The 182,202-nt window shown below is 71.6% G+C and carries 178 protein-coding genes (1 of these 178 only partly in view); 82 read left to right on the forward strand and 96 right to left on the reverse strand.

Annotation, left to right across the window (positions count from 1 at the left end):
* On the reverse strand, positions 1-696 hold the 5' portion of the coding sequence (locus ACFY1H_RS39650) for an amidohydrolase family protein (RefSeq protein ID WP_386955273.1). Its footprint begins 558 nt before the window's first position; the window shows 696 of its 1,254 coding nt (coding positions 1-696); its start codon is at positions 694-696; its stop codon lies off the left edge, out of view.
* Positions 693-1,829: an aminotransferase class V-fold PLP-dependent enzyme gene (locus tag ACFY1H_RS39655; RefSeq protein ID WP_366581681.1), complete on the reverse strand. Its 1,137-nt coding sequence runs from the start codon at positions 1,827-1,829 to the stop codon at positions 693-695. Before ACFY1H_RS39655 ends, ACFY1H_RS39650 begins: the two co-directional genes overlap by 4 nt.
* 164 nt (positions 1,830-1,993) lie before the next feature.
* Between ACFY1H_RS39655 and ACFY1H_RS39660 the strand changes: the two genes are divergently transcribed.
* The 3 genes from ACFY1H_RS39660 (at position 1,994) to ACFY1H_RS39670 (ending at position 4,361) form a co-directional block, all read left to right on the forward strand.
* A complete protein-coding gene (locus ACFY1H_RS39660; protein ID WP_366581680.1) occupies positions 1,994-2,221 on the forward strand; it encodes a DUF3311 domain-containing protein in 228 nt (75 codons plus the stop codon).
* Positions 2,222-2,230: 9 nt separating this feature from the next.
* Positions 2,231-3,736, forward strand: a complete 1,506-nt coding sequence (locus ACFY1H_RS39665; RefSeq protein ID WP_366581679.1) for a sodium:solute symporter family protein — start codon at positions 2,231-2,233, stop codon at positions 3,734-3,736.
* An 88-nt stretch (positions 3,737-3,824) separates the two neighbouring features.
* On the forward strand, positions 3,825-4,361 hold the full coding sequence (locus ACFY1H_RS39670) for an XRE family transcriptional regulator (RefSeq protein ID WP_366581678.1): 537 nt from the start codon (positions 3,825-3,827) through the stop codon (positions 4,359-4,361).
* A 20-nt stretch (positions 4,362-4,381) separates the two neighbouring features.
* Here ACFY1H_RS39670 and ACFY1H_RS39675 read toward each other — a convergent pair whose 3' ends face one another.
* The 7 genes from ACFY1H_RS39675 to ACFY1H_RS39705 all read right to left on the reverse strand — a co-directional run bounded on the left by ACFY1H_RS39675 (position 4,382) and on the right by ACFY1H_RS39705 (position 14,792).
* The gene (locus ACFY1H_RS39675; protein ID WP_366581677.1) at positions 4,382-4,732 is read right to left on the reverse strand and encodes an extradiol dioxygenase; all 351 of its coding nucleotides are present in this window, start codon (positions 4,730-4,732) and stop codon (positions 4,382-4,384) included.
* A 34-nt stretch (positions 4,733-4,766) separates the two neighbouring features.
* The gene (gene sbnA, locus ACFY1H_RS39680; protein ID WP_366581676.1) at positions 4,767-5,753 is read right to left on the reverse strand and encodes a 2,3-diaminopropionate biosynthesis protein SbnA; all 987 of its coding nucleotides are present in this window, start codon (positions 5,751-5,753) and stop codon (positions 4,767-4,769) included.
* A 24-nt stretch (positions 5,754-5,777) separates the two neighbouring features.
* Positions 5,778-6,848: a 2,3-diaminopropionate biosynthesis protein SbnB gene (gene sbnB / locus ACFY1H_RS39685; protein ID WP_386955277.1), complete on the reverse strand. Its 1,071-nt coding sequence runs from the start codon at positions 6,846-6,848 to the stop codon at positions 5,778-5,780.
* Positions 6,845-7,849, reverse strand: a complete 1,005-nt coding sequence (locus ACFY1H_RS39690; RefSeq protein WP_366581674.1) for a TauD/TfdA family dioxygenase — start codon at positions 7,847-7,849, stop codon at positions 6,845-6,847. The genes sbnB and ACFY1H_RS39690 overlap by 4 nt, the downstream gene beginning before the upstream one ends.
* 22 nt (positions 7,850-7,871) lie before the next feature.
* Complete coding sequence (locus tag ACFY1H_RS39695; RefSeq protein ID WP_366581673.1) at positions 7,872-11,117, reverse strand: amino acid adenylation domain-containing protein; 3,246 nt, start codon at positions 11,115-11,117, stop codon at positions 7,872-7,874.
* Positions 11,118-11,131: 14 nt separating this feature from the next.
* On the reverse strand, positions 11,132-13,909 hold the full coding sequence (locus ACFY1H_RS39700; protein ID WP_386955503.1) for a Pls/PosA family non-ribosomal peptide synthetase: 2,778 nt from the start codon (positions 13,907-13,909) through the stop codon (positions 11,132-11,134).
* 508 nt (positions 13,910-14,417) lie between these two features.
* Positions 14,418-14,792, reverse strand: a complete 375-nt coding sequence (locus tag ACFY1H_RS39705; protein WP_386955279.1) for a hypothetical protein — start codon at positions 14,790-14,792, stop codon at positions 14,418-14,420.
* A 450-nt stretch (positions 14,793-15,242) separates the two neighbouring features.
* Here ACFY1H_RS39705 and ACFY1H_RS39710 point away from each other — a divergent pair, with 450 nt between their 5' ends.
* From ACFY1H_RS39710 to pqqE, 9 genes are all read left to right on the forward strand, one after another.
* Positions 15,243-16,637: a LytTR family transcriptional regulator DNA-binding domain-containing protein gene (locus ACFY1H_RS39710; RefSeq protein ID WP_386955281.1), complete on the forward strand. Its 1,395-nt coding sequence runs from the start codon at positions 15,243-15,245 to the stop codon at positions 16,635-16,637.
* A gap of 32 nt (positions 16,638-16,669) precedes the next feature.
* Positions 16,670-18,916, forward strand: coding sequence for a catalase/peroxidase HPI (katG, locus tag ACFY1H_RS39715; RefSeq protein ID WP_386955283.1), 2,247 nt, complete (start codon positions 16,670-16,672; stop codon positions 18,914-18,916).
* Positions 18,917-19,270: 354 nt separating this feature from the next.
* Positions 19,271-19,732: an MSMEG_3727 family PQQ-associated protein gene (locus tag ACFY1H_RS39720; protein ID WP_366581670.1), complete on the forward strand. Its 462-nt coding sequence runs from the start codon at positions 19,271-19,273 to the stop codon at positions 19,730-19,732.
* Between the two features lie 13 nt (positions 19,733-19,745).
* Positions 19,746-21,452 (forward strand): PQQ-dependent dehydrogenase, methanol/ethanol family, encoded by a 1,707-nt coding sequence (locus ACFY1H_RS39725; protein WP_366581669.1) that lies wholly within the window; start codon positions 19,746-19,748, stop codon positions 21,450-21,452.
* Positions 21,453-21,496: 44 nt separating this feature from the next.
* Entirely contained in the window at positions 21,497-21,592 is a 96-nt protein-coding gene (pqqA, locus tag ACFY1H_RS39730) for a pyrroloquinoline quinone precursor peptide PqqA (protein ID WP_220239625.1), read from the forward strand.
* A 72-nt stretch (positions 21,593-21,664) separates the two neighbouring features.
* Positions 21,665-22,549: a pyrroloquinoline quinone biosynthesis protein PqqB gene (pqqB, locus tag ACFY1H_RS39735; RefSeq protein WP_386955286.1), complete on the forward strand. Its 885-nt coding sequence runs from the start codon at positions 21,665-21,667 to the stop codon at positions 22,547-22,549.
* Positions 22,550-22,552: 3 nt separating this feature from the next.
* Positions 22,553-23,269 (forward strand): pyrroloquinoline-quinone synthase PqqC, encoded by a 717-nt coding sequence (gene pqqC, locus ACFY1H_RS39740; RefSeq protein ID WP_386955288.1) that lies wholly within the window; start codon positions 22,553-22,555, stop codon positions 23,267-23,269.
* Between the two features lie 5 nt (positions 23,270-23,274).
* Positions 23,275-23,568, forward strand: a complete 294-nt coding sequence (gene pqqD, locus ACFY1H_RS39745; protein WP_366581666.1) for a pyrroloquinoline quinone biosynthesis peptide chaperone PqqD — start codon at positions 23,275-23,277, stop codon at positions 23,566-23,568.
* Positions 23,561-24,655 carry a pyrroloquinoline quinone biosynthesis protein PqqE gene (gene pqqE / locus ACFY1H_RS39750; protein ID WP_386955291.1) on the forward strand — a complete coding sequence of 365 codons (1,095 nt, stop codon included), beginning with the start codon at positions 23,561-23,563 and terminating at the stop codon, positions 24,653-24,655. Before pqqD ends, pqqE begins: the two co-directional genes overlap by 8 nt.
* Before the next feature lie 3 nt (positions 24,656-24,658).
* On the opposite strand, the gene ACFY1H_RS39755 is transcribed toward pqqE, so the two are convergent.
* Positions 24,659-25,729, reverse strand: a complete 1,071-nt coding sequence (locus ACFY1H_RS39755; RefSeq protein WP_386955292.1) for a sodium:calcium antiporter — start codon at positions 25,727-25,729, stop codon at positions 24,659-24,661.
* Positions 25,730-25,970: 241 nt separating this feature from the next.
* Between ACFY1H_RS39755 and ACFY1H_RS39760 the strand changes: the two genes are divergently transcribed.
* Positions 25,971-26,726, forward strand: a complete 756-nt coding sequence (locus ACFY1H_RS39760; protein WP_386955294.1) for a hypothetical protein — start codon at positions 25,971-25,973, stop codon at positions 26,724-26,726.
* On the opposite strand, the gene ACFY1H_RS39765 is transcribed toward ACFY1H_RS39760, so the two are convergent.
* Positions 26,723-28,108, reverse strand: a complete 1,386-nt coding sequence (locus tag ACFY1H_RS39765) for a cytochrome P450 (protein WP_386955296.1) — start codon at positions 28,106-28,108, stop codon at positions 26,723-26,725. The two genes, ACFY1H_RS39760 and ACFY1H_RS39765, sit on opposite strands and share 4 nt — an antisense overlap.
* Positions 28,109-28,186: 78 nt before the next feature.
* Here ACFY1H_RS39765 and ACFY1H_RS39770 point away from each other — a divergent pair, with 78 nt between their 5' ends.
* The gene (locus tag ACFY1H_RS39770; protein ID WP_366581661.1) at positions 28,187-28,759 is read left to right on the forward strand and encodes a TetR/AcrR family transcriptional regulator; all 573 of its coding nucleotides are present in this window, start codon (positions 28,187-28,189) and stop codon (positions 28,757-28,759) included.
* Positions 28,760-28,893: 134 nt separating this feature from the next.
* Here ACFY1H_RS39770 and ACFY1H_RS39775 read toward each other — a convergent pair whose 3' ends face one another.
* Positions 28,894-29,130 (reverse strand): hypothetical protein, encoded by a 237-nt coding sequence (locus ACFY1H_RS39775; protein WP_386955298.1) that lies wholly within the window; start codon positions 29,128-29,130, stop codon positions 28,894-28,896.
* A gap of 33 nt (positions 29,131-29,163) precedes the next feature.
* Between ACFY1H_RS39775 and ACFY1H_RS39780 the strand changes: the two genes are divergently transcribed.
* The gene (locus ACFY1H_RS39780; RefSeq protein WP_386955300.1) at positions 29,164-29,340 is read left to right on the forward strand and encodes a hypothetical protein; all 177 of its coding nucleotides are present in this window, start codon (positions 29,164-29,166) and stop codon (positions 29,338-29,340) included.
* Positions 29,341-29,420: 80 nt separating this feature from the next.
* On the opposite strand, the gene ctaD is transcribed toward ACFY1H_RS39780, so the two are convergent.
* From ctaD to ACFY1H_RS39795, 3 genes are read right to left on the reverse strand one after another with little or no spacing between them, the layout of a single operon-like run.
* Positions 29,421-31,136, reverse strand: coding sequence for a cytochrome c oxidase subunit I (ctaD, locus tag ACFY1H_RS39785; RefSeq protein ID WP_386955302.1), 1,716 nt, complete (start codon positions 31,134-31,136; stop codon positions 29,421-29,423).
* Positions 31,133-31,798, reverse strand: a complete 666-nt coding sequence (gene hemQ / locus ACFY1H_RS39790; protein WP_386955304.1) for a hydrogen peroxide-dependent heme synthase — start codon at positions 31,796-31,798, stop codon at positions 31,133-31,135. Before hemQ ends, ctaD begins: the two co-directional genes overlap by 4 nt.
* Positions 31,795-31,935, reverse strand: coding sequence for a hypothetical protein (locus tag ACFY1H_RS39795; protein ID WP_386955306.1), 141 nt, complete (start codon positions 31,933-31,935; stop codon positions 31,795-31,797). Before ACFY1H_RS39795 ends, hemQ begins: the two co-directional genes overlap by 4 nt.
* Before the next feature lie 211 nt (positions 31,936-32,146).
* Here ACFY1H_RS39795 and ACFY1H_RS39800 point away from each other — a divergent pair, with 211 nt between their 5' ends.
* A complete protein-coding gene (locus tag ACFY1H_RS39800; RefSeq protein ID WP_386955307.1) occupies positions 32,147-32,437 on the forward strand; it encodes an amphi-Trp domain-containing protein in 291 nt (96 codons plus the stop codon).
* A 192-nt stretch (positions 32,438-32,629) separates the two neighbouring features.
* Positions 32,630-32,884, forward strand: a complete 255-nt coding sequence (locus ACFY1H_RS39805; RefSeq protein ID WP_366581655.1) for a hypothetical protein — start codon at positions 32,630-32,632, stop codon at positions 32,882-32,884.
* Positions 32,885-32,919: 35 nt separating this feature from the next.
* Here ACFY1H_RS39805 and ACFY1H_RS39810 read toward each other — a convergent pair whose 3' ends face one another.
* Positions 32,920-33,858: an amidohydrolase family protein gene (locus ACFY1H_RS39810; protein WP_366581654.1), complete on the reverse strand. Its 939-nt coding sequence runs from the start codon at positions 33,856-33,858 to the stop codon at positions 32,920-32,922.
* Between the two features lie 71 nt (positions 33,859-33,929).
* Between ACFY1H_RS39810 and ACFY1H_RS39815 the strand changes: the two genes are divergently transcribed.
* Positions 33,930-34,412 (forward strand): MarR family transcriptional regulator, encoded by a 483-nt coding sequence (locus ACFY1H_RS39815; protein WP_366581653.1) that lies wholly within the window; start codon positions 33,930-33,932, stop codon positions 34,410-34,412.
* A 40-nt stretch (positions 34,413-34,452) separates the two neighbouring features.
* Positions 34,453-35,157, forward strand: a complete 705-nt coding sequence (locus ACFY1H_RS39820) for a methyltransferase domain-containing protein (RefSeq protein ID WP_386955309.1) — start codon at positions 34,453-34,455, stop codon at positions 35,155-35,157.
* A gap of 1 nt (position 35,158) precedes the next feature.
* On the opposite strand, the gene ACFY1H_RS39825 is transcribed toward ACFY1H_RS39820, so the two are convergent.
* Positions 35,159-35,902 (reverse strand): ABC transporter ATP-binding protein, encoded by a 744-nt coding sequence (locus tag ACFY1H_RS39825; protein WP_386955311.1) that lies wholly within the window; start codon positions 35,900-35,902, stop codon positions 35,159-35,161.
* Between the two features lie 95 nt (positions 35,903-35,997).
* Between ACFY1H_RS39825 and ACFY1H_RS39830 the strand changes: the two genes are divergently transcribed.
* From ACFY1H_RS39830 to ACFY1H_RS39845, 4 genes are all read left to right on the forward strand, one after another.
* The gene (locus tag ACFY1H_RS39830; protein WP_386955313.1) at positions 35,998-36,648 is read left to right on the forward strand and encodes a TetR/AcrR family transcriptional regulator; all 651 of its coding nucleotides are present in this window, start codon (positions 35,998-36,000) and stop codon (positions 36,646-36,648) included.
* The gene (locus ACFY1H_RS39835; protein ID WP_386955315.1) at positions 36,641-37,648 is read left to right on the forward strand and encodes a nucleotide kinase domain-containing protein; all 1,008 of its coding nucleotides are present in this window, start codon (positions 36,641-36,643) and stop codon (positions 37,646-37,648) included. Before ACFY1H_RS39830 ends, ACFY1H_RS39835 begins: the two co-directional genes overlap by 8 nt.
* Positions 37,649-37,658: 10 nt before the next feature.
* Positions 37,659-38,186 carry a GNAT family N-acetyltransferase gene (locus ACFY1H_RS39840; RefSeq protein WP_366578654.1) on the forward strand — a complete coding sequence of 176 codons (528 nt, stop codon included), beginning with the start codon at positions 37,659-37,661 and terminating at the stop codon, positions 38,184-38,186.
* Positions 38,187-38,326: 140 nt separating this feature from the next.
* Complete coding sequence (locus ACFY1H_RS39845) at positions 38,327-39,160, forward strand: alpha/beta fold hydrolase (protein WP_386955317.1); 834 nt, start codon at positions 38,327-38,329, stop codon at positions 39,158-39,160.
* A gap of 2 nt (positions 39,161-39,162) precedes the next feature.
* Here the strand turns inward: ACFY1H_RS39845 and ACFY1H_RS39850 are convergent, their stop codons facing one another.
* The 3 genes from ACFY1H_RS39850 to ACFY1H_RS39860 all read right to left on the reverse strand — a co-directional run bounded on the left by ACFY1H_RS39850 (position 39,163) and on the right by ACFY1H_RS39860 (position 43,236).
* A complete protein-coding gene (locus ACFY1H_RS39850; RefSeq protein ID WP_366578650.1) occupies positions 39,163-39,621 on the reverse strand; it encodes a DUF417 family protein in 459 nt (152 codons plus the stop codon).
* On the reverse strand, positions 39,618-41,810 hold the full coding sequence (locus tag ACFY1H_RS39855; protein ID WP_366578648.1) for an alpha/beta fold hydrolase: 2,193 nt from the start codon (positions 41,808-41,810) through the stop codon (positions 39,618-39,620). Before ACFY1H_RS39855 ends, ACFY1H_RS39850 begins: the two co-directional genes overlap by 4 nt.
* Positions 41,811-42,282: 472 nt before the next feature.
* Positions 42,283-43,236, reverse strand: coding sequence for a GlxA family transcriptional regulator (locus tag ACFY1H_RS39860; RefSeq protein ID WP_386955320.1), 954 nt, complete (start codon positions 43,234-43,236; stop codon positions 42,283-42,285).
* A gap of 229 nt (positions 43,237-43,465) precedes the next feature.
* On the opposite strand from ACFY1H_RS39860, the gene ACFY1H_RS39865 reads away from it, so the two are divergent.
* The 5 genes from ACFY1H_RS39865 (at position 43,466) to ACFY1H_RS39885 (ending at position 47,602) form a co-directional block, all read left to right on the forward strand.
* The gene (locus ACFY1H_RS39865) at positions 43,466-44,200 is read left to right on the forward strand and encodes an alpha/beta fold hydrolase (protein WP_366578644.1); all 735 of its coding nucleotides are present in this window, start codon (positions 43,466-43,468) and stop codon (positions 44,198-44,200) included.
* A 117-nt stretch (positions 44,201-44,317) separates the two neighbouring features.
* Positions 44,318-44,956, forward strand: coding sequence for an HD domain-containing protein (locus ACFY1H_RS39870; protein ID WP_366578642.1), 639 nt, complete (start codon positions 44,318-44,320; stop codon positions 44,954-44,956).
* Positions 44,957-44,969: 13 nt separating this feature from the next.
* Positions 44,970-46,184, forward strand: coding sequence for an MFS transporter (locus ACFY1H_RS39875; protein ID WP_366578640.1), 1,215 nt, complete (start codon positions 44,970-44,972; stop codon positions 46,182-46,184).
* Positions 46,185-46,208: 24 nt separating this feature from the next.
* A complete protein-coding gene (locus ACFY1H_RS39880; protein WP_366578638.1) occupies positions 46,209-47,120 on the forward strand; it encodes an NADP-dependent oxidoreductase in 912 nt (303 codons plus the stop codon).
* Complete coding sequence (locus ACFY1H_RS39885) at positions 47,117-47,602, forward strand: cupin domain-containing protein (RefSeq protein ID WP_386955323.1); 486 nt, start codon at positions 47,117-47,119, stop codon at positions 47,600-47,602. Before ACFY1H_RS39880 ends, ACFY1H_RS39885 begins: the two co-directional genes overlap by 4 nt.
* Before the next feature lie 51 nt (positions 47,603-47,653).
* Here ACFY1H_RS39885 and ACFY1H_RS39890 read toward each other — a convergent pair whose 3' ends face one another.
* Positions 47,654-48,346 carry a TetR/AcrR family transcriptional regulator gene (locus tag ACFY1H_RS39890; RefSeq protein WP_366578634.1) on the reverse strand — a complete coding sequence of 231 codons (693 nt, stop codon included), beginning with the start codon at positions 48,344-48,346 and terminating at the stop codon, positions 47,654-47,656.
* Between the two features lie 121 nt (positions 48,347-48,467).
* Between ACFY1H_RS39890 and ACFY1H_RS39895 the strand changes: the two genes are divergently transcribed.
* Positions 48,468-49,835 carry an MFS transporter gene (locus ACFY1H_RS39895; protein ID WP_386955325.1) on the forward strand — a complete coding sequence of 456 codons (1,368 nt, stop codon included), beginning with the start codon at positions 48,468-48,470 and terminating at the stop codon, positions 49,833-49,835.
* Positions 49,836-49,838: 3 nt separating this feature from the next.
* Here ACFY1H_RS39895 and ACFY1H_RS39900 read toward each other — a convergent pair whose 3' ends face one another.
* On the reverse strand, positions 49,839-50,852 hold the full coding sequence (locus tag ACFY1H_RS39900) for a helix-turn-helix domain-containing protein (protein ID WP_386955327.1): 1,014 nt from the start codon (positions 50,850-50,852) through the stop codon (positions 49,839-49,841).
* A gap of 181 nt (positions 50,853-51,033) precedes the next feature.
* Between ACFY1H_RS39900 and ACFY1H_RS39905 the strand changes: the two genes are divergently transcribed.
* The 12 genes from ACFY1H_RS39905 (at position 51,034) to ACFY1H_RS39960 (ending at position 64,209) form a co-directional block, all read left to right on the forward strand.
* Complete coding sequence (locus ACFY1H_RS39905; protein ID WP_386955329.1) at positions 51,034-52,191, forward strand: LLM class flavin-dependent oxidoreductase; 1,158 nt, start codon at positions 51,034-51,036, stop codon at positions 52,189-52,191.
* A 162-nt stretch (positions 52,192-52,353) separates the two neighbouring features.
* Positions 52,354-53,322 carry a GNAT family N-acetyltransferase gene (locus tag ACFY1H_RS39910; RefSeq protein ID WP_386955331.1) on the forward strand — a complete coding sequence of 323 codons (969 nt, stop codon included), beginning with the start codon at positions 52,354-52,356 and terminating at the stop codon, positions 53,320-53,322.
* 91 nt (positions 53,323-53,413) lie between these two features.
* Entirely contained in the window at positions 53,414-53,959 is a 546-nt protein-coding gene (locus ACFY1H_RS39915) for a hypothetical protein (RefSeq protein ID WP_366578625.1), read from the forward strand.
* Between the two features lie 235 nt (positions 53,960-54,194).
* Positions 54,195-54,623, forward strand: coding sequence for an MmcQ/YjbR family DNA-binding protein (locus ACFY1H_RS39920; RefSeq protein ID WP_386955333.1), 429 nt, complete (start codon positions 54,195-54,197; stop codon positions 54,621-54,623).
* A gap of 123 nt (positions 54,624-54,746) precedes the next feature.
* Positions 54,747-55,766, forward strand: coding sequence for a LacI family DNA-binding transcriptional regulator (locus tag ACFY1H_RS39925; protein WP_386955335.1), 1,020 nt, complete (start codon positions 54,747-54,749; stop codon positions 55,764-55,766).
* 60 nt (positions 55,767-55,826) lie between these two features.
* Positions 55,827-57,500 carry a ribulokinase gene (gene araB, locus ACFY1H_RS39930; protein ID WP_386955505.1) on the forward strand — a complete coding sequence of 558 codons (1,674 nt, stop codon included), beginning with the start codon at positions 55,827-55,829 and terminating at the stop codon, positions 57,498-57,500.
* Between the two features lies 1 nt (position 57,501).
* Positions 57,502-58,179 carry an L-ribulose-5-phosphate 4-epimerase gene (locus ACFY1H_RS39935; RefSeq protein ID WP_366578621.1) on the forward strand — a complete coding sequence of 226 codons (678 nt, stop codon included), beginning with the start codon at positions 57,502-57,504 and terminating at the stop codon, positions 58,177-58,179.
* A gap of 30 nt (positions 58,180-58,209) precedes the next feature.
* The gene (araA, locus tag ACFY1H_RS39940) at positions 58,210-59,715 is read left to right on the forward strand and encodes an L-arabinose isomerase (protein WP_366578619.1); all 1,506 of its coding nucleotides are present in this window, start codon (positions 58,210-58,212) and stop codon (positions 59,713-59,715) included.
* Between the two features lie 14 nt (positions 59,716-59,729).
* A complete protein-coding gene (gene chvE, locus ACFY1H_RS39945) occupies positions 59,730-60,830 on the forward strand; it encodes a multiple monosaccharide ABC transporter substrate-binding protein (RefSeq protein ID WP_366578618.1) in 1,101 nt (366 codons plus the stop codon).
* On the forward strand, positions 60,827-62,347 hold the full coding sequence (mmsA, locus tag ACFY1H_RS39950) for a multiple monosaccharide ABC transporter ATP-binding protein (RefSeq protein ID WP_386955338.1): 1,521 nt from the start codon (positions 60,827-60,829) through the stop codon (positions 62,345-62,347). Before chvE ends, mmsA begins: the two co-directional genes overlap by 4 nt.
* On the forward strand, positions 62,344-63,567 hold the full coding sequence (gene mmsB / locus ACFY1H_RS39955) for a multiple monosaccharide ABC transporter permease (protein WP_366578614.1): 1,224 nt from the start codon (positions 62,344-62,346) through the stop codon (positions 63,565-63,567). Before mmsA ends, mmsB begins: the two co-directional genes overlap by 4 nt.
* A 168-nt stretch (positions 63,568-63,735) precedes the next feature.
* Complete coding sequence (locus tag ACFY1H_RS39960; protein ID WP_366578613.1) at positions 63,736-64,209, forward strand: hypothetical protein; 474 nt, start codon at positions 63,736-63,738, stop codon at positions 64,207-64,209.
* 6 nt (positions 64,210-64,215) lie between these two features.
* On the opposite strand, the gene ACFY1H_RS39965 is transcribed toward ACFY1H_RS39960, so the two are convergent.
* From ACFY1H_RS39965 to ACFY1H_RS39975, 3 genes are all read right to left on the reverse strand, one after another.
* Positions 64,216-65,904, reverse strand: coding sequence for a phospholipid carrier-dependent glycosyltransferase (locus ACFY1H_RS39965; protein WP_386955341.1), 1,689 nt, complete (start codon positions 65,902-65,904; stop codon positions 64,216-64,218).
* 95 nt (positions 65,905-65,999) lie between these two features.
* The gene (locus ACFY1H_RS39970; protein WP_386955343.1) at positions 66,000-66,530 is read right to left on the reverse strand and encodes a hypothetical protein; all 531 of its coding nucleotides are present in this window, start codon (positions 66,528-66,530) and stop codon (positions 66,000-66,002) included.
* Positions 66,531-66,635: 105 nt separating this feature from the next.
* The gene (locus ACFY1H_RS39975; protein WP_366578608.1) at positions 66,636-66,797 is read right to left on the reverse strand and encodes a hypothetical protein; all 162 of its coding nucleotides are present in this window, start codon (positions 66,795-66,797) and stop codon (positions 66,636-66,638) included.
* A gap of 285 nt (positions 66,798-67,082) precedes the next feature.
* On the opposite strand from ACFY1H_RS39975, the gene ACFY1H_RS39980 reads away from it, so the two are divergent.
* Positions 67,083-68,291 (forward strand): GNAT family N-acetyltransferase, encoded by a 1,209-nt coding sequence (locus tag ACFY1H_RS39980; RefSeq protein ID WP_386955506.1) that lies wholly within the window; start codon positions 67,083-67,085, stop codon positions 68,289-68,291.
* Positions 68,292-68,326: 35 nt separating this feature from the next.
* Here ACFY1H_RS39980 and ACFY1H_RS39985 read toward each other — a convergent pair whose 3' ends face one another.
* From ACFY1H_RS39985 to ACFY1H_RS39995, 3 genes are all read right to left on the reverse strand, one after another.
* Positions 68,327-68,509, reverse strand: coding sequence for a hypothetical protein (locus tag ACFY1H_RS39985; protein WP_386955345.1), 183 nt, complete (start codon positions 68,507-68,509; stop codon positions 68,327-68,329).
* A 44-nt stretch (positions 68,510-68,553) separates the two neighbouring features.
* Positions 68,554-68,736 carry a hypothetical protein gene (locus ACFY1H_RS39990; protein ID WP_366578604.1) on the reverse strand — a complete coding sequence of 61 codons (183 nt, stop codon included), beginning with the start codon at positions 68,734-68,736 and terminating at the stop codon, positions 68,554-68,556.
* Between the two features lie 99 nt (positions 68,737-68,835).
* Complete coding sequence (locus tag ACFY1H_RS39995; RefSeq protein ID WP_386955347.1) at positions 68,836-69,747, reverse strand: universal stress protein; 912 nt, start codon at positions 69,745-69,747, stop codon at positions 68,836-68,838.
* Positions 69,748-70,072: 325 nt separating this feature from the next.
* Between ACFY1H_RS39995 and ACFY1H_RS40000 the strand changes: the two genes are divergently transcribed.
* The 3 genes from ACFY1H_RS40000 to ACFY1H_RS40010 are packed head-to-tail and all read left to right on the forward strand — an operon-like array spanning position 70,073 to position 72,137.
* On the forward strand, positions 70,073-71,176 hold the full coding sequence (locus tag ACFY1H_RS40000) for a Rieske 2Fe-2S domain-containing protein (protein WP_386955349.1): 1,104 nt from the start codon (positions 70,073-70,075) through the stop codon (positions 71,174-71,176).
* A complete protein-coding gene (locus tag ACFY1H_RS40005) occupies positions 71,173-72,036 on the forward strand; it encodes a PDR/VanB family oxidoreductase (protein ID WP_386955351.1) in 864 nt (287 codons plus the stop codon). Before ACFY1H_RS40000 ends, ACFY1H_RS40005 begins: the two co-directional genes overlap by 4 nt.
* Positions 72,012-72,137, forward strand: coding sequence for a hypothetical protein (locus ACFY1H_RS40010; RefSeq protein WP_386955353.1), 126 nt, complete (start codon positions 72,012-72,014; stop codon positions 72,135-72,137). The genes ACFY1H_RS40005 and ACFY1H_RS40010 overlap by 25 nt, the downstream gene beginning before the upstream one ends.
* Positions 72,138-72,142: 5 nt before the next feature.
* On the opposite strand, the gene ACFY1H_RS40015 is transcribed toward ACFY1H_RS40010, so the two are convergent.
* Positions 72,143-73,243: a 12-oxophytodienoate reductase gene (locus ACFY1H_RS40015; RefSeq protein WP_386955355.1), complete on the reverse strand. Its 1,101-nt coding sequence runs from the start codon at positions 73,241-73,243 to the stop codon at positions 72,143-72,145.
* Between the two features lie 94 nt (positions 73,244-73,337).
* On the opposite strand from ACFY1H_RS40015, the gene ACFY1H_RS40020 reads away from it, so the two are divergent.
* Complete coding sequence (locus tag ACFY1H_RS40020) at positions 73,338-73,697, forward strand: MerR family transcriptional regulator (protein ID WP_366578597.1); 360 nt, start codon at positions 73,338-73,340, stop codon at positions 73,695-73,697.
* A gap of 10 nt (positions 73,698-73,707) precedes the next feature.
* On the opposite strand, the gene ACFY1H_RS40025 is transcribed toward ACFY1H_RS40020, so the two are convergent.
* From ACFY1H_RS40025 to ACFY1H_RS40035, 3 genes are all read right to left on the reverse strand, one after another.
* Positions 73,708-74,673, reverse strand: coding sequence for a hypothetical protein (locus ACFY1H_RS40025; protein WP_386955357.1), 966 nt, complete (start codon positions 74,671-74,673; stop codon positions 73,708-73,710).
* Between the two features lie 86 nt (positions 74,674-74,759).
* Positions 74,760-75,200 carry a hypothetical protein gene (locus ACFY1H_RS40030; RefSeq protein ID WP_386955359.1) on the reverse strand — a complete coding sequence of 147 codons (441 nt, stop codon included), beginning with the start codon at positions 75,198-75,200 and terminating at the stop codon, positions 74,760-74,762.
* Positions 75,201-75,271: 71 nt separating this feature from the next.
* Positions 75,272-75,592, reverse strand: a complete 321-nt coding sequence (locus ACFY1H_RS40035; RefSeq protein WP_386955361.1) for a hypothetical protein — start codon at positions 75,590-75,592, stop codon at positions 75,272-75,274.
* Between the two features lie 251 nt (positions 75,593-75,843).
* Between ACFY1H_RS40035 and ACFY1H_RS40040 the strand changes: the two genes are divergently transcribed.
* Positions 75,844-77,205: a hypothetical protein gene (locus ACFY1H_RS40040; RefSeq protein ID WP_386955363.1), complete on the forward strand. Its 1,362-nt coding sequence runs from the start codon at positions 75,844-75,846 to the stop codon at positions 77,203-77,205.
* 21 nt (positions 77,206-77,226) lie between these two features.
* Here the strand turns inward: ACFY1H_RS40040 and ACFY1H_RS40045 are convergent, their stop codons facing one another.
* The 3 genes from ACFY1H_RS40045 to ACFY1H_RS40055 all read right to left on the reverse strand — a co-directional run bounded on the left by ACFY1H_RS40045 (position 77,227) and on the right by ACFY1H_RS40055 (position 82,268).
* Positions 77,227-79,452, reverse strand: a complete 2,226-nt coding sequence (locus tag ACFY1H_RS40045) for a GH92 family glycosyl hydrolase (RefSeq protein WP_386955365.1) — start codon at positions 79,450-79,452, stop codon at positions 77,227-77,229.
* A 213-nt stretch (positions 79,453-79,665) separates the two neighbouring features.
* Positions 79,666-80,565 (reverse strand): LLM class flavin-dependent oxidoreductase, encoded by a 900-nt coding sequence (locus ACFY1H_RS40050; protein ID WP_386955367.1) that lies wholly within the window; start codon positions 80,563-80,565, stop codon positions 79,666-79,668.
* A 179-nt stretch (positions 80,566-80,744) separates the two neighbouring features.
* A complete protein-coding gene (locus tag ACFY1H_RS40055) occupies positions 80,745-82,268 on the reverse strand; it encodes an aldehyde dehydrogenase family protein (protein ID WP_386955368.1) in 1,524 nt (507 codons plus the stop codon).
* Between the two features lie 163 nt (positions 82,269-82,431).
* On the opposite strand from ACFY1H_RS40055, the gene ACFY1H_RS40060 reads away from it, so the two are divergent.
* A complete protein-coding gene (locus tag ACFY1H_RS40060; RefSeq protein ID WP_386955370.1) occupies positions 82,432-83,796 on the forward strand; it encodes an amidohydrolase family protein in 1,365 nt (454 codons plus the stop codon).
* An 80-nt stretch (positions 83,797-83,876) separates the two neighbouring features.
* On the opposite strand, the gene ACFY1H_RS40065 is transcribed toward ACFY1H_RS40060, so the two are convergent.
* Genes ACFY1H_RS40065 through ACFY1H_RS40080 form a run of 4 tightly spaced genes read right to left on the reverse strand, consistent with a single transcriptional unit; the run spans position 83,877 to position 88,539 of the window.
* On the reverse strand, positions 83,877-84,884 hold the full coding sequence (locus ACFY1H_RS40065; protein ID WP_386955372.1) for a LacI family DNA-binding transcriptional regulator: 1,008 nt from the start codon (positions 84,882-84,884) through the stop codon (positions 83,877-83,879).
* Positions 84,885-84,909: 25 nt separating this feature from the next.
* Entirely contained in the window at positions 84,910-86,343 is a 1,434-nt protein-coding gene (locus ACFY1H_RS40070) for an NAD-dependent succinate-semialdehyde dehydrogenase (RefSeq protein WP_386955374.1), read from the reverse strand.
* 11 nt (positions 86,344-86,354) lie between these two features.
* Positions 86,355-87,599: a M24 family metallopeptidase gene (locus ACFY1H_RS40075; protein ID WP_386955375.1), complete on the reverse strand. Its 1,245-nt coding sequence runs from the start codon at positions 87,597-87,599 to the stop codon at positions 86,355-86,357.
* Positions 87,592-88,539: an NAD(P)-dependent oxidoreductase gene (locus ACFY1H_RS40080; protein ID WP_386955377.1), complete on the reverse strand. Its 948-nt coding sequence runs from the start codon at positions 88,537-88,539 to the stop codon at positions 87,592-87,594. Before ACFY1H_RS40080 ends, ACFY1H_RS40075 begins: the two co-directional genes overlap by 8 nt.
* Before the next feature lie 159 nt (positions 88,540-88,698).
* On the opposite strand from ACFY1H_RS40080, the gene ACFY1H_RS40085 reads away from it, so the two are divergent.
* Positions 88,699-89,610 (forward strand): ABC transporter substrate-binding protein, encoded by a 912-nt coding sequence (locus tag ACFY1H_RS40085; RefSeq protein ID WP_366578573.1) that lies wholly within the window; start codon positions 88,699-88,701, stop codon positions 89,608-89,610.
* A gap of 181 nt (positions 89,611-89,791) precedes the next feature.
* Positions 89,792-91,048 (forward strand): MFS transporter, encoded by a 1,257-nt coding sequence (locus ACFY1H_RS40090; RefSeq protein WP_386955379.1) that lies wholly within the window; start codon positions 89,792-89,794, stop codon positions 91,046-91,048.
* A gap of 56 nt (positions 91,049-91,104) precedes the next feature.
* Here ACFY1H_RS40090 and ACFY1H_RS40095 read toward each other — a convergent pair whose 3' ends face one another.
* Genes ACFY1H_RS40095 through ACFY1H_RS40130 form a run of 8 tightly spaced genes read right to left on the reverse strand, consistent with a single transcriptional unit; the run spans position 91,105 to position 97,929 of the window.
* Entirely contained in the window at positions 91,105-91,716 is a 612-nt protein-coding gene (locus ACFY1H_RS40095) for a hypothetical protein (RefSeq protein ID WP_366578569.1), read from the reverse strand.
* Between the two features lie 28 nt (positions 91,717-91,744).
* Positions 91,745-92,653, reverse strand: coding sequence for an LLM class flavin-dependent oxidoreductase (locus ACFY1H_RS40100; RefSeq protein ID WP_386955380.1), 909 nt, complete (start codon positions 92,651-92,653; stop codon positions 91,745-91,747).
* Positions 92,650-93,549: an alpha/beta hydrolase fold domain-containing protein gene (locus ACFY1H_RS40105; RefSeq protein ID WP_386955382.1), complete on the reverse strand. Its 900-nt coding sequence runs from the start codon at positions 93,547-93,549 to the stop codon at positions 92,650-92,652. The genes ACFY1H_RS40100 and ACFY1H_RS40105 overlap by 4 nt, the downstream gene beginning before the upstream one ends.
* Positions 93,546-94,673: an NAD(P)-dependent alcohol dehydrogenase gene (locus ACFY1H_RS40110; RefSeq protein WP_366578564.1), complete on the reverse strand. Its 1,128-nt coding sequence runs from the start codon at positions 94,671-94,673 to the stop codon at positions 93,546-93,548. Before ACFY1H_RS40110 ends, ACFY1H_RS40105 begins: the two co-directional genes overlap by 4 nt.
* On the reverse strand, positions 94,673-95,221 hold the full coding sequence (locus ACFY1H_RS40115; RefSeq protein WP_366578562.1) for a YceI family protein: 549 nt from the start codon (positions 95,219-95,221) through the stop codon (positions 94,673-94,675). Before ACFY1H_RS40115 ends, ACFY1H_RS40110 begins: the two co-directional genes overlap by 1 nt.
* Positions 95,222-95,258: 37 nt before the next feature.
* Positions 95,259-96,191: a hypothetical protein gene (locus tag ACFY1H_RS40120; RefSeq protein ID WP_386955384.1), complete on the reverse strand. Its 933-nt coding sequence runs from the start codon at positions 96,189-96,191 to the stop codon at positions 95,259-95,261.
* A gap of 25 nt (positions 96,192-96,216) precedes the next feature.
* Positions 96,217-96,843, reverse strand: coding sequence for an isochorismatase family protein (locus ACFY1H_RS40125; protein WP_386955386.1), 627 nt, complete (start codon positions 96,841-96,843; stop codon positions 96,217-96,219).
* A 54-nt stretch (positions 96,844-96,897) separates the two neighbouring features.
* A complete protein-coding gene (locus tag ACFY1H_RS40130) occupies positions 96,898-97,929 on the reverse strand; it encodes a hypothetical protein (protein ID WP_386955388.1) in 1,032 nt (343 codons plus the stop codon).
* Positions 97,930-98,291: 362 nt separating this feature from the next.
* On the opposite strand from ACFY1H_RS40130, the gene ACFY1H_RS40135 reads away from it, so the two are divergent.
* Positions 98,292-98,465 carry a hypothetical protein gene (locus ACFY1H_RS40135; protein WP_386955390.1) on the forward strand — a complete coding sequence of 58 codons (174 nt, stop codon included), beginning with the start codon at positions 98,292-98,294 and terminating at the stop codon, positions 98,463-98,465.
* The gene (locus tag ACFY1H_RS40140; RefSeq protein WP_386955392.1) at positions 98,462-98,674 is read left to right on the forward strand and encodes a hypothetical protein; all 213 of its coding nucleotides are present in this window, start codon (positions 98,462-98,464) and stop codon (positions 98,672-98,674) included. The genes ACFY1H_RS40135 and ACFY1H_RS40140 overlap by 4 nt, the downstream gene beginning before the upstream one ends.
* Here ACFY1H_RS40140 and ACFY1H_RS40145 read toward each other — a convergent pair.
* The 3 genes from ACFY1H_RS40145 to ACFY1H_RS40155 all read right to left on the reverse strand — a co-directional run bounded on the left by ACFY1H_RS40145 (position 98,665) and on the right by ACFY1H_RS40155 (position 103,475).
* On the reverse strand, positions 98,665-99,189 hold the full coding sequence (locus tag ACFY1H_RS40145; RefSeq protein ID WP_386955393.1) for a hypothetical protein: 525 nt from the start codon (positions 99,187-99,189) through the stop codon (positions 98,665-98,667). The genes ACFY1H_RS40140 and ACFY1H_RS40145 overlap by 10 nt on opposite strands.
* A gap of 1,028 nt (positions 99,190-100,217) precedes the next feature.
* Positions 100,218-100,673: an SRPBCC family protein gene (locus tag ACFY1H_RS40150; protein ID WP_386955395.1), complete on the reverse strand. Its 456-nt coding sequence runs from the start codon at positions 100,671-100,673 to the stop codon at positions 100,218-100,220.
* A gap of 39 nt (positions 100,674-100,712) precedes the next feature.
* Positions 100,713-103,475 (reverse strand): AAA family ATPase, encoded by a 2,763-nt coding sequence (locus ACFY1H_RS40155; RefSeq protein WP_386955396.1) that lies wholly within the window; start codon positions 103,473-103,475, stop codon positions 100,713-100,715.
* A gap of 680 nt (positions 103,476-104,155) precedes the next feature.
* Between ACFY1H_RS40155 and ACFY1H_RS40160 the strand changes: the two genes are divergently transcribed.
* On the forward strand, positions 104,156-105,058 hold the full coding sequence (locus ACFY1H_RS40160; protein WP_386955398.1) for a cupin domain-containing protein: 903 nt from the start codon (positions 104,156-104,158) through the stop codon (positions 105,056-105,058).
* A 142-nt stretch (positions 105,059-105,200) separates the two neighbouring features.
* Positions 105,201-106,379: an alpha/beta hydrolase family protein gene (locus ACFY1H_RS40165; protein WP_386955399.1), complete on the forward strand. Its 1,179-nt coding sequence runs from the start codon at positions 105,201-105,203 to the stop codon at positions 106,377-106,379.
* A 45-nt stretch (positions 106,380-106,424) separates the two neighbouring features.
* On the opposite strand, the gene ACFY1H_RS40170 is transcribed toward ACFY1H_RS40165, so the two are convergent.
* The 7 genes from ACFY1H_RS40170 to ACFY1H_RS40200 are packed head-to-tail and all read right to left on the reverse strand — an operon-like array spanning position 106,425 to position 112,205.
* Positions 106,425-106,934: an ester cyclase gene (locus tag ACFY1H_RS40170; RefSeq protein WP_386955401.1), complete on the reverse strand. Its 510-nt coding sequence runs from the start codon at positions 106,932-106,934 to the stop codon at positions 106,425-106,427.
* A 22-nt stretch (positions 106,935-106,956) separates the two neighbouring features.
* Positions 106,957-107,502, reverse strand: a complete 546-nt coding sequence (locus ACFY1H_RS40175; protein WP_386955508.1) for a YceI family protein — start codon at positions 107,500-107,502, stop codon at positions 106,957-106,959.
* Between the two features lie 5 nt (positions 107,503-107,507).
* Positions 107,508-108,593 carry an LLM class flavin-dependent oxidoreductase gene (locus ACFY1H_RS40180; RefSeq protein WP_386955403.1) on the reverse strand — a complete coding sequence of 362 codons (1,086 nt, stop codon included), beginning with the start codon at positions 108,591-108,593 and terminating at the stop codon, positions 107,508-107,510.
* 38 nt (positions 108,594-108,631) lie between these two features.
* Complete coding sequence (locus ACFY1H_RS40185) at positions 108,632-109,462, reverse strand: ABC transporter ATP-binding protein (RefSeq protein WP_386955404.1); 831 nt, start codon at positions 109,460-109,462, stop codon at positions 108,632-108,634.
* Between the two features lie 28 nt (positions 109,463-109,490).
* On the reverse strand, positions 109,491-110,339 hold the full coding sequence (locus ACFY1H_RS40190) for an ABC transporter permease (RefSeq protein ID WP_386955406.1): 849 nt from the start codon (positions 110,337-110,339) through the stop codon (positions 109,491-109,493).
* The gene (locus tag ACFY1H_RS40195) at positions 110,336-111,154 is read right to left on the reverse strand and encodes an ABC transporter permease (RefSeq protein WP_386955408.1); all 819 of its coding nucleotides are present in this window, start codon (positions 111,152-111,154) and stop codon (positions 110,336-110,338) included. The genes ACFY1H_RS40190 and ACFY1H_RS40195 overlap by 4 nt, the downstream gene beginning before the upstream one ends.
* Positions 111,155-111,176: 22 nt before the next feature.
* Positions 111,177-112,205, reverse strand: coding sequence for an ABC transporter substrate-binding protein (locus ACFY1H_RS40200; protein WP_386955410.1), 1,029 nt, complete (start codon positions 112,203-112,205; stop codon positions 111,177-111,179).
* A 133-nt stretch (positions 112,206-112,338) separates the two neighbouring features.
* Between ACFY1H_RS40200 and ACFY1H_RS40205 the strand changes: the two genes are divergently transcribed.
* On the forward strand, positions 112,339-112,908 hold the full coding sequence (locus ACFY1H_RS40205; protein ID WP_386955412.1) for a flavin reductase family protein: 570 nt from the start codon (positions 112,339-112,341) through the stop codon (positions 112,906-112,908).
* A 2-nt stretch (positions 112,909-112,910) separates the two neighbouring features.
* On the opposite strand, the gene ACFY1H_RS40210 is transcribed toward ACFY1H_RS40205, so the two are convergent.
* Together ACFY1H_RS40210 and ACFY1H_RS40215 are read right to left on the reverse strand one after the other, a co-directional pair.
* Positions 112,911-113,666 carry a Crp/Fnr family transcriptional regulator gene (locus ACFY1H_RS40210; protein WP_386955414.1) on the reverse strand — a complete coding sequence of 252 codons (756 nt, stop codon included), beginning with the start codon at positions 113,664-113,666 and terminating at the stop codon, positions 112,911-112,913.
* A gap of 60 nt (positions 113,667-113,726) precedes the next feature.
* Complete coding sequence (locus ACFY1H_RS40215; protein WP_386955416.1) at positions 113,727-115,121, reverse strand: FAD-dependent oxidoreductase; 1,395 nt, start codon at positions 115,119-115,121, stop codon at positions 113,727-113,729.
* A 182-nt stretch (positions 115,122-115,303) separates the two neighbouring features.
* Here ACFY1H_RS40215 and ACFY1H_RS40220 point away from each other — a divergent pair, with 182 nt between their 5' ends.
* From ACFY1H_RS40220 to ACFY1H_RS40245, 6 genes are all read left to right on the forward strand, one after another.
* On the forward strand, positions 115,304-115,768 hold the full coding sequence (locus ACFY1H_RS40220; RefSeq protein ID WP_366578521.1) for a MarR family transcriptional regulator: 465 nt from the start codon (positions 115,304-115,306) through the stop codon (positions 115,766-115,768).
* Positions 115,769-116,391: 623 nt separating this feature from the next.
* Positions 116,392-118,245, forward strand: coding sequence for a ricin-type beta-trefoil lectin domain protein (locus ACFY1H_RS40225; RefSeq protein ID WP_386955417.1), 1,854 nt, complete (start codon positions 116,392-116,394; stop codon positions 118,243-118,245).
* Between the two features lie 219 nt (positions 118,246-118,464).
* Positions 118,465-118,953, forward strand: a complete 489-nt coding sequence (locus ACFY1H_RS40230) for a SigE family RNA polymerase sigma factor (protein ID WP_386955419.1) — start codon at positions 118,465-118,467, stop codon at positions 118,951-118,953.
* Entirely contained in the window at positions 118,950-119,381 is a 432-nt protein-coding gene (locus ACFY1H_RS40235) for a hypothetical protein (protein WP_386955421.1), read from the forward strand. The genes ACFY1H_RS40230 and ACFY1H_RS40235 overlap by 4 nt, the downstream gene beginning before the upstream one ends.
* Before the next feature lie 421 nt (positions 119,382-119,802).
* Entirely contained in the window at positions 119,803-120,978 is a 1,176-nt protein-coding gene (locus ACFY1H_RS40240) for a hypothetical protein (protein WP_386955423.1), read from the forward strand.
* Positions 120,979-121,169: 191 nt separating this feature from the next.
* Entirely contained in the window at positions 121,170-122,414 is a 1,245-nt protein-coding gene (locus tag ACFY1H_RS40245; protein ID WP_386955424.1) for a cytochrome P450, read from the forward strand.
* 3 nt (positions 122,415-122,417) lie between these two features.
* Here ACFY1H_RS40245 and ACFY1H_RS40250 read toward each other — a convergent pair whose 3' ends face one another.
* From ACFY1H_RS40250 to ACFY1H_RS40260, 3 genes are all read right to left on the reverse strand, one after another.
* Positions 122,418-124,073: an MDR family MFS transporter gene (locus ACFY1H_RS40250; protein ID WP_386955426.1), complete on the reverse strand. Its 1,656-nt coding sequence runs from the start codon at positions 124,071-124,073 to the stop codon at positions 122,418-122,420.
* A gap of 18 nt (positions 124,074-124,091) precedes the next feature.
* A complete protein-coding gene (locus tag ACFY1H_RS40255; RefSeq protein ID WP_386955428.1) occupies positions 124,092-125,099 on the reverse strand; it encodes an NADPH:quinone reductase in 1,008 nt (335 codons plus the stop codon).
* 417 nt (positions 125,100-125,516) lie between these two features.
* Positions 125,517-126,530 carry a sigma-70 family RNA polymerase sigma factor gene (locus ACFY1H_RS40260; protein ID WP_366578507.1) on the reverse strand — a complete coding sequence of 338 codons (1,014 nt, stop codon included), beginning with the start codon at positions 126,528-126,530 and terminating at the stop codon, positions 125,517-125,519.
* A 133-nt stretch (positions 126,531-126,663) separates the two neighbouring features.
* On the opposite strand from ACFY1H_RS40260, the gene ACFY1H_RS40265 reads away from it, so the two are divergent.
* Positions 126,664-127,230, forward strand: coding sequence for a dihydrofolate reductase family protein (locus ACFY1H_RS40265; protein ID WP_366578506.1), 567 nt, complete (start codon positions 126,664-126,666; stop codon positions 127,228-127,230).
* Between the two features lie 64 nt (positions 127,231-127,294).
* The gene (locus ACFY1H_RS40270; protein ID WP_366578504.1) at positions 127,295-127,657 is read left to right on the forward strand and encodes a VOC family protein; all 363 of its coding nucleotides are present in this window, start codon (positions 127,295-127,297) and stop codon (positions 127,655-127,657) included.
* 54 nt (positions 127,658-127,711) lie between these two features.
* On the opposite strand, the gene cynS is transcribed toward ACFY1H_RS40270, so the two are convergent.
* The gene (cynS, locus tag ACFY1H_RS40275) at positions 127,712-128,158 is read right to left on the reverse strand and encodes a cyanase (protein WP_366578502.1); all 447 of its coding nucleotides are present in this window, start codon (positions 128,156-128,158) and stop codon (positions 127,712-127,714) included.
* A 91-nt stretch (positions 128,159-128,249) separates the two neighbouring features.
* The gene (locus tag ACFY1H_RS40280; RefSeq protein WP_366578500.1) at positions 128,250-129,167 is read right to left on the reverse strand and encodes a LysR substrate-binding domain-containing protein; all 918 of its coding nucleotides are present in this window, start codon (positions 129,165-129,167) and stop codon (positions 128,250-128,252) included.
* 79 nt (positions 129,168-129,246) lie between these two features.
* Here ACFY1H_RS40280 and ACFY1H_RS40285 point away from each other — a divergent pair, with 79 nt between their 5' ends.
* Positions 129,247-130,089: an SDR family oxidoreductase gene (locus ACFY1H_RS40285; RefSeq protein WP_386955432.1), complete on the forward strand. Its 843-nt coding sequence runs from the start codon at positions 129,247-129,249 to the stop codon at positions 130,087-130,089.
* Positions 130,090-130,149: 60 nt separating this feature from the next.
* On the opposite strand, the gene ACFY1H_RS40290 is transcribed toward ACFY1H_RS40285, so the two are convergent.
* The 6 genes from ACFY1H_RS40290 to ACFY1H_RS40315 form a co-directional block, all read right to left on the reverse strand.
* Positions 130,150-130,608 (reverse strand): MFS transporter, encoded by a 459-nt coding sequence (locus tag ACFY1H_RS40290; protein ID WP_386955510.1) that lies wholly within the window; start codon positions 130,606-130,608, stop codon positions 130,150-130,152.
* The gene (locus tag ACFY1H_RS40295) at positions 130,527-131,510 is read right to left on the reverse strand and encodes an MFS transporter (protein ID WP_386955433.1); all 984 of its coding nucleotides are present in this window, start codon (positions 131,508-131,510) and stop codon (positions 130,527-130,529) included. The genes ACFY1H_RS40290 and ACFY1H_RS40295 overlap by 82 nt, the downstream gene beginning before the upstream one ends.
* Positions 131,511-131,561: 51 nt before the next feature.
* Positions 131,562-133,052, reverse strand: coding sequence for a carboxylesterase/lipase family protein (locus tag ACFY1H_RS40300; protein ID WP_386955435.1), 1,491 nt, complete (start codon positions 133,050-133,052; stop codon positions 131,562-131,564).
* A 91-nt stretch (positions 133,053-133,143) separates the two neighbouring features.
* Positions 133,144-133,593: an SRPBCC domain-containing protein gene (locus ACFY1H_RS40305; protein ID WP_386955437.1), complete on the reverse strand. Its 450-nt coding sequence runs from the start codon at positions 133,591-133,593 to the stop codon at positions 133,144-133,146.
* Positions 133,590-133,940 (reverse strand): metalloregulator ArsR/SmtB family transcription factor, encoded by a 351-nt coding sequence (locus ACFY1H_RS40310; RefSeq protein ID WP_366578493.1) that lies wholly within the window; start codon positions 133,938-133,940, stop codon positions 133,590-133,592. Before ACFY1H_RS40310 ends, ACFY1H_RS40305 begins: the two co-directional genes overlap by 4 nt.
* The gene (locus tag ACFY1H_RS40315; protein WP_386955439.1) at positions 133,937-134,389 is read right to left on the reverse strand and encodes an SRPBCC domain-containing protein; all 453 of its coding nucleotides are present in this window, start codon (positions 134,387-134,389) and stop codon (positions 133,937-133,939) included. Before ACFY1H_RS40315 ends, ACFY1H_RS40310 begins: the two co-directional genes overlap by 4 nt.
* 100 nt (positions 134,390-134,489) lie before the next feature.
* On the opposite strand from ACFY1H_RS40315, the gene ACFY1H_RS40320 reads away from it, so the two are divergent.
* The 10 genes from ACFY1H_RS40320 (at position 134,490) to ACFY1H_RS40365 (ending at position 146,380) form a co-directional block, all read left to right on the forward strand.
* Positions 134,490-135,707 carry a PP2C family protein-serine/threonine phosphatase gene (locus ACFY1H_RS40320; protein ID WP_386955441.1) on the forward strand — a complete coding sequence of 406 codons (1,218 nt, stop codon included), beginning with the start codon at positions 134,490-134,492 and terminating at the stop codon, positions 135,705-135,707.
* Positions 135,708-135,809: 102 nt separating this feature from the next.
* Positions 135,810-136,094 (forward strand): hypothetical protein, encoded by a 285-nt coding sequence (locus tag ACFY1H_RS40325; RefSeq protein ID WP_366578487.1) that lies wholly within the window; start codon positions 135,810-135,812, stop codon positions 136,092-136,094.
* A 141-nt stretch (positions 136,095-136,235) separates the two neighbouring features.
* A complete protein-coding gene (locus ACFY1H_RS40330; protein WP_366578485.1) occupies positions 136,236-136,949 on the forward strand; it encodes a flavodoxin family protein in 714 nt (237 codons plus the stop codon).
* Between the two features lie 10 nt (positions 136,950-136,959).
* Positions 136,960-138,702 (forward strand): thiamine pyrophosphate-dependent enzyme, encoded by a 1,743-nt coding sequence (locus tag ACFY1H_RS40335; protein WP_386955443.1) that lies wholly within the window; start codon positions 136,960-136,962, stop codon positions 138,700-138,702.
* Between the two features lie 348 nt (positions 138,703-139,050).
* On the forward strand, positions 139,051-140,841 hold the full coding sequence (locus ACFY1H_RS40340; protein ID WP_386955511.1) for a hypothetical protein: 1,791 nt from the start codon (positions 139,051-139,053) through the stop codon (positions 140,839-140,841).
* Between the two features lie 59 nt (positions 140,842-140,900).
* Positions 140,901-142,631 carry a hypothetical protein gene (locus tag ACFY1H_RS40345; protein ID WP_386955445.1) on the forward strand — a complete coding sequence of 577 codons (1,731 nt, stop codon included), beginning with the start codon at positions 140,901-140,903 and terminating at the stop codon, positions 142,629-142,631.
* A gap of 36 nt (positions 142,632-142,667) precedes the next feature.
* On the forward strand, positions 142,668-142,856 hold the full coding sequence (locus ACFY1H_RS40350; protein ID WP_386955447.1) for a hypothetical protein: 189 nt from the start codon (positions 142,668-142,670) through the stop codon (positions 142,854-142,856).
* Between the two features lie 442 nt (positions 142,857-143,298).
* On the forward strand, positions 143,299-143,538 hold the full coding sequence (locus ACFY1H_RS40355; RefSeq protein ID WP_386955448.1) for a hypothetical protein: 240 nt from the start codon (positions 143,299-143,301) through the stop codon (positions 143,536-143,538).
* 63 nt (positions 143,539-143,601) lie between these two features.
* Entirely contained in the window at positions 143,602-144,870 is a 1,269-nt protein-coding gene (locus ACFY1H_RS40360) for a YeeE/YedE family protein (protein WP_386955450.1), read from the forward strand.
* Between the two features lie 82 nt (positions 144,871-144,952).
* The gene (locus tag ACFY1H_RS40365; protein WP_386955451.1) at positions 144,953-146,380 is read left to right on the forward strand and encodes a UbiD family decarboxylase; all 1,428 of its coding nucleotides are present in this window, start codon (positions 144,953-144,955) and stop codon (positions 146,378-146,380) included.
* A gap of 299 nt (positions 146,381-146,679) precedes the next feature.
* Here ACFY1H_RS40365 and ACFY1H_RS40370 read toward each other — a convergent pair whose 3' ends face one another.
* The 14 genes from ACFY1H_RS40370 to ACFY1H_RS40435 all read right to left on the reverse strand — a co-directional run bounded on the left by ACFY1H_RS40370 (position 146,680) and on the right by ACFY1H_RS40435 (position 161,061).
* Positions 146,680-147,633, reverse strand: coding sequence for a hypothetical protein (locus ACFY1H_RS40370; protein ID WP_386955453.1), 954 nt, complete (start codon positions 147,631-147,633; stop codon positions 146,680-146,682).
* A 67-nt stretch (positions 147,634-147,700) separates the two neighbouring features.
* Positions 147,701-148,477 carry an IclR family transcriptional regulator gene (locus ACFY1H_RS40375; RefSeq protein WP_386955455.1) on the reverse strand — a complete coding sequence of 259 codons (777 nt, stop codon included), beginning with the start codon at positions 148,475-148,477 and terminating at the stop codon, positions 147,701-147,703.
* Positions 148,478-148,491: 14 nt separating this feature from the next.
* Positions 148,492-149,265, reverse strand: a complete 774-nt coding sequence (locus ACFY1H_RS40380; RefSeq protein WP_386955457.1) for an SRPBCC family protein — start codon at positions 149,263-149,265, stop codon at positions 148,492-148,494.
* Between the two features lie 9 nt (positions 149,266-149,274).
* Positions 149,275-150,762, reverse strand: a complete 1,488-nt coding sequence (locus tag ACFY1H_RS40385) for a CoA-acylating methylmalonate-semialdehyde dehydrogenase (protein ID WP_386955459.1) — start codon at positions 150,760-150,762, stop codon at positions 149,275-149,277.
* Positions 150,759-153,194, reverse strand: coding sequence for a xanthine dehydrogenase family protein molybdopterin-binding subunit (locus tag ACFY1H_RS40390; protein ID WP_386955461.1), 2,436 nt, complete (start codon positions 153,192-153,194; stop codon positions 150,759-150,761). The genes ACFY1H_RS40385 and ACFY1H_RS40390 overlap by 4 nt, the downstream gene beginning before the upstream one ends.
* Positions 153,191-153,697: a (2Fe-2S)-binding protein gene (locus ACFY1H_RS40395; protein ID WP_386955463.1), complete on the reverse strand. Its 507-nt coding sequence runs from the start codon at positions 153,695-153,697 to the stop codon at positions 153,191-153,193. The genes ACFY1H_RS40390 and ACFY1H_RS40395 overlap by 4 nt, the downstream gene beginning before the upstream one ends.
* Positions 153,690-154,583 carry an FAD binding domain-containing protein gene (locus ACFY1H_RS40400; protein WP_386955465.1) on the reverse strand — a complete coding sequence of 298 codons (894 nt, stop codon included), beginning with the start codon at positions 154,581-154,583 and terminating at the stop codon, positions 153,690-153,692. Before ACFY1H_RS40400 ends, ACFY1H_RS40395 begins: the two co-directional genes overlap by 8 nt.
* A 136-nt stretch (positions 154,584-154,719) precedes the next feature.
* Complete coding sequence (locus ACFY1H_RS40405; RefSeq protein ID WP_366578458.1) at positions 154,720-155,517, reverse strand: methyltransferase domain-containing protein; 798 nt, start codon at positions 155,515-155,517, stop codon at positions 154,720-154,722.
* Complete coding sequence (locus tag ACFY1H_RS40410) at positions 155,514-156,356, reverse strand: amidohydrolase family protein (RefSeq protein ID WP_386955513.1); 843 nt, start codon at positions 156,354-156,356, stop codon at positions 155,514-155,516. Before ACFY1H_RS40410 ends, ACFY1H_RS40405 begins: the two co-directional genes overlap by 4 nt.
* Complete coding sequence (locus ACFY1H_RS40415; protein WP_386955467.1) at positions 156,353-157,390, reverse strand: aldose 1-epimerase family protein; 1,038 nt, start codon at positions 157,388-157,390, stop codon at positions 156,353-156,355. The genes ACFY1H_RS40410 and ACFY1H_RS40415 overlap by 4 nt, the downstream gene beginning before the upstream one ends.
* Complete coding sequence (locus ACFY1H_RS40420) at positions 157,387-158,115, reverse strand: SDR family NAD(P)-dependent oxidoreductase (protein WP_386955469.1); 729 nt, start codon at positions 158,113-158,115, stop codon at positions 157,387-157,389. The genes ACFY1H_RS40415 and ACFY1H_RS40420 overlap by 4 nt, the downstream gene beginning before the upstream one ends.
* Positions 158,112-159,116, reverse strand: a complete 1,005-nt coding sequence (locus tag ACFY1H_RS40425; protein ID WP_386955471.1) for a hypothetical protein — start codon at positions 159,114-159,116, stop codon at positions 158,112-158,114. The genes ACFY1H_RS40420 and ACFY1H_RS40425 overlap by 4 nt, the downstream gene beginning before the upstream one ends.
* A complete protein-coding gene (locus ACFY1H_RS40430) occupies positions 159,113-160,300 on the reverse strand; it encodes a CaiB/BaiF CoA transferase family protein (RefSeq protein ID WP_386955473.1) in 1,188 nt (395 codons plus the stop codon). Before ACFY1H_RS40430 ends, ACFY1H_RS40425 begins: the two co-directional genes overlap by 4 nt.
* Before the next feature lie 2 nt (positions 160,301-160,302).
* Positions 160,303-161,061 carry an enoyl-CoA hydratase/isomerase family protein gene (locus ACFY1H_RS40435; RefSeq protein WP_386955475.1) on the reverse strand — a complete coding sequence of 253 codons (759 nt, stop codon included), beginning with the start codon at positions 161,059-161,061 and terminating at the stop codon, positions 160,303-160,305.
* 94 nt (positions 161,062-161,155) lie between these two features.
* On the opposite strand from ACFY1H_RS40435, the gene ACFY1H_RS40440 reads away from it, so the two are divergent.
* Complete coding sequence (locus ACFY1H_RS40440; protein WP_386955477.1) at positions 161,156-162,037, forward strand: fumarylacetoacetate hydrolase family protein; 882 nt, start codon at positions 161,156-161,158, stop codon at positions 162,035-162,037.
* 38 nt (positions 162,038-162,075) lie between these two features.
* On the opposite strand, the gene ACFY1H_RS40445 is transcribed toward ACFY1H_RS40440, so the two are convergent.
* From ACFY1H_RS40445 to ACFY1H_RS40470, 6 genes are read right to left on the reverse strand one after another with little or no spacing between them, the layout of a single operon-like run.
* A complete protein-coding gene (locus tag ACFY1H_RS40445; protein WP_386955478.1) occupies positions 162,076-163,962 on the reverse strand; it encodes a right-handed parallel beta-helix repeat-containing protein in 1,887 nt (628 codons plus the stop codon).
* Positions 163,963-164,006: 44 nt separating this feature from the next.
* Positions 164,007-164,792 carry a ribonuclease activity regulator RraA gene (locus tag ACFY1H_RS40450; RefSeq protein ID WP_366578442.1) on the reverse strand — a complete coding sequence of 262 codons (786 nt, stop codon included), beginning with the start codon at positions 164,790-164,792 and terminating at the stop codon, positions 164,007-164,009.
* An 11-nt stretch (positions 164,793-164,803) separates the two neighbouring features.
* On the reverse strand, positions 164,804-166,723 hold the full coding sequence (locus ACFY1H_RS40455; protein ID WP_386955480.1) for a hypothetical protein: 1,920 nt from the start codon (positions 166,721-166,723) through the stop codon (positions 164,804-164,806).
* Between the two features lie 23 nt (positions 166,724-166,746).
* On the reverse strand, positions 166,747-167,661 hold the full coding sequence (locus tag ACFY1H_RS40460; RefSeq protein WP_386955482.1) for a carbohydrate ABC transporter permease: 915 nt from the start codon (positions 167,659-167,661) through the stop codon (positions 166,747-166,749).
* A complete protein-coding gene (locus tag ACFY1H_RS40465; RefSeq protein ID WP_386955484.1) occupies positions 167,658-168,548 on the reverse strand; it encodes a carbohydrate ABC transporter permease in 891 nt (296 codons plus the stop codon). The genes ACFY1H_RS40460 and ACFY1H_RS40465 overlap by 4 nt, the downstream gene beginning before the upstream one ends.
* The gene (locus ACFY1H_RS40470; protein ID WP_366578435.1) at positions 168,545-169,813 is read right to left on the reverse strand and encodes an extracellular solute-binding protein; all 1,269 of its coding nucleotides are present in this window, start codon (positions 169,811-169,813) and stop codon (positions 168,545-168,547) included. Before ACFY1H_RS40470 ends, ACFY1H_RS40465 begins: the two co-directional genes overlap by 4 nt.
* Before the next feature lie 161 nt (positions 169,814-169,974).
* Here ACFY1H_RS40470 and ACFY1H_RS40475 point away from each other — a divergent pair, with 161 nt between their 5' ends.
* Positions 169,975-171,039, forward strand: coding sequence for an FCD domain-containing protein (locus ACFY1H_RS40475; RefSeq protein ID WP_366578433.1), 1,065 nt, complete (start codon positions 169,975-169,977; stop codon positions 171,037-171,039).
* Positions 171,040-171,052: 13 nt separating this feature from the next.
* Here the strand turns inward: ACFY1H_RS40475 and ACFY1H_RS40480 are convergent, their stop codons facing one another.
* Positions 171,053-173,500, reverse strand: coding sequence for a glycoside hydrolase family 95 protein (locus tag ACFY1H_RS40480; RefSeq protein WP_366578431.1), 2,448 nt, complete (start codon positions 173,498-173,500; stop codon positions 171,053-171,055).
* Positions 173,501-173,694: 194 nt separating this feature from the next.
* Here ACFY1H_RS40480 and ACFY1H_RS40485 point away from each other — a divergent pair, with 194 nt between their 5' ends.
* The 3 genes from ACFY1H_RS40485 (at position 173,695) to ACFY1H_RS40495 (ending at position 175,601) form a co-directional block, all read left to right on the forward strand.
* Complete coding sequence (locus ACFY1H_RS40485; protein WP_366578429.1) at positions 173,695-174,393, forward strand: FadR/GntR family transcriptional regulator; 699 nt, start codon at positions 173,695-173,697, stop codon at positions 174,391-174,393.
* A complete protein-coding gene (locus ACFY1H_RS40490; protein ID WP_366578427.1) occupies positions 174,390-175,295 on the forward strand; it encodes an aldo/keto reductase in 906 nt (301 codons plus the stop codon). Before ACFY1H_RS40485 ends, ACFY1H_RS40490 begins: the two co-directional genes overlap by 4 nt.
* Before the next feature lie 111 nt (positions 175,296-175,406).
* Entirely contained in the window at positions 175,407-175,601 is a 195-nt protein-coding gene (locus ACFY1H_RS40495; RefSeq protein WP_366578426.1) for a hypothetical protein, read from the forward strand.
* Between the two features lie 40 nt (positions 175,602-175,641).
* Here the strand turns inward: ACFY1H_RS40495 and ACFY1H_RS40500 are convergent, their stop codons facing one another.
* Positions 175,642-176,577 (reverse strand): LysR substrate-binding domain-containing protein, encoded by a 936-nt coding sequence (locus ACFY1H_RS40500; RefSeq protein WP_386955488.1) that lies wholly within the window; start codon positions 176,575-176,577, stop codon positions 175,642-175,644.
* Positions 176,578-176,661: 84 nt separating this feature from the next.
* Between ACFY1H_RS40500 and ACFY1H_RS40505 the strand changes: the two genes are divergently transcribed.
* The gene (locus ACFY1H_RS40505; protein ID WP_386955490.1) at positions 176,662-177,990 is read left to right on the forward strand and encodes an aspartate aminotransferase family protein; all 1,329 of its coding nucleotides are present in this window, start codon (positions 176,662-176,664) and stop codon (positions 177,988-177,990) included.
* A 44-nt stretch (positions 177,991-178,034) separates the two neighbouring features.
* On the opposite strand, the gene ACFY1H_RS40510 is transcribed toward ACFY1H_RS40505, so the two are convergent.
* Positions 178,035-179,081, reverse strand: coding sequence for a ferritin-like protein (locus ACFY1H_RS40510; protein ID WP_386955491.1), 1,047 nt, complete (start codon positions 179,079-179,081; stop codon positions 178,035-178,037).
* A gap of 203 nt (positions 179,082-179,284) precedes the next feature.
* Positions 179,285-179,722, reverse strand: a complete 438-nt coding sequence (locus ACFY1H_RS40515) for a hypothetical protein (RefSeq protein WP_386955493.1) — start codon at positions 179,720-179,722, stop codon at positions 179,285-179,287.
* Between the two features lie 188 nt (positions 179,723-179,910).
* Between ACFY1H_RS40515 and ACFY1H_RS40520 the strand changes: the two genes are divergently transcribed.
* The gene (locus tag ACFY1H_RS40520) at positions 179,911-180,402 is read left to right on the forward strand and encodes a GNAT family N-acetyltransferase (protein ID WP_386955495.1); all 492 of its coding nucleotides are present in this window, start codon (positions 179,911-179,913) and stop codon (positions 180,400-180,402) included.
* 26 nt (positions 180,403-180,428) lie between these two features.
* Here the strand turns inward: ACFY1H_RS40520 and ACFY1H_RS40525 are convergent, their stop codons facing one another.
* The gene (locus tag ACFY1H_RS40525) at positions 180,429-180,794 is read right to left on the reverse strand and encodes a cupin domain-containing protein (RefSeq protein WP_366578414.1); all 366 of its coding nucleotides are present in this window, start codon (positions 180,792-180,794) and stop codon (positions 180,429-180,431) included.
* A 21-nt stretch (positions 180,795-180,815) separates the two neighbouring features.
* Positions 180,816-181,706, reverse strand: coding sequence for an alpha/beta hydrolase (locus ACFY1H_RS40530; RefSeq protein WP_386955497.1), 891 nt, complete (start codon positions 181,704-181,706; stop codon positions 180,816-180,818).
* Positions 181,707-181,802: 96 nt separating this feature from the next.
* On the opposite strand from ACFY1H_RS40530, the gene ACFY1H_RS40535 reads away from it, so the two are divergent.
* Positions 181,803-182,186, forward strand: a complete 384-nt coding sequence (locus ACFY1H_RS40535) for a hypothetical protein (protein WP_386955499.1) — start codon at positions 181,803-181,805, stop codon at positions 182,184-182,186.
* Positions 182,187-182,202: the final 16 nt, after the last annotated feature.

Below are 182,202 nucleotides of genomic sequence, written 5' to 3' on the forward strand. Positions count from 1 at the left end.
GCAGTCGACGCCGGCCGTCACGGCGCGGTCGATGCCCTCCACGCCCAGGGCGTGGGTCGTCACCGGGAGGCCGAGCGCGTGGGCCTCGGTCACCAGCGCGGTGAGCTCCGCGGTGGTGTAGCGCGCTTCCGACGGGTGACTGCCCGGCGTCATGAACCCGCCGGTGGTCATGACCTTGATCAGGTCGACGCCGTCCTCGGCGTGGCGTTGCACCCGCATGCGCAGTTCGGCGACGCCGTCCGCGACGCCGCCCATGGACTCGGCGTGGCCACCGGTCACGGTGATCGGCGCGTTCGCGGCGAGGATCCGGGGTGCCGCCTCGGGCAGGGTCGGCAGGAGGTCGCGGATCTCGGTGCCGAGCGTGCCGGGCGCGCCGAGATCACGCGCGGTGGTGACGCCGGCGTCCAGCAACCGCCGGGCATTGGCGATCATACGGTGGCGCAAGGTTTCCTCGTCGTCCGGCCCGGCGAGGCTGACGGCGCCGGCGGCGGGTTCGAGGGCCAGGTGCACGTGGCAGTCGATCAGGCCCGGCATGAACGTCGTGTCGCCGAGGTCGGTGGTGTCGTCGGCCCGCGGCGCTGAAGCGCGCGGGCCGGCGTAGGTGATCAGGCCGTCCTCGACGCACACCGCCGCGTCCTCGATCAGCGGTGCCGCCGAGCCGGTCAGCAGGCGCGCGGCCGTGTAGCGCTCGCTCATGCCGACCGCCGGTACTCCGCCAGCGCCGCGCAGAACCTCTCGACGTCTTCGCTGGAGTTGTAGTAGTGGAACGCGGCCCGCAGGATCGACCCGCGCGGCGACGTGACGATCCGCCGCTCGGCGAGGAACCGGCCCAGCGCGTCGGGATCGGCGTCGACGACGGCGACCTGCGGCCCCGGCCGGGCGTCGGGCATCGGACGGCTGAGCACCTCGCCCGCGTCGGCCAGCCGCGCGGTGGCCTCCTCGACGAGGCTCGCCACGTGCCGCCAGCGGGTCACCGGGTCCACCTCGGCCAGCACCTGGAGCCCGGCCTGGGCCGCGTACACCGCGGGAATGCCCGGAGTGCCGGACTCGAAACGGCGCGCCGCGGCCGGGCCGTCGAGCGCCACCGGGTCGAAGCCGAACGGGTCGGTCCGGCCGAACCAGCCGGTCATCGTCGGCCGCTGCTCGTCCTCGACGCCGGCGCGGGCGTACAGCGCGGCGACGCCCGGCAGCCCGAGCAGGTACTTCAGCGTGCCGGTCACCAGGTAGTCGCAGTCGATCTCGGCGACGTCGACCGGCACGACACCCGTCGCCTGGTACGCGTCGACGAGCACCCGCGCGCCGACCTCGCGGGCCAGCTTGGCGATCTCGTTGACCGGCTGCAGCGATCCGTTGGTGTAGAGCGCCAACGGAACTGACACGAGCCGCGTCCGCTCGTCGATCTGCGCGCGGTAGGCCTCGACCACACCGAGCTCGCGCATCGCCGCGTCGTCGACCCAGCGCATCTGCCCTTCGCCCGGCCGGCCCGCGTGCAGCACCTGGCCGACGCTGGGGAACTCGGCCGACATCGACACGACGACGTCCTCGTCGGCGAACCGCAACGCGCCGACGGCCTGGTACGCGGCGTGCGAAGCCGAAGGCACCAAAGCGATCTCGTCCGCGCTCGCGCCGAGGAAGGCCGCGATCGACGCCCGCAGACGCTCCACTTCGGACATCCACGGTCCCCACGGCGCTCCCTGGTCGCGCAGCAGGTACGCGAACTCGGCCAGCGCGGCGGTCACCCGGGTGGCGATGGCGCCCTGGCTGCACGACGCGAGGTGCGTCGTGTCGACGAGACTGGGGAACTGCTCTCGGAACCGCTGCGGGTCCACGAGTCACCTCCGTGCACGCTGATGGTCTTGGTCAGTCACAGTGAACATGCGAAAGCCTGGCTGCGCAATACCCGGGATGCCGGTTGACGGAGCAGGGGCCATCACCCACACTGATGCGAATTCATCACAGCTGAACACCTCGCCGTGTCCCCTCAGGAGCGCCCATGTCCGAACCCAAGCACCCGGCCCGCCGCCGGTGGCACTGGTTACTGCTGCTGATCCCGTTCGTCTGGTGCATCGCCGCCATCCCGCTGGCCAACCGCGTCGGCTACCTGTTCGGCTCGATCCCCTTCCTGCTGGCGTGGATGACCCTCGGCGTCCTCGCCGGGTCCGCCGCCATCGGCGCCGTCTACGTCATCGATCGCCGCAACGGCGATCTGGACCGGTTCTAGGAGCGCGCGATGGCCCTGATCCTGGCGTTGGTGATCGCGGTCGGCTCGATCGCGTGGGGCACGGTCGCCGCGGCCCGCGGCCGGAAGATGAACCTGCAGGAGTGGTCGGTCGGGAGCCGGCGCTTCGGCACCTGGCTGTTCTGGTTCCTGATGGTCGGCGAGACGTTCACGACCTTCGCGCTGCTGGGCGCGTCCCAGAGCGTGTTCAGCAACGGCGCGCCCGGCTACTACGTGCTGGGCACCATGGTGCTCACCGCGGCCGTCGGCTACTGGGTGGTGCCGCGGATCTGGCGCGCGGGCAAGCAGCACGGCCTGGTCACCATGGGCGACTACTTCACGACCCGGTTCTCCGCGCCGTGGTTCGGCGGGCTGATCGCGGTGTTCGGCATCGTCTCGCTGCTGCTCTACGCACAGGTGCAGCTGACCGGCCTCAGCCTCATCCTGGGCAGCCTGTTCGGCGACAGCCTGCCGTCGCTGGCCTACGTCGTCGCCGGCGGCGTGCTCGTGGCCGCGTTCGTGCTCGTCGGCGGGATGCGCGGCGCGGCGTTCACCGCCGTGGTCAAGGACGTGCTGCTCATCGCCGTGCTGCTGGTGATCGCGGTCGGCGCGGCGAGCGCGGCCGGGGCGAGCGGGCCGCTCGGGGTGTTCGACACCCTCAAGGACACCCAGCCGCACGCGGCGACGCTGCCCGGTATCAAGGGCACCGCGGCGACGAACACGTGGTGGTGGATGAGCTTCCTGCTGATCACGCCGCTCGGCTCGTTCGCGCTGCCGCACATGTTCCAGGTGTCCTACACCGCCAAGGACGTGGCGACGATCCGGCGCAACCAGGTGATCCAGCCGCTGTACTCGCTGTTCTACGTGCTGATCGTGCTCATCGCGCTGGCCGCCGTGCTGGCCCTGCCGAACCTGCCCGACAAGCAGGCCAACGCGTCGCTGCTGATCTTCGTCCACGACAAGTTCCCGAGCTGGGTGATCGGGCTGCTCGGCGGCGCGGGGATTCTCGTCGCGCTGGTGCCGACCGCGGTGCTGGTGCTGACCGCCAGCAGCCTGTTCACGCGCAACGTGGTGGGCGGCGTCTCGAAGAAGCTGGCCGGTTCGCTCACGATCTCCCGGGCCGGCGTGGTGGTCTTCACCGCGATCGTGGTGCTGCTCGTGGCCCAGAGCAGTTCGAAGCTGCTGACCATCATGACCAACGTGTACAGCGCCGTCGGGCAGCTGGCTCCGGCGCTGTTCCTGTCCATGCTGTGGCGGCGCGTCACGGCCGTCGGGCTGGCCGCGGGGGCGGTGTGCGGCGGGCTGATCGTCGGCGTTCCGCAGCTGGGGGCGCTCTTCGCGCACACGGTGCCGCCGGGCACGGTCATCGGCCTGCCCGCCCTGGTGGTCAACGTCGTCGTCACGGTGCTGGTCAGCCTGGTCACGCGAGCGCCCGCCGCGGCGGCGGTCGACACCGGGACCGGCAGCAGTGCGCCGGCCGAGGACCGGCAGCCCGTCGGTGAGGCCGCGCTGCGTTGATGGCGGCTCCGGACACCTTCCGGCCCCGGGCGCGCGCCCGGGGCCGGACACACCGCGGCCCGGCCGGGCGACCGACGATAATGGCCGGATGACCATGACCCGGATCCGTGAGTTCCGCACCCTCCGGGGCCTGACCGTCCGCGAGCTGGCGGACCGGGCCTCGGTGTCCACCGGGCTGATCAGCCAGGTCGAACGCGGCGTCACCGACCCGAGCCTGGAGACCATGCGGCGGATCGCCGAGGTCCTCGAGGTGCCCCTGTTCAGTCTCTTCCAGGACGGCGAGCACGACACCGTCGCCGTCATCCGGCGCGAGAACCGCTACCGCATCTCCTCGCCGCACCACGCGATCACCTACACCCGCGTCTCCCCCGGCGGCGCCAAGCTCGAGGTGCTCGAAGGCCGGCTGGAGCCGGGCGCGGTCTCGGCGGACACCCTGCGCTCGCACCCGTCGGAGGAGTGCGTCGTCGTGCTCACCGGCCGCCTGACGGTCGAGGTCGGGGACCAGGTGCACGAACTGAAGACGGGCGACAGCTGCCACTTCGACTCGAACATCCCCCACCGCTTCCGCAATGACGGGCGGACGAGCGCCCGGTTCATGGTGAGTGTGACGCCGCCGAGCTACTGACGACGGGCTCGCGGCCGGGCCTAGAGGTCCGTGGCGCGCGGGTGGTGCGGTTCGTAGATCCCCACCTGACTGCCGCCCGGGAGCCGGAAGCCGCTCAACCGCCCCCACCGTTCTTCTTCGACCGGTGCGCACGCGACGCCGGCGGCGGCCAGGTCGGCCAGCGTCGCGTCCAGGTCGTCGCACATGAGGTACAGCTCGTGGGACGGCGGGCCGTCGGTGGGGTGGACGGCGAGCTCGGCGGGCGGGAGCTTGAAGATCAGCCAGCCACCGCCGGCGTCGACGTGGGGGAAGCCGAGGACGTCGCGGAGGAAGGCGCGGTCCGCGTCGGCGTCGTGGCTGGAGACGATCACGTGGGCTCCGCTGATGGGCATGCGGTCACTGTCGCACACCCCACCCCGCGAAGGCTCATTCCCGCAGGAAACCCGCGGTCACCTCGTCGTCGGCGAGCACGTCGTCGCCGTAGAGGTCCTGGAGCCAGTTCGTCTGGTAGATCGTGTCGAGGTAGCGCTCGCCGAGGTCCGGCGCGATGGCGACGGCCGTGAGCCCGTGCCCCTCGTGTTCGGGGAGCCAGCGCATGGCGCCGCTGACGACCGTGCCCGTGGAGCCGCCGAAGAGGAACCCCCTGCGGGCCAGGCGGTGGCAGCTGCGGATGGTGTCGGCCTCCTCGACGGCGATCACCTCGTCCACATAGGACTCGTCGAGCAGCGCCGGCCGGACGCTGGTGCCGAGGCCGGGGATCATCCGGCGGCCCGGCGCGCCCCCGAACGTCACGGAGCCGGCGCTGTCCACCGCGACGATGTGGACCGGCCGGGGCCACTCGCGGAAGAACCGCGCGCAGCCCATCAGCGTGCCCGTGGTGCCCGCGCCGACGAACAGCACGTCGAGTTTCGGGAACTGGCGGGCGATCTCCGGCGCGGTGGTCCGGTAGTGCGCCTTCCAGTTGCCCGGGTTGGCGTACTGGTTGAGCCACACGTACCGCTCGTCGGTGGCACACAGCTCCCGCACCAGCGCGAGCCGCGCCCCCAGGAAACCACCGTCGGCGGCGGGCTCCGCGATGATGTGCACGCGGCTGCCCAGCGCCTCCATCAGGCGCCGGCTGGCCAGGTTGCAGCGCGAGTCGGTGACGCAGAGGAACCGGTAGCCCTTGCTGGCGGCGACCATGCTGAGCGCCACGCCGAGGTTGCCCGACGACGACTCGACGAGGATCGAGTCCCGCGTCAGGAGTCCCTGCCACTCCGCGGCCTCGACCATCTCGGTCGCGGCCTTGAGCTTGATCGACCCGGCGAAGTTGAACCCCTCGCACTTGAGGAACAACGAGTGCCCGAAGATCGACTCGAGGTCGACGTAGAGCTCTTCCTCGTTGAAGTCCGTGGGATCGGATATCACGGTCACGATGACCCCCTCCCTGGTGGCTCGTCAGCCGTACCGGCGCAGTTCGTGGAAGAAATCCGGGATGACGGTCAGCTCGCCGGCCCGGACCACCTCGTCGTAGACGTACTTGCCCACCGCGAGGTCGAGGACCCCGAGCCCGAACGGCGAGAACACCACGGGCCGGTCGACCGGCACGGAGACGCGGCCGGCCAGCACGTCGTCCAGCGTGCCGTCGAGGAACTCGCGCCCGCCCGTGAGCTGCTCGGCCAGGTGCGGCGAAGTACCGGCCTTGAGGCAGTGCTCGACGTCGTCGACGAAGTTGGCCGTGCTCAGCAGGAGCTCCGGCGCGAGATCACGCAGGGAAACGTGCAGCACCACCGGATCGTGGTCGAACCACGACCGCTCGGACACGTGCGGCCGGCCCGCCACGGTGGCGAACACGACCAGGTCGCTCGCGCGGATCAGCGACTCCGCCGACTCGTGCACCGTGATCCGCCCGCCGGAACCCGACCGCTCGAGGTACCCGCGGAACCCCGCGCCGCTCTCGGCCGACAGGTCGTGCACACCGATCTCGGCGAACTCCCAGCCGGTCCCGGCCAGGAAGGTGTGCACGTAGCGCGCGATGAGCCCCGTCCCGACGAACCCGACCCGGGTCGGCCGCGGCCGCCCCCGGCTGAGCGCCTCCGCGGCGCACGCGGCCAGCGCGGCGGTCCGCGTGGCGCTGATGATGGAACTTTCCAGGCACGCGAACGGGTATCCGGTGTCGTGGTCGTTGAGGATCAGCACCGCGGATGCGCGCGGAATGCCGGAAGCGACGTTCTCGGGGAAGCTCGAGATCCACTTCAGACCGTCCACTCGCACCTGTCCGCCGATCGAGGCCGGCAGCGCGATGATCCGGGACGCCGGGCGGTCGGGGAAGCGCAGGAAGTACGACGGCGGGTTCACCGTGCCGCCCGAGCTGTGCAGCCGGTAGGTGGCCTCGACCAGGTCCACGATCTCTCGCTCGCGCCCCGCGAGCGTTTGCCGCACCTGGCCGCCGCCGATCACGGCGAACGGGGGCACCGCGGCCGGCCCGCCGGCTTCGGCGCGGGCCGGGGTGGGTCGGATCGCCGTCATCTCGCACCCGCTTCGGCACTCGGCCCGAGGTCGGCCAGCCGCACCGGCTCGGCCAGCCCCACGAGGACCTCGCGGGGACCCTCGAACGGCTCCCGGCTGTGCGCGGTCCGGATGTTGTCCACCAGCATCAGGTCCCCGGCCTGCCACGGCTCGCGCACGGTGTTGGCCTCGTAGACCTGGTTGAGCAGCGCCACCACGTCCTCGCCGATCGGGTCGCCGCCCCCGAAGCTCGTGTTGAACGGCAGCGCGTCGGCGCCGTAGACGTCGACCAGGTACTCGCGGATCTCGGGATCCATGGTCCACTCGTTGAGGAACGCGACCTGGTTGAACCAGCAGCGCCGGCCGGTGACCGGGTGGGGCACGATCGCGCTGCGCCGCTGCCGGGTCCGCAACCCGCCGTCGGGCTGCCATTCGAACTCGATCGCGTTGCCACGGCAGTAGTCCTCGACTTCCGCCCGGTCGTCGGTGCCGAACGACTCGGCGACGGTCGCGCCGATCTCGTCGTTGTAGCTGCGGGTGAGCAGCCAGCCTTCCTGCTCGAACCGGCGGACGAGGTCCGCGGGCAGCGCGTCGAGCACGGTCGGCGAGTCGGAGACCGCCGTGGCGCCGCCTTCGGTGGGCGCGCCGAGGCAGGCGAACAGCAGCAGGCCGGGGAACTCGAGCCGGTAGCTGAGCTCGTGGTGCATGCACATCGGCTGGTTCGACGGCCACGCCGACGACGAGTACACCCCGGCCGAGTAGACCTCGCGCGCCGCGAAGGCCTCGCGATCCTTCATGCGGCCGCCGGCGAGCCGCTCGAACACGACGGCGACGTCGGCGGGTCCGCTCAGCCCGAGGCCGCGCACGAGCACGCAGCCGTGCTCGGCGACAGCCGCGCGCAGCGTGTCGCGGTGCTCGCTCGCCCAGTCCGGAGCACCGGCACCCGGTTCGGCCGGCAGCAGTGGAACCCCGCCCGGGCTCAGCTGCACTTCGGCGAGCGATGCCGACGTTGAGGAAATCATCTCTTGTCCTTTCGGCTCGAAGTCACGTGACGGGTACCGGTTCGACGGCGCGCAGCACGATCCGCGCGGTCTCGGCCGGGTTGGTGCGCGGGAAGTAGTGGCCGCCGCCGGCAATCGCCCGCACGTCGACGTGCTCGGCCAGCAGCCGCCATTCGCCGTGGCGATCGCGGAAGTCCACGGTGATCGGGTCGTCGTCCGCGGCGACGACGGTGACCGGGGTGGCCAGCTTCGCCGCCGGCGGGTTCGCCAGCGCGGAGGCGAGGTAGCTGTGCGCGGACACGCAGTCGTGCCGGAACGCCGCGCCGACCTGCTCGGCCCGCTGCGCGTCGAGCGCGCCGAGCGCGGGGTCGCCGCTGTCCGCGGCCAGCTCCGCGGCGATCGCGGCGTCGCTCAGCCGGCCCAGCTCGCTGATCGAGGCCCGCCGTTCGTCGGCGTCGCCGAGCAGCTGCGCGCCCACGAACAACCGCCGCACGTCCACCCCGCGCCCGGCGAGCCGCCGGGCCGTCTCGAAGGCGAACGCGGCGCCCGAGGAGTGGCCCCACAACACCACACGTTTCGGGGCGAGGTGCTCGATTTCCGCGACGACCTGGTCGACCACCCGCACCATCGGCGCGAACGCCTCGCGGTCGGCGGCCAGGTCGTGCCCGGGTAGCTCCACGGCGTACACCGCGAGGCCGCTCCCCCGCAGCGCCGACGCCAGCGGCCGGAAGTTCACCGAGTTGCCGCCGGCGTGCGGGAAGCAGACGAGCACGGCGTCGGGCGCCGCGGCCGGCTCGGTGAGCGGCTGCAGCAGCCCGCCGGCCTCGTCGCCGGCCTGGTCGTCGAGGAGCGCGGCCTGGTCGGCCAGCACCGGGTGCCGGGTGATCTCGGCGAGCGACAGCGCACGGTCCAGTGCGACGGCCAGCTTCACCGCCGAGAGCGACGTGCCGCCCCGGTCGAAGAAGTGGTCCCGCCGGCCGATCTTCTCCGGCGCGAGCCCGAGCACACCGGCCCACGCGGCCGCGAGCCGTTGCTCGGCGGGGGTCGCCGGAGCGTCGTGGACTTCGTCGGCGCCTTCGAGTTCCGCGGCCAACGCGGTCAGCGCCTTCTTGTCGATCTTTCCGTTGGCGGTCAAGGGAAGCTGCTCGCGCCAGTGGAACGCCGACGGGACCATGTAGGCGGGCAACGAACTGCTCAACCGAGCGTGCAGCGTCTCGTCGGACAGCGCCTCGGCGGCGGAGTAGAACGCGACCAGGTGCTTGCCCTGGCCGTCGCGCTCGGCGACCACCACGGCGCCGTCGCCGACCCCGGGCACGCGCAGCAGCGCGTTCTCGACCTCGCCGATCTCGATCCGGAAGCCGGAGATCTTCACCTGGCTGTCGCGACGGCCCAGGAACTCCAGCCGGCCCCCGGGCAGCCAGCGGCCACGGTCCCCGCTGCGGTAGAGCCGTTCGCCGACCCGGTGCGGATCGGGCAGGAACGCCGCGCGGGTGCGGGCGAGGTCGTTCACGTACCCGCGGCCCACGCACACGCCGGAGAACACGATCTCGCCGGGCGCGCCCAGCGGCACCGGCTGCAGGTGCTCGTCGACGACGTAGACGTGCACGTTGTTCACCGGCCGCCCGAGCGGGACGCGGCCTTCCGGCGGCCGGTCCATGACCTCGTGGTTGGTGTCGTCCGAGGTCTCGGTGAGGCCGTAGGCGTTGACCAGCCGGACGTCCGGGTACGCCGCGAACCAGCGCTGCACCAGCTCCTTCTTCAGTGCCTCGCCGGTCACCGACACGCACCGCAGGTCCGGCAGCGGGCGCGGATGACTCTCCACAAAGGACAGGACGGCTTCGAGGTACGACGGAACGACCTGCGCCACCGCGACCCGGCCCCGCGCGATCCGCTCGACGAACCGCTCGGCGTCGAGGATCACCTCCTGCTCGACGATCAGCGTCCGCCCGCCGACCACCAGCGGCGCCAGCAACTGCCACAACGAGATGTCGAAGCACTGGGGCGCGGTCTGCGCCACGACCTGGCCCTCGGTGATCCCCAGGTCGTCGATCTTGGCGTGCAGGTGGTTCAGCATCCCCGCGTGCTCGCACATCGCGCCCTTGGGCTCACCGGTCGAGCCCGAGGTGAAGTAGATGTAGGCGAGCTGGCGCGGCGTCACGTCGATCCCGAGGTCGGTGGCGGACCGGTGCTCGGCGCAGGCCGCCTCGACGTCCATCCGCACCGCGCCGGACAGCAGCTCCAGCGCGTGGTCCAGCGTGTCGCTGCTGCCGCGTTCGGTGAGCACCAGTTCGCAGCCGGCCCGCCGCAGCGTCTTCGCGATCCGCTCGGGCGGGAAGTGTGGTTCGACCGGCAGGTACACGCCCCCGGCCTTGAACACGGCCAGCACGGCGGTGAGCCAGCCGAGGTTCCGCTCGGTCACCACGGCCACCACGCTCTCCCGGCGCAGCCCCCGCGCGAGCAGTGCCCGCGCCAGCCGGTTGGCCCGCTCGTTGAGCTCGCGGTAGGTCCACGACTGCTCGCCGTGCACGGCCGCGAGCGCGTCCGGGTGCTCCCGCACCCGGTGCTCGAACAGCTCGTGCGCCCGCCGGTCGGGCAGCGGCCGCCGCGGGCCGGCGAGCCCGTCGAGCTGGAACCGCAGCTCGTCCGGGGCGAGCAGGCTCTGCGGCGCGTGCTCGGTGTCCGGGGCCGCCACCAGGCGTGCGAGCGCGGCGACGTGGTACCCGGCGATCCGCGCCGCCGCGGCCGCGTCTAGCACGTCGGCGCGGTAACGCACGTCGAGACGCCTTCCCCGGTTCGCGAAGCCGACGCGCAGCACCGTCGTCCCCGTGAGCTCACCGTCGCCGGAGGGGTCGAACACGGTCTCCGTGACCGGGCCGGGCACCCCCAAGTCGCGCCGCAGCTCGTCCACCGGGAAATACCCGTGCTCAAGCAGCTGTGACTCGGCCCGGTACGTCTCCGTCACCAGTTCCCGCCACGTCTCCGGCTCCGTCGTCAGGCGGCACGGCACCGGCGCGCCGGCCCGCACCGCGTAGCCGGTCACGACCTCGCGTTCACCGGTCAGCGCCGCGAGCACCCTGGCGTGCGCGGCGAGCAGCACCGCGCTGCCCGGAATCCCCAGCTCCCGAGCCAGCCGGCGCACTCCGGCCGCCACCGGGCCGGGCAGCCGCACGGTCGTCGTCCCCGCGCCGGTATCCGAACCCGAGGTCCAGCGCGGCACCGTCGTGGCCCCGCCGGCCACGAGCACGTCGCGCCAGAACCGGAAATCCGCTCTGGGCAGTGGCTCTCCCATGTGTTCCCCTCCGCTCACCGTGGCCACGGGCTCGGCCGCCACGTTCCGTCGGCGATGATCGCTTTTCCGTTGTGTCCGTCCGGGACGCGGCGCCGTGGGCTCGGGCGCCGCTTGCCGTTGGTACCGGCGAGGTGCTCGATCGACTTGCCGTTGGTGCCGGCGAGGTGCTCGATCGACTTGCCGTTGGTGCCGGCGAGGTGCTCGATCGACTTGCCGTTGTGGCCTTCCCGTCGCCGGTGCCGGCCGGCCGCGACCCGGCCGTCGGTTTCCCGACCGGACCCGATCTCCCGGGCCGGGTTGCCTTCCCAGCGGGTGTGCGGCGGGACGTCCTCGCCCTTCATCAGGAAGGAGTCGGCCGCGAGCACCGATCCCTCGCCCATGGTCGCTCCGTAGTGGACCCACGCGCCGACCCCGACGGTGCTGCGCGAACCGACGAGGATGCGGTCGGCCTTGAAGGCACCGTCCTCCTGGGAATGGCATTGCACGTGCGAGCCGACGTTGAGGGTGACCTCGTCGCCGAACGTCACGAGCGTCTTCTCCGGCATCGCCGCGCCGTCGTCGAACACGCGCTTCCCCACCTTGACGCCGAGCAGCCGCCAGGCCAGGTTCTTGAACGGCGTGCCGTTGAGGGCCTGGACGTGCACTGTGGACGCCGCCGCCTTCCAGAACCGCTCGTGGCGCCAGAACCGGCGGTCGTAGATCGAGCAGTACAGCGGCCGCAGCGGGTGGACGACGATGGACGCGCGTTCCACCAGCGTGAAGTACAGGGAGCTGAACAGCAGCGCGGCGACCGAGGCCAGCGCCACCGCCGAAACCCCGAAGCGCGGGTAGAGCTCCGCCGAGGCCCAGCCGAGGAGCGTGACCGCGAAGAAGTAGAACCAGCGCACCAGGAAGAACATCACGGCGGTGACGGCGTTGTGGCGGTTCTTCGCGGCCAGCCGGCGGCGGAACTCCTCGCCCGTGCGCAGGTGGTCGAACTGGTGGTCACGGGCCACCGTGCGCGGGATCTCGAAGCTCGGCGAGCCAAGCAGCCCGACGTTCTCGCGGACGGGGCCGTCGACCGGCACGAGGACCTTGGTCGCGAGCAGGCAGTTCTCCCCCGTCCGGCCCTGCGCGGGGTAGACGATCACGTTGCCGAGGAAGTTGTGCGCGCCGATCGCCGCGCGGGACACCTTGAACGACGAACTCGAGTAGTCGGCGTTCACGATCGACAGCCCGTCCGCGACCATCGTGCCGCCGCCGACGGAGCTCTGGAACGGCGTCTCGTGCTTGATCGCCGTGCCGAAGTTCGAGCCGGTCTGCTCGACATCAGGCATCCGGTAACCGAGATAGCGCAGGTAGTGCACGATCGCGGAGCTGTCGCCGAAGACGGTCATGAAGAACTTGAGGTTGGTGATCAGCCGGATCGCCCGCAGGATCGAGTAGCGCAGGGTGTACATCCGGTAGACCTTGTCCGGTTTGAGCGCGAGGCTGAGCACGCGCGGCACGACGGCGACGAACAACAGCCCGAGCAGCGAGAAGCCGAAGAAGATCACGAAGGTGATCGCCAGCGCGCTGCCGTAGAACGCCCAGCTCCCGAAGGAGATCGCGGGGGCGCCGAGCATCGGGGTGAGCTGCGGGACCTTGTCGATGAGCAGGTCCGCGCCGCCGACCGCCAGCGGGAGGTACACGAGCAGCGTGGTCAGCAGCTGCGAGACGCCGTAGGAGAACCGGCGCACGCGGCCGCAGCGGGCGGGCCCGACCCCGCGGTAGTCCGCCTCCGCCCGCAGCGCCGGCGACCCGTGCCAGCGCTCGCCGGCCGGCACCGCCTGGCCGGGGTGCAGCGACGACACGTGCCCCAGCTGGGAGCCGTCGCCCATCGAGGTGCCGATGTCGAGCACCGACAGCTCACCCACGAACACGTCCTTGCCCAGCGTCACCGAACCGGTCTGGAGCACACCGGCTTCGGCCCGGTAGCCGGTGAAGAAGGAGTCCTTCCGGATCACCGAGCCCGCGCCGATCGTGAGCAGGTCGGTGCACACGGGCACGTTGCGCGAGAAGATCGCGACACCCCGGCCGATCTTCGCGCCCAGCGCCTTCAGATACAGCACGTACAGCGGCGAGCCCAGGAACAGCAGCGCCACCAGATTCCGCTGCACCAGCGTCTTGACGAGCCAGAATCGGAAGTAGTCGAGCGTCCACACGCGAATGCGCCGCGGCTTCCACCGGCCGACGAGCACCCACTTCGCCACCACCGGCAGCAGGCACAGGCCGATCAGGCTCGCCCCGCCGAACAGCACGAGCCGCAGGTAGACCTCCAGCAGGTTCGCCGAGCCGTAGACCCACGAAGCACCGCGTACCACCAGGAGCGCGGCGAGATAGGAATAACCCAGGAAAGTCACGAACTGGAGCAGTCCGCAGAGGACGTACGCGACCGCACCGGCGCGGGGGCGGTCGGCGGCCGGCGGCTCGGCGAGTTCTCGGCTTTGCGCTTCAGTCTGTTCTTCGCCCTCCGGCTCCGCCTCGGCGGGCTCGTCGTCGTGCAGCGCGGTCGCCAGACTGCGCGCGGTCGGGTTGGCGTAGACGTCTTTCATCGACGCCGACGGCACGTCCGCACGCTTGCGGACCCGCGCACAGAAGTGCGCCATCACCAGCGAGTTCGCACCGAGGTCGTCGAAGAAGTGGCTCTCGGCCGACACCTGGTCGACCTTGGCCACGTCCGCGAGCACCTCGGTGTAGACGCGCTCGGTGCGATCGGGGGTGATGGCGTGCCGGCCACTCCCCCGTCGAGATTCTGCCCAGTCCCCCGTCAGGAATTCGTCAGATTTCCCCAGGCGCCGGGCTTGGTTCTTCCCACCTGTTTTCTCCCGCCTCCACGTCCCCGACCGGCCGGACGTACCGGCGTCGTCTCGGGTCCGTTCGCCACCCACTGTAATCCCCACCCGCGTGCCGTCGACCCCGAAACAGTCCTTACGAGCACATTACGTCGCCCGGTCCGGAGTTCTCCCGACAACGTCTTCCGAGGTAGTGGATAATTTCGGCGGCATCCGGGCCGGGCGAGCGGACCCGCGGACAATCTTTTTGATCCACCAGGGGGTTTGCAGACCGTGCCGGGTCCGTCGCGTCGGGTGCAAGATCACGACCGACGCGGCCGGGAAGCGTTTCCCGACCGGGCCGTTACATTGATTCCGGATTTGTTTTTCAAGCGGCGACGCCGGTTTGATCATTCACCAACGCGAATTTGATCTTTACTGTCCGTCACCGGCGAGTCTGCGCAAGGAAGAAACGGGGGACGAAATACTCCAACCCACCGGAACCGCCCTATTCGCGGCGTTGCACGAATGTGATCCCGCGGGCCGCCCGGGCGCCCGCGGAACCCGTTGTGTCCGCCGTGGACACCGGCTTTCCGGCTGCACCGGTCCGGCCGGCGCCCCGCGACCGCGTGGCCTCGTCGGTGACCAGGTCGTCGACGAACAGGACACGGCCCCGGCTGGCCACGAGTGTGCGGTACCCGACCGGCGGCCGTCCGGACGGCGTGGAGGCGATCAGGTAGCGCAGCCCCTGCACATGTGCTTCGGTCACCAGTTCCTCGAACAGTTCGTCGGACAACGCGGGCGGCGGCAGCAGCAGGTCGTCGGTCACCCGCGGATCGTCGGCCGGTCCCAGCTCCCGGAACACCAGCTCGGCGTCGACCATCGACGTGCGGCTCCTCGCTCTTCCAGCCCGCCGCCGGTGCCGGCACCTGGTCCACTTCCTCACCGGCCCGGCGGACCGGTTCCCCGCGGAAGCAGTGACTTCGACCGGCAAAACCTAGATCCGTCAAATCCAGGATGTGCACCATCCAGGAATTCCGGCCCACCCGCGAACTCGTCACGAACTCCACCGGACAGTCGAAAGGATTTTTCGCCGCACCGCAACCACATTCCCCTTCCCGCCCCCGGTCACGGGACGTGCGCGGCCCGGCAACCGTCCCTAGACTGGCGGTACCGGTCGGTGACACAACCTGGAACGAGTGACGACGCCACGGACGCGCGGGGCAGTGGCCGATCCGCTGCCGGCAAGACCAGGGCCCGGACGAACGGGAACCGGTACGGGCCGAGCGCTTGCCGTCGGACGTCGGTGATGGACCGGAGGTGGTTCCGCACGATGAACGATGCGCATCGGTTCGATCCGAAGGCGGCGGGTCCCGCCGGCGGCGCCGTGTTCGCGGCGTGGGAGCGGTTCGTGCAGGGCGAGGACCAGGTCCCCGGCGTCCGGCCGGTGGTGGCGATCTCCTGGCACCGGTGCCGGGAGCGGTACCGCGTCGATCCGCACCTGACCGAGGCCCCGGTCGCCGTCGCCGAACGCGGGCACAACCCCGAACACGATGCCGTCTTCGCCGAGCTGGGTTTCCGTGCCGCCTCCGTGGCCCACGAGATGGGGAGCATGCCCGGCGTCGTCAGTGTCACCGACGCGGCCGGGCGGATTCTCGGCGACTGGGGCGACCCCGGCACGCTCGCCCGAGCCGCCGACCTCAACCTCGCGCCCTGGTTCTGCTGGTCCGAATGCGCGGCGGGCACGAACGGCATGGGCACGGCGCTGGAGGCGCACGGCCCGGTGCTGATCAGCGGCGCGGAGCACTGGTGCCAGGCGTTCCACAACTGGGTCGGCGCGGGCATCGCGGTGCGCGACGTGGTGACCGGCGAGCCGATCGGGGGCCTGAACCTCTCGTGCTGGCGCAGCCAGCTCCCTCCGAGCGCCGGCGGGTGGCTGGCGAACGCGGTCGCCCAGACCCAGAGCGCGCTGAAGCGGCGCGCCCGCGACAGCGGCGCCGAGCTGGTCGCGGCCTACACCCAGGCCAGCGCCCGCTCCGGCACGCCGCTCGCCGCGGTCGACACCGCGGGCAAGGCCGTGATCGCGGACGACACGGCGAGCGTGCTCATGGGCGTCCCGGCCTCGACCCCGGCGATCGACTCCACGCTGCGCTGGAACCCCGGGCTCCCGGAACTGATCGCCGCCGCCCGGCACGCCACCAAGCAGGCGGCACACAACCCGGACTGGGTCGGCTCGACGCAGATCTTCACCCACCTCTCCGACGAGCCGGCCGCGATCAGCATCCGGCCCGTGTTCTCCTCCGCTCGGCTGATCGGGCACCTGGTTTCGTTCGGGGTCTCCGACGGAGTGCCGCTGCCCCCGGCGGACGCGGGCACGCGCCCGCGCGTGCGGCCGCGCCGGGTGGTCGGGATGCGGGACAGCCGGATGGTGCTGCTGCACCTGCCGGAAGTCTCCTTCGCCGAATCGGAGGGCAACGACGTGTGGCTGTCCACCGCGCAGGGCCGGTTGCGAGCCGCTTCGCCGAGCCTGGACAAGCTCGACACCGAACTGGCCGAGGCCGGCTTCCTGCGGGTACACCGCCGGTACGTGGTCAACCTCAGCCGCATCCGCGAGATCGAGCGCGGCCACAAGGGCGAGCTGCGGCTCGTCATGGACGACCGCGCGAACGAGATGGTGCCGGTCTCCCGTCGCAACGCTCCGGCCGTGCGCCGCGCGCTGGACCTCTGAGCACCACCCGCACCACCCGGAAGGATCCACCGGTGTCCGACAGTCCCGAAGCCGTTGCCGGCGAGCCGGCCGACCGCAGCGCGGGCGGCCTCGGTCTCCCCGGCGCGGCCGCGCGAAGCGGCCGCCCTGCCGCGCCCGCGGGCAACCGCGACTGGTGGCCGAACCGACTCGATCTGAACGTCCTCCGGAAGAACCCCGCCGCGGCCGACCCCCTGGGACGGGACTTCGACTACGCCGCCGAGTTCCGGACCCTCGACCTCGACGCACTGGCGAACGACATCGACGAGGTGCTCACGACCTCGCAGGCGTGGTGGCCCGCCGACTTCGGCCACTACGGCCCGCTCGTGATCCGCATGGTCTGGCACTGCGCCGGGACCTACCGCATCGACGACGGCCGCGGCGGCGCCGCGACGGGCATGCAGCGCTTCGCCCCGCAGAACAGCTGGCCGGACAACCGCAACCTCGACAAGGCGCGCCGGCTGCTCTGGCCGGTGAAGAAGAAGTACGGGCGCAAGATCTCCTGGGCCGACCTGATGGTCTTCGCCGGCAACCGCGCCCTGGAGACGATGGGCTTCACCACCTTCGGCTTCGCCGGCGGGCGGACGGACGTCTGGGAGTCCGACGACGACGTCTACTGGGGTCCCGAGCACGTCTGGCTGGGCGACGAGCGGCACGGCGGCGTCCGGGACCTGGAGACCCCGCTCGCCGCCGCGCAGATGGGTTTGATCTACGTCAACCCCGAGGGACCGCACACCGTCCCGGACCCGCTCACCGCGGCGCACGAGATCCGCGAGACGTTCCGGCGCATGGCGATGAACGACGAGGAGACCGTCGCGCTCATCGCCGGCGGGCACACGTTCGGCAAGACCCACGGTGCCGCCGAGCCCGACACCCACCTCGGCCCCGAACCCGAAGGCGCCGCACTGGAGGAGCAGGGCCTCGGCTGGCGGAGCGGGTACGGCACCGGCAAGGGCGCGGACACCATCTCCAGCGGGCTCGAGGGCACGTGGACCCCCACTCCGACGAGGTGGGACAACAGCTTCTTCGAGACCCTGTTCGGCTACGAGTGGGACCTGGAGCTGAGCCCCGCCGGGCTGTGGCAGTGGATCCCGCGAGACGGCGGCGGCGCCGGAACCGTGCCCGATGCCCACGACCCGGCGAAAACGCACGCCCCGACCATCCTGACGACGGATCTGGCGCTGCGCACGGACCCGGTCTACGAACCGATCGCCCGGCGTTTCCGGGAAAACCCGGATCTGCTCGCGGACGCGTTCGCCCGGGCGTGGTTCAAGCTGACGCACGTCGACCTCGGCCCGGTGCAGCGCTACCTCGGACCGCTGGTCCCGCACGAAACCCTGCTCTGGCAGGACCCGATCCCCGCGGTGGACCACGAACTCGTCTCCGCGACGGACATCGCCGCGCTCAAGCGCGAGATCCTCGACTGCGGGCTGTCGATCTCCGACCTCGTTTCCACGGCGTGGGCGTCGGCCTCGACGTTCCGCGTCAGCGACAAGCGGGGTGGTGCGAACGGGGCGCGCCTGCGGCTCGAACCGCAGCGGAGCTGGCCGGTCAACGAGCCCGACCGGCTGGCGCGGGTGCTGAGCGCCCTGGAGGAGATCCAGAAGTCTTTTGCCGGCCGGCAGAACGGCGACAAGAAGATCTCGCTCGCCGACCTCATCGTGCTCGGCGGGGCCGCCGCCGTCGAGCGAGCCGCCGCGAACGCGGGCCACGACGTCGAAGTCCCCTTCACCCCGGGCCGCATGGACGCGACGCAGGAGTGGACCGACGTCGAGTCTTTCGCCGCGCTCGAACCGGCCGCCGACGGATTCCGCAACCACACGGCGAAAGGCGGCCGGGTTCCGCCGGAACACCGGCTCGTCGACCGCGCGAACCTGCTCAGCCTGAACGTGCGGGAGATGACGGTTCTCGTGGGCGGTCTGCGAGTCCTCGGGGCGAACCACCGGCAGTCGCCGCTGGGCGTCTTCACCTCCCGCCCCGGGTCGCTGACCAACGATTTCTTCGTGAACCTCCTCGACCCCGGGGTGGAGTGGCGGCCGGGATCGGGTTCGCTCGCGGAAACCTTCGAGGGCCGCGACCGGACCACCGGCGAGCTCAAGTGGACAGCCGGTCGCGTCGACCTCGTTTTCGGTTCGAACTCCGAGCTGCGGGCACTCGCGGAGGTCTACGCGAGCGATGACGCGGAGGCGCACTTCGTGCGTGACTTCGTTGCGGCATGGGACAAAGTCATGAACCTCGACCGGTACGACCTCCGGCCGTGACCGGGCCGCACATTCGGCAGGGCGAATTTTTCACCGGCAGCCACGGGCGGGACCCAGGACGAAATTCCGGAGACCCAGACCTGGCTCAACGGAGCCGAATCGCGGGTGAACGGTCGTCGATTCGGGGTGAACGGCGCGCGCCGAGCCGGCCACCCCGCTCGCTTGTCCGCGTGTTTTCTCCGGCGTAGCGTGCCTGTCGAGGACCGATTTCGGATCGGACGTCGGATGACGCGGGGAAAAGTGATCGAAATCTGAAAAATTTCCGTGCGGAAATGCGCGTCGCCGCGCCCGAGCACCTTCGATGCGACCGATACGAAATCGGCATGAAGATCGGGATGAGGAAGGTGAAGGCCGATGACGACAGCGCCGGAGCGGACCGACTTGCTCAAAGAGCTCGGGCTGGACGTGCAGAACCACGCAACGCTGGGTCGCGTGCTGGGGACCGGGAAGATCGCACGGGCCAGCGAAGGAGCGGATGGCCGAATGAAGGCCACCATTCGCATCAACGAGGACGAGCTGATGTGGGATCCCTCCATTCTCGTGATGCCCCACGGCGGGGATATCGACCTGGAGCTCGTCAACGACGACAAGAACACCCACTGCGCGCTCCTGCCGAGCAACGGCGACCGAAAATTCATCTGGCTGGTGAACCATTCGCGCGGCCGGGCGACGCTCAACCTCGACGGCCCGGGCTACTACTGGTACAGCTCGCCCACCGGCAACGACGAGGGCCGCGGGCTGACCGGCGCCATCGTCGTCCTGGGCGACGCGCCACCGGAGGCGCGCCTGGACCGACCCGACCAGCCGCAGCCGTAGGGAGGAAGAGGACATGACGACCTCGGAAGACTACGTCGACGCCGGAGAGGCCATCGACCAGGGAAACCTGAGCTACAAGATCCCGGGCGGTGACAACGCTCCGCCCGTCACGGCCGGCGTGAACTACGAGCGCATTCTCAACGCCCGCAACGAACCGCACAACTGGCTGACCTACTACGGTGCCTACGACGGGCAGCGCTACAGCCCGCTGGACCAGATCAACACGGAGACCGTCAAGCGACTCGCCCCCGCCTGGGTGTTCCAGGCCGGCACGACCGGCCTGATCGCCGGCGCGTCGACCTACTCGTTCGAGGCCGCCCCGATCGTGGTCGACGGGATCATGTTCGTGACCGGCTGGGACGGCTGGATCTGGGCCCTGGACGCGAAAACGGGAGTGGAGATCTGGCGGTACAAGCACGCTGTGCCGTTCGACGTGTCGCTGTGCTGCGGGAACGTCAACCGCGGCTGCGCGGTGGCACAGGGCAAGGTCTTCTTCGTCACGCCCAACGCCCGCCTCCTCGCGCTCGACGCGATCAACGGGAAAATGGTGTGGGCCCAGACCTACGGCGACGTACGGGCCGGCGAGAGCGCCACCGTCGCGCCGCTGATCGTGAAGAACATGGTCATCGTGGGCAGTTCCGGCGGCGAGTTCGGCGTGCGCGGTCACCTGGACGCGTTCGACCTCGAATCCGGCGAGCACCAGTGGCGCTGCTACATGGTGCCGAAGCCCGGCGAACCCGGCTCCGAGACCTGGCCCGCCGACGGTGAGGCCTGGGCGCGCGGCGGCGCGAACTGCTGGGTCACCAGCACGTTCGACCCGGAGACGAACCTGCTCTACGTGGGCACCGGCAACCCGGCACCCGACTTCGACGGTGAGGTCCGGGAAGGCGACAACCTCTACACCGACAGCATCGTCGCCGTCGACGTCGACAGCGGGCAGATCCGCTGGCACCACCAGTGCACGCCGCACGATCTGTGGGATTACGACAGCATCGCCGAGAACATCCTGTTCGAGAAGGACGGCCGCAAGCTCCTCGGGCACTTCGACAAGAACGGCTACTTCTACGTCCTCGACCGCACGAACGGCGACCTGATCCAGGTCACCCCGTTCGTGGACCGCATCACGTGGGGCGCGGTCACCCGGGACGGCCGGGTGACGGCCAAGCTGTACCCGGAGAAGGAGGGCGAACCGGTCCACTTCTACCCGGGTCCGGCCGGTGCCAAGGAGTGGACCCACGCGTCCTACAGCCCGAAGACCGAGCTCTTCTACGTGCCGGTGCAGGACACCGGGGCCACGGCCACCCGGCGCCGCCGGGAGTTCAAGGAGAGCATCCCCTATTGGGGCGCCGGGGTTCAGGTGGACGCCGACGACATGACCGGGTCGATCAGCGCGTTCGACGGCAACGGCGAGGAGAAGTGGCGCTGGCGCAACGAACTGCCGATGTGCGCCTCGACGCTGGCCACCGGCGGCGACCTGGTGTTCGCCGGCGAAGCCACCGGCGAGCTCAACGCGCTCGACGCGCGCTCCGGGGAGCTGCTCTGGCAGTTCCAGTGCGGAAGCGGCCACCACAGCAGCCCGACGACGTACTCGGTGGACGGACGGCAGTACATCGCCGTGCCCGTCGGCTGGGGCGGATGGGCCGAGGGGTTCCTCCCCGGCATGTTGGGTGCGGGACACGGAAGCGCCCTGTTCGTCTTCGCCCTTCCGGAATCCGCATGAGACACGGGAGAACCCGCCCCGATACGGGCAGAGGAGGTGAGTCCATGGAGTCTCGACTCGATGTGTGGGAGACGCCCGAGTTCGACGAGATCGGAGTCGCACCCGAGGTGACCATGTACATCGCTCAGCTGGACGACTAGAGGACACGGGCGGCGCCGGGCTTCGGCCCGGCGCCCTCCGCTCGTTCGGACGACCACGGACGGAGTGCCGGGATGTGGCTGCGGGTGCTGGGCTCGGCTGCGGGAGGCGGTTCCCCGCAGTGGAACTGCGGCTGCCCGGTCTGCGCCGCCGTCCGGTCGGGGGCCGCGCCCCCGCGTACCCAGTCCTCGGTCGCGGTGAGCGCCGACCGCCGGTCCTGGTTCCTGATCAACGCCTCGCCCGACGTCCGCGGCCAGATCGAGGCGTTCCCCGGGCTGTGGCCGGACGAGGACCGGGTTTCGCCGCTGAAGGCGGTACTGCTCACCGACGCCGAGCTGGACCACACGCTGGGCTTGCTGTTGCTGCGCGAGGCCCGTGGTCTGCAGCTGTACGCGACGCCTGCGGTGCACAAGACGTTGCGCGACGGCTCGGGGCTGCTCCGCACACTGGAGCTCTACTGCCCGGTCGAGTGGCGCGCGGTGGTCCCCGGCGCCGACGTGCCGCTGGCCGACGGGCTGTCCTGCCGCGCGTTCGACGTGCCCACCACCAAACGGGATCGCTTCGGCCCCGCGGCGGACCACGGCCGTGTGGTGGGCTACCGGCTGACCGACGAACGCGGCGGCGGTCTGGTCTACCTGCCCGGGGTGCAGGCGCTGACCCCGGCGCTGCGGGCGGAGATCGCCGGCTGCGCGTGCCTGCTGATCGACGGGACCTGCTGGCGGGACGACGAACTGGTGCGGCTCGGCCTGGCCGGCAAGACGTCACGCGAGATGGGCCACCTGCCGATCGACGGCCCGGACGGCACGCTGGCGCAGCTCCCGTCGCTGGACATCGGGCGGGTGATCTTCGTGCACCTGAACAACACCAACCCCGTACTGCTGGAAGACACGGCCGAGCGGCGCCTGGTGGCGGCCGCCGGCATGGAGGTGGCCGTGGACGGACTCGAGATCGAGGTGTAGGGCATGACAACGACAACCGGGAACTCAACCGGGACAGCAGCCGCGACGACCGACGAGTTCGTCGAGACGCTGCGCGCCCACTCCCGCCGCTACCACGACCAGCACCCGTTCCACGTCCGGATGAACGCCGGCCGGCTGAGCCGCGCGCAGATCCGGGGCTGGGTGGCCAACCGGTTCTACTACCAGGAGAACATCCCCCGCAAAGACGCGGCGATCCTCTCCAACTGCCCCGATCTCGAAGTCCGCCGCCGCTGGATCCGCCGGATCCTCGACCACGACGGCCGCCACGCCGGGGAAGGCGGCATCGAGGCGTGGCTGCGCCTCGGCGAGGCCGCCGGGCTCACCCGCGAAGAAGTCCTGGACCACCGGCACCTGGTCCCGGGGGTGCGGTTCGCGGTCGACGCCTACGTCACCTTCACCCGCACCCGCCCCTGGGTGGAGGCGGTCGCGTCGTCGCTCACCGAGCTGTTCGCCCCCGACCTGATGGCCGAGCGGCTCGCCGCGTTCGAGCGGTGGTACCCGTGGATCGCGCCCGAGGGCCTCGCCTACTTCCGCGCCCGCCTGGAGCAGGCTCCGCGCGACTGCGAGCACGCTCTCGAAGTGGTCACCGCGCACTGCCGGTCCGCCGAGTCCCAGGCCCGCGCCGTCGACGCCCTGTCGTTCAAGTGCGACGTCCTGTGGAGCCTGATGGACGCGATCGACCGAAGCCACCCGGAGTGAACGCCATGGACTCGACCACCCGCACCGAAATGTCCACATCGGACCGGCCACGACTGGCGCGCCACGTCCGGCTGGCGTTCAACCCGGCCCGGCAGCAGCACGTCCTGCAGCTCCCCGAGACCGTGGTGGTGCTCAACCGCACCGGCGCGGCCATCCTCCAGCTGTGCGACGGGCGGCGCACGGTGGCCGAGATCGTGGCCGAGCTGGGTGAGCGGTACGAGAGCGTCCCCGCCGACGAGGTGCGGCGGTTCCTGACCCGGCTCGTCGCCCGGCGCTGTGTGGAGCCGTCCGATGGATAACCCCTTCGGCCTGCTGGCCGAGCTCACCTACCGCTGCCCGCTGGCCTGCGCGTACTGCTCGAACCCGCTGAACCTCGCCGACTACACCGACGAACTGGCGACGGACGAGTGGCTGCGCGTGCTGGCCGAGGCCGCCGAGCTGGGAGTGCTGCAGTGCCACCTGTCCGGCGGGGAACCGTTGCTGCGCCGCGATCTGGTGGAGATCGTGGCGCGGGCCCACGAGCTCGGCCTCTACACCAACCTCGTGACGAGCGCCCTCGGGCTCTCGCGGCCGAGAGCGGAGCAGCTGCGGGCCGCCGGTCTGGACCACGTGCAGATCAGCGTCCAGGCCGACGAACCCGTCGTGTCCGACCGCATCGCCGGGACCCCGTCCTTCCGCCGCAAGATCGAGGCCATGGGCGTGGTCAAGGAGCTGGGGTGGCCGCTCACCGTGAACGTGGTGCTGCACCGGCAAAATATCGACCGGATCGCCGACGTGCTCGCGCTGGCCGAGCACGTGGGCGCCGACCGGGTCGAGCTGGCCAACACCCAGTACTACGGCTGGGCGTTGCGCAACCGGGCCGCGCTGCTGCCGAGCCGCGAACAGCTCGACGCGGCGGAGGTCGTCGTGCGGGCCGCCCGCGAGCGGCTGCGGGACCGCATGGACGTGCTCTACGTCCTGCCCGACTACTACAGCCGCTACCCGAAGCCCTGCATGGGCGGCTGGGCGTCGCGGCAGCTGACCGTGACGCCGAACGGCGACGTCCTGCCGTGCCCGGCTGCCCAGTCCCTGCCGTTGCCGCGGGCGAACATCCGGGAGGATCCGCTGGGGCGGATCTGGGCCGAGGCCCCGGTGATGACCGCGTTCCGGGGCACGGACTGGATGCCGGATCCCTGCCGCAGCTGCGATCGGCGGGAGATCGACTTCGGTGGTTGCCGCTGCCAGGCGTTCCAGCTCACGGGCGACGCGGCCCGGACCGACCCGGTGTGCCACCTGTCACCCGACCACGACCTCGTGGCCCGGGTGGTCGAGACCGCGAACGCCGATGCGCGGACCGACCTTCCGGTGGTCCCCCGTCCGCACCGAGTCGGCCGTTCGCGCGTGTGACGCTCAATCCGCTTCGACCGGTGCGCCGCCGAACACGGCGAAGCTGACGGCCCAGTAGGCGATGTAGAGCGCGAGCAGCACGAACCCGTGCCAGCGCTTGAGCTGTCGGGTGGAGAGGAAGTACGCCGCGAGCGCGGTCATCCCGACGAGGACCGGGAGGTGCCAGGACAGCACGTTGCCGTCGACGACGATGCTGCCGCCTGCGAGCAGGACGATGCCGAGCTTCGCGGTGACGCCGAAGACGACGCTGCCGATGACGTTGCCGACCCCGAGTTCGGGCGCGCCTTTGCGGGTGGGTTCGACGGTCAGGAAGATGTCTTCGAGCGTGAGCACGAGGGTCGCGATCGTCGCGCCGAAGAGGGCACCCTGGATGTGGTAGTCCTCCAGGATGCCCTTGGTGCCGTAACTGGTGATGGCGGCGCCGGCGACCAAGCCCGCCAGCGCGACCACGGCCAGCGTGATCGCGGCCCAGCCCGGGAGCGGGCGTTCCTTGGTGAACGGCACCGTCACGACGAACGGGGGCTTGTCGGTGGGCACGTCGGCGGGGTCGCGCGGGGCCGAGGTCGCGTCGGCGCTTCCGCCGGAGCCCGCCCCGACTTCCAGCTTCTCGAGGATCTCGGCGTTACGGAAGACCGGCGTGCTCCGCTTGAGCTCCCGGGTGGCCACGTAGCCGATGAAGAGCACGAACAGCAGCACGAGCACCACGCCGTAGATCGGCGTGAGGGGCGCGAAGACCAGGAAGGGAATCAGCACCAGCGGCGCGACGGCGAACAGCGCGAGGTACGGGCGCGGAATGTTCACCCTCGTCGGCGAAATGATCGCGGCGAGGGCGAGCACGATTCCGATCATCGAGATGGCCGTGCCGAATACGGTGCCGAGCGCGACGTCACCCAGATCTTCGACGTTCAGCGCCACGCCGAGCGCGACGTCGTCGAATTCGATCCCGGTGAAGACGATCGCGAGCAGGAACAACGAGATGTGCAGGCCGGCCGCGGCGCCGACGAGGTAGGTGATCAGCTTTTCCGCGCTGTAGATCAGCAACGCCGCACCGGCGACGAAGATCAGGATCGACATGGTACCGGCATTCCTTTCCGAGAGGGCCGAAAAGGTCAGTGCTCGGGCAGACCGGCAGCCGGTCAGTTCCCCAGGCATCGATCGTCGCAGGTCGCCGTCGATTCGGCTACATTCAATCGCCCCCGTGAAATTGTGGAGAACAATGCGCCCGTTCGGCGGTGGAATTCGCCGGTTTCGCGGTGTCGGGCGCAATGCCGGTGGCGCCGCCGGGACACGCGTTCGCGGGTGGCAGGATGCGGGCATGCGAGTGACGCGCTACGACGCGGCCCAGGAGGTCCGGCGAGGGCGGGTGGACACGAACACCGTCGCGCGCCTGGACGAGGTCGGCGGGTTCGCCGAGGTGCTCGACGTGCTCGGCCAGTTACGCGGTGAAGACGCGACCGCGCGGGTGCTGTGCACGCTCGACGACGTCGACCAGTGCCTGTACACGAGCCTGCACGCGACCGAGGACGAACGGCTCTGGTTCGACGACGGCGAAGACGAGGATCCGGCCGTGCGGCGAAAGGTGGACGACGCGCGGGCGGCGCACGTCGCCGCGGCTCTCGAGGCGTCGCGGGTTGCGTGGGAGGAGCTGCCGGGGCAGCGCATGGGCGGTGAGGTCGACGTCGCGGCGCTGGTGGCGGTGAACCGGGCGCCGGACGGGTTCCTGGACGATGTCGTGCTCGTGCAGCGGGTGCCCGTGGCGCGCGACGACCTGGCCATCGCGGGAATCCCGAACGGCTACTTCACCTCCGACTGGAGCGTGTTCCAGAACCACGCGATCGTCCGGCGGATGGCGGCGCACGGCTACCGCCACTTCGGGATCGGGGCCTCGCTGCTCGGGTTCGACCGCGCGGTCGCGCCCTCGATCGAGGAGGCCACCGCGGTCGTCGCCGACCTGACGCACCTCTACGGCGCGCCCGGCGTGGCCGCGTGGGACGAGCTCGCCGGGCTGCTGCCGGAGCAGCGCCTGCTGCTGCTCGGCTACACGGAGAACTTCCCCGACCTGGTCGGCTAGCTCGTCCGGACCGCCGCGCGCGCCCGGGCTCGCGGGTGCACCGTGAAGCCGCTCGGCTTGAGCGTGAGGGACTCCGCGATCTTCAGCTCATAGGCCGGATCGGCCTCGAATTCGTAGCGCTGCAACACCATGCCGAGCGCCAGCACCGCTTCGTGCAGCGCGAACTGCCGACCGATGCACGCGCGTTCCCCCGTGCCGAACGGTTTGTACGCCTGCGCCGGGCGTTTCTTCACGGCCGCGGGCTCGAAGCGGTCCGGGTCGAACTTCTCGGGGTCGGGCCCCCACACCGCCGGGTCGCGGTGGACCAGCGGCAGCGGCACGATCACCCAGTCGCCCTTGCGCATCCGGTACTTCCCGCCGAGCAGCACGTCTTCGCGGGCCTCGCGCGAGTAGCCGGGCGCGGTCGGCCAGAGCCGCATGGCCTCGTCGAGCACGCGGCGCACGTAACGCAGCTTCGCGACGTCGCCGAACCCCGGGTCGCGATCGCCCCACACCGCGTCGACCTCGGCACGCGCCTTGGCGAGGACCTCGGGGTTGCGGGTGAGGTAGTACAGCGCGAACGACAGCGCGCCGGACGTCGTCTCGTGGCCCGCGACGACGAACGTGATGGCCTGGTTGCGGATGTTCACCGGGTCGAGGCGCTCGCCCGTCATCGGGTGGCCCTCGGTGAGCATCAGGCCGAGCAGGTCGCGGCTCTCGCCCCCTTCGCGGCGGCGGGCCTCGATGACCTCGTCGACGAGGTTGTTCATCGTCGCGATGTCCGCCTTGTTCTGGGCGGGCGACCCGGCGAACGCGCGCCGCACGAACGGGAGCTTCACGTTCTGCAGCTGCGCGAACCGCAGCGCACGGAGCATCGCCGTGACGAAGGGGTGCGGCTCGGCGCGCTCGAACGAGCCGAACCGATACCCGAAGCCGGCGCGCCCGATCGTCTCGAGGGTCAGGCGGGTCATGTCGGCGGCGACGTCGACCGGGCCGCTCGCGCGGTCCCACGCGTCCGTGAGCTCGTGCGCGACCTCCAGCATCACCGGGTGGTAGCGGCGCATCGCGTCGGCCGAGAACGCCGGCTGCAGGATGTCGTGGGCCAGCCGCCAGTTCGGTTCGTGCGTGTGGGCGGTGAACAGCCCGTCGCCCGCCACCGCGCGCAGGTTCTCGATGCCGAGGCCGACGTGCTTGCCGAACTTGGTCTCGTCGTTGAGCTGCGTGACCACGTCGACGCCGCCGGCGAAGACGATCTCGAACCCGAAGATCTTGCGCGTGAAGACGGGCCCGACCTGCTGCCCGACGCGCAGGGTGTCCTGCAGCGGCGTGCGCGGGTTCGACCCGAGCAGGTCGCCGATCACCGGCAGCCGGCCCGGCCGGTGCGGAATCCCGGTGGTGTCCACGTTCGCTCCCCTATTGAACCCAGATCCAATAACGTCACGATCCCCCGCTACTGAACCCATGTCAAGTAAGCTCGCGTGATGCGGACACGGCTGAGCACGCAGCAGCGGCGCGAGCAGCTCCTGGGCATCGGCGCCGGGCTGTTCGCGAACCGGCCGTACGACGACGTCTGGATCGAGGAGGTCGCCGAGATCGCCCACGTCTCGCGCGGCCTGCTGTACCACTACTTCCCCACGAAAAAGGACTTCTTCGCCGAGATCGTCCGCCGCCAGCGCGACCAGCTGCTGGCCATGAGTGAACCCGACCCGGCCCTGCCGGTGACCGACCAGCTCAGCGCCGGGCTCGACGTGTACCTGGAGTTCGCCCGCACCCACCCCGACGGCTACCGCATCGTCCACCGCTCCGCCGGCGACGCCGACCGCGAGATCCGGGAAATCCGCGAAGCCGGCATGGCCGCCAACACCGAACGCATCCTGACCGCGATCGCCCTGCTCCGCCCGATCACCGACGCGACCCGGCTCGCGGTACGCGGCTGGCTCGCCTTCGTGTCCACCCTGATCCTCGACTGGCTCGACCAGCCGAAGGTCACCCACGAGGAACTCCGCGACATCTGCGTGCGAACCCTGTTCGCGGCGGTCGACGTCACGGTGTGACCGGCGGGTCAGTCCACAGTGGCGGGGGCCCGGTCACCGAGCGGACCGGCTGTTCGCGGTGCAGCACGTCCGCTCGGATCCCGGCGAAGGGCTCCTCACTGTCGTGCACGGAACGCGGCGTGCGGAGGGTCGGACTATCCGCGCGTAGTGGCATCGCCGACCACCATTTCGAAGAGGCGTAAGCACGCCTCTTCCTCACTTTCGAAGCACTGCTCGCCTATCCGCTTTCCCCGTTCGGCATAAGACACACACCACCTCGACCCCCGCCGTTCCATGACGTACTGCTCGTCCGCGTAACCATCGTTGATCGAGTAGGAATTCTGCGCGACGCCTTCTTCGGCCAAGGCCCGCACAAGTTCGTCGCGGTTCACCGTCCTTGCCTACCAGTGCTCGGCAGTGAGTGGGTGACGTGGTCCTCCCACGCCTGCAGCGCCTCGGCCGGTGCGGAGGCGCGGGAGGCCGGCAAGGCCCTCGTCCGCGATGCGCAGGGCGGCCCATTCGGCCGCGTCGCCGGCGTCGGCGAGGATCGGTTCCTTGATCCGCCGATGGCGCTCGTCGACGAGCGAGGGCGGGCGGGGTGATGCGGTCGAAACTCCGGGACTCCGGGATTCCACGATCGACATCGTAACGGGATTCGCCGACAGTCGGCAGAAACCCCGGGTCAGACCTCCTTCTGGTGGCCGGTCAGCGTGATGTGACCTTCGGCGCGGATCCGCTCGATCATGTGCGGGTAGTGGAGCTCGAAAGCCGGACGCTCGGACCGGATCCGCGGCAGCTCGGTGAAGTTGTGCCGCGGCGGCGGGCACGAGGTGGCCCATTCGAGGGAGTTGCCGTAGCCCCACGGGTCGTCGACCGTGACGATCTCGCCGTAGCGGTAGCTCTTGAACACGTTCCACAGGAACGGCAGCATCGAGGCGCCGAGGATATACGCGCTGATCGTCGAAACGGTGTTGAGCACGGTGAAGCCGTCCGTGGACAGGTAGTCGGCGTAGCGGCGGGGCATGCCTTCGGCGCCGAGCCAGTGCTGCACCAGGAACGTGCCGTGGAAGCCGATGAACGTGGTCCAGAAGTGCCACTTGCCGAGCTTCTCGTCCATCATCCGGCCGGTGAACTTGGGGAACCAGAAGTAGATCCCGGCGAACGTCGCGAACACGATCGTGCCGTAGAGCACGTAGTGGAAGTGCGCCACCACGAAATACGTGTCGGACACGTGGAAGTCGATCGGCGGCGCCGCCAGCATCACGCCGGTGAGGCCGCCGAAGAGGAACGTGACGATGAAGCCCATCGAGAAGATCATCGGCGTCTCGAACGAAAGCTGGCCCTTCCACATCGTGCCGATCCAGTTGAAGAACTTCACGCCCGTGGGCACGGCGATCAGGAACGTCATGAACGAGAAGAACGGCAGCAGCACCGCACCCGTGGCGTACATGTGGTGCGCCCACACCGCGGCCGAGAGCGCCGAGATGGCGATGGTCGCGAAGACCAGGCCACGGTAGCCGAAAATCGGTTTCCGGCTGAACACCGGGAAGATCTCCGACACGATCCCGAAGAACGGCAGCGCGACGATGTACACCTCGGGATGACCGAAGAACCAGAACAGGTGCTGCCAGAGGATCACCCCGCCGTTGGCCGGGTCGAAGACATGCGCGCCCAGGTGCCGGTCGGCCAGCAGCCCCAGCAACGCGGAGGTGAGGATCGGGAACGCGACGAGGATCAGGATGCTCGTGATGAGGATGTTCCACGTGAAGATCGGCATCCGGAACATCGTCATCCCGGGCGCGCGCAGGCAGATCACCGTGGTGACCATGTTGACCGCGCCCAGGATCGTACCCAGGCCACCCACCACCAGCCCGGAGATCCACAGATCGGCACCGACGCCCGGCGAGTGGATCGCGTCCGACAGCGGCGTGTACGCGAACCAGCCGAAGTCGGCCGCGCCACCGGGGGTCAGGAATCCGGAAAGGACGATCAGGCTCCCGAAGAGGAAAAGCCAGTAGGAGAACGCATTCAGCCGGGGGAACGCGACATCGGGCGAACCGATCTGCAGCGGCAGCACGAAGTTCGCGAACCCGAACACGACCGGCGTCGCGTACAGCAGCAACATCACCGTGCCGTGCATGGTGAACAGCTGGTTGTACTGCTCCTGCGACAGGAACTGCAGCCCCGGCCGCGCGAGCTCGGAGCGCATCAGCATCGCCATCGCTCCGCCGATGAGGAAAAACGCCATCGACGTGACGAGGTACATGATGCCGAGCTGCTTGTGGTCCGTCGTGCGCAGCAGCCGGACGACCAGCGAACCGCGGGGCGCGTCCCGGCGCGGATGAGCGCGGACCGCCACGGGAACCGGGGTCACGCGCGCGGGTGAATCAGTGCTCAAGACAGGCTCCTGACCAGATCGTGGACCGACACGCGCTGCCCGGTGAAGAACGGCGTGTCGAGCCGGACGTGCATGCGCGCCTCGGTCGCGCGGAACTCGCGCATCAGATCGACGATCCGGTCGAGGCGATCCGCCTCCAGCGCGAGGATCCACTCGTAGTCACCGAGACCGAAGGCGGCGAGGGTGTTCGACAGGACGTCGGGGTAGTCGTGCGCCGCGGCGCCGTGGTCGGCGAGCATCCGGCGCCGTTCCGCCGCGGGCAGCAGGTACCACTCGTACGAGCGCACGAACGGGTACACACAGGCGAACCGCGCCGGCGCCTTCCACTCCAGGTAGGCCGGCAGGTGGCCGGGGTTGAACTCCGCGTCGCGGTGCAGCCCGGCCGAGCTCCACACCGGCCGGGACACGGCGCCCCACGTGGTCCGGCGCAGCGCGAGATAGGCCTCCTGGAGAGCCTCGGGTGACGCGGCGTGCCACCAGATCATCCAGTCGGCGTCCGCGCGCATCCCGGTGAGCAGGTAAACCCCGCGGACGGTGGCGCCGCCGGCGAGCGCCTGCTCCACCTCCTGCGCGACTGCTGCCTGGTCGCGCCCCGATGCCGCCGGGCCGGCCGCGAAGACCGACCACATCGTGTAGGCCTGCTGGGCTTCGCGGCCGGTCATCGCGGCAGGACGGTGAACGCGACCGTCAACACGAAGACCAGCGCCCCCATCACCACCAGCGCCAAGGCGAACGGCCGCGGGCCGACGCCGGGCGGCCCGGCCACCTCGCGGCTCGGCTCCGGAATGCACTCGTCCATCACCACTCCTTTACGCACGCCTGACCGCCCGGATGGATAGTACGCTGATAATTAGTGCACTAATCAACGGAGCGAGACGTACCTCACGACGCTTTTTCGCCACTGAGCGTGAGAGGACGACCGCGGTGCGCCTTCATGCGTGGCAGGTGATGCGCGAGCGACGGGCGGCTGGTGCTGTTCGCGGCAACGCCAGCGAGCGAAGGAGCCAGCCATGTCCGACGTCGAGGTCAAGCGCGAGGAGAAGCTTTCGCGCGAGGACGCCGCCGAGCGGCTCGCCGCGCTCGCCGCCGCGCTGGCGGCCGGGGGCAAGGTGGAGCTCGCGCTCGGCGCCAGCACCGTGAAGGTCAACGTGCCCGACGAGGTGCAAATCGAGGTGGAGATCGAGATCGACGGCCGTGAGGTGGAGCTGGAAGTGGAGCTGAAGTGGTCGACCGGGACACCGGCCCGCGCGGTGGCCACGCGGCGCACCGGCCGGCGATCGGCCGCCGCGGCCGCGAAATGACGCCACCCGCGAAATGACTCCGGCGCCTGCGCGACACCGGTGCCGGTGGCGGGCAGCCGTACCCGCCCGATACCGGCCAGCCGGTACGGACGTTACCGGCTGGCCGGTATCGACGTATTCCCGGCAGCACCGGGCCCGCAACGGCCGCTGGCGGCAATGTGCACGGGCGGCGCCGCTGCGACGCTGGGTTTCATGAAATTCACTGAGCGGTCCGCCGGGCGCTCCGAACCCGAGGACCTCACCACGGTGACCGGGCACACCGGCACGTCGTACCTCTGCCCGGACCTGTCCGCGGTCGACCAGCACATCACCTTGCTGTACCAGGAAATCGAGCGCACTCCGCCGGCAAGCCGGCGCGAGGTCGAGCAGGCCGTGTGGGCCGACATCGACCTCCTGCTCGACCGTCGCAAGTGGCTCGAGGTGACCACCCTCACCGCCGCGGGCTGACCTGACCGGCGGACCGCCTCCGTCGTCCCGCCGGATCAGCCGGCCAGGCGCGGGAAGAGAACCTCCGCGTTGCCGCGGTCGATCGCGGCGCCCTCGCCCTCCGCGAAGCGCGGGTACTGCTCCAGGTACCGGTTGTAGTACGCGCCGGCCTGTTCCGGCGCGAACGGCCAGTCGCTGCCGTAGAGGACGTGCCCCGGTTCGGCGAACTCCAGCAGCGCGGGCAGCGCGCTCGGGCTGGCCGAGAGGGCCGTGTCGAAGTAGAAGCGCTTGAGCTCGCGGATCACGTCGTCGGCGTCGCGTGTGGTGTCCACGACGGTCGACGTCAGCCCGGAGAACCGGTAGGCCGCGTACGGCAGGAACCCGCCGCCGTGCGAGAGGATCACGCGGACGTCCGGGAAGCGCCCGAGCGTGCCCGTGAGCACCAGGTCGAGCGCGGCTCGCGTGGTGTCGAAGACGTAGTCCGCCAACGGCGCCGGTGTGCCGGCCAGCAGCGGCATCGGCGGCTGTGCCGGGTGGACGAAGACGACGGCGCTCCGCCGGTCCAGTTCTTCCCACAGTGGCGCGAAATCGGGGTCGCCGAGGTAGCGACCCTCCACATTGGACATCAGGATGACGCCGTCGGCGCGCAGCGTGTCCAGGGCGTGGACGGCCTCCGCGACGGCCCCGTCGACGTCGGGCAGCGGGACGCCGGCGAAGTGACCGAAGCGGTCCGGCCGGTCCTTGACGAGCTCGGCGCAGTACTCGTTCACCGCGCGCGACAGCGTGCGCGCCTCGGCGTCGTCACCGAAGTGCGTGCCGGGCGCCGTGACGGACAGGATGCCCGTGGCGATGCCCTGGCGGTCCATCATCGCGACGGCGTCGCCGGCGCTCCAGCCGGGGATCGCCCAGCCGCCGGAGTCGAGACCGCGTTCGGCGAGCGCCTCGGCCCAGAGCGGCGGGACGACGTGCTGGTGGACGTCGATGCGGGCGGTCATGGCTGTCACCTCTGTTAGCTCTGTTAGCTCTGTTAGCTTGCTAAGTATATTTATTTAGTAAGCTAACAACCATGACGCCGAAGGACAAGCGTGTGATCGACGACGTGGAGGCCCTGGCCCAGGCCGCCGACCGGCTGTTCTACGCCATGCGCCGCTCCCGCACGGCCATCGGCGACCGCGCCGCCGGCGGCCTGTCGATGGCCCAGCTCGCCCTGCTCGAGCCCCTGGCCGAGGCCGCCAACACCGCCGGGCTGCCCGTCAGCCGCCTCGCCGCGGGCGCCGAGGTCAGCGTCCCTACCGCGACCCGCATGCTCCAGCAACTCGAGGCGAAGGGCCTGATCACCCGCCACCGAGCCCCGGACGACGAGCGGAAGGTCCTCATCCGCCTCACCGCCGACGGCGCGAACCGCCTCTTGGCCCTGCGCACCGAGCTGCGCGCCCGGCAGTTCGAGGCGCTGTCGCGGTATTCGCCACGGGAGCGGCGCGAACTGACCGCTCAGCTGCAGGGACTGGCCGACGTCATCGGCGGGAGCCTGGCCGGCCCGCCGCGTTAGGCCGGTTGGGTGACGATCACGAGCTGGGTTGGATGGGCGCATGCCTGCGCACGTCACCAACGACTACGACGGTTTCGCCGAGGCTTACACGGCCGAGAACGAGACCAACCTCATCAACGCCTACTACGCGCGGCCCGCGATCCTGGACCTGGCCGGGGACGTGGCCGGCCGGCGGATCCTCGACGCGGGCTGCGGGGCCGGCCCCGTCTCCGCCGCGCTGCGCGAACGCGGCGCCGAGGTGAGGGGCTTCGACGCCAGCGCCAAGATGGTCGAACTCGCGCGACAGCGGCTCGGCGCCTCAGCGGACCTGCGGGTCGGCGACCTGAGCCGGCCCCTGCCGTATCCCGACGCGGAGTTCGACGACGCCGTCGCGTCGCTGGTGCTGCACTACCTCAAGGACTGGTCCGCTCCCCTGGCCGAGCTGCGGCGCGTCCTGAAACCCGGTGGCCGCCTGATCCTGGCCGTCAACCACCCGATCATCTTCAAGCTGCTCCACCCCGAGTCGAGCTACTTCGGGCTCACCGAGTGGTCGGAGGAGTACGACTTCGCCGGGAAGAAGGCCACGCTCACGTACTGGCACCGGCCCCTGCATGCCATGACCGACGCCTTCACCGCCGCCGGCTTCCGCACGGCCGTGATCAGCGAGCCGTACCCGGCGCCCGGCGCGCGCGAGCGGTTCCCCGAGGAATTCGGGGACCGGCACGCGTTCCTCTGTTTCCTGTTCTTCGTCCTCGAGGCCTGCTGACTCACGCGCCGCGTGTCTTGTATTCGGCGAGAACTTCGTCGAGCGAGCCGTGCGCGCGGATGCGGCCCTCGTCCAGCCAGAGGGCGGTGGTGCACAGCTCGCGCAGCAGGTCGTCGGCGTGGGACGCGAACACCAGCGCGCCGGACCGGCGGGCGAGGTCGACGAGGCGGCCGCGGGCTTTTTCCAGGAACGCCGCGTCGATGGCACCGAGGCCCTCGTCGAGGATGAGGATCTCGGGGTCGATGGTGGTCACCACGCCGAGCGCGAGCCGGACACGCATGCCGGCGGAGTAGGTGCGCAGCGGCAGGTGGAGGTAGTCGCCGAGCTCGGTGAACTCCGCGATGTCGTCGAGCCGGCGCTCCATCTGCCGGCGGCTCATGCCGAGGAAGAGGCCGCGGATCAGGATGTTCTCGCGGCCGGAGACCTCGGGATCCAGGCCCACCCCGAGGTCGAACACCGGCGCGATCCGCCCGACGACGCGCGTGCTGCCGCGGGTCGGCTCGTAGATGCCCGAGAGCAATCGCAGGAGCGTCGACTTGCCGGCGCCGTTGTGCCCCACCAGGCCGACGCGGTCACCGTCGCCCAGGGACAGCGTGATGTCCCGCAGCGCCTCGATGACCGGGACGTTCGCAGCGGTGGCGATCTTGCCGCCGACCTTGCCGAGCACCTGCTTCTTCAGCGAGCGCGTCTTGGCGTCGAAGATCGGGAAGTCGACGAAGGCACCCGTCACCTCGATGCTCACCATGCCGCCGCTCCTCCTCGTCTCGAATGCGAATGGAAGTTATCATTCTCATCCGGGCGCCGGCCGGGTGCCCCGAGGTGCGGGGTAACGTGCGGCCGGTGAGTCAGCGATCCGTCGAGCCGGGGTTCCGCCCGCCCCAGCAGGCGCGCAGCCGGGAGTCCCTGCAGAAGGTGCTGGCCGCGGCCGAGCAGGTGCTCGCCGACGGGGGCATCGAGGAGTTCACCGTCGGTGCGGTTGCCGATCGGGCGGGGCTGTCGGTCGGCGCGATCTACCGCCGGTTCGCGGGCAAGGACCAGCTGCTGTACGCGGTGAAGGACGACCTGCTCGGCCGGCTGGAAACCACCGTCGTCGAGGCGCTTCGCTCGCCGGCGCCCGGGCTTCGCGGGGCCGTCGCCGCGTTCACCGAGGCGCTGGCGCAGACGTTCACCCGCCACGGCCGGGTCTTCCCCGAGTTGCTCGACGCCCAGCGCGCCGAGGGCCGCGACCGCGGGCTCCAGGCGATGGCCGCGATCCAGGGGACGTTCGTCGACGCCGCCGAAGCCTGTCTCGGCGAGATCCGCCGCCCGGACGGCGCGCTCGCCCTCCGGATGGCGGCGCGGACGATCATCGGGTCGTGCGTGCACCGCGCCGCCTCCGGCCGGTTCTGGCCCGACGACCTGACGTGGCGCGCGTGGGCGGCCGAAACGGCCGAGATGGCGCTGGCGTACCTGACGTCGCCGGGAAATCCGGAGCCCGGCCGCGGTGAGTGAGTCCATTCCGGACATCACCGTCGCGGGCCGACGGCTGCGGCCGAGCCCGGTTTTCGACACGTATTGGCGTTTCGCCGCCGCGCGCCAGGACGCGTACTTCGCGCGGCTGCGCGACAACGGGCCTGCGCCGAGTGATCCGATCCTCGCCCGCCACCGGTTCACGAACTGCTACCGCGCGGCGGACCGGGTGAGCCAGTTCGCCATCCACGACGTGGGTTACGGCGGCCCGCAAGAGCCGCGCGACGTGGTCTTCCGGATGCTGCTGTTCAAGTTCTTCAACAAGATCGACACCTGGCGCCTGCTGGAGGCCGAGCTCGGCACCGTCACGTGGGCGTCGTGGCAGCCGGCGGCGGCCCGCGCGGTCCTCGACGCGGCCCGGCACGCGCTGTACTCCCCTGCCTACATCATCCCGCCACCCCGGCTGGGCGGCACCCGCAAGCACCACGACCACCTGCTGCTCGCCGAGACGATGATCCACGACGGCCTCGCCGAGAAGCTCCAGGACGCCCACGGCCTGGCGAACGTGTTCGCGCTGCTGCGCGCCTACCCGGGGCTCGGCGACTTCCTGGCGTTCCAGTTCTCGATCGACCTCAACTACACGGCCGTGCTGGACTTCTCGGAAAACGACTTCGTCGTCGCCGGCCCGGGCGCGCGCGACGGCATCCGCAAGTGCTTCGGCCCCGCCGCCCACGGCATCGAGGACGCGGTGATCGCGTACATGTCCGACACGCAAGAAGCCCACTTCGCTCGGCTCGGCCTGCGCTTCGCGTCCCTGGGCGGCCGCCGCCTGCACCTGGTCGACTGCCAGAACCTGTTCTGCGAAGTCGACAAATACGCCCGCGTCGCGCACCCGGCCGTCCCCGGCATCTCCGGACGGACCCGCATCAAGCAGCAGTACCACCGCAACGGCGACCCGATGCCGGCTCCGTGGTTCCCGCCGAAGTGGGGCATCACCGAAGCCGTCCGAGCGCAAGCCGCAGCAGTCGTGGTCCCGCGATAGGTTGCGCTTCATGACCTCCTGGCCCCCCGCCCCGATCAGGACGGCGCGGCTCGTGCTCCGCCAGTCCGAGGCGCGCGACCGCGCGGCCGTGATCGAACTGCTCGCCTCACCCGAGGTCGGGACCTACCTCGGCGGCCCGCAATCGCGCGACGAGCTCGAACGCACCGCGCCCGAGGTGCCCGGGCGGCGCTTCGGTTTCTTCGTGGTCGAACTCGACGGGGAGACGATCGGCATGATCACGCTCGACCGGCGCGACGCGGCGCGTCCGGGCCGGTTCCGGCCCGGCGCCGAGACGACCGAGATCGGCTACCTGTTCCTGCCGCGCGCGTGGGGATTCGGGTACGCCGAAGAGGCGTGCACGGCGGTGCTCGGCTGGTTCGCAGGAGCCGGCGAACCGGTGGTGCTCTGCACCCGGACCGCCAACGAGCGCTCGATGCGGCTCGCGGCGAAGCTGGGGTTCACCGAGGTCGAGAAGTTCGAAGAGTTCGGCGCCGAGCAGTGGTTCGGCGTCTGGCATCCGACCGCCGAGGCCGATTGAGTCCCCTTGTCAAGGGACAGTCCTTACCCGAAAGCCTCCAGCTGGGGCCCAGGCCGCGGCGTAACGTGATCATGGCCGGACGCCGTGTGGGGCCACAGTGGACAGACGGTATCTACCGCCGACAAGGGGAGTTCTCAGCCATGAACCGCACAGAACCGCACCATCCCGAGAATCCGGGCGCCACGGGATCCCCGGCGAGACTGACCCGGCGGTCCTTCGCGGGCATCGCTGCGCTGGGCGCCGCCGGGGTCGCGCTCGCCGTGCCGGGTTCGGCGGGCGCGGTCACGCGGCCCGTGGCGCGGCGGTCCGTCGTGCTCGTCCACGGCGCGTACGCCGACGGGTCGTGCTGGGCGGAGGTGATCCCGCGGCTGCAAGCCGCCGGGATCACGGTCACGTCGGTGCAGAATCCGTTGACCTCGCTCGACGACGACGTGGCCGCGACGCGGCGTGAGCTCGACCTGCAGAGCGGCCGGACCGTCCTCGTGGGCCACTCCTACGGCGGTTCGGTGATCAGCCAGGCCGGTGACCACCCCTCCGTCGACTCGCTCGTCTACCTGTCCGCGCGGGCGCCGAGGGCCGGCGAGGACTACCCCGCGCTCACCGCGCGGTTCCCGGCCGCGCCGGCCAGCGCGGGCCTGGTGTACCAGAACGGTTTCGGCCACCTGACCGAAGACGCGTTCCTCAACGACTTCGCCAACGGCGTCCCCACCGCCCAGGCGCGGGTCCTCTACGCCGCCCAGGGCCGCGTCGCGCAGGATCTCTTCGCGACCAAAACCACCGTCGCCGCCTGGGAAACCAAGCCGAGCAGCTACGTGATCACCACGGCCGACCGCACGACGTCACCCGAGCTCCAGCGCTTCGTGGCCGCCCGGATGAAGGCGCGCACGACGGTGGTCGACTCGGGCCACCTGTCGTTCATCACGCATCCCGACGTCGTCACCCGAGTCATCCTCGAGGCCGTGCACCGGGCCTGAACCTACGAATGGTCGGCGGCGCTCAGCGAGTCCGCGGCGGTCAGAAGGGAGGCGCCGAGCAGCACCCCGTCCTTCAGGAGGGCCTCGCCGAGCACGGACAGCTGCGACATCCGGTGCCCCTCGCGCCACGCTTCCGGTGTGGTGACGAGGAAACTGAGCGTGCCGACCATCATCGCCGCGGCCCCGAGACTGCCGGCGGCGGACGCACGGGGCACTAGCGGCTTCGCCGCGATCAGGGAGCCCAGCACGATCTGCGTGGTCCCGATGACCCGGCCGAGGTTGCGGGCGCCCCACTTCTTCCGCGGCCACGCGGTGAGCGGGCTCGCGGTGACGAGGGGCTCCGCGTTCTCGATCTCGTAGTCCTGGAACTTCAGCACCCCGACCCACACGAAGCACGTCGTCAGCCCGTACCGCATCACCGGCAGCGCGGCGGCGGCCAGTGCGCCCGGGACACTCGTCACCGCACGGCCTGGACCGCGCTCGCGATGAGCCGCAGCACGTCGTCGGGGTGGGAGACCATCGCGACGTGATTCGTCGCGACCTCGACGGTCGTGGCCTTCATGCGCGCGGCGAACTGCCGCTGGGCGTCAGGCGGGATCGCCTGGTCGCCCTCGGCGACCAGGAACCACGCCGGGTGCGACTTCCACGCCGGAGCACCCATCACCTCTTCGAGGGCCGAGAACGCGAGGGGCTGCTGCACGGCGAACATGACCCGCGCCTTCACCGGGTCGACGTCGGCGGCGAAGTGGTTCACGAAGTCGTCCTCGGGCAGCCACGCAAAGCCCTGCTTGTCGACGTCGAGGTGCGCCAGCGCCGGGCTCACGGGGCCCTTTTCCAGCAGCTTGCCGATCGTCTCGCCCTCGTCGAGGCCGAACCCGGCGACGTAGACCAGGCCGACGACGTTCGGCGCGTCGGTCCCCAGCGCGGTGATGATCTGACCGCCGTACGAGTGTCCGGCGACGATCGTCGGGCCGTCCTGGCGGGCCAGCACCTGGCGCAGCCGCGCGACGTCGCCGGCCAGCGACGCCTCCGCGAACTGCGGCGCGGTGACCCGGAAGCCGTCGGCCTGCAGGCGCTCGATCACCGCGCTCCAGCTGGAACCGTCGGCCCACGCGCCGTGGACGAGAACGATGTTCGGACGTTGAGCCATGCCGGTTCCTCCCGGGGCAGCCGTTTCAGGGCCCTTGGAGACTGGCGCGGCGGGCGCCGTCGCCTCATCACCCCCGGCTAGTGAACCCTCGCGCGGGCCGAGCCACGCGGCCACCACGTGGGCCACGACCACCGCCACGATCACCAGCGGCATCACGGCCAGCCCGTCGGACGAAAGCAGCAGCGTGGCGAGCAGGACGGACGTCAGCGGCAGGCGCAGCATGACCACGCACATCGCGCCGATTCCCATCGCCACCCCGGCGACGAGCGGCAGCCCCGGCAGGTGCGACAGCGCGATGCCGCCCGCGGCGCCGAGGAACATCGCCGGGAAGATCGGGCCGCCGCGGAATGCCGACAGCGTCACGCCGTACGCGAGTCCCTTGCAGGCCAGCAGGAGCAGCAGCATCGGAACCGAGTACGCCGCGCTGGTCTCCAGCAGCGTCGGCAGCGCCGTCTCGCCGGAGAACAGGACGTCCGACAGGCTGCCGCCCGCGGCGGTGTAGGCGATCGCGAGCCCGGCGACCACGAGGCCCGCCACGGGGGTCAGCAGCAGGACGTGGTTTTCCACGCGCGAGTGCAGCAGCAGCGACAGCCGGCGAATGCCCGTGCCCAGCACCGCCGCGGCCGCGCCGATGCCGAGTGCCCAGCCGAACTGCGCGAGGTCGGGGTGGGTGAACGGCGGCAGCTCGGGCAACGCCAGCGACGCCGCGCCCAGGCCGGTCAGCGAGTCGAGGCCGATGAAGAGCAACGTGCCGATCCCGGCGGCCAGCAGACCGGGCAGCAGCACCAGCCCCATGGTCGCGCCGGCCAGCCCGGACGCCTCCATCAGCAGGAACGCGCCCAGGATCGGCGACCCGAGCAGCGCGCTGATCGCCGCGAAGCTCCCCGTCGCCGCCACCACGGCACCGACCTGCTTCGGCGCATGCGGGCGGGCGAGCCGCACCGCGCACACCCCGAGGCCGGCACCGAGGGCGATCAGCGGCGCTTCGGGCCCGAGCACCGCCCCCAGCCCGAGCGTCGCCAATGCGGCCAGCAGCACTCCCGGCAGCTGTATCGGCGTCGGCTGCTGGCCGGGCGTGAACCCGTAGACGGGCGGATGGCCGCCCCCACCGGGCAGGTACCGCACCGCGACCGCGACCAGCACCCCGCACAGCACCAACGGCGGCACCGGCCACCACCACGGCGGCCCCCCGAACCCGAGCGCGCGCGGCAGATCGGTGTACACCCAGCTCTGGAGGGCGCCGACCAGCTGGAGGAAGAAGTACGCCGCCGCGGAGATGGGCACCCCGATGATCGCGGCGAGCACCAGCAGACGCAGGTAGGCGGGTGAGCGAAGCCGCGCCGCAGCGCCCGGCTGAGCGGGTTGGCTCGGCTGACCGGGTTGGGTCGGCTGACCGGGTTGGGTCGGCTGCCCCGGCTGCACCTGCCCGCGCGGCTGATCCGCCCGGCCCGGCCCGTCCGAGGTACCGCCGGCCGACGCAGGCGTAGCCGTGTCCGCCATGCTCCGCCCTCCTCCGCCGTCGGCCCCGCCACGCCGGCACGCCACTCGCACCGACGTAGGCGGACGACGCAACGGTGCTCGCCGCGGCTCCGCGAAACATCGCCCGTCCCAGGTGAGCCGGATCGGCCTCGCCGCGGCGAACCCAGGTCACGCCGGAGACAGTGCGAGCCGCGTGGCAGTCGCGACCAGCCTGACGAACGACAGAAACCTCGCCGGACACGGCGGACCTGCACTGCGACCCGCAACTCAGCAAGCCGAGCCGGCAACGCCAGACGTCCTGCCGCGGGCGGCCAAACCTCACCCACGCAGGTCAGGCTTGAGGTGTTCACTCAGCGACACGCACGCCGAGCGCCCGAGCGGCGAACGCCGGGCGTTCGCCGCAAGCCGGCCCGCGTCGCCGCGAGCCTGGGTCGGCCCGGCGAACGACCGCCGCGACGTCGAGCTGCCAACCGACCCTGACGGCCGCGAAGAACTACCCCGCGTTGGCCCGCCGAGCCGTGCTGAACCGGCGTTGGTAAGCCGCCGGGCTGATGGACAGCTTCCGCGCGAACACGCGCCGCAGAGCTTCGTAGCTGGGGAAGCCGGCCAGGGTCGCGGCCTGGGTGGCGTTGTGGCCTTGGTCGAGCAGGGCCCGGGCCAGGTCGAAGCGGATGTTCTCCACGTAGCGGGCCGGGGTGGTGTCCAGTTCGTCGTGGAAGAGGCGGGTGAGCTGGCGGGTGCTGACGTTCAGGTGCTTGGCGAGGTCGCCCAGCGAGTGCCGGGCGCCGGGGTTGGCCGTGACCAGGTCGGTGATGGTGCGCAGGGCCGGGGAGCGCGGCGGCGGGCCCTGCAGCGGGGCGGAGAACTGCGACTGCCCGCCCGAGCGCTGCAGGTACACGACCAGGGACCGGGCGACGTCGCGGGTCAGATCGGGGCCGTGGTCCTCCTCGACGAGGGCCAGGGCCAGGTCGATGCCGGCGGTGACGCCGGCGGAGGTGTAGGTGGTGCCGTCGCGGACGTAGATGGCGTCGGGCTCCACGCGGCACGTCGGGCAGCGGGAGGCGAGCTCGTGGGTGACCTTCCAGTGCGTGGTCGCGCGCTTGCCGTCGAGCAGGCCGGCGGCGGCGAGGACGAACGCGCCCGTGCAGATCGAGGCGACGCGGCGGGCGCCGTCGACCGGAACGCGGGCGGCTTCGGCCAGGTCGCACGGCACGGGCGTGCTCGGGAAGAGGTCCGAGCCGGCCACGAGGTAGGTGTCCGGCGCGGGCTCGGAGCGCACGGAGCCCTCGACCGCGATCTTGAACCCGAGGTTCGACACCACGTCCTCGCCCGTCGGCGACACGAGCACGATCCGGTAGTGGGCACCGAAGCGGTTGGCCTCCTTGAACACCTCCGCCGGGCCCGCGACGTCCAGCAGCGTCACCCCGTCGAAGACCAGGATCGCCACGACGCGCTCAGGGGAACCGGGCCGGGCGGTCGTGGAGGCGGGAGACGGGCGCACAGGGCATTGGTAGCACACCGTCACCACAAAAGTGAGCCGAACGAGTTTCGTTACACTACTTGACCGTAACGGAACTGCTCGCTACGTTCCCTACGTCACAGGCCCGACCGAGAAGCAGGTCCGGCACGGGCGGCGAGCCCTCTGGCAACGAAGCCACAGGAAGGTGAATCGAACCATGGTGGAGACGTACGTTCTGGTTCCGGGCGCGTGGCACGGCGCGTGGGCGTGGCGGCCGGTCGCCCAGCGGTTGCGCGCCGCGGGGCACAACGTGGTCGCCCTGACGCTGCCGGGCCTCGCGGACGGCGACGATCCCCGGCGTTTCACGCTCGAGGACACAGTGGACTTCGTCGTGACTTTCCTCGAAGCGCACGACCTGACCGACGTCACGCTGGTCGCCCACAGCTGGGGCGGTTACCCCGTTTTCGGTGCGGCCCACCGGGTTCCGCACCGGGTGCGCCGCCTCGTTTTCCACAGCGCGTTCGTGCCGGAGCAGGGCGTGGCCCTCGTGGACGACGTCCCGCCGGGGCACGCCGCGCTCTTCCGGCAGCTCGCGCAGGAGTCGGGCGACCATTCCGTGGTCCTGCCCTACCCGGTGTTTCAGAGCGCCTTCGCCCAGGACACGCCCGAACCGACGCAGAAGCTGATCTACGAACTGCTCGTCCCCCAGCCGATGAGCTACTTCGAACAGCCCTTGCACGCCCCCGCGCTGTCGACGCTCGGCCTGCCGATCAGCTACCTGGCCGGCGAATGCGACCTGGCGATGCCCCCGGGCGACTACGCGTGGTGCCCGCGGTTCCCGGCCCGGCTCGGCGTCGAGCCGATCACCGTTCCGGGTGACCACGAGGCGTTTCTGACCCGGCCCGACGCGTTCGTCTCGGCACTCCTGCATTCACACACCGTCGACGGCTGAACCGCGCGTCCCGATCTGAGTGGTTCCTGGCCGGACAAAGGCGGCACCGCGGGCGCCTCGATCGGCACTATGGAGAAGGACAGAATCCGTCGAGAAAAGAACGGAAGCGCAGCAGTCATGTCAGAGATCATCGCGGGTGTGGAGATCCCGGAGACGGAAGCGGTCGCCGAGGCGTCGCGCCTCATCCAGGAAACGACCAACCCGCTCATCTACCACCACTCCCGCCGGGTTTACTTCTTCAGCCAGTTCCACGCGCAGCGGCTCGGCGTGAAACCCGATCCGGAACTGCTCTACCTGGCCGCGATGTTCCACGACACCGGGCTCATCACGCCGTTCTCCGACGTGGAGCAGCGCTTCGAGGTCGACGGCGCCGACCACGGACGCAAGTTCCTGCTGGACCGGGGTTTCTCGCGCGAGGCCGCGGACACCGTGTGGACGGCCATCGCCCTGCACACCACGCCGGGAATCCCCGGGCGCATGGGCCCGGAAATCGCCACGACCCACCTCGGCGTGCTCACCGACGTGCTCGGTTTCGGCTTCGACGGTCTGGACCTCGCCCAGGTCGAGGAAATCCTCGCCTTCCACCCGCGCGGCGATTTCAAGAACGATTTCCTGCGCACCTTCGTCGACGCGCTGAAGCACCGCCCGGAAACCACCAACGGAACGGTGAACTCCGACATCCTGGAGCACTTCATCCCCGATTTCCGCCGCACGACCACGGTCGAGCGCATCACCGGCTCGCCCTGGTCAAGCTGACCCGGACGTCGAGATGGACGACCGACACAGCCTGAGCCGGGGGGCTTCCTTCGCTCTGCTCGTCTTCGCCAACGTGCTCCTCATGGCGTCGACGAGCGCGCCCTCGCCGATCTACCCGGTGTACCTGCAGCGGTGGGGCTTTTCGGTGACGATCCTTACGGTCGTGTTCGCCGTGTACGTCGCCGGCCTGGTCGGCGCGCTGTTGACGGTCGGTTCACTGAGTGACCACGTCGGGCGCCGGCCGGTGCTGGTCGCGTCGCTCCTCGTGGCCGCGGCCGGCACGGCGATCTTCTGGGCGGCCGGCGGGGTCGGCGCGCTCGTGACCGCCCGGATCGTGCAGGGCCTCGCCACCGGGATGGCGACGGGCGCGCTGGCCGCCGGGCTGGTCGAGCTCTCCCCCGCCGATCGCCCGCACCGCGGCCCGATGATGACCGCGGTGGGGACGAGCTTCGGGCTCGCCGCCGGCGGTGGGCTGACGGGCCTGCTCGTGCAGGCCGGCCCGCATCCCGACGCGGTGGTCTTCCCGGTGCTCACCGTGGCGTTCATGGTCGTCGCCGCGCTGGTGTTCGCCATCCCCGAGACCGCCGGCCGGCGCCCCGGCGTGCTGGCGTCGCTGCGCCCGCGCGTCCGCGTGCCGCGCGAGACGCGCCCGGCGTTCCTCGGCGCGGTGCCCGCCATCGTCGCGGGCTGGGCGTTGACCGGGTTGTTCCTGGCGCTCGCCCCTTCGCTGGTGACCGACGTCCTGCACGTGCGATTCGGCGCCGCGGGCGGTCTCGCCATCGCGGTGCTGTTCCTCGCCAACAGCGCGGGCGGGTTGTGGGCGGCGCGGCACTCGGCCCGGATCGCGACGCTGATGGGCGCGGTCGGACTGGTCGTGGGCTCGGCGGTGCTGGCCGGCGCGCTGGGTTTCGGCTCCGCGGCCGGCTTCCTCGTCGGGTCGGTGATCGCCGGGCTGGGCGTCGGCCTGACGTTCACCGGAACCCTGCGCGGGATCAGCGCGGCCACCACCACGAAGACACGCTCGGAAGTGTTTTCCGCCGCGTATGTCGTGAGCTACGCGGCGCTGAGCCTCCCTTCGCTCGCGGCCGGGCTGTTGGAGCCGTACTGGGGCCTGGAGACGACGGGCTACGCGTACCTCGCGTTCGTCGGGGTGCTGTCCGTGAGCGCCGCCGTGCAGTCCTCTTCGTCCCGGCGGGTCGCCCAACTCGTTGCATCCCAACACCACTGAGTGACTGTCCGGAAAGGACCCGACATGCAAGCCATCACCGCACAGAACCAGAACGCGGGCATCGCCGGCCTCAAGCTCGCCGAGGTGCCCCACCCGCACGCCGCCGAGAACGACGTCATCGTGCGCGTCCACGCCGCCGGCTTCACCCCGGGCGAGCTCGACTGGCCCGGCACCTGGACCGACCGCGCCGGGCGCGACCGCACGCCGAGCGTGCCCGGGCACGAGCTGTCCGGCGTCGTCGCCGAGCTCGGGTACGGCACCACCGGCCTGAGCGTCGGGCAGCGCGTGTTCGGCCTCACCGACTGGCTGCGCGACGGGGCCCTCGCCGAGTACACCGCCGTCGAGGCCCGCAACCTCGCGCCGCTCGCCGCGGACATCGACCACACCGTGGCCGCGGCGCTGCCGATCTCGGGGCTCACGGCGTGGCAGGCGCTGTTCGACCACGCTTCGCTGTCCGCCGGCCAGACCGTGCTGATCCACGGCGCCGCCGGCGGTGTCGGGTCCATCGCCGTGCAGCTCGCCCACGAGGCGGGCGCCCAGGTGATCGGCACCGGCCGCCCCGCCGACCGCGACTTCGTGCTCGGCCTCGGCGCGCACTCCTTTGTGGACACCGCCTCCTTCGAGTCGGCCGGCCCGGCCGACGTCATCCTCGACGTCATCGGCGGCGAGGTCCTCGAGCGCTCGACGAAGCTGCTGCGCCCCGGCGGCACCGTCGTCACCATCGCCGCCCCGCCCGAGGTCCAGCCGGCCGACGGGCGCGCCGTCTTCTTCGTGGTGGAACCGGACCGCCTGCGCCTGGCGGACCTCGCCCAGCGCGTCCGCGACGGACGGCTCAAGCCGATCGTCAGCACCGTACGCCCGCTTGCCGAGACGGCGGACGCCTTCGCGCGCCGCCAGCGGACTCCGGGCAAGACGATCATCCAGGTGGCGGAGTGATCCGCCCGCGGGTCGCCGGCGGCCTCCTGCTCACCGCGGTGGCGGTCGCCGGCTGCTCGTCCGCCACGCAGTCCCCGCCGGCCGCTCCTGTTTCGGCTCCGGCTTCTGTTTCCGCTCCGGCCCCGGTCTCGGCTTCCGGTCATCCGGCCGAGACCCTCACCCCGCTCCTCGCCCAGGCCCTCCCGAACATCCCGGGGAAGACGTTCACCTCGTCGATCGTCACCTTCCCCCCGTCCGCCAGCGCGGCCCCGCACCGCCACGGCGACGCCTTCGTCTACGCCTACGTACTCGAGGGCACCATCCGCAGCCAGCTCGAAGGCCAGCCCGCCCGCACCTACCACCAGGGCGACAACTGGACCGAACAGCCCGGCGCGCACCACGTGTCCACGGACAACGTCAGCGCGACCGAACCGGCGAAACTGCTGGTGGTGTTCGTGGCGACGACCGGAGAACAGCTGAAAGTCGACGACCCGCACGGCTGACCGCTGTGAACCCGGTCCGGCTCGACAACCTCACCGCTTCGCGAGCCCTGATCAAGAAGTGGTGAGGTTGTCCAGCATCAGCGACAGCGTGAACTCGAACCGCTCGTGACCCACACCCGACGTCAGCTCGGCCGCGTGCCGGCGGGTGTGCGGGAACCGCTCGGCCGGCAGCGCACCCAGCCGCTCGACCAGATCCTCCCGGCTGAGCACCCAGGCGTCGTCCGGGTTCTTCTGGCGTTGGTGGACCAGTGAGCGTTCCCAGGCGTACGCGGTGACGTACAGCGTGAGTGAGTCCAGGGCCCACGCGGCGGTCTGTGCGGGGACGCCGCCGGCGAGCAGGAGGCCCAGGATGCCTTCGCTGACGCGCAGGGTCTCCGGATGGGTGGGGACGAGGGCGAGCGCCGCGCGGGACACACCGGGGTACTGGAGGTAGCGGTCGCGCAGCTGGGCGTAGACGTCGTGGATCTGCTGCCGCCACCGCGCGGGGTCCGGCTCGGGCAGCGAGATCTCCGAGCAGAGCCGGCCGATGAGCAGGTCGTCGAGGTCGGTTTTCGTGGTGATGTGGGCGTAGAGCGACGACGGCCCGGTGCCCAGCACGGCCGTGACGCGGCGGATGGTCAGCGCGTCGTAGCCCTCGGTGGCGACGACCTGCAGGGCCGCGTCCGTGATCCGCTCGGCGGTGATGGGCGGTTTGCGGGAAGCGGCAGACGCGGAGCGCTGAGCACGGCGGGAAGCGGCGGGCATGACCACCACCCTACCTTGACACGAACTAAGTTCGTCGTTTAGAACTTTGTTCGTGACTACTGAACTTAGTTCGTCAGCCGGGTCGGCAACGGCCTCGCTACCCGTCCGCCGAGCCTGGCTGATGCTGGTCGTCGTGGTCGTCGCGGAGCTGATGGATCTCGTCGACACGAGCGTCGCCAACCTGGCCGGGCCGTCGATCCGCGCCGATCTCGGCGGCGGGCCGATGACGCTGCAGTGGGTGCTCTCGGCCTACACCGCGGCGTTCGCGCTCGGCCTGATCACCTCGGGCCGCCTCGGTGACCTGCTCGGCCGCCGCCGGTTGTTCCTGCTGGGCATGGCCGGCTTCACCGTCGCGTCGCTGGCCTGTGGATTCGCGCCCGGTGCCGGGTTCCTCATCGCCGCCCGGGTGGTCCAGGGCCTGTTCGGCTCGGTGATGATCCCGCAGGGCCTGGCGCTGGTGAAGATCGTCTTCCCGCCCGAGCACCTGCGCAAGGCGCTGATGCCGTTCGGCCCGATCATGGGCCTGGCCACCGTCGCCGGCCCCGTGCTGACCGGCTGGCTGCTGCACCTGGACCTGTTCGGCGGTGAGTGGCGCTCGATCTTCCTGGTCAACGTCCCGTTCGGCGTTCTCGCCGGCGCGCTCGCCTGGTGGGTCCTCCCCCGCCACAGCGGCGAAGACCGCACCGCGCGCCTGGACGTGCGTGGCGTCGGCCTGCTCACCGCCGGTTCGGCGCTGCTGATCGTGCCGCTCATCCAGGGCCGTGACCTCGGCTGGCCCGCGTGGACCTACGTGATGATCGCCGCCGGCCTGGTGGCCTTCGGGCTGTTCGTGGTGTCCGAACGCCGCAGCGCGCACCCGGTCATCGCGCCGTCGTTGTTCCGCAGGCGCAGCTTCGTGGTGGGTCTGCTGATCGTCGGCGGGTTCTACGCCGCGCTGAGCGCGTTCGTCCTGGTGCTCAACCTGCTGCTGCAGTCCGGCTTGGGCTGGTCACCGTTGCGGACCGGTTTCGCGCTGATCCCGTGGGCCGTCGGCACCGCGGTCGCCACACTGCTGTCGGGCGCCGTGCTCGCCGCGAAGCTCGGGCGAGCGAACCTCCACGCGGGACTGGCCATCGCGATCGTCGGCCTGCTCGGTCTCCGGTGGTCGATCGCCCACTGGGGCGCGGGCATCACCGGGTGGCAGCTGGCCCCGGCACTGCTCGTGACCGGACTCGGTTCCGGGCTGCTGTTCGTGCCGCTGTTCGACTTCGTCCTCGGCGACGCGACCACCGAAGAGGTCGGCACCGGCGCCGGAGTGCTCAACGCGGCCCAGCAGTTCGCCGGCGCCCTCGGCGTCGCCGCGCTCGGCACCGTGTTCTTCGCCCGCGTCGGGCCGCCGTCGGCCGCGTCGTACCTGTCTGCCGCCGAGCTGGTGTTCGGCCTCTGCGCCGGTGTCTACGTGCTGGTGCTGCTGCTGGTCCGGTTCCTGCCGAAGCACGCGCAGCAGTGAAGCTCAGTCGCCCAGGCCGTAGCGGCGGATGCGCTTGTACAAGGTGCCGCGCGCCATCCCGAGCCGGTGCGCCGCCGCGGTCTTGTTGCCGCGGCAGGCGACGAGGACCTCACGGATGATCTCGGCTTCCGCGTTCTGGAGCGGATTTTCGTGCTCCGACACCGAAACCGCGCTGAAAATCAGGACACAGCCGTCCTCGAAGCGGCCCGGGGTGACGGGGCGGACGGTGGCGACGCGGCCGTCGCCCAGCGGCAGGTGCGTGGCCGAGGGGCCGGCTTCGCGGAGCATCGCCCACATCGTCGCACGGTCGGGTAGGGTCACGGCGGGACCGCCGTCGCTGATCATGATCTCGCCGTCGAGCGTGATCACGGTGGTGCCGGGCAGGGAGCGGAACGTCATGTGCGCGTCGACGAGCCGGCGCTGCCGGGGCGTGGCCGCGTCCCGCAACGCCGAACGCAGGCGCTCGGCGAACGCGACGACGGCGGCCATCACGAAGCGGTTGGTGTGCTCGGCGCGGCAGCACACGTTGACCGAACCGAGCAGCAGCCGCGTGGTCGGGTCGACGATCGGCGCGGTCGCGCACGTGTAGGGGTGCCAGGCCTGCTTGTAGTGCTCGGCCCCGACCACCATCGACGCGGACCGCACCGCCATCGACAGCCCGACCCCGCAGGTGCCGACGCCGTCCTCGACGTAGCGGTGCCCGGGCTCGACCTCCACCTGCTGCAGGTCGCGCCGCAACGCGGGATCGGACTCCCAGCGCCAGGTCAGCGTGCCGCGCGGGTCGACCAGCGCGACCGACGCGGCGTCGCCCACGAGCAGATCCGCCGTGCCGGGGATGACGCGGCTGCCGACCGCGACGAGCAGGGTTTCGGGGTCGAACTCGGCGGGCGCGAGGTCGAGCCGCTCGGGATCGACGCCCGACTGCCGCGACCGGACCCACGACTCCTCGATCTCCGGGCGCGCCGCCCCGCGGCGATCGGCCTCGAGGAACTGCTGCCAGACGTCCGAGGCGGGCACGGGCGGCTCCTCTCCTGGCTTCGTCGCCGGGAAACCCGAGTGTGCAGCACCGGTGGAGCGCGCTGCCAGCCCCCGAACGGGCGGGGTGTTCATCTTTTGAACGGTTCCGCCGCGAGCCCGGTGTGGCGCGCCGCACCGGCGTTACCGTCGATCACCCGGCCGGCGAAGTCAAGGAGGACTCATGCGTTTCGGCGTCTTCATGGCCCCGTTCCACGCCTCACCGATCAAGAGCCCGGTGGCGGCTTTGGCTCGCGACATCGAGACGATCAAGCTGCTCGACCGGCTGGGCTACGACGAGGCGTGGATCGGCGAGCACCACTCCTGCGGCGTCGAGCTCATCGCGAGCCCGGAGATCTTCATCGCCCACGTCGCGGCGCAGACGAAGACGATCAAGCTCGGCACCGGCGTGCTCTCGCTGCCCTACCACAACCCGTTGTGGGTGGCCGACCGCGCGATCCTGCTCGACCACCTCACGCGCGGCCGGTTCATGCTCGGCCTCGGCCCGGGCTCGCTGCCGACCGACGCGTCCATGATCGGGCTCGACCCCCTCAGCCAGCGCGGCGCGCTGGAGGAGGACACCGACGTGCTGATGCAGCTGCTCAACGGCGCCGAACCCGTCACGGTCAAGACCGAGCGCTACCAGCTGCGCGACGCGCTGTGCCAGCTGCGGCCCTTCACCCAGGGCGGGCTGGAGGTCGGCGTCGCCGCGATCGCGTCGCCGTCGGGGCCGCGCATCGCCGGCAAGCACGGCCTCAGCCTCCTGTCGATCGGCGCGACCCTGACCGGCGACCTCGACCTGCTGGCCCAGCACTGGGACGTCGCCGAGGAACGCGCCACGCAGTTCGGCACCACGATGAACCGCGACGGCTGGCGGCTCGTCGGGCCGATGCACCTGGCCGAGACGAAGGAACAGGCCTACGCCGAGGTCGAGCACGGCCTCGACGACTGGTGCAACTACCTGCAGCACGTCGCCGCCGTCCCCCACTTCGAACCCGGCGGCGCGACCTTCACCGAGCGCGTCGACTGGATCAACGCCAGCGGCATCGGCGTGATCGGCACCCCGGACGACGCGATCCGCCAGATCGGCACCCTCGAAGCGCAGTCGAAGGGCGGCTTCGGCTCGTACCTGATGATGGCGCACGAGTGGGCGACGCCGGCCGCCACGGCGCGGCACTACGAGCTGTTCGCCGAAGCCGTCGCCCCGCACTTCCAGCAGCGCCTCGACCGCCTCGCCGCGACCGAGGCGCAGGCGAAGAAGCTGCGAGCCGAGCTGCACAGCCGGCAGGGCCAGGCCCTGGAGGAGGCGAAGGCCCGGCACGAGGCGGAGAAGTCGGCTTGATCTCGGGCGCGGGCCCGGCGGCACCGGTTCTGGCTCGGGTGCCGACGTGGGCCTTTCCCCTGCCTCAGGCCGGCATCGCGCGTGCAGGACGTGCGGCCGGCCGCGATCGTTTTGCCGAAAACGAAGCGACAGCCCGCCCACCGGGTGAATACCTTCGGGCGCATGGACACCACGTCTCTCACCTGGCGGCCGCTCACCCGCGATGACGCCCAGGCGGCGGCCGATCTGCTCAACACGATGGAGACCGTCGACCGGATCGGCGAGAACTACACCGCGCAGGACACCCTCCAAGAGCTGGTCGACCCGTACGCGGATCTGGCGCGCGCGAGCCTCGCGGCCTTTGACGGCGACGTGATGGTCGGGTACATGAAGATCCGCTACAAGCGGCACGCGGCAGAGGTCCACCGCGTGGTCCTCGACGGCGGTGTGCACCCGGGCCACCGGCGCCGCGGAATCGGCGCCGCGCTCGTCGAAGCCGGAGTGGCGGCGGCGAAAACGCTGCACGCGCTGCACCACCCGGCGCTGCGGCTCGCGATCGACGTCCACAAGTCCGGCCACATCGACGGCCTGGCCGAAGTCCTGGCCCCGCGGGGCTTCGCGCCCGTCCGGTACTTCCAGCGCATGGAGCGCCGGCTCGGTACCGCGCTCCCCGAACCGGCGATCCCCGGCGGGCTGCGGATCGAGCCGTGGTCCGAGGACAGCGACGAGGACTTCCGCGTGACCCGCAACAAGGCGTACGCGGACCACTGGAACCCGGCTCCGTCGCCCGCGGACAACTGGCGGAACAAGATCGCCAACCACACCCTGCGGCCCGAGGCCAGTTTCCTGCTCCGCGACCCGGCGAACGGCACCGCGGCGGGCATGCTCGTGGCCAACCACTGGAAAGCCGACGCGGCGGTCACCGGCGTCCGCGGCGTGCATTTCATGGCCATCGGGACGATCCCCGCCTACCGCAACCAGGGCGTCGCCACCGCGCTGCTCGGACACGCGCTGCGGGCGGCCGCCGAGCACGGCTTCGATCGGGCCGACGCGGACGTGGACTCGGCGAGCCCCGAGGGCGTGTCCGGGATCTTCGCGAGAGCGGGGTTCACGGCCAAGCGGCCCTACGTCCGCTGGGCGCTCGAGATCTGACGCGGGGGGCAAGCTCACCTCCCGCAGATGAGGCCGTCCGGGACCCGCCCCCAGATGCTCGCCTTGAGGGACGCAGAACGGAGGCAGACTCATGACGATCGGACCCATCCAGCTCGTCGTACTGGGATTTCCGGACCCGGACTTCCACGGCGCGGTCATCGCGGAGCTCGAACGGCTGAGGGAGAGCGGCACCGTCAACGTGGTCGACGCGCTGGCCGTGCACAAGGATTCCGACGGCGGGATCGAGGTCGCCCACCTGAGCAACATCAGTGACGAAGAAGCCGTCGAGCTCGGCAGCAAGGTCGGCGCGCTGATCGGGCTCGGGATCGACGGCGAGGAAGGCATGGAGGCCGGCGCCCTCGCGGGTGCCGAGGAGGCCGCGGAAGGCATCGACGTGTTCTCCGACGAAGACGCCTGGGACGTGTTGTCGGAGATCCCGGACGGCTCGGCCGCCGCCCTCGTGCTGCTGGAACACCGCTGGGCCATCCCCTTGCGCGACGCCATCGCCGAGGCGGGCGGGTTCCGCATCTCCGACGGCTTCATCAGCCCGCTCGACCTCGTCGCCATCGGCCTGGTCAGCGCGGAGGAAGCGAAGCAGCTGCACGCCTTCGAAACAGCCACCCCCAGCCGCACCTGAGACAGGAGGCAGACCATGTTCGGATCCCGCAGGATCGCCCGCCGCACCTCGCGGCGCACCGCCCGGCGCGTTTCGCGGCGCCGGCGCTGAACCCAGCGGGCCGCGTCGACCCGGAGTGCCCGCACGGGCTCGACCCCGGCCGAGCTCGACGGCCGTCACGGCGGTGTCCGAAGTGGACACCGCCCGGAGTGCCGCGATCGTCGCGTCGGCGCGACCCGGCCCCTACACTCGACCGATGCCGGACAACGACCGTCCCGCGTGCGTCGAGGACGTGCACGAGCTCGCGCTCGCGATGCCGCACGTCAAGATCTGGCCGGGCTCGGAAGGCAAGCCCGTGTACCAGGTCGGCGGCAAGTCGTTCGTCTTCTTCCGCAACCCGCGCCCGGACGCCTTCGACCCGGACACGGGTGAGCGCCACCCCGACGTGATCGTCTTCTGGGTCCCGTCGGACGCCGACAAAGAAGCGCTCGTGCAGGACGAGGCCACGCCGTTTTTCACCACCCCGCACTTCCGCGGCCACCTTTCGGTGCTGGCGCGGGCGTGCCGCCTCGGCGAACTCAGCCGGGGCGAGCTGGCGGAGGTGGTGCAGGAGGCGTGGCTCTCGCGCGCCTCCACCCGCCGCGCGGCCGCGTGGCTCGCTGAACACCCACCCCCGGCCGGGTGATCACCGGAGGCCGGGGAGACCCAGTCGTGACCCAGCCGAGTCTTGACCGGGTGACTGTTATCGCTAACACTATGCGCCGGAAAGAGTGACGCGGACCACCCGGACGAGGAAGGCGGTGACGAAGTGTCAGCAGGAGCGGCCGGCGACCGGCAGGCGAGCCTCACGGACGTGGCCGGCCTCGCGGGTGTCTCCCACATGACCGTCTCCCGGGTCATCAACGGCACGGGCCCGGTCCGCCCCGAGACCCGGGCGCGGGTCATGGCCGCGGTGGAGGAGCTGGGTTACCGGCCCAACTCCGCGGCCCGCGCGCTCGTCACGGGCCGGTCCGGCACGCTCGGCGTCGTCGCGCTCGAGTCCAATCTGTACGGACCCGCGAGCACCCTGCACGGCATCGAGAACGCCGCCCGGGAAGCCGGTTACGCCATCACGATCTCGAGCGTGAGCCGCCCGGGCCGGTCGTCCATCGCGGACGCGGTGGAGATCCTGCGCCGCCAGGCGGTGGAGGGGATCGTCGTGATCGCCCCGCACGTCACGGCCGGGCAGGCGCTGGCGGGGGTGCCCTCGGCGGTCCCGGTCGTCGCCGTCGGCGGCGGCGAAGGCGCGCCGGTTCCGGTGATCTCCGTGGACCAGTACGACGGGGCCCGCCGCGCCACCGAGCACCTGCTCGCGCTCGGGCACCGCACGGTGTGGCACATCGCCGGGCCGGAGGACTGGCTGGAGGCGCTCGAACGCGAACGCGGCTGGCGCGAGACGCTGGAGCGCCACGGCGCCGAGGTGCCACCCGTCGTCCGCGGCGACTGGAGCCCGGCTTCGGGCTACGCCGCCGGGCGGGCGCTGGCCAAGAAAGTGCCCGGCGGGCTGGACGCGGTGTTCGCCGCCAACGACCAGATGGCGCTGGGGCTGCTGCGCGCGTTCACCGAGGCCGGCATCGGCGTGCCGGCGGACGTGCACGTGGCCGGCTTCGACGACGTCCCCGAGGCGGCGTACTTCACGCCGCCACTGACCACGGTGCGCCAGGACTTCATCGAAGTCGGCCGGCGCACGTTCGGGCTGCTGACCGAGCGGATGGGCGGCGGCGACCAGCACGTGCGCCACCTGGTCGAGCCCGAGCTGATCGTCCGGGAGAGCACCGGACCACGCTGAGCGCGGTCCCCACCGAAGGAGAACCCCGTGTCCCCGCACTCTCCGAATGTTAACGCTAACATCCACGAGCCTCTCGTGGTCGGCGTCGACTTCGGCACGCTCTCGGGCCGCGCCGTCGTGGTGCGGGTCTCCGACGGCGCCGAGCTGGGCACCGCCGTGCACGAGTACCCGCACGGCGTCGTCGACCGGGCGCTGCCCGCGACCGGCGAGCCGCTGCCGCCGGACTGGGCGTTGCAGGTCCCCTCGGACTACGTCGAGGTGCTGCGCACCGCCGTTCCCGCCGCCCTGCGCGACGCCGGCGCCGACCCCGCCGACGTCGTGGGTCTCGGCACCGACTTCACTGCGTGCACGGTGGTTCCGACCACTGTGGACGGAACGCCGCTGTGCGAGCTGCCGGAGTTCGAGCGCGAGCCACACGCGTACGTGAAGCTGTGGCGCCATCACGCCGCCCAGCCGCAGGCCGACCGGATCACCGAGCTCGCACGGGCCCGCGACGAGAAGTGGCTGCCCCGCTACGGCGGACGGATCTCGTCGGAATGGGAGTTCGCCAAGGCGCTGCAGGTGTGCGAGGAGGCACCGGCCGTCTACGCGGCGACGGCGCACTGGGTCGAGCTGGCCGACTGGATCGTCTGGCGGCTCACCGGCCACTACGTCCGCAACGCCTGCACCGCCGGGTACAAGGGCATCCTGCAGGACGGCGAGTACCCGAGCGCCGATTTCCTGCGCGAGCTGAACCCCGGCTTCGCGGACTTCGTGGCCGACAAGCTCGACCGGGCGCTCGGGCGCCTCGGCGACCGCGCCGGCTCGCTCACGGCCGAAGCGGCCGCGTGGACCGGGCTGCCGGAAGGCATCGCCGTCGCGGTCGGCAACGTCGACGCGCACGTGACCGCGCCCGCCGCGCAGGCCGTCGAACCCGGCCGGATGGTCGCGATCATGGGCACCTCGACGTGTCACGTGCTCAACGCCGAGGAGCTGCGCGAGGTCCCCGGCATGTGCGGGGTCGTCGACGGCGGGATCGTGCCCGGGCTGTGGGGGTACGAGGCCGGGCAGAGCGGGGTCGGCGGCATCTTCGCCTGGTTCGCCGAGCACGGCGTGCCGCCCGGCTACCACGAGGACGCGCGACGAGCGGGCGTCTCGCTCCACGAGCACCTCACGACCTTGGCCGCCGGCCAGGAAATCGGCGCCCACGGGCTGGTCGCGCTCGACTGGCACAGCGGCAACCGCTCCGTGCTGGTGGACCACGAGCTGTCCGGCGTCGTCGTCGGCCAGACGCTGGCCACCCGCGCCGAGGACACCTACCGGGCGCTGCTGGAGGCCACCGCGTTCGGCACCCGCACCATCGTCGAAGCCTTCCGGGACTCGGGGGTGCCGGTCACCGAGCTGGTCGTGGCGGGCGGACTCGTCCGCAACGCCTTCCTGATGCAGCTCTACGCCGACGTGGTGAACCTGCCCCTGTCGGTGATCGGGTCCGCGCAGGGACCGGCGCTCGGCTCGGCCCTCCACGCCGCGGTGGCGGCCGGCGCCCACCCGGACATCGCCGCGGCTGCCCGCGCGATGGGCTCGGTCCACCGGGACGTGTACCGGCCGGTGCCGGCCCACGTCCGCGCCTACGACGAGCTCTACGCCGACTACCGCGAGCTGCACGACCACTTCGGCCGCGGCGGCAGCGACGTGCTCCACCGCCTCGCAGCCCGCCGCCACGCCGCCGCCCCCGGCCGGAAAGGACAGTCCTGACATGTCGCTGACCGACGAACTGCTCGGCACCGTCGCCGAACTGCGCCAGACGGTGGCCGATCTGCACGGCGAGCTGACCCGCAACGAGCTGGTCGCGTGGACCGCGGGCAACGTCTCGGCGCGGGTGCCCGGGCGCGAGCTGATGGTGATCAAGCCGTCCGGGGTGTCCTACGACGAGCTGTCCGCCGACACCATGGTCGTCACCGACCTGCACGGGCGGCTGCGCGACGGCGATCTCGCGCCCTCGTCCGACACGGCCGCCCACGCCTACGTGTACCGGCACCTGCCCGAGGTCGGCGGGGTCGTGCACACGCACTCCACCTATGCCACGGCGTGGGCCGCGCGCGGCGAGCCGATCCCGTGCGTGCTCACGATGATCGCCGACGAGTTCGGCGGGGAGATCCCGGTCGGGCCGTTCGCGCTGATCGGCGACGACTCCATCGGCCGCGGCATCGTCGAGACGCTGCGGGCCAGCCGCTCCCCCGCCGTGCTCATGCGCAACCACGGCCCGTTCACCGTCGGGCGCACCGCCCGCGACGCGGTGAAGGCGGCGGTGCTGGTGGAGGACGTGGCCCGGACCGTCCACAAGGCCTTCGAGCTCGGCGCGCCCGCGCCGCTGCCGCCCGAGGACGTCGACCGCCTCTACGCGCGCTACCAGAACGTCTACGGCCAGCGCTGAGCCCGGCCGTCGCACCCGACGAGGAGAGAAATGGCTTCGCAGAACAAACCCCAGGTCTGGTTCCTCACCGGGAGCCAGGCGCTCTACGGCGAGGACACGCTGGCGCAGGTCGCCGGGCAGTCGCTGGAGATCCAGCGGCTGCTGGCCTCGACCGGACGGCTTTCGGCCGAGCTGGTCGGGAAACCGGTGCTGACCGAGGCCGCCGCGATCCGCCGGCTGCTGCTCGAAGCCAACGCCGACACTTCCTGCGTCGGGGTGATCGCGTGGATGCACACCTTCTCGCCGGCGAAGATGTGGATCGGCGGGCTCGACGCGTTGCGCAAACCGTTGCTGCACCTGCACACCCAGCTCAACGAAGCCCTGCCGTGGCAGTCCATCGACATGGACTTCATGAACCTCAACCAGGCCGCGCACGGCGACCGCGAGTTCGGCCACGTGCTGACCCGCCTTTCCGTGCCGCGCAAGACCGTTGCCGGGCACGCGGGCGACCCGGTGGTCGTGGCGCGGATCGACGCGTGGGCGCGGGCCGCGATCGGCGCGGACCACCTGCGGGAGCTGCGGCTGGCGCGCTTCGGGGACAACATGCGCGACGTCGCCGTGACGGAAGGCGACAAGGTCGAGGCCGAGCTGCGCTTCGGCGTCTCGGTCAACACCTACGGCGTGAACGACCTCGTGGAGCTCGTCGACCGCGCGTCCGAAAAGGACACCGGCGAGCTGGTCGCCGAGTACGCGTCGGCCTACGACCTGGCGCCGGAGCTCGCCGAATCCGGCGCCCGCCACGAGTCCCTGCGGTACGCGGCGAAAGTCGAGCTGGGGCTGCGGCGGTTCCTCACCGAGGGCGGTTTCGGCGCGTTCACCACGAACTTCGAGGATCTCGGCGGCCTACGGCAGCTGCCGGGGCTGGCCGTGCAGCGGCTGATGGCCGACGGGTACGGCTTCGGCGGCGAAGGCGACTGGAAGACCTCGGCCCTGCTCGCCGCGGTGAAGGCGATGGGGGCCGGCACCGGCCTCGGCACGTCGTTCATGGAGGACTACACCTACCACTTCGGGCCGGGCGAGCCGAAGATCCTCGGCGCGCACATGCTCGAGGTCTGCCCGAGCATCGCCGCCGCCCGTCCGTCGTGCGAGATCCACCCGCTCGGCATCGGCGGCCGCGAGGACCCGGTGCGGCTCGTGTTCGACGCCGCCCCCGGCCCCGGTGTGGTGCTCGGCCTGGCCGACCTCGGCGACCGGTTCCGCCTGGTGGCCAACGAGATCGAGGTCGTCCCGCCCGACGAGCCGCTGCCCAGCCTGCCGGTCGCGCGCGCGGTCTGGCGGCCGGCGCCGTCGCTCGCCACGTCGGCCGAGTCGTGGATCACCGCCGGCGCGCCGCACCACACCGTGCTGACCCAGGCGGTGCCGGTCGAGACGCTGCGCGACTTCGCCGACCTGCTCGGCGTCGAGCTCCTCACCATCGACGCCGGCACCACCACCTCCGGGTTCGCCGACCGGATCCGCTGGAACCAGGCCTACCACCGGCTCGCCCAGGGCTTCTGAAAGGAGCACGAACAATGAAGTTCATCCGAGGAATCCGAGGGGTCACCGTCGCGGCGCTGGCTTTGACGCTGGCCGCCTGCGGTTCGAGCGTGAAGACGGCCGACCAGCAGCCGGCCGCCGGCTCGTCGGCGGGGGCGCTGATCGGCGTCACCATGCCGACGAAGTCGTCGGAACGCTGGATCCACGACGGCGACAACATCAAGGCAGCGCTGGAGAAGCTCGGCTACAAGGTCGACCTGCAGTACGCCGAGAACGACATCCCCACGCAGGTCAACCAGATCGAGAACCAGATCACCAAGGGCGCCAAGCTGCTGGTGATCGCCTCCATCGACGGCACCGCGATCACCACCCAGCTGCAGGAAGCGGCCGACCACAAGATCCCGGTGATCGCCTACGACCGCCTGCTGCTCAACAGCCCCAACGTGGACTACTACGCGACCTTCGACAACTACAAGGTCGGCGTGGAGCAGGCCACCTCGCTGGTGAAGGGCCTCGGCACCGGTCCCGGCCCGTTCAACATCGAGCTGTTCGGCGGCTCGCCCGACGACAACAACTCGACGTACTTCTTCAACGGCGCCATGTCCGTGCTCAAGCCGCTCATGGACAGTGGCAAGCTCGTGGTGAAGAGCGGCCAGACGACGTTCGCGCCGACCGCGATCCTGCGCTGGGACCCGGCCACCGCGCAGCGGCGCATGGAGGACCTGCTCACCAAGACCTACGGCGGCGGCGCGAAGGTCGACGGCGTGCTCTCGCCGTACGACGGCCTGTCCATCGGCATCCTCTCGGCGCTCAAGAGCAACGGCTACGGCACCGCCGGCCAGCCCTACCCGGTGGTCACCGGCCAGGACGCCGAGGTCGCGTCGGTCAAGTCGATCATCGCCGGCGAGCAGTACTCGACGGTGTTCAAGGACACCCGCAAGCTCGCCGACGTCACGGTGAAGATGGCCGACACCGTGCTCAAGGGCGGCAAGGCGGAGGTCAACAACACCACCGACTACAACAACGGCAAGAAGGTCGTGCCCTCGTACTTGCTGCAGCCCGTGGTCGTGGACAAGACCAACTACCAGAAGGAGCTGCTGGACTCCGGCTACTACACCGCGGGTCAGCTGAAATGACGGAACTGCTCGGCATGCGCGGGATCACGAAGACCTTCCCCGGGGTCACCGCGCTCGCCGACGTCACCCTTTCCGTGCGCCGCGGGGAGATCCACGCGATCTGCGGGGAGAACGGCGCCGGGAAGTCGACCCTGATGAGGGTGCTCTCCGGGGTGCACCCGCACGGCAGCTACGACGGCGAGATCCGGTTCGACGGCGAGGCGTGCGAGTTCGGCTCCGTGCGGGACAGCGAACGCCGCGGCATCGTGATCATCCACCAGGAGCTGGCGTTGTGCGGGCAGCTCTCGATCGCGGAGAACATCTTCCTCGGCAACGAGCGGGCGCGGCGCGGGTTCATCGACTGGAACCGCACCAACCACGAGGCCGGCGAGCTGCTGCGGCGCGTCGGCCTCGCGGAGAACCCGGTCACGCCGGTGCGCGACCTCGGCGTGGGCAAGCAGCAGCTCGTGGAGATCGCGAAGGCGCTGTCGAAGCAGGTGAAGCTGCTCATCCTCGACGAGCCGACCGCCGCGCTGAACGACGACGACTCCGCGCACCTGCTCGACCTGCTGCGCGGGCTGCGCGCCGACGGCGTGACGTCGGTGATCATCTCCCACAAGCTCGGCGAGGTGATCGCGATCGCCGACACCGTCACGATCCTGCGCGACGGCCGGACGATCGAGACCCTCGACGCGGCCGGGCTCACCGAGGAGCGGCTGATCACCGGCATGGTCGGGCGGGACCTGGAGCACCGCTTCCCGCCGCGCGAGCCGGACATCGGCGACGAGGTGCTGCGGATCGAGGACTGGACCGTGCACAGCCCGACCCAGCCGGGCCGGGTCGTGGTCGACGGCGCCAACCTCACGCTGCGGCGCGGGGAGGTGGTCGGCCTGGCCGGGCTGATGGGCGCGGGCCGGACCGAGCTGGCGATGAGCGTGTTCGGCCATTCCTACGGCACGGGCATCTCGGGCCGGCTGATCAAGGACGGCGTGCCGATCGACGTCCGCTCGGTCCGCGACGCGGTGCGCCACGGCATCGCCTACGCCACCGAGGACCGCAAGCGCTACGGGCTCAACCTGATCGAGGACGTGCAGCGCAACGTCTCGGCCGCGGGCCTGGGCAAGCTGGCGCGCCGCGGCTGGGTCGACGAGCACGCCGAGCACGACACCGCCGCACGGTTCCGCCGGGACCTGCGGATCAAGGCGCCGACCGTGCGCAGCGTGACGGGGAAGCTCTCGGGCGGCAACCAGCAGAAAGTCGTGCTGGCCAAGTGGATCTTCACCGACCCGGACGTGCTGATCCTCGACGAGCCGACCCGCGGCATCGACGTCGGCGCGAAGTTCGAGATCTACTCGATCATCAACTCCCTTGCCGCGCAAGGGAAGGCCGTGCTGGTCATCAGTTCCGAGCTGCCGGAGCTGATCGGCCTGTGCGACCGGATCTACGCGCTGTCCGCGGGCCGGGTGACCGGCGAGGTCGCCCGCGAGGACGCCACCCAGGAGCTGCTGATGCAGTACATGACGAAGGAACGCCCATGACCACAACGGACACGGCCCGGCCCGCCGCGCCCCCGGCCGCCACCCCGGGCAGGCGGATCTCGATCAACCCGCGCCAGAGCGGGATCTACGTCGCCTTCGCCCTCATCGTGGTGCTGTTCGAGGTGCTCACCGGCGGCGCGCTGCTCGAGCCGCAGAACATCTCGAACATCATCGTGCAGAACTCCTACGTGCTGATCCTCGCGATCGGCATGATCCTGGTGATCATCTCCGGCCACATCGACCTCTCGGCCGGGTCGGTGGTCGCGATGACCGGCGCCGTCTCGGCGGTGCTCATGGTCAACCTGCACGTGCCGTGGCCGCTCGCGGTGCTGATCACCCTGGTGACGGGCGCGGTGATCGGCGCGTGGCAGGGGTACTGGGTCGCCTACTTCGGCATCCCGGCCTTCATCGTGACGCTGGCGGGCATGCTGGCGTTCCGCGCGCTGACGCTGACCGTGCTGGGCAACCAGGGCATCGGCCCCTTCCCCGACGCGATCCGCACGCTGTCCAACGGCTTCACCGACGGCTACCTCGGCAACATCGGCCTCGGCCCGCTCGGGGGCGCCGACTTGGTCAGCCTCATCGTCGGCGTGCTCACCGTCGCCGCGATCGCGATCACCCAGCAGCGCAAGCGCTCCGCGCGGCTCGGGTACGGGCAGGAGGTGGACCCGTACCCGGTGTTCGTCGCGAAGGTGGCCGGCGCCGCGATCCTGGTGCTCGCCGTGGTGGTGCAGCTCGCGCGGTTCAAGAACCTGCCGTGGGTGCTGATCCTGCTGGCCGTGCTGGTGGTCGGCTACTCGCTCGTCGCCGGGCGCTCGGTGTTCGGCCGCCACATCTACGCGGTCGGCGGCAACCTCCAGGCCGCGACGCTGTCGGGCGTCAAGGTCAAGTCGGTGGCGTTCTGGATCTTCGTGAACATGGGCGTGCTGGCCGCGCTCGCGGGGATCATCTTCGCCGGCCGACTGAACCAGGCCGGTCCCACGGCCGGCGTGAACTTCGAGCTCGACGCGATCGCCGCCGCGTTCATCGGCGGCGCCGCCGTGCAGGGCGGCGTGGGCAAGGTCGTCGGCGCGATCACCGGCGGGCTCATCATGGCCGTGATCAACAACGGCATGTCGCTGATCGGCGCCCCGAGCGAGCGCGTGATGCTGGTCAAGGGCGTCGTCCTGCTCGCGGCCGTCGCGTACGACATCTGGACGAAACGCCGGGGAACCGCTTAGAGCCGGCGTGCGTCCACTGTGGAGTGCTAGACGCGGCGGGAGCTGGACGGGTGCGCGGGTGCGGCAGCCAGGCGGGGTGTCCGCCTGGCTGCCGGATCACGATTCGAACCTTGACACCCCCACGGCCGCGATGTTGGATCCCGTGTCGTGCCTCGAAGAAAGCTCGTCATGGCGACGACGGCTGCGCTCGTGCTCGGTGGTGCGGCGGTCGCCGTGACAGCCGGGCTGGTGACCGGCGGAGACCCGGCGCCGATGACTCCGGCAGCGCCCGCCGTGGGTTCGGCTCCAGTCGCGTCGAAACCCGTTTCCCCGCCGCCCCAGCCCCTTTCGCCCGCGGTGACCGCGTCAAGTGAGCCGGCGCACGCCGACCCCGTGGATGTCCACAATGCACACGGGTCCGGGGCAATTCAGTCGCCGAAGCACACCAGCGGCAATTCCGGCAGCTCCCGGAGCGACGCCGACGTCTACAAACAACCGATCAACGCTCGTCCTTCGGGCCAGGTGCCCGGTCTCGGCCCCGTGCTCGGGACGAAAACGGGCAACACCGGTCCCGCGGACGAACCGGTCACCACGCCCTCGGCACTCCCCAACCCGGCCGCGACGCCGCCCACGTTCACACCGTCGGTGCAGCCCGGGCCGTGACCAGGTCTACGGCCGGCGGAAGATGGTGATCGAGTGGCCGACCTCGTCGATCGGGGTGCTGGTGGCCAGCACGGCCTTCAGGTGGGCGTCGGCCTTGGCGATGGAGGAGTCGGAGACCGCGAGGAGGCCGTGGACCTGATCGGGCGGCACGCGGAGGGGGTCGGCGGCGGCGATGCCGTAGAACGCCGGGACGCCGCTGCCCTTGTAGATCAGCCAGACGGGCTCGCCGGGGTAGGTCGTGTGGAGGCGGTCGGCGAGGCGGCCGAGGTCCTGGCCCCAGTCGACGTTCGAGTCGTGCAGACGCAGGTGGGTCTGGGCCGGGCCGCCGAAGGCCTCGTTGGAGTAGGGCAGGTAGTACGGGAAGGTCAGCAGTGAGCTGACGGCCGTGAAGACGACCAGCGCCGCCGCCATGAGGTGGGCCCAGCGGCGGCGCAGGAGGACGACGCCGGCGGCCGCGACGGCGAGGAACATCGGGAGGAACACCGTGTACCGGACACCGAAGTCGCGGCTGCCGGTCATCGCGGCGGCGAGCAGCACGGCGGACGGGACGAGCAGGTACGGCGCGGCGGGGCGCAGCCGGGGAACCGCGAGCAGCACCACGATCCCGGCCAGCCACAGCGCCAGCGTGCCGAGCGGGGTCTTCACCAGGATCGCGGCCGGGAGGTAGTACCAGAGGGCGCCGAAGTAGAGGCGGCCGAACAGGAAGCCGCTCCACACCTGGTCTTCGAAGCCGAACTGGAGGTGCATGCCGTCGCGGTACGGCGCGGGCACCGGCAGCCAGTCTGCGAGGGCGCGCAGGCCGTGCAGCGTCGGCAGGCCCGGCGGTGCCTGCCAGCGCAACCGCGGATCGACGGCGAGGTAGGCAGCCCAGACGACGGCGACGGCGATCACCCCCGTGCCGACGACCGTCGCGACGAACTCGGCCGCTGTCCGTTTCGAGCCAAAACCGGAGCCGCGACGGAACTGCCACACCGAGAGCGCGGCCAGGAACAGCACCACCGGAACCGCGGGCAGGGCGCTCATCTTCGTGGCGATCGCCGCGCCCAGCGCGAGTCCCGCCAACGGGAGGTACAGCAGGGGCCTGTGCCGGGCCCGCCACACCAGCCAGGCCGACGTCAGCAGGAACCCGGCCATCGGCACGTCGAGCGTGGCCAGTGAGCCGTACGCGATGACGTCGGGTGAGAAGGTGTACAACGCGAGCGCCATGAGCCCGCCGACCGGGCCGGCCAGGTCGCGCGCGAACGCGAAGACGGCCAGCCCGAACAGCAGCGTCAGCACGATCATCGGCAGGCGGGCCAGGAGCATCAGGTGTCCGGGGTCCTGGCCCGACTCGTACAGCACGCGCCGGCCGAGCTGCGTTTCGTCACCGGCGAACGCGGGGTCGAGGTGCACGTCGGCGAAGGCCAGGCCGGACGCGATGATCAGCTTGCCCAGCGGCGGGTGCTCCGGGTTGTACCGCAGGCTGTGCTGGTCGAGGTAGACGACGGCCGCGCCGACGTACACCGGCTCGTCGATCGTCGGGGTCTGCTCGACGGCCGTGGTGACCATCGCGAACGCCATCTGCCCGAGCAGCGCGAACCCGACGAGCGCGAAGGCCCACCGCCGCAGCCACCCGAACCGGCCCGCCGGGGCCGGACCCGGGTCCGCCGGGGTCGCCTCGCCCGCGCTCGACAGCTGGCTCGTAGGCGGCGACAACCCGGGGTTCCTTCCACGCGAGAGAACACGTCCGAGCCCATGCTACGCAGCGTCCGGCGAGCGGACCTCCTGCTCAGCCCTCGACGGAGCCGGTCCTAGTCCTCCTCCGCCGCCGTCCGGCCGGGTGACAACGCGATCGCCGTGACGGCACCCTCGAGCCAGCCCACGCCGGCGCCGATGCCGACGACCGCCCAGACCGAGAGCCGGGGGTGGCCCGCGAGCAGCAGCGGCACCGTGGCCAAGGCGACGGCCTCGCCGGTGAGGGACGCGATCAGCGAGACGTTGGTGTCCGCTCCCAGGCGGTCCGCGGTGGCGCCGGCCAGGCGCAGCACGACGTAGCCGGACAGCAGGATCGCGACGTCCTGCCACGCGTTCGCCCGGGAGCCCGCGACCGCGACACCGCCCAGGCCGCCCAGGAGGCCCAACAACACCGTCGCGCCCGCGAGCGCCGCGGGCCGCACCGACGGCAGGCCGGACAGCGCCTGCGCGGCGATCCCCCCGGCGAGCGCGGCCACCCCGGCGGCGATCAGCAGGAACAGCCACCACGGCACCAGCGGATCGCTGAGGATCCCCGCCGTCACCCCCACCATCACGCCGACGACCTCGACCTTGGGACGGTCCGCCATGCCCGCTCCCCCGTTCCCGCTCGACCTCCGGACGGGTCGGAGGTTAAGGGGCCGGCGGCGGGACCGGTCCCGCCGCCGGAAGCGTCCCGTGTGGACGGGCGCCGGTCAGCGGCTGCCCACGGTCCTGCGCTTGACGAACCCGATCACCGCCGTCGCCACGAACAGCACCGCGCCGACGACCACCAGCCAGAACAAGCCCTTGATCACGACCCCCAGGACCACGCACACGAGCCAGACCACCAGCAGAATCCCCAGCAACGCGATCATCGAAGCTCCTCCTGTCGATCACCACCTCCCCGGCGGGAGGCACGTCGGACTACCCGCGGCTCGCGGGGTACAAACGCCGGTGCCCCGAGCGAGATCCGCGGCCGTCGCCGAGCTCGGCGGAGATCGAGACGTCGGCATCGACGGGCGTACGGTCCGGCTGCTCATCCGGGCTCCGGTGCCCCCTGACGGTGCCGGTAATTCGGTTGACCCGGCCTTCCGACGCCGATGCACTGTGGCGCGACAGCCACGACTCCCGGGGAGACCGCCACAGTGGACACGCACGCAGTGGAGATCCGCACCACGACCGAGCAGGACTTCGACGTCTTCGTCGACACCGTCCACACCGCGTTCGCGCGGTTCCCGGAAACGCCCGCCGAGGGTGGCGGCGGGTTGTGGTGGTCGGCGCTCGAGATGGACCGCGGGGTGCTGGCCCTGGCGGACGGGCGGCCGGTCGGGACCGCGGCGGCCTACTCGTTCGAGCTCACGCTGCCGGGTGAAGTCGTGGTGCCGGCGGCGGGGATCACGTCCGTCGGGGTGCTGCCTTCGCATCGGCGCCGGGGCGTGCTGAGCGCGATGATGCGCCACCAGCTGGCCGAGCTGCGGGCGCGCGGGGAGTTCCTGTCCGTGCTGCTCGCGTCGGAGGCCACGATCTACGGCCGCTTCGGCTACGGGCCGGCGACCTACACCGGGCAGCTGACGGTGGCACGTCACCAGGCCGCGCTCGCCGCGCCGCGGGCCCAGGCGCCGGCCGACACCGGCTCGGTCGAGGTGCTGAAGCGCGACGAGTGCGGTGAGCTGCTGGAAGACGTCTACGACCGCTACCGCCGCGCTCAGCCCGGTGCGTTGTCCCGGCCGCACCGGTGGTGGGCGTTGCGCGCTGGCCAGCCGCCGATCACCGCGGCGCCGCGGTACATCGCCGTGCACCGGGACGCCGACGGGACCCCGGACGGCTACGCCAGCTATTCGCTCGGCGAGCCCGGCACGCTGGCCGTCGACGAAACCATCGCCACCGACGACGCGGTCTTCACCGCCCTGGCCCGCTTCGTGCTCGGCCACGACCTGGTGAAGAGCGTGGTGTTCAAGCACGTCCCGCCTTGGCACCCGCTGCGCTGGCAGCTCGCGGACTTCCGCGCCAGCGAGGCCCGCGACGACGACTGGCTGTGGGTACGGCTGCTGGACGTCCCGCGCGCCCTGACCGCCCGCGGCTGGTTCACCGACGGCGAGCTCGTCCTCGACGTCACCGACCCCTTCCTCGCCGAACGCGCCCGCCACCTGCTTACTGTCCGCGACGGCAAAGCCGAGTGCGTCCCCACGGACCGCACCCCCGACCTGTCCCTCGACATCCGCGACCTCGGCTCCCTCTACCTCGGCGGCACCACCCCCAGCACCCTCGTCCGCGCCGGCCACATCCACGCACACCACCCCGAAGCCGCGGCCGTCGCCGACGCGCTTTTCCGGGGCGACCGCGAGCCGCACTGCCTGCACTGGTTCTGACGCCGCTCAGCGGCCCGGGCGGTCCGGAGGCGGCGCTAGTTCCCAGGTTCGCGACCCGGGTCCTCACCGAGCACCCGGGCCGCGTCCTCGCACAGCCGCCGCCCGGCGATTTGGTCGGCGCTGTGCGGCAACCCGAGCCGCGCGGTGACGAGACCGGCAATCCCCCGCCACGTCACCTCGTCGAGGCCACGCCAGCGCCGGATCTGCTCGGCGAGCACGAGAGCGTGACGTTCTCCGTGACGCCCTGGTACCGCGCTGACTGCTAGGTCAGCGCGACCGCTGTCGGCCGGCCGATGCGGATGGCACTGGGCAGCAGCGGGGCGCGCTTGAGGACGATGATCGCGCCGCCAGTGTGCTCCAGTGGTGCCGGCACTTCGTCGGTCGCGCGGTTGGGCACCGCGTGGAGCATGGCGTCGCGCATCGCACGCGGATCGGTCGTTTCCACAGTGGACACTCCAGGGCCGGGACCGCGCCGGCCGCGGTGCGGCAGATAGCGAAGCGCGTCGATCGTAGCGACGACGCCGGGCCGGCTCCGGAGAATCCGTCAGTCCTGCGAATCCGCCGGGCGGTTCCCGCGCACCACCAGCACCGGGCACAGCGCGTAGGAGATCAGGCTCTGGCTGGTGGACCCGAGCGCCAGGCCGGCGAGCCCGCCGCGGCCGCGGCTGCCGACGACCAGCAGCTGCGCCTGGTCGGCGAAGTCGAGCAGCCCGTCGGCCGGCTTCTCCTTCACGGCCAGGCGCTCGACCTGCACGTCGGGGTACTTCGCCTGCCACCCGGCGAGGCGCTGGGCGAGCAGTTCCCGCTCGTGGGCCTCGATCGCGTCGGCGTCGGCGGACGAGCCGGACTCCTCGAACACCGACGCCAGGAAGCCTTCCTTCCAGCAGTGCACGGCGAGGAGCGGAGTCCGGCGCCACGACGCTTCCTCGAAGGCGACGCCGATCGCTTCCTCCCCGACCGGCGTGGCGTCCACGCCGACCACGACCGGGCCCTCCACCGGCGGCGCCTCCTCGGCGACGTGGGGCCGCACGAACGCGACCGGGCACTCGGCGTGCGAAGCGAGCGAGACCGACACCGAGCCCAGCACGAACCGGCCGAGCCGGTGCAGCCCCGTCGAGCCGAGGATCAGCATCCCGGCCGACGCGGACTCGGCACGCAGCGCCGACGCCGGCTGTTCCGGCCGCAGCACGGCCTCGGCGGCCAGATCCGGCGCCACCTCGGCGACGGCGGCTTGCGCCCGGCTGAGCACGCGCTCACCGCGTTCGCCGACGACGCGCTGCGCGTCCTCATACGTCGGGGCGCGGTGCGGGTACGTCACCGGAATCTCGTCCACGGCGTGCACCAGCCGCAGCCCGAGGCGGCGCTCGCGGGCCATCCGCGCGGCCCAGCGCGCCGCCATCAGCGACGAGTCGCTCTCGTCGACCCCGACGACCAGATCGGTGGACGCGCTTGCCATGGGTTCCCCGCCTTCGTCGGTCTGCCGGCACCCCGGACTGTAACCGCAGCGGACCCGCGCGCGAGACGGCCAACAGACCCCCGTCCGGGTGACTTTCGTCCGGCTGCACCCCGCGCTGCGGCCGGCCGCCGAGTCGATCTGCATACGGATGACTACGCGGATCGGCCGACGAACACCCCAGCACTTGCCTCCGGCAGAATGCTTGACACCGGCCGTCGACAGATGCGATTTTCATCCGTATGCTGACGATTTTCGCGGCGGCAGCGAGACGCATTGGCAGCACTCGATCTTCCGCAGCACCCGATGCCCAGCGAAGGGACTTTCGATGACGAAGCCCGCCCGCCTCGACGACCCGGACCGCCCGTCCTTCCCCCTCGACGCCTGGTACACGGCCGGCTGGGACCACGAGATCGGCCGGACGCTGCGGCCCCTCCGCGTCGCCGACCAGCCGGTGGTCCTGTTCCGCCGGCTCGACGGCACCCCGGTCGCGTTGGCCGACGCGTGCTGGCGCCGGCTGGTGCCGCTGTCCACCGGCCGCCTCGAAGGCGACGAGGTCGCCTGCGGCTACCACGGCATCCGCTACGACGGCGACGGCCGCGCGACGTTCATGCCCGCCCAGCAGACGATCAACCCGAGCGCCTGCGTGCGCTCCTACCCGACCGTCGAACGCCACCGGTTCGTCTGGATCTGGCCCGGGGACCCGCCGAAGGCCGATCCGGCGTTGATCCCGGACCTGCATTGGAACCTCGACCCGGAGTGGGCCGGCGACGGCAGCGTGATTCACCTGGCCGCCGACTACCGGCTGGTCGTCGACAACCTCATGGACCTCACCCACGAGGCCTTCGTGCACACGAGTTCGCTGCACCAGGAGGAAATCAACCACGAGCGGCTCGACGTGGCCCACGAAGGCCGGACCGTGACGGCCACCAAGTGGATGCTGGGCGTCTCGGCGCCGAACTTCTGGGCCGCGCAGCTGAACCGCGTCTTCCCCGGCTGGACGGGGCTCGTCGACCGCTGGCAGATCATCCGGTTCGAGGCGCCGTGCACCATCACGATCGACGTCGGCGTCGCCAAGGCGGGCACCGGCGCCCCCGAAGGCGACCGCAGCCAGGGCGTCGCGAACCGGATCATCAACACCGTCACGCCGGAAACCCGCACCCGCAGCCACTACTTCTGGGCCAACGCCCGCGACTACCACCTGCGCGACCAGCAGGTGACGACGCTGCTGCGCGAGGGCGTCGCGCGGGTGTTCAGCGAGGACGAAGCGATGATCGAGGCGCAGCAGCGGGCCGTAACGGAGAACCCCGGGCACGACTTCGCCAACCTCAACATCGACGCGGGCGGCATGTGGGCGCGCCGCGCGATCGATGCCCTGATCGACGCCGAGACCACCGGCCGGGCGGCGCCTTCCGTTGCGGGAAGCCGATGACCGCGCCGCGCCGGCTGACCGCCACGGTCGTCGCGGCCACCGAGGCCGCCGAGGGCGTCCGCTCGCTCCGGCTCCAACTGGGCGAGCGCGTGCACGCCGCGCCGGGCAGCCACGTCGACGTCGTGGTCCATCTCAACGGCCGCGACGAAACGCGGTCGTACTCCGTCGTCGCCCACGACCCCGAGGCCGGCACGATCGACCTCGGGATCCGGCTCGGCGCGACCAGCTCCGGCGGCGCGCGCCACCTGCACGGGCTGACGGCCGGAGACCGCCTGCGCGTCTCCGAGCCCGTGCAGACCTTTCCGCTCACCCGCGGCCGCCCCGGCTACACGCTGGTCGCCGGCGGTATCGGCATCACCGCGTTGCTGCCGATGTTCCGCGCCCTCGTCGCGCAGGACGCCGACGTCCGCCTCGTCTACGCGGGCCGCGGCCGCGCGACGATGGCGTTCCTCGACCAGCTCGACCATCGGCGGGTGGACGTGGTGGCCAAGGACGAGGGCCGGGTGATCGACCCGGACCGGCTCGTCGCCGACGTTCCCGAGGGACACGAGCTGTACGTGTGCGGGCCGATCGGGCTGCTGGACGCGCTTCGGTCGGCCTGGCACACCGCGGGCCGGCCGGCGAGCCACTTCCGGTTCGAGACGTTCGGCAGCAGCGGCCGGCACCCGGCCGAGGAGTTCGTGGTCGAGATCCCGAGATTGTCCTTGCGCACCACCGTTCCTGCGAACCGGTCCCTGCTCGACGCGCTGGAAGCCGCGGGCCCCGAGCTCATGTCCGACTGCCGCCGCGGCGAATGCGGGCTGTGCGAGGTGAAAGTGCTGGGCTGCATCGGATCGTGGACCACCGCGACGTTTTCCTGAGCCCGGAGCAGCACGCGCGGGACGACCACCTGTGCACCTGTGTGAGCCGCGCGGCTTCGGTGCACGGCGAGCCGGCCACGTTGGTGCTGGACGTGCCGTAAGCCGTTCAGTGCAGGGCGCCGAGCGCGGCCGGTGTGAAGGGGACGATCTCGCCTTCGCGGCCGGCGAGGATCTTGGCGGTCCACGACGGGTCGGCGAGCAGGGAGCGGCCGACGGCGATCATGTCGAACTCGTCGGCTTCCAGGCGGTCGAGCAGGCCTTCGATGCCGGTCTTGCGGGCCTGGGCGGGGTTCGCGGTGAATTCGGTGTCGAGGCCCACCGAGCCGACGGAGAGCGCGGGCTTCCCGGTGAGCTTTTTGGCCCAGCCGGCCAGGTTCAGGTCGGACCCGGCGAACGGGGGCTCCCAGTAGCGGCGCGTGGAGGCGTGGAAGGCGTCGGCGCCCGCGTCGGCGAGCGCGCCGAGGATCACGCCGAGCTGTTCGGGGTCGTCGGCGATGCGGGCGTCGTAGTCGGTCATCTTCCACTGCGAAAACCGCACCACGACGGAGAATCCGGGCGAGACCGCGCGGCGTACCGCGGCGACGACCTCGGCCGCGAAGCGCGTGCGGGAGCGCAGGTCGCCGCCGTAGGCGTCGGTGCGGTGGTTGGTACCGGGCCAGAGGAACTGGTCGATGAGGTAGCCGTGGGCGCCGTGCAGTTCGACCCCGTCGAAGCCCAGGCGCTCGGCGGTGGCGGCGGCTTCGGCGAACGCGGTGACGACCTGGTCGATGTCGCGCTGGGACATCGTGCGGCCTTCGCCTGCGTCGTGCATCGGCACGCCGGAGGGTCCGATGGCGGGCGTACCGGGGTGGGGTGGCTCGCCGGGTTTGCGGGCCATTCCGACGTGCTGGAGCTGCGGGAAGATCAGCCCGCCGTGCCCGTGGACGGCTTCGACGACGCGGGCCCAGCCGGCCAGGGCGTCGTCGCCGTACATCCGGGACACCCGGTCGTGCTGGCCGGAGACGGGGTGGTCGACGTAGGCGCCCTCCGTGATCACCAGGCCCGCGCCGCCGGCCGCGCGGCGGGCGTAGTAAGCGGCGACGTCTTCGCCGGGCACGCCGCCGGGCGAGAAGGCGCGGGTCATCGGCGCCATGGCGACGCGGTTGGGCAGGGTCAGCCCGCCGAGGGTCAGCGGACGGGAAAGTGCTTGTGCCGCACGGGTTTTCATGAGGAATCAGCTCCCTGGTCGTGATCTCCTGCTACGCTAGAACCTGCCGTGGACGTGAGGTTCCACGGTTTGTGGGACGGGTCACGGAGGTCCGATGCGCATCGGGGAGCTCGCCCGGAAGGCGGGTGTGAGTGTCCGGGCGTTGCGGTACTACGAGGAGCAGGAGCTGCTCGTGCCGTCACGCAGCTCGGGCGGGCAGCGACACTACCCGGACGCCGCCGTGGACCAGGTCTGGCTGATTCAGCAGTTCTACGCGGCGGGGCTGTCGAGCAAGTCGATCCTCGCGCTCATGCCGTCCGTGCGCGAGGGCCGGGCGACCCCCGAGGCGCTCTCCCTGCTCACCGCGGAGCGCGACCGCCTCGACCGGCAGTCGCGCGAACTGGCCAACGCGCGTGACAAGCTCGACGACATCATCGCGACCGCCGGGTCGCACTCGTGCGTGCGGCCGCGGTGACGCGTCCGCGTCAGTCCCGGCAGCCGTCGAGGGTCGGCACCGGGTACTTCGGGTCGTAGTAGCCGGGCGCGTCGCGCCCGCCCGTGGGCGCCGGGCCGACGGGCGGGTTGGCGTAGCCGGGCGCAAGGAAACCCGTCTTCGCGGCGGCGCAGCCGACGGAGGAGAACGCGCTGTGCTCGCCGTCGATCCAGAGGCCCTGGCTGGTTCCGCTGAAGCCGGTGCCGCTGCGGAGCACGTAGTTCTCGTCCACGCGCACGAAGCTGACGATCTCCGCCGGGCCGGTCAGATCTGCGGGGTGCGGATCGTCGAACGCGTAGGCGACCACGTACTTCGCGTCCACGGCCAGCTCCCCCGGCTTCGCCCCGGGGTGCGCGGTCAGGGTGCCGAAGATCCGCGGGCCCGCGTCGAGCAGGCGGTAGCCGTCGGCGATCTCGGTCACGTAGGGCAGCAGGCCCTTGCCGTGCTCCGCCACGTTCGACGCGATCCACGGCCGCGCGTCCGGCGCCAGCTGCGCGAGGAACGCCCGGGGGTCGTGCCCCGTCACCACGGCGGGTTCGAGCCGTGCGGCGAAGATCGCGCGCTTGACCTGCGCGTAGGCCTCCGCGACGGCTCCGGGTTCGGCCGCCGCCGTGGCGATCCCGTCGAATCCCTTGCTCCAGTTCTGGGCGGGCGTCCGGTCGTACGGCCGCGCCAGATCGACGGGCGCGACCACCGGCACCGCCGTGGGGTTGGGCGCGGCCGACTCGGCTTTCGGCTGACTTCCCACCAGCACGATCGCCGCCACCGTCACCCCGAGCACGAGGAGCACGAGGGTCGCGCCCCACCACCGCCCCCGCGGCCGCCGCAGCGGCGCGCGCCGCGTGCGCCCCCGCCGGCGATCCTTCCGCGCCCCCGCCCGCGCGCCGGCCTCCGCCCGTCTGCGCCACTCCGGATCCACCAGGTCCGGGTGCGAGTCGAGCAGGTCTTCCTCTTCCACTTGCGTGCCCCCCCCGGGAAACGTCGTCGCCTCCTCATCGACGACGGCGGGACATCGTTACGCCGGGCGGGTGCTCGCCGCTCGGTTCACCCGAGCGGCTCGCTCGGATCCCCCAGCACCACGAGGATCCGGGCCGGCTCTTCGCCGTCATCCCCGTAGACCGACACCCGGTTCAGCGCTCGCTCCACCGGCAGCTCCAGCCGAAGCTGCCCGTTCGGCTCGGAGATCTCCAGCGACCGCCGGGAGAGCTCCAGCTCGCCGCGGTGCAGGAGCCCGAGCCCGTCGACCTCGAACGGCTCCTCGACACAGGTGACCCAGACCGGTCCGCTCGCCGCTTGACGCACGCCCACGTACAGGGAGTCGCGCCCGGCGTGGACGACCTCCGTCGCGGCGTTCCAGCCGTCGTGACCGTCCTGGCCGTCCGGCGCGGCGATCACCAGCAGCCCGAACGCGAACCGCGCGACGGCACTGTCGTGGAACCGCTCGCCGGCCGCCTCGGCCGTGGTCACGTCGATCATCTGCACCACGCCTGAAGCGGCTCGTCGCGAAAAGGCTGATTCTTTCGCGCCTTCTTTCGCACCGACGAGGCGCCGGGCGATCAGTGGTCGTCGCGGGTGGGTGGGGCGGGGGTGGCCAACGTGGTGGCGCGGGTGAGGGCGTAGGCGGCGAAGAGGGCGGGCAGGCCGAGGACGGCGAGCAGGATCCAGGTGCTGGTGGAGTTCGCGATGACGGCCCACTGGACCGTGACGAGCAGGCCCGCGTTGAGCAGGACGCGGCCGGTCAGCGAGACCAGGCGGGTGCGGGCCCGGGAGGCCTCGGCGGCGGCCCTGGCGCGGCGGGCGCCGGACGACCAGGCCCACGAGAGTGCGAGCAGAAGCGTGACGGCGACGAGGACGTGGGTAGGCGTGAGGGCGGTCATGGGTCACCCCGATCGGGATTCGCGTGGTGGTGCGAAAAAGGGTCGTCTTGGGTTGACGGCCGGGAGGGCCGGCCGGCGCGTCGGAGGTTCTCCGGGCGCCGGGCCCGTCCGGCTTGCCTCGTCAGGATGCAGGGCGGCACACCGGGGTCGCAAAATTTCCGACCAACTCCGATCAGCGCCGGTCACTGTGGGCTCCGGCGGGCCGGGGTGTCGGGCATCATGGCACAAGCCCGGAGTGGGGAGGGACGTCCGTGACGACTGCGCCGTTCGGGGAGCCGCCCGCGCCGGGGAAGCCCGGGTCGCTGCCCGAGTTCGCGGTGCGGTTGCGGGCTTTGCGGGAGTGGTCCGGCGTGCGGCTGCGCGCGTTGCCGGCGCTGGTCGAAAGGGAGAGAACAGCGCGCGGGGTGCCGCCCGAAGCCGTCAGATGCGCGTACGGGACCGCGCGGGAGATCTTCCGGGAGGAGCCCAAGCGGTACAACGAGGAGTTGCTCTTCGACGTCATCCGGGCGTTGCTCAGGAAGACACAGCCGCCGGCGGATGCGCTCGAACGGCACGTACTGCGGTGGCGGGAGAGTTACCACCACGCCCGGCGGCGAAGGCCCGCGAAGGCGGTGTTCCCCGGGTTCTCGATCGGGCCGCTCAGCACGAGTGTTCAGCTGCTGGAAGGCAACGGGGAACGGGAGAGCGCGGAAAGTGACGTGCACGTTCTCGTCACGCCGCGGGCGGTTTCTCTTCCTCCGGTAGTGGCAAATCTCAGGGAAAAGTTACGCGAGGAGCAAAAGTACCGCCGCAAAAGGGGCCTGGAGCACCACGCATTGCTGTCGCGCTACGCGGTTCACGACTTCGTGGTCAACCGCCGCGGCCCCGAGGAACTACCCGAGGTCACGATCCACTTCGTCCACTCCGACTACCTCACTTTCCTGGCCAGCCAACAACTCGACGAACTCCTCCCCGGCGGCGACACCCTCCGCAGCCTCTACCTCGACGGCCGCGACCCCCAGGACACCCCCGACTTCATGCGCTCCAGCTTCGGCCTCAACATCGCCGTCGTCACCGCCGACAGGTGGCTTGTCGTCGCGCGGCGCAGCGGGCGGGTGGGGGTGGGGAAAGGCGAGTGGAACTCCTCGGCCAACGAGGGGCTGCAGCGGGAACTCGACGGGAAACACGGGCCACCCAACCTGTTCCGCGCCGCCGAACGCGGGCTGAAGGAGGAGCTGCGGCTCAGGCCCGATCACTACGACCTCAAGCTCCTCGCGTTCGCCGTCGTCACGGTGAACTCCCAGTGGTGCTGTCTGTTCCTGGCGAACCTGCGCACGATGACCCGCCGGCAGTTCGAGAACAACCTCGGCCGCGGCGTCCAGGACGCCTGGGAGCACCGCGGGTTCGACTACGTGGAGTTCGAGCCACAAGCGACGATCGAGTACCTGCTGCGCCCCGACCGCCGCGACTCGTGGGCGCCCGCGGCGCCGGTGCTGTTCTACCTGTCACTCGTGCACGTCCACGGCGAGGAGGCCACCGACCGCGTCGTGGAAACGCTGGAAGCGCAGCAAAATACGGGCGAGGACCCTCAGCGGCCCTCGCCCGTCCAGCCCGGTCAGCCGGCGATCACTTGACCGTGCACCGCACAGCAACCATCACGCCGGCGTGAGCGACGGCGGCAACGCGCCCGCACCCCACGACTGGTCAGGCATCGCGCTCATGTGGAGCACCAGTTCGCCGCCGCGCACGACCTCGTCGTGCGTGATCCAGGCGCGGTGCAGCGGCTTTCCGTTCAGCCTCGCCGACGTGATGTAGACGTTGGCCGGCGAGTTGCCGATCGCGCGCACGGTGAACGTCCGGCCGTGACCCGTCGTGAAACGCGTGCGGTCGAAGACGGGGCTGCCGAGGATGTACACGCCGCTCGCGGGGGAAACGGGGTAGAAGCCCGCCGCGGCGAGGACGTACCAGGCCGACATCTGGCCGGCGTCGTCGTTGCCCGCGAGGCCCGTGGGACCCGTGCGGTAGGCGTTTTCGCAGACGTACCGGGACCACTTCTGGGTCAGCCACGGCGCACCCGCGTAGGTGAACATGAACGGCATCTGCTGCACGGGCTCGTTGCTGTGGTTGTAGAACTCGTTCCACTTCATCATCACGTCCCGCGGCGTCTGCTCGAAGATGCCGTTGAGCCGGTCGACGAACGCCGCGCGCCCGCCCGCGAGCTTCACCAGGCCGCCGACGTCGTGCGGCACGAACCAGCCCTGCTGCTCCGGGTTGCTCTCGATGCAGCCGTCGCCGTCGCCCATCCAGCTGCCGTCGGCGTTGCGGCCGCGGAACCAGCCGGCGTCGGCGTTGAAGAGGTTCCGGTAGTTCTGCGAAGTCGCGTAGAGGCGCTTCGCGTCCTCCTTCTTGCCCAACGCTTCGGCGAACCGCGCGAGAGCGTAGTCGGTGTACGCGTTTTCGAGCGTCGACGAGAGGCTGTAGGTGACGCAGTAACCGAGCGAGGTCCAGTTCGCGAAATCGGTGCGGTTGGAGCGTTCCGCCGGGCCCATCGCGACCTCGCGGCAGAAGCGGTAGGCCTTTTCGGCGTCGAACCCACGCAGGCCCTTGAGGTACGCCTCGGCGATGACGTTGATCGCGGCGTCGCCGATCATCGTGTCGGTGTCCTTGCCCAGCAGCTCCCAGCGGGCGAGCCCGCGCACGAGGCCGGCGTCGGTGAGCGAGACCAGCGAAGTGATCGTCTCCTGCACCACGTCCGGGTCGATGATCGTGAGCAGCGGGAACTGCGCGCGGAACACGTCCCAGCCGCTGAACAGCGTGCGGTGCGTGACGCCGTCGCGCACCGGCGCGGTGTCGCCCACGCGGTGGCGGCCGTCGACGTCGCCGAACAGCCGCGGGTCGATCATCGAGTGGTACAGCGCGGTTTCGAAGATCTTGCGCTGCTCGGCCGTGCCGCCCTCGACGGCGACCTTGCCCAGCGCGTCCGCCCACGTGCGGCGGGCCCCGGCGGCCACGGCGTCGAAGCTCCAGCTCGGCAGATCGTGGCGCAGGTTGCGGCGGGAGCCGTCGAGGTCGACGAACGACACGCCCGCGCGCACCGGCACCTGCTGGCCGGCGCGGACGGGGAACTCGGCGAAGAAGCCGAGCTGGGTGCCGTCGCGCTGTGCGAGGTCGGTGCGGACGTCGGTGCCGTCCCACGTGCCGAACACGGCGATCGGCTGGTGGAACTCCATTGTGAAATACACGGTGTAGGCCGGGCTCTGCGCGCCGCAGCCCCAGCCGCCGCCCGTGTGGTCGCAGCGGATCCAGCCTTCGACGGTGGTGGCGTCGACCTGGCGCACGTGCTGCGCGATCGAGTGCGAGCCGTCCGGCCCAATGCGGCGGGTGAGGTCGACCTTGACGCGGCCGGTGCCGGCGTCGTGGAAGGTGAAACGCAGCAGCCCCGCCCGCTCGGTGGCGGTGAGCTCGGCGCGCACGCGGTAGCGGTCGAGCTCCACGGCGTAGTAGCCGGCGCGGGCGGTCTCGGTTTCCTTGCGGTACGGGCTCTTCGCCTCGTCGCGCCCGGTCACGAGCGGGCCGGTCTGCGGGAGCACCTGGAGGTTGCCGAGGTCGCCGTAGCAGCCGACGCCCGACATGTGCAGGAAGCTGAAGCCCTCGATCGTGGTCATCTCGGCCGAGTAGCCGCTGCCGTTGTCACCGCCGGAGACCGTGTCCGGGCTCAGCTGGACCAGGCCGAACGGCGCGACCGCGCCGGGGAACGTCTTGCCGCACGCCGTGTCGGCCGCGGTGGTGACAGATCCGATGATCGGATCGACGGAGTCCACCGGTTGCGGCCGGGCGGTGGCTGCCACCGCGGTGCGGGGCAGGGCCGCAGCGGCGGCCACCCCACCTGTGCCGACCAGAAACCCGCGCCTGGACAGAGAACCCGCGTCGGTCATGCTTCATCGCCTTCCGGACGCTCGTGCAGTTGTCGCCACCACACTGAGCGAACGAGCGGGCCGGGTCAAGCAGACATCGGATGTGTGGCCTTTTCTGTCCACTCGTTGTCCGGCCCGGGAATTCCATTGTGGACGTCGCAGTGGACGTCTCGTCGGACGTCACCGCGCGAGCAGCCGCCGGGCTTCCGGCACCACTTCACGCGCGAATGCGGCTACCTGAGCAGCGGAATTGTCCTCGGGCATGAAGACGAACCCGGTGTACGGCAGCTCGCCGCCGAGTTTCGCCAGCAGCTCCGCCCATTCCGCCGCGGTGCCCCGCACGGGGTCGGCACCCTGCGCCAGCCGCGGCCGGCCGGGTGTTTCGGTGACCGTGCCGACGATCTGGGCGATCCGGCGCACGGCCTGTCGCTTGCGGCCCGCGGCCACGGCGGCGTCGTCGATGAGGCGGTTGGCCTCGGCCCACTTCTCGTACGGCAGGTAGGAGGCGATCGGAGCCGCCCATCCGTCGGCGATCCGGCCGGTCAGCGCGAGGGACTTCGGTCCCTGTGCGCCGACCCAGATCTCGACGGGGTGCACCGGCGCCGGACCCGGGTGCGCGCCCGAGACGGAGTAGAACTCGCCCTGGACCCGCACCGGCGGACCGCCGTCCGCCCACAGCGCCCGGAGGATGGTGACCGCTTCCTCCAGCGCGACGTTCGACTCGCGCGCGCTGCGACGCGGCACCCCGAGCTGCGTGATCGCGTCCCAGTAGCCACCCGCGCCGAGGGCCAGCTCGAACCGGCCGCCGGACACGATGTCCAGCGCGGCCGCGGTCTTCGCCAGCAGTGCCGGTGGCCTCAGCGGCAGGCTCGCGACGTCCGGGAACACGCTGATCTTGTCCGTGTGCGCCAGCAGATCTCCGGCCAGCACGAACGTGTCCGGCCGGTCCGGCGCGAACGGCGCGTCCTGGATGCCGAGGAGGTCGAGGCCGCCGTCGTCCGCGGCCGTGGCGAAGGCGCGGCCGGCCGCCAGGTCGGCGGTGGGCGTCAGCGCAACGCCAAACAGCAGGTCGTCGCGCAAAGCGCTCCCATCAAGTCAATAGACATTACCGTCAATGATCATGCCGAGATCCGGCCCGCGACGCCATTCGGTGGTGGCTCGTTTTCCGCCGCGATCGGATCAGGGAGGTCCGGCGCGGGTGGCGGCACCGAACCTCCTTGTCGATCACGTCCCGCGGTTACGCTCGGAACCGATCGGCGTCAGTCGACCGGCGGCCACACGGGAATCGGCCAGCGGCCCGACGGGAACCGCACGTTCTTGGCCCGCACGAACTCGTGCAGGGTCTCGGCGGCGTTCTCCCGGCCGAACCCGCTTCCCTTCACGCCGCCGAACGGCGAGCCGAGGAAGGAGCGGCGGACGTAGTTGTTCACGAAGACCATGCCGGCCTGCAGGTCGCGCGCCAGGTTCGAGGCGCGGAAGTGATCGCGCGTGATGAGCGCAGCCGTGAGCCCGTACGCGGTGCCGTTGGCGATGCGCACGGCTTCTTCGTCGGTGTCGTAGACCAGAATCGACGCGACCGGGCCGAAGATCTCCTCCTGCGCCACCGTGTGGTCGGGCTGCACGCCGGTGAGCACGGTCGGCGGGACCCAGAAGCCACCGGCCAGGCGGGCGTCGTCCGGCAGCTCGGCCTGGAAGACGATCTTCGCGCCTTCGGCCACGGCGGTGTCGACGTAGCCGTGCACCTTATGCTGCTGGCGTGCGTCGACCATGGCGCCGATGTCGGTGGCCGCGTCGAGCCCGTCGCCGACCTGCAGCTTCTCGGTGGCGGCCACGAAGCGCTCCACGAACTCGTCGTGCAGCGACCGGTGCACGAGGATCCGCGCGGTCGACGTGCAGGCCTCGCCCTGGTTGTAGAACATACCCTCGATCGCCACGCTGACGGCGACGTCCAGGTCGGCGTCGTCGAGCACGATCAGCGCGTTCTTGCCGCCGAGCTCCATCGTGGCGAAGGTGAGGTTCTCCGCGGCGGTGCGCAGCACGGCCTGGCCGGTCCTGGTGGCGCCGGTGAACGTGATCCGCTCGACGGTGGGGTGCCCGGCGAGCGCGGGGCCGGCCGACAGGCCGGACACGGCGTTCACGACACCCGGCGGCAGGACCTGGTTCACCAGCTCCACGAGCCGCAGCACGGCCAGCGGCGCCTGCTCCCCCGGCTTGATGACCACGGTGTTGCCCGCGGCCAGCGCCGGCGCGGTCTTCTTCGTGAAGTGCATCGGCGGCCAGTTGAACGGCAGGATCGCGGCCACGACGCCGTAGGGCTCGTAGTGCACGCGCGCCTCGATCGGGCCCTGGTCGAGCACCTCGCCGTGGAGCGTCTCGGCGAGACCGCCGAAGTAGTCGAATCCGGCGGAGCTGAACGCCACGTCGAACCGCCGCGCGTCACGCAGCGGTTTGCCGACCTCACGCGCCTCGAGCTCGGCCAGCTCCTCGGCGTGCTCCCGGATCACGGCCGCGACCTTGCGCAGCAGCCCGCTGCGCTCGCGCGGCGTGAGGCGGCCCCACTCCCCTTCGTAGGCCCGGCGCGCGTCGCGGACGGCCTGGTCGACGACGTCGTCACTCGCTTCCACCACGTCGGCGAGGTGGCCCCCGGTGGCCGGCTCGAGAACGGCGAAGGCCGGCGCGTCTTCGGGTGTCACCCAGCTGCCGCCGATGAACGAGCCCCAGCGGGCGCGCGGCAGCGGGCCACGGCCGTCGGCCGGAAGGACGGGTTCCAGGGCGTCGGACATCGTGAGATCCCTTCGGTGGACTGTGAACGTTTGCGGTGTATGACCGCCGAAGCTGCCATTGACCACAGACTACTCAGCTCTTACGATAATGCAATCGTTTGCGGCCATCAGGGCCGGTCTTGCAGGTCTTGCAAAGAGGCACAGTTCGGCAGGAGGCAGTCGGATGAGGACTTTGCTCAGCGGAGGCGCGCTCGTCGCGCCGGGTCGCCCGGAACTTCTCGGCGGAGGAGAGCTCCTGATCGACGGGACGACCATCGCCGAGCTCGGCCCGGTCGGGTCGGTGAGCCGGGAGCGCGTGGACCGCGTCGTGGACACGACGGGTTCGATCGTGCTGCCGGGGCTGGTCAACGCCCACCAGCACGACTGGTACCTCTACGGCAAGGGGCTCGGCTGCGACGTGCTGCTGGAGCAGTGGATCACCGGCTGCCTCGTGCCGCTCAAGGACAACCTCGACGTGGACGACCTGCGGGTGGCCAGTGAGCTCGCCGCGCTCGACATGCTGCGCGGCGGGACCACCAGCTCCGTCAACCACCTGGTGAACGAGACGACGATCGCCGACGAGGAGGCGATCCTGGGCCCGGTGGCCGACACCGGCGTCCGCCAGTTCTTCGCGAAGGTCATCCGCCCGCACGACGCGCGCGACGACTACGCGGGCGCGCGCGAGTCGTTCGAGAACTGGGACGGCGCCGCCGAGGGCCGCATCCGCGTCGGCTTCGTGCTCGAGGCGACGGCGCACTGGGTCGCGCTCGGCACGAGCTCCGAGGAGATGGTGCTGGGCGGCCACGAGCTCGCCGTGGAGAAGGACACGTTCGTCACCTCGCACATCGCGGGCGGAACCATGTCGCGCGACGAGGGTTACCTCAAGTGGGTGCTGGAAACCGGCCGCACCGACGTGCAGTTCCTGCACCGCCTCGGCGTCCTCGACGACCGCTGGATCCTCGCGCACACCATCCACCCGCGCGGCAACGACCTCGACCTCATCGCGGCCTCGCGCAGCACCGTCGCGCACACCCCGAGCTCCGAAGCCGCCCGCGGCGCCGGCATCACGCCGGTGAAACACATGCTGGACAACGAGATCCGCGTCGCCCTCGGCACCGACGGCCCCATGGTCGACCTCACCAACGACATGGTCGAGCAGATGAAGTGGACGCGCCTGCTGCAGAACCAGCTCCACGAACACCCCGGCTCGATCGACCTCGGCAAGCTCGTGACGATGGCCACCGAAGACAGCGCGTACGCCGTCCGCGCCGACAAGTACCTCGGTTCCCTGCGACCGGGCTACGCGGCGGACATCGCGGTCTTCGACCTCGACACCCTGCACGCGGGCCCGGTGCACCACCCCCTGACGACCTTCGTCCACGCGGCCCGGGGCACGGACGCGAAGCACGTCTTCGTGAACGGCGAGCAGCTGCTGGACAACGGCCGCTTCACCCGGGTGGACGAGCTGCACGTGACGGACCTGATGCGCCGCGCGGGCGACCGCGCCCGCGCCCTGGGACGGCGAGCGGGCTTGCTGCCGGAGGACTGAGCCTCCTCGACGCGGAAACCCCTGGTCCGGCAACGGTTTCTCGTTGCCGGACCAGGGATTTCTTATATGTGGAGCGACAACTAGAGCTTCGCCGCGGCCGTGGAGTCGCGCAGGATCAGGTCGACCGGCAGGACGACGCGCTTGGCGGGTGCCGTCGGGGAAGCGATGCGTTCGAGCAGGAGGCGGGCGGCTTCGCGGCCGATGTCGTAGTGCGGGATGCGCACGGTGGTCAGCGAGGGGCGCTGGCGGTCGACGAAGGGCATGTCGTTGAAGCCCGTCACGGAGATGTCGCCGGGGACGGCGCGGCCGAGCTCGGCCAGGGCGGAGTAGCAGCCGAGGGCGATGAGGTCGTTGCCGGCGAGCACCGCGGTCAGCGTGGGGTGCGCGGCGAGCAGGCGCAGGGTCGCGGCGTGGCCCGCGGTCTCGGTGAACGCGTCGGCGAACTCGACCGCGCCGGTGGCCGCTTCGAGGCCCAGGGACGTGGTGGCGTCGAGGTAGCCGCGGTAACGCTCCCAGCCCGTCGAGAGGTCGCGTGGGCCCGCGACGTGGCCGATGCGCGTGTGGCCGAGGGCGATGAGGTGGCGCACGAGCAGGTGGATGCCCGCGGCGTTGTCGGCGGTGACCGACGGGATGCCGCCGGTGTCGGTGCGGCGGTTGACGAGCACGGTGGGCACCGAGGACGCCAGCTCGTCGGAACGGCGGCTGGTGGCCAGGATGAAGCCGTCGATCTGGCGCCCGCGCATGGCGGTGACCAGCTCGTTCTCGCGGTCCGGGTCGCCGTCGGTGTTGCCGACCAGCGCCATGTACCCGGCGTCCCGCAGACCGTCCTCGATACCGCGGACGATCGGCGGGAACACCGGGTTGCGCAGGTCCGGGATGATGACCCCGGCGACCGACGACGTGCGCGTGCGCAGGCTGCGCGCGGCGGAGTTGGGCGCGTAGCCCAGGGCCCGGGCGGCCTCGGCGACCCGGCTCGCCGTCCGCGCGTTGACCATCCCGCGCGTGGCGGGGTTGAGCGCCCGGCTCGCGGTCGCGGCGTGCACCCCCGCCCGCTCGGCGACGTCCTTGATCGTCGGCGGCCTGTTCATCGTGCCAGCATAGAGTGACCGGACGTCACCAAGAGACGGCGACGTACTTGGACTCCGTGTACTCCAGCAGCCCCTCGTGCCCGCCCTCGCGGCCGAGCCCGCTCTGCTTCACACCGCCGAACGGGGCGGCCGGCTCGGAGACCAGACCACGGTTGAGCCCGACCATGCCCGACTCCAGCGCCTCCGAAAGCCGCAGGCCGCGCGCCAGGTCGCCGGTGTACACGTAGGACACCAGGCCGTGCTCGGTGTCGTTGGCCAGCCGGACGACCTCGTCCTCGGTGTCGAACGTGACGATCGGCGCCACCGGGCCGAAGATCTCCTCCGCGAGCACGGGCGCGCCCGCCGGGACGTCGGCCAGGACGGTCGCCGGGTAGTAGAACCCGGTGCCCTCCGGGCGTTTCCCGCCGACCAGCACGCGAGCGCCGGCGTCGACGGTCCCGTCGACCAGCTCGGTCACCTTGTCCACGGCGGCCTCGTTGACGAGCGGGCCGAGCTCGATCCCGGCGTCGGTGCCGGGGCCGACCCGCAGCGCGCCCATCCGCTCGGCCAGCCGCCGGCCGAACTCGGCCGCCACGCCGTGCTGCACGAAGAACCGGTTGGCCGCCGTGCAGGCCTGGCCGCCGTTGCGCATCTTGGCGACCATCGCACCGTCCACCGCCGCGTCGAGGTCGGCGTCGTCGAAGACCAGGAACGGCGCGTTGCCGCCCAGCTCCATCGACGTGCTGACCACGGTGTCCGCCGCCACGTGCAGCAGCGCGCGACCGACCTCCGTCGAGCCCGTGAACGACAGCTTCCGCACGCGCGGGTCGTGGACCATCGCACCCACGACCTTGCCGGACCGCGTGGACGGGACCACGTTCACCGTGCCCGCGGGCGCGCCGGCCTCTTCGAGGATCGCGGCGATCGCGAGCGCGGTGAGCGGCGTCTCCGACGCCGGCTTGAGGATCACGGTGCAGCCGGCGCCGAGCGCGGGCGCGATCTTGCGCGTGGCCATCGCGGCGGGGAAGTTCCACGGCGTCACCAGCACGCTCACGCCGATCGGCTGCCGCAGCACGAGAATGCGGTTGGCGCCGCCGGGCGCGGTCTGCACGGTGCCCGCCACCCGCACGGTTTCCTCGGCGTACCAGCGGAAGAACTCGGCGGCGTAGTTCACCTCGCCGCGCGCGTCGGGCAGCGCCTTGCCGTTCTCTCGCACGATCAGCTCGGCGAGCTCCTCGGCCCGCTCGTGCATGAGCGTGAACGCGCGGTGCAGCACGTCGGCCCGGGCCCGGGGCGCGGTCGCGCCCCACGCGGGCAGGGCGGCCGCGGCGGCGTCGACGGCGGCCAGGCCGTCCTCGACGCTGCCGTTGGCGATGGTGGTGATCGGCTCGGCCGTGGCCGGGTCGACCACGGTGATGCGGGACCCGTCGGACGAGGGCCGCCACTCACCGCCGATGAACAACTCTTCGGGGACCTTCACGGTGTGGCTCCTCAGTACGGGTTGGCGACGAACAGGTCCTGCGCCGGGAACTTCGTCAGCACCTCGACGCCGGTCTCGGTGACCACGACTTCCTCTTCGATGCGCGCGGCGGAGAAGCCGTCGGTGGCCGGGCAGTACGTCTCGAGCGCGAACACCATGCCCGGGCGGATCTCGACGGAGTTGCCGAGGCTGTTGAGCCGCGAGATGATCGGCCGCTCGTGCAGGCCCAGCCCGAGCCCGTGGCCGAACTGCAGGCCGAACGCCGCCATCTCGTTCGCGAAGCCGAAGTCCGTGGCGGCCGGCCAGACCCGGGCGACGTCGTCGGTCCCGATCCCCGGCTTCACCGCTTCGATCGCCGCGTCCATCCACTCGCGCGCCTGCCGGTACGCGCCGCGCTGCACATCGGTGGCACTGCCGACGCTGAACGTGCGGTAATAACACGTGCGATAGCCGTTGTAGGACTGGATGATGTCGAAGAACGCCTGGTCCCCCGGCCGGATGAGCCGGTCGGAGAAGTTGTGCGGGTGCGGGTTGCACCGCTCCCCCGACACGGCGTTGATCGCCTCGACCTGGTCGGAACCCATTTCGTACAGCCGTTTGTTGGCCAGCGCGACGATCTCGTTCTCGCGCACGCCGGGCTTGAGCGCCTCGACGATGTCCTGGTACACGCCGTCGACCATCGCGGCGGCCTGCGAGAGCAACGTGATCTCGTCGGACGACTTGATCTCCCGCGCGTCGAGCATCGCCTGCTGCGCGTCGACCACCGTCAGCCCTTGGCGCTGCATCTCGAACAGGAACGGCGGCTCCACGATGTCCACGCCCACCGGCGAATCCGCGACGCCGGCCTGCGAGAGCAGATCCTTGATCTGCGTCACGGCGTCGCGCATCAAGCCTGCTTCGGGTGAGATCGCGCCCCGCAGGCCGAGCATGCCGGCTCGGCAGTTCTCCGGCTCGAGCCACGGCGAGTACAGCTGGTGGTGCTTCGCGGCGGAACCGAAGTCCCACAGCATCGGCTCGCCGTCGCGGGTGAGCAGCGCGTAGCGGGTCATCTTGTCGCCGAGCGCGCCGCCGATCCACGTCTGCGTGGTGTAGCGGATGTTGTAGAAGTCGAACAGCAGGAACGCGCCGCACTCACCCGCGTCGAGCGAAGCCCGCGCCCGCGCGAGGCGGTAGTCGCGCAGCCGCGCGAAATCCACGCGCTCCTCGAAGTCGACGGCGTTGTGACCCGGCGCCGGGATCGGCCGTCCGTCAAACATCGGTGGGCTCCAGACCGTCCGAAACCTCGGCGTTCTCGGACACCAGCGTGATGCCCGACCGGCGGGCCTGCTCCTCGATCAGCACGGCGAAGTCCTGCTCCACCAGCCCGGCGCCGATGGCGCCGGCCACGATCTGCGCGGTCGCCGAGGCCACCGGCATCGGCGCGTCCAGCTCGCGTGCGGCCGCCAGGCCGAGGTCGAAGTCCTTGCGCAGCAACGGCATCGTGAACGTCGGCGTGAAGTCCAGGTTCACCAGGGCCGGCGTCTTGTAGCGGGAGAAGACCGAACCCATCACGGAGTCGTTGAGGAAGGTCATGAACGCCTCGCGCGTCACGCCGCCCTTCTCCGCCAGCACCGTGATCTCGGCCAGCGACTGGATCACCACGCCGAGGAAGACGTTGTGGCAGATCTTCACCAGGCGCGCCACCTCGTCCTCGCCGACGTAGGTCACGCCGCGGCCGAGGGTGTCGAGCATCGGGCGCACCTCGTCGAACACCGCGCGCGGACCCGAGACGGCGAGCGTCAGCTTGCCCGAGCTCACGACCTTCGGGTTGCCGCTCACGGGCGCCGCCAGCAGTTCGGTGCCGCGCTTGGCCGCCTCCACACGCACGGTGGCCGAGGCCTCGGCCGAGACCGTGGACGAGTCGATCACGACCTTCGGCGCCTTCGCCGGGTCCGTGAACAGGCCGCCCTCGCCCGACGTCACGTGCTGCAGGTCGGCCGAGGCCGAGACCATGGTGAAGACCACGTCCCGCCCGGCGAGGTCCACCGGCCGCTGGGCGACGGTCGCGCCGGCGGCGACCAGCTCTTCGGCCTTGGCGCGGGTGCGGTTGTAGACGGCGACGTCGTAGCCGGCCGCGAGCAGCCGGCGCACGAGCGCCGCACCCATGCGGCCGGCACCGATCCAGCCGATCGTGGGTCGGTCGGTGAGGGTCACCATGGTCAGTACCTCCGAGTGTCACCGTTGTTGTTGCAATCGTTTGCAACCATCATGCGGTGCCAGCTAGGATCCGTCAAGTACCGAGCCGAAAGCCGAGTTGCGAACGTCCGCAGCCGGTTCACCCGAAACGGCTGTGAGATCAGGAAAGGCGGCACCGGCGTGCGTTCGATCAAGCTGGGCACGTTCAGCCCCTCGGTCCTCCTGTCGGTCGCCGCCGCGACCGGCGCACTCGCCGAGGCCCGGCTCGAGGTCACGGAGGTGCCGGCGAAAACGTCGGCCCACCAGTTCGAGGACCTCTTCGAGGGCCGCCTCGACGCCGCGTTCACCAACCCGGACAACGTGCTGGCCTACCGCTGCGTCCCCGGCAACCCGCTGGGCCGGACCGGCGACGTGCGGATCCTCGGCGCGGTCGACCGCGGCCTGGGACTGGGCCTGTTCACCGCGCCCGGCGTCGCCGGACCCGCACGCGGCGGGCGGCTCGGCGTCGACGTGCCCGGGTCAGGCTTCGCCTTCATCGCGTTCGAGCTCCTCGCCCGCGCCGGCCTGGTCCGCGACACCGACTACGAGGTCGTCAGCCTCGGCTCCACCCCGAAACGCGCGCGGGCCCTGGTCGAGGGCACCGTGGACACCACGGTGCTCAACGCCGGCAACGACCTCGTCGCCGAAGCCCAGGGCGCCCGGAGGGTCGCGTCGGTCACCGAGATCGGCCCGTACGCCGGGACCGTTCTGTGCGCCACCGCCGACGGGATCGCCACACACGCCGACGCGCTGGCCGCCCTGCTCACGGTCACCTCCGCCGTGGCCCGGCAGCTGGCCACGGGCCGGCACCGGGAGATCGCATTGACCGCGGTGACCGAGCGCCTCGGGCTGACGGGCCCGAGCGCCGAGCGTCACCTGGCGATCCTCACCGATCCCGCGATCGGCCTGGTCCCCGACGCCCGCCTGAAGCACGCGGAGCTCGACACCGTCGTGTACCTGCGCAACCGGCACTCCCGCGCCGCGACGCCGGTCACCGCGGAGGAAGCGCTGCGCAGCGGCTTGGTCGACTCGTCACTCCTCCCCAAAGCCTGACGCTTGCTGCGATCGTTTGTCATCGCGTTGCAATCCTGAAAACCCATCCCGATCGCCGCTCTAGCTGCACACTTTCCGCATCAGGCCACTGATCAGCATTGACCTCGGGCCGCCCGCCGCCTACATTGCTGCAATCGATCGCAGCTGTGACGCTCGTCTCCGGCGCCCGGGAAGGCTCCCCATGAACAGCTCTCAGAGAACCACCGCGCCCCAGGTCCCGACGGCACGCCGGGTTCCGCTCGCCGTGTCGATCACCGGCTGGACGCTGCTCGTCCTCTCCTACCTGATCAACGCCATGGACCGGCAGGTGTTCTACCCGCTGCTCCCGGACATCAGCGCCGAGCTCGGTTTCAGCCTTTCGCAGGGCGGGCTCCTCGCGACCGGCTTCACCCTCGGCATCGCCCTGGCGGGCCTGCCGGCCGGGTACCTCGTCGAGAAGCTGCCTCGCAAGACGGTGCTCGTGATCAGCGTCTTCTTCTACTCCGCCGGCACGCTCGCCACGCCGCTCGCGTCCGGTTTCGCCGACATGGCCGTCTACCGGCTGATCTCCGGCGCCGGCGAGGGCATGCAGGCGACCGCGCTGTACGCGGTGGTCGGCTCGTTCTTCGTGCTGCGCCGGTCCTTCGCCTTCGGCGTGCTGGGGGCGGTGTTCGGCACCGGGGTGTTCCTCGGCCCGCTGGTCGGCACCGCGATCGCGCAGGACTTCGGCGGCTGGCACACGCCGTTCCTGTTCTACGGCATCGCGGGCCTGGTCCTGACCGTCCTCATCGGACTGCTCGTCCGGCGCGGCGTGACCGACCTCGACGCCGGTGTCGTGCGCGGCGCCGAGATCCCGACCGACCACGTGCCGAGCTCGCCCTTCAACCGCAACACCGCGATGCTGTGCCTGGCGTGCATCGCCGGTGGGCTCGTGTTCTACGGCTACCTCGGCCTGTACCCGACGTACCTGCGCCAGCAGCTGCACTACACCGCGTCGGAGGCCGCGCTCGCCACGAGCGTGGTCGGCGCCGGCGCCGCGACGTCGATCCTCACCGGCTGGCTCGCCGACCGGTTCAACCCGCGCACGATCCTGCTCATCACCTACGCGGGCGTGGCCGTGAGCGCATGGCTGGTCTTCAACGGTTCCGCGAGCCACGCCTGGCAGTACACGTGGTCCTTCGTCCTGGCCGTGTTCGTGGCGGGCTCGCTGTTCACCACGCTCAACGCCACCATGCAGCGCGCGGTGCGCCCGCACTACGTCGGCCGCGCCGCCGGGATGTTCGTCTCGTTCTACTACGTAGCGGCCGCGTTCTCCGGGCTGATCTTCGCCTCGCTCGTCGGCTCGCTGGGCTGGCACGGCGCCGCGTTGTGGCAGCTGACCATCCTGCCGCTGGCGACGCTGATCCCGTTGTGGTTCATCGACTCCCGCAAGCTCCTCGACCCGCGCCGCGACCGCTGAACGCACGGACGCCGGTCACGCGACCCCGAGGCGCGTGACCGGTGTCCGAACAGGACTCAGCGGCGGACGAGTTTGCGCCCCAGCTGCTTCTCGAGGTGCACCTCGATGAACACGCGCAGGTACGGGTCGTTCTCGTACATGGTGAAGGCCGCAGCCAGCTCCGGCTGCTCCTGCTCGGTCAGGAAGACGATGCGCCACATGTTGAGCGGGTCCTCCTCCGTGCCGCCGACGGAGTGCTCGACGTGGAAGATCGGCTGCCCCGTGCCGGCGGTGAACACCCGGCCGTCGGGCGCCTCGAAGCGCTCCGCGCCGACGAAAAACGCCCGCTGGTTCTCGTGGTCGAGGCGGACGTGCTCGATGATCAGGTCGTAGTTGTCGGGGTCGGCCCAGCGTCGCTGCTCCGACACGCGGGTGAAGTCCTCGAACTGCCCGTTGACCACACTCGGGAACTTCTCGGCGCTGCCGGCCTTGACGACGGTCGGGATGTACACGTCCGGCGCCGCCGCCTTGCGCTTTTCCATGTCCCACAGATCGGTGCGGGTGTACTGGAACGGCGGGGTCACCTCGTAGCGCTCGCGCAGCACGTCGTTGACCCGCACCGGCGTCAGCTTCGCCGTGGTGCTGCCCGGCGCGTCCCACGCCTGGGCGATGATCGCTTCGTGGTCCATCGGTTGTCCTTTCAGGAGAGAGAGTTTCTCAAGCGGGTGGTGCGTCCAGCAGAAGCCGGACCTCGGGTGCCACTTCCCGGGCGAAGGCGGTGACCTGGTCGATCGCCTGCTCCTCCGGCCAGAACACGAACGTCGTGAACGGCTGTTCCTCGCCGAGACGGGCCAGCAGCTGCGCCCACTGCCGCGCCGTGCCCCGCACCGGGTCGGCGCCCTCGTCGAGGCTCGGCCGCCCGGCGTTCGCGGTGATCGTGCCGACCACCTGCGCGATCCGGCGGACCGCCGAGGGGTCGCGGCCCGCGGCTTCGGCCGCTTCGTCGATTATGCGGTTGGCCCCGGCCCACTTCTCGTACGGCAGGTAGGAGGCGATCGGCGCCGCCCACCCGTCGGCGATCCGGCCCGTCAGCGCGAGCGCCTTCGGTCCCTGCGAACCGGTCCAGATCTCGATCGGGTGCGCCGGCGCCGGTCCCGGGTGGGCGCCGGCGACGGAGTAGTACTCGCCGTCGAACCGGATCGGCTTGCCGCCGCCGGCCCACAGCGCGCGCAGCACCGTGATCGCTTCCTCCAGCGCGACGTTGGCCTCGGCGGGAGTCCGCCGAGGCACCCCGAGCCGGGTGATCGCGTCCCAGTACCCACCGGCGCCGAGCGCCAGCTCGAACCGGCCGCCGGACACCAGGTCCAGCGCCGCCGCCGTCTTCGCCAGCAACGCCGGCGGGCGCAGCGGCAGGTTCGCCACATCCGGGAACACGCTGATCCTGCTCGTGTGCGCCAGCAGGTCGCCGGCGAGCACGAACGTGTCGAGGTAACTCGGCACGTACGGGTGGTCCTGGATCCCGATCAGGTCCAGGCCACCCGCCTCCGCCGCCCGGGCGAACTGGCGGTTGCCCACCACGTCGTCGATCGGCGTCAGCGAGACACCGAACTGCAGGTCCTTGCTCATGCCATGTGCTCCCGGACGAACGCGCCGATGCGGTCGACCGACGCCGCCGCCTCGGGGAGGAACGAAACGAAGTGCTGCCAGATGTGCGGGGCGCCCTCGGTCTCGACGAGCTCCGAGGCCACGCCCGCCGCCAGCGCGCGCTCGTGGAAGCGGCGCGAGTCGTCGATCATGACCTCTTCGGTGCCGACCTCGAGGTGGATCGGCGGCAGCCCGGTGAGGTCGCCGAACAGCGGGGACGCGAACGGGTCCCGCGGGTCGTGGTCGCCCAGGTAACCGGCCGCGAAGCCGCGCAGGGCTGCCCGGCTGACGAACGGGTCGCGCTCGGCGCGCTCGGCGAACGACGGCGCGGAAACCGTCAGATCCGTCCACGGCGACACCGGCACCGCTGCCGCGGGCAACGGCAACGCCAGGTCCTTGAGCTTCAACAGCAACGCCAGCGACAGCCCGCCGCCGGCGGAGTCGCCGCCGACCGCGATCCGGGTCGCGGGCACCGCGTCGAGCAGCGCCCGGTAGGCCGCGACCGCCGCGTCGAGTGCCGCGGGGAAGGGGTGCTCGGGCGCCAGCGGGTAGTCCGGCAGGTAGACCGTGCTCCGCGAGGCGGAGGCCAGCCGGGCACCCACTTCCCGGTGGTTGTACGCCGAACCTTCGGTGTAGCCACCGCCGTGGAAGTACAGCAGCGCCCGGCCGGTCACGGAGGCCGGCGTGGTCACCGCGAGCCCCGGGAAGCCCGGGGCCGCGGTGACGAGCGCGTCGCCGGGGACGGGGAACTGCTCGCTCCACCGCCGGTAGGCGTCCCGGTGCCGCACGTGGTCCGGCCGGTCGTCGACGGGCAGGTGCTCGCCCATCGTCGCCAGCAGGTGGTGCGCCTTGGCGAGCTCGGCGCTCAGCGAGATCATCCGTTCTCCTGCGGCAGCAGCACGGGTTTGGTCGCGGTGCCGTCCTTCATGGCCTGCGCCGCGCGTTCGACCTCGCCCAGCGGGAACGTGGTCACGAGCCGCTCGACGGGCAGCTGCCCGGTGGCGGTGAGCGTGGCCAGCACCGGCAGGAAAGTGGGCGGGTTGCTCTGCCCTTCGACCACGCCGATCACGCGCTTGCTGTTGTTGACCACGTCGGCCACGTCGATCGGCGCGGTGACCCCGAACGGCGGCACGCCCACCACCGCGGCCGTGCCGCCACCGCGCAGGCTCGTGATGGCCTGCACGAGCACCGCCGGCACGCCGCTGCTCTCGACGACGTGGCCGGCACCGCCACCGGTGAGGTCCCGGATCGCCTCGACCGGGTCGGCGGTGCGGGAGTTGACCACGGCGGTCGCGCCGAGCTCGCGGGCCAGCTCGAGCCGCGAGTCCAGCACGTCGACCACGATCAGCTGCTCGATCGGCAGCAGTGCGGCCGCCATCACCGCCGAGAGCCCGACGACGCCCGCCCCGAACACGGCCACCGTGGACGCGGCGCCCGGCTGCAGCACGTTGAGCACCGCGCCCGCGCCGGTCTGGATGCCGCAGCCCAGCGGTGCGAGCACCGCCGAAGGCACGTCGGCCGCGACCGGAGGCACCAGGACGGTGTTGCGCACCCGGGCCAGCGCGTGGGTGGCGAACGAGGACTGGCCGAAGAAGTTGCCGTGCACGACCTCGTCGCCGTCGTGCAGGCTCGGGCTGCCGTCGGGCCGGGCGCCGTTGGTGAAGTTGCGCGGGAGGAACTCCACGCACTGCGACGGCAGGCCGGAGACACAGCCTTCGCAGTGGCCGCAGGAGTCGAAGGTCAGCATGACCCGGTCGCCCGGCTTCACCGAGGTCACGCCCGAGCCGACCTGCTCGACGATCCCGGCTCCCTCGTGGCCGGCCACCCCGGGCAGCGGGAAGGGGAACTCCCCCGCCCGCACGGCGAGGTCGGCGTGGCACATGCCCACCGCCTCGATCCGCACCAGTACCTCGTCCGGCGCCGGGTCGGCCAGCTCCAGCGAACGCCGCGTGAACCGCTCCCCCGCCGAGGCGACGGTCATCGCGGAGGTGGTCGTGGGCATCAGGACTCCTCGCCGGCCGGGGCGGTCGCCTGGATCTGCAGCGTCAGCTCGGTGGCGTCGCCCATGAGCAGCGGGCCGCCGGGCTGGGACACGTTGCCGGCGACACCGAACGCGGACCGCGAAACCCGCGTGGTGGCGCGGAAACCGACCCGGAAGTTGCCGTAGTGGTCCACGCCGTCGCCGGTGAAGTACAGGTCGAGCGCGACAGGCAGCGTCGTGCCGCGGATCGTGAGGTCGCCGCGCAGGGTGTACCGGTCGCCGTCGGCCTCCAGGCCGGTGGACGCGAAGGTGGCCTCCGGGTGGTTGGCGACGTCGAAGTAGTCCGCGGCGCGCAGGTGCTCGTCGCGCGCCTCGGTGCCGGTGTGCAGCGACGCGGTGTCGATGGCCGCCGTCACCGACGACTTGGCGAGGTCCTCGGCGACCTCGACTGTGCCGGAGAAGGCGCCGAACGTGCCGCGCACGCGGGCGGCGACGAAGCGGGTGGAGAACTCGATCGAGGAGTGCACCGGGTCGATCTCGTAGCGGCCGGCCTTGATCTCAATGCTCATCGTGGTGATTCCTTTTCTGGGTGCGGGAACGGGGAAATCAGTGGAAGACGCCGTCGTGGACCTCGGCGACGTAGCCGCCGGGGAACTGCAGCAGGACACTGGTGCGGTCCTTGCTCCGGTACGGTCCGGAAAGGACGGTCGCGCCGCTGGCCGTGGCCTTCGCGACCGTGGCGTTGACGTCGGAGACGGTGTAACCGGTGGTGTCGCGGCCGTAGGGGTAGTTCCAGTCGCCGTTGTTCGCCAGCACCACGGTGTTGCCGAACGGGGTCTTGATCCGGACGCGGTGGTAGGTGGTGCCCGGAGCGCCGATCTCGCCGCCGTCGGCGTTGCGGACGTCGGAGATCACGGTGCCGCCGGTGAACCGCAGGTAGGAGGCGAGGAACGCGTTGACCGTGTCCTCGGACAGGTACACGCGGAACTCCGGCTGCGTGGTCAGCGGGGTGAAGCCGGACATGTCGAACTGCTTCCAGATCTGGGAGCTGAAGCCGCCCGGGAACCGGACCACGGCCTCCCGCCCGACCGGGCCCGTCCACGCGGAGACGGGCACGGTCGCGCCCGCGCGGTGGGCCACCTTCACCGCTTCGTCGGGGTCCTTCACGCCGAAGCCGGTCTGCTCCGAGCCGAACGGGAACGGCACGGGCGTCTGGTAGTCGTAGGCCGCGAGCAGCCCGACCGGCGAGTGGATGATCGAGGCCAGCGCCTTGCTCGGCGTCGGCGTGATCCCGAAGACGTTCTGGCCGTTGTCGGTGCCGCCGAAGGTCGCTTCCCAGCTCTTGATGAAGGCGGGCAGCTGACCGTGCTGCACGTACACGTGCGACGCGTCGTACTCCACGCCGAACGCCTGGGCCGGCGCACCGAACTGGGCCTGGGTGCCTTCGGCACTGCCGCTCGACACCGCCACCACGGCCCCGGCGACGGCCGCGGCGACCACGCCGAGGATCCCGGCGCGCTTCACGATCTTGCTCGTCATGACGTTTCTCCTCCCCTGCTGGTGGTCAGTTCTTGGCGTAACCGGCGGCGATCTGCCCGACCAGCACGGCGAACGGCATCTCCAGCGCCGCGTACACGTAGCCGGCCTGCGGGTCGCTGTTGTCCGCGAGGACCTCGACCATGGCGGTGGCGTAGTCGATGGGGATCACGCCCGCCTGCTGCATCCGCAACAGGCCCGCTTCGCGCTTCGTCCGCGAGAAGGTGCCCGACGCGTCGATGGCCGCGTAGGCGGCGAAACCCTCGGCGGTGACGCTGATGGCCGGGAACGCGAGGCACACCTCGGTGGAGACGCCGGCGAAGATCACCTTCTTGCGGCCGGTCGCGCGGATCGCGCCCTGCACGCGCTCGTCGTCCCACGCGTTCACGGTCGAGCGGTCCAGCAGCGGCAGGTCGTCGGGCAGCACCGCGGCCAGCTCGGGGATCAGCGGGCCCCACATGCCGTCCGCCTCGGTGGTGGTGACCACGATCGGCAGGCCGAGCACCTGCGCCGCCTTCGCCAGGCCCACGACGTTGTGCTTCAGCTCCTCCACCGCGATGTCGCGCACGCCGCTGTACAGCCCGACCTGGTGGTCGACCAGCACGACCACCGCGTTGTCCCGGGTCAACCGCTCGGTGAACTTGCTCTCAACCATGGGGAACTCCTCCTCGGTTACTTCGTCAATATACATGTTGGTCAATTTTTTTGACTAGTTGGCCGCGATTGTGGTGCGGTGACCCGAGATACCGAGCTTCCGGGCGACGGGTCGCAGCGAGAACGCCGCCAGCACGGCGATGAATGCGGTGAACGCGCCGGCCAGGACTCCGGTGTAGATCCGCCAGCCCGCCGGCTCCAGGAGCTGGAGCCACTTCTCCGTCAACGACACGCTCGCGGCCAGCGGGAACGTGAACGACCAGAAGCCCAGCGAGAAGGGCAGCTTCCGGTAGCGCGGCAGGAGCATCGCCTGCACCAGCAGCACGAGCACGCCGACCCCCGCGATCGCCTGGCCGATCGGGTCCACCGCGAATCCGTGCAAGGTGAACCACGCCAGCCCCGCAACCGCCGGTGGCGCGAGCAGGATCGCGGTGGTCGGCCGCAGCGCCTCGGGAAGCGGGCTGTGGAAGCTCAGGCGCTGCACGATGATCGGGGTCATCACCACCGAGAAGAACGCGCCGACGGCGAACAGGCCCCACGCCGGCCCGGGGTAGCCCAGCACGTGGGCGACGTCGGCGCCGATGAGGCCCGGCGCGACCGTCGGCAGCAGGTACCCGGCGTGCACGGCCTCCAGCCCGAGGCGCCCTTCGAACCACGACGCGAGGATCCAGGCGGCGAAGACCGTCGACGTCGCCAGCGCGAGGAGGTACAGGACCCGTCCGGCCACCGGGGACCACGTGAACAGGTCGGACGCCAGCAGCATCGCGACGACCGGGGCCAGCGAGGCGATCGGCCCCTGCGCGGGGTGGCGCAGGTGGTCGAGCAGCTGCTGTTCGCTCTTCAGGCCCCGCACCGCGTGGGCGATCATCAGCCAGACCCAGGCGATCGCCGCGACGGCCCAGAACGCCTGCGGTACCGCACGGGGCAACCCGAGTGCCGGCGCCGCCCTCGTCCACACCCCGGCGAGCCCGACCAGGCCGAAGCTGATCGCGAACGTCGTGAACGGGTACCGCGCCGGCGCGGTTGCGGCCGGCGGACCGCCGGTGGGCTCGGCCGACGGCGTGGCGGGGACGGCGGTGCTCGTCAACGGGTGCTCCAGGAAGAGTGGGATTCCGGGCCGCCCCCTCGGCGGCCCGGACCGTGCCGGAACCGCTGTCGTGCCCGGCGTTCGCGCTGAACGCCATCGTGCTCGGATCGGCCGCGTTCAGTGCCCGTCAGATGACGGGTCCGGAGACGGTCCCCGCCGCCGCCGACCGACTGGGCCCAATGGGATGACCCCCGGTCGGGCGACAGACACCTCCGGCACACCGCGACCAGCGACCGCACCGTCGTGTGGCGGTTCACCGCGCGGGCTCCGGCGAAGGAGGGTGTTGCCGAACCGCCCCGAGACCCCGCCGGAGAAGACGACCGTGACCGCTGCCGACGGACCGCCTGGACCGGCCGATCGAGGTGACGATCGACCCGATCCGCCTCGTCGCGCGCGTCGGCGCCGGCGTGTGCCGGCGCGACGTGTTCGGGGCCGCCGCGGAGTACGGCCTCAGCCCGGTCCTGCGCCGGCGCCACGGGTATGCGGCGGACCGGGTGCGCCTGGTCGAGATCGTGAGCCTCGACCGGGTGCGGTGAACGTCGAGCGCAAGCCGGAGCTGTTCCGGGCCCTGTGCCGCGGCAAGGCTAGCGTCGTCGTCACGGCGATGGTGGTCGACCTGGTCGGGCCTGGTTCCCCGGCCGCCATGGAACTGCGCGCGCTCGGCGGCGCTTATGACCGTGTGGCGCGCGTGCCGGGCGCCGTTCGCGGGCGGGGCGGGGCGTTGTGGCTGACCACCTACCGGTGACGGAGCCGGCCGGTACCGCCGAGCGATCCGGTCGCACCGCCGAGCATGGCGCCGGCTCGGAGTCCCCGGAGGTACTGCGGCGGTTTCCGGGGCACCACACGGAAAACGGGCCCTTCGGCGGGCGCGCTGCGGTAGGCCGTGAGCTCGCCGCGGGCCGGCACCGCGCAGTCGGCGACCTGGCCCTCGGTGGTCCCGACCAGCAAGCGTCCGGTCCCGGCCAGGGCCAGCGCCGAGCCCGTCGCCGGCAGCCCGGCCACGACGAGCGGGTGGGTCCAGAGCACCTCGCCGGTCATGGCGTCGAGCGCCACGAGCAGGCCGGAGCTCAGGCTGAGGTAGACGATCGCGGCGTCGGCTTCGATCGCCAGGACCTGGGCCCCGACCACGAACTGCCACCCGGCCTCGCCGTCCGGCAGTCGGCGCCGCGTCACGAGGGTGGCGGCGTGCCGGGCATCGGCCGCAGGGCCGTCGACGTCGAGCTCGGGCCCGGTGCGCAACCAGGAGGTCGCGTAGATCAAGGCGACGCCGTCGAGCTCGACCGCCGCCCCGATTTCCGTCAGGTCCGATTTCCGTCAGGTCCGCAGTTTCTTCCGACGGAGCCACGGGAAACAGCGGCAGCGCGGTCGGTTCGGCACCGTCGGGATCCACCACTGCGACCCAGCGTGCCCCGTCGCCGGAAACTCCGGTGACGTACGACGACGAGGCCCTCCGGACCGGCAACGCGGTGAAACCCCCCGGCGGCTCCCGGCGATCAGGAGCGGCGGAATCGCGCAGAGAACGAGACTCCGGACGCTCGACCGGCCGCTCACCGTCCATAGAGGACAAGACGGTCACCGGACCGCCTTCCGAAGACGCCGCGATCGCCCCGTCGGCAAGGGACTCCACGCGCCACACCGCACCGACCTCGCGCCACCCGGGGCTCAGGCCTTCGAGGTGCTCGCGCGCAAGGGTTTCGTCGCGGGGATCGTCGCTTTCGCGGCAGGGCCCGTCGAGCTCCTGCCAGGAGATCTCGCCGTCGCGGACCGACAACCAGTCGTCGCGTTCGAGCATCGCGTCGTAGCCGACGGTGTGGGACTCGCGGCCGAGCTCGTCCTCGTGCACGGGAGCGACGGCGAGATCCAGCACCCGGCCCTCGCGCCACCGGCGCCAGCGCACGGACCGGATCTCCCGGCTGTCGGCGAGCGCCGACACCGCGCGGCCGGAGCCGAAGTGCCACAACAGCAGCTGTCCGTAGTAGAAAAAGCCGCCGTCGTACCGCCCGGTCCCGACGGCCAGCAGCGGCAGCAGCGGGTGGAAGTCCACCGCGTGCACCGGAAACCGACTGCGCAGGAGCAGGCGGCAGGTCAGGTCCCGCCGGTCGCAGAGGCCGACCACGTGCGGCGACAGCCGGGTGCGCCCGTCCCATTCCCGCCACCCCTGCCGGCCGGCGACGGCGACGAGGCCGTGGTGCTCGCTTTCCTCGACCGTCACGGGGCGGCCGGTCTCGGCGAACGGGCCGGTGGCGAACACCCGGCGGACCGTCACCACCGCGTGGCCCCGTCGAGCATCAAACGGACGACGGCAGGGCGTCGAGCCACGAACGCGTGAGCCCGGCCCGGTCGGAAGTGCGCAGCAGCGCCGAAGGACCGCGCGAGGCCTCGTGGAAGACCGTGCGGGTGCCGCCGCTCGGCGCGTCGAGCAGGAGCCACGACTGGTAGAAGCTCAGCCGGTCGCTCACCGCGGCCCAGCCGAACCGGCTCGGCACGACCAGCTCGCCCACGATCCCGTCGAGGGTGTGCGGCGCCGCCACGACCACAAACCGGCCACCGACGATCAGCTCTTCGGAGACGTCGACCCGGTCCACGCCACGTTGCCACGTCGGCCACTCTGCCACCGTGACGAGCCGGGTGAACACCGCGTCGGCCGGTGCCGCCACGTGACGTTCGTGGCTGACGAAGCTGTCGCAACGGTCCGGCCCCCAGCCGGGCGGCCAGTGGACGTCCGGGTGTGCTCCTGTGCTCATACCCCCGAGAGTGGACTTCGCCGGTAGACACAGCACCCGTCACATGACTGGCTTGCCCGACCGGCCCCGGTCGTCATACGCGGTGAGGGCGTCGCGCAGCGCCGCGCGGGAGGTGATGCCCAGCTTGGGGAAGATCTTGTAGAGGTGATCGCCCACGGTGCGGTGGGAGATGAACAGCTTCTGCCCGATCTGCTTGTTGGTCAGGCCGGCGCCGGCCAGCTCCGCGATCTCGCGCTCCTGCGGCGTGAGCGGCGACTTGGTGTCCGGCGCCGACTGCCGCGTGACGCCGGTCGCGCGCAGTTCGTTGGCCGCGCGGTCCCGCCACGGGACGGCACCGAGCGCGGCCAGCGTGTCGTGCGCGATGGTCAGCTGCTCGCGGGCAGCGCTCGTGCTCCGCAGCCGGCGCAACCGTTCCCCGTACGCGAGGCGCACGCGGGCCAGGTCGAACGGCCAGCGGTCGAGTGCGGGACCGGACAGCGCCGCCTCGAACCGTTCTCGGGCGGTGTCGTCGTCCGCCGTCATCGCGGTCGCCGCCGCCGTGACCAGCCGCAGGCGGGGTGACAGCTTGCCCAGCCGGGCCTCGCGCAGTGCGGCCGCGTGCGCGTTCGCCTCGGCGCGGCGCCCGGTGATCAGCGCCGCTTCGACGAGGTCCGGCGCCACCCAGAGCGCGCTCGGGCGGTACCGCGCGAGGTCTCCCGCCGGGCTGACCTGCGTCGCGTGGTGGTAGGCGTCGTCGTACTCGCCGGCGCCGACGTCGGACAGCGCACGAGCCTGCCACGCGAAGTACGTGATGCCGGCGGCCTGGTGCGCGATCGCCCACCGCGTCATGTCGTCGGTCAGCTGCCGCGCGGCCTCGACCTCGCCACGGCCGGCGGCGACGAGGGCCTGCACCCAGTGGAAGTACCAGGGGAAGAAACGCAGGCCGTGCTCGGTGCAGACGGCGAGGCCCTCGTCGGCGAACTGCCACGCCTCGTCCCAGCGGCCCGACTGGAAGCCGTCGATCCCCAGGTGCATCAGCGCGCCCAGGTGGCGGCGGGCCGGTCCCTTGCCGGCGTGGCGCGACTGCGCGAGGTGCCGTTCGGCCTCCCGCAGCCGGGGCAGCCGGTCGGCGAACACGGCGGCGGTGCCGATGCGGATGAGCCGGGTCGGGTCCTCGTCGCCGCCCACGGTGTCGATCACGGCGTCGAGCTTGGCGACGTCGTCGTCGGTCGCGCGCGCCGGGTCGGAGAACACCGTCGCGTTCACGCGCAGCACCGGCGGCGGCTCCGGCTTCAGCCGCCCGACCAGGCGGTGGAAGGTCTCCCACGCCTGCCGCGTGCCGACGTACCAGCTGATCAGGAGCAGGTTGAGCAGCGCCTCCACGAGCACCGCGTCACCGGCGTCGAACCCGTGGTCGCCGGCCTCGACGGCCCCGGCCAGCAGCCGGTGGGCCGTGGTGACGTCGCCGTCGGAGTTGATCAGCAGGTGCGCCGCCGCGGCGGCGCCGGGCAGCGAATGTGTCGGCAGGGAGCCGGACCGGCGGGCGTCGCCCAGCAGGCGGCTGGCCGTGGCCAGCTCACCACCGGCGTCGGCTCCGACGTACGCGGCCTCGGCGAGCCGGCGGCCGCGGTCGGCCGGGTCGGGGCTGAGCTCGGCGGCGCGGGTCAGCGCGGCCACCGCGCCCAGTGCGTCGCCCTGGCGCAGCAGGGCCTGCGCCGTCTCGTCCAGCTGGGCCGCGATGTCGGCGTCGACGCCGACGGACGACTCGGCCAGGTGCCGCACGCGGCGTTCGGGCGTCGCGACGACTCCGGCCAGCGCGCGATGGGCCCAGCGCCGTTCGCGTTCCGCCGACGCCTCGACCACTGCGGCGCCGATCAGCGGGTGCCGGAAGCCGAGACGGGTGCCGCTCAGCTGCACCAGCCGGGCGGCTTCGGCCGGGGCCAGGTCGTCGAGGTCGCACGTCTCGCCGCCCGCGGTGCGCAACCGGGCCACCTCGACGCTGCCGCCGAGCGCCCCGAGCAGCATCATCAGCCGGCAGCGTTCCGGCAGGCCCCGCACCCGGGAGGTGAACAGCACCTGCAGCCGGTCCGACAGCGGCAGGACCTCGGGCAATGTGGTGAAGTCCGTCCGCTGGTCCCCGTCGAGCGCGGACGGCAGCTCCAGCAGTGCGAGCGGGTTGCCCGCGGCTTCGGCGAGCAGCCGGCTCCGCACGGCGGGCGCCAGCTCGGGGAAGTGCCGGTCCACGAGCGTGCGGGCCGCCCGCGCGGGCAGCGGGGGCAGCACGGCCTCGGCCAGCCCGCTGTCCTGGAAGAACCCGCGCTCGGCCGAACGGCAGGCGGCGAGGAAGACGATCGGGCTGCCGACCAGGCGGCGGGCGACGAAGCCGAGCACCTCGGCGCTGGCCCGGTCCACCCAGTGCAGGTCGTCGATCACGATCAGCAGTGGCGTTTCGGCCGCGACGGACCGCAGCCACAGCAGCGCCGCGTTCGACACCACGAGCCGGTCGGGTGCCGCGCCGACCTCGAAGCCGAGCGCGCACCGCAGCGCCGTGCGGTGGGTGTCGGTGAGGGCGGCCATCTCCTCGCCGAGCGGGAAGAGCAGCTGGTTGAGCGCGGAGTAGCCGACCTCGGCCTCGAACTGCGCGCCCGCCGCCCGCAGGACCCGCGTGCCGCGGCCGGCCTCCCCGGCGGCGAACTCGTCGAGCACGGCGCTCTTGCCGACCCCGGCCTCCCCCACCACCAGCAGGGCACCACCGCGCACGCCGGCGCCTTCGAAGAAGGAGCGGATCGAGGCGATCTCGTCGTCACGGCCGATCAGCGGCACGGCTCGGCCCTCCCGGGCTCCCGCAGCCGGTGCCACAGCCGCGCGCCGGTGCCGCCGGCCGGGCCGGAGCGACCGGCGCCGCCCGGAGCCGCGGCTAGCCTGCCGAAGCGGACAAGTTGGCGGGCCGCGCGGCGGTCCGAGCCGCCGTGCGCGTGTCCGATGCCGTGGGTCCGCACTCGTTCCTTCTTCAGGGCCGCCGTAATCGCCACCCGGGTCGATGAAATATTCACGACAAGCCGGATCGGCAGTGAAGCAGCAGAGACAGCGATCGATCCGGACAGTTCGTACTCGTCGTCGCGATCGGCGTCCAGAACCGCGCAACGATAGAAGTCATCTTAATGAACTACCTGATCTCAGGCGACACCGGGTTCGCCGAAAATCCAGTGACACCAACAAAATTCGACCTCGGTCAAACCACCCGCGGCCGCCTTCCGGTGTCCTCGGCTACCAGTCCATCCCACTCCGAAGGCGGCCGAGCGCCGGCAGAGATTCACCGAGGAATAAGCTGCCGGTAACCACGGTTACGGAGAGGCCCGCCGCGACACCTTCGGCGGAAGACGTGTTCGACATGAACGCCTTTCGGTTGATACTCATTCTCCGCTGACACATGATGGACTGGATCGCGAGAGGGGACTACGGATGATCGGCTCATTTTCTGTCGGGATCGGTTCATGGACGGGGTGAGCAGACTCATCCGGCTGGCGCACCTCGAGGGCCGTCTCGACGTGCGGTGCCTGATGGCCGGACAGTTCACTTTGGACCACGAGGCCGCGCCGCCGGGTGAGGTGCAGTTCCACCTTGTCCTGCAAGGACGCTGCACGGTGACCACCGGCACGTCCACAGTCGACCTGGGCCCGGGCGACTACCTCCTGCTCCCCCACGGCGACGCCCACACGGTGACCGCGGCCTCGGGCCGCCGGCGCCGGTTCGAGGAGGAGCCGGGCGCGACGTTCACCACGCGCAAGTCCCTCGGCGCCGAGCACGAGCTCGACCTGTTCTGCGGCCACTACCGCTTCGACTCGGCCGCGGGCGCGCTGCTGTTCCGCCTGCTGCCCTCGCTGGTGCACGTCACGATGGACCGCCCGGCGCTCGCGCTGGCCGACGTCCTGCGCGGCGAAGCGGATTCCGACGGACCCGGCACCGGCGCCATCGTGTGCTCGCTGTGCGACGCGCTGCTCGCCATGTCGCTGCGCAGCCGCCCCGACCAGCGGCTCGACACGCCCGCCCTGTGGACCGCCATGGGCGACGACGTGCTGGGCCGGGTGATCGCGCTGGTCGTGGAACGCCCGGGCGAGTCGTGGACCATCGACCGCATGGCGACGGAGGCGCGGATGTCGCGTGCCACGTTCCTGCGCCGCTTCACCGCCCGCACCGGCATCACGGTCGCGACGCTGCTCACCTCGATCCGGATGATGGTGGCCGCCGACCTGCTGACGCGCTCGGACCTCTCGGTGGCGCGCGTGGCGAGCGAGGTCGGGTACCGCTCGGAATCGGCCTTCGCGCAGGCGTTCCGTGCCACAGTGGGCACTCCGCCTGCCCGTTTCCGCAAGCACGCGGTGACGAGCCAGTGCACGCGGCAGTAGCCTGTCGTCGCATCTATTGACGGTAAAGATTCATGACCAGTCGGGAAATCCCGGTGCGGACGCACCGCCGGCGGCGCCGCGGCGGTGCGCGTCCCGGACAGCGCGGGCGGCACCGGAGAACGACCAGAACCAGGAGCAGACGATGTCCGTCGTCGAGATGACCACCTTCACGGTGGCCGAGGAGAACACCCGGGCGATGCTGGCCGCGCGCCCGGCGATGGTGGAGGCGTTCCGGGCCGACCGGCGCGGGTTCCTCTCCGCGCGGCTGGTGCGGGTGGCCGAGAACACGTGGCTGGACTTCGTCGAGTGGTCCGACGACGCCGCGTGGGACGAGTCGAAGGCCAAGGGCGCGAACCTGCCCGCGATCGGCGCGTTCTTCGCCACGATCGACGCGCTGGTGAGCGCCGAACGCGGCGTGCGCTACGACGACGCCCAGGAGACGCTCGCCGTCGAGCGCCGCGTGCGCACCGTGGCCTACGGGCCCGAGCCCTCGCAGGTCGGCGAGCTGTACCTGCCCGAGGGCACCGGACCGTTCCCGGTCGTGGTCGTCGTCCACGGCGGCTACTGGACCGCCATGTGGGACCGCCGCCAGATCACCGACGTCGTCGACGACTTCCTCGGCCGCGGGTACGCGGTGTGGAACATCGAGTACCGCCGCATCGGCGAGCCGGGCGGCGGCTGGCCCGGCACGTTCCTCGACATCGCGGCGGCCGTGGACGCGGTCGACGGGATGGATCCCGCGCTCGACCCGGGCCGGGTCGTCATCGTCGGGCACTCGGCCGGCGGGCACCTCACCACCTGGGCCGCCCACCGCGGCGCTCTGCCCGCCGAAGCTCCGGGCGCGAACCCGAAGGCGACCCCGCTCGGCATCGTCTCGCTCGCCGGCGCGCTCGACCTGAAGACGGGCGACGCCACCGGGTTCGGCACGGTGCTGGCCGACCCCGACGCCGAGCCGCCGAAGGACGCGCCCGAGGCCGCCCGTCCGGAAGTGTGGCCGATCGTCGCCGCGCAGGTCGCGGAGGGCATCGTGCCGCTCCTGGTCGGCGCGCACTACGCGGAGAACCCCGAGCGCTACGGCTGGACCTCCCCGCTCGAGCTGGCCAACCCCGGGGTTCCGGTGCTCGCCGTGCACGGCACCGCGGACGAGGCCGTGCCCGCCGACTGGAGCCGCCGTTACGCGGAGAAGACCAACGCCGGCGGCGGCAGCGCCCGCTACGTCGAGGTCGAGGGCGCGACCCACTTCGACGTGGTGCAGCCGGCCCACCCCGTGTGGCCGACGGTCACCGCGTGGATCGACGAGACGTTCACCAAGAACGCGTGACGAGCCGGGTGTCGTGCCGCCGGTCGGTGGCACGACACCCGCCGCTCATTCCGCCGTGCGCCAGCGGCCGCGGGTCAGCTCCGCGTAGTCGGTGAACTCCGGGAGCGCGCCCAGCTGCCGCAGCAACGCGAAGTCGTCGGCGAAGTACCAGTGCTCGGCGACGAGCCCGTCCTCGAACCGCCAGATCGCCATCTCGGTGATGTCGATGCGGTTGCCCGTCGCGGGAAAGCCGTAGAGCTCACCGGTGTGGGTGGCGGTCAGCGACCACACCGCCCACACGCGATCCCCCTTGGCCACGATGTCCTCGATGACGTCGTAGCGATCCGGCAGGGAGTCCTTGCGGTAGCCGCCCATGCCCAGGCCGGACAGCTCCGCCAGGGAGGCCATGCCGACGCGGTTCACGGTCGAGCCGGGCTTGAGGAACTGTGCGCGTTCTTCCAGCGGGACCGAGCGGAACTTCAGGACCAGGTCGATGTTGCGGCGTTCCTCCTCCGTGTACTCGGCATCCTGGTAATCGCCGCCGACGAGGTTCGTCACGAGGCTGCGGGTGTGCATGCGGTCGTCCTTTCGAGGTCGGTCAGGCCCGGACAAGTTCGGCTTCGATCACGATGTCCACGAGGTTCGACACCACCGCGCCGCCGCCGGCGAGCAGGCCGTCGAACTTCAGCCCGAACTCGCGCCGGTCGAGCGACGTCCGGGCGGAGAACCCGGCGCGCGTGGCGCCGCGGTGGTCGACGACACCGCCGGTGCGCACGGCGAGCTCGATCGGCCGCGTGACCCCGCGGATCGTCAAGCGGCCCGGCAACGTCCAATCGCCGGCGGAGAACCCGTCGCACGACGCGGTGAACTCCAGCTCGGGAAACCGTTCGGTGTCCAGGAAATCCACCGAGCGGATCAGCTCGTCCCGTTTCGGATGGCCCGAAGACGCGCTCGCGGTCGCGACGCGGACGTGCACCGACGCGCCCGACGGGGTCACCTCGACCTCGCCGTCGAGCACGTCGAACCGGCCCGTCACCCGCGCGATCGTCATGTGCACCACGGAAAACGCGACGAGGCTGTGCGCCGCGTCCACCGTCCAGGTCCCGGCCGGTGTCTCCAGCGGCCGGTGGGTGGTTTCGTCCACAGTGGTCAAGACGCCACCCCCACCGGCACGGCCGGCGAGGTGTTCGCGAACCGCGGCATCACGTGGTCGATGAACCGCTGCAACGAGCGGTTGCCGAGCGCGGGATCCATCTGCCCGTACAGGAAAACCAGCGCCAGGTGGCCGATGCCGCGCTCGGCGTGGGCCGCGATCTCGCGGGCGACGGTGTCGGCGCTGCCGACGATCATCGCCTTGCGCACGAACGCGTCCCGGTCACTGGCCGCGACGCCGACCACGCTGTTCCGGAACTTCGCCGCACCGGCCGCGCCCTGGAAGGCCTTGGCGGTCGACGCGTCGAGGTAGTCCAGCGCCGGCGTGACCTCGCGCAGCGCGGACTCGTCAGTTTCGCCGACGTAGATCATCTTCTGCACGAGCGACCAGTCGCGCGCGTCCTGAATGGTCTGTTCGTCGTGGCCTGAGCGGTCGAGCGCGTCGTGGTAAAGCGCCCACTTGCGCGCGGTCTCGTCGAGCTCGTCCCGCGCGGTCTGCAGTGCCCAGCCGCGGCCGGCCGCGTCGAGGATGCCCTGGTCGGACAGCGCGGCGCGCGCGAACCGGATCGACGGGCGGAAGCTGCCGGGCATGATGCGCCGGGTGAGCAGCCCGTTCGAGTGCGTGGTGGTGAAGCCGATCTCCACGCCGTCGTCGTCCCGCTTGTCCAGCGCCCGGAACGCGACGTCGAGCACCTCGTCCATCAGCGCCGCGCGGTTCGCGGTGTCGCGGCCGAGGCCCTGGTACTCGCGCGGCGAACCGCCCGTGCCGACACCGATGGTGCAGCGCCCGCGCGTGAGCAGGTCGAGCGTCGTGCACGCTTCGGCGAAGTTGAGCGGGTTCCACAGCGCCGGGACCGCGACCGAGATGATCGTGTGCAGGTTCTCCAGCTGCGGCGCGAGGTAGGCCCCGAAGGTGAACGGGTTGCCGTAGGTGTTGTAGCCGGTGAAGTGGTGCTCGGTGAGGCAGACGCCCGCGAAACCGCTGCGGTCCGCGATGCGCGCCTGCTCGGTCACGGCTTCGACGACTTCGAGGTCGTGCGCGCCGTCGGGCGACTGGGCGTTGAGGTAGATCGAGAACTTCATGTCTCCCCTTGGGTTCTGTGAGGTGTGCGGGGTTGTCTTCAGACGTCGCCGCGGATGTGCGCGGCGACGTCGGCGCGCAGGTGCACGAAGCGCGGGTCCGAGCGGGTGGTGATCTGGTCGCGCGGCGCGGGCAGGTCCACCGTCACCTGCTCGGCGACCGTGGCCGGCGGCCGGCTCAGCACGATCACCCGGTCGGACAGGTACACGCTCTCGTCGATGTCGTGCGTGACCACGAGGATCGTCATGCCGAACCGGTCGCGCACCGACAGAGTGAGGTCCTCGAGGTCGGCGCGGGTCTGGGCGTCGACGCTCGCGAACGGCTCGTCCATCAGCAGGATCCGTGGGCGGCAAGCCAGCGCGCGGGCGATGGCCACGCGCTGCTGCATGCCGCCCGAGAGCTGCCACGGGTACTTGCGCCGCGCGTCGCCCAGCCCGACCGCCGCCAGCGACTCGGCGGTGCGTTCCCGGCGTTCGGCCGCGGGCACGCCGGTGGCGCGCAACGGGAACTCGACGTTGCGGCCCACGCGCATCCACGGGAACAGCGAGCGGCTGTAGTCCTGGAAGACCATCGAGAGCCCGGCCGGCACGCCGTCCACGGGCTTGCCGAGCACGCACACCTCGCCCCGGCCGGGCCGCAGCAGCCCGGCGAGGCAGCGCAGCAGCGTCGACTTCCCCGTGCCGGACGGGCCGACGATCGTCAGCAGTTCGCCGTCGGCCGCGGTGAACGACACGTCGTGCAGCACCGGCTGCGGTTGCCCGGGATAGCTGTGGCCGAGGTCCGTGACCCGCAACGCGGGCTCGGCCGGCGCGTCCGGACCGCCCGCGAGCGGGCGGGCCGCGGCGTGGACCGGGTTCTGCATGGAGGTCATCACCAACTCCTGTCGCGTACTTCGGGGATCAGTCGTGCCGGGCCCGGCTGTGGCGGTGCCAGCGCAGCGCGCGGTGTTCGAGCGTGGTGAACACGGTGTTGAAGACGTAGCCGAGCACGCCGAGCGCGACCATCGCCGCCCACATGCCGGCGAACTCGAAGTGGCGCTGGGAGTCGACGAGGAAGAAGCCGAGCCCGCTGGTGGCGACGACCCACTCCGACAGCACCATCAGCACCAGTGCCAAGGAGAGCCCCACGCGCATGCCCGCCAGGATCGCCGGGGTCGCGTAGCAGAGGTCGACCTGCACGAGCCGGCGCACCGGTCCCAGGCGCAGCGTGCGGGCCGTGTCCCGCGCGACGGGGTCGATGGCGCCGGTCGCCTGCATCGCGTTGAGCAGTACGGGCCACGTGCAGCCGAACGCGATCACCAGCACGCGCATCACGTCGTTGGCGCCGAACACGATGAGGAACACCGGGAGGATGGCCGGCGTCGGCAGCGCGCGCAGGAACTGCGCCGCCGGGTCCACCATGCGCCGCACGGTGGGGAACGCGCCCGCCGACACCCCGATCACCGCGCCGAGCAGCGAGCCGCCGAGCCAGCCGATCAGCATCCGCACGAGGCTCGGCGCCACGTCCGTCCACAGTGGAGCCGAGATCCAGAGGTGGCTCGCCGGGCCGGCGAACCACAGCGTCCGCATGCGATCGAGGATCTGCAGCGGCGTCGGGAAGTACGGGTTGGCCGCGGCCTCGGTGGCGCGCTGCCAGACCCAGCACAGCACGGCCAGCAGGCCGAACCGCAGCAGGAACCGGCCCGCGACCACCGAGACGGTCCGCAGTGGACGCATCGAAACCGGTGCCGGTGAAAGCACGGCACTCATCGCGGTTCTCCTTCGCTCCACGGCAGGAACCGTCGTTCCAGGGCCCGGGCGGCCCCGTTCACGACCAGCCCCAGCAACCCCGCCGCGCACACGGCGGCGAACGCGTAGTCGGTATGGCTGCCGCCCTGGGTCGCGGCGAGCAGGTAGGCCCCCACGCCGCTGTCGGTGCCGATGAGCAGCTCGGCGGCCACGGCGATCACGAGCGCGAGCCCGATCGACACCCGGACGCCGGCCGCGATCACCGGCGCGGCCGAGGGCAGCACGATCTCGGCGAGCCGGCGCGGCAGCCGCGCGCCGTAGAGGCGGGCCGTCTGCAACGCGACGCCGTCGACGTCGCGGACTCCGTGGATCGTGTTGAGCAGCACCGGCCACACCGTGGCGCTCACGATCGTGATCACCACCGACGCGCGGCCCGTGCCGGTCACCAGGACCAGCAGCGGCACGATCGCCACCGCGGGCACCGGCCGCAGCAGGTCCACGACGATCCGCGTCGCGGTGTGCGCGGCCGGGACGAGCCCGAGGACCAGGCCCACGACCAGACCGGCCGGCACGGCGATCACCAGCGCGAGCAACGCCGAACCCGCGGTGGCGCCGAGGTCGGCCAGGAACGGCGCGTTGGTGAGCAGCTCCCCCAGCCGCGTGAGGATCACGCTCGCGGGCGGCAGGTACTGCGTGCTCACCAGGCCCGAACGGGCGACCACCTCCTCGGCCGCGGCGAGCAGGACCAGGCCGGAGAGCCCGAGCACGAAGGTGGACAGTGCGGGGCGGTGCCCCCGGCGCGGGCCGGCGCGCCGGGGCAGGACGTCGAGCGACATGGGACTGGTGTCCTTTCCGGCGTCAGCGGTCCGCGGCCATCACGCCGGCGGGCAGCGCCGTGCTGGTGAGCATCCCGGCCTGCTGCATGAGCTCCGCCAGCTTCCGCAGCGGCGCCGTGTCGGTCACGTTCGTGGCGAACCCGGGCAGCTTCATGCCGGCGGCCAGCGACGCGTCGACGCGCGTGAACGTCGGCACGGCCTTGCGCAAGGCGTCGGGATCGGCGTTGAGCGCGGTGTTCTCGGCCGCCAGGGCCTTGCGGAAGGCCGCGATCACGTCCGGATGCTGCTCGGCGTAGCTCGTGGTGGTCACGTAGACGCCGACGAGCGTGTCGGTGAGCGGGCCGGTGAACTGGTCGGAGACGCTTCGCGTGCGCACCATCTTGCGGATCGTCGAGAGGAACGGCTCCGGCGCGCAGACGGCGTCGACGATCCCGCGCTGCAACGCGCTGCCCTCGTCCGGCAGCGCGACCGGCACGAGCTTCACCGACTTCGGGTCCAGCCCCGCCACCCGCAGCTGCGCGGGAATGGTGAGGGCGCAGCTCGAAGTCGTGCCGGGGATGGCGACGCTGTGGCCGGGCAGATCCCGCAACGACCGGATCGGCGAGTCGGCCTTGGCGAGCACGTCGAGCTGGCCCGGCCGGCCGAGGTCGCTGAGCCCCACGACCGTGACGGCGAGCTTCTTCTGCACGGCGAGCAGGTAGTCGGCCGCGTTGTCCCAGACGATCGGGTACGCGTTGCCGAGCAGGCCCACCAGCGGCGAGTCGGAGCTCGTGTGGTTGTGCGCCTGCACCGTGACGCCGGCCTTGGCGAACCCGCCGTTGCGGGCGCCGAGGTAGACCGCCGACGACGAGGTGGTCGCCGGAGCGTCCACCACGACCGCCGCGCCGCCCGGCGCCGGACCGGAGCCCGAACCCGAGCCGGGTGCGGCCGTGGTGTCCGTGGTGGAGCACGCCGAGGTGACCGCCAGGGCCGCGACGCCGGCGAGCGCCGCCGCGATCCGTTTCCGGGCCCGTGTCCGCGCCTTGCCAGAGTTGCCGGTGTTGTCCGCCATGCCGATTCCGCCTTCCGCAGTACCGCGCTGCTGTGAAAGGCATGGAAGACCGCGGGTGTGACGTGGACAACGCCCTTGTGCAAGTTTCCACATCCGGTTGCCGCGGGTGGTCCCGCGGCGGCGACATGGAACCATGACTTCTTCGACTCCGCCCTCGCCGGGCGCGGCGCTGGGTTCGGCCCGGTCGATGTCCGCCCCCGTCCACCTCGCCGGCTACGGCGTGGACGCCAGCCGGTTCCGCGGCCTGGCCGCCTCGCTCCCGACGTCGGTCAGCGTCATCACCACGACCGCCGAAGACGGCTCACCGATCGGTATGACGTCGGGCACGGTGTGCAGCCTGTCGTGCGAACCGCCGCTGCTGCTGGTGTGCCTCGGCAAGGCTTCGCGGACGCTGCAGGCGATCCGCGACCGCGGGCGTTTCGGCGTGAACGTGCTCGACAGCAACGGTTCCGAGCTTTCCGCACACTTCGCGAGCCGGGCGGAGGACAAGTTCGCCACCACGGGCTGGCACCGCGGCCGGCACGGCTCGCCCGTGCTGGAGGACTCCGTGATGGCGTTCCTGGAGTGCGAGCTCTACCAGGTGGTCGACGGCGGGGACCACGCCATCGTCGTCGGGCTCATCATGGACGGGGAACACACGGACGCGTCGCCGTTGGTGTATTTCCGCCGCAGCTACTCGGGTTTCGGGGAATCCGGCGCGTGAGGTCAACGGCCGGCCTTGCGCCGCAACCGTTCCTCGTCGTGCACCACGAGCTCACGCGACTCCAGCGTCACCACGCCCAGGCGCGCCATGTCCTTCAGCGCCTTGTTCACGCTCTCACGCGAGGCGCCGACGTAGTGCGCCCACTGCTCCTGCGTGAGGTCGTGCCGCACGCGGATGCCGTCGGGGCCGCGCACCCCGATGCGGTCGGCCAGCTCGACGATCCCAGCCGCGACGCGCCCGCTGATGTCGGGGTTGAGCAGCGAGCCCACGGTCTCGTTGATCCGCCGCACCTGCGCCGAAAGGAACCGCACCACGGCCGCCCCGATCCGTGGGTCGCTCAGCACCCACTCGCGCAGCCGGGCCGCCGGCAGGGCGATCACGTCGGCGTCGCTGATCGCCACGGCGTCGGACACCCGCGCGTTGCCCTCGAACACGCTGGTGATGCCGAACGGGTCACCGGGCAGGAACAACGTCATCAGCCGTTCGCGGCCCGTGGGGGTCGTCCGTCCCATCGCGACCTTCCCGGCCACGACGAGGTAACCGAAGGGCGCCGGCTCCCCGGTCTGGAAGATGACCTCACCACGCGGGTAGTGGCGCGCCGTCCGCTTTCGAGCAGGCCGGCCACCAGGTCGGCCGGCATCCCCGCGAAGAACGGGCTCACGACCGCGCCACCCGCCGCGGAGCGGAAGCGCTCCGCGGGCGGAAGGGCGCCGGCCGGGTTCATCCGAGCAGTGTAAGCACCGGCACCGGCGATTCACGCGTTCCGCGGCGCCGCGAACAGCAGCCGAGTTCGCCGGGGAACACCGACGACGTGCGGCTCAGTGCGTCCTGACCGGCGGCGTGCCGAGGACCTCGTTGAACGCCTCCGACGACGAGGGGTGCGTGTAGACGGCGTCGCGCAGCTCGCTCGCGGTCACGTCGTGGCGCATGGCGAGCGTGACGAGGTTGATCAGCTCCTGCGAGTCGACGCTCAGCAGCGTCGCACCCACGATCAGGTCGGTTTCGCGGTCGACGACGAACTTCATCAACCCGCGCGTTTCGCCGACGATCTTGGACCGCGGCATGGCGGCGATGTCGGCGATGGCCTTCTCCACGACCTTCACCGGCAGCCCGCGCGCCACGGCCTCGCGCTCGGTGAGGCCCACGCGCGAGAGCGCCGGGCTCATGAACACCGTGTACGGGATGAACTTCCGGTCCGTTGTGGACCGCTTGCCGGTGCCGAGGAGCTGGTCGGCCACGATGCGGTAGTCGTCGAGCGAGATGTAGGTGAACTGCGGGCCGCCGTTGACGTCGCCGATCGCGAAGATGTGCGGCTGGCTGGTGCGCAGGTGCTCGTCGACCTCGACGGCACCGGTGCCGGTGATGCGCACGCCGGCGCGGCCCAGCCCCAGTCCCTCGGTGGCGGGCGTGCGGCCGGTCGCGGCCAGCACCTCGTCGGCCGCGAGCGTGTGCGTCTCGCCGTCGATCTCGTAGGTGATCTCCACGCCGTTGTCGATGTCGCGGACGCCGGTCACGTGGGCGCCGGAGACGAACTCGACACCGGCTCCGCGCAGGATGCCGGTGGCCGCCGCGGCGATGTCCTCGTCCTCGCGGGGCATGATCCGCGGCGCGGCGTCGAGCACGGTGACGGCGCTGCCGAACTGGGCGTAGGTCGAGGCGAACTCCACGCCGACGTAGCCGCCGCCGAGGATGGCCAGGCGCTTCGGCAGGTGGTCGAGGTCGATCAGGTCGGTGCTGGTCAGCAGGCGGGTGCTCTCGCGCAGGCCGGGGATGGCCGGGACCGACGGCACGGCCCCGGTGTTGATCACGATCGTGTCCGCCGTGATGCGCAGCACGTCGTCCCCGGCCGCGACCCGCACGGTCTTGGGGTCGAGGAACGTCGCCTTGCCGGTGATCACGGTGACGGCGTCGATCGTGTCGAGCATGGCGAAGTTCTTGCCGCGCATCGCCGCGGTGAGCGCGCGCGTGGCCTCGACCGCCTTGCGGTGGCGCTCGGGCGGGGTGCCGGTGCCGGGGTGCTCGGCGTGGTGGACGAGCGACTTGGTGGGCACGCAGCCGATGTTGATGCAGGTGCCGCCGTACATCTGGGCGGACTGCTCGATCATCGCGACGCGCTTGCCGAGCTTCCCCAGAGCCGCGGCCAGCGTCTTGCCGCCCTTGCCGAACCCGATGACCACCAGGTCGAAGTGCATGTCGTCCATACGGTCCAGCATTCGCCTCCGCAAGAGGCCCGACTACGCATGAAAAGATCAATTTTCGCCGAGATCGGATCAACCCGGACCGGCTCCGGGCGACCGTCCAGCGGCGCGCCGCCCGGAGCCGGTCCAGGTCGAACGTTTATGATCGGCCATCCCGCGGCGGCGTTCGGCGGCCGCGCGGCCGAAGGAGGCGGTGAGTGGTTACCCGGGCGGAGCGGAACGCGACGAATCCGGACCTCGGGGTGCTGTCAGCGAGGCTCCTGTTCGCCGTTCAACGCGAACTCTTCGCGAAGCTCGTCGCCCAGGGTTTCGACGATCTGCACCCCCGGCACGGGGTGGTACTGGCCTACCTCGATCCGGGTGGTCTGCGCGCGACCGAGCTCGCGCGGCTCTCCGGCCAGGCCAAACAGGCCATCGGCCTGCTGGTGGACGAGCTGGAGGCGCTGGGCTACGTGTACCGCCGGCCCGACCCCGGCGACCGCCGGGCCAAGCTCGTCTGCCCGACCGAACGCGGCCTCGACCAGATGCGCACGGCCGACCGCATCATGGCGGGCATGCAGGACCGCCATGCCCGCCGCGTGGGCCGCGAGTCCTACGCCGAGTTCAAGCGCGTGTTCATGGACGTCGCGGAGCACCAGCGGCGCACTGTCGCCGCGGACTGACCCGGTCGCGCCGTTTCGGGCATGGCTCTCCTTTCCGGGGCCCAGTCCCGTGCCGGGGGTGGTGTGCGGCACGGAGGCGTGCGGTAGCCGATCGGCTCGATCACCCGCACTTCCCGCCGCCCACGCCGTCGGTCCCTCGGGCTTCGGGCCGGGCCGGTCAGCGAGAGTCACGGCTCGCGGGCCGTGCTCTCCGGCTGCCCCGGGCCGTCTCGATCGGCGCACGCGGGTCTTCGTGCGGGTGTGGGGCCACGGTCGCTCCTGTTCGTTCGCCACGTTTGCGACAGGCTCGGGCGCACACGGGACGGTCGTCAATAGTCGTGACTGTACAACAAATTCATCAGTATTCGCACCGGCCTCCACCGGCGTCTACAGATGATCCGACGGCGACAGAAACTGACCCGATCAGGCGTGGTTTCCCCGACCGGTTCCAGGCACAATCGCGCGGCCGTGGCGGTGGATCTGGCGGCGCCACAGCACCGCGCGAGGAACCGTCGGACGGCACCCTGACACCGTTCGTAATGGAAATTTACCATTGGCGACCTGAAAACTGCCGGACAGCCGCCACTGTGGCAGGAGACGAGCCGCTCCCCGCGAGCGTGCTCCTGATCCCACCGAGGAGCGGAATGTCAGGCACAGCAACCCATCCGAGATCGGCTCGCACGCGCTGGCGGATCACGGCCGCAGCCGTCGTCGCCACCGCGAGCGCCGGAGCCTGTCTCGCCGCGCCCGCGCCGGCCGCGCACGCGGCCACCACCGCGAGCGTGTGGCTCACCACTGCCGACCGCTCGAACCTGTTGAAGCAGCAGGGAAACGTGTCGTTCGGCTCCGGCGGCGGCGGGCCGGTGATCACGGTGAACCCCACCACCACCTACCAGTCGATGGTGGGCTTCGGCGCGTCGTTCACCGACTCGGCAGCGTGGAACATCAGCAACTCGTCGCGGCGGGACGAGATCATGAACGCGCTGTTCACCACCTCCGGCGGGATCGGGCTGAGCTTCCTGCGCCAGCCCATCGGCGCGTCGGACTTCTCGCGCAGCTTCTACACCTACGACGACGGCGCGGCGGACCCGAGTCTCTCGCGGTTTTCCGTGGCACACGACAACTCCTACATCCTGCCGCTGGTCAAGCAGGCCAAGAGCCTGAACCCGAAGCTGTCGGTCATGGCCACGCCGTGGAGCGGGCCGGCGTGGATGAAGGACAACAACAACCTCATCGGTGGCTCGCTGCGCAGCGATCAGAACGGGGTTTTCGCCGACTACCTGGTGAAGTTCGCGCAGGCTTACGGGGCCGCCGGGGTGCCGATCGACTACCTGAGCGTGCAGAACGAGCTGCGGTTCTCCGCGCCCGGCTACCCCAGCATGTACATGGAGCCCGCGCAGCAGGCGAACATCATCAACACCCTCGCGCCGAAGCTGCGCGCGGCGGGCCTGCCGGCAAAGATCCTGGGCTACGACCACAACTGGGACGTCACGGACTTCGCCGAGCAGGTGAACAACCAGGCCGGCAGCAACGTGGCCGGCTCGGCGTGGCACTGCTACGGCGGTGACCCGTCGGCCCAGTCGAGGGTGTTCAACGACCAGCACAAGGACATCTTCTTCACCGAGTGTTCCGGCCACGACTCGGACAACGTCGCGAACACCTTCGCCGACACGTTGCGGTGGCAGGGCATGAACCTCACGATCGGCGCCACGCGCAACTACGCGCGCACCGTCGCGCTGTGGAACATGGCGCTGGACAACAACCACGGCCCGGTCATCGGCAGCTGCGGCAACTGCAACGGCGTCGCGACCGTCAGCGGCGGCAACGTCACCTACAACGCCGAGTACTACGTGCTGGGGCACCTGAGCAAGTTCGGGCAGCCCGGCGCCGTGCGGATCGACTCGACCGGTTACGGCGAGGGCGGTGTCGAGAACGTCGCGTTCCGCAACCCGGACGGCACGATCGTGCTCGTCGCGCTCAACACCGGTGGCACGCAGAACTTCCAGGTCTCCTTCGGCGGCCAGTCGTTCGGCTACCAGCTGCCCGGCGGCTCGATGGCCACGTTCACCTGGCCCGGCAGCGGCGGCGGCACGACCACTCCCCCGCCGACCGGCCGCACCGGCCCGATCTCCGGCCTCGGCGGCAAGTGCCTCGACGTCACGGGCGGCTCGACCGTCAACGGCACCCAGCCGCAGCTGTGGGACTGCACGTCGGGACCGAACCAGCAGTGGACGCTTTCGAGTGACGGCACCGTCCGCGGCCTGGGCAAGTGCCTCGACGTCACCGGCAACGGCACGGCCGACGGCACCGCGGTCCAGCTCTGGGACTGCTTCGGCGCGCCCAACCAGAAGTGGTCGACCGGCGCGACCGGCTCGCTGGTCAACGCGGGCAGCGGCAAGTGCCTGGACGTGAAGGACGGCTCGACGGCCAACGGCACCAAGCTGCAGATCTGGACCTGCTCCGGCGGCCCCAACCAGCGCTGGTCGGTCCCGGCGTAACGGTCCACACCGGACGCTTTCCCGTCTGCTGCGCCCGTGACCGGGCTTGTCCGGTCACGGGCGTTCTGCTGTGTTCACCGGGGTGACGTGCGTCACCTCGGTCCCGTGCAACCGTGGGGCGGGTCCATGGCCTTTGTGGAGTGAGGGCCACTGAACGGCGGTCCGAGCGAGGAGCAGCGAGTGGGTCACCGGGACTGGGAGGCGAATTACACCGCCTTCGTGCACAGTCGTGCCTCGGCGCTGCGGACCACCGCGTATGTCCTGAGCGGCGAATGGCACCGCGCCGACGACCTGGTGCAGACCACTCTGGTCAAGCTCTACGTGATCTGGCCGCGTCTGGTGCGCCAGGGCGGCCTCGACGCCTACGCGCGCACCGTGCTCGTGCGCACGTTCGTGCGGGAGAACCGGCGCAAGTGGCGCCAGCTGGAACTGACCTCGCCCGCCCCGCCGGACACCACCGCCCTGCCCGAAACCGACCACGCCGGCCGGCTCGCCGTGCGCGCCGCGCTGGCGCAGGTGCCGCCGCGCCAGCGGGCCGTGCTCGTGCTGCGCTTCTGGAACGACCTGAGCGTCGGCGAGACGGCCACCGCCCTCGGGTGCAGCGAGGGCACCGTCAAGAGCCAGACCGCCCGCGGCCTCGCCGCGCTCAAACGCGCACTCGGCCCCCTGGGCTTCCGCGACCCGTTGCCCGAGGAGAGCGAGCGATGAACGAAGACCAGGCACGCGCCCTCATCCACCTGGCCGGCCCCGACGGTTCCAGCGGTTCCAGCGGTTCGGCCGGCTCCGGCGGTTCCGACGGCTCGGCGGGTCCCGACCTCGACGCCATCCTCTCCTCGGCACTGCGCCGCGGCCGCCGCCACCGCGCCATCCGCCGCAGCCTGGCCATCTCCGGCAGCGCATTGGCCACCGCGACCCTCGTGCTCGTCCCCCTGCTCCTGCGCGCCCAGCCCCCCGAGCACCTCGGCCCCGCCGCGCCACCACCCCCCGCCACCTCCACCACGACCCCCACCGCCACGGACACCACCCACACCCCACCCCCACCGGCCACCACCCCCATCACGGCCACCTCCCACGCACCCGCCAGCCCCGGCATCCCGACGACCAGCCACCGCCTGCCTCCCACCAGCACGCCGTGACCGCCGAACCAACCGAACAGAACCCGCCACCCTCGACCGGCTCCACTCAACCGCCGCTCGACACCGCACCCGACGCCGAGCCCAGCGCAATCCGGACCTCCTCGATCCCCGCCGGCTGGCCTTCCACCGCAACCCGCAACGCGCCGCCCGCCGAACGCCTTGGCCCGGCACTGCCGAAACCGACCACGTCCAACCCAGGCACATCGAAGTCGACCGAGACCTCGCGCCCGCCCGCCGACCCCGGCCGCTCCCCCAGTCTCGCCGAACCAGCCGAACAGCGCGGCCCGGCGCCCCGGAGCAGCCGCTCGCCAACGGCGACCCGAACCTCCTACGCGCCCACCGGCGCCAGCAGCTCGCCGACCAACACCCCGTCCCCACCACACCGCGCCGACCGCGCGCTGCCCCTGAACGGAAGCCCGCCATGACCACGTTGTTGTCCACGCCCACCGCGGCCCCGGCGCCTACCGGAGCGTCCGCGCGGATCGGTTACCTGTGGGCCGCCGCCCTGTATCTGGGGGTGCGGGTGGTCGGGGTGGTGGTGCTGGCGTTGTTCGCGTCGAGTACCGGGCAGCCGTTGCTCGACCGGCTCACCGCGTGGGACGGGCAGTGGTACCTGGCGATCGCGGACGGCGGCTACGGCGGGATCACCCACGGGCTCGTCGACGCGGCCGGGAACTTCGCGCCGCACACTCCGCTGGCGTTCTTCCCGTTGTACCCGTTCCTCATGCACGCGCTGGCGACCGGCACCGGCCTCGACAGCACCACGGCCGGGCTGCTGATCAGCGCCCTCGCGGGAATCGTGGCCGCGCTGGGTGTCTATCGCCTGGGCAAGAGGGCCGGGAATGAGCGCACCGGGCTGCTGCTCGTCGCGTTGTGGGCGGGCGCGCCGCTGTCGATCACGCTGTCGATGGTCTACACCGAGGCCCTGTTCACGGCGTTCGTGGCGTGGGCGCTCGTCGGGCTCGTCGAGAAGCGGTGGGCGCCGGCCTCGCTGTGCTGTGTCGCCGCCGGGTTGACGCGGCCGACGGCCGTGGTGCTGGTGGCGGTGGTCGTCTTCGCCGGGGTGGTGGCTTTCGCGCGGGCGCCGCGGCCGGCGCCGCTCGTGGCCGCGGCCGCCGCGCCGGTGGGGCTGGTCGGTTACTGGCTGTGGGTGGCGAACCAGACGGGCAGCCTGTTCGGCTGGTTCGACCTCGAGTGGCACGGCTGGAACACGCGCTTCGACGCCGGCGCGGAGACGTTCGGCTTCGTCGGCCAGCAGCTCGTGCAAGGCCGGTCGGTGATGGAGGTCGGGAACGTCTTCGTGGTGTTCCTCGCGATCATCGCGGCCGTCCTGCTCCTGCTCAGGCTGCGCGAGGGCCCGAGCTGGTGGCCGCTGATCCTCTTCGGCGCGAGCATCGTGGTGCTCGCGGCCGGCACCGCGGGCATCCCGTTCGCGAAAGCGCGGTTCCTGCTCCCCGGTTTCGTCCTGCTGCTGCCCCTCGCCCAAGGACTGTCCGCACGACGGCGGAGCACCGCCGTCGCGGCGACCGCCGGTGTCGTCCTCGTCGGCTGCTGGTTCAGCGCCTACGCCCTCACCGGTTGGCACTACGCGATCTGAGCCGGAGAAACGGCGTCGGCCGCTATGTGCGACGGGGCATGGCAAGCGGCGATTTAGGCATTGGCTGGGCATGGCTCGCCCGGCCTAACCTCGTTTCACCTCGCACGACTCCAGCCGCCCGCGGCGCCGAGCGACCCGGACGGCGAACCCACGCCCTCGGGGACCGCCCACCATGGAGGGAACCCGATCCCATGACGAGCACGTCCGGCTGTCCCGTCGCCCACGACTTCGACCCGCTCGCCGAACGCTACCTGAGCAGCCCCTACCCCGAGCTCAACCTCCTGCGCTACCAGGCGCCGGTGCACTACGTCCCGTCGCTGGACCACTGGCTCGTCACGCGCTACGCCGACATCGCGGCGATCCTGAGCGACCCGGCGACGTTCTCCGCGGCCAACGCGCAGGCCCCGCTGTCGGGCCTCACCGAGGAAGCGAGCGCGATCCTCCACAACGGACTGCGCAACACCCCGGTGCTCTCGAACTTCGACCCCCCGGGCCATTCCCGCGTCCGGCGCCTGCTGGCGCCGCTGTTCTCGCCGCGCCGGATCGCGCAGCTGGAGCCGCGGATCGAGCAGTTCACAACCGAGCTCGTCGACGTGTTCGCCGGCCGGGGCCGCGTGGACATCGTCGAGGCGCTCACGTTTCCCTTGCCCGCGTTGACTCTCTTCCGCCTCCTCGGCTTCCCGGACGAAGACGTCGACCGGCTGAAGGCGTGGTGCGGCGAGAAACTGGAGATCAACTGGGGCCGGCCCGACGCCGAGTACCAGCTGCGGGCCACGACCAACATCACCCGGTTCTGGGACTACTGCGAGCGCTACGTCGAGACGCGCAAGCACGACCTCGGCGACGACCTCACCAGCGATCTGCTGCGCCAGCGCGAAACCAACCCCGACGCGCTCGACGACCGCGAGGTCGCGAGCATCGTGTTCGCCCTGAGCTTCGCCGGGCACGAGACCACGACCAACCTGATCGGCAACGCGCTGCGCCACCTGCTCTCCCGCCCCCAGCTGTGGCAGGAGATCCGCCGGGACCCCGAAACCATCGCCGGGGCCGTGCAGGAGACCCTGCGCTACGACTCGTCGGTGATCGCCTGGCGGCGCATCACCACCCGCGAGGTGACGATCGGCGACACCGTCGTGCCGGAGGGCGCGCGCCTGATGCTGGGTCTCGGCGCGGCCAACCACGACCCGGCCGTGTTCGGCGATCCGGAGGAGTTCGAGATCCACCGGCCGAACGCGAAGGTCCAGATCTCCTTCGGCCGGGGCATCCACTACTGCCTGGGCCACGCCCTCGCCCGCGTCGAGACGGGAATCGTGCTGCGGCAGCTCTCCCAGCGGTTCCCGGACCTGCGGCTCGTGCCAGGGCAGGACGTGCGATACCCGCGCAACATCTCGTTCCGCGGCCCGGTGAGCATGCTCGTCGAGTGGACCGCCGCCTGACCGTCACACGGCGGGCTCGGCGGCGGCCCCTTCCGCCTCCGAGGTCCGCCGTTCCATCGCGGACTTGTCCGACAGGGGCTTTTCCTCGAGCAGCCACACCACACCGAACGCCACCGCGGCCACGATCCCGCCGATGAGGAACACCAGGCGCATGGACCCGGCGAAGCCCTCCAGAATCGGGTGGGCGAGCACCGGGTCGAGGGTCTTGAGGAACGACGTGTCGTTCACGTCGACACCGCCGCTCATCTGCTGCGCGAACTCCGGGTGCCGGGCCAGCGCCGCGACGTAGGCCGGCGAAGCCGCGGCCGCCCGCAGCGCCGAGGCGATGCTTCCGCCGACGGTGCTGAACAGGATCGACAGGAACACCGCGGCACCCACCGTGCCGCCGATCTGGCGGAAGAAGGTCGACGCCGATGTCGCCACGCCGATGTCGCCGGGCAGCACGTCGTTGGTCGCGGCCAGGGTGAGCGTCTGCATCGAGGCCCCGAGCCCCAGCCCGATCACGAACGCGATGCCCATGACGACGGTGACCGGGGTGTCCACGCCGATCGTCGCGAGCCCGAACATCGACGCGGTCAGCAGCCCGAGCCCCACGACCGCGAACACCTTGTAGCGCCCCGTTTTCGTGGTGACCAGCCCGCACACGGTGCTGGAGATCATCATGCCCGCCGTGAGCGTGAGCATCTGCAGGCCGGCCGCCGTCGGCGTTGCGCCCTTCACGATCTGCAGGTACAGCGGCAGCGACAACATCGCGCCGAACATCCCGATGCCCACGATCACCGTGACGATCGTGGCCACGCGGAACTCCGAACAGCCGAAGAGCCGCAACGGCAGCAGGGCCGCGTCCCCCATCCGGCGTTCCTGCAGCACGAACAGCGCCACCCCGATCGCGCCGACCACGAACATCGCGATCGACGCGGGTGAACCCCAGCCCCAGTCCCGGCCCTGCTCGGCCACGAGCAGCAGGGGCACGATGCCGAGGACGAGCGCGCCGGCGCCGAGGAAGTCGATGCGTTGGTGGACCTTCGTCGTCGGGAGGTTCAGCACCTTGTTGACCACGAACAGCGCGATCAGCCCGATGGGGACGTTGACCAGGAACACCCAGCGCCAGCCCGTGATCCCCGCGACCGTGCCGGCCCCGGCGAAGAACCCGCCGACCACCGGACCGGCCACGCTGGAGATGCCGAAGACCGCCGTGAAGTAGCCCTGGTACTTGCTGCGCTCGCGCGGCGAGGTGATGTCCGTGATGATCGCCAGGCCCAGCGACATCAGTCCACCGGCACCGAGGCCCTGCACCGCGCGGAACGCGGCCAGCTCGTACATCGACGTCGCCGTCCCGCTCGCGAGCGAGCCCGCCAGGAAGACGGAGATCGACGTGAGGTACATGGGTTTGCGCCCGAACAGGTCCGACAGCTTGCCGTAGAGCGGCGTCGAGAGCGTCGCCGTGATCAGATACGCCGTCGTCGCCCACGCCTGCAGGCTCTGCCCGTGCAGCTCGTCCGCGATCGTCTTCATCGCCGACGACACGATCGTCTGGTCGAGCGCCGCGAGCAGCATGCCGAGCATCAGCCCGGACAGCACGGTGAGGATCTGGCGCTGGGAAAGGTGCCCGCCGGTCGCGGCACCGGCCTCGGTGGCCGGGTGGACTGGGTGATCCATGGGATCTCCGTTCGGGTCTCAGATGTCGAGCAGGATCCGTCCGGCCGCGCCGGCCTGCTCGGTGGCGTCCTGGGCGTCGGCGACCTGGTCGAGCGGGAACCGCCCGGCGATCGGATAGCGCAGGTCGCCCGCGGCGACGGCCGCGGTCAGGTCGGCCGCGGCGGATTCGTTGGCGGGCTCCGGGAAGTCGTCGTTGCTCAGGAACTGCATGGCGATGTTCTTGAACGCGGCGGGCCAGTAGGGCAACGGCGCGTCGGCGTTGCTCGTCGCGTAGGTCGCGATCGAGCCGCGGTACTTGAGGACCTCGACGTCCAGCGCCGCGTTGCCGGCGAGGTCCGTTTCGGCGATGCGGTCGACGCCCTCGGGGGCGAGGGCCCGGATCCGCTCGGCAGCAGCGCCCTCACGCACGTTGACAACGTGGTGGGCGCCGGCCTGAAGCGCGGCGTCGACCTGATCGGCGTGCCGCACGGTCGCGAGCACGGTGGCGCCGCCGCGGCGCGCCACGGCCACTGCCGCGCGCCCCACTCCGCCCAGCGGCGCGGTGACGAGCACGGTCAGGCCCGCCACCGGGCCGCCCGCGAACACGGCGCGGTGGCCGGTGATGCCCGGGATGCCGAGCAGGGCGCCCTGGTCGAGGTCGACCGCGTCCGGCAACTCGACGGCGTGCCGGGCGGGCACGACGGTGTACTCGGCCGCGGTGCCGAACGGGCGGTAGGACTGGGCGAGGTAGACCCACACGCGCTCGCCGATGCGGGCCGGGTCGACGCCCGCGCCGACCGCGTCGACGACCCCGGCGCCGTCGCCGTGCGGGATCACCCGCGGGTAGGCCATCGTCGAGCCCCAGTAGCCGCGGCGCTTCCCGACGTCGCCGACGTGGATGCCGGAGACGACCACCCGGACCCGGACCTCGTCCGGCCCCGGCTCGGGAACGGGTACCTCGCCGACCCGCAGGACTTCCCGGGCCGGGCCTTGTTTTTCGTAGTACGCCGCGCGCATCACCGCGCCCGGTCTGTCCGTCGAGCTCATCGTGCCTCCGCAGTCGTGGTGGGGACCATCGTCGGCGGAGCGGGCCCGGGCCAGCGCCCGTCAGATGACTGGGTCACCGACGGTCGCCGGTCCGGGCCGCGCCATCAGGCGGTGCGCGGCGGCATCAGGAGCGGATGAACTCGAGCAGGTCGGCGTTGATCGTCGCGGCCTCGGTGGCCGGCATGCCGTGCGGGAAACCCGGGTAGATCTTGAGCGTGCGGTTCCTCAGCAGCTTGTCCGACAGCAGGGCGGCGTCCTCGTACTGAGCGCCTCGGACGCCTGGGCGGTTGAACCCGTAGAACGGACCCGCGCCGGGCGACGAGGCCGTGCGCGCCGGTCGAGTGTCCGATGTGGATCGCGTCGGGCAGGCCCAGGTGCGCGGTGACCTAGGCCAGGTCGTCGGCGTAGTGGTCGAGGTCAGGACCGCGCCGGGAGCGAGCGCGGGAGCCCGAACGCCGGGAACACGCTGTTCTCGAACCGGCTCATCGCGCAGATCCGGTCACCCGTCAGGGTGAGGACGTAGAGGCCGGTGCCGTGGCGGGCGCCGCCTGGGGTGCGCAGGTAGGCGCCGAACGCGGGCTGGCCGTTGGCGCGCGTCGGCACGAGGTCGAAGCGGCGGCCGGCGCCGAACAGGCTCGCGCAGAAGCCCGCCACGACGTCGCGGCCCTCGTACTCGAAGGGCAGCGGCGGCATCGACATGAAGGCGTCGTCGGTCAGCAGCGTCACCAGTGCGTCGATGTCGGCGGCTTCGTACGCGCTGACGAACCTCGCCACGAGCGCGTCCTCCGCGGGCGAACCGGCGGCGGGAGCGGGTTCGGTGACGGCCGGCCGCCGGCGCGGCAGACCGGCGCGCGCCCGCTTGAGGGCGCTCTTGACCGATTCCACGGTGGTGTCCAGCATGCCGGCGACGTCGGCGGCGGGGAACCCGAGGACGTCGCGCAGGACCAGGACGGCCAGCTGCCGCGGCGGCAGCGTCTGCAGGGCGGTCACGAACGCCAGCGAGATCGACTCGGTCTGCTCGTAGCGGGCCTCCGGGCCCAGCGGCACGGCGATCGCGCCTTCGAGGAGGGCGTCGGGGTAGGGTTCGAGCCACGCGACCTCGCCGAGCCGCGTGGGTTCCGGCGGCTCGACGCCGGGGATGTCCCACTCCTTGGCCGGGCGCCGTTTCGCCGCGCGCAGGACGCTGAGGCACCGGTTGGTGGCGATCCGGTAGAGCCACGTGCGGATCGAGGCGCGGCCGTCGAACCCGCCCAGGCCCCGCCAGGCGGACAGCAGCGTGTCCTGCAGCGCGTCCTCGGCGTCCTGGAGCGACCCGAGCATCCGGTAGCAGTGCACCTGCAGCTCGCGCCGGTGCGGTTCGGTCAGCGCCCGGAAGGCCTCACCGTCGCCGCCCCGCGCCCGGCTGATCAGGTCGGTCCTCGCCCGTTCCATCGACTACCTCTCTCCGGTCGGCATTCCCCATCCTGTCTCGACGCCGGGCGGGGTGCGAAGGGGGCGGTGCGCCCCCTTTCCGGATTCCGCGGCGTCGGTATCCCCGACAGCCGACGACAAGAGGAGAACGGCCATGGGAAAGATCGTCATCAGCGAGAACGTCTCGCTCGACGGAGTCGTCCAGGACCCGACCGGCGAGGACGGCCTCGGCCGCGGCAGCTGGTTCACGTGCGTCGGGGACGGCGACCGGGAGGCGTGGGCGAAGGTCGAGTTCGAAGAGGCGCTGAGTGCCGCGGCCCTGCTGATGGGGCGGCGCACCCACGAGTGGTTCGTCGCGCGGGGCTGGGGGTCGCGCGACGGCGCCTGGGCGGACCGGTTGCGCGCGCTGCCGAAGTACGTCGTTTCCTCGTCCGACCTCGACGGTCCGGAGTGGACCCGCTCGACGGTCGTGCCGGTCGAGGAAATCCCGAAACTGAAGCAGGAGGTGGGCGGCGACCTCGTCGTCTACGGCAGCGGCCGGCTGGCGCGCACGCTGGCCGAGCACGACCTCGTCGACGAACTGCGCCTGATGACCTACCCGGTCGTGGTCGGCGCGGGCGAACGGCTCTTCGGCGAGACGAGCGCGGCGAAACCGATGCGGCTGGTGGACACGAGGACGGTCGGGGAAAGCCTCGTTCTCCTCACCTACCGCCCGGCGTGACGGTTTTTGTCGGTGGCGGCGGACAGAATGGCCGACGCCACCCGAGCCGGCCGAGAGGATCGTCATGGCTTCGACCCACCACCGCCTGGACTACACGGAGTTCGCCGTGACCGACCTCGACCGCGCGACGGCGTTCTACCGCGACGCGTTCGGCTGGGGCTTCAACGCCTACGGCCCCGGGTACGCCGGCATCCGCGCCGATCCGGCCGAGGCGTACCCGGAGGTCGGCGGCTTCCGCGTCGACGACGAGGTCGCCCAGGGCGGGCCGCTGTGCATCCTGTACTCGGCCGACCTGGGTGCGAGCGAAACGTCCGTCCTCACCGCGGGAGGCACGATCGTCGAGCCGGCCTACGACTTCCCGGGCGGGCGGCGGTTCCACTTCCGGGACCCGGAAGGCAACGTCCTGGCCGTGTGGTCGGCTTCGTAGCTCCTCGGCGCCGGATCGCCTCGCCCGCACCGGGGCGAGGCGATCCGGTGGTGCTCAGCCCCACTGGTACTTCAGGAACTTCCCGTCGAGCGTCACGACCACGCGCTCGCCGCCCGGGTCTTCGCGGCGGCCGACGTCGATCTTGAAGTTGATGGCGCTCATGATGCCGTCGCCGAACTGCTCGTGGATCAGTTCCTTGATGGTGGGCCCGTACACCTGCAGGACCTCGTAGAAGCGGTAGATCGTCGGGTCGGTAGGCACGGCCTCCTCGAGCGCGCCGCGCGTCGGCTGGAGCTGCAGCGCCTGCGCGACGTCGTCGCCCAGCTCGAGGATCGCGACGGCCTTCGCCGCCTTCTCCGCGGGGACCGGGTGCTGCCCGAGCAGCGCCGACGTCGTCCACGCCAAGGGAGCGTCCAGGGAATCGGCGATTTTCGCCCACGTGAGCCCGAGCCGGACCTTGGCCTCCAGCACCGCGTCGGCCGCCTGCTTCTTGGTAGTCATGCGGTCGAGCGTAAGGGCCCGATCACGCGCGATCCATCCATTCCCCGTCCGGGCTCACTGTCTTTTCCTATGAGTCCATAGGACCGGTGTATCACGACGCCTCCCGGCCGGCCCGGAGATCGTCGCCGGCCTGGCGCAAGGCCGCGACCACACCCCCGGCTTCCGCGCCGCGCACCGGTGGAAACACGGCGACGGTCCGGCGGCCCGGCCAGCTCGGGTCTTCGACGCCGACGGTGACGACCCCGGCCGGGACGGACAGGGCGGCGACCTCGGGCATCAGGCACACGCCCAGCCCGGCGGCGACCAGGCCGAGCCGCGCCGGCCACCCGCGCACGGCGTGGCCGATCACCGGCTCGGTGAGCGTCGGCCAGGCGCGGAACTGCGGGTCGTCACCGCCGCCCGGGCCGGCGATCCAGGTTTCGCCCGCCAGCTCGGCCACGGGCACGACGTCGGCACCGGCCAGCCGATGCCCCGACGGGACCGCGACGCACAGGCCACCGGCGGACACGACCTCCTGATCGAGCCCGGCCAGGTCGTAGTCCGGCAGCCCGGCGCCGACGCCGATCACGGCCACGTCCAGCCGCCGGGCGCGCAGGAACCGCAGCAGCGTGGGGGTCGCCGCCTCGGTCAGCGCCACCTCCAGCCCCGGGTGCTCGGTGCGCAGCCGCGCGACGGCGCGGGGCACCAGCACGGCCGTCGCCGACGGGTACGCGCCGAGCCGGACGCGGCCCGCGAGCCGGTCGTCCAGGCCCGCCAGGTCCTGCTCCAGCGCTTGCAGCCCGGCCAGGATCCGGCCCGCGTGCGCGACCACGACGGCGCCGGCCGCGCTGACCCGCACCCCGCGGCCCTCACGGACGAACAGCGCCTGCCCGGCCGCCGCCTCCATCGCGGCCACCTGGCGCGAGATCGCCGGCTGCGAGTACCCCAGCAGCCGCGCGGCCGCGGTGAACGATCCGCTCGACGCGATCTCCCGGACGACCCGCAACCCCGCCACGGTCAGCTCACTCATGCGAATACCGTATCGCTGCGATCCGGAACTCTCATCCTTCGCATGGATTTTTCGCCCCGCACAACGGGTTCTTCTCAGTATGGACACCACACCGAACAGCAAGACCTGGTTCGTGACCGGAGCGTCGCGCGGGATGGGCCGTGAGCTCGTGGAGCAGGCGCTGGCGCGCGGCGACCGCGTCGCGGCCACCCTGCGCCGGCCCGGCCGGCTCGACGACCTGGCCGCCCGCTACGGCGACCGTCTGTGGGTGCGCGCGCTGGACGTCACGGACACCACGCGGTTGCGCGCCGTCGTCGACGAGGCGTTCGCCGCGCTCGGGCGCATCGACGTGGTCGTGTCGAACGCGGGCTACGGCGTGTTCGCCACCGCCGAGGACCTCACCGACGCGCAGATCGACCGCATGATCGCCACCAACCTCACCGGCTCGATCCAGCTCGCCCGCGCGGTCGTGCCCCACCTGCGCGCACAGGGCGGCGGGCGGCTGCTGCAGCTGTCGAGCATGGGCGGGCACCTCGCGTTCCCCGCGTTCTCGCTCTACCACACCACGAAATGGGGCATCGAAGGCTTCTTCGAGGCGCTGGCCGAGGAGGTCGCGCCGTTCGGCATCGACACCACGCTGATCGAGCCGGGCATGGTCCGCACGGGCTTCTTCGACGCGGCCGACCGCGTGCCGGTCAGCGGCCCGTACCGCGGCGGGCCGGCCGACCAGGAGCCGATCCCCGTGTCGGAGATGACGGACAGTCCGGAGAAGACGATCGCCGCCGTCGTGCGCGCGGCGGTTTCGGCGAACCCGCCGCGCCGCCTCGTGCTGGGCTCGGACGCCTGGCAGCTCATGACCACCGCGCTGCGGCAGCGCCTGGCCGACGTCACCTCCCAGCGCACCAACGCCGCCACGGCCGACGCCGTGCCCGCGCACCACTGAGCCGGTTCGGGCGAGTCCGCCCTCCTGGTGAGCGGACTCGCCACCGGATGTCGACCGTGCTCACGGAAGCCGCTCTCCGGTCGCCGCCTCGGCCTCGGCCAGGGTCTTCGGCAGCCGCGCGGCCGCGAAGGTGCCGGCGGCCGCCGTGAGCGTGATCAGGCCGAACACCACACCGAACGCCAGGGTGGGCCGGGAGTCCAGGCCGGCGAGTGTCGCCCCCGTCGCCGCGACGCCCGCGACCGCGCCCACCTGGCGCACCGTGTTGAACAGCCCTGAAGCCGCGCCCGCCATCGACGGAGCGACCGACGCCATCGCGGTGACCGACAGTGGCGCCCAGGCCAGGGCGTTGGCCGCGCCCAGCACCGCGGCGCCCGCCGCGACCCACCACGGGTTCAGGTGCAGCACGACCACCACGCCCACGATCAGCAGGCTCACTGTCAACAGGACCATCCCCGCCACCGCCGGGCGCCGCGGTCCGATCCGGTCGACCCAACGACCGGTCCGCGGGGACAGCACCATCGCCACGACGGCGTCCGGCGCCAGGACCGCCGCGCCTTCGACGGACCGAATCCGCGCACGTCCTGCACGTAGAGCATGGTCGGCAGTGCCATGGCGAGCACCGTCGCGCCCAGCGCCGCCATCGCCAGGCTGGCCGAGGAGTAGCCGGGTGAGCGGTAGAGCTCCAGTGGCGCGAGGGCCTCCCGGCCTTCGCCGCCTTCCCGGCGGAAGAAGAACACGAGCAGCACGGCGGACAGGACCACTGCGAGCAGCGACCGCGAGTTCCACGACAGCAGCGCCCACACGAGAAGGCTCAGCCCCGCCGTGCTCGCCACCGCGCCCGGGACGTCGAACCGCGTGGCGCGCCCCGGGCTGCCGGGAATCAGGCGCAGGCCGAGCAGCAGCGCGAGCGCGCAGAGCGGCACGTTGACCCAGAAGATCCAGCGCCAGTCCAGCGTCGCGGTCAGCAGCCCACCCGCGACCGGCCCGAGCAGGGTGCCCGCGGACGCGACCGAACCCCACACACCGAGAGCGCGGCCGCGTTCGTCCTCGGCGAAGAGCCGCCGGATCAGCGTGAGCGGCTGCGGCGCCATCGCGGCCGCGGCCAGGCCTTGCAGGACCCGGAAACCGATCAGCCAGCCGACCGAAGGCGACAGCGAGCACAACGCCGACGCGGCCCCGAAGCCCGCGAGCCCGGCGAGGTACACCCGCTTGGGGTCGAAGCGGTCACCGAGCCGCCCGAACACCAGCAGCGGCACCGAAAACGCGAGCAGGTAGCCGGCCGTCACCCAGAACAACCCCGCGACGTCGGGCTTCAGCTCGGTCTGGATCGCCGGGCTCGCCACCGCCACGATGGTCGTGTCGAGCAGGATCACGAAGAACCCCGCGAGCAAAGCCGTGAGCCCGCCCCATTTGCCGGTCATGCCACCGTCTCCCCCTCGGGGCGCGAGAATCGCAGGCGAGCCGATCACCGGTCAAGTCAACGGCAACGGCGCGAACGCGTGCTCGGCCCACAGCACGCGGGACGCTTCCTCCGGGTACGCCGTGATCGTGAGCTCGGTGTCGAAGACCGCGACCGCGCGCCGCCGGGTGTCGTAGGCCGGCCAGCCCGGGTCGCCGGTGTGGGCGAAGGCGGCCCAGGCGGTGACGAAGTGCCGGGCGACCACGTCGGTGTCGGCGGGCGGTTCGGCGCCGAGCAGCAGTGCGGACAGGCTCCCCCGGCGGTTGCCCAGCACCAGCGGCACGTCGAGGCTGTGGCAGGCGCCGAGCACGCCGTCCAGGCCGGGCGCCGCCCAGACCAGCTCGTACGCGTGGGCGCGGCCACCGCCGGCCACCTGCGCCTCGGCCAGGCGGTGGCTCGGCATGCGGAACAGCCAGTCGGAGGTGACGAGCTCGTACCGGCGCTCGGCGCTCGCGTCGGGGTAGGCGCGGCGGTAGCGGTCCGGGTCCGGCACGAGAGCCCGCAGTGCGGCCTCGGCCTCCTCGCCGGTGACGGTGCCGAGGCGGCCTTCCAGCACGAGGGACAGGCGGCTCTCGTCCCGGGCGTGGCCGGTGACCAGCTCGACCTCGCGACCCGCGCCGGCGGCCAGCGCCTCGAACGGCGTCCGGGGCAGCACCTCGCCGTCGACGACCGGCGAGAACGGGACCGCGATGTGCGCGGCGGCGCCCCAGCGTCCGGCGTACGGCCGCATGTCGCCGCTCACCGAGTCGGCGGCGGCGACGAGTTCGGCCGCCGCGATCCCACGCAGGTCCGCGACGGTCGGCTCGTGTCCCGCGCGGGCGGCGATCTCGGTCATGACGTCGGCGGCCGGCGCCGGGGTGAAGAACGTCCCCGATCCACTTTGGACGATGGCCCGGCGGAACAACCCGGCGGCACCGGGCATCGCGAGCAACGCCGCGGCGGAGGCGCCGCCCGCAGACTGGCCGAACACCGTGACGCGCGCCGGGTCACCGCCGAACGCGGCGATGTTCGCCCGCACCCACTCCAGCGCGGCGACCTGGTCGAGCAGGCCCCGGTTGTCCGGCGCGCCCCGCAGGTGCCCGAACCCCTCGACACCGACGCGGTAGTTGAACGCCACCAGGACAACACCCGCTTCGCGAGCGAGCCGCGCGCCGTCGTACGCCGGATCGGCCGCGTGCCCGAACTGGAACGCGCCGCCGTGGATCCACACCATCACCGGCACCGCGGCGCCTGCTTCGGGCCGCGGCGACCAGACGTTGAGCGTCAGCCAGTCGTCGCCGTCTCCCGCGTTCGACGGCGGGCCGAGCAGCAGCGACTGCGGTGGCGGCGGCCCGAACACGAGCGCCTCGCGTACACCGTCCCACGCCGGCACCGGTTGCGGTGCGGCGAACCGCAGCTCCCCCACCGGTGGCCGCGCGAACGGGATGCCGCGGAACACGGCCAGCCCGTCCTCCGCGCGACCCCGCACCCGTCCGGCTTCCGTGCGGATCTCCGGGACGTTCATCACGGCTTCCTTCCCCGCGGCCGGTCCGACGGGCCGCGAGGCCGTCGAGCCTAAAGGGACCGAGGGCGTGGAACCTCGCGTTTTCCGTGGCTCACCGGCGCCGGGCCAGGTCCGCGGGGCTGCCGCTCGGCATGCCGACGCCGGATTCCGCGTAGGCACGCAGGCTTTCGGTGAAGTGGTTCCACCCGCGGGTGCACATGGCGATGCACTCGAGCTCCGCCGTCAGGCCGTGGTGGCGGAAGCGGAGTTCCGTGGCGCCGCCGGCCGGGACAAGGGTGAAGGTCGGCCGCGTGCCGACCCAGTCCGGCAGGAAGTCGCACGACGTGACGGTCCAGCGCACCAGGCTCGGCCGGGTGGCTTCGTCGACCCGCATCACGCACGGGTCCGGGTGGGAGAAGAAAAACCGGAGCTCGCCGCCGGTGTCGCCGGTTCCCGTGACGCGGGTCCACCACGCGCCGAGACCCGTCACAGTGGTGAGCGCGTCGAACACCGTGTCGGGAGCGGCGTCGATCGAGACGGTCTTGCAGTAATCCGAGGTCATGACGGGGGTTCCTTCCCTTCGGCCGAACGCAGAGCCTCGATCGACTCGGCGATCGTCTTGATCCGGCGCAGCCGGGCGTCCCACGCCGCGCCGACGGAGGTCAGCTGCGCGACGGCACGGGCGAACTGCGCTTCGTTGACGACGTACCTGACCTCACGCCCGTCCTTGCGGGCCACGACCAGCTCCGCGCGCTCCAGCACACCGAGGTGCTTGGCGACCGCCTGACGCGTCACCGGCAGGTGCTCACTCAGGCCCGTCGCCGTGCCGAACCCGTCGGCCAGCAACAGGTCGAGCAGGTGCCGCCGCGTGGGGTCGCCGAGGGCGGCCCACAGCTCGTCGTCGATCACGAGCGCACCAGGCCGGCCGCATACGCCGCGAGGTTGGGCAGGTGCTCGTCCCAGCCGGCGCTGTGGTCGCGGTGGTACGCCTCGAGCCGCGCCGCCTCCCACCCGATCTCGCGGAACCCCGCTTCGGTGAGCTTGAGCAGCGTGCCGCCGTCTTCGGGTACCAGCTCGAACGTGACGAGGAACGAGTTCTCCGGCGTCGCCGCCTGTCCCTCGGGCTGTACCCAGCGGAACACGAAACGCCGCGGCGGCCGCGCCTCGAGGACGGACACCGGCACGACGACCGGCCCGCTCCCGTCGCGGCGCGTCCGGCTCAGGGTTCCCGTGGTCCCCTCGAACACCGCGCCGAAACCCCACCACGCCGCGATGTGCTCGGGCCGCGTGATCACCTCGTAGACGACTTCGGGCGTCGCCGCGATCCGGATCTCGCGCTCGATGGTGCCGTACTCCATGACCGTCCTCTCCATTCGCAACCGATGGTTGCAGGTTAGGGGACATCCCTTCGACGCGCAACCAACTGTTGCAGGTTCCGTGTCCCAGTAGCCTGGTCCGATGCCCGTCAAACCCGGCGCCCGCGACCGGCTGCACCGGCTGGAGGCGATCACCGACGCCGCCCTCGGCCGACTGGAGCTGGAGCCACTGCTGCGCACGCTGCTGGAGCGCGTCCGCGAGCTGTTCGACGTCGACACCGCGACGGTGCTGCGCCACGACGAGGCCGCCGGGCAGCTCACCGCCATCGCGTCGGCGGGCATCGAGGAAGAGGTCTTCCAGGGCGTGCGGGTGCCGGTCGGCGCGGGGTTCGCCGGGCGGGTCGCGGCGCAGCAGGCGCCGGTGCTGATCGACCACGTCGACGAGTCGACCGTGATCAACGCGCTGCTGTGGGAACGCGGCCTCAAAGTGCTGCTGGGCGTGCCGATGCTGGCCCGCGACGAGCTCGTGGGCGTGCTGCACATCGGGTCCACAGTGGAGCGTGCGTTCGACGCGGACGACATCGAGCTCCTGCAGGTCGCCGCGGCCCGGCTCGCGCTGACGATGGTGGCCGAGGGCGCGGGCGAGGACCGGGCGGCGGCGGCCGCCCTGCAGCGGAGCCTCCTGCCGGCGCGCATCGCCTCGGTGCCGGGCCTGGACTTCGCCTCCCGCTACGTGCCCGGCGCGGACTTCGCGGTCGGCGGCGACTGGTACGACGTGTTCCCCCTTCCCGGCGACCGCCTCGGCATCGTGATGGGCGACGTCGCCGGCCACGGCCTCGGCGCCGCCGTGGTGATGGGCCGGCTGCGCAGCGCCCTGCGCGCCTACGCGCTCGACGCCGCGAGCCCGGCGGAGGCACTGGCCAAGCTGAGCCGCAAGATGAACCACTTCGAGAAGGGCATCATGGCGACCGTCGCGTACGCCGTGGTGCCGCCGGACCGCGAAACCCTCGTCCTGTCCCTCGCCGGGCACCCGCCGCCCGTCCTGGCCACGCCCGGCTCGCCCGCGCGCCTGCTGGACGTGCCGCCGGACCTGCCCGTGGGCCTGGGCCTGCCGCCCGCGGACCGGCGCGACACCGTGGTCGCGCTGCCGCCGGAGTGCACGCTCGGCTTCTACACCGACGGCCTCGTCGAACGCCGCAACGCCGACCTCGACGACGGCCTGCGTGCCCTGACCACGGCCATGACCACGGGCGACCCGGAAGCCGTGTGCGCCCGCGTGATGGCCGCGCTCGTCGGCTCGAACCCGGCCCAGGACGACGTCGCGCTGCTGGTGGCGACCAAGCGGCCGGTGCGCCCGTAGCCCCGCGCGGCAACGCACCGGGGAGTTCCCCGATGCGAAGCCCCCGGCGCTGGGCCCACGCTGGGCCACGAGGTGTCGACCGACCCGGGAGGTGCGGCGAAGATGGTGTCCTGGAGCCGTGTCAGCGAGGCGGACGTGGTGCGCGCGGCGCGGGAGTACGACCGGCTCGGGGCGGAGGCGTTCTTCGCGGAGCACGGATTCGGCCCGTCGCGCACCTACGAACTGGTGTGGGAGGGCAAGCGGTACCCGCACAAGGCGCTGCTCGGTACGGCGTACGAATTCGCCACCGGCGAGCGCCTCGCCCCCGGCGACTTCGAAGGCGGCAAGGCGGGCGCGGTGGCGGTGCTGGGCAAGCTCGGGTTCACGATCGAGCAGCGCCGGCCGTAGGCGCCGGCCCGCCAGCTCGGCAACGGCCGCCGGAAGCGGGTACGGCCCTTCCGGGAGAACCGCCGTAACGTTCCGATAATGGTGACTCCGCGTGCTGCTCCCTAGGGGTGAAGGCGACCGCCCACCGACCCTGGAGTGCCCGTGAGCCCCCGATTCGACGGCCTGCGCGCCGTGTTCTTCAACAGCACGCTGAAGCGCTCGCCGGAGCCGAGCAACACCGAAGGTCTCATCCGCCTGAGCGCTGAGCTCATGCGGCGCGAAGGCGTCGACGTCGAGGTGATCCGGACGATCGACCACGACATCGCCGTCGGCGTGTACCCCGACATGACCGAACGCGGCTGGGAAAGCGACGAATGGCCCGCCCTGTACGAAACGGTGCTGGCCGCCGACATCCTCGTCCTGTGTGGACCGATCTGGCTCGGGGACAACTCGTCCGAAATGAAGAAGGTCATCGAACGGCTCTATGCGTGTTCGCACCTGCTCAACGACGCCGGCCAGTACGCTTACTACGGACGAGTCGGTGGCTGCCTGATCACCGGCAACGAGGACGGGGTGAAGCACTGCGCCATGAACGTGCTCTACAGCCTCCAGCACCTCGGTTACACGATCCCGCCGCAGGCCGACGCCGGGTGGCTCGGGCCGATCGGCCCCGGTCCGTCCTACCTGGACCCGGGGTCGGGCGGGCCGGAGAACGACTTCACGAACCGCAACACCACGTTCATGACGTGGAACCTCATGCACCTGGCCAAAATGCTGAAGGACGCGGGCGGAATCCCCGCGTACGGCAACCAGCGGGCGGCCTGGGACGAGGGCGAGCGGTTCGACTTCACCCATCCCAACCCCGAGTACCGCTGAGAGGACATCGATGACCACTGTCGGGAAGATGCTCGTGCAAAGCCTGGCCGACCACGGCGTGTCCGCGATGTGGGGTGTGGTCGGCGACGCGCTGAACCCGATCACCGACGCGCTGCGCCAGGAGCCCCGCATCCGCTGGATCGGGGTCCGCCACGAGGAGGCGGGCGCGTTCGCCGCGGGCGCGCAGTCGCAGCTCACCGGGCGGATCGGCGTGTGCATGGGCACCGTCGGGCCCGGCTCGCTGCACCTGCTCAACGGCCTCTACGACGCGAAGAAGTCCCACACCCCCGTGCTCGCGATCTGCGGCCAGGTGCCCAGCGCCGAGATGGGCAGCGACTACCACCAGGAAGTCGACAACGACGCCGTGTTCCGCGACGTGTCGGTGTTCTCCCGCACGATCACCGACCCGGCACAGTTCCCGTACCTGCTGGAGCTCGCGGTGAACGCGGCGTACGCGCGCAACGGGGTCGCTGTGCTCACCCTCCCGGGCGACGTCGCGAGCCGCGAGCTGCCGCACGGCACGCTGGAGCCGCGGTTCGTGAGCCAGCACCCGCCGGTGACCCCGGACGCCGGCGCGCTCGCCGAGGTGGCGGCCGTGCTCAACGGCGCGGACACCGTGACCATGCTCGTCGGCTCCGGCGCCCGCCCGGCCCGCGACGAGGTGCTGGCGACGGCGGAAACCCTTGCCGCGCCGATGGTCCTGACGCTCAAGGGCAAGGAGACCCTCGAACGGGACAACGACTACCAGGTCGGGCAAACCGGCCTGATCGGCAACCCCGCGGCGCAGCACGCGCTGACCCACGGCGACGTGCTGCTGATGGTGGGCACCGACTTCCCGTACCGCGACTGGTACCCGAAGGGCAAGACGGTGGTGCAGATCGACCACGAGGGCGAGCGCATCGGCCGCCGCACGCACGTCGACCACGCGCTGGTCGGCGACGCCCGCACGACGCTGGCCGCGCTGCTGCCGCTGCTGCGGGCGAAGACCTCGCGCGAGCACCTCACCGCGTCGTGCGAGCGCTACACGAGCTGGCGCGACCGCCAGCACCACCTCGCCGACCCCGGCTACGACTCGAGCATCGTCGGCCGCGTGCGCAAGCAGTTCGACAACCGGGAGCGCGCCATCCGCCCCGAGGTGCTCGCGGCGGCGATCGACCGCCACGCCACCGACGACGCGGTGTTCACCTCCGACACCGGCATGTCCACCGTGTGGCTCGCCCGCTTCGTGACCCTGCGCGGAAACCGGCAGCTGCTCGGGTCGTACAACCTCGGCTCCATGGCCAACGCCCTGCCCCACGCCCTCGGCGCCGCCCAGCTCGACCCCGCCCGCCAGACCATCGCGTTCTGCGGCGACGGCGGCCTCACCATGCTCATGGGCGAACTGCTCACGGTCGCGGCCTACGACCTGCCGGTGAAGATCTTCGTGTTCGACAACTCGCGCCTCGGCATGGTCAAGCTGGAGCAGGAACAGGGCGGCATCCCCGAGTTCGGCACCGTGCTCAAGAACCCGGACCTCGCCGCCGTCGCCCGCGCCTGCGGCATCCACGCCGTCCGCGTCGAGCACCCCGACCAGGTCGACGCGACCGTCCGCGACGCGCTCGCCCACCCCGGCCCGGTGCTGCTCGACGTCGTCACCAACGCCGAGGAGATCGTGATCCCGCCGAAGCCCACCGTCAGCCAGGCCTGGGGTTTCGCCATCGCCAAGATCGAGGAGACGCTGATCTCGGCGCACGACGTCGACGAAAAGGCGTAGCCACCCCCGCTTTCCGCCAGAGGCCCGACCGGTGACGGTCGGGCCTCTTTCGTTTTGTGCCAGTCACACGGTCGGGTGACGCAGACCGGCTCAGCTGGGAAGACGCGCGCGTCGCGGATTCACCCGATACGGCGGCGTCTCAGGGATTGATCACCGGATTGACGGTTGGTCTGAATGGCGCAACTATTTCGCGCATGTCCGAACCCGGGACGCTCGTCACCGAGTAGCCGCCGGGATTCGCAGAAACCAGTACGGGACCACGGGTGTCTTTGTCGTGCCCGGAAAACGATCAGAAGGAGAACGCGCATGCGATCCAGTCCGCGTTGGCGGAAGGTGGTGACGGGGTCGATGGCCACCGCGCTCGCGATAGCGGCGGTGACCTACACCGGGGCGAGCACGAGCGCGTACGCCGAGGTCCAGGTGTCCACCGACACCAAGACCGCCGCCGACGGCAAGCAGTACTGGGTGCAGAACCACCTGGTGTCGAAGGATCTCACCGCGAAATCCGGCACGCCGAAGAAATGGCTGCTCGTGTGGGCCGGTGACGAGAACATCGCCGACACCGCCGTGAAGGACGTCAAGAACCTGCCGGGCACGCTCGGCGGCGGGCTCAACAAGGTGAAGAACGCCTTGCCCGGCCCCGATTTCCTGGCCGTGATCGACGCGACGCAGGGCTCGCCGTCGTACGGCAAGGTCGTGAACACCGCGACGGTGGGCCCGCTCGTGGAGAACGAGCCGCACCACATGCAGTACGTGTGGCACAAGGGCGACACGATCTACGCGGGCGCGCTGTTCGCCGCGGCGACCTACGCGTTCGACGTGAGTGCGCTGCCGCAGCTGAAACTCAAGGGCGTGAGCCTGCCGACGCAGACGCTCGGCGGTTCCGTGCCCGACGCGTACTGGGTGCTCAAGGACGGCACGGCGTACGGGACGTACATGGGCGGGCCGGTCGTGCCCGGGCCGTACACCTACGCCGACGGCAGCACGCAGATCGGCAACGGGTTCGCCGGCAGCCCCGGCGAGGTCGTGCACTTCGACCAGAACGCGCAGGTCCTGTCGCAGAACCCGGCCGCGACCCCGCAGGGCGACAACCCCAAGCTGTGCGACAACCTCCCGCAGCTCGGGAAACCGACGTGCGCCAACCCGCACGGCGTGCAGGCCCGCGAGGACCTGAACACGCTGGTGACCAGTGACTACGCCGAGCCGCGCAACATCATCCTCGACCCGGTGAAGCAGCCGTCGCCGTACCTGCGGCGCCCGACCGTGCGCACGTGGGACATCTCCGACCGCAACCACCCGAAGCTGAAGGCGGTCTCCTACCTGCCGGACGGCCCTCGTGCCGACCCGGCCGACCCGCTGCACTCGGAAAGCCGCGCGGTCATGGAGACCACGGTGACGAACCTGCCGGGCCACAAGGGCGCGTTCGCGCAGACCATGCAGGGCGGCGCGGTATTCTACACGCCGGACATCACGGCGAAGGATCCGCACTGGATCGAGGTGTTCGACGACGGAGCGGCCAACAAGGCCATCTACCCGGGCAACGACGCCAACGGCGCCAGCTCCAACGGCGGCTGGATCCAGACCAGCCCGGACGACAAGTACCTCTACCGCGCGATCGTCGGGCGGCAGAAGGGCACGCTCGGCGCGGACGACCCCGGCACCACCGGCGGCGTCTACGTGCTCGACATCTCCAAGCTGGTCAACGCCGGCGACCGGATCGAGGACATCCAGGGCCGCGTGGACACGAAGGCCAAGGCGCAGCAGGGCGGCGGCGGTGACCTGCCGACGGTCGTCGGCGCGGCGCCGATCAACCCCGGCACGCCGGGGGCCGGCCCGCACTGGGGCGCCTACGACAACCTCGCGCTGGGCAGCGACGGGTTCTACCACGAGACGACGCAGCCGCAGCACCTCGCGGTGTCGAACTACTTCGTCGCCCGGTCCGGTTTGGACGGTGACCACAAGGTCAACCTGCTGAACCTGGGCCCGGACGGGAAGATCTCCGTGGACCAGAACTTCCGCGACGAGTTCACCGGTCAGGTCGGGATCAACTTCAACCGCAAGTCCTGGCCGCACGGTGACTTCGGCAACGCCAAGCCGCACTCGGAGCTGTTCGTGGCCGCGGACGCCGACGTCAAGTGACCCCTCCGGTGCCGGTCCGCTTCGGTGGCCCGGCACCGGACCTCCCCGGAAGGTCCACGATGGATCACCACGACCTCACGACCGCCACCGGTTCGTCCGGAGTGGACGCGCTGGCGCTCGTGCTGCGGCTCGCGTTGCTGCTCACCACCGCCTTCCTCGCCGGCGGCGGCCTGCTGGCCCCGCTGGCCGGCCCGCTCGGCCGGCGGAGGCGGACTGTCCTGTTCGGACTCGGCGGCGCATCGGCGTTGCTGGCCGCAGGCTCGTTCTTCGCCGTGCCGATCAACCCGGTCGCGCTGGCGGTGCACGTCCTGCTCGCGCTCGCCGTGCCGCTGCTGGTGAGCCGGCCGCGGTTCGGGCGGTGGGCGTCGGTCGCGCTCGTCGCGCTGGTGGTGCTCGAGACGTCGGCGGGCCGCTCGGGCCTCGGGTTCGCCGCGGACCTCGTCTACGTGGCGGGCGCCACCGTCTGGTTCGGTTTCGCCCTGCTCAGTGCTTCGCCCGACGGACAGTGGCGAGCCACGGCCATCCGGCCCGGGCCGATGTCGCTCACCCTCGGCGGACTGCTGGTGCTGGCCGGCGGGGTGGAACTCGCGCTGTCCGGCCCCGGATTCGACCGGCGGCTCTACACGACGCTGTTCGGCCTCACGGTCCTGCTCGCCGTGGTGCTGCCGCTGGCGGTGACGGTGCTGGCCGTCGTGCTGCGCCGCGACACCGGGCGCGTGTACCGCTTCGGTGCGGTCGGTGTGGCGCCGGCGTTCCTGGCGTGGGCCGCGCTCGCCGCCATCCCGGCCCCTCCCCCGCTGCCCGTGCCGGGTGTGCCGCTGCTCGCCGACGCGGGCGGGTACCCGGTCCTGGTCAGCCCGCAGCGCCCGGGCCACAACCTGGTCCACTTCCCGGCCGGCGCCGGGGCCGATCTCGCGGTGACGGCCGCGGACGGCGCGGTCGTCCAGTCCGTCGCGCGGCCCGGCGCGGAGGGCACGTGGGCCGACGTCGTCCTGCCGCCCGGGCGCAGCGACCTGCGCATCACTCGCGGTGACACCGCCACGGCCGTCGAGGTGGACGCCGGCACCGAACCCGGCCCGGGCGTCACGGCCGACTCGCCGGAGTGCGCGTCCGCGGCGCTAGGCGGGCTCGTCGCGGGCCGCCGGGACGTGCTGACGTCGTGCCCGGCCGACGCACTGTCCCCTGAGGACAGTGGCGCGCTGGTGAAGCTGGTCGACTTCCTGGCCACCCGCAAACCCGCCGCGCTCACACTCGTCGACGACACCTCGCCCCGCGGCCGGGCCGCCTCCCGGCTCGTGCGCGACACCGCCGCGCGCCACGGCCTGGCCGTGCAGGCCGAACCCGGACCGGACACCGCGCTGGTCGTCGTGGCCGGCTGGGCCGGTGGCTACTCCGCGCTGACGCAGGCCAAGACGGCCCAGCAGAGCCGCCCGACCTACCAGTACGGCCTGTACCTCGCGCCGTGGCTGCTCAACGCCCCGCTCGTGAACGCCGTCGCCAGCTCGTCACTGCCCCTGCGCTTCGACCCGCGCGACCCCACGGCGCTCGCCTACGCCGTCGCGCTCGGCGACGCGTTCGGCGGCGAGAGCCCGACCGTCGGCGGGTTCGCCCGCTGGCTCGGCCCCGCCGCGCTGACGGGCGACGTGCAGATGTACGCGTCGGCCCAGGTCAACGCGATGCCGATGGACCCCGGGGAGCCCCACGCCCCCGGCATGGTGATGGACCGCGACTACGCCGGCCAGTGGGTCCCCGACGGGACCGTCGTGCCGATCTCCGCGGTCCTTCGCTGAACCCCCGGAAATCCCAGTGTCACAAGGAGAAACCCCATGAAACGCAGGATCCTGCTCGCCCTCACCGCGGCCGCCGTGTTCACCGCCCTCGGCGCCGGCGTGGCCGCCGCGGACCCCGCCGTCTGGGCGCTGCCCGGCGTCGACCTCGGCGGCGTGCTCGGCCCGGTCGGGCAACCGGTCGACCTGCTCGCCCCGGCGTTCGGCCTCATCACGATCGTGTCCTGAAAGGAACACCACAACGACACCCCGGCCTCCACGCCGAACCGGCTACCGAAGCCATCCCCGGCACCAACCCCGGCCCTGCGAGGGCAGCCGGTCGCCCTGCTCGCCCGGTGTTCGGCCTCGCCACGATCGTGTCCTGAAAGAAACACCACAACGGCATCTCGCCCCGCGCCGGGATCCACGCCGAACCGGCTACCCAAGCCCTCGCCCGCACCAACCCGGGCCCGGTCGGGCAACCGGTCGACCTGCTCGCCCCGGTGTTCGGCCTCATCACGATCGTGTCCTGAAAGGCACACCACAACGACACCCCGGCCTCCACGCCGAACCGGCTACCGAAGCCATCCCCGGCACCAACCCGGGCCCTGCGAGGGCAGCCGTTCGACCCGATCGAGGTTCGGCCTCATCACCACCGTCTCCTGAAAACCTTCCACCGAAAGGAAACCCGATGAAGAAGACCCTCGTCCGTGCCGCGGCGATCGCCGCGTTCGCCGGTGCCGGAGTGTGCGTCGCGGCCGGGCCGGCCCTGGCGGCCACCGGTGATGATCCCGGGGTGGTCGTCGTCGACGAGCCCGACACGAGCGGCCTGAACAACATCTGGACGTTCGCCCCGCTGGGTGTGCCGCCGCTCGGGCTGATCCAGTCGGTCGGCGGCGTGCCGGGCAAGCTGCTGCCCTCCTGGGGCTGATCCCCGCGGCCACGGCGGCGCGCCCGCCGCCGTGGCCGGTTCCCCTCGACCCCTGGAGTTCCCATGTCCGTGAAGAAACCCCTGCCGGCGGGCCAGTTCCTGCTGTCGTCGCCGACGTCGTGCGAGGCGCCCTGGCCCGCGCCCGAAGAGCCGGTGCGGGTGGTGCCGCTGGCGGTCGCCGCCGTGCTCGGTGTCGCGCTGAGCTGGTACGTCTGGGCCACCTACGGCGGCAAGTACGGCATCCTGCTCGTGCTGGGCCTCGCGCTCGGCGTCGCGTTGTTCCACTCCCGCTTCGGGTTCACCTCCGCGTGGCGGCAGCTCATCGCCGTCGGCAACGGGTCCGGCCTGCGGGCCCACGCGCTGCTGCTCGGCACCGCCACCACACTCATCGCCCTCATCGCCGGAACCGGCGCCGGGCTGTTCGGCGCCACGCCCAAGCTCACCGCGGGCCCGATCGGCCTGCCGCTGTTCGTCGGCGCGGCGGTGTTCGCGATCGGCATGCAGCTGGGCGGCGCGTGCGCGTCCGGCACGCTGTTCGCCGTCGGCGCGGGCCAGTCGACGATCGTGCTCACGCTCGGCGGGTTCATCGCGGGCTCGGTGCTCTACAGCTGGGCCTACCCCGTGTTCACCGGCTGGCCGCAGGTGTCCGGGTTCCTGCTGGCCGACCACGTCGGCTGGGCCGGTTCGTGGGCGATCACGCTGGCCGCGCTCGCGCTGGTCGTGGTGGTGACGCGGCTCGTGCAGGCGCGGCGCACGCCGCCGCCGGTCGAACCCGTGCCGACCGCGCACGGTTTCGCGCGGGTCCTGCGTGGTTCGTGGCCGTTGCTGGTCGGCGCCCTCGTGCTCGGTGTGCTCGCGGCGGCGGTCGTCCTCGTGTCGGGCTCGACGTGGGGTGTCACGTTCGCGTTCACGCTGTGGGGCGCGAAGCTCCTGCAGCTCATCGGCCTGCATCCCGAGACGTGGGAGTTCTGGCAGACGAGCACCAACGCCAAGGCGCTGGCCGGCCCGATCTGGACGGACAAGACGAGCCTCACGGACCTCGGCATCATCCTGGGTGCGGCCGTCGCGGCCTCGGCGGCCGGGACGTGGAAGATCCGCGCGGAGATCCCGTGGCGCACGGCGGTGGCGGCCGTGGTCGGCGGGGTCCTGATGGGCGTCGGCGCGCGGCTCGCCGGCGGCTGCAACATCGGCGCGTACCTCGCCGGGATCTCCACCGGAAGCCTGCACGGCTGGCTGTGGGGCCTGTTCGCCCTCGGTGGCACCTGGGTCGGGCTGCGGCTGCGGCCGCTGTTCGGGCTGGCCAACCCGAGGCCGAGTGACAGCATCTGCTGACCAGGTGGTGGGAACCCTTGTCGGGGCCGGAGCGACGTTCCTATAGTGCGTCAGACGTCTGACGTCTTTTGGGAGGCTCACGGTGACGAAGGATCTGCGGTCGTTTCTCGCGGAGGTGGTCTCGACCGGTGCGGGCGAGGTCAAGCACGTGTCGAAGCAGGTGGACCCGCGGTTCGGTGTCACCGCTTACGGAGCGTGGTACGACAAGCGCGGCGAGTACCCGGCGTTGCTGTTCAGCGACGTCGCCGGCAGCGAGCTGCGCTGCCTGACCAACCTCGTCGCGACGCACGAGCGGATGGCCCTGGCCCTCGGGGTCGAGGTCGAGACGCTCGTGCGTTCGTCCGTCGCGGGCCAGGGCCGGGCCGCGCACCCGCCGGTGGAGTTCTCGGGCGCGGCGCCGGTGCAGGAGGTGGTGTGGCGCGGTGAGGACGCCGACCTCACCCGCCTGCCGATCCCCACCCACAACGAGCTCGACGGCGGCCCGTTCCTCACCGCGGCCGTCGGCGTGACGCGTGACCCCGAGTCGGGGGCGATCAACGCCGGCATCTACCGCCACCACATCTACGGCCCGCGGCGCCTCGGCGTGTGGTTTTTCGGCTCCCACGACGGCGGCACCATCCACCGCCGCTACGCCGAACGCGGCGAGCCCACGCCGATCGCGCTGGTGATCGGGCACCACCCGGCGTTCCTCATGGGCGCGGTGTCGCGCGTGCCCGGCATCGGCGGCGAGTACGACGCCGCCGGCGCGTACCTGGGCGAATCGGTCGAAACGGTGCCCACGGTGACCTCCGGGATCCCCGTGCCCGCGCACGCCGAGATCGTCATCGAGGGCCACATCCTGCCCGACGAGCTCGAGGAGGAAGGCCCGTTCGCCGAATGGCCCGGCCACTACGTCGGTGGCGGCCGCAAGCCCGTCATCGAGGTCGACGCCATCACCATGCGCCGCGACGCGATCTTCCAGGACATCCAGGCCTCCGGCCGCGAGCACCGGCTGATGGGCGCGCTGCCACGCATCGCCAGCATCCACGAGGCCGTGCAGCAGAAGGTGCCGGGCCTGCGCGCGGTCAACATCCCGCTGCACGCCCGCATGCACTGCTACCTGTCGATCCGCAAGAACTCCGACACCGACCCGACCCGCGCCGCCTTCGCCGCCCTCAACACCGAGCCGGAGAACCTGCGCGCCATCGTCATCGTCGACGACGACATCGACGTCTACGACGAACGCGAAGTCGCCTGGGCCATCGGCACCCGCTTCGACGCGTCGCAGGACCTGCAGATCATCCCCCGCTGGAACGGCCCCGGCGGCCTGCTCCCCACCAACTGGTCCTACGACGAAGCCGGCGGCCGCACCCCCCAACGCTCCTCCGCCGTCATCGTCGACGCCACCAAACCCGCCCCGCCGATCGTCTTCCCCGCCCGCGCGCGGGTCCCGGAGGACGCAATGCAGGCAGTGGACGCCGACGCCGTCGAGACGATCACCGCGGTGACCGACCTGCCCGGGTGGGCCTGACGGGCAGGCGAGACGCCTCAGCCGCGGTGGGATCGCCTGGCCGGGCGTGAGGGCTGTCCACTTCAGACGGACAGCCCTCACGCCTGGGCAAGGCACCGCAGCTCCCCGGTCACGCCGGGTCCGATCCAGGCCACCGGCTCGGCGCACCTCGGCGGCCGACACGGTGACCGACCTGCCCGGATGAGCCTGACGGGCGCGCGAATCGCCTCAGCCGCGGCGGGATCGTCTGGCCGGGTGTGAGGGCTGTCCACTCCGGACAGACAGCCCTCACGCCTGGGCAAGGCACCGCAGCTCCCCGGTCACGCCGGGGCCGAGCCAGGCCACCGGCTCGGCGCACCTCGGCGGCCGACACGGTGACCGGCGACGCGCACCCGAGGCCGCTCGTCGGCGAGCTGTGCTCGCAGGAGGTCGACGTCGTCGAGCGTCCCCGTTTCGCCGAGGCCGGCGACGGTCGCGCGCGTGACGGCGCCCGACCGCAGCGCGTCCCGGTAGTAGGCGGCCGGGTCACCGCCCGCGCGCAGCACGAGGGCCTGCGCCATGGACCGCACCAGCGACGAGCTCTCGCCCAGCCGTTCCCGGGCCGTCTCGACGCCCAGCAGCTGCAACGCCCGCGCCCGTACCTTGGGGGCGCCGCCGTCGAGCAGGGGCAGCACGAACCGGGGGTCGTCGCGGTCGAGCAGGAGCCGGCCGACACGGGTGCGGATCACGTCGTCGTGGTCGTGCACCGCGATCGAGGCCAGCCGCTCGTCGGACAGCAACCCGGCGCGTTGGGCTGATTCGTGGACGATCCGGCGGGTCCGCAGGTCCGGCGTGGCCAGCGCCACGTCGAGGAGCTCGGGCGAGCGCAGCATCGGCTGGAGCACGTGCTCGTCCACCCAGTCGTCCACGGCCCGCCGGCTCAGCACGACGACCAGCGGCAGCAGGGGCGCCAGGTCCTCCTGCGCGAACCGAGCGAGCACCGCCGCGCGGGCGATCTCCCGCACCTGGGGCACCCAGTCGACGCAGCGCACCAGCAGCAGGGGCAGCGCTTCCGGGTCGCGGCTGCTCCGCAGCTGCCCCACGCCCGGCTCCCGGATGTACCCGTCGGCGTCGCAAACCGCCTCGACGAGCTGCACGCGGCTCCGCCGACGCCACGGCAAGGTCCGCCTGAGGCGCTGGCCGTAATACGACCAGCGCCGCTCGGACTCGTCCACCACCAGCCACTCGCGCGGGTCGCCGGCGGCGAGCGCGTCCAGTTCTTCTTCCGTCACCATCGTTCCCCCTCTCCGGCGCCATCGTGCCGTCCGCGACGCCCACGACGCCACCGGATTTGGGGAGCGCTCAGAGTCCTCCGAGCCGTTCGGTGATGGCAGTGCTCAGATGGAGAATGGCGGACGTCGAGTGCTTCAGGCGTTCGGCGTCCACAGTGGACTTGACCATGCTCACCGACAGCGCACCCACCGGCTGCCCGCCCCGCCCCGCGACAGCGGCACCGACGCACATCATGCCCGGCGCGGTCTCCTCGTCGTCGACGGCGTAACCGTGGGCGCGAGTGCTCTCGATCTCCGCCATGAGCTGCGGCATCCGCGAAATGCTCTGCGGGGTCAGGGTTTCGAAGCAGCCGTCGGCGTAGCGGCCCGCGATCTCGTCGTCGGTCAGCGACGCGAGCAGCGACTTGCCGCTCGCCGTGCAGTGGGCGGGCAGGCGCAGCCCGATCTCGTAGGACATCGCGAGCGTCCGCAGGCCCGGCCGCGTCTCGACGTAGACGACGTGGCGTCCGTCCAGCAGGGACAGCACGATCGTGTCCTCGGGCAGCAGCCCCAGCTCCTGGTCGACGCGCCGGAACTCCAGCACGAACCCCGATTTCGCGAGGTACGCCCGCCCGAGCGGCACGACCTTCCAGCCGAGCCGGTACTGCCCGCCGGGAGTACGCGTGAGCAGGCCCGTGGTGACCAGCGTCGTGCACACGGCGAGGCAGCTGCTCTTGGGCGCGCCGATGACCCGCGCGAGCTCGCTGAGCGGCAGCCCGTCGGGGGCGGCGGCGAGGGCGTCGAGCACGTACGCGGCGCGGGCGACCGACGGCACCGGCAGCCCGGCCGAGGACGGGGAACCGGTCATCGCGGGAGATTCCGTCATCGCCGCAACCGCCGGGCGAGCACGATCGCCGCGACGACGGCGGCCACGGCCGGGACCACGCGTTTCGCGACCGGGATCGCGACGGCGCGCAGGACGACGGCGTCCGCGTTCCGAGTGCGCGGCCGGTCCTCCGGACTCGGCCGCGCACCGGCAACACTCACGACCGGAGCCGTAGCGGCGGGTTCGGCCGAGGGAACAGCGCTCACCGGCTCGTCGTCCGGCCACTCCGCTGCCGCCAGATCGACGACCTCCGCCACCGGCTCGACAAGAGCCGCCGCCGCGACCCCGGACACCGGGGCCCGCGGCACTGCCGCAGCTTGAACCCGCGACCCGGCCACCTCCTCCGCCAGCGCCCGCGCGAACTCGTCGACCAGCCGCCCGGTCACCTCGCCCAGCACACCACGCCCGAACTGCGCCAGCCGGCCCGTCAGCGCGAGCTCCGTGGCCAGGTCGACGCGCGTGCCTTCCGGAGCCGGCGCCAGCCGCAACGTGACCGTCGCCGAAGCCGAACCCCGGCCCCGCACCTCGCGACCCGACGCCGCCACGACCACAACACCGGCCGCCTCGTCCCGTTCGCGGAACTGGGCCAGACCGGAGTACTCGGCGGCGATCGGCCCGACCTTCACGCGCAGGCCGCCGCGGACGTCGTCGCCGTCGACCTCGTCCAGGTGCACGCCGGGCATGCAGGGCGCGACCCGTTCGGGATCGGTGAGCACGGCCCACGCCTGCTCAGGCGGCAGGCCGACGGTGAAGCTGTTCTCCAGTCGCACGAGCGCCCCCTAGGCCGGGAACCGCATGTCGACGCGGGAGCCGGCCGACGGCGCCCACCGGCTCGTGACGACCTTGCGGCGCGTGAAGAACCGGATGCCGTCCTCGCCGTACTGGCCGGAGTCGCCGAAGAGCGAGTGCTTCCAGCCGCCGAACGGGAAGTACGGGATCGGCACGGGGATGGGCACGTTGAGCCCGACCATGCCGGCCTGCACGGTGTGCTGGAACTGCCGTGCGGCGACACCGTCGCGGGTGAACAGGGAGACGCCGTTGCCGTACTCGCTGCCGTTGATCAGCCCGACGGCCTCCTCCAGCGAGTCGACCCGCAGCATCGACAGCACGGGGCCGAAGATCTCGTCGGTGTACACGGTCATGTCCGGGCGCACGTGGTCGAGCAGCGTCGGTGCGAGGAAGAATCCGTTCTCCCGTCCCGGAACCCGCACGTCGCGGCCGTCGACCACGAGGTCCGCGCCCGCGTCCGCGCCGGCCTGCACGTAACCGCTCACGCGGCGCAGGTGGTCGGCGGTCACCAGCGGGCCCATGTCGGCGCCCTCGTCGTGACCGTCCGCAGTGGACAGCCGGCCGATGCGTTCCACCAGCCGCTCGCGCAGCGCGTCGCCGACCCCGCCGACGGCCACCGCGACCGAGATCGCCATGCACCGCTCCCCCGCCGAGCCGTAGGCGGCGGAGACGAGGGCGTCGGCGGCCGCGTCGAGGTCGGCGTCCGGCAGCACCACGAGGTGGTTCTTCGCGCCGCCGAGGGCCTGCACCCGCTTGCCGTGCTTGGCCGCGGTCTCGTAGACGTGCCGGGCCACCGGCGTCGACCCCACGAAGCTCACCGCGGCGACATCCGGGTGGGCCAGCAGCGCGTCGACGGCCGGGGCGCTGCCGTGCACGACGTTGAGCACGCCGGCGGGCAGCCCCGCCTCCAGGGCCAGCTCGGCCAGGCGGTTGGACGCCGACGGGTCCTTCTCGCTCGGCTTGAGGACGAAGGCGTTGCCGCACGCGACGGCGATCGGGAACATCCACATCGGAACCATCACGGGGAAGTTGAACGGCGTGATGCCCGCGACGACCCCCAGCGGCTGGCGGATCGAGTACGTGTCCACCCCACGGGAGACGTTCTCGCTGAAGTCGCCCTTGAGCAGGTGCGGGATCCCGGCCGCGAACTTCGCGACGTCCAGGCCCGCGTTGACCTCCGCGCGGGCGTCGGCGAGCGTCTTGCCGTGCTCGCCGGTCACGAGCTCGGCCAGCTCGTCCCGCGACCGCTCGACGAGCCGGATGAACTCCAGCAGAACCTGCTGGCGCACGCCGAGCGATTCCTCGGCCCAGGCGGCCTGCGCGTCGAGCGCCACCTTCACGGCCTGGTCCACGGCACCGGCGTCGCCGAGCGCGACCCGGCCCGCGACGCTGCCGCGGGCGGGGTCGTGCACGTCGGCCCACGCGGCCGGTTCGTCCTGGACGAAAGCGCCGCCGACGAAGTGCTGGATGGTGTTCACGAGTGTCCTTTCTCGACAGTCGAGCCGAGGTGCGGGAGAGCCGGTACGGGTGGGGTGTCGGGTGGTTCGGGCCAGCGGTGGCCGGCGGATTCGTCGAGGGCCCGGACGACGCGTTCGGGCGTGATCGGCTCGTGCCACACCCGCGCGCCCAGCGGGGCGAGCGCGTCGTTCACGGCGTTGTGCACGGCCGCGGGCGCGCCGGCGGCCCCGGCCTCACCGGCGCCTTTCACGCCCAGCATGGTGATGGGGCTCGGCGTCTCGAGATGGGTGATGCGCACGTCCGGCAGCTCCGGGCCGGTCGGCATGAGGTAGTCGAGCAGGGTCGAGGTGAGCAGCTGGCCGCTCTCGTCGTAGTACAGCCGCTCGAACAACGCCCCGCCGATGCCCTGCGCGACACCGCCGCGGATCTGCCCGTCCACGATGTCCGGGTTGATGAGCACCCCGCAGTCCTCGACGCACGCGTAGTCGACGATGTGCACGAGCCCGCTGTCCTCCTCGACCTCGACGACCGCGGCGTGGGCGCCGTTGTTGAAGGTGACGTTGGGGCCGCTGTACTCCCCCACCACCGACAGCCCGATCCGCAGCTCCGGCGGCAGCCGGTGGGTGCGGAAGTGCGCGACCTCGGCGAGCTCTTCGACTCCCAAGTGGACGTTCGGCGCGCCCGCGACCTGGACCACGCCGTCGCCGATCTCGAGGTCGGCAGGGTCGACCTCCAGCAGGTGCCCGGCGATCGCGAGCAGCCGTTCCTTCACCTCACGGGCGGCCGACGCGGCGGCACCGCTGCTGACCACGGCCGAACGGCTGGCCCACACACCCGTGCCGTGCGGCACCACCGCCGTGTCGCCGCTGACCACGCTGATCCGGTCGAACGACACCCCGAGGTGGTCGGCCACGACCTGCGCGGCGGTCGTCTGCAGGCCCTGGCCCTGGCCGGGTGTGCCGAGCAGCACGGTGACCGACCCATCGGCCTCCACGCGCACCTCGACCTGGTCGTGCGCGGTGATCGGGGCGCCGCGCTTGCCGTAGAACATCACGCCGGGCGCGGTGACCTCGACGAAACACGCGAGCCCGACGCCCAGCAGGCGCCCGCGTTCGCGCGCCTCGGTCTTGCGCTTGTCGAGGTCCGGCCCGGCGGGGAGCATGGCGACCAGTTTCTCCAGCGACTCCTGGTGCGAGCCGCTGTCGTAGACCTGACCGGTCACGGAGGTGTAGGGCAGCTCTTCGGGCGCGATCAGGTTGCGGCGCCGCAGTTCCGCCGGGTCGAGCCCGAGCCGGCGCGCGGTCTCGTCGAGCAGCGTCTCCATCGCGAGGATGGCGACGGGGTGCCCGACCCCGCGGTACACCGCCAGCGGCGCCTTGTTGGTGATGGCGACGCGCAAGTGTCCCGAGTAGACGGGGATCCGGTACGGGCCGGGCATGATCGTGGCGACCTGGATGCCTTCGGTGACCATGCTGCGCGGGTACACGGAGTAGGCGCCGCCGTCGCTCACGACCTCCGAACGCAGGCCGAGGATGCGCCCGTCGGCCGCGACGGCCAGCGCGGCGGACACCCGCTCGTCGCGCGCCTGCGTGTCCGACTGCAGCGATTCGACGCGGTCCTGGATCCACTTCACCGGGCGGCGCAGGAGGATGCTGGCCGCGCACGTGGCGACCTCGTCGGAGTACACGTGCGCCTTCATGCCGAACGCGCCGCCGACCTCATCGGTGAGCACGCGGATGTTGCTCTCCCGCAGGCCGAGCAGCTCGGCGAACGCGGACTGCAGCATGTGCGGCGCCTGGGTGGACAGCCGCACGGTGAGCGACTTCGCCGACGGGTCGAACTCGGCGACGACCCCGCGGGGCTCCAGCGCGACGGCCGTGTGCCGCGCGGTGCTGATGCCGGTCTCCACGACCACGGCGGCTTCGGCGAAAGCCGCTTCGACGTCGCCGGTGCCGAAGGTGCCTTCGAAGGCGAGGTTGGACGGCAGCTCGTCGTGCACCTTCGCCGCCGACTCGTCGAGGGCGGCGATGCAGTCGACGACCGGGTCGAGCTCCTCGTAGTCGAGGGTGACCAGCTCCAGCGCGTCCTCCGCGACGGCGCGGCTCTCGGCCACGACCATCACCACGGGCTCGCCGACGTAGTGCATCTTGCCCGTGGCGAGGGGCCGCTGGTCACCGCCGACCAGGCCCGGCCAGTCGAGCAGGCCCTTCCACGAGCGGCACATCGGGTTGAAGTCGTCCGCGGTGAACACGGCGACCACCCCCGGCGCCTGCTTCGCGGCCTCGACGTCGATCGCCGTGATCAGCGCGTGCGCGACAGGGGCGCGGACGAACGCGGCGTGCAGGCAGCGGGCCGGGGTGACGTCGTCGGCGTAGCGGCCGCGGCCCAGCAGGATCTTCGGGTCCTCGACGCGCTTGACGCGGCGGCCGACCCAGCCTTCGGTGATGCTCACGCCCGCGCCTCCCGCACCTGCTCGGCGTATTCGGCGATCGCGGCCACGATCGGCGCGTACCCGGTGCAGCGGCACAGGTTCCCGGACAGCCGCTCGCGGATCTCGTCGTGCGAGAGGTCCGGGTTCTCCTCGACCGCGGTGACGGCGGCCATCAGGAAGCCCGGTGTGCAGAAGCCGCACTGCAACGCCTGGTGCTCCCAGAACTTCTGCTGCAGCGGGTGCAGCACGTCTTCGGTGCCGGCCGTCTCGCCCAGGCCTTCGACGGTGTCCACTGTGGACCCGTGTGCCTGTACGGCGAGGGTGAGGCAGCTGCGCACGGCCGTGCCGTCGAGCCGGACGGTGCAGGCGCCGCAGACGCCGTGCTCGCAGCCGAGGTGCGTGCCGGTGAGGCCGAGGTCGTGGCGCAGGAAATCGGCGAGCGTGGTCCGCGGTGTGGTGCGCGCCGACTCGGGTTTCCCGTTCACCGTGAGGGAAACCTGCGTCGGCTCGTGGGCGTCAAGCACGGGCACTCTCCACTTCGGACTGGGTGCGGGCGGCGGCTTCGGCGAGCGAGCGGGCGACGAGCCGGGTGCCCGCGCGGCGGCGGTAGGTCACGGAGCCGTGGAGGTCGCCGACGACGTCGATCTCGTCGAACGCGCGGGCCGCGGCTTCGGCGAGCACGGCGTCGTCGAGGACCTCGCCGGTGAGGATCGCCTCGGCGGCGGTGGCCCGGCGCGGGGTGCCGGCGATGCCGAACAGCGCGATCCGCGCGTCGGTGCAGCGCCCGGCGGAATCGGTGTCCAGCACGCAGATCACGCCGACGAGGGCGAAGTCGCCGCTGCGGCGGGTGATCTCGCGGATCGACCAGCCGGCCGTCGCGGGCACGAGCGGCAGCTCGGCCCCGGCGACGACCTCCCCGTCGGCCAGCGCGGTCAGGTAAGGCCCGAGGAAGAAGTCGCGCGCGGCGATCCGGCGCCGCCGCTCGGCGCCGGCGACGCGCACGGACCCGTCGAGCGCGAGCAGCAACGCGGGCAGCTCGGCCGCGGGGTCGGCGTGCGCGAGCGAGCCGCACACCGTGCCGCGGTTGCGGATCTCGGGATGCCCGACCTGCGCCAGGCTTTCGACGACCAGCGGATGACGGCGGCGCGTCTCGGCGTCGGTCTCGAGCGCCCGCGCGGTGACCGCGGCCGACACGACGAGGCCGTCGGTGTCGCGGAAAGCGTGGCCCCGCAGGTCTTTCGCCGTGGTGATGTCCACGAGCACGCCCGGGTTCGACATGCGCAGCGCCATCACCGGGAGGAGGCTCTGCCCACCGCCGAGCACCCGCGCGTCGGGCCCGTGCTCGGCCAGCACCGCCACCGCGTCGCCCAGCGATTCGGCCCGGTGGTAGCCGAAAGCAGGCAGTTTCACCGATTCGCCCTTCTTGCTCGTTCCGGCCAGTGTTCGAAATGCTGAACGCTGTTCGATTTACAGAACGAGTCTCTGAAGAGCCGGGCCGGATGTCAAATCGGACGCGGCCGGCCGATGGGGTTTCCTGGCCGACGGCCTACGGCTTGCGGCCCGAAGCCGAGATCATCGGCGAGGTCGCGAGGTCCAGGCGGCCGGCCGTGACGTTGACCAGGTGCCGGTCGATGTCGGCGTCCGTCGCCAGGCCGGCGGCGACGAGGCCGCCGCGGATCTGGCGGACCGTCGCGGCTTCCAGGGCGGTGCAGGCCGGCGAGGTGATCGGGAAGTACGCGTCGGCGGTGACGTCGGTGAGCCCGGCTTCGCGGAGGGCGCGCGGGAGGGTGCGGCCGTAGGCGAGGTCGGCGCCGCGCGAGGCGAGAAGCTCGCGGAAGGCGCGGCGGAGGCGGTTGGCCAGTGCCTCGTCCGGGCCGCGTTCGTCCAGGCAGATCAGGGGCTGCAGGGTGGGGTCGGCGTCCTCCACCAGCAGGCGGCCGCCGGGGCGCAGGGCGGCGACCAGGGTGCGCAGGGCGCGTGCGCGGTCGGGCACGTGGACCAGGACCAGTCGGGCGTGCAGGAGTTCGAAGCCACCGGGCGGCGGCGCGTCGCGGCCGACGTCGTGGCGGCGGACCTCCACGACGTCACTCGCGGCGGTGGCGGCCCACGACGTGTCGAGGTCGGTGGCCAGCACGTGACCGCCGGGCCCCACGCGCTCGGCGAGCCACGTCACCACCGACGGGCCACCCGCACCGACCTCCCAGCACCGCCACGCCGGGGCGACGCCCAGATCGTCGAAGTGCCGGACCGTCGACGCGTCGAACAGCGCGCTGAGCGCGTCGAAGCGCGAGCCCGCTTCCGGCTGGGCGTTGTCGAGGAGGTAGCCCTCGTCCGGGGAGGTCATGGCGGTGATTGTGCAGCACCCGACAAGCCGTAGACCCGTTCCGCCGTGCCGCCGAACACAAAAGCGCGTTCGGCTGCCGTCAGGTGCGCGGTGAGGGCGTCGGCGGCCGAGAAGACCTGGCCGTAGGTGCCCGCGAGCAGGCACACCGGCCAGTCCGAGCCGTACATGAGCCGCGCCGGGCCGAACGAGGACAGCGCGACGTCGGCGTACGGGCGCAGGTCCGCGACCGTCCACTGTGGCCACGAGGCTTCCGTGACCAGACCCGAAAGTTTGGCCACGACATTCGGCTCACGAGCCAGCGACCGCAAGTGGGAAGCCCACGGCTCCACCGCCCCCGACGCGATCGGCGGCTTGCCCAGGTGGTCGAGCACGAACGTCAGCTCCGGCACCGCCCGCACGGTCTCGAGCGCCGCCGCGAACTGCTCCGGGCGCACCAGCAGGTCGAACGTCAGGCCCGCGGCGGCAACGGCCCGCAGCCCGGCGCGGACGTCCGGCCGGCAGAGCCACCGCGGGTCCGGTTCGGACTGCACTCCGTGGCGGAGGCCGACCAGCCGCGTGCCGCGGAACCGCGCGAGGTCGAGGTCCGGCGTCGTCAGGTCGGCCCACCCGACGACGCCGGCGACCAGCGGATCCGGCAGCGCCAGCAGCTGCTCCGTCTCCGCCGCCGAGCCGACGGCCTGCACGAGCACCGTTCGCGTGACCCGAGTGCCGAGCGTCGCCAGGCGCAGGTCGCGCACGGTGAACGGGCGGCGGATCGGCGCGAGCGCGGGCCGGTCCAGCCACGGCTGCGGATGCACCGCCGGGTGCCACAGGTGGTGGTGGGCGTCGAGGTGGTTCAGAGCTCCTCCACGCGGAACGCCGTCCGGTAGGTGCGCGACTCCCCCGGCTCCAGCCACGTCATGCTGCCGTCCTCCCGCGCGGACGACTCGCCGCCGACGTGGTGCGTCGACGGTTCCAGCCCCACCGCGTAGTTGCCGGCCCGCAGGTTGAGCCACTCGAAGAAGCACGGGAACTCGTCTTGGGACCAGTGCACGCTCACCGCGAGACCCAGCCGCTCGTTGACGATCGCCGCGGTTCCGCTCGTCAGCTCGTGTTCGTACACCTGCTCCACGAACCCCGGGATCGGCGGCGGGAGCACCCGGTGGTCGACCCCCTGCGACGCGACGCTGTCCGACTGCCACACCGTGCGCGCCACCGGCGCGACGAACCGCGCGCCCTCGTCGAGCAGCGGCCAGCCGAGGTTGATGTGGTAGAGGAACATGTGCGGCATCGGCTCGAACGCCGGGTTGTGCACCGTGTCGACCAGCCGGATCTCGTTGCCGCCCAGGTCGGCCTCGATCCGCCGGGTGAGCGTGAGGTTCTCGCCGAACACCGCCGCCTGCCGCACCTCGCCCTCGGCCCACAGCACGCAGCGGTCGCCCTCCCACGTCGAGCCGTAGCCGTGCAGCCGAGCGGGAATGTTGGCGACCCGGCCGTGCAACCCGTGCCGCACGGTCTCGCGCGGCGGGTAGCGGTAGCCCGCCGAATCCACCGAGCCGCCGAACAGCGTGTGGTCGAGACCGCCCGTGACCAGCAACCCGGTGAACGACCGCAGCCACGACAAGCCGTCCTCGTCGGCGTGCTCGTGCAGGCCGGGGTGGCGCACGCCGGTAGGCGAGTTCCAGCCGAACGCGCGCCCCGCGTGCTCGGCCGCACCGAGGTCCATCGCCCGGTCGACGAGTACCTCGAACGCCAGCCCGCTGCCCGTGCGGAACTCCAGCGCCCGCACACCGCGCTCGGCGCCGTCCGCGAGCGTCACCAGCCGCACGCCGCCCGCACCACCGCGCGCCGCGAGCTCGCGCCGGTCGTGCGTCTGTCCGTAAAGGTCGGTCATGTCATCACCCAGCCACCGTTGACCTCGATCGTCTGCCCGGTCACGAACGACGCGTCCGGGCCCGTCAGGAACGCCACCACCGCGGCCAGCTCCTCGGGCCGGCCCCGGCGGTTGAGCGCTTGCCGCTCCAGCACGAACGCCCGGTACGCCTCCGGGTCTTCGTGGATCTCCTCCGCCGCCGTGGGAAAGGCCCCCGGCGACACGCAGTTCACGCGGATCTCGTGCGGCCCCAGCTCCCGTGCGAGGGCCTTCGTCAACGCGGCCGCGGCACCCTTCGTCGCCACGTACGCGGCGAGGTCGGACCAGCCGCCGTGCATCGTGATCGACGCGATGTTCACGATCGCGCCGCCGCCCGCGGTCACCATGCCGGGCACCACGGCCTGCGCGGCGACCCAGTACGCCCGCTGGTTCACGGCGTGGACCTCGTCGTACTCGGCGAGCTCCACCTCGACGAACGGCCGGCTCGGGTACACGGCCGCGTTGTTGACCAGCACCCCGACGGGCCCGAGCTCGACGGCGGTCCGTTCGACGGCGGCCGTCAGCGCGTCGGCGTCGCGCAGGTCGACGACAAGGGGCAGCACCTTCGAACCGGCCAGGCGTGCGGTCTCGGCGAGGGCGTCGGCGTCTCGATCGAGCGCGGCGACGGCGTCGCCCCGGGAAGCGAGCCGCAGTACGGTGGCGCGGCCGAGCGCACCGCCGGCGCCGGTGACGAGTGCGGTGGTCATGCGTCCCTCCATTCGCGGTAGCGGGCGGTGAGCCGGCCGTGAACCCGGGGGTCGCGCGCCGCGAGTCCGTCGCGCAGAATCCGTGCCGCCTCGGTCTGGAACCGGATGTAGCCCGGCTCCCGGGGCCGGACCCACGCCCGCTCGAGTGTCGTGGCGGTGTCGGCGTGGAAGCCGGGCGAAGTCCATGCGCGACGGTCGGCCGCCTGCCCGCCGAACGCCGGGAACACCTCCGTCTGGACGTCGGCCGCGATCATCCGCCGCGCGACCGCCCGCGCCTCGTCCTCGGGCGCTTTGCGCGACACGGCGAGCCCGGTACCGCCGAGCACGCTGCCGATCCCTGCCGGGCCGGCCGGCGCGTCCTCGAAGGACAGCAGCGGATAACCGGTGTAGCCGTACACCAGCGGGCAGTACCGCACCGGGCCGTCGGTCATCGCCGCCAGCACGCCGATCGGATTCCGTGCCCACACGGCCGGATCGGCCCACGCCACCAGCTCGGCCATGACCTCCACGGCCCGGCCTGCCGCGTCGGTGAACGGCTCGATCCCGAACGCGACGCACAGCGCGAAGTACATCAGCAACGCGTGCGGCCCACCGAGGCACGGAGCCACACCGCCTTCGCGAGCGACCGAAAGCACGTCGTCCCAGGTCTTCGGCTGATCGGCGAACGTCGCCACCGACACCTGTGCGGCGGCGTCGATCGGCAGCGCCCAGGTCCGTCCGTCGAGCACGTAGGAGTCGTAGCTCGCCCCGATCGTCCCCGCCCGCCAGGCGCCCAGTTCCGCCGCGTCCAGCAGCTCCTCCATCGGCACCAGGTGGTCGAGGGCCGCGCCGAGCCCCGGGTGGTCGACCACGAGCAGGTCGTACTCCGCCGCCAGTTCCGCGATCGGCGTGGACTCGAAGCCCTCCAACGGCTGGCGGTCCCACTCGACACCACCTTCGCGACGGGCCAGCTCGTCCAGCGGCCCGTATCCGCGCGGGTGGTCCCACGTCAGCCCTTTCACGGCACCAGCACCACCTTGTCGTCCGCCAGCGCGGCGATCCGCTCCGGCGCGTAGCCCAGCTCACGCAGGATCTCGCCGCTGTGCTCGCCCGTCACCGGCGCGCCCCGGCGTACCGACGGCGGTGTCGCGCTGAACCCGTACGGGAAGCCCGGCGTGGTCACCGGTCCCTCGGTGGCGTGCTCGTAGCGCACGAACGAGCCGTTGTGGACGACCTGCGGATCCTGGAGCAGATCGGCATAGGAGTACACCGGCCCGGCCCAGATCCCCGCCTCGTGCAGCCGCGCGAGCCAGTCGTCCGTCGAGCGCTCCGGCAGCCGCTCCCGCACCAGTGCGGTGATCTCGTCGCGCTTCGCGTGCCCGTCCACGTCGGTGTCCATCGTGGACAGTTCCGGCAGGTCGAGCGCCACGGCCAGCGCGCCCAAGGGCGGCATGGCCAGCGCGAGGTGCCCGTCCGCGGTCTCGAAGACCCCGTACGGAGCCCGGATGTAGGTGTGCCCGTGCGCCTCGCTCCCCCGCCGCTGTGGCACGCCGCCGACGGTGAACACCGACAGCTCCTGCATCTGCACCGCGATCGCCGCGTCCAGCATGTTCACCGTCACCAGCTGGCCTTCCCCGGTCCGCTCGCGGTGCAGCAGCGCGGCCAGCGCACCCTCGAACGCGCTGTAGGCCGTGATCGCGTCGATCGCGTACGTCCCCGCGGGCAGCGGTGGATCGGCGGCGCGCCCCACGCTGTACATCGCGCCGCTCATGGCCTGCAGCAACAGGTCCTGCCCCGGCCGTTGCGCGTACGGCCCGGTCTCGCCGTAACCCGAGATCGACACGTACACGACACCCGGGTTGATCTCGCGCACCGTCTCGTAGTCCAGCCCCAGCCGTTGCGCCACGCCCGGCCGGTAGTTCTGCAGCACCACGTCCGCGGTCGCGATCAGGTCGTGCGCGGCCTGGCGACCGGCCGGCGCCTTGAGGTCCACGGCGAGGCTGCGCTTGTTGCGGTTGAGCGACAGGAACGACGGGTTGACCGCCACCCCGGTCGCGCCGCCCGCCGGCGCGTGGCGCTGCCACTCGCCGCCCGGCGGCTCGACCTTCACCACGTCCGCGCCGAGGTCGCCCAGCCGCATCGAGGCCAGCGGCCCGGCCATCGCGATCGACACGTCGACCACGCGGTACCCGTCGAGCACTCCCATCGTCACTCCCCTGTGAACCGCGGTTCGCGGCGCTGCGCGAAGGCCGCTCGGCCCTCCACCGCGTCCGCTGTGGACAGACATACCGTCTGGAGGTCCCGCTCGTAGGCGATGGCCTGATCCAGCGGCATCGAGTACGCCGCGCGCAGGTTGGCTTTGGCCGTCTGCGCGGCGATCGGGGCCCGCGCGGCGATCCGCTCGGCGAGCGCAACCGCGTTCGGCAGCAGCTCGGCGGGTTCGGTCACCTCACTGACGAGGCCCCACGTCAGCGCCTGGGCCGCGGAGACCGGGTCACCCGTGAGCAGCATCGTCGCCGCGTTGCCCGGCCCGACGCTGTGCGCGAGCAGGGCCGACTGGCCGCTGCCGCCGATCCAGCCGAGCTTGATCTCGGGTGCGGCGAAGGTCGCGGTCGCGGCGGCGAGCCGGATGTCACACGCCAACGCCAGCTCCAGCCCACCGCCGAAGGCGAAGCCGTTGACGGCGGCGATCACCGGCGTGCGCAGGGCGCGGATCGTGTCCCCGTAGTCGGCGCGGTTGCGGAACGCCCACGGCGTGGCGTAGCGGTCCAGCTCGCCGATGTCGCTGCCCGCGCAGAACGCCCTGTCGCCCGCGCCCGTCAGCACGATCGCCCGCACGTCCGGGTCCGCGTCCAGCGCGGCGGCGTGGACGCGCAGGGCCGCCGCCATGTCCGGCGTGATCGCATTGCGCTTCGCCGGGCGGTTCAGCGTCAGCACCGCGACCCGGCCCGTGACCGTGCAGTCCACTTCGGACACACTTGCGCCGGACCCGTGGCCGTGTCTAGGTTCCCCCTCGGCCCCGGAACGGGCCGCAGAATCCCCACGAGGATCGAGGTCAGCCGTGCTCATCGTTCGTTTCCTTTCCCCGGGCGGAACCCACCCGGCCGTCGGCGTCCGCACCGCGGACACCGTCTTCGAGCTGCCGGTGACGTCCATCGGCGAGCTGCTCGCCCTGCCGCTGCACGAGCTGCAGGACCTGTGCGCCGGCGCGGACGGCCCGTCGCACGACGTGGCCGGCCTCCGGCTCCTGCCTCCCGTCGACCGGCGGACCGAGGTCTGGGCGGCGGGCGTCACCTACCAGCGCTCGCGCGAGGCGCGGATCACCGAAAGCGAGCGCTCCGCCGACGTCTACGACCTCGTGTACGAGGCCCCGCGGCCCGAGCTGTTCTTCAAGTCCGCCGCCTGGCGCGTGACCGGCGACGGCGAGTCCGTGGCGATCCGCACCGACTCCGGCATCGACGTGCCGGAGCCGGAGCTCGGGCTCGTCGTCAACTCCCGCGCCGAGGTCGTCGGGTACACGGTCGTCAACGACATGAGCTCGCGCAGCATCGAAGGCATCAACCCGCTCTACCTGCCCCAGGCCAAGATCTACCTGGGCGGCTGCGCCGTCGGCCCCGGCATCCGGCCCGCCTGGGAGGTGGCCGACGCGACGAACCTCCCGATCGAGCTGGAGATCCACCGCGCCGGCGCCCTCGTGTGGTCGGGCGCCACCAGCACCTCGTTGCTGCACCGCGGTTTCGACGAGCTGGTGGAGTACCTCTTCCGCGCCGACGTGTTCCCCGACGGCGTGGTGCTCGCCACCGGCACCGCGCTGGTGCCGGACCTGCCGTTCACTCTCGCCGCCGGCGACCGGGTCGCGATCACCGTCGGCGAGGTCGGCACTCTCACGAGCACCGTGGTGTCCGGAAAGGATGAGGTGGCGAAGCTGCTCGAAGCCCGGTGAAGTCCCGTGGGGCCGGGATCGCCCGGCCCCCACCGGGGTCACTTCGTGGGCGACACCGTGGCCGACGGCCGCGGGTACGGGAACGCCGCGGTCACGCCGATCTTGTCGTACTGCATGCGCGAGGCGTCGAACCCGGCCGCCCAGTTGGCGTTGGTCACCGTGTTGCACTGGTAGCTCTGGTACTTGTCGTCGGTGACCTTGCCGACCTCGATGTCGTTGAAGGTGAACCCGCAGCCGCCCGCGTCCATGTGCACGCCGCGGGTGCCGCTGTCCGGCATCGACGCGTCCGGGAGGACGTCGCCGATCACCACCTGGGACACCGAGTTGTCGAAGGTGTAGGGCTCGACGTTGTCGACGCCGTAGGTGTAGAAGGCGCCCATGTCACCGCTGTCCAGCCCGGCTTCCTGCAGGTTCAGGTACTTGAACGTGTTGTTCTGCGCGTAGTCGTCGCCCGGCTGGACCTCCGGCCGCGCCTCGAGGCTCACCGCGTACCGCGCGCTGTGGTCGATCACGCTGTAGCTGACCTCGTTGGAGCCGGTGTCCATCAGCTCGACGCCGGCCGCGTCGCCGGGGACCAGCTCGCCGAAGTGGTGGATGTAGTTGTCGGTGAACAGGTGGTGGTTGGAGATGTCGCCCTCGCCGGGATAGCCGCCTTCCACCTTGATGCCGTCGGCGCCGATGTGGTCGATGAGGCTGTCGGTCACCGAGAAGTGGTCGTTGGCGAAGAGCGCGTACACGGCCGTGAACCCGGTCTCGGAGATGTGTGCGTTCTTCAGCGTGACGTGCGACGTGTTGGTCACGCGCACCGCGCCGAAGCGGTCGCGCGGCATCTCGACCTGGCGGTCGTACTGCGGGTACTGGTGGATGTCACCCGAGTCGCCGTCGTTGATCCAGCCGTTGCGGTACCAGTCGACGTAGTCGGAGTACTGCACGCCGAGCCCGTCGAAGGTGAGGTCGTGCGCGCGGTGCTCGGGTGAGCTGCCGGCCACGTTCACCACGGTCTGCACCGTCGGGCGGATCACCGAGCTGTCGGTGGGCTTCTCGCCGTTCTTCGGCCAGTAGTAGACCTCGCCGTTCTTGTAGTCCACGTAGAACTCGCCGGGCTGGTCGAGGAAGTCGAGCGAGTTCTGCAGGAAGTACCGCGAGCCGCCGCCGCTGTTGTGCAGGGCGTAGCGCGTGTTGTACTTCATCGTCAGCTGGTTCTTGGTGAAGTTGACGTCGAGGATCGGCACGGTGTCGGTGAACCAGCTCCAGCTGCCGCCCGACCAGATCGTCAGCGAGGCCTGCGAGAGGTCCCAGCTCGGGTCCCAGTCACCGGGGTTGGACCAGAGCCAGTTGTGCACGGCCTCCTTCGAGATGTCCGGCAGCGCCGAGGTGAGGTAGGGCGCCCACGTGTCCGGCGTCGCCCGGTTCGGGTAGCGGGCCACGGTGGCGCGCTCGCCGTTCTCGAACATTGTGTAGAACGGCTTCGTCTTGTCGAAGGGCGCCTTGTAGATGTTGCCCTGGTACGGCTGCCAGCCGGTGATCGGCGCGCCGCCGAGCAGGCGGGCCTTGCCGGGCCCGTCGGCGCTGCGGTACACGACCTGGTGCCCGTTGGCCCCGGAGTCGCCCTCGTCGAACGAGATCGTCCGGGTCACCGGGTAGTCGCCGGCGGCGAGGTTGACGTGGATGTCGCAGCGCATCTGTTTTTCCGAGTTCCAGCCGTGGCTGCTGATCTCGTCACGCGCGTGCTGCACCGTCTTCCACGGGTGCTTGGCCGAGCCGTCCGCCTTGTCGTTGCCCTGCGTCGAGACGTAGAGCTCCTTCGGCGTGCACGAACCGTGTCCCTGGACGTCTGCGGAGGCGGACTGGACGGAGACGAACCCCGCCAGCAGCACCACCCCCACCGAGACTCTCATCAGTTTCTTGCGCGTTCCACCGAACATGCGATCTCCTTCGCGGGGGTGTGCTGCGGATCTCTGCGGTGCATCTACTGGTGGCGGCGGTCCCGCCAGGCCTCGAACTCGGCGCGCGAGTCCGGGGTCAGCGGGTAGTAGTCGGAGAGGCGGGCGCCTTCCTCCAGCCGGGACCGGCTGAAGCGCTCCCACTCCTCGTGGTCGCGGGCCGCCTCCATCACGTGCGGGGCCTTGAGCCTGGGCACGACCACTGCGCCGTCGTCGTCGGCGACGACGAGGTCACCGGGCAGCACGAGCACGCCGCCGCACGCGACGGGCACGTGGTAGGCCCACGGGAAAAGCTCGGCCTGCGACGCGTAGTGCGGGGTCGTGCCGGTGCACCAGATCGGCACCCCGAGCTGCTCGACGCGCGGCGAGTCCCGGATCCGGCCGTCGACGACGATCCCGGCCCCGCCCTTGCGCTTGAAGTAGCGCACGAGCATGTCGCCGAAGCAGCCGGTGAACGCGCTGCCGTAGGCCTGCACCACGAGGACGTCGCCGGGCTGGATCTCCTCCAGCACGGCCCACAGCGCGGTGCTGCGTTCCACGTACTCCTGCGCGACGCCGGAAGCGACGTCCTCGCGCTGCGGCATGAACTGCAGCGTCACGGCCCGGCCGACCACCTTCTGCCCGGTCGTGAGCGGCCGCGGCCCCTCCACGAACGTGCGGCGGATGCCCTGCCGGTGCAGCTGGGCGCACGCGGTGGCGGAGCTGACGGCCTCGAGCCCGCGCACCAGCGCGGGATCGGCCGGGCCCGGGTCCGCGCCGCGGACCGGGAGCTCCCACACCGGTGCCGGCGCTGTGTCGCCGTTGCGTTCCACTGGTCGGCTCCTCACTCGTCGAAACTGTGGTGCGCGGCCGGGTAGGCGCGCGGGGTCAGGAACAGGTCCAGCCGGATGCCGTGCCCCGGCGGCAGCACGACCTCCAGACGGGATCCGCCGACGTCGGCCGTCCGCGTCGAGGCCGGCGAATCCGGTGCGGTGTAAGCGCGCGGGTCACCCGGGTAACCCTGCGGCGCGGCGGTGTAGGCGACCCGGTCGATGCGGTGCTCGCCGAACCCACCCGCCTGCACGACCACCCGGCGCTCGTCCGACAGTCCGATGTGGACCAGCTCGACGCGCACGTGCTCGTCGGTCGCGAAGTCCACCAGCGCCGCGATGTCCGGCGGGAGGCCCGGCCGCTGCCGGCCGGCGTCGAAGTACGCGAGCCGGCTCGGCAGCAGGCCGCCGTTGTAGAGCACCTGCGGCGTACCGGTGACCAGTTGCAGCAATGCTTCGGTGAGCACCGGGTTGTGGCGCTGCCAGTGGTGCACGTGGACCGTCGCCGGGTCGGCCGTGTCGGCCTCGATCAGCGCGAGGCGCCGCGCCACCTGGCCGAGCGCGGTCCGCAGCATCGCGTCCGGGTAGCCCGGGTTGGCGCCGCGCAGGAACTCCAGCCACGGCGCTTCGTGGCCGGCCTCCTCTTTGTTGCGGAACTCGCGCACCTCGGCCCAGTCGTAGCCGCTCGCCTTGCGCAGGCGGTCGAGCCGGTCGCGGTCGGCCGGCTGCCCCGCGGCGTGCCAGAGCCACGCGGACAGCCCGAGCTGGGGCGGCTGGAAGTCGAACCAGCCCTGGTCACTGTGGCGGTTGGGCACGAGCAGGGTCTCGGCGTCGACGTCGAGCTCGGCCTCCCAGCGGTCGCGGATGCTCGCGTCGGAACCCGCGACCGTGCCGCGGATCCCGTGTGCCTCGACGGTGTCGAGCGGGCCGCGGGCGAGGTCGAGCCGGTCGGCGGCCCCCGTGACCAGCACCGTGTGCACGGCGGCGATGACCGCGGCCGCGCCGACGCTGTAGATGCCGTGGGGCCACGCCCAGCCGTAGTTGCCGCCGTACCACCGGCCGCCGTGCAGCTCCCCGACCTCGCCGTGCGGGCCGACGTTGTCCGGCAGCACGCCGTCGTTGGCCGCGGCTCGCTCGCGCCACGCGTCGACGTACTCCAGGACCCAGTCGCGGTAGCGGTCCTCGTGGCCGTAGAGCCACGCGTTGGCGGCCAGACCCGTCGCCGCGAGGTTCACCGCCGTGTCGCCGCGGCCGATGCGCTCGTCCATCGCGGTGCCCATCGCGCGGGCCTTGGCGGGGTCGGCGAGATCGGCCCACTCGCGCACGCCCGGCACGTAGGGCAGCGGCAAGCCGAACGGGCGCATCGACTTCAGGTCCGCGTGGTAGGACTGCCACTCGTCGCTGATGCCGAAGCGCGGGCCGCCGGCGCCGTTGTGCGGCGCCCGGATCGTGCGCGTGGCCGGGTCGTAGTTGCCCGCCGGCGAACCCGGCAGGTACAGGTCGGCGAAGCGATAGGCGCGTTCGCGGAACGCCGCGTCCTGCGGGTCCGCCGCGCAGATCCCGTAGAACAGCAGCAGCGATTCGCCCTGGTGGAACCAGTCGTAGCCGCGTTCGAACTCGCCGACGAGGTACCCGGCCTCGGTCAGCTGCCGCGTGACGCCCGTCCAGTGGTGCTTGGCGGCGGCCAGCAGGTCGTCGGCGCCGCCGAGCTGGTAGAGCACGGGCCAGTTGAAGAACGCCTCGTAGAAGTCATCGGCGCCGTCACGGCTTTCGCCGGTGCCGCGGAAGATCAGCCGGCCGTCGGGTTCGCAGTAGCGGGCGGCGAACGTCCGCCACGCCGTGTCGAGCACGTCGAACAGGCGGCGTTCGAGCACGGCCCAGCTCGGTGGCGCGCCGAGCGGAACGGTCGCCGCCACCGTGGGGGTGGTGGTCATGACTGCCTTTCTGAGCGGGCTGTTCAGCCCTTGGTCGAACCGGCGGTGAGGCCCGAGATGATGTGGCGCTGCATGATCACGAAGAACACGAGCAGCGGGGCGATGGCCAGCAGCAGCGTCGGGAACACCACGGTGTAGTCGGTCTGGTACTGCCCGACCGCGGCGTAGATCCCGGTGGTCACGGTATAGAGCCCGCTGCTCGGGCCGAGGATGGTCTGCGGGTTCACGAAGTCGTTCCACACCGAGAACGTGTTGAGGATGACCATGGTGGCCACGGCGGGGCGCATCAGCGGGAAGATGATCCGCCAGAACGTGCGGATCCGCCCGCACCCGTCGAGCGCCGCGGCCTGGTCGAGGTCGCGCGGCACGGTGCGGATGAACCCGGCGTAGAGGAAGATCGAGAACGGCAGCGTCAGCGTGGTCTCGAACAGCACGTAACCCGGGATCGTCCCCATGAGACCGAGCGTCTTGAGCACGTAGACCACCGGGATCACCAGCACCTGGCTGGGGATGAACGTGCCGGCCAGGAAGAACACCATCAGCACGCGGAACAGGCGTTTGGTGCTGCGGGCGATCACGTACGCGGCCGGGCCGGCGAGCAGCACGGAGAACACGTTCACCAGCACCACGAACAGCACGGTGATCGCGTACCCCTTGACGATCGAGAACCGCGGGTTCTGCAACGCCGCGCCGAGGTGCTCCAGCGTGAGCCCGCCGGACAGGCCGAACGGGTCGGCCAGGATGTCCTGCTGGTCCTTGAACGCGTTGACCAGCAACAGGTACAGCGGTACCAGCATCACGACGGCGACGACGAGCAGGACCAGTCCGCGCAGGACCAGCCGGGCCGGATTCCCGCCGGTTCGCCGGCGCGGGGTCGGCGGGGTCGCGGGTGGTGGCGTGGCCGGTTTCGCCGGAGCGGCTCGGGTGGCGGTGGTCATGCGTGCGCTCCCTGGTCGGCGCGGCGGCGCAGCCGGGTGACGGCGAGGGCGAGCCCGGCGGTGACGATCATCAGCACCACCGACTGCGCGGAGCCGAAGCCGAGGCGGCCGTCGTGGAAGGAGTTCCACAGGATGAGGTAGGCCAGCGTCTGCGTCTGGCCCGCCGGGCCGCCCGAGGTGAGCGACACGACCAGGTCGTAGGTCTTGAGCAGCGTGATGAGGCTCAGCACCAGGTTCACGGTCACCACCGGCGCGATGGCCGGCAGCGTCACGTGGCGGAAGGTCTGCCACTTCGTCGCGCCGTCGATCCGTGCCGCTTCCAGGAGGTTCTGCGGCACGGTCTGCAGACCGGCGACGTAGAGCACGGTGGAGACACCGAACTGGGCCCACACGAGCACGGCGATGAGCGTGGCCGTCGCCCAGTCCGGATCGGACAGGAACGGCAGCAGCTTCGCGCCGTGCCCGGTCAGGAAGCTGTTGACCGCGCCGTTGGTGCCGAGGATCGCACTCCAGAGGAACCCGACGACGAGCGCGGAGAGCACGTGCGGGTAGAACAGGATCGTCCGCAGGATCGAGCTCACCCGCGTCGTGCGGCTGACCAGCGTCCCGAAGCCGAGGCCCAGCACGTTCATGCCGACCGTGCCGACCACCGCCGCGAGCAGGGTGACGAACGCGGCCCTGCGGAACTCGGGATCGCTGAGCACCTCGCCGTAGTTGCTGCCGCCGACGAACGCCGGGGCCGCGCTGTAGCCGTCCCAGTCGGTGAGGCTCAAGTAGATCGCGAGCCCCACCGGGACGATCAGCATCACGGTGTAGAGCACGGTCGCGGGCAGCACCATCACCGCGGTGGCGACGCCACCGTCCCGGCGCCTTCCCGGCGGCCTCATTTCGCGTGCGCCGACACCCAGCGGTCGACGGCGTCGGCGACCGTCTCCGGGGAGTGTCCGATGTAGAGGCCCTGGACCTCGGTGTTCCACGCGGAGTTGAACCCGCGCGGCAAGGTCGAGTCGCCGTAGCCCTCACCCTGGGCGACCTTGGCCGGTGCGGCGTCGAGGATCTTCTGCACCTGCTGCTCCAGCGGCGTGAACTCGCGCTGCACGCCGGTGCGGAAGTTGCCGTCCTGCTTGAGCTGCGCCACCACGGCCTGCTGGTCGGTGACGAGCCAGCGCACCAGCTTCGTCGCGAGGTCGCGGTGCTGGGTCGACTTCATGATCAGGTACGGCGCGGCCATCGTGGCACCCTGCGCGCCGGGGCTCTGCTGGCCGCCGGACACGGGAGCGGCGAAGACGCCGACCTCGAAGTCCTTCTTGGCCTTGGCCTCCGATGCGGTGAACCAGCTGCCCATCACGAACATACCCGCTTTGCCTTGCAGGAAGGCCGTTTCCGCGTCGGGGTACTTCAGGCCCAGCGCGTTCTTGTCGACGTAACCCTGGTCGAGCCACGACTGGTACAGCTTCAGGTACGGCAGCATCGCCTTGCCGACGGTGGTCTTGCCGGCGCGCACGTCGGCGTAGAAGCCGGGGTTCGCCGCGGCCAGCGCCGGGTCCGTGAGCTGCAGCAGCTGCAGGCCGGTGGCGAAGTCGCCGGAGGTCTGCAGCGGCAGGTAGCCCGCGGTCTTGAGCTTGCCGAGGTCCTGCGTCATCTCGTCCAGTGTGGACGGTGACGTGGTGATGCCGGCCTTGGTGAACGCGGTCTTGTTGTAGAACACCAGGGACTGCGCCTGCTCGCCGACACCGACGTTGTAGATCTTGCCGCCGAGCGAGGCCTCCTGGGCGAGCGGGGTGTTCTTCACCCAGTCTTCGCCGGTCAGGTCCACCAGCTGGGGCGCGAGCGTGGGATCGGCCATCAGGGTCTCGACGACGTCGGGCGGGTCGCCCGCGGCGAGCTGCTGCTGCAGGGTGTCGGAGACACCCTTGCCGGACGGAGCTTCGATCACGACGTCGACGCCCGGATTCGCCTTCTCGAACGGCGCGACCAGGCGGTCCCAGAAGTCCTGGGTGAGGTTCGGGGTGACGTTGACGAGCATCCGGATCGAGCCGGTGCCGCCGCCCGCGGCGCCGGAGTCCGCGAACCCGCCGCCGCAACCGGCGAGCGTGAGCGAGAGCAGGGCGCCGAGAACGGCGATGCCCCCGCGGGTACGAGCTGGACGCATCGCTCCTCCTCGTTGAGAAACCGCGTGAATGGGTGGGGTGCGGGTTTTGGTTCAGCTAACGACTGCTGAGTGATTTGTACTTCGCGGTAAATCAGCCTGTCAACGCGCAGAATCAGCCAGAAGTCCGATGGATGAGTCAGAAGTGTGTATCCTCATGTCCCATGACGGAGGACGCCACGGTGCGGCTGACCGACGCGGAGAGATCGACACTGCTGGGGTGGGCGAGCCAGGACGCGGGCCCGCTCGGGCTGCGCAGCCGGATCGTGCTGAGCTGCGCCGACGGTCTCGACGTGCCCGAGGTCGCGCGGCGCCTGGGCGTGAGCGAGGCGACGGCGGCGAAGTGGCGTGACCGGTTCCTGCGCCGCGGTCCCGACGGGCTCGCAGACGCACCCCGGCCGGGCCGGCCCCGCAGCCCGGACCGCGCGGAAGCCGAGCGGCTCGTGCTGTCCGCGATCGCCGAGGCCCGCCGCGGCGGCGAGGTGCCGACCACGCGGTCACTGGCCCGCACGGTCGGCCTCTCACAGTCCACGGTGTCGCGCATCTGGCGCGAGCACCGCAGCCCGGAACCCGCGCCGACGCGACTGTCCACTCCGGACCGCGGTGGCCAGGGCCTGCTGTCCGACCAGGTCCACCAGGTGCTGCGCCAGCAGATCATCGACGGCGAGCTGCGGCCCGGCGCACGGCTCGTCGAGTCGGCCATCGCGCGCCAGCTCGGCACCAGCCAGGCCCCGGCGCGCGAGGCCATCAAGCGGCTCGTGCACGAGGGCCTGGTCAGCTCGCTGCCCCACCGCGGCAACTACGTCGCCGAGATCTCCGCCGAACAGGCCCGCGAGGTGCGCGCCGTGCGCGTGGTGCTGGAGGAGTTCGCCGCCCGCGAGGCGACGACGCGCGTGCAGCCGCGGACCCTGCGCCTGCTCGAGGAGTCCGTGGACCGCATGCGCACCGCCGCGACCGCCGGCGACATCGGCGCCTTCCGCGAAGCCGACATCACCTTCCACCGCGACGTCTGCGCCGCCAGCGGCAACTCCTTCCTGGCCCGCCTGTGGCGCACGATGGAGCCCAACCTGTGGGGCCTGCACGTGGTCGGCAACCCCCTCTACGACGGCGACTGGTCCGCCATGGCCGAACGCCACGCCGACCTCGTCGCCGCACTGGCCGCCGGCGACCCGGACGAGGCCGCCCGCCTGTTCGGCGCCCACGCCCGCGGCCGGGCGAGCCTGAGCTGAGCGGGCATCGGGTTCACGCCGGGGTGACCGTGTAGGTGGCGCCCCGCCGGGTGGGCATCGAGAGTTCGCCGGCGCGCAGCGTGAAGTGCGGCGTCGGGCCGCCGGTGGCGTGAACGCGGGCGCCGCCGGACAGCGACGTGGCGCGCAGCCTCAGGTCGCCGCCCACATCGGACATGACCTCGACCTTCGTGACCCGGCCGGTCGTCCACCACGCGTTGACCGTGAACGCGCCCCGAGCCCGCAGGCCGTGGAAGGAGCCGGCGGCCCAGCCGGTGGGCAGAGCGGGCAGCACCTCGACGAAGCCGGCGTGACTTTGCAGCAGCATCTCGGCCACGCCGGACGCCACGCCGAAGTTGCCGTCGATCTGGAACGGCCAGTCGTTGAGGAAGTTGGGGAACGTGTTGCGCCACAGGAGGTGGTCGAGCTGTTCGCGGGCCTGGTCGCCGTTGTGGAGGCGGGCGAAGGCGTTGATCTTCTGCGCGCGGTTCCAGCCGATGTCGTTCTGCGCCGTGTGCGCGGTGCGGGCCTCGACGGCGACGCGGGCGGCCTCGTAGTACTCCGGGGTGCCCTCGGCCGTGATCTGGTGGCCGGGGAACAGCGGGTAGCTGAAGGACATGTGCCGGTGGCCGCTGTCCGCCTCGTCCAGGTCCGTCTTCCATTCCTGCAGCTGGCCCCACGAGCCGATCCGCAGGCCTGCGTCCAGCTTCGCGAGGGTCTTCTCCAGCATCGGCCGGTAGGCGTGGTCGCCGACGATCTTCGCAGCGGCGAGCGTGTTCGTGAACAGGTCCCACACGATCGTCTGCGAGTACGTGGCACCGGCGGTGAACGGGCCGAGCTCGGGCGAGAAGCTCGGGCTGACCACGAGCGTCCCGTCGGCGTCGGTGACGAGGTAGCCGAGCCAGAACTGCGTGTGCTCCTTGAGGATCGGGTACGCGCGGCGCCGCAGGAAGTCCTCGTCCATCGTGAACAGGTAGTGCTCCCACAGCTGGCGGATCAGCCACGCGGTCGACTCGGGCGCCCAGGTGGCGGCGTTCGTGGACACGCCGGTGTAGCCGAAGACGTTGACGTGGCTCATCGCGGCGAACCCCTGCGGCACCCCGCACAGGTCACGTGCGGTGACCCGGCCCGGCGCGCGCAGGCCGTCGATGAAGTCCACCAAGGGCGGCACGGTCTCAGCCAGGTTGGTGACGTCGGAGGGCCAGTAGTTCATCTCCAGGTTGATGTTCGTGGTGTAGTCCGACTGCCAGTCGGGGCTGGTCGAGTCGTTCCACACGCCCTGCAGGTTCGCCGGGCGCGACCCCTCGCGCGACGAGCCGATCAGCAGGTACCGGCCGATCTGGAAGTGCAGCATCTCCAGCTGGGGGTCGGCGCTGATCTGCCCCTGGTTGCGGGCCTGCTTGAAGGCCTGCAACGCCTCGTCGGTCGGCACCGCTGCCGGCTGCTGCCCGAGGTCGATGCGCACGCGCCCGAACAGCGCGCGGTGGTCGGCCAGGTGCCGCTCGCGCAAACCCCGGTGGCCCCGGTGCACGGCGGCGTCCACTGTGGACGTCACGGCCCGGTGCGGGTCGACACCGCGGTAGTGCGGGTACACGGGTGCGTAGTCCGTGCCGGGCGCGAGCACGAGTGTCGCCGCGTCCGCGCCGGTCACCGTCACGTGGCCGGCGGCGTCGGTGGTCACGCGCCCGCCCTCGGCGAGGACCTGGACCTGCGCCTCGAACACCATGCCGTTGTCGGTCAGCGCGCCGCGCATCGTGATGCGGCCGTCCTGCGCCGAATACGTGACGGCGCGGTTGTCGGCCGTCGCGAACCGCGCGGTGAACGACACCTGCCCACCCCGGCTCGCGGACAGGCGCGTGACGAGCACGTGGTCCGGGAAGCTCGCGAACAGCTCGCGGGTGTGCGTGACACCGTCGGCGGTCGTGAACCCGACGGTCGCGAGCCCCGTCGCCAAGTCCAGCTGCCGCCGGTAGCCGGTCACGGCGCCGGCCGGAGTCGCGCGGTCCAGGAACAGATCCCCGAAGGTCTGGTACGCGCCGTAGCCCCACTTCGTCTGCCCGAGCGCCGCGGTCGCCGGGCCGGTGTCGGCGCTGCCGGTGGCCGCGATGCTCGCGCGCACGTCGGCGAGCGCGGTCGGGCGCGGCTCGTACCAGTTGCCGAAGTTGTACTCGTGGCCCTCGTCGTGGGAGCCGGGGCCGCCGTTCCACAGCGTGTCGTGGTTGAACTGGATCTGTTCGCTGTCGACGGTGCCGTAGATCATCGCGCCGGCCGCGCCGTTGCCGACGGGGAACGCCTGTTCCTGCCAGAGCGTGGCGGGTTCGTCGAACCACAGCACGGAATCCGGGGCGGGCCGGGTTGCCCCGGCGGCTGTGACGCGGCCGAGCGCCGCGGTGGTCAGGGCGAGCGCGCCGCTCGCCATCGCCGCGCCGAGCAGGCTCCGGCGGGAGAAGCCGGGTGAGGACATGAGGGGACTCCTTCGTCCGGTGGGGAGGGGAACGGGATCGGCTCACGGGCCGCAAAGAACATATGTATGTGTAGGCGAGCCGCGCGCGGGTGTCCAGACCACATCGGAAAAGAGCTGGTATACCGTCGGCCGGTCAGCGCATTCTCGTCTGGACCTCTTGCAGACATCACATGTCTGGGGCTACCGTCGCCCGCGTGTCACTCACCGACGAGGCGATCGCCCGCATCCGCGAGCTGATCCAGTCCGGGAAGCTGCCACCGGGGTCGAAGCTGCCGCCGGAACAGCAGCTCGCCACCGAGCTGGGCATCTCCCGCTCCCCCATGCGCGAAGCCGTGAAGGCGCTCGCCGTCGCCCGCGTGCTCGACGTGCGCCGCGGCGACGGCACATACGTCACGAGCCTTGCCCCCACCGTCCTGCTCGAAGGACTCGGGCTGGCCGTGGAACTCATGCACGGCAACACTTTGCTCGAGCTGACCGAGGTGCGCCGGCTCTTCGAACCGATCGCCACCGGGCTCGCCGCCACCCGGGCGACGGAAGAGGACCTCGCGCGGATCCACGGTCACCTCGAGGCGATGCGCGCCGCGGCCGGCGACGTCGAGCTGCTCAACCAGCACGACGCCGCCTTCCACAGGGCCGTGGCCGCCGCGACCGGCAACGAAGCGCTGGCGACGTTGCTTGACGGCATCTCCGGCGGCACCCTGCGCGCGCGGGTGTGGCGCGGGATGGTCGAGGCCGGCTCGGCCGAGGGCACGTTGTCCGAGCACGAAACGATCTACGAAGCACTCACCGAACGCGACGCGACGCTCGCGCAAGCCGCCGCCCTCGTGCACATCAGCACCACCGAACGCTGGCTGCGCCGCGTGCACGGCGCCCGTTCCGGGGAGGCGGAGTGACACCCACGACCGCGGCCGGCAAAACCGTCGGCCTGGGCACGTCGGCGATCGGCGGCCTGTACGAAGACCTCGGTGACGCCGCCGCGCGGGCCACGCTCGAAGCGGCGTGGGCCGCCGGCACGCGCTACTTCGACACCGCCCCGCACTACGGCGCCGGAGTCGCGGAACGGCGGCTCGGCGCGTTCCTGCGCGACAAACCGCGCGCCGAGTTCACCGTGTCGTCCAAGGTCGGCCGGCTGCTGCGTTCCGGGGAAGACGGGCTCGTGCGGGTGCGCGACTACTCGGCCGACGGCGTTTACACCTCGCTGGCGGAGAGTCTCGACCGCACCGGTCTGGACCGGTTCGACACCCTGTTCATCCACGACCCCGACGACTTCTGGGAAACCGCGGTCGGCGCGGCGTACCCGGCCCTCGCGCGGTTGCGCGACGAAGGCGCGGTACGGCGGATCGGCGTCGGCATGAACGAGCCGAGGATGCCGGCCCGGTTCGTCGCCGAGACGGACCTCGACTGCGTGCTCATCGCCGGCCGCTACACCCTCCTCGACCGGTCCGCGGCCGACGAGCTGCTGCCGTTGTGCGAAACCCGCGGGGTGGACGTGATCGCGGGCGGAGTCTTCAACAGCGGCGTGCTGGCCGACCCCGGCCCGGATGCGCGCTTCGACTACCTGCCGGTGCCGCCGGACGTGCGCGCCGCGGTCGAGGCGCTCGCCGCCGCGTGCGCCCGGCACGGGGTCGCCCTGCCCGCGGCCGCGTTGCAGTTTCCCTTGCGGCACAAGGCCGTGACGGCGCTGGTCATCGGCGCCCGCACACCGGCGGAGGTCGAGCAGAACGCCGCCCACCTCACCACCGCGATCCCGGACGCGCTGTGGTCGGAAATCGACGCGCTCACCGTCATCCGGTGATCGTGTCCCCCTGTTGACAAGGCTGTGACCGTCGTGCACACCTGATTCCCGGACCGCCTGGCCCACCACCCGGACGCGTGCGGGATCGCGCCCGCGCTGCCAGAGTGGATCATGACCGGACGAGAGGGGCTGAACGGCATGAGCGACCACCGAGGCGCGGTGAACCGCTGGTGGCGCAGCAAACCGAGCGCTTCGCGGGCGCGACGCCCCCGGCGGCCCGCCCCGTTCGTCGTCGGCCTGCGCCGCACGTCCCCGGCGTGGTCGACCCGCCTCGACGAGGTGCTCGAGTTCAACGCGAACCGCTGAGCCCTCGGGGAGTTGCCCAGGTGTCGGGTACGACCCAGCGTCACCCCTCCTCACCCGGTGCACCCGCCGAAACCGGCGGAGTCCTCCGCAGCGCGTCGAGCACGACCTGCACCGCGGCGCGCTGCGGGGAGCCGCGGCGGACGGCGGCGGTGATGGTGCGCGTGACCGGTGCCGCGAGTTCGCGGGTGGTCACGCGGTAGCGGGGGTCGACGGCGAGGCCGGGCAGCAGGGTGATCGACAAGCCGGCCTCGACGTGCTGCAGGGCCAGCATGTAGTTGCTGAAGCGGCACACCGCGCGCGGCTCGAAACCCGACTGCCGGCACAGCCGCAGCGTCAGATTGGCCATGTAGGACTGCGGCAGGTCGAGCGACCACGGCTCGTCCGCGAAGGCGGCCAGGTCGACGGCGCCGCGGCGGGTCGCTGGGTGGTCGGGGGGCATGACCAGCACGATCGGGTCGGTCGCGAGGGGCACGAGGTCCACGTCGGGGTCCAGCGGCTGCTCGACGAAGTCCGTGGTCGTGATGATGAGGTCCGCGTCGCCGACGCGCAGGGCGGGCATGCTCTCGTGCGGTTCCAGCTGCAGCACCTCGACCTGCAGGTCCGGGTGCGCCGCGGCCAGCCGCGTCACCGCGGGCACGGCGAGCGTGTGGACGGCGCTCTGGAACGCGCCCAGCCGCACCAGGCCGGCGGGTTCGTCGCCGAGGCCGCGCAGCTCGGCCTCGACCGTGTCCATGTGGTCGAGCGTGTCCATGTGGTCGAGGATCGCCCGGGCCCGGCGCGCGAGGATCAGCCCTGCCGGGGTCAGGCGGACGTGGCGGCCGGTGCGTTCCAGCAGCTTGGTGCGCGTTTCGGTCTCCAGCACGGCGAGCTGCTGCGACACGCTCGACGCGCTCAGGTTCGACGCGCTCGCCACCGCGCGGATGGTGCCCAGCGTGTCGAGCCGGCTCAGCAGGCGCAGGCGCCACGGGTTCAGCACCATCCCATTGTGCGGCTCAGCCGAACAGAACGTCCGGAATTGTGAGCTGGACGTGTCGCTCGGCGCAGACTTACCGTCGGGGACATGGCTGCTCCGACCACTGTCCCGCTGTCCGCCGACACGTTCTGGACCGACGCCGAAGCCCACCTCGTGCGCTACGGCGGCGCGTTCACCCGCGAGATCATCGAACGCGCCGCCGGCAGCTTCCTCTACACCGCCGACGGCCGGAAGATCCTCGACTTCACCTCCGGCCAGATGAGCGCGATCCTCGGCCACTCGCACCCCGAGATCGTCGAGACCGTGCGCCGCCAGATCGGCACGCTCGACCACCTGTTCAGCGGCATGCTGAGCCGCCCGGTCGTCGACCTCGCGCGGCGGCTGGCCGAGACGCTGCCGGCGCCGCTGGAGAAGGCGCTGCTGCTGACCACCGGCGCCGAGTCGAACGAGGCCGCGATCCGCATGGCCAAGCTCGTCACGGGCCGGCACGAGATCGTGTCGTTCGCGCGGTCGTGGCACGGCATGACGCAGGCCGCCGCGTCCGCGACCTACAGCGCCGGGCGCAAGGGCTACGGCCCCGCGACACCCGGCAACTTCGCCATTCCCGCGCCCAACACCTACCGCCCCGACTTCACGCACGCCGACGGCACGCTCGACTGGCGCCGGCAGCTCGACTTCTCGTTCGACCTGATCGACGCGCAGTCCGTCGGCAGCCTCGCCGCGTGCCTGGTGGAACCGATCCTCAGCTCCGGCGGGATCATCGAGCCGCCGCCGGGGTATTTCGCGGCACTGCAGGAGAAGTGCCGCGAACGCGGGATGCTGCTGATCCTCGACGAGGCGCAGACGGGCCTGTGCCGCACCGGCACGTGGTACGCGTTCGAGCGCGACGGCGTCGTGCCGGACATCCTGACGGTGTCCAAGACGCTCGGCGCAGGCCTGCCGCTCGCGGCCGTGCTGACCAGCGCGGAGATCGAGCAGGAAGCGCACGAGCGCGGGTTCCTGTTCTTCACCACGCACGTCTCGGACCCGCTGGTGGCGGCCGTCGGCAACACCGTGCTCGACGTGCTGACCCGCGACCGGCTCGACGAACGCGCCCGCACGCTCGGCGCCTTCCTCCGCAGCGGGCTGGAGGAGATCGCCGGACGCCACGAGGTCGTCGGCGACATCCGCGGCCGCGGCCTGCTGGCCGGCCTGGAGCTCGTGGTGGACCGCGCCACCAAGGAAAGCTCGGACGCGCTGGGCGCTCTCGTCACCCGGCGCTGCCTGGAACTGGGGCTGCACATGAACATCGTGCAGCTGCCGGGCATGGGCGGCGTCTTCCGGATCGCGCCGCCGCTGACGGCGACCGAGGAGGAGCTCTCACTCGGACTGTCCATTCTGGGCGAAGCCATCGGCGACGCGCGCGCCGTGCTGTAGGACGGTGTGAGTGCCGGTTCGCCACCGGCACTCACACCGTCGATTCAGGACCGCTGCTCGGGCGGCACGTACTCGAACGTCGGCCCCGCCGTCGTCTTCCCGTCGCCGGTGGGCATCTTCATGAGCGCCTGGGCCTGCGCCTTCAGCTGGAACATCACGCCGACGGTGGCGCCCAGCCCGCCCGGGTTGCCGGTGAAGGCGTCCTCCAGCAGGTACAGCAGCAGGCAGTAGGTGTTGTCGAACTCCCCCTGCGCCCGGCGGATCGGGCTGTCCTCGGGGTGGTCGGCCGGGCTCGGGTTGCGGCGCATGGGCAGCACGCCGTCGAAGTCGACCTTGATCTCCTCGCCCGTCGGGCCGCTCTGCGGGGTGTCGCCCTCGGCGTAGCGGCGGCCGTGCTTGAGCTCCTGGAAGCGGTAGAAGTGGGCGACCTCGTCGCGTTCGGGGTGGAAGACGTCGCGGTCGCCGTCCCACACCTCGATGCGCGCGGCGCCCTCGCCCTGCTCCACGATCTCCGCGAGTGCGGCCAGCGCGGAATCCAGGTCGTGCACCGGAATCACGCTGCCGCCACCGCTGCGGAGGTGCATCTCACCGATCTGCCGCTTCGGGTCACCGGAGAACACGGCCTCCTCCCCCAGCTGTTCGCACAGGTTCTTCAGCCCGGCCTGCACGGCGGCGTAGAACTGCCCGATCGTGCGGTAGCCGTCGGCCTGCGGCGGCGCGTCGGCCGACTCGGGCTGCTCGATCCTCAGGAACAGCTCCAGCGCCTCCGCGCCGAACGGCACGAGGTTGACCTGCAACGACGGGTCCCCGTGGGGCAGCGGGTGCGGGTACGCGGGCAGCAGCTGCGGCGCGTCGAGCTTCGGCTCGCCGCCCACGGCGTTGAGCAGGTTCGCCGCGAGCGCCAGGTGCAGCATCTCCTCGGCCAGCACACTGCCGACGACCTGCGCGGCCTCGGCGTTGCGGCCCGGATCGAGCGAATACAGCGCGCACAGGTAAGGCGGGATCGTCGCGTGTTCGAGCTCGATCGCCCACTGCAGGTGGCGGCGGAGCTCGGCCACGCTGTCGATGGCGGGAGCGGGACTGGTGTCCATTTGTGCCTCTCGTCTCGGCGGGTCGCGAGTTCGGGTTCGGGTTTCGCGAGGCAGGACAAGACGGCGGGCGGATGTGTGACAGCTTTCCCCCGGACGGGGTGTCACCCCGGCGGGCCCGGCCCGGTCACCATGGGCACGAGGTCCGGCCGAGCCACGAGGTCAGAGCGGGAGCACCGGGTTTCAGACGGCCGTGGTGGCATGCGTCAAGCAGAGCGTGGCTGGTCCCACCCGCCGCCGGACCTCGCCGACGGTCCCGGCCCGGGTTGCCGCGCCGCCGGTGTCGTCAGCGCCAGCACGAGGATGCCGATCGCCACGGCCAGCCAGGGCAGTCCGTCCAGCGCGAACGCGCGCAGGGTGTCCGGACCGCCCTCGTACAGCAGGTAGACGTCGACCTCGGGCAGGACCGTCGCGGCGAACAGCTCCACGATGGCCAGGGCACTGCCGACGATCAAGCACATCCGCGCGGCCGGCCGGCTCCGCAGGACCGCGATCGCGCCGGCCGGCAGGACTCCCGTCACGGCCAGGTTGAGCACGACGGTCGCCCCACCGGAGACGACCTCGCCGTCCACGACGGCGATGAGCCCGCACATCGCGCTGATGAACGCGGCGATGCTGCAGATGATCGCCAGCACGCCGGTCACGACCGCCGTGCCTCCCGCCGGGCTCCGCGGGGCGCTTCGGACCGGCGCGGCCGGAAAGTGCGGACCGGGATACTGCGGATACGTCATGCCCTCCCCTTTGCGTTGTCCGGACATCGTGCCAGGCGATGGCGACCGGCCGCGCGTAAACGCCTTGAGTCCCACCGATCGGGGCCGGAAGAATGCCTCCGGTGCAAGCCCGCTACACCGGACGTCTCCGCCTCGAAGCGGTCGGCCCCGAGCTGGCCGACGATCTGTTCCGCCTCCACCAGGACCCGGGCATCGCCCGCTGGTACGGCGCATGGACGGCCGAAGACGCCCTGCGGACCGCCACGGAGATGGGCCGGTCCTGGCACTCCGACGGCGCCCACAAATGGCTCGCGTACGACCGCGCCGACGGCGTTCTGATCGGCCGCGGTGGCCTCTCCCGCACCCGCGACGGGCAGTGGGAACTCGGCTGGGCCGTGCGCGAGTCGTTGTGGGGCCGCGGCTACGCCACGGAAATCGGCCGGGCCGGCCTGGAGTTCGCCTGGGGCGAGCTGGCCGCGTCACGGGTCATCTCGTTCACCGAAGTCCACAACGGACGGTCGCGAGCCGTCATGGAGCGGCTCGGGTTCCGGTACGACCGTGACATCAGCCATCGCGGCGAGCCGTTCGTGTTGTACGTGCTCGACAAGCCTTGATTCAGCTCGCCAGGGTCGCAGACGGCCTACGCGGCCCGGGGTTCGATCCGCGTCCCGCTCGGGACCGTGACCGACAGGAGGTCGCTGGGGGCGTCGAGCTCGAGGCGGTGCCACCGTCCACACGGGACGACCGCCGCGGTGCCCGGGGTGAGGGTGGCCGGGGTGTCGTCGTCGCGCAGGTACAGGCGGAAGCCGCCGCTGAGGCAGCAGACGAGCTCGTCGGCGGCGGCGTGGATCTCCCAGTGGTCGGAGTGGACGTCGGCGTCGGTGGTGGCGTGGAAGGTCATCAGGTGCCAGTCGTCGGGCTCGCCGTCGACCGTGCGGGGTGTCGCGGCCGCGCGGCCGTCGGCGGTCAGGTGCAGGAAGGAGGTGAACAGGTCGATCGGGGTCATGGGTTTCCTTTCGGTGGTGGGTCAGTCGGTGAGGCCGCGGCGGAGGGCGTCGGCGAGTTCGGCGATCTGGCGCTGTGACACCTCGGCGGACAGGATCGCCTGCGAGCCGTGGAAGGTGCCGGGCCACTGGTGCAGCTCGGCGGAGACGCCCGATTGCAGCAGGCGCAGCGCGTACGTGATGCCCTCGTCGCGAAGCGGGTCGAACTCGGCGGTGGCGACGTACGCGGGCGGCAGGCCGGAGAGGTCGGCCGCCCGTGCGGGGGCGGCGTAGGGCGTGCCAGGGGCGCCGCCGAGGTAGTGGCGCCAGGTCGCGGCGAGCTTGTCGCGTGTCATCCACGGCGTGTCGGTGAAGGTGCGCGCCGACCAGGTGTCCTGGCGGTCGTCGAGCTCGGGCTGGTTGAGCAGCTGGAAGCGGATCGCGGGCCCGTGCTCGTCGCGGGCCCGCAGTGCGATCGCGGCGGCGATCCCGGCGCCCGCGCTGTGCCCGCCGACGGCGATGCGGGCCGGGTCGAGGCCGAGCTCCGCCGCGTTCTTCGCGGCCCAGGTCAGGGCCGCGTACGCGTCGTCCACGGCGGCCGGGAACGGGTGTTCCGGAGCCCGCCGGTAGCCGACGGAAATCACCACAGCGCCGGCGACGTCGGCGATGCGCGCGGCCCACGGGTGCTCCGTGTCGAGGTCGCCCATGACGAAGCCGCCGCCGTGCAGCCAGATGATCGCGCCCTGGGCCTGCCGCGGCCGGTACAGGCGCACGGGGACGTCGCCGTCGGCGGTGTGGTCCTCGACCGTGAGGCCCGAGGTGTCGGGCGGCGGCGCGGAGGCGGACAGGCCGGCGAGCTTCTCGCGGGCGACGACCGGATCGTCCAGGTCGGCGGGCGGGAACAGCGGGAGGAAGGCTTCGAGTTCCGGGTTCATGCCGACGATCCTGCCGCCGCCCGGGCGCCGCGTCGCCCGCCGGGCGTCGCGCGAAATCGCCTGATGACGCGACGCTCGCCGCGTACGCTGCCGGGTATGGAGGCGTTGGTCGTCCGGCTGTCGCAGCTGGACTCGGAGGCCGAGGGCGCGATCCGCGTCGTGATGTTCTACGACACGCTGATCCGCCGGCGCGTCGAGCTGGCCGCGCTGGCCCGGGCGTCGGCGGGCCTGGCCGAGTGCGTGGCCGGCATCCGGCTCGACGGCACCGGGCAGACGTTCCGCGTCGCCCCGGACGGCCCCGCGCCGTCGGCCGGCCACGCGTCGACCACGGTCGCCATCACGCTGGACGACGAGCAGATCGGCGCGGTCTGGCTGGAACGCCCGTCGCCACTGCCCCTAGATGTATTTGGCCAGGACGTTGGTAGCGGAAGGTTCTGGTTGACGTGGGGAGAACCTCCGGTTGAGGTGTGGCTTGTCTAGGACCCACGTCAACCGG

Source organism: Amycolatopsis sp. NPDC001319, assembly GCF_042896185.1.
In the GTDB taxonomy this organism is placed as follows: Bacteria; Actinomycetota; Actinomycetes; order Mycobacteriales; family Pseudonocardiaceae; genus Amycolatopsis.

Bases quoted from the DNA above. Each gene is read 5' to 3' on its own strand.
- ACFY1H_RS39660 (WP_366581680.1), top strand. From the start codon at position 1,994: ATGTCCGAACCCAAGCACCCGGCCCGCCGCCGGTGGCACTGGTTACTG.
- ACFY1H_RS39665 (WP_366581679.1), top strand. From the start codon at position 2,231: ATGGCCCTGATCCTGGCGTTGGTGATCGCGGTCGGCTCGATCGCGTGG.
- ACFY1H_RS39670 (WP_366581678.1), top strand. From the start codon at position 3,825: ATGACCATGACCCGGATCCGTGAGTTCCGCACCCTCCGGGGCCTGACC.
- ACFY1H_RS39675 (WP_366581677.1), bottom strand. From the start codon at position 4,732: ATGCCCATCAGCGGAGCCCACGTGATCGTCTCCAGCCACGACGCCGAC.
- sbnB (WP_386955277.1), bottom strand. From the start codon at position 6,848: ATGACGGCGATCCGACCCACCCCGGCCCGCGCCGAAGCCGGCGGGCCG.
- ACFY1H_RS39690 (WP_366581674.1), bottom strand. From the start codon at position 7,849: ATGATTTCCTCAACGTCGGCATCGCTCGCCGAAGTGCAGCTGAGCCCG.
- ACFY1H_RS39695 (WP_366581673.1), bottom strand. From the start codon at position 11,117: ATGGGAGAGCCACTGCCCAGAGCGGATTTCCGGTTCTGGCGCGACGTG.
- ACFY1H_RS39705 (WP_386955279.1), bottom strand. From the start codon at position 14,792: ATGGTCGACGCCGAGCTGGTGTTCCGGGAGCTGGGACCGGCCGACGAT.
- ACFY1H_RS39710 (WP_386955281.1), top strand. From the start codon at position 15,243: ATGAACGATGCGCATCGGTTCGATCCGAAGGCGGCGGGTCCCGCCGGC.
- ACFY1H_RS39720 (WP_366581670.1), top strand. From the start codon at position 19,271: ATGACGACAGCGCCGGAGCGGACCGACTTGCTCAAAGAGCTCGGGCTG.
- ACFY1H_RS39725 (WP_366581669.1), top strand. From the start codon at position 19,746: ATGACGACCTCGGAAGACTACGTCGACGCCGGAGAGGCCATCGACCAG.
- pqqA (WP_220239625.1), top strand. From the start codon at position 21,497: ATGGAGTCTCGACTCGATGTGTGGGAGACGCCCGAGTTCGACGAGATC.
- pqqB (WP_386955286.1), top strand. From the start codon at position 21,665: ATGTGGCTGCGGGTGCTGGGCTCGGCTGCGGGAGGCGGTTCCCCGCAG.
- pqqC (WP_386955288.1), top strand. From the start codon at position 22,553: ATGACAACGACAACCGGGAACTCAACCGGGACAGCAGCCGCGACGACC.
- pqqD (WP_366581666.1), top strand. From the start codon at position 23,275: ATGGACTCGACCACCCGCACCGAAATGTCCACATCGGACCGGCCACGA.
- pqqE (WP_386955291.1), top strand. From the start codon at position 23,561: ATGGATAACCCCTTCGGCCTGCTGGCCGAGCTCACCTACCGCTGCCCG.
- ACFY1H_RS39755 (WP_386955292.1), bottom strand. From the start codon at position 25,729: ATGTCGATCCTGATCTTCGTCGCCGGTGCGGCGTTGCTGATCTACAGC.
- ACFY1H_RS39760 (WP_386955294.1), top strand. From the start codon at position 25,971: ATGCGAGTGACGCGCTACGACGCGGCCCAGGAGGTCCGGCGAGGGCGG.
- ACFY1H_RS39770 (WP_366581661.1), top strand. From the start codon at position 28,187: ATGCGGACACGGCTGAGCACGCAGCAGCGGCGCGAGCAGCTCCTGGGC.
- hemQ (WP_386955304.1), bottom strand. From the start codon at position 31,798: ATGACCGGCCGCGAAGCCCAGCAGGCCTACACGATGTGGTCGGTCTTC.
- ACFY1H_RS39795 (WP_386955306.1), bottom strand. From the start codon at position 31,935: ATGGACGAGTGCATTCCGGAGCCGAGCCGCGAGGTGGCCGGGCCGCCC.
- ACFY1H_RS39800 (WP_386955307.1), top strand. From the start codon at position 32,147: ATGTCCGACGTCGAGGTCAAGCGCGAGGAGAAGCTTTCGCGCGAGGAC.
- ACFY1H_RS39805 (WP_366581655.1), top strand. From the start codon at position 32,630: ATGAAATTCACTGAGCGGTCCGCCGGGCGCTCCGAACCCGAGGACCTC.
- ACFY1H_RS39810 (WP_366581654.1), bottom strand. From the start codon at position 33,858: ATGACCGCCCGCATCGACGTCCACCAGCACGTCGTCCCGCCGCTCTGG.
- ACFY1H_RS39815 (WP_366581653.1), top strand. From the start codon at position 33,930: ATGACGCCGAAGGACAAGCGTGTGATCGACGACGTGGAGGCCCTGGCC.
- ACFY1H_RS39820 (WP_386955309.1), top strand. From the start codon at position 34,453: ATGCCTGCGCACGTCACCAACGACTACGACGGTTTCGCCGAGGCTTAC.
- ACFY1H_RS39825 (WP_386955311.1), bottom strand. From the start codon at position 35,902: ATGGTGAGCATCGAGGTGACGGGTGCCTTCGTCGACTTCCCGATCTTC.
- ACFY1H_RS39840 (WP_366578654.1), top strand. From the start codon at position 37,659: ATGACCTCCTGGCCCCCCGCCCCGATCAGGACGGCGCGGCTCGTGCTC.
- ACFY1H_RS39845 (WP_386955317.1), top strand. From the start codon at position 38,327: ATGAACCGCACAGAACCGCACCATCCCGAGAATCCGGGCGCCACGGGA.
- ACFY1H_RS39855 (WP_366578648.1), bottom strand. From the start codon at position 41,810: ATGGCGGACACGGCTACGCCTGCGTCGGCCGGCGGTACCTCGGACGGG.
- ACFY1H_RS39865 (WP_366578644.1), top strand. From the start codon at position 43,466: ATGGTGGAGACGTACGTTCTGGTTCCGGGCGCGTGGCACGGCGCGTGG.
- ACFY1H_RS39870 (WP_366578642.1), top strand. From the start codon at position 44,318: ATGTCAGAGATCATCGCGGGTGTGGAGATCCCGGAGACGGAAGCGGTC.
- ACFY1H_RS39875 (WP_366578640.1), top strand. From the start codon at position 44,970: ATGGACGACCGACACAGCCTGAGCCGGGGGGCTTCCTTCGCTCTGCTC.
- ACFY1H_RS39880 (WP_366578638.1), top strand. From the start codon at position 46,209: ATGCAAGCCATCACCGCACAGAACCAGAACGCGGGCATCGCCGGCCTC.
- ACFY1H_RS39890 (WP_366578634.1), bottom strand. From the start codon at position 48,346: ATGCCCGCCGCTTCCCGCCGTGCTCAGCGCTCCGCGTCTGCCGCTTCC.
- ACFY1H_RS39895 (WP_386955325.1), top strand. From the start codon at position 48,468: ATGCTGGTCGTCGTGGTCGTCGCGGAGCTGATGGATCTCGTCGACACG.
- ACFY1H_RS39905 (WP_386955329.1), top strand. From the start codon at position 51,034: ATGCGTTTCGGCGTCTTCATGGCCCCGTTCCACGCCTCACCGATCAAG.
- ACFY1H_RS39910 (WP_386955331.1), top strand. From the start codon at position 52,354: ATGGACACCACGTCTCTCACCTGGCGGCCGCTCACCCGCGATGACGCC.
- ACFY1H_RS39915 (WP_366578625.1), top strand. From the start codon at position 53,414: ATGACGATCGGACCCATCCAGCTCGTCGTACTGGGATTTCCGGACCCG.
- ACFY1H_RS39920 (WP_386955333.1), top strand. From the start codon at position 54,195: ATGCCGGACAACGACCGTCCCGCGTGCGTCGAGGACGTGCACGAGCTC.
- ACFY1H_RS39935 (WP_366578621.1), top strand. From the start codon at position 57,502: ATGTCGCTGACCGACGAACTGCTCGGCACCGTCGCCGAACTGCGCCAG.
- araA (WP_366578619.1), top strand. From the start codon at position 58,210: ATGGCTTCGCAGAACAAACCCCAGGTCTGGTTCCTCACCGGGAGCCAG.
- chvE (WP_366578618.1), top strand. From the start codon at position 59,730: ATGAAGTTCATCCGAGGAATCCGAGGGGTCACCGTCGCGGCGCTGGCT.
- mmsA (WP_386955338.1), top strand. From the start codon at position 60,827: ATGACGGAACTGCTCGGCATGCGCGGGATCACGAAGACCTTCCCCGGG.
- mmsB (WP_366578614.1), top strand. From the start codon at position 62,344: ATGACCACAACGGACACGGCCCGGCCCGCCGCGCCCCCGGCCGCCACC.
- ACFY1H_RS39960 (WP_366578613.1), top strand. From the start codon at position 63,736: ATGGCGACGACGGCTGCGCTCGTGCTCGGTGGTGCGGCGGTCGCCGTG.
- ACFY1H_RS39970 (WP_386955343.1), bottom strand. From the start codon at position 66,530: ATGGCGGACCGTCCCAAGGTCGAGGTCGTCGGCGTGATGGTGGGGGTG.
- ACFY1H_RS39975 (WP_366578608.1), bottom strand. From the start codon at position 66,797: ATGATCGCGTTGCTGGGGATTCTGCTGGTGGTCTGGCTCGTGTGCGTG.
- ACFY1H_RS39995 (WP_386955347.1), bottom strand. From the start codon at position 69,747: ATGGCAAGCGCGTCCACCGATCTGGTCGTCGGGGTCGACGAGAGCGAC.
- ACFY1H_RS40000 (WP_386955349.1), top strand. From the start codon at position 70,073: ATGACGAAGCCCGCCCGCCTCGACGACCCGGACCGCCCGTCCTTCCCC.
- ACFY1H_RS40005 (WP_386955351.1), top strand. From the start codon at position 71,173: ATGACCGCGCCGCGCCGGCTGACCGCCACGGTCGTCGCGGCCACCGAG.
- ACFY1H_RS40015 (WP_386955355.1), bottom strand. From the start codon at position 73,243: ATGAAAACCCGTGCGGCACAAGCACTTTCCCGTCCGCTGACCCTCGGC.
- ACFY1H_RS40020 (WP_366578597.1), top strand. From the start codon at position 73,338: ATGCGCATCGGGGAGCTCGCCCGGAAGGCGGGTGTGAGTGTCCGGGCG.
- ACFY1H_RS40035 (WP_386955361.1), bottom strand. From the start codon at position 75,592: ATGACCGCCCTCACGCCTACCCACGTCCTCGTCGCCGTCACGCTTCTG.
- ACFY1H_RS40055 (WP_386955368.1), bottom strand. From the start codon at position 82,268: ATGTCCGACGCCCTGGAACCCGTCCTTCCGGCCGACGGCCGTGGCCCG.
- ACFY1H_RS40060 (WP_386955370.1), top strand. From the start codon at position 82,432: ATGAGGACTTTGCTCAGCGGAGGCGCGCTCGTCGCGCCGGGTCGCCCG.
- ACFY1H_RS40065 (WP_386955372.1), bottom strand. From the start codon at position 84,884: ATGAACAGGCCGCCGACGATCAAGGACGTCGCCGAGCGGGCGGGGGTG.
- ACFY1H_RS40075 (WP_386955375.1), bottom strand. From the start codon at position 87,599: ATGTTTGACGGACGGCCGATCCCGGCGCCGGGTCACAACGCCGTCGAC.
- ACFY1H_RS40080 (WP_386955377.1), bottom strand. From the start codon at position 88,539: ATGGTGACCCTCACCGACCGACCCACGATCGGCTGGATCGGTGCCGGC.
- ACFY1H_RS40090 (WP_386955379.1), top strand. From the start codon at position 89,792: ATGAACAGCTCTCAGAGAACCACCGCGCCCCAGGTCCCGACGGCACGC.
- ACFY1H_RS40095 (WP_366578569.1), bottom strand. From the start codon at position 91,716: ATGGACCACGAAGCGATCATCGCCCAGGCGTGGGACGCGCCGGGCAGC.
- ACFY1H_RS40100 (WP_386955380.1), bottom strand. From the start codon at position 92,653: ATGAGCAAGGACCTGCAGTTCGGTGTCTCGCTGACGCCGATCGACGAC.
- ACFY1H_RS40105 (WP_386955382.1), bottom strand. From the start codon at position 93,549: ATGATCTCGCTGAGCGCCGAGCTCGCCAAGGCGCACCACCTGCTGGCG.
- ACFY1H_RS40110 (WP_366578564.1), bottom strand. From the start codon at position 94,673: ATGCCCACGACCACCTCCGCGATGACCGTCGCCTCGGCGGGGGAGCGG.
- ACFY1H_RS40115 (WP_366578562.1), bottom strand. From the start codon at position 95,221: ATGAGCATTGAGATCAAGGCCGGCCGCTACGAGATCGACCCGGTGCAC.
- ACFY1H_RS40120 (WP_386955384.1), bottom strand. From the start codon at position 96,191: ATGACGAGCAAGATCGTGAAGCGCGCCGGGATCCTCGGCGTGGTCGCC.
- ACFY1H_RS40125 (WP_386955386.1), bottom strand. From the start codon at position 96,843: ATGGTTGAGAGCAAGTTCACCGAGCGGTTGACCCGGGACAACGCGGTG.
- ACFY1H_RS40150 (WP_386955395.1), bottom strand. From the start codon at position 100,673: ATGAGCACAGGAGCACACCCGGACGTCCACTGGCCGCCCGGCTGGGGG.
- ACFY1H_RS40165 (WP_386955399.1), top strand. From the start codon at position 105,201: ATGTCCGTCGTCGAGATGACCACCTTCACGGTGGCCGAGGAGAACACC.
- ACFY1H_RS40170 (WP_386955401.1), bottom strand. From the start codon at position 106,934: ATGCACACCCGCAGCCTCGTGACGAACCTCGTCGGCGGCGATTACCAG.
- ACFY1H_RS40180 (WP_386955403.1), bottom strand. From the start codon at position 108,593: ATGAAGTTCTCGATCTACCTCAACGCCCAGTCGCCCGACGGCGCGCAC.
- ACFY1H_RS40185 (WP_386955404.1), bottom strand. From the start codon at position 109,462: ATGACCTCCATGCAGAACCCGGTCCACGCCGCGGCCCGCCCGCTCGCG.
- ACFY1H_RS40190 (WP_386955406.1), bottom strand. From the start codon at position 110,339: ATGAGTGCCGTGCTTTCACCGGCACCGGTTTCGATGCGTCCACTGCGG.
- ACFY1H_RS40195 (WP_386955408.1), bottom strand. From the start codon at position 111,154: ATGTCGCTCGACGTCCTGCCCCGGCGCGCCGGCCCGCGCCGGGGGCAC.
- ACFY1H_RS40200 (WP_386955410.1), bottom strand. From the start codon at position 112,205: ATGGCGGACAACACCGGCAACTCTGGCAAGGCGCGGACACGGGCCCGG.
- ACFY1H_RS40205 (WP_386955412.1), top strand. From the start codon at position 112,339: ATGACTTCTTCGACTCCGCCCTCGCCGGGCGCGGCGCTGGGTTCGGCC.
- ACFY1H_RS40215 (WP_386955416.1), bottom strand. From the start codon at position 115,121: ATGCTGGACCGTATGGACGACATGCACTTCGACCTGGTGGTCATCGGG.
- ACFY1H_RS40225 (WP_386955417.1), top strand. From the start codon at position 116,392: ATGTCAGGCACAGCAACCCATCCGAGATCGGCTCGCACGCGCTGGCGG.
- ACFY1H_RS40235 (WP_386955421.1), top strand. From the start codon at position 118,950: ATGAACGAAGACCAGGCACGCGCCCTCATCCACCTGGCCGGCCCCGAC.
- ACFY1H_RS40240 (WP_386955423.1), top strand. From the start codon at position 119,803: ATGACCACGTTGTTGTCCACGCCCACCGCGGCCCCGGCGCCTACCGGA.
- ACFY1H_RS40245 (WP_386955424.1), top strand. From the start codon at position 121,170: ATGACGAGCACGTCCGGCTGTCCCGTCGCCCACGACTTCGACCCGCTC.
- ACFY1H_RS40250 (WP_386955426.1), bottom strand. From the start codon at position 124,073: ATGGATCACCCAGTCCACCCGGCCACCGAGGCCGGTGCCGCGACCGGC.
- ACFY1H_RS40255 (WP_386955428.1), bottom strand. From the start codon at position 125,099: ATGAGCTCGACGGACAGACCGGGCGCGGTGATGCGCGCGGCGTACTAC.
- ACFY1H_RS40260 (WP_366578507.1), bottom strand. From the start codon at position 126,530: ATGGAACGGGCGAGGACCGACCTGATCAGCCGGGCGCGGGGCGGCGAC.
- ACFY1H_RS40265 (WP_366578506.1), top strand. From the start codon at position 126,664: ATGGGAAAGATCGTCATCAGCGAGAACGTCTCGCTCGACGGAGTCGTC.
- ACFY1H_RS40270 (WP_366578504.1), top strand. From the start codon at position 127,295: ATGGCTTCGACCCACCACCGCCTGGACTACACGGAGTTCGCCGTGACC.
- cynS (WP_366578502.1), bottom strand. From the start codon at position 128,158: ATGACTACCAAGAAGCAGGCGGCCGACGCGGTGCTGGAGGCCAAGGTC.
- ACFY1H_RS40280 (WP_366578500.1), bottom strand. From the start codon at position 129,167: ATGAGTGAGCTGACCGTGGCGGGGTTGCGGGTCGTCCGGGAGATCGCG.
- ACFY1H_RS40285 (WP_386955432.1), top strand. From the start codon at position 129,247: ATGGACACCACACCGAACAGCAAGACCTGGTTCGTGACCGGAGCGTCG.
- ACFY1H_RS40290 (WP_386955510.1), bottom strand. From the start codon at position 130,608: ATGGTGCTGTCCCCGCGGACCGGTCGTTGGGTCGACCGGATCGGACCG.
- ACFY1H_RS40295 (WP_386955433.1), bottom strand. From the start codon at position 131,510: ATGACCGGCAAATGGGGCGGGCTCACGGCTTTGCTCGCGGGGTTCTTC.
- ACFY1H_RS40300 (WP_386955435.1), bottom strand. From the start codon at position 133,052: ATGAACGTCCCGGAGATCCGCACGGAAGCCGGACGGGTGCGGGGTCGC.
- ACFY1H_RS40305 (WP_386955437.1), bottom strand. From the start codon at position 133,593: ATGACCTCGGATTACTGCAAGACCGTCTCGATCGACGCCGCTCCCGAC.
- ACFY1H_RS40315 (WP_386955439.1), bottom strand. From the start codon at position 134,389: ATGGAGTACGGCACCATCGAGCGCGAGATCCGGATCGCGGCGACGCCC.
- ACFY1H_RS40320 (WP_386955441.1), top strand. From the start codon at position 134,490: ATGCCCGTCAAACCCGGCGCCCGCGACCGGCTGCACCGGCTGGAGGCG.
- ACFY1H_RS40325 (WP_366578487.1), top strand. From the start codon at position 135,810: ATGGTGTCCTGGAGCCGTGTCAGCGAGGCGGACGTGGTGCGCGCGGCG.
- ACFY1H_RS40335 (WP_386955443.1), top strand. From the start codon at position 136,960: ATGACCACTGTCGGGAAGATGCTCGTGCAAAGCCTGGCCGACCACGGC.
- ACFY1H_RS40340 (WP_386955511.1), top strand. From the start codon at position 139,051: ATGGCCACCGCGCTCGCGATAGCGGCGGTGACCTACACCGGGGCGAGC.
- ACFY1H_RS40345 (WP_386955445.1), top strand. From the start codon at position 140,901: ATGGATCACCACGACCTCACGACCGCCACCGGTTCGTCCGGAGTGGAC.
- ACFY1H_RS40350 (WP_386955447.1), top strand. From the start codon at position 142,668: ATGAAACGCAGGATCCTGCTCGCCCTCACCGCGGCCGCCGTGTTCACC.
- ACFY1H_RS40355 (WP_386955448.1), top strand. From the start codon at position 143,299: ATGAAGAAGACCCTCGTCCGTGCCGCGGCGATCGCCGCGTTCGCCGGT.
- ACFY1H_RS40360 (WP_386955450.1), top strand. From the start codon at position 143,602: ATGTCCGTGAAGAAACCCCTGCCGGCGGGCCAGTTCCTGCTGTCGTCG.
- ACFY1H_RS40370 (WP_386955453.1), bottom strand. From the start codon at position 147,633: ATGGTGACGGAAGAAGAACTGGACGCGCTCGCCGCCGGCGACCCGCGC.
- ACFY1H_RS40375 (WP_386955455.1), bottom strand. From the start codon at position 148,477: ATGACCGGTTCCCCGTCCTCGGCCGGGCTGCCGGTGCCGTCGGTCGCC.
- ACFY1H_RS40405 (WP_366578458.1), bottom strand. From the start codon at position 155,517: ATGACCTCCCCGGACGAGGGCTACCTCCTCGACAACGCCCAGCCGGAA.
- ACFY1H_RS40415 (WP_386955467.1), bottom strand. From the start codon at position 157,390: ATGACCGACCTTTACGGACAGACGCACGACCGGCGCGAGCTCGCGGCG.
- ACFY1H_RS40420 (WP_386955469.1), bottom strand. From the start codon at position 158,115: ATGACCACCGCACTCGTCACCGGCGCCGGCGGTGCGCTCGGCCGCGCC.
- ACFY1H_RS40430 (WP_386955473.1), bottom strand. From the start codon at position 160,300: ATGGGAGTGCTCGACGGGTACCGCGTGGTCGACGTGTCGATCGCGATG.
- ACFY1H_RS40445 (WP_386955478.1), bottom strand. From the start codon at position 163,962: ATGTTCGGTGGAACGCGCAAGAAACTGATGAGAGTCTCGGTGGGGGTG.
- ACFY1H_RS40455 (WP_386955480.1), bottom strand. From the start codon at position 166,723: ATGACCACCACCCCCACGGTGGCGGCGACCGTTCCGCTCGGCGCGCCA.
- ACFY1H_RS40460 (WP_386955482.1), bottom strand. From the start codon at position 167,661: ATGACCACCGCCACCCGAGCCGCTCCGGCGAAACCGGCCACGCCACCA.
- ACFY1H_RS40465 (WP_386955484.1), bottom strand. From the start codon at position 168,548: ATGAGGCCGCCGGGAAGGCGCCGGGACGGTGGCGTCGCCACCGCGGTG.
- ACFY1H_RS40470 (WP_366578435.1), bottom strand. From the start codon at position 169,813: ATGCGTCCAGCTCGTACCCGCGGGGGCATCGCCGTTCTCGGCGCCCTG.
- ACFY1H_RS40475 (WP_366578433.1), top strand. From the start codon at position 169,975: ATGACGGAGGACGCCACGGTGCGGCTGACCGACGCGGAGAGATCGACA.
- ACFY1H_RS40480 (WP_366578431.1), bottom strand. From the start codon at position 173,500: ATGTCCTCACCCGGCTTCTCCCGCCGGAGCCTGCTCGGCGCGGCGATG.
- ACFY1H_RS40495 (WP_366578426.1), top strand. From the start codon at position 175,407: ATGACCGGACGAGAGGGGCTGAACGGCATGAGCGACCACCGAGGCGCG.
- ACFY1H_RS40505 (WP_386955490.1), top strand. From the start codon at position 176,662: ATGGCTGCTCCGACCACTGTCCCGCTGTCCGCCGACACGTTCTGGACC.
- ACFY1H_RS40510 (WP_386955491.1), bottom strand. From the start codon at position 179,081: ATGGACACCAGTCCCGCTCCCGCCATCGACAGCGTGGCCGAGCTCCGC.
- ACFY1H_RS40525 (WP_366578414.1), bottom strand. From the start codon at position 180,794: ATGACCCCGATCGACCTGTTCACCTCCTTCCTGCACCTGACCGCCGAC.
- ACFY1H_RS40530 (WP_386955497.1), bottom strand. From the start codon at position 181,706: ATGAACCCGGAACTCGAAGCCTTCCTCCCGCTGTTCCCGCCCGCCGAC.
- ACFY1H_RS40535 (WP_386955499.1), top strand. From the start codon at position 181,803: ATGGAGGCGTTGGTCGTCCGGCTGTCGCAGCTGGACTCGGAGGCCGAG.